The 162,938-nt window shown below is 73.5% G+C and carries 150 protein-coding genes, 1 other RNA gene and 3 pseudogenes (1 of these 154 cut by a window edge); 86 read left to right on the top strand and 68 right to left on the bottom strand.

Going from position 1 to position 162,938, the window contains the following annotated elements; all coding sequences use genetic code 11:
* Positions 1–244: 244 nt before the first annotated feature.
* On the top strand, positions 245–835 hold the full coding sequence (locus tag ACLQ2U_RS07125; RefSeq protein WP_425749728.1) for a DinB family protein: 591 nt from the start codon (positions 245–247) through the stop codon (positions 833–835).
* Positions 836–956: 121 nt separating this feature from the next.
* Here the strand turns inward: ACLQ2U_RS07125 and ACLQ2U_RS07120 are convergent, their stop codons facing one another.
* The 3 genes and pseudogenes from ACLQ2U_RS07120 to ACLQ2U_RS07110 all read right to left on the bottom strand — a co-directional run.
* Complete coding sequence (locus ACLQ2U_RS07120; protein WP_425749727.1) at positions 957–1,835, bottom strand: RNA polymerase sigma-70 factor; 879 nt, start codon at positions 1,833–1,835, stop codon at positions 957–959.
* Complete coding sequence (locus ACLQ2U_RS07115) at positions 1,832–2,422, bottom strand: carboxymuconolactone decarboxylase family protein (RefSeq protein WP_425749750.1); 591 nt, start codon at positions 2,420–2,422, stop codon at positions 1,832–1,834. The genes ACLQ2U_RS07120 and ACLQ2U_RS07115 overlap by 4 nt, the downstream gene beginning before the upstream one ends.
* Positions 2,423–2,482: 60 nt before the next feature.
* Positions 2,483–2,662 (bottom strand): annotated as a pseudogene (locus tag ACLQ2U_RS07110) (IS1380 family transposase); the annotation flags it as partial.
* Positions 2,663–2,806: 144 nt separating this feature from the next.
* Between ACLQ2U_RS07110 and ACLQ2U_RS07105 the strand changes: the two are divergent.
* The 4 genes and pseudogenes from ACLQ2U_RS07105 to ACLQ2U_RS07090 all read left to right on the top strand — a co-directional run.
* Entirely contained in the window at positions 2,807–3,595 is a 789-nt protein-coding gene (locus ACLQ2U_RS07105; RefSeq protein WP_425749726.1) for a DinB family protein, read from the top strand.
* 271 nt (positions 3,596–3,866) lie between these two features.
* The gene (locus ACLQ2U_RS07100; protein ID WP_425749725.1) at positions 3,867–4,844 is read left to right on the top strand and encodes a phosphotransferase family protein; all 978 of its coding nucleotides are present in this window, start codon (positions 3,867–3,869) and stop codon (positions 4,842–4,844) included.
* 231 nt (positions 4,845–5,075) lie between these two features.
* Entirely contained in the window at positions 5,076–5,735 is a 660-nt protein-coding gene (locus ACLQ2U_RS07095) for an HAD family hydrolase (protein WP_425749724.1), read from the top strand.
* A gap of 308 nt (positions 5,736–6,043) precedes the next feature.
* A pseudogene (locus ACLQ2U_RS07090) lies at positions 6,044–6,622 on the top strand (transposase); the annotation flags it as partial.
* A 168-nt stretch (positions 6,623–6,790) separates the two neighbouring features.
* Here ACLQ2U_RS07090 and ACLQ2U_RS07085 read toward each other — a convergent pair.
* Positions 6,791–7,672: pseudogene (locus tag ACLQ2U_RS07085) on the bottom strand (low temperature requirement protein A); the annotation flags it as partial.
* A gap of 933 nt (positions 7,673–8,605) precedes the next feature.
* Here ACLQ2U_RS07085 and ACLQ2U_RS07080 point away from each other — a divergent pair.
* The gene (locus ACLQ2U_RS07080; RefSeq protein WP_425749723.1) at positions 8,606–9,820 is read left to right on the top strand and encodes a low temperature requirement protein A; all 1,215 of its coding nucleotides are present in this window, start codon (positions 8,606–8,608) and stop codon (positions 9,818–9,820) included.
* 318 nt (positions 9,821–10,138) lie between these two features.
* Here the strand turns inward: ACLQ2U_RS07080 and ACLQ2U_RS07075 are convergent, their stop codons facing one another.
* Positions 10,139–10,648: a hypothetical protein gene (locus ACLQ2U_RS07075; RefSeq protein ID WP_425749722.1), complete on the bottom strand. Its 510-nt coding sequence runs from the start codon at positions 10,646–10,648 to the stop codon at positions 10,139–10,141.
* A 405-nt stretch (positions 10,649–11,053) separates the two neighbouring features.
* On the opposite strand from ACLQ2U_RS07075, the gene ACLQ2U_RS07070 reads away from it, so the two are divergent.
* Entirely contained in the window at positions 11,054–11,398 is a 345-nt protein-coding gene (locus ACLQ2U_RS07070; RefSeq protein WP_109801669.1) for a VOC family protein, read from the top strand.
* 204 nt (positions 11,399–11,602) lie between these two features.
* Here ACLQ2U_RS07070 and ACLQ2U_RS07065 read toward each other — a convergent pair whose 3' ends face one another.
* Complete coding sequence (locus tag ACLQ2U_RS07065; protein WP_425749721.1) at positions 11,603–13,576, bottom strand: potassium transporter Kup; 1,974 nt, start codon at positions 13,574–13,576, stop codon at positions 11,603–11,605.
* 522 nt (positions 13,577–14,098) lie between these two features.
* On the opposite strand from ACLQ2U_RS07065, the gene ACLQ2U_RS07060 reads away from it, so the two are divergent.
* The 3 genes from ACLQ2U_RS07060 to ACLQ2U_RS07050 all read left to right on the top strand — a co-directional run bounded on the left by ACLQ2U_RS07060 (position 14,099) and on the right by ACLQ2U_RS07050 (position 16,840).
* The gene (locus tag ACLQ2U_RS07060; protein WP_425749720.1) at positions 14,099–15,526 is read left to right on the top strand and encodes an ATP-binding cassette domain-containing protein; all 1,428 of its coding nucleotides are present in this window, start codon (positions 14,099–14,101) and stop codon (positions 15,524–15,526) included.
* Positions 15,527–15,736: 210 nt separating this feature from the next.
* Positions 15,737–15,925 carry a hypothetical protein gene (locus tag ACLQ2U_RS07055; protein WP_425749719.1) on the top strand — a complete coding sequence of 63 codons (189 nt, stop codon included), beginning with the start codon at positions 15,737–15,739 and terminating at the stop codon, positions 15,923–15,925.
* Between the two features lie 117 nt (positions 15,926–16,042).
* Positions 16,043–16,840, top strand: coding sequence for an alpha/beta fold hydrolase (locus ACLQ2U_RS07050; protein ID WP_425749718.1), 798 nt, complete (start codon positions 16,043–16,045; stop codon positions 16,838–16,840).
* Between the two features lie 392 nt (positions 16,841–17,232).
* Here the strand turns inward: ACLQ2U_RS07050 and ACLQ2U_RS07045 are convergent, their stop codons facing one another.
* Together ACLQ2U_RS07045 and ACLQ2U_RS07040 are read right to left on the bottom strand one after the other, a co-directional pair.
* A complete protein-coding gene (locus ACLQ2U_RS07045) occupies positions 17,233–18,168 on the bottom strand; it encodes a phosphotransferase family protein (protein ID WP_425749717.1) in 936 nt (311 codons plus the stop codon).
* A 40-nt stretch (positions 18,169–18,208) separates the two neighbouring features.
* A complete protein-coding gene (locus ACLQ2U_RS07040) occupies positions 18,209–18,790 on the bottom strand; it encodes a dihydrofolate reductase family protein (RefSeq protein WP_425749716.1) in 582 nt (193 codons plus the stop codon).
* A gap of 76 nt (positions 18,791–18,866) precedes the next feature.
* Between ACLQ2U_RS07040 and ACLQ2U_RS07035 the strand changes: the two genes are divergently transcribed.
* Both ACLQ2U_RS07035 and ACLQ2U_RS07030 read left to right on the top strand, forming a co-directional pair.
* Complete coding sequence (locus tag ACLQ2U_RS07035; protein ID WP_425749715.1) at positions 18,867–19,439, top strand: TetR/AcrR family transcriptional regulator; 573 nt, start codon at positions 18,867–18,869, stop codon at positions 19,437–19,439.
* Positions 19,440–19,499: 60 nt separating this feature from the next.
* On the top strand, positions 19,500–20,648 hold the full coding sequence (locus tag ACLQ2U_RS07030; protein ID WP_425749714.1) for a polysaccharide pyruvyl transferase family protein: 1,149 nt from the start codon (positions 19,500–19,502) through the stop codon (positions 20,646–20,648).
* A gap of 55 nt (positions 20,649–20,703) precedes the next feature.
* Here the strand turns inward: ACLQ2U_RS07030 and ACLQ2U_RS07025 are convergent, their stop codons facing one another.
* Positions 20,704–20,910, bottom strand: coding sequence for a hypothetical protein (locus tag ACLQ2U_RS07025; protein WP_425749713.1), 207 nt, complete (start codon positions 20,908–20,910; stop codon positions 20,704–20,706).
* Between the two features lie 110 nt (positions 20,911–21,020).
* Positions 21,021–21,893: a carbohydrate kinase family protein gene (locus ACLQ2U_RS07020; RefSeq protein WP_425749712.1), complete on the bottom strand. Its 873-nt coding sequence runs from the start codon at positions 21,891–21,893 to the stop codon at positions 21,021–21,023.
* Positions 21,894–21,956: 63 nt separating this feature from the next.
* On the opposite strand from ACLQ2U_RS07020, the gene ACLQ2U_RS07015 reads away from it, so the two are divergent.
* Together ACLQ2U_RS07015 and ACLQ2U_RS07010 are read left to right on the top strand one after the other, a co-directional pair.
* Positions 21,957–25,106, top strand: coding sequence for an SNF2-related protein (locus tag ACLQ2U_RS07015; RefSeq protein WP_425749711.1), 3,150 nt, complete (start codon positions 21,957–21,959; stop codon positions 25,104–25,106).
* On the top strand, positions 25,103–26,110 hold the full coding sequence (locus ACLQ2U_RS07010) for an SWIM zinc finger family protein (RefSeq protein ID WP_425749710.1): 1,008 nt from the start codon (positions 25,103–25,105) through the stop codon (positions 26,108–26,110). Before ACLQ2U_RS07015 ends, ACLQ2U_RS07010 begins: the two co-directional genes overlap by 4 nt.
* Before the next feature lie 60 nt (positions 26,111–26,170).
* Here the strand turns inward: ACLQ2U_RS07010 and ACLQ2U_RS07005 are convergent, their stop codons facing one another.
* Positions 26,171–26,428 (bottom strand): DUF3040 domain-containing protein, encoded by a 258-nt coding sequence (locus ACLQ2U_RS07005; RefSeq protein ID WP_425749709.1) that lies wholly within the window; start codon positions 26,426–26,428, stop codon positions 26,171–26,173.
* 455 nt (positions 26,429–26,883) lie between these two features.
* Here ACLQ2U_RS07005 and ACLQ2U_RS07000 point away from each other — a divergent pair, with 455 nt between their 5' ends.
* Together ACLQ2U_RS07000 and ACLQ2U_RS06995 are read left to right on the top strand one after the other, a co-directional pair.
* Positions 26,884–28,953 (top strand): DUF1800 domain-containing protein, encoded by a 2,070-nt coding sequence (locus tag ACLQ2U_RS07000; RefSeq protein ID WP_425749708.1) that lies wholly within the window; start codon positions 26,884–26,886, stop codon positions 28,951–28,953.
* A gap of 20 nt (positions 28,954–28,973) precedes the next feature.
* Positions 28,974–30,338, top strand: coding sequence for a DUF1501 domain-containing protein (locus ACLQ2U_RS06995; protein ID WP_425749707.1), 1,365 nt, complete (start codon positions 28,974–28,976; stop codon positions 30,336–30,338).
* A gap of 364 nt (positions 30,339–30,702) precedes the next feature.
* On the opposite strand, the gene ACLQ2U_RS06990 is transcribed toward ACLQ2U_RS06995, so the two are convergent.
* Positions 30,703–30,864 carry a hypothetical protein gene (locus ACLQ2U_RS06990; RefSeq protein ID WP_425749706.1) on the bottom strand — a complete coding sequence of 54 codons (162 nt, stop codon included), beginning with the start codon at positions 30,862–30,864 and terminating at the stop codon, positions 30,703–30,705.
* A gap of 92 nt (positions 30,865–30,956) precedes the next feature.
* On the bottom strand, positions 30,957–31,628 hold the full coding sequence (locus ACLQ2U_RS06985) for a bifunctional DNA primase/polymerase (RefSeq protein WP_425749705.1): 672 nt from the start codon (positions 31,626–31,628) through the stop codon (positions 30,957–30,959).
* Positions 31,629–31,877: 249 nt separating this feature from the next.
* Here ACLQ2U_RS06985 and ACLQ2U_RS06980 point away from each other — a divergent pair, with 249 nt between their 5' ends.
* From ACLQ2U_RS06980 to mctP, 7 genes are all read left to right on the top strand, one after another.
* A complete protein-coding gene (locus ACLQ2U_RS06980) occupies positions 31,878–33,104 on the top strand; it encodes a helix-turn-helix domain-containing protein (protein WP_425749704.1) in 1,227 nt (408 codons plus the stop codon).
* 16 nt (positions 33,105–33,120) lie between these two features.
* The gene (locus ACLQ2U_RS06975) at positions 33,121–33,699 is read left to right on the top strand and encodes a flavoprotein (RefSeq protein WP_425749703.1); all 579 of its coding nucleotides are present in this window, start codon (positions 33,121–33,123) and stop codon (positions 33,697–33,699) included.
* Positions 33,700–33,829: 130 nt separating this feature from the next.
* Entirely contained in the window at positions 33,830–34,702 is an 873-nt protein-coding gene (locus tag ACLQ2U_RS06970) for a Nif3-like dinuclear metal center hexameric protein (RefSeq protein WP_425749702.1), read from the top strand.
* Positions 34,692–35,429 carry a zinc ribbon domain-containing protein gene (locus tag ACLQ2U_RS06965; RefSeq protein WP_425749701.1) on the top strand — a complete coding sequence of 246 codons (738 nt, stop codon included), beginning with the start codon at positions 34,692–34,694 and terminating at the stop codon, positions 35,427–35,429. The genes ACLQ2U_RS06970 and ACLQ2U_RS06965 overlap by 11 nt, the downstream gene beginning before the upstream one ends.
* Positions 35,430–35,433: 4 nt before the next feature.
* Positions 35,434–36,594: a bifunctional RNase H/acid phosphatase gene (locus tag ACLQ2U_RS06960; RefSeq protein ID WP_425749700.1), complete on the top strand. Its 1,161-nt coding sequence runs from the start codon at positions 35,434–35,436 to the stop codon at positions 36,592–36,594.
* A 153-nt stretch (positions 36,595–36,747) separates the two neighbouring features.
* Positions 36,748–36,990, top strand: a complete 243-nt coding sequence (locus ACLQ2U_RS06955) for a DUF3311 domain-containing protein (protein ID WP_425749699.1) — start codon at positions 36,748–36,750, stop codon at positions 36,988–36,990.
* Positions 36,990–38,651, top strand: coding sequence for a monocarboxylate uptake permease MctP (mctP, locus tag ACLQ2U_RS06950; protein ID WP_425749698.1), 1,662 nt, complete (start codon positions 36,990–36,992; stop codon positions 38,649–38,651). Before ACLQ2U_RS06955 ends, mctP begins: the two co-directional genes overlap by 1 nt.
* 433 nt (positions 38,652–39,084) lie before the next feature.
* Here mctP and ACLQ2U_RS06945 read toward each other — a convergent pair whose 3' ends face one another.
* On the bottom strand, positions 39,085–39,564 hold the full coding sequence (locus ACLQ2U_RS06945; protein WP_425749697.1) for a MarR family winged helix-turn-helix transcriptional regulator: 480 nt from the start codon (positions 39,562–39,564) through the stop codon (positions 39,085–39,087).
* Positions 39,565–39,619: 55 nt separating this feature from the next.
* Between ACLQ2U_RS06945 and ACLQ2U_RS06940 the strand changes: the two genes are divergently transcribed.
* Entirely contained in the window at positions 39,620–39,898 is a 279-nt protein-coding gene (locus tag ACLQ2U_RS06940) for an MFS transporter (protein ID WP_425749696.1), read from the top strand.
* Positions 39,899–39,929: 31 nt separating this feature from the next.
* Here the strand turns inward: ACLQ2U_RS06940 and ACLQ2U_RS06935 are convergent, their stop codons facing one another.
* Positions 39,930–40,691, bottom strand: a complete 762-nt coding sequence (locus tag ACLQ2U_RS06935; protein WP_425749695.1) for a sulfite exporter TauE/SafE family protein — start codon at positions 40,689–40,691, stop codon at positions 39,930–39,932.
* A 238-nt stretch (positions 40,692–40,929) separates the two neighbouring features.
* On the opposite strand from ACLQ2U_RS06935, the gene rnpB reads away from it, so the two are divergent.
* An RNA gene (rnpB, locus tag ACLQ2U_RS06930) (RNase P RNA component class A) lies at positions 40,930–41,344 on the top strand.
* A gap of 73 nt (positions 41,345–41,417) precedes the next feature.
* Here the strand turns inward: rnpB and ACLQ2U_RS06925 are convergent.
* A complete protein-coding gene (locus ACLQ2U_RS06925) occupies positions 41,418–41,870 on the bottom strand; it encodes a YbhB/YbcL family Raf kinase inhibitor-like protein (RefSeq protein ID WP_425749694.1) in 453 nt (150 codons plus the stop codon).
* Positions 41,871–42,021: 151 nt separating this feature from the next.
* Between ACLQ2U_RS06925 and ACLQ2U_RS06920 the strand changes: the two genes are divergently transcribed.
* Positions 42,022–42,348 carry a PadR family transcriptional regulator gene (locus tag ACLQ2U_RS06920; protein ID WP_425749693.1) on the top strand — a complete coding sequence of 109 codons (327 nt, stop codon included), beginning with the start codon at positions 42,022–42,024 and terminating at the stop codon, positions 42,346–42,348.
* Entirely contained in the window at positions 42,342–43,310 is a 969-nt protein-coding gene (locus ACLQ2U_RS06915) for a hypothetical protein (RefSeq protein WP_425749692.1), read from the top strand. The genes ACLQ2U_RS06920 and ACLQ2U_RS06915 overlap by 7 nt, the downstream gene beginning before the upstream one ends.
* Before the next feature lie 35 nt (positions 43,311–43,345).
* On the opposite strand, the gene ACLQ2U_RS06910 is transcribed toward ACLQ2U_RS06915, so the two are convergent.
* The gene (locus ACLQ2U_RS06910) at positions 43,346–43,849 is read right to left on the bottom strand and encodes an NUDIX hydrolase (RefSeq protein ID WP_425749691.1); all 504 of its coding nucleotides are present in this window, start codon (positions 43,847–43,849) and stop codon (positions 43,346–43,348) included.
* A gap of 130 nt (positions 43,850–43,979) precedes the next feature.
* Positions 43,980–44,420, bottom strand: a complete 441-nt coding sequence (locus ACLQ2U_RS06905; RefSeq protein ID WP_425749690.1) for a hypothetical protein — start codon at positions 44,418–44,420, stop codon at positions 43,980–43,982.
* A 163-nt stretch (positions 44,421–44,583) separates the two neighbouring features.
* On the opposite strand from ACLQ2U_RS06905, the gene ACLQ2U_RS06900 reads away from it, so the two are divergent.
* From ACLQ2U_RS06900 to npdG, 4 genes are all read left to right on the top strand, one after another.
* A complete protein-coding gene (locus ACLQ2U_RS06900; protein WP_425749689.1) occupies positions 44,584–44,784 on the top strand; it encodes a hypothetical protein in 201 nt (66 codons plus the stop codon).
* A gap of 86 nt (positions 44,785–44,870) precedes the next feature.
* Positions 44,871–45,707, top strand: a complete 837-nt coding sequence (locus tag ACLQ2U_RS06895; protein ID WP_425749688.1) for a histone — start codon at positions 44,871–44,873, stop codon at positions 45,705–45,707.
* Between the two features lie 76 nt (positions 45,708–45,783).
* Positions 45,784–47,217 (top strand): RNB domain-containing ribonuclease, encoded by a 1,434-nt coding sequence (locus ACLQ2U_RS06890; RefSeq protein ID WP_425749687.1) that lies wholly within the window; start codon positions 45,784–45,786, stop codon positions 47,215–47,217.
* Between the two features lie 138 nt (positions 47,218–47,355).
* Positions 47,356–48,054: an NADPH-dependent F420 reductase gene (npdG, locus tag ACLQ2U_RS06885; protein WP_425749686.1), complete on the top strand. Its 699-nt coding sequence runs from the start codon at positions 47,356–47,358 to the stop codon at positions 48,052–48,054.
* A gap of 126 nt (positions 48,055–48,180) precedes the next feature.
* Here the strand turns inward: npdG and ACLQ2U_RS06880 are convergent, their stop codons facing one another.
* A complete protein-coding gene (locus ACLQ2U_RS06880) occupies positions 48,181–49,143 on the bottom strand; it encodes a DUF222 domain-containing protein (RefSeq protein ID WP_425749685.1) in 963 nt (320 codons plus the stop codon).
* 161 nt (positions 49,144–49,304) lie between these two features.
* On the opposite strand from ACLQ2U_RS06880, the gene ACLQ2U_RS06875 reads away from it, so the two are divergent.
* Positions 49,305–49,748, top strand: coding sequence for a VOC family protein (locus ACLQ2U_RS06875; protein WP_425749684.1), 444 nt, complete (start codon positions 49,305–49,307; stop codon positions 49,746–49,748).
* A 107-nt stretch (positions 49,749–49,855) separates the two neighbouring features.
* Here ACLQ2U_RS06875 and panB read toward each other — a convergent pair whose 3' ends face one another.
* Together panB and ACLQ2U_RS06865 are read right to left on the bottom strand one after the other, a co-directional pair.
* On the bottom strand, positions 49,856–50,701 hold the full coding sequence (gene panB / locus ACLQ2U_RS06870; RefSeq protein WP_425749683.1) for a 3-methyl-2-oxobutanoate hydroxymethyltransferase: 846 nt from the start codon (positions 50,699–50,701) through the stop codon (positions 49,856–49,858).
* A 135-nt stretch (positions 50,702–50,836) separates the two neighbouring features.
* Positions 50,837–52,597, bottom strand: coding sequence for an NAD+ synthase (locus tag ACLQ2U_RS06865; protein WP_425749682.1), 1,761 nt, complete (start codon positions 52,595–52,597; stop codon positions 50,837–50,839).
* Between the two features lie 251 nt (positions 52,598–52,848).
* On the opposite strand from ACLQ2U_RS06865, the gene glnA (ACLQ2U_RS06860) reads away from it, so the two are divergent.
* The 4 genes from glnA (ACLQ2U_RS06860) to ACLQ2U_RS06845 all read left to right on the top strand — a co-directional run bounded on the left by glnA (ACLQ2U_RS06860) (position 52,849) and on the right by ACLQ2U_RS06845 (position 56,558).
* The gene (gene glnA, locus ACLQ2U_RS06860; protein ID WP_425749681.1) at positions 52,849–54,198 is read left to right on the top strand and encodes a type I glutamate--ammonia ligase; all 1,350 of its coding nucleotides are present in this window, start codon (positions 52,849–52,851) and stop codon (positions 54,196–54,198) included.
* Positions 54,199–54,288: 90 nt separating this feature from the next.
* Complete coding sequence (locus ACLQ2U_RS06855) at positions 54,289–54,714, top strand: DUF350 domain-containing protein (protein WP_425749680.1); 426 nt, start codon at positions 54,289–54,291, stop codon at positions 54,712–54,714.
* Between the two features lie 212 nt (positions 54,715–54,926).
* Complete coding sequence (locus ACLQ2U_RS06850) at positions 54,927–55,919, top strand: DUF4304 domain-containing protein (RefSeq protein ID WP_425749679.1); 993 nt, start codon at positions 54,927–54,929, stop codon at positions 55,917–55,919.
* 6 nt (positions 55,920–55,925) lie between these two features.
* On the top strand, positions 55,926–56,558 hold the full coding sequence (locus ACLQ2U_RS06845) for a GrpB family protein (RefSeq protein WP_425749678.1): 633 nt from the start codon (positions 55,926–55,928) through the stop codon (positions 56,556–56,558).
* 165 nt (positions 56,559–56,723) lie between these two features.
* On the opposite strand, the gene ACLQ2U_RS06840 is transcribed toward ACLQ2U_RS06845, so the two are convergent.
* Both ACLQ2U_RS06840 and ACLQ2U_RS06835 read right to left on the bottom strand, forming a co-directional pair.
* Complete coding sequence (locus tag ACLQ2U_RS06840) at positions 56,724–57,185, bottom strand: hypothetical protein (protein ID WP_425749677.1); 462 nt, start codon at positions 57,183–57,185, stop codon at positions 56,724–56,726.
* Between the two features lie 162 nt (positions 57,186–57,347).
* Complete coding sequence (locus ACLQ2U_RS06835; RefSeq protein ID WP_425749749.1) at positions 57,348–58,223, bottom strand: S66 peptidase family protein; 876 nt, start codon at positions 58,221–58,223, stop codon at positions 57,348–57,350.
* Between the two features lie 136 nt (positions 58,224–58,359).
* On the opposite strand from ACLQ2U_RS06835, the gene ACLQ2U_RS06830 reads away from it, so the two are divergent.
* The gene (locus ACLQ2U_RS06830) at positions 58,360–59,127 is read left to right on the top strand and encodes a type 1 glutamine amidotransferase (RefSeq protein WP_425749676.1); all 768 of its coding nucleotides are present in this window, start codon (positions 58,360–58,362) and stop codon (positions 59,125–59,127) included.
* A gap of 1 nt (position 59,128) precedes the next feature.
* On the top strand, positions 59,129–62,140 hold the full coding sequence (locus ACLQ2U_RS06825) for a bifunctional [glutamine synthetase] adenylyltransferase/[glutamine synthetase]-adenylyl-L-tyrosine phosphorylase (protein WP_425749675.1): 3,012 nt from the start codon (positions 59,129–59,131) through the stop codon (positions 62,138–62,140).
* 10 nt (positions 62,141–62,150) lie between these two features.
* Here the strand turns inward: ACLQ2U_RS06825 and ACLQ2U_RS06820 are convergent, their stop codons facing one another.
* Positions 62,151–63,770 (bottom strand): FAD-dependent oxidoreductase, encoded by a 1,620-nt coding sequence (locus ACLQ2U_RS06820; protein ID WP_425749674.1) that lies wholly within the window; start codon positions 63,768–63,770, stop codon positions 62,151–62,153.
* 90 nt (positions 63,771–63,860) lie between these two features.
* On the opposite strand from ACLQ2U_RS06820, the gene ACLQ2U_RS06815 reads away from it, so the two are divergent.
* Positions 63,861–64,502, top strand: a complete 642-nt coding sequence (locus tag ACLQ2U_RS06815; protein ID WP_425749673.1) for a helix-turn-helix domain-containing protein — start codon at positions 63,861–63,863, stop codon at positions 64,500–64,502.
* Positions 64,503–64,809: 307 nt separating this feature from the next.
* Here ACLQ2U_RS06815 and ACLQ2U_RS06810 read toward each other — a convergent pair whose 3' ends face one another.
* Positions 64,810–66,438 carry a hypothetical protein gene (locus ACLQ2U_RS06810; protein ID WP_425749672.1) on the bottom strand — a complete coding sequence of 543 codons (1,629 nt, stop codon included), beginning with the start codon at positions 66,436–66,438 and terminating at the stop codon, positions 64,810–64,812.
* A 35-nt stretch (positions 66,439–66,473) separates the two neighbouring features.
* On the opposite strand from ACLQ2U_RS06810, the gene mptB (ACLQ2U_RS06805) reads away from it, so the two are divergent.
* The 4 genes from mptB (ACLQ2U_RS06805) (at position 66,474) to ACLQ2U_RS06790 (ending at position 70,262) form a co-directional block, all read left to right on the top strand.
* Positions 66,474–67,886 (top strand): polyprenol phosphomannose-dependent alpha 1,6 mannosyltransferase MptB, encoded by a 1,413-nt coding sequence (mptB, locus tag ACLQ2U_RS06805; protein WP_425749671.1) that lies wholly within the window; start codon positions 66,474–66,476, stop codon positions 67,884–67,886.
* Positions 67,887–67,899: 13 nt separating this feature from the next.
* Positions 67,900–69,360, top strand: a complete 1,461-nt coding sequence (mptB, locus tag ACLQ2U_RS06800; RefSeq protein ID WP_425749670.1) for a polyprenol phosphomannose-dependent alpha 1,6 mannosyltransferase MptB — start codon at positions 67,900–67,902, stop codon at positions 69,358–69,360.
* Between the two features lie 78 nt (positions 69,361–69,438).
* On the top strand, positions 69,439–69,792 hold the full coding sequence (locus ACLQ2U_RS06795; RefSeq protein WP_425749669.1) for an ArsR/SmtB family transcription factor: 354 nt from the start codon (positions 69,439–69,441) through the stop codon (positions 69,790–69,792).
* A 14-nt stretch (positions 69,793–69,806) separates the two neighbouring features.
* The gene (locus ACLQ2U_RS06790) at positions 69,807–70,262 is read left to right on the top strand and encodes an SRPBCC family protein (protein ID WP_425749668.1); all 456 of its coding nucleotides are present in this window, start codon (positions 69,807–69,809) and stop codon (positions 70,260–70,262) included.
* Between the two features lie 75 nt (positions 70,263–70,337).
* Here ACLQ2U_RS06790 and glnA (ACLQ2U_RS06785) read toward each other — a convergent pair whose 3' ends face one another.
* Positions 70,338–71,762, bottom strand: coding sequence for a type I glutamate--ammonia ligase (gene glnA / locus ACLQ2U_RS06785; protein WP_425749667.1), 1,425 nt, complete (start codon positions 71,760–71,762; stop codon positions 70,338–70,340).
* 244 nt (positions 71,763–72,006) lie between these two features.
* Between glnA (ACLQ2U_RS06785) and ACLQ2U_RS06780 the strand changes: the two genes are divergently transcribed.
* Positions 72,007–72,429, top strand: a complete 423-nt coding sequence (locus ACLQ2U_RS06780; RefSeq protein WP_425749666.1) for an RDD family protein — start codon at positions 72,007–72,009, stop codon at positions 72,427–72,429.
* Between the two features lie 55 nt (positions 72,430–72,484).
* Here the strand turns inward: ACLQ2U_RS06780 and ACLQ2U_RS06775 are convergent, their stop codons facing one another.
* Positions 72,485–73,171 (bottom strand): DUF4191 domain-containing protein, encoded by a 687-nt coding sequence (locus ACLQ2U_RS06775; protein WP_425749665.1) that lies wholly within the window; start codon positions 73,169–73,171, stop codon positions 72,485–72,487.
* Between the two features lie 196 nt (positions 73,172–73,367).
* On the opposite strand from ACLQ2U_RS06775, the gene ACLQ2U_RS06770 reads away from it, so the two are divergent.
* Both ACLQ2U_RS06770 and ACLQ2U_RS06765 read left to right on the top strand, forming a co-directional pair.
* Entirely contained in the window at positions 73,368–73,538 is a 171-nt protein-coding gene (locus ACLQ2U_RS06770; RefSeq protein WP_425749664.1) for a hypothetical protein, read from the top strand.
* Complete coding sequence (locus ACLQ2U_RS06765; protein WP_425749663.1) at positions 73,535–76,555, top strand: helix-turn-helix transcriptional regulator; 3,021 nt, start codon at positions 73,535–73,537, stop codon at positions 76,553–76,555. The genes ACLQ2U_RS06770 and ACLQ2U_RS06765 overlap by 4 nt, the downstream gene beginning before the upstream one ends.
* Before the next feature lie 110 nt (positions 76,556–76,665).
* Here the strand turns inward: ACLQ2U_RS06765 and ACLQ2U_RS06760 are convergent, their stop codons facing one another.
* Together ACLQ2U_RS06760 and lipA are read right to left on the bottom strand one after the other, a co-directional pair.
* Positions 76,666–78,333 (bottom strand): hypothetical protein, encoded by a 1,668-nt coding sequence (locus ACLQ2U_RS06760; protein ID WP_425749662.1) that lies wholly within the window; start codon positions 78,331–78,333, stop codon positions 76,666–76,668.
* Between the two features lie 59 nt (positions 78,334–78,392).
* Positions 78,393–79,439: a lipoyl synthase gene (gene lipA, locus ACLQ2U_RS06755; RefSeq protein ID WP_425749661.1), complete on the bottom strand. Its 1,047-nt coding sequence runs from the start codon at positions 79,437–79,439 to the stop codon at positions 78,393–78,395.
* Positions 79,440–79,792: 353 nt separating this feature from the next.
* Here lipA and aspS point away from each other — a divergent pair, with 353 nt between their 5' ends.
* Complete coding sequence (gene aspS, locus ACLQ2U_RS06750) at positions 79,793–81,079, top strand: aspartate--tRNA(Asn) ligase (protein ID WP_425749660.1); 1,287 nt, start codon at positions 79,793–79,795, stop codon at positions 81,077–81,079.
* 49 nt (positions 81,080–81,128) lie between these two features.
* Here the strand turns inward: aspS and nadE are convergent, their stop codons facing one another.
* The 4 genes from nadE to ACLQ2U_RS06730 all read right to left on the bottom strand — a co-directional run bounded on the left by nadE (position 81,129) and on the right by ACLQ2U_RS06730 (position 85,054).
* Positions 81,129–81,953, bottom strand: coding sequence for an ammonia-dependent NAD(+) synthetase (nadE, locus tag ACLQ2U_RS06745; protein ID WP_425749659.1), 825 nt, complete (start codon positions 81,951–81,953; stop codon positions 81,129–81,131).
* Between the two features lie 105 nt (positions 81,954–82,058).
* On the bottom strand, positions 82,059–82,451 hold the full coding sequence (locus ACLQ2U_RS06740; RefSeq protein ID WP_425749658.1) for a VOC family protein: 393 nt from the start codon (positions 82,449–82,451) through the stop codon (positions 82,059–82,061).
* Between the two features lie 82 nt (positions 82,452–82,533).
* Positions 82,534–83,175, bottom strand: coding sequence for a lipoyl(octanoyl) transferase LipB (gene lipB / locus ACLQ2U_RS06735; RefSeq protein WP_425749657.1), 642 nt, complete (start codon positions 83,173–83,175; stop codon positions 82,534–82,536).
* Positions 83,176–83,227: 52 nt separating this feature from the next.
* A complete protein-coding gene (locus tag ACLQ2U_RS06730; protein ID WP_425749656.1) occupies positions 83,228–85,054 on the bottom strand; it encodes a DUF2079 domain-containing protein in 1,827 nt (608 codons plus the stop codon).
* 206 nt (positions 85,055–85,260) lie between these two features.
* Between ACLQ2U_RS06730 and ACLQ2U_RS06725 the strand changes: the two genes are divergently transcribed.
* On the top strand, positions 85,261–86,472 hold the full coding sequence (locus tag ACLQ2U_RS06725; protein WP_425749655.1) for an extracellular catalytic domain type 1 short-chain-length polyhydroxyalkanoate depolymerase: 1,212 nt from the start codon (positions 85,261–85,263) through the stop codon (positions 86,470–86,472).
* 72 nt (positions 86,473–86,544) lie between these two features.
* Here the strand turns inward: ACLQ2U_RS06725 and ACLQ2U_RS06720 are convergent, their stop codons facing one another.
* From ACLQ2U_RS06720 to ACLQ2U_RS06710, 3 genes are all read right to left on the bottom strand, one after another.
* On the bottom strand, positions 86,545–87,444 hold the full coding sequence (locus tag ACLQ2U_RS06720) for a TIGR01777 family oxidoreductase (RefSeq protein ID WP_425749654.1): 900 nt from the start codon (positions 87,442–87,444) through the stop codon (positions 86,545–86,547).
* Positions 87,445–87,539: 95 nt separating this feature from the next.
* Entirely contained in the window at positions 87,540–87,809 is a 270-nt protein-coding gene (locus ACLQ2U_RS06715; RefSeq protein ID WP_425749653.1) for a hypothetical protein, read from the bottom strand.
* 264 nt (positions 87,810–88,073) lie between these two features.
* A complete protein-coding gene (locus tag ACLQ2U_RS06710) occupies positions 88,074–88,370 on the bottom strand; it encodes a hypothetical protein (protein ID WP_425749652.1) in 297 nt (98 codons plus the stop codon).
* Between the two features lie 319 nt (positions 88,371–88,689).
* Between ACLQ2U_RS06710 and ACLQ2U_RS06705 the strand changes: the two genes are divergently transcribed.
* Together ACLQ2U_RS06705 and ACLQ2U_RS06700 are read left to right on the top strand one after the other, a co-directional pair.
* Positions 88,690–88,917: a GntR family transcriptional regulator gene (locus ACLQ2U_RS06705; RefSeq protein ID WP_425749651.1), complete on the top strand. Its 228-nt coding sequence runs from the start codon at positions 88,690–88,692 to the stop codon at positions 88,915–88,917.
* Positions 88,918–88,924: 7 nt separating this feature from the next.
* A complete protein-coding gene (locus tag ACLQ2U_RS06700) occupies positions 88,925–89,107 on the top strand; it encodes a hypothetical protein (RefSeq protein WP_425749650.1) in 183 nt (60 codons plus the stop codon).
* Positions 89,108–89,222: 115 nt separating this feature from the next.
* Here ACLQ2U_RS06700 and ACLQ2U_RS06695 read toward each other — a convergent pair whose 3' ends face one another.
* The 3 genes from ACLQ2U_RS06695 to ACLQ2U_RS06685 all read right to left on the bottom strand — a co-directional run bounded on the left by ACLQ2U_RS06695 (position 89,223) and on the right by ACLQ2U_RS06685 (position 92,184).
* Positions 89,223–90,137: an LLM class flavin-dependent oxidoreductase gene (locus tag ACLQ2U_RS06695; RefSeq protein WP_425749649.1), complete on the bottom strand. Its 915-nt coding sequence runs from the start codon at positions 90,135–90,137 to the stop codon at positions 89,223–89,225.
* A gap of 86 nt (positions 90,138–90,223) precedes the next feature.
* Complete coding sequence (locus tag ACLQ2U_RS06690) at positions 90,224–91,561, bottom strand: low temperature requirement protein A (RefSeq protein ID WP_425749648.1); 1,338 nt, start codon at positions 91,559–91,561, stop codon at positions 90,224–90,226.
* Between the two features lie 44 nt (positions 91,562–91,605).
* A complete protein-coding gene (locus ACLQ2U_RS06685) occupies positions 91,606–92,184 on the bottom strand; it encodes a TetR/AcrR family transcriptional regulator (protein WP_425749647.1) in 579 nt (192 codons plus the stop codon).
* A gap of 138 nt (positions 92,185–92,322) precedes the next feature.
* Here ACLQ2U_RS06685 and ACLQ2U_RS06680 point away from each other — a divergent pair, with 138 nt between their 5' ends.
* A complete protein-coding gene (locus ACLQ2U_RS06680; RefSeq protein WP_425749646.1) occupies positions 92,323–93,270 on the top strand; it encodes an SDR family NAD(P)-dependent oxidoreductase in 948 nt (315 codons plus the stop codon).
* Between the two features lie 65 nt (positions 93,271–93,335).
* Here ACLQ2U_RS06680 and sucB read toward each other — a convergent pair whose 3' ends face one another.
* Together sucB and lpdA are read right to left on the bottom strand one after the other, a co-directional pair.
* A complete protein-coding gene (gene sucB / locus ACLQ2U_RS06675) occupies positions 93,336–95,204 on the bottom strand; it encodes a 2-oxoglutarate dehydrogenase, E2 component, dihydrolipoamide succinyltransferase (RefSeq protein WP_425749645.1) in 1,869 nt (622 codons plus the stop codon).
* A gap of 71 nt (positions 95,205–95,275) precedes the next feature.
* On the bottom strand, positions 95,276–96,703 hold the full coding sequence (gene lpdA, locus ACLQ2U_RS06670) for a dihydrolipoyl dehydrogenase (RefSeq protein WP_425749644.1): 1,428 nt from the start codon (positions 96,701–96,703) through the stop codon (positions 95,276–95,278).
* 140 nt (positions 96,704–96,843) lie between these two features.
* Between lpdA and ACLQ2U_RS06665 the strand changes: the two genes are divergently transcribed.
* Positions 96,844–97,173 carry a hypothetical protein gene (locus tag ACLQ2U_RS06665; RefSeq protein ID WP_425749643.1) on the top strand — a complete coding sequence of 110 codons (330 nt, stop codon included), beginning with the start codon at positions 96,844–96,846 and terminating at the stop codon, positions 97,171–97,173.
* Positions 97,174–97,258: 85 nt separating this feature from the next.
* Here the strand turns inward: ACLQ2U_RS06665 and ACLQ2U_RS06660 are convergent, their stop codons facing one another.
* Entirely contained in the window at positions 97,259–98,830 is a 1,572-nt protein-coding gene (locus ACLQ2U_RS06660; protein ID WP_425749642.1) for a leucyl aminopeptidase, read from the bottom strand.
* A 162-nt stretch (positions 98,831–98,992) separates the two neighbouring features.
* Here ACLQ2U_RS06660 and gcvT point away from each other — a divergent pair, with 162 nt between their 5' ends.
* The gene (gene gcvT / locus ACLQ2U_RS06655) at positions 98,993–100,123 is read left to right on the top strand and encodes a glycine cleavage system aminomethyltransferase GcvT (RefSeq protein WP_425749641.1); all 1,131 of its coding nucleotides are present in this window, start codon (positions 98,993–98,995) and stop codon (positions 100,121–100,123) included.
* A gap of 3 nt (positions 100,124–100,126) precedes the next feature.
* Here gcvT and ACLQ2U_RS06650 read toward each other — a convergent pair whose 3' ends face one another.
* The 3 genes from ACLQ2U_RS06650 to ACLQ2U_RS06640 form a co-directional block, all read right to left on the bottom strand.
* Positions 100,127–101,413, bottom strand: a complete 1,287-nt coding sequence (locus ACLQ2U_RS06650) for a DUF2314 domain-containing protein (protein ID WP_425749640.1) — start codon at positions 101,411–101,413, stop codon at positions 100,127–100,129.
* A 64-nt stretch (positions 101,414–101,477) separates the two neighbouring features.
* On the bottom strand, positions 101,478–102,251 hold the full coding sequence (cobS, locus tag ACLQ2U_RS06645; RefSeq protein ID WP_425749639.1) for an adenosylcobinamide-GDP ribazoletransferase: 774 nt from the start codon (positions 102,249–102,251) through the stop codon (positions 101,478–101,480).
* Complete coding sequence (locus ACLQ2U_RS06640) at positions 102,241–104,289, bottom strand: bifunctional adenosylcobinamide kinase/adenosylcobinamide-phosphate guanylyltransferase (RefSeq protein ID WP_425749638.1); 2,049 nt, start codon at positions 104,287–104,289, stop codon at positions 102,241–102,243. Before ACLQ2U_RS06640 ends, cobS begins: the two co-directional genes overlap by 11 nt.
* Before the next feature lie 311 nt (positions 104,290–104,600).
* Between ACLQ2U_RS06640 and ACLQ2U_RS06635 the strand changes: the two genes are divergently transcribed.
* Together ACLQ2U_RS06635 and ACLQ2U_RS06630 are read left to right on the top strand one after the other, a co-directional pair.
* Entirely contained in the window at positions 104,601–104,801 is a 201-nt protein-coding gene (locus ACLQ2U_RS06635; protein ID WP_425749637.1) for a hypothetical protein, read from the top strand.
* On the top strand, positions 104,801–105,598 hold the full coding sequence (locus tag ACLQ2U_RS06630; protein WP_425749636.1) for a site-2 protease family protein: 798 nt from the start codon (positions 104,801–104,803) through the stop codon (positions 105,596–105,598). The genes ACLQ2U_RS06635 and ACLQ2U_RS06630 overlap by 1 nt, the downstream gene beginning before the upstream one ends.
* A gap of 45 nt (positions 105,599–105,643) precedes the next feature.
* Here ACLQ2U_RS06630 and ACLQ2U_RS06625 read toward each other — a convergent pair whose 3' ends face one another.
* Positions 105,644–106,642 (bottom strand): aldo/keto reductase family protein, encoded by a 999-nt coding sequence (locus ACLQ2U_RS06625; protein WP_425749635.1) that lies wholly within the window; start codon positions 106,640–106,642, stop codon positions 105,644–105,646.
* Between the two features lie 133 nt (positions 106,643–106,775).
* On the bottom strand, positions 106,776–111,206 hold the full coding sequence (locus ACLQ2U_RS06620) for a WG repeat-containing protein (RefSeq protein ID WP_425749634.1): 4,431 nt from the start codon (positions 111,204–111,206) through the stop codon (positions 106,776–106,778).
* A gap of 161 nt (positions 111,207–111,367) precedes the next feature.
* Between ACLQ2U_RS06620 and ACLQ2U_RS06615 the strand changes: the two genes are divergently transcribed.
* The 3 genes from ACLQ2U_RS06615 to ACLQ2U_RS06605 are packed head-to-tail and all read left to right on the top strand — an operon-like array spanning position 111,368 to position 114,001.
* Complete coding sequence (locus ACLQ2U_RS06615) at positions 111,368–112,219, top strand: ABC transporter permease (RefSeq protein WP_425749633.1); 852 nt, start codon at positions 111,368–111,370, stop codon at positions 112,217–112,219.
* On the top strand, positions 112,212–113,024 hold the full coding sequence (locus ACLQ2U_RS06610; protein WP_425749632.1) for an ABC transporter permease: 813 nt from the start codon (positions 112,212–112,214) through the stop codon (positions 113,022–113,024). Before ACLQ2U_RS06615 ends, ACLQ2U_RS06610 begins: the two co-directional genes overlap by 8 nt.
* Positions 113,021–114,001 carry an ABC transporter ATP-binding protein gene (locus tag ACLQ2U_RS06605; protein WP_425749631.1) on the top strand — a complete coding sequence of 327 codons (981 nt, stop codon included), beginning with the start codon at positions 113,021–113,023 and terminating at the stop codon, positions 113,999–114,001. The genes ACLQ2U_RS06610 and ACLQ2U_RS06605 overlap by 4 nt, the downstream gene beginning before the upstream one ends.
* A gap of 30 nt (positions 114,002–114,031) precedes the next feature.
* Here the strand turns inward: ACLQ2U_RS06605 and ACLQ2U_RS06600 are convergent, their stop codons facing one another.
* On the bottom strand, positions 114,032–114,592 hold the full coding sequence (locus tag ACLQ2U_RS06600) for a helix-turn-helix domain-containing protein (protein WP_425749630.1): 561 nt from the start codon (positions 114,590–114,592) through the stop codon (positions 114,032–114,034).
* Positions 114,593–114,659: 67 nt separating this feature from the next.
* Between ACLQ2U_RS06600 and ACLQ2U_RS06595 the strand changes: the two genes are divergently transcribed.
* Both ACLQ2U_RS06595 and ACLQ2U_RS06590 read left to right on the top strand, forming a co-directional pair.
* Positions 114,660–115,436: an AzlC family ABC transporter permease gene (locus ACLQ2U_RS06595; protein WP_425749629.1), complete on the top strand. Its 777-nt coding sequence runs from the start codon at positions 114,660–114,662 to the stop codon at positions 115,434–115,436.
* The gene (locus tag ACLQ2U_RS06590; protein ID WP_425749628.1) at positions 115,430–115,738 is read left to right on the top strand and encodes an AzlD domain-containing protein; all 309 of its coding nucleotides are present in this window, start codon (positions 115,430–115,432) and stop codon (positions 115,736–115,738) included. The genes ACLQ2U_RS06595 and ACLQ2U_RS06590 overlap by 7 nt, the downstream gene beginning before the upstream one ends.
* A 52-nt stretch (positions 115,739–115,790) precedes the next feature.
* Here ACLQ2U_RS06590 and ACLQ2U_RS06585 read toward each other — a convergent pair whose 3' ends face one another.
* The 3 genes from ACLQ2U_RS06585 to nadA all read right to left on the bottom strand — a co-directional run bounded on the left by ACLQ2U_RS06585 (position 115,791) and on the right by nadA (position 119,245).
* Positions 115,791–116,435 carry a DUF3043 domain-containing protein gene (locus ACLQ2U_RS06585; protein ID WP_425749627.1) on the bottom strand — a complete coding sequence of 215 codons (645 nt, stop codon included), beginning with the start codon at positions 116,433–116,435 and terminating at the stop codon, positions 115,791–115,793.
* Positions 116,436–116,476: 41 nt separating this feature from the next.
* The gene (gene murA / locus ACLQ2U_RS06580; RefSeq protein WP_425749626.1) at positions 116,477–117,832 is read right to left on the bottom strand and encodes a UDP-N-acetylglucosamine 1-carboxyvinyltransferase; all 1,356 of its coding nucleotides are present in this window, start codon (positions 117,830–117,832) and stop codon (positions 116,477–116,479) included.
* 213 nt (positions 117,833–118,045) lie between these two features.
* A complete protein-coding gene (nadA, locus tag ACLQ2U_RS06575; protein ID WP_425749625.1) occupies positions 118,046–119,245 on the bottom strand; it encodes a quinolinate synthase NadA in 1,200 nt (399 codons plus the stop codon).
* Positions 119,246–119,317: 72 nt separating this feature from the next.
* Between nadA and ACLQ2U_RS06570 the strand changes: the two genes are divergently transcribed.
* From ACLQ2U_RS06570 to ACLQ2U_RS06555, 4 genes are all read left to right on the top strand, one after another.
* On the top strand, positions 119,318–120,478 hold the full coding sequence (locus tag ACLQ2U_RS06570) for a glycerate kinase (RefSeq protein ID WP_425749624.1): 1,161 nt from the start codon (positions 119,318–119,320) through the stop codon (positions 120,476–120,478).
* A 164-nt stretch (positions 120,479–120,642) separates the two neighbouring features.
* On the top strand, positions 120,643–121,011 hold the full coding sequence (gene erpA / locus ACLQ2U_RS06565; protein WP_425749623.1) for an iron-sulfur cluster insertion protein ErpA: 369 nt from the start codon (positions 120,643–120,645) through the stop codon (positions 121,009–121,011).
* A 199-nt stretch (positions 121,012–121,210) separates the two neighbouring features.
* On the top strand, positions 121,211–122,188 hold the full coding sequence (locus ACLQ2U_RS06560) for a carbohydrate kinase family protein (RefSeq protein WP_425749622.1): 978 nt from the start codon (positions 121,211–121,213) through the stop codon (positions 122,186–122,188).
* A 5-nt stretch (positions 122,189–122,193) separates the two neighbouring features.
* Positions 122,194–122,691, top strand: a complete 498-nt coding sequence (locus ACLQ2U_RS06555) for an AAA family ATPase (protein ID WP_425749621.1) — start codon at positions 122,194–122,196, stop codon at positions 122,689–122,691.
* An 11-nt stretch (positions 122,692–122,702) separates the two neighbouring features.
* Here ACLQ2U_RS06555 and ACLQ2U_RS06550 read toward each other — a convergent pair whose 3' ends face one another.
* Both ACLQ2U_RS06550 and ACLQ2U_RS06545 read right to left on the bottom strand, forming a co-directional pair.
* On the bottom strand, positions 122,703–122,918 hold the full coding sequence (locus tag ACLQ2U_RS06550; protein ID WP_425749748.1) for a sulfurtransferase TusA family protein: 216 nt from the start codon (positions 122,916–122,918) through the stop codon (positions 122,703–122,705).
* Positions 122,919–122,926: 8 nt separating this feature from the next.
* Positions 122,927–124,078: a cysteine desulfurase family protein gene (locus tag ACLQ2U_RS06545; RefSeq protein WP_425749620.1), complete on the bottom strand. Its 1,152-nt coding sequence runs from the start codon at positions 124,076–124,078 to the stop codon at positions 122,927–122,929.
* A gap of 161 nt (positions 124,079–124,239) precedes the next feature.
* Here ACLQ2U_RS06545 and coxB point away from each other — a divergent pair, with 161 nt between their 5' ends.
* Entirely contained in the window at positions 124,240–125,211 is a 972-nt protein-coding gene (coxB, locus tag ACLQ2U_RS06540) for a cytochrome c oxidase subunit II (protein WP_425749619.1), read from the top strand.
* A gap of 10 nt (positions 125,212–125,221) precedes the next feature.
* Positions 125,222–125,647, top strand: a complete 426-nt coding sequence (locus ACLQ2U_RS06535) for a cytochrome c oxidase subunit 4 (protein WP_425749618.1) — start codon at positions 125,222–125,224, stop codon at positions 125,645–125,647.
* A 319-nt stretch (positions 125,648–125,966) separates the two neighbouring features.
* On the opposite strand, the gene ACLQ2U_RS06530 is transcribed toward ACLQ2U_RS06535, so the two are convergent.
* The 4 genes from ACLQ2U_RS06530 to ACLQ2U_RS06515 all read right to left on the bottom strand — a co-directional run bounded on the left by ACLQ2U_RS06530 (position 125,967) and on the right by ACLQ2U_RS06515 (position 128,968).
* On the bottom strand, positions 125,967–126,173 hold the full coding sequence (locus ACLQ2U_RS06530; protein WP_425749617.1) for a hypothetical protein: 207 nt from the start codon (positions 126,171–126,173) through the stop codon (positions 125,967–125,969).
* 175 nt (positions 126,174–126,348) lie between these two features.
* A complete protein-coding gene (gene trpD / locus ACLQ2U_RS06525; protein WP_425749616.1) occupies positions 126,349–127,395 on the bottom strand; it encodes an anthranilate phosphoribosyltransferase in 1,047 nt (348 codons plus the stop codon).
* 87 nt (positions 127,396–127,482) lie between these two features.
* Positions 127,483–127,878, bottom strand: a complete 396-nt coding sequence (locus ACLQ2U_RS06520; RefSeq protein ID WP_425749615.1) for a hypothetical protein — start codon at positions 127,876–127,878, stop codon at positions 127,483–127,485.
* Between the two features lie 106 nt (positions 127,879–127,984).
* The gene (locus ACLQ2U_RS06515) at positions 127,985–128,968 is read right to left on the bottom strand and encodes a cytochrome c oxidase assembly protein (protein ID WP_425749614.1); all 984 of its coding nucleotides are present in this window, start codon (positions 128,966–128,968) and stop codon (positions 127,985–127,987) included.
* A 108-nt stretch (positions 128,969–129,076) separates the two neighbouring features.
* Here ACLQ2U_RS06515 and ACLQ2U_RS06510 point away from each other — a divergent pair, with 108 nt between their 5' ends.
* The 5 genes from ACLQ2U_RS06510 (at position 129,077) to ACLQ2U_RS06490 (ending at position 134,224) form a co-directional block, all read left to right on the top strand.
* Positions 129,077–129,676, top strand: a complete 600-nt coding sequence (locus tag ACLQ2U_RS06510) for a cytochrome c oxidase subunit 3 (RefSeq protein ID WP_425749613.1) — start codon at positions 129,077–129,079, stop codon at positions 129,674–129,676.
* 72 nt (positions 129,677–129,748) lie between these two features.
* A complete protein-coding gene (locus tag ACLQ2U_RS06505) occupies positions 129,749–130,582 on the top strand; it encodes a cytochrome c (protein WP_425749612.1) in 834 nt (277 codons plus the stop codon).
* Positions 130,583–130,649: 67 nt separating this feature from the next.
* Positions 130,650–131,735, top strand: a complete 1,086-nt coding sequence (locus ACLQ2U_RS06500) for a ubiquinol-cytochrome c reductase iron-sulfur subunit (protein ID WP_425749611.1) — start codon at positions 130,650–130,652, stop codon at positions 131,733–131,735.
* Entirely contained in the window at positions 131,732–133,363 is a 1,632-nt protein-coding gene (locus tag ACLQ2U_RS06495; RefSeq protein WP_425749610.1) for a cytochrome b N-terminal domain-containing protein, read from the top strand. Before ACLQ2U_RS06500 ends, ACLQ2U_RS06495 begins: the two co-directional genes overlap by 4 nt.
* Before the next feature lie 183 nt (positions 133,364–133,546).
* Positions 133,547–134,224 carry a DUF4142 domain-containing protein gene (locus ACLQ2U_RS06490; RefSeq protein WP_425749609.1) on the top strand — a complete coding sequence of 226 codons (678 nt, stop codon included), beginning with the start codon at positions 133,547–133,549 and terminating at the stop codon, positions 134,222–134,224.
* A gap of 69 nt (positions 134,225–134,293) precedes the next feature.
* Here ACLQ2U_RS06490 and ACLQ2U_RS06485 read toward each other — a convergent pair whose 3' ends face one another.
* The 5 genes from ACLQ2U_RS06485 to ACLQ2U_RS06465 all read right to left on the bottom strand — a co-directional run bounded on the left by ACLQ2U_RS06485 (position 134,294) and on the right by ACLQ2U_RS06465 (position 139,761).
* Positions 134,294–134,581, bottom strand: coding sequence for an Lrp/AsnC ligand binding domain-containing protein (locus ACLQ2U_RS06485; RefSeq protein ID WP_334490508.1), 288 nt, complete (start codon positions 134,579–134,581; stop codon positions 134,294–134,296).
* 71 nt (positions 134,582–134,652) lie between these two features.
* Positions 134,653–135,504, bottom strand: coding sequence for a sugar phosphate nucleotidyltransferase (locus tag ACLQ2U_RS06480; RefSeq protein ID WP_425749608.1), 852 nt, complete (start codon positions 135,502–135,504; stop codon positions 134,653–134,655).
* On the bottom strand, positions 135,501–136,022 hold the full coding sequence (locus ACLQ2U_RS06475; RefSeq protein ID WP_425749607.1) for an NUDIX hydrolase: 522 nt from the start codon (positions 136,020–136,022) through the stop codon (positions 135,501–135,503). The genes ACLQ2U_RS06480 and ACLQ2U_RS06475 overlap by 4 nt, the downstream gene beginning before the upstream one ends.
* Before the next feature lie 74 nt (positions 136,023–136,096).
* Entirely contained in the window at positions 136,097–137,875 is a 1,779-nt protein-coding gene (locus tag ACLQ2U_RS06470; RefSeq protein ID WP_425749747.1) for a RelA/SpoT family protein, read from the bottom strand.
* 128 nt (positions 137,876–138,003) lie between these two features.
* Positions 138,004–139,761: a DEDD exonuclease domain-containing protein gene (locus ACLQ2U_RS06465; protein WP_425749606.1), complete on the bottom strand. Its 1,758-nt coding sequence runs from the start codon at positions 139,759–139,761 to the stop codon at positions 138,004–138,006.
* Positions 139,762–139,887: 126 nt separating this feature from the next.
* Here ACLQ2U_RS06465 and ACLQ2U_RS06460 point away from each other — a divergent pair, with 126 nt between their 5' ends.
* The 8 genes from ACLQ2U_RS06460 to ACLQ2U_RS06425 all read left to right on the top strand — a co-directional run bounded on the left by ACLQ2U_RS06460 (position 139,888) and on the right by ACLQ2U_RS06425 (position 147,524).
* Positions 139,888–141,303, top strand: coding sequence for an NYN domain-containing protein (locus ACLQ2U_RS06460; RefSeq protein ID WP_425749605.1), 1,416 nt, complete (start codon positions 139,888–139,890; stop codon positions 141,301–141,303).
* A gap of 115 nt (positions 141,304–141,418) precedes the next feature.
* The gene (locus tag ACLQ2U_RS06455; protein WP_425749746.1) at positions 141,419–141,637 is read left to right on the top strand and encodes a hypothetical protein; all 219 of its coding nucleotides are present in this window, start codon (positions 141,419–141,421) and stop codon (positions 141,635–141,637) included.
* A gap of 85 nt (positions 141,638–141,722) precedes the next feature.
* Positions 141,723–142,241, top strand: a complete 519-nt coding sequence (locus tag ACLQ2U_RS06450) for a toxin-antitoxin system HicB family antitoxin (protein WP_425749604.1) — start codon at positions 141,723–141,725, stop codon at positions 142,239–142,241.
* A 66-nt stretch (positions 142,242–142,307) separates the two neighbouring features.
* Positions 142,308–143,156, top strand: a complete 849-nt coding sequence (locus ACLQ2U_RS06445) for a DUF4097 family beta strand repeat-containing protein (protein WP_425749603.1) — start codon at positions 142,308–142,310, stop codon at positions 143,154–143,156.
* A 23-nt stretch (positions 143,157–143,179) separates the two neighbouring features.
* Complete coding sequence (locus tag ACLQ2U_RS06440; protein ID WP_425749602.1) at positions 143,180–144,133, top strand: ATP-binding cassette domain-containing protein; 954 nt, start codon at positions 143,180–143,182, stop codon at positions 144,131–144,133.
* A complete protein-coding gene (locus ACLQ2U_RS06435) occupies positions 144,130–144,921 on the top strand; it encodes an ABC transporter permease (protein WP_425749601.1) in 792 nt (263 codons plus the stop codon). Before ACLQ2U_RS06440 ends, ACLQ2U_RS06435 begins: the two co-directional genes overlap by 4 nt.
* Positions 144,922–145,143: 222 nt before the next feature.
* Positions 145,144–146,403: a M48 family metallopeptidase gene (locus tag ACLQ2U_RS06430; protein ID WP_425749600.1), complete on the top strand. Its 1,260-nt coding sequence runs from the start codon at positions 145,144–145,146 to the stop codon at positions 146,401–146,403.
* Positions 146,400–147,524, top strand: coding sequence for a glycosyltransferase family 4 protein (locus tag ACLQ2U_RS06425; protein ID WP_425749599.1), 1,125 nt, complete (start codon positions 146,400–146,402; stop codon positions 147,522–147,524). Before ACLQ2U_RS06430 ends, ACLQ2U_RS06425 begins: the two co-directional genes overlap by 4 nt.
* 370 nt (positions 147,525–147,894) lie before the next feature.
* Here ACLQ2U_RS06425 and ACLQ2U_RS06420 read toward each other — a convergent pair whose 3' ends face one another.
* Positions 147,895–150,012, bottom strand: coding sequence for an MMPL family transporter (locus ACLQ2U_RS06420; protein WP_425749598.1), 2,118 nt, complete (start codon positions 150,010–150,012; stop codon positions 147,895–147,897).
* 180 nt (positions 150,013–150,192) lie between these two features.
* Here ACLQ2U_RS06420 and ACLQ2U_RS06415 point away from each other — a divergent pair, with 180 nt between their 5' ends.
* Both ACLQ2U_RS06415 and ACLQ2U_RS06410 read left to right on the top strand, forming a co-directional pair.
* A complete protein-coding gene (locus ACLQ2U_RS06415) occupies positions 150,193–151,506 on the top strand; it encodes a sensor histidine kinase (protein ID WP_425749597.1) in 1,314 nt (437 codons plus the stop codon).
* Positions 151,458–152,147 carry a response regulator gene (locus tag ACLQ2U_RS06410; protein WP_425749596.1) on the top strand — a complete coding sequence of 230 codons (690 nt, stop codon included), beginning with the start codon at positions 151,458–151,460 and terminating at the stop codon, positions 152,145–152,147. The genes ACLQ2U_RS06415 and ACLQ2U_RS06410 overlap by 49 nt, the downstream gene beginning before the upstream one ends.
* On the opposite strand, the gene ACLQ2U_RS06405 is transcribed toward ACLQ2U_RS06410, so the two are convergent.
* From ACLQ2U_RS06405 to ACLQ2U_RS06385, 5 genes are all read right to left on the bottom strand, one after another.
* Entirely contained in the window at positions 152,133–153,950 is a 1,818-nt protein-coding gene (locus tag ACLQ2U_RS06405) for a putative bifunctional diguanylate cyclase/phosphodiesterase (RefSeq protein ID WP_425749595.1), read from the bottom strand. The two genes, ACLQ2U_RS06410 and ACLQ2U_RS06405, sit on opposite strands and share 15 nt — an antisense overlap.
* A complete protein-coding gene (locus tag ACLQ2U_RS06400) occupies positions 153,925–154,737 on the bottom strand; it encodes an SAM-dependent methyltransferase (RefSeq protein ID WP_425749594.1) in 813 nt (270 codons plus the stop codon). The genes ACLQ2U_RS06405 and ACLQ2U_RS06400 overlap by 26 nt, the downstream gene beginning before the upstream one ends.
* 205 nt (positions 154,738–154,942) lie before the next feature.
* Complete coding sequence (locus ACLQ2U_RS06395; protein ID WP_088972416.1) at positions 154,943–155,611, bottom strand: response regulator transcription factor; 669 nt, start codon at positions 155,609–155,611, stop codon at positions 154,943–154,945.
* A 7-nt stretch (positions 155,612–155,618) separates the two neighbouring features.
* Positions 155,619–157,310 carry a GAF domain-containing sensor histidine kinase gene (locus tag ACLQ2U_RS06390; protein WP_425749593.1) on the bottom strand — a complete coding sequence of 564 codons (1,692 nt, stop codon included), beginning with the start codon at positions 157,308–157,310 and terminating at the stop codon, positions 155,619–155,621.
* Between the two features lie 14 nt (positions 157,311–157,324).
* Positions 157,325–159,133 (bottom strand): AMP-dependent synthetase/ligase, encoded by a 1,809-nt coding sequence (locus ACLQ2U_RS06385; RefSeq protein ID WP_425749592.1) that lies wholly within the window; start codon positions 159,131–159,133, stop codon positions 157,325–157,327.
* A gap of 197 nt (positions 159,134–159,330) precedes the next feature.
* Here ACLQ2U_RS06385 and ACLQ2U_RS06380 point away from each other — a divergent pair, with 197 nt between their 5' ends.
* From ACLQ2U_RS06380 to ACLQ2U_RS06360, 5 genes are all read left to right on the top strand, one after another.
* Complete coding sequence (locus ACLQ2U_RS06380; protein ID WP_425749591.1) at positions 159,331–159,786, top strand: SRPBCC family protein; 456 nt, start codon at positions 159,331–159,333, stop codon at positions 159,784–159,786.
* 34 nt (positions 159,787–159,820) lie between these two features.
* Positions 159,821–160,522, top strand: a complete 702-nt coding sequence (locus ACLQ2U_RS06375; RefSeq protein ID WP_425749590.1) for a hypothetical protein — start codon at positions 159,821–159,823, stop codon at positions 160,520–160,522.
* 72 nt (positions 160,523–160,594) lie between these two features.
* Complete coding sequence (locus ACLQ2U_RS06370; protein WP_425749589.1) at positions 160,595–161,542, top strand: ROK family glucokinase; 948 nt, start codon at positions 160,595–160,597, stop codon at positions 161,540–161,542.
* 74 nt (positions 161,543–161,616) lie between these two features.
* Complete coding sequence (locus ACLQ2U_RS06365; RefSeq protein ID WP_425749745.1) at positions 161,617–162,303, top strand: endonuclease/exonuclease/phosphatase family protein; 687 nt, start codon at positions 161,617–161,619, stop codon at positions 162,301–162,303.
* Positions 162,304–162,447: 144 nt separating this feature from the next.
* A protein-coding gene (locus ACLQ2U_RS06360; RefSeq protein WP_425749588.1) for a flavin-containing monooxygenase crosses the window boundary here: on the top strand, positions 162,448–162,938 show its start. Its footprint extends 919 nt past the window's final position; 491 of the gene's 1,410 nt are visible here — the first part of the coding sequence; it begins with the start codon at positions 162,448–162,450; its stop codon lies off the right edge, out of view.

The raw sequence follows: 162,938 nt of genomic DNA, 5'->3' as shown, positions 1-162,938 counted from the left end.
CGAAGGTCCGCCGGTTGCGCTCGAGAACTGACAACAGGGACTCGGCCTCGGTGGAAGCCGCCGACGGGGAAGGCTGTAGAGACGCTTCGCTCATGACCGGAGCATAGCCAGCCGCTCGTCTACCGCTCATCCGCAAAGTCGCGCGACCAGCGGCCAGATGAGGATGCCGACCGCTCCAGCCGGGCGCTGATCTTGCAGACGACACCCCGCACGATGGCTCGGCGCATAAGGAAGACTGGCGGGCATGGCTGACTTGGGCGATGCGAAGGCTGCGCTGCACCACTACCTCCAGGCGACTCGCGAAGACCTGATCTGGAAGCTCGACGGGCTGAGCGAACGCGAAGCCAGACTGCCCCGCACCGCGACCGGCAACAACCTGCTGGGAGTCCTCAAGCATTGCCTCAATGTCGAAGCCGGCTACTTCGGGCCCACATTCGGGCGCGAATTCCCGACGCCTGAGGAACTGGTCCCCATGCAGGCGTTCGAGGAGGACCCGCAGGCAGACTGGTACGCGCGCGAGGACGAGACGAAGGATGGGCTGATCGACCTGTATCGCCGTGTCGGGGTGTTCGCGGACCAGACGATCGAACAGCTACCGCTCGACGCGCCGGGGCAGGTGCCGTGGTGGCGGCCAGGTGGACAGGACGTGACGCTGCAAAGGATCATCGTCCACGTGACCTGCGACCTCGCCCGTCACGCCGGTCACGCCGACATCATGCGCGAGCAGCACGACACGGCGATCGGCCTGCGGCGGGAGAACACCAACATCCCCGACGACTATGACTGGCCGGCGTACGTCACCAAGCTGACGAAGCTGGCTGACCGCTTCGGATAGCCGCCCGGTCCCGTCGGCACAGTCGGTGAGTTCAGCATCCGCTCTTCGGCACGACAGCGCACTGCGCCGGGCGGGGCCAACGCGCGGACAGCGGCAGATGCGAGCATGCGTAAGCCTGGACTCACCGTCGAAGCTCGGCCACCTCGCCCAGCCGCTCGAGCTTGTGCGGGTTGCGGATCGCGTAGATTTGGGTGATCCGGCCGTCCTCGATGACGAACGACACGGCCGTGTCGTTCTCGCCGCCGGGGTCGATGCGCGCCGCGATGCCGCCGTTGAGGTCGACGATGAAAGCCCTGGCGCCGGGCGCGACCTCGGCGAAGCGGGCCATCACCGGGGCGAGCTTCGCGGCCCCGCGGACCGGCTTCGGGATTGTCGGGGCCAGGCCGCCGCCGTCGCCCACGACGAGCACGTCGGGAGCCAGCACCTCGAGCAGTCCGGGCACGTCGCCGGTGGTCAGCGCGGCGAGGAACCGCTCGACCACCTGCTCCTGCTCGGTGCGGCTCACCGACATCCGCGGCCGGCGCGCCGCCACGTGCTTGCGGGCCCGCGTCGCGATCTGGCGCACCGCCGCCGGCGACTTGTCCAGCGCCTCGGCGATCTCGTCGTACGGCACGTCGAAGACCTCGCGGAGCACGAAGACCGCGCGCTCCGTCGGTAGCAGCGTCTCGAGTACCGCCAGCATGGCGATCGACACGCTCTCCGCGAGCACGACGTCCTCGGCGACGTCCGGGCTGGTCAGCAGGGGCTCGGGCAGCCACTCGCCCACGTACTCCTCGCGCTGCCGCGCGAGCGTGCGCAGCCGGTTGAGGCAGAGCCGGGTCACGATCCGCACGAGGTACGCCCGGGGGTCCCGGACCTCGCAGCGCTCGGCGTCGACCAAGGCTGCCCACCGCAGCCAGGTCTCCTGCACCACGTCCTCGGCGTCGGCGACCGAGCCGAGCATCTCGTAGGCGACGGTGAACAGCAGGCTGCGGTGGGCGACGAAGGGGTCCTCGCTCATGACGCGGACGCTACTCCCGGTCGCTCGGCCAGCGGCTTTAAGCCGCACGCGGCGGCGAAGCCGTCGGACTCGATGCCGAGCGCCACGTTGCCACGCGTGCTCATGTTCGCGAATGCGATCACCGAGGTGAGCTCGACCACGGCGGGAGCTCCCAGCTCGGCGTGCAGCCGGTCCACCAGCTCGTCGGTCACGGTCGGCGGTGTCTGGCTCATCGCCTCGGCGTACTCCAGGACGTCCCGCTCCAGCGGAGTGAAGACGTCCGCCTCCCGCCACCGCGGGATCTCGCGCGCCTTCTCCACGTCGAGCCCCTTGTTGCGGGTCTCGAAGTAGTTGAAGTCCAGGCACCACGTGCAGCCGACTAGCGACGCGACCGCCATGTGGGCGAACGACTTCAGGCCCTCGTCGCAGGCGTCCCACTTCTGCAGCTTGCCGCCGAGGCCGAAGCTGGCGAACAGCACCTTGGGGTTGTGCCAGTAGACGCCCACCGCCGTCGGCACCTTGCCCAGTTTCTTCTCGATCATCCGCTTGATCAGCGCTCCCTTGACGCCGGTGATCTCGGCCGGGGGGATGCGGGTCGTGTGCTCCATGTCTCCTCCTGTGTCGGTGGCTGTGCCGACGGGTTGGTAGGTCGTCACGCCATGGAGACACCGGCCGGGCCGCGGATGTGACATCGAGCGGGAGAAACGACTGGTCTGTTCGTCGTAGACGGCGTCGGTGTACTCCATCGTGGTCCAGGCGTCCTCAGGGATCGAGGAGACCGCGGTCTTGACCTTGGCGTCCAAGCGCACGGTGACCGAGACGTCCGCGCCCGACTTGAGTGCCGCGGCCGGGGCGCAGCGGAATGACCTTCCGTACGGGCGAGCGGAACGCGGCATGTCCGGATGTCAACGGGACGGCGTAGAGAGTGGAACTCGTCTGGACCACGCTCGCGACGGCGGCGGCCTGTCGCCGGGTGCAGCTAGAGTCCGGCAATGGCTGACTTCACGGGGGACAACCTGAGCGGCTCGCGTTTCGAGCGTGTCGACCTGACCGATGCCGAGTTCCGTGCCGTCGACCTCTCCCGCGCCCGGTTCCGTGGCGTCGACTTGAGCGGGGTGGTGATGCGCGGCGTCGAGCTGGTCGACGTCCGGATCGACGGTGAGATCCAGAACCTTGTGGTCAACGGGGTCGACGTCGCGCCTCTCGTCAATGCGGAACTCGACCGGCGCGACCCCGTCCGAGCCAGGATGCGCCCCACCGACCCCGACGGCTTCCGGGAAGCGTGGGGCATCGTCGAGCGGCTCTGGGACGGCACCGTCGAGCGGGCTCGCGGCCTGGACCCTGGGCAGCTGCACGACTCGGTGGACGGCGAGTGGTCGTTCATCGAGACCCTGCGCCACCTGGTGTTCGCCACCGACGCGTGGGTGCGGCGGGCCATCCTCGGCGACCCCTCGCCGTGGGACACGCTCGACCTGCCGTGGGACGAGATGCCCGACACCCCGGGGATCCCGCGGGACCGCGAGGCCCATCCCTCGCTCGATGAGATCCTGGCGCTGCGCCGCGACCGGATGGCGACCGTGCGCACGGTGGTCGACGGCCTGACCGACGAGTCCCTGGCCAGGCGCACCGAGCCCGTCGAGGGGACCGGCTGGCCGCCGCCGGAAAGCTTCCCGGTACGCGAGTGCCTGCTGATCGTCCTGAACGAGGAGTGGCACCACCGGCAGTTCGCCGAACGGGACCTCGACGCCCTGCAGACAGGCGCGACACGGAAGGCGACCTGATCGACGTCGGATCGACTGCCCGGTCCTCGGCATGTTGGCCGCGCACCATCAGCGGCATAGAGGATGCCTAGCGGCCTTACGGCGCGGCTCCGCTCTGGCGCAGTGACGATCCGCCTCAGACGCCTGTGACCCAGCCGGCCGGGCATTGTCTCTTACGAGATCATCAGGCTGGCACGCGTGTCATGCAGGTCATGGCGGCCAGCGCGTTAACTCGATTGTGCGCCGCTGCTTGGCCTGGCAGCGTGACCGGTCGACCTGACGAGAGGCGACCATGACGCGGGTGTTCCTGCAGCCAGATGATCTGCACGACTTGGTGGCGGAGCAGTTCGGCTCCGACCGGCGGCTTGCTGGCCTGGACCGACTGACCGGCGGCAGCAAGAAGGGCGTCTACCGGCTTGGGCTGGACGACCAGACAACCGTGACGCTATACGTGTGGGCGGCGGGCGAGAACTACTGGCCACCGTCGCCCACTGTCCCGGACGACCCGTTCACCGACGCGTCGGGCGCGGACCTGTTCGCCGCTAACCACGCGGCGCTCACCGCAGCAGAAGTGCGTGTCCCGCATCTGATGATGCTCGACCGCGACGGCCGCTACCTCGACGCCGACATCGCGTTGGTCGAAGACGCCGGCGCGCTACGGCTGGAGGCGTTGATGGAACGCGATCCCGCCGCGGCCGCCACGCCGCTGTCCGCGCTCGGTGACGCCTTGCGCCGCATGCACACCACGCTCGGCCCGCACTATGGCAAGCTCGCGGCCATCGCCCTCGGCGAGGCGTCTCAGACTCGACGCACGGAGGACATCATCGTCGATCGCGCGCTCGGCCACCTTGACGCAGTAGCGGCCCGGGACGCCCGACTGGCCGATGCGCATCACCGGATCGCCGCCCACGTGCGCTACCTCCGGAGCGCGGTTACAGCACGCGGGGAATACGGGCTGGTACACGGTGAGCTCGGCCCTGATCACGTGCTCGTCACAACGGCCGGCGAAGCCGTCATGATCGACTTCGAGGGCCTGGCGTACTTCGACGTCGAATGGGACCACGCCTGGCTGCAGATGCGCTTCGGCGACACATACCCGGCGCTTCGTCCGGTCGAGCTCGATCCCCACCGGCTGGAGCTCTACCGATACGCGCAGACGCTGTCCCTGATCGAGGGGCCACTTCGCATCGCGGACACCGACTTCCCGGATCGGCAGTGGATGCTGGACTTGGCCGAGTGGAACATCATCAAGGCGCTCGCCGCAGCCTGACGCATCCTGCTCCCGCGACCTGCATGGCGTCTCTTCGGATGGAATGCCGCCTTCAATAAGCGGCGACTTACGCGGCGCTCGGCCGTCCCGCTTGAACGTCCGCTCATCGGCACGGCCGGAGGCTGAGCCTGCGCGTCTCCCGCTCACTGCTTGTGACGCGCGGTCCGCGGCATGAGCGCGCGTTGCTGCGCCCGAGTTCGCGCTGCCCCTGGCGGCCGGTAGCGTGCGACCGTGATCCGTGGAGCGGTGTTCTTTGATGTCGACGGGACGGTGGCACCGACCAGCAGCGGGCAGCACCTGGCGGAGTTCCTCGGCCATGCCAAGGTCATTCAAGAGGTGCAGGCCGGTTACGGCGCCGGCACCCTGAGCAGCCAGGAGGCTGCCGTCCTCGAAGCTCGTGGCTGGGCAACACGAACGCCCATGGAGGTGCGTGGGTTCCTGGAGTCGCTGCCGCTGGTAGACGGCATTGCCGAGACGGTTCTGTGGTGCCGCCGGCGCGGGCTGGCGCCCGTGCTGGCCACGCTGGCGTGGGACGTCGTGGGCGCCCATCTGTGCGACCGCTTCGGCTTCCATCGCGCTTGCGGACCGCGTCTGGAGCTGGTTGACGGCCGCTACAGCGGGGAGGTCGCCGAGCAGTTCGACGAGCTGAGCAAGCGCGACTTCGCGGTGAGCGTGGCCGCTGAGCTGGGCGTGGACCCGAAGCGTTGCGCGGCCGTCGGCGACGGTCGCTCGGACGTGCCGCTCTTCGCCGCGGTCGGGCTGGCCATCGCCTTCAATGCAACCCCGGCGGCTCGCGCAGCCGCCCACGTATCAGTCGACGGAACCGATCTGCGGGCCGTGCTGCCACTCCTCGGCGCATGGCTGAACGCCGCGCATACATCGTGGGAATGACGAGCGCGCCGAATTGCACCCGCAGACGGACGCCGGGCAGAGGCCACCGACCGTAGCTTCCCCATGTCGGGCCGCCGGGCTACCCATAGTGCCACTCCCGCTCGACGCACTGTTCTCGGCAGAAGCGGATAGGCCCGACCGCATCCGATCACCCCACGTTCACAGCGGGTAGCCAACGAGCCCAGGGGGTTGCGTCCCGCCGGGTGGTGTAGAAGCTGACCTGCTTCGGCGTGCCTCCGATATAGAGGTGGGTCATCGCGTGAGTCTCTGTGTGAACGACCAAGAACACGCAGAGGACGGAGTACGCGATGACCCTGGACCAGTCTGCCTTGTTGGAGGTGCTGGATGCACTCAAGGCAGCCGACGTGAACGACCGTGTCCGGCGGGCAGCCGAGACGATCTATCAGGCGTTGATCGAGGCGGAGTTGACCGCGGTGATCGGCGCCGCCCCGCATCAACGCGCCGAGGGTCGGGTGGCGCAGCGCAACGGCCACCGGCCGCGGACGTTGACGACGACGGCCGGGGATCTCGATTTGCGGATCCCGAAGCTGCGCACGGGTTCGTTCTTCCCGAGTCTGCTCGAGCGGCGCCGGCGGGTGGATCAGGCGTTGTTCGCGGTGGTGATGGAGGCCTACCTGCACGGCGTGTCCACGCGCAAGGTCGACGACCTGGTCAAAGCCCTCGGTGCGGACAGTGGGATCTCGAAGTCGGAGGTGTCGCGGATCTGCGCCGACCTCGACGAGGAAGTGGGGGCCTTCCGGGACCGGTCCCTGGCCACGGCGGCGTTCCCTTACGTGTTCCTCGACGCCACCTACTGCAAGGCGAGGGTCAACCGCAGGGTGGTGTCCCAGGCCATCGTGGTCGCCACCGGCGTGCGCTCCGACGGCTGCCCAGGTCCAGGAGCAGCGTCACCATGGTGTGCCGCAGGTCATGTAAGCGGATGCCGGGCAGCCCGGCCCGCTCCCGGAGGCCAGCGAAGTGCCGGTTTCCACATGATGCGCGACACTCCCGCCGATCGTGACGTTGACGGGGAGAGTGGCGCTCGGCGGTCCTGGTCACGTGTTGCTGGGGCGGTGGGGACCTGGTGGGGAGATCGGTGCGGGGTGCCGTCGTCCACGAATGTTGTCGGCGATGACGATGCCGGTGAGGACTGCGCCGGTAGCGAAGGCGTTGACGAGCGGTGGCAGGAGCAGCATCGGCGGCAGGAGGCAGGCGAGCGTGATCAGCCCGATGACGCGGCTTCTGGAGACGCGGCCGAACACCAGGTACTGCAGGAGGGTCCGACCGGTAAGGAACAGCGCGGTACCGCCGAGGATGGTGACGGTCGCGGTCGCGCGTGGATGGCCGAACGGGTCGTCGATGACCAGTTGGGCGCCGACCGAGGTGACGACGAGGCCGGCGATCATGACCAGGTGTGCGTAGGACACCAGGGTGCCGAGCCGGTCGGGGTTGGCTGAGGCCTTGATGGCCGGTCCGATGTCTTCTCCGGCACGGAAAATGTAGATCCGCCAGATCAATGCTGTGCCGGCGAATGTCACCACGAACGCCACGGTCTGGTCGGTGGAAAAGCCGCGACCGGTGAGGCTCGATCCGATGGCCAGAATGACTTCGCCGAGGGCGATGACGAACAGTGCTCGGTGGCGGTCGGCCATGTACTCGCCGCCGGGCGGCAAGTCCCCACCGGCCAGGCGTTTGAGTCCTGGCAGGGGGTAGCTGAACCACCGTGCGACGTAGATGAGGACAACCGCGAGCGTCCACAGCGCCGTACGTGTTGTGCTCGAGGCGACCGCCCCGATAAGCCAGGGCACTCCGGTGGCGGCATGCCAGATCGCCGCCCGTCCAGCAACATGTAGCAGCTCGTGGCCCCGCAACAGGACTACGAGGAACAGACTGCGGCCGATCTGGATGGCAAGGTAGGTGACCGCGAAGATCAGGCCGGTCTTGCCGAGAGTTGTTCAAAGTTTCTGTACGTCTTCAAGGCGGCCCTGAACGGGTCGCACGCGCCGCCGCCTGGGAGCGCGCTTCTGCCGCTGCCGCTGTCGCTCTGCGGCCGTCACGCCGGATGCCCGGCGGCTGGTGCGGAGAGCGGGAAGCCCCGAGGGCCACCGCAGAACGGCCGAATATCCTTTCCGAGGCGAGCCTTGCCGTTCACGTGAGTGAAGAGGAGATCTTTTGCGCCAGGCAGATCTGAAAGGTGCTCGTCCATTATGGCCTGGTAGAACCGGCAATCGCTATCCCCTTCACAAAGGATAACCCCGGCAGATCTGCCCAAGCCTGCGTCCCACGCCCAAAGGACGCCATTTAAAGACGAATGGTCAGCCAGGCAGCAAGAAGGCAGCGAGCGCGTCGACAGCCCCTGACGACCGGTGCCACTAGACCGTTAGCAACCTGCGCAACTCAGCAACAGATGACTAGGGACGATCTTCACCAGTAGCCCGCGACCGCGTTCGGGACGAAGAGGTGATGGGTCGTGATCGGGGCACCCTGCGACTTAAACAAGAGCTGAGGCGGGTAACCCGGTCTCCGCTTCCTCAGGCCGGACGCGCACCCACCCGAGACCGGCGTGGACGAGTGCTAGTGCTAGCCGCCGCACGAGGAGCAGCGCCTGCCGTCCGTCGGTGTCCACTTCTACATCCAGGTGCCAACGCCCGTCGCCCGTGCCGGCGCCCGTGACGCTGCCCTCGTCGCCGAGGGTTTGCTCAAGGAGGTCTTCGACGTCGTCTCGATCGACCGCGCCAGGAAGGGCTGATCTCCGATGCGGCATGACGGCGTCGGCGGCCCCTGAGAACTCCTGGAGGGGCTCGCAGTGGTGCGACGCGTGGTACGACTGATGGCACAGATAGCGCAAAGGCGACAGAACGGGCGCGCCGATGACCGCCGGCAACACGAGCGACCTGCTGCGTGATCAGGCCGAACCGCAGCGCGCGACATACGTCGAGCTCTTCTTCGACGTCATCTTCGTCTTCGCGCTGACCCGGCTGTCGCACACCCTGTTCAACGACCTCACCTGGTCGGGCGCCCTGCACACCGTGATCCTGTTGTCCGCGTTCTGGTGGGTCTGGGTCATGACCGCCTGGACCACGAACCGCCTAGACCCCGCCCAACCGGCGATCCAACTCGTGATCATCCCCATCATGCTCGGCACCCTGATCATGGCAGGCGCGATACCCGAGGCGTTCGGCGAAGACGGCATGATCTTCGCCGCCGCCTACGTCATCATCCAGGTCGGTCGGGCCTTCGTCGTCACGGTCGCGATGCGCGGCCGGGAGGTAGCGATCGGCTCGCTGCAGCAACTCATCTGGTCCGCCTTCTCGGGAGCGCTGTGGATCGCGGGCGCACTCACCGAGGGCAGCATCCGCGTGGTGGTGTGGATCCTCGCGGCGGGCCTCGGCTACACGATGACCCGGCTGGAGTTCCGGCTGCCCAAACTTGGACCGGCCCGGATCACCCTGCAGAGGGTCTCCGCAGCGCATCTCGCCGAGCGATACCAGCAAATCATGATCATTGCATTCGGCGAGACGATCCTGGCAGCAGGCGGAGAGTTCGCCGCGCTCGGTTTCGAGCGGGACCGGGTGATCGCGTTCGTGCTGGCGTTCGCGATTACCACGCTGCTGTGGCGGATTTACTTCTACCGGGCGGGGCTGCTACTCCCGACCGTGATCGCAACGAGCACCACGCCGGCGGTGTTCATTCAGTCCGCCTCGTACGCCCACCTGCTGATGGCCGGGGGCATCGTACTCAGCGCGGTCGGCGACGCGATCATCATCAACCACCCGTTCGCCGAGCCCAACCTGGTTTGGTCCGCCGTCATCCTCTGCGGGCCGGCGATCTACTTGGCCGGCCGGGCCCGGCTCGATTACCTGTCATTCAGCCGGGTCGCCCTGTCACGAGTGATCGGGCTGCCCCTGCTGGTCGTGCTAGCGCCCGTGGTCGCGTTCTTGCCACCGATCCTGATCGCGGTGGTGGCCATCGTCATCCTCACCGCGATCGCCGCGTCGGACGCTGTCTCCTGGCGATTCCGCCCCAGCAAGCCCACCCCGCCACCACCGTCCCGCAGGTGGCCTCTACGCGCAGAGGGTCCATAGCTGCGCGGTGCGCGTGGGCAAGTGCAGCCGGCGTAGGCGGCGAGCACAAGTCCCACGGCAGCTCCGGTCAGGTTGCGCCAGGCCACCCGGCCCCAGCCGGCAGCGCCTATCCGCGCGGCCAGCGCCACGAATCAGTAGAAAGTCAGCGAACGCCGTGAAACGTCACCGACGTCAATGGCCACAGCCGGCGAGACGCCGAGGGCAGGACCACAGGAAAGAGCACCCGCCGACACTGGCCGACGAAGCTGACCAGGCTCCCCCCGCTGGGGGTCGTCCCTTTGGCCGGGGACCTTTCCGCGGCAGGTCACGGCGGCTCCTTCACGTCGACCGGGCGCGAAAAAGCACCACCGCCGCAGCGAGGAGACAGCCCAGGTGACAGATCACCGTGGCAAGGAGGAACGGAAAGTACCACCACCCGTAGAGGTCATGGGTGTACTGCTGGTGCGCGAGATCGACCGGCGCGACGAGCGGCGTGCAGAGGACGATCACGACGATCAGCGCCGCGGCCGGGAGCGCCAGCCCGATGTGTTCGTCGTGGTAGGCCCACCCCCGAAGCAGATAACCCAGCGCTGCGGTGGTGAGGAAGAGGGCGGTTAGGGCGTAGCCGAGCAGGACCAGAGGCGCGGACTGTTCACCGGCCTCGCCGGTGAAGGGGAACGCGCGCTCCTGCGACACCGCTGAGGCCAGAATCTCGTCCATCCGGGCGACCAGCACCGCGGTCGCCACCACCGCCGTCCCGGCCAGGGCGGTCGCCAGCCAGACCAGCCCCAGGCCCACACCGCGAGCGCGACGGGTTGCCCGAGGGGACGCCGGGACGATGGCGGACACCCGTCGACGCTAACAGGGCCCCGCCTGCCCGGCTCGCAGCTGCGAGCGAACCATGCCCGGGCGGAGAGGCTTCCCGCAGGACGAGGAGGACAAGCAAGATCATCGGGCACACGCCGGGCACAACTGACGCCGACAAGGGCTGTCAACCGCTGTAAGCCAACGCAAAACTTCCCCAGGTCAGAACGCCGATCCGCCCGATATGAGATGATCCTCGCCCCGCCGAAGGGGTTCCGGGTTCGAGTCCCTGGCGGCCCACTCTTCACCGCCGCTGAGCTGCGACAACGCCGCGAAGAGATCATCGGGCACCTGGCCCCCGGGTACTGACAGTTGGGGCGGCGCGAGCGGCGGCGGTATTTCTGGCGAGATCGGCGTTGCCACGTCGGGCCTCAGCATTATGGTCGGTGAATGATCAATGGTGCTCATGTGATCATCTACAGCCGCGACCCAGAGGCGGACCGCGCCTTCTTCCGGGACACCCTCGGCTACCACCACGTCGACGCCGGCCATGGCTGGCTCATCTTCAAGCTCCCGCCGGCCGAGCTCGCCATGCACCCGACCGAGGGCGAGCCGGCCCACGAGCTCTTCCTCATGTGCGACGACGTCGCGGCGACCATGGCCGACCTGGCCGCGAAGGGCGTCGAGTTCACGATCCCGGTCACCGAGGAGCGGTGGGGGCTGCGCACCGCGCTGCGGCTGCCCGGTGGCGGCGAACTCGGTCTCTACGAACCGCGCCACCCGGTCGCAATCTGACGCGCCGGCTTGGCGGCTCGCCGAGGCCGACGGAAGGGCAACCCAGGCAGCAAGAAGGCAGCGAAACCCATAGCAACAACCGTGGCCAGGTATCACCAGATGGCCGCAACCCTGCGCGTGTCGACAGTCCCTGCCACCCAGCCGGAGCCGGCACTCGGTTCCTGTACGCGCGTCAGGCCGCTCGCCGCAGCTGTTCGGACGGGCTCAGACGGGGACTTCGGCGCTGAGGACGATGGTGCGCTCCTCAGGCAGGTGAAGGAACTCGGCATGGCTGGCGGCGTTGTGGGCGAGGGCGATGAACAGGCGTTTACGCCAGATGGCCATGCCGGGCTGGCGGGTGCACCGCAGAGTGATCCTCGAGACGAAGTAGGAGACCTGGTCGAGGTCGATCCCTTTGGCGAGGGGGTGGGTGGCGGCGCGGCGCAGGACCTCGGGGAAGTCGGTGGGGTCTTGAAAGCCGAAGACGGCGGTGATGTGGATGATGCCGTCATTCGGGTCGCCGAGATCGTCGATGCTCAGTCGCTGCTCCCATGGAATGTGCGGGACGTTGGCGGTGCGACCGGTAATGATCACGATTCTGTCGTGGCGAACGTGGTTGTGCGCGACGTTCGCGCGTAGTGCCAGGGGGGTTGTCTCCTTGTTCGGGTGGGGGAACACCGCGGTGCCCGGCACCCAGGGGATGTTCGTGGCGTGCAGGGTGTCGATGAAGGCGCGGAGCGGTCCTTCGCGTTCGGTCCGCCGGGCGGTGACCAGCTCGGCTCCGCGCCGCCACGTCAGCAAGACTGTGAACAGGATGATCGCGATGAGCAGCGTCAGCCAGCCGCCGTGGGTGACCTTGGCCAGGTTCGCGGTGAAGAAGGTCAGCTCGATGCTGCCAAAGACGAACCCGAACAGCGCCAGCTGCCAGGTGGTCCAGTGCCACCGCGCCCGCGCGACGACGAGGAACAGGGTCGTGGTGATCAGGAATGTGCCGGTGACTGCCACCCCGTAGGCGGCGGCAAGGTTCGTTGATGAGCCGAACGCGAACGTCACTAGCAAGACTGCCGCGAACAGGCTCCAATTCACTCCGGGCGCGTAGATCTGCCCGTACTCGCGGCGGGAAGTCTGTCGGATGCGCAGGTGCGGCAGGAAGCCCAGCCGCATGGCCTCCCGGGACACCGAGAACGCCCCGGAGATCACTGACTGGGATGCGATCACGGTGGCCACGGTGGCCAGGATGACCATCGGCAGCTGCGCCCAGTCTGGTAGCAGGAGGAAGAACGGATTTTCCCGGCTGTCCGGTGCCCGGAGGATCAACGCGCCTTGGCCGAGGTAGTTGAGTGTCAACGCGGGAAACACGATCGCGAACCAGGCCCGGCGGATCGGGGCGCGGCCGAAGTGGCCCATGTCGGCGTAGAGCGCTTCGGCGCCGGTGATGGCCAGCACCACGGCGCCCATCGCGATGAACGCGATGACCGGGTGGTCCACGACGAACAGGGCCGCGTACGTCGGTGACAGCCCGGCCAGAACGCTCGGGTGACGTATGACCTCGGCCGCGCCGGCGACGCCCAGACAGGCGAACCACAGCAGCATGATCGGCCCGAACACGGCCCCGACCCGTCCGGTGCCCCACCGCTGGATGGCGAACAGCAGGGTGAGGACCACCGCGGACACCGGCAGCACCACCACCGCCCACCGCGGCGATATGACCTCCAGCCCTTCCACCGCCGACAACACCGAGATCGCCGGGGTGATCACACTGTCGCCGTAAAACAGGGCAGCGCCCAGCGCCCCAAGCGCCAACACCGTAGCGGCGCGCCTTTCGCTGGCCTTGAGCAGCGCCCTTCGAGCGAGGGCCGCCAGGGCCATCACTCCGCCCTCGCCCTCGTTGTCGGCCCGCAGGATGAAGATGACGTACTTGACCGACACGATCAGGATGATCGACCAGAAGACCCATGAGATAACGCCGAACACGTCGGGAGCGTCCGGTGTCAGACTGCGGTCGAGGGTGAAGACGGTCTTCAGCGCGTACAGCGGGCTGGTGCCGATATCGCCGTACACGACACCCAACGCGCCCAGCAGCAACCCCAGCCCCGCCGTCGGGCGACCCGCCAGCGATGTCTGGGACGCGGTCCCACCATCCTCGGTTGGCCCCTCGCCGCCTACCGCAGACTGCTCGTCGTTCGCACGCTCCGCCACCCCACAGGCATACCAACGCCCAGCCGCTCCTGCCCCGGACTCCGAACTTTGGTCATGCCAGCTTTGAGGGGCAGAGCGCCGGAGGGGGCGGCCAACCGCGCCCGCGAGCTGGGTCAGGCCGTCGCCAGGCCGTCATGCGATGAACAGCGCTGCCTAAAGACGACCAGTGCAGACGGCCCCTGCCCAGGTTGCGGACGTGCGGCGGGGTTCCAAGGCTGAGTAGAAGCGTTAAGCAGGTGTGCCGGAGATCGTGAAGCCGGATCTCAGGGAGTCCTGCCCGGCCTCGGACGCTGTAGAAGTGCCGGGTCAGGTGTCAACGGCGGCTGAACTTGAACCCCCGGGCGGCGGGTGAAAATTGACCCCCTCGTCGTGTGGGTTGGTGGTTAGTCGTTGGTTGGTGCTGCGGGGACGCGGCCGAGGTCGCGGTCTTTGAGGCGGTAGCTGTCGCCGCTCGCCGGCGCGGACGAGCCGGACGCCGGCACCGTCGTCCGCCCACCGGACCTGGGGTTCCTGCATCAGGAGATGCCGTTCGACCCCGCCGCCACGATCGCCGACGTGCTGGACGACGCGCTGCGCGAGGCCCGCGAGTGCCTGGCCGCCCTGGACCGGCTCACCGGTGCGCTCGCCACCACCCCGGAGGACTCGCCGGCCCACGCTGGACTGCTCATCGAGTACGGCGAGCACCTGGACCGTGCCCAGGAGACCGACGCCTGGGACGCCGACCGGCGGGCCGGGCTGGTGGTGGCCGGGCTCGGCCTCGGCGAGATCCCGCACGACCGTACGCTCGCCTCGATCTCCGGCGGCCAGCGTGGCCGGCTCGGGCTGGCCGCGCTGCTGATCCGCCGTCCCTCGGCACTGCTGCTGGACGAGCCCACCAACCACCTGGACGACGCCGCGGCGGTCTTCCTCGAGGAGCAGCTGCGCGCGCTGCCCGGCGTCGTCGTCCTGGCCAGCCACGACCGGGCGTTCCTCGACGCGGTCTGCACGGACCTGATCGACCTCGACCCGGCGGTGGACGGCCCGACCCGCTACGGGGGCAACTACACCGACTACCAGGCGGAGAAGCGCGCGGAGCGGGACCGCTGGCAGCGGCGGTTCGCCGAGGAGCAGGAGGAGCTGCGCCGGTCGGTCGCGGTGACCGCGCACCAGGTCGCGCCGGGCCGCGCCCGACGGGACAGCGAGAAGATGGGGTACGGCCACACCACCGGCCGGGTGCAGAACCAGATCTCGCGACGGGTACGCAACGCCGGCCGCCGCCTCGACGAGCGGGAACGTGACCAGGTCCGCAAGCCGCCGGAGCCGCTGCGGTTCCGGGCCCCCGCGCTCGCCACCACGGTCGCCGACGGGCTGCTGGTGTCGTTGCGCGACGTCCGGGTGCCCAGCCGGCTCGCCCTCGACCGGCTGGACGTGTCGGCCACCGACCGGTTGCTGGTCACCGGGGCGAACGGGACAGGGAAGTCGACGCTCCTCGCGGTGCTGGCCGGGCGGCTGACGCCGGCCGGCGACCTGCACCGGCGGCGTGGGCTGCGGGTGGGCCTGCTGGCGCAGGACACCGTCTTCGACCGGTCGGACCGCACCGCACAGGAGACCTACGAACAGGCGCTCGGCGCCACGCGCGCCGAGTCCGTACCGCTGCGCTCCCTCGGCCTGATCGCCGCGCGCGACCTGGGCCGGCCGGTCGGCGAGCTGTCGGTCGGCCAGCGGCGCCGGCGTCGCCCTGGCGCTGCTGGTGGCCGACCCACCCGAGCTGCTGCTGCTGGACGAGCCCACCAACCACCTGTCGCCGCGGCTCTCCGACGAGCTGGAGGAGGCCCTGGGCACCGGCCCCGGCGCGGTGGTGGTGGCCAGTCACGACCGCTGGTTGCGGTCCCGCTGGGCGGGCCGGCAGGTCGGGCTGTGAACACCCGGCCCGGGAATAATGGGCGCTTCGCCGTCGGTGGATCCGGCTAGGCTGCCCGCCGCTGACGACGACACGCCGGGGGTCTGGATGTCCGACGGCCGGATGTCGACCAGTTCGACGAAGGCCACGCCGAGCCAGGCCACGGCTAGGCCGATCCAGCCGTACCGCCCGACCGGACGCTCGGCCCGGGCCGTGACCGTCTCCGCGTCCGACACCCTCGCCATCATGGCGGACGGCGGCGACCGCCTCGTGCTGCGGCCGTGGTCCACCGACGAGATCGCCGCCGCGTACGCGAGGTGGTCGCGGACGTCGACCCGACCAACCCGGCCTCGGTCCGGGTGCTCGATAAGGCCGGCCTGCACAGGTCCGGCACCGACGGGCACTCGGCGCGCGCGGACGGGCCGGTCGACCGGTACGCGATCACCGCCGCGGAGCTGTCCCGGCGGTGACCCCGGTGCCGGCTCGGCGGTCCGCCCGACGGGCCGGCACTTCCGACCCACCGGCGTGGCGCGGGCACCGGTGGCCCGGCTGCGCGAGGCTGTCGGGACGAACCGAAGGGGGCTGCCGTGAGCTACGCGGACGTCAACGGGCTGCGCCTCTGGTACGAGATCCACGGCGCCGGGCCGCCGCTGGTGCTGCTGCACGGCGGGTACGGCGCGGTGGAGATGTTCGCCCCGATCCTGCCGGCCCTCGCCGCGCGACGCCAGGTGATCGGCGTCGACCTGCAGGGGCACGGGCGCACCGCCGACGTCGACCGTCCGCTGCGGTACGAGTCGATGGCCGACGACGTCGTCGCGCTGATCCGCCATCTGGGCCTGCCGGCGGTGGACGTGCTGGGCTACTCGCTCGGCGGCGGCGTCGCCCTGCGTACCGCGATCCAGCATCCCGGGCTGGTCCGCCGGCTGGTGCTGGTCTCCACGCCGTGCCGGCGGCAGGGCTGGTACCCGGAGGTGCTCGCCGCCATGGCCACCCAGGACGAACAGGTCGGTGAGCAGATGCGCGGCACGCCCCCGCACCAGCTCTACGCGCGGCTGGCGCCGCGACCGGAGGACTGGCCGCGGCTCTGGGCCAAGGGCGGTGACCTGCTGCGCCGCGAGTACGACTGGTCGGCCGAGGTGGCCACCCTCGCCGTGCCCACCATGCTGGTCTATGCCGACGCCGACTCGATCCCGGTCACCCACATGGCGGAGTTCTTCGGGCTGCTCGGCGGCGGTCACCGGGACGCCGGCTGGGACGGCACCGACCGTCCGGCCGCCCGGCTGGCCGTGCTGCCCGGCCTGACCCACTACGACGTCGTCGCCGCACCGGCCGTGCCGGCAGCCGTCCTGCCGTTCCTCACCCACGAGGTCCGCCCGCCCGTCTGAGCCGTGCGGCATCAGGTGCCGCCCGCCGGCGTGTCGCGTGGGGCGACCGGGTGTCTGTCGTACGTGATGACTCACAGGGCTATTTGTGCCTCTGAGTCATCACGCTCGACCGGACGTTCCTTTCCGGCGGCGTCACTTTCCGTGCTCGACTGCCGGTCAGGCCCGTCCCGCCCCGCGGGTCGGTCGACCGGGCCGTCAGGAGCCGGTCGGTCCAGGCCGGTCCAGCCAGCCCCGGTCAGGGCCCGCCGGGCCGGCGCGCCGACCCCGGCGGGATGTCCATGGCTGCCACGGTCGTATCTCCTCCCGGACGGCTGGCTACCCGATGGTGTCACGGGCGAGCCGCGCCGGCCCGGCGTGGCACCGGTCCGGGCGGATGGCGGCTCCCGGCCCGGTCAGCGCAGCCGCTGCCGGATCCAGGGCAGCAGCGCGTCGGCCTGGGCCTGCTGGAATGCCCGGATGGTGGGGATGCTCCGCGGCGCCGGACGCCGGGCCATATCGGTGAAGAAGCCCGCCAACCCGGCGTAGACGCCGGTGAGGGCGTCCGGGTCCACGTCGGCGGTGAGCGGCAGCCGGCGCAGCAGGGCCTCGGTGTCGTGCCCGCCGTGCAGCCGGACGTTGACCAGCAGCAGGGCGGTGTCCAGCCAGGCCGGCCCGCGGCAGGCCCACGGCCAGTCGACCACGGCGACCCGGCCGGTCGCGTCGACGAGCAGGTTGTCGGCCCGGACGTCGACGTGGCAGAGGGTGTCCCCGGCCAACGCGGCGACGCCCCGGTCGGCGGCGTCGCGAAGTTCGTCCAGATGGGACCAGGCCCACGGGTCGAGATCGGCGGGCGGGTCGGCGGCGATCCGGCGCCAGCCGGTCAGGTCGTATGTCAACTGCTCGGTGGCGGTCGGTGCGTGCGGGACCGGGCTCGGCGTGAGCGCGCCGGCCATCGTCTCCAGCACGCGCAGCACCGCGGTCAACTCGCCGGTCCGCCACGGCGTCACCGGGTGCCGGCCGTCGACGTCGGTGAGGACCAACGCCACCCAGTCGCCGTCGTCGTGGCAGCCCAGCAGCCGGGGTGTCGGAGCGTACGCCGGTAGGGCGGCCGTGTTGCGCGCCTCCGTGCGGTGCATTCCGGGGCTGTCCTGGTTCTGGGCCGGGCTGACCGCCTTGACGAAGGCGCGCCGTCCGCTGGCGGTGCGGACCCGGTCGGCGGAGCCGGGGGACCAGCCACCCGGCTGCGACACCGCCTTGACCACCCGGTCGCCGAGGATCTCCTCCACGGCGGACCGGACGTGGTCGGGCAGGTCGGTCCAGCCGATCCGGGTCTTCACCAGCTCACGCATCCGTCCACGGTGGGCCGGTCCCGGGCGTCGGGCAAGCCGTTTACCCGGCGTCCGCCGCCCGGGCATAGTGCAGGACGACCACTCCGCTGTCGAAGGAGCGGGTCTCCACCAGCCGGAAGCGGTGCGGGTCGAACTCCCGGGCGGCGAGCGGGACGCCGCTGCCGACCACGAACGGGTTCAGCTTGAGGATCAGCTCGTCCACCTCGGGAAGGAGCTGACCGGCGAGCTGGCCGCCGCCGCAGAGCCAGATGTCGGCGCCCGGCTGCCGCTTGAGCTCCCGGACGAACTCGACCGGGTCGCCGTCCACGATCTTCACCTCCGGGTAGTCCCCCGGGGGCAGGGAGCGGGAGAAGACGTACTGCGTCAGGTGGGCGTACGGGCTCGTGATGCCGATCTTCAATGCCGGGTCGTAGGTGGCCCGGCCCATCACCAGCGCGTCGAAGCGGCCCTCCGGTCGGTCGATGCCGAACTGCCCGTGGGCGAAGGTCGGGAACGCCTGCGGCCAGTTCGCCACCAGGTGCTCCGTCACATCGGGATCGAGCGGGAAGAAGTCCGGCGACCCGTCGGGGGCGGCGATGAAGCCGTCGAGGGTGCTGGCGACGTAGTACACGAGCTTGCGCAAACGAACTCCTCAATCACTACTGCTGTCGTGGTTCGTAACCTACAACACCTGTCGTGGTTTCCGCTAGGGTGTCTCCGTGGCGAAGAACGTGGAGCGGCGGGCGGCGCTGGCCGACGCGGGGCTGCGGGTGCTGGCGGCGACCGGTGCCCGGGGCCTCACCCACCGGGCGGTCGACGCGGAGGCCGGGGTGCCCGTCGGCACCGCGTCCAACTACTTCCGCTCCCGGGACGCCATGCTGGGCGCGCTCGGCGAGCGGATCATCGAGCGGTTCGCCCCGGACGAGCGGAGACTCGCCGAGCTGGGCGCCCGGGAGCCGTCCCTGGAGCTGGTCACCGACTACCTGCGCTACATAGTCGAGCGGACCACCGCCCAGCCCGAGCTGACCCGCGCGCTGATCGAGCTGCGCCTGGAGGCGGTCCGCCAGCCCGAACTCGCCCGGATCCTCGGCGACACCCTGCGCCGCGGCTATCACGACGACGTCGCCTTCCACGTCGCCGCCGGCCTGCCCGGCGGCGCGTTCGAGGTGGCGCTGCTGCACTATGCGATGGACGGCCTGCTGCTCGACCTGCTCACCACCTCCATCGACGCCGGATTCGACCCGGACCAGGTGGTCTCCGCCTTCGTGTCCCGGCTGGTCGCCCGCGCCTGAGAGGTATGTCCCCGCGCGCAACGGGAAACCGCCCCGGGACGCACTCGGGAGGAGCGACGGATGAGGGATGCCACCGGACTGACCATCGGTGTGCTGGGTTCGTACGGTGGGCGGAACCTCGGCGACGAGGCGATCCTCAGCGGACTCCTGGCCGACCTGCGCGCGCAGGAGCCGACCGCCCGGATCATCGTCTTCTCCCGGAATCCGACACACACCGCGCTGGCCCACCCCGACGTGGAGGCGGTGCCCTGGGAGGGCGTCAGCCGCACCGACTCGGCCGAGGTGCTGGCCCAGCTCGACCTGCTGATCCTCGGCGGCGGCGGCATCCTCTACGACCGGGAGGCCCGCCGCTACCTGCGGGTGGTCCGGGTCGCCCAGGAGCGGGGCCTGCCCCTGCTCACGTACGCGGTGGGGGTCGGGCCGCTGTCGGACGGGGTGGACACCGGCATGGTCCGGGAGACCCTCTCCGGCGCCGTCGAGGTGACCGTCCGGGACCAGGAGTCCCGGATGGTGCTGGAGGAGTCCGGTCTGCTCAACCCGATCACCGTCACCGCCGACCCGGCGTTTTTGCTGGAACCGGAGGACTTCCCGGCCCGGCTGCTCCGCGAGGAGGGGGTGCCCGCCGGCAAGCGCCTGGTCGGGCTGAGCGTCCGCGAGCCCGGGCGGGCCGCCGAGCGGCTCGACGTCGACGGGTACCACCGGCTGCTCGCCCAGATCGGCGACTTCCTGGTGCACCGGATCGACGCCTACGTGCTCTTCGTGCCGATGGAACGCGACGACATCCGGCACTCGCACGGCGTGCTGTCGCACATGATCGCCGCGGAACGGGGGCGGATCCTGCACGGCACCTACTCACCCCGGCAGGTGCTCGGCCTGATGAAGCACTTCGACCTCGCGGTGGGCATGCGGCTGCACTTCCTGATCTTCGCCGCGATGGTGGGCACGCCGTTCCTGCCGCTGCCGTACGCCGGGAAGGTCTTCGACCTGGCCCAGCGGCTCGGGGTGCCGGCCCTGCGCGGCGTGGAGCGGGAGGTCGAGGGCCCGCTGCTGGCCGAGGTCGACCGGCTCTGGGACGAGCGTGAGTCCCGGGCCGAGGCCACCGCGCGGCTGGTCGCCGACGTGTGCGACCAGGCCCGGGGCACCTCCCACGTCACCCGGGCGGTGCTGGAGAGCATCCGCTCCCGCTCCCTGTCCCGGACGGCCGCCTGACGGTCCCCTTAGGCGTCGGCGCGCCGAGGTCACGGTCGTGCCGGGGCGGCTCGGCTCAGACGGCCGGGCCGCGCCAGGCGTAGTGCCACCGCAACCCCTCGGCGTCCTCGGACTCCAGCTCGTAGATCTGCGCCTCGGCCAACCCGTGCGGCCCCATGTGGTGGTGGGTCAGCGGCGGGCGGCCGTTGCTGTCCAGTTCGACCTCGACCGTCTCGCCGTCGGCCGTGCCGCCCGTCAGCGGGATCTTCACCGTGGATGCCATGCGCCCATCCTGCCCCGGCGACCGCCGGCCCGCAGGGATTGCGGGGCAGTGGAAGGGCTGGTGGCCGCCCGGTTCCCGCTGGACCGACGGCGACACCGGCGCGGTCTGACTCAGTCCCGCGGCAGCAGGCCGGGCGGGTACTCCATCCCGTCGTGAGTGCAGGCGGCGGCGGCCACCCGGGCGGCGTACCCGGCCGCCTCCGGCAGCGGCGCGCCCCGCAACCGGCCGGCGATCAGCCCGGCGGCGAAGGCGTCCCCGGCGCCGTTGGTGTCGACCACCGACGCGGGCGGCGCGGCGGCGGGCACCGCCAGCGGTCCGCCCGCACCCGGGTGCAGCTCGGCGCCCTCCGCGCCCCGGGTCACCACCACGGTGCGCGGCGCCAGGTCGGCGGCGACCTCCCCGCTCCGGTCACCCAGCCGTACGCCGCTGACGAAGACCAGGTCGGCGGCCTCCGCGAAGGGACGGTGGTAGGTGTTCCCGCCGTCCCAGTCGTGCAGGTCGGTGGAGAGTGACACGCCGTCGGGCAGCGCGGCACGCAGCACCGGCGTCAGCTCGCGGACCCAGTCCATGATCGACACGTGGACGTGCGCGGCGTCCCGGACCAGTTCCGCCAGGTCGCCCGGCGGGAACGGGCTCCCGCCCCGCCAGGGGCGCGGATCGTAGAGCGACATCCGCCGCCCGGCCGGGTCGACCAGGTTCACCGACCGGCGGGTGCCGTCCGGGTCGTCGGTCAGCACGGAACGCACGGTGCTGCGGCCCAGCGCCGCCCGGACCACGTCGCCGGCGGGGTCGGCGCCGAGCACGTCCACCACCGCCACCCGCAGTCCGAGCGCGGCCGCGGCCAGGGCCACCCCGGCGCCGGTGTTGCCGATCCGCAGGTCGATCGGGGGGACGGTGAGCGAGTCGGCGGCCAGCAGCGGGATCTCGGGCACCCGGACCCGGATGTCCACGCCCAGGCCGCCGATCACGAGGAGGTCGGACATGGCGCCGACGGTAACCGGTCGGCGCCGCCTATCCTGGGCCCGGGCGTCGACGAGGGGGAGCGTGTGCTGGTCATCCACGGGGTGTGGCTGGTCGGCGCCGGTCTCGCCGTCTGGGCGGAGGACAGCACCCGGCCGGCCCGCGCGCCGCGCCGGCCTGGTCGGGCCCCGCGCGAGCGCCCCCACCCGTTCGCCGCCGATCACGCCACCCTGGCCGCCGCGCTCGGCGACGTCCCGGCCGAGGCCGGCGCGCTGCCGCTCAGCCTGCCCACCCGGGCCGGCTCGCCGCTGGACTCGCCGGAGCTGGTCCGGACCGCCGTCGTGGAACCGGTCCGCGGTCCGGTCACCCTCGCGGGCTGGCGGGCCCCCGTCCTGGCGTACGCCCCGAACGACGCGTTCACCCTGCTGCGCGACCTGGACGGGGTGGCCGCCGTACCCGGGGCCACCCTGCGCCACCTCGCCGAGCTGGCCGGGTTCGCGGGTGACCTGGTCGCCCGGGGGCGGGTGCTGCCCGGCCTCGCCGAGCCGACCGGACAGCCGGGGGAGAAGGCGCCCGTGTCGGCTGCCGGCCCGCCGGCCTCCCCGACTGCCGGTGACGCGTGGCGACCGGTGGCCGTTGGCGGCGAGGCCGCGCGGGCGGTGTGGCGGCCGCTGCTCACCGGCACCGACGCCGGCTGGGCCCGCTCGCTCGCCCTGGCCCTGCCGCCGGCCGCCCGGGCCGCCGGCGCGGCTCCGGGTGCGGTGGTGGCCGACGCGCTGGACGCGCTGACCGACGCCGCCGCCCGGGTCGCGCTCGCCGACACCGACCTGGTCCGGGGCGGCCGCCGCGACGGGGTGGTCGCCGGCTGGCTGGCCGGGCTGACCGGCCCGGCGCGCGCCTTCACCGCCGACCCGGCCGCGCTGGCCACCCTCCGTACCGAGCTGGACGCCTGGCAGCGCGATGCCGCCGGCGGCGCGGTACGGGCCAGCTTCCGGCTGGTCGAGCCCGCCGAGGACGAGATCACCGACCCGCTCGTGGTGGTGCCCGCCGATCCGGCGACCGTGGTCCGGCGCAGCGGCCCCTGGCGGGTCGAGTTCGGCCTCCAGGCTGCCGACGAGCCCAGCCTGCACGTCGACGCCGGTCAGGTCTGGCGGGCGCCGGAGACCGTACCGGCGCTCGCCGGCCGGCTCGACAGCCCGCAGGAGACCCTGCTGGCCGAGCTGGGCCGGGCCGGCCGGCTCTGGCCGGAGCTGGACACCGCGCTGCGTACCCCCGCTCCGGAGCAGCTGGAACTGGACGCCGGGGGCGCCCACCGGTTCCTGCGCGACGGCGCGCCGGTGCTGCACGCCGCCGGGTTCGGGGTGCTGCTGCCGTCCTGGTGGCAGCGCCCGTCGGCCCGGCTCGGCGCCCGGTTGCAAGCCCGCAGCCGCACCGCGCCGGGCACCGTGGCCAGCACCTCAAGTGGGCTCGGCCTGGACGCGCTGGTCGACTACCGGTGGCAGGTGGCGCTCGGCGACGAGACGATCGGCGCCGACGAACTGGCCGCGCTGGCCGAGCTGAAGATCCCGCTGGTGCGGCTGCGCGGCCGGTGGGTGGAGCTGGACCCGAAGCGGCTCGCCGCCGGGCTGCGGCTGCTGCGCTCCTCCGGCGAGCTGACCGTCGCCGACCTGCTCCGGCTCGGGCTCGGTGAGGGCGACCGGCCGGACGCGCTGCCGGTGCTGGAGGTGACCGCCGACGGGCCGCTCGGCGACCTGCTCGCCGGGCAGGCGGAGCGGCGGCTCACCCCGCTGGACCCGCCGCCGGCCTTCAAGGGCACGCTGCGGCCGTACCAGCGGCGCGGGCTGGCCTGGCTGGCCTTCCTCCAGTCGCTCGGGCTCGGCGGGGTGCTCGCCGACGACATGGGGCTGGGCAAGACGGTGCAGATGCTCGCCCTGCTCGCCGGGGACCCGCCGGAGGCCGGGCCGACGCTGCTGGTCTGCCCGATGTCGCTGGTCGGCAACTGGCAGCGGGAGGCGGCGAAGTTCACCCCCGGGTTGCGCGTCCACGTGCACCACGGCGCGGACCGCGCGCGCGGCGCGGCGTTCGAGGAGGCGGTGCACGCCGCCGACCTGGTGCTGACCACCTACTCGGTGGCCGCCCGGGACGCCGTCGCGCTCGCCTCCGTCGGCTGGCACCGGGTGGTGGTGGACGAGGCCCAGGCGATCAAGAACGCCTCCACCCGGCAGGCCGAGGCGGTCCGGTCGCTGCCCGCGCGGCACCGGGTCGCGGTCACCGGTACGCCGGTGGAGAACCGGTTGGCCGACCTCTGGTCGATCATGCAGTTCGCCAACCCCGGGTTGCTCGGCCCGGCCGCCAGCTTCAAGCAGTCGTACGCGGTGCCGATCGAGCGGCACGGCGACGCCGAGACCGCCGCCCGGCTGCGCCGGATGACCGGCCCGTTCGTGCTGCGCCGGCTGAAGACCGACTCCTCGATCATCTCCGACCTGCCGGCGAAGCTGGAGATGGAGGTGCTCTGCAACCTCACCGCCGAGCAGGCCTCGCTCTACCGGGCGATCGTCGACGACATGCTGGCGAAGATCGAGTCCAGCGACGGGATGGAGCGGCGTGGCCTGGTGCTGGCCACCATGACCAGGCTCAAGCAGGTCTGCAACCATCCCGCGCAGCTGCTGCGCGACGGCTCCGCCCTGTCCGGCCGCTCCGGCAAGCTGGAACGGCTGGAGGAGATCGTCGACGAGGTCCTCGCGGCGGGGGAGAAGGCCCTGCTCTTCACCCAGTACGCCGAGTTCGGCGGCATGCTCCGCGGCCACCTGTCGGCCCGCTTCGGCCGGGAGGTGCTCTTCCTGCACGGCGGCGTCGGCAAGGCCGACCGGGACGCGATGGTCACCCGCTTCCAGTCCCCGGACGGCCCGGCGCTCTTCGTGCTGTCCCTCAAGGCCGGTGGCACCGGGCTCACCCTCACCGCCGCCAACCACGTCGTGCACGTGGACCGGTGGTGGAACCCGGCGGTCGAGGACCAGGCCACCGACCGGGCGTTCCGGATCGGCCAGCGCCGGCGGGTCCAGGTACGCAAGTTCGTCTGCGCCGGCACCGTCGAGGAGAAGGTGGCGGCGATGATCGCCGACAAGCGCAGCCTGGCCGCGTCGGTGGTGGGCAGCGGCGAGCAGTGGGTCACCGAACTCTCCACCGCCCAGCTGCGCGAACTCTTCGCGTTGGAGGTCGGGGCGGTGGTGGAGTGAGGAATCACGACGACGGGCCCGGGCCGGAGTCCGGCACCGGCCGGTTCGCGGACTTCGGCCGGCCGCGCCGGGTCGACGGCGGGCTGAAGGCGCGCAGCACGCGGGGCGCGATCGGGATCTCCTGGTGGTCGCGGCGGTTCCTGGAGGTGCTGGAGTCGTTCGCCCTCGGCACCCGGCTGACCCGGGGCCGGTCGTACGCGCGTGCCGGGCAGGTGATCCGGCTGGACGTCACGCCGGGTCGGGTCGAGGCCACCGTGCAGGGCTCCCGGCCGAAGCCGTACGAGGTTGGCATCGCGCTGGCGCCCTTCCCGCCGGCGCTCTGGGACCGGGTCGAACGGGACCTCGCCGCGCAGGCGCTCTTCAGCGCCCGGCTGCTCGCCGGGGACCTCCCGCCCGAACTGGAGGAGGTGTTCGCGGCGGCAGGCGCCCCGCTCTTCCCGAGCGGGGTGGGGGAGTTGACCCAGCGGTGCAGCTGCCCCGACTTCGCGGTGCCCTGCAAACATCTCGCGGCGACGTTCTACCTGCTCGCCGAGGCGTTCGACGCCGATCCGTTCCAGCTGCTGCACTGGCGCGGCCGCAGCCGCGCCGAGCTGCTCGACCGGCTCCGCGCGCTGCGCGCCGGCACGACGTCCCCCTCGGCGGTGACGGACGGCGGCGCGCCGACGCCGGTCGGTACGTCCACTGCGGACCCGGCCGGGGCGGAGCGGTCCGGCCACCGACCCACGTCCGGGCTCGGACCGTCGCCCGGCTCGGGCGACACTGCGCCGGAGCTGCCCGCCGCCGGGGCGGCGCGGGTGCTCGCCGGCCTGCCGGCGGCCCCGCTGGCCGAGGCGGTGGACCGGTTCTGGCTCCCGCCGGTGCCGTTGCCGGACCGGGCGCCCAGCCTGGCCACTGGCCCGGAGCTGCTGCTGCGGCAGCTCGGCGCACCTGCCCCGGCCATCGGCGGACCGGGCCTGCTGGAACGGCTGCGCCGGGCGTACCGGGAATTCGGCCGGTCGTCATAGCCGGCTGATCGGGCCGGCGGCTGGCCGGCGTCGCCCCGGACGGCCGCGACGGCCGTCGGCTCATAGCCAGCGGCGGCGGAAGCGCCACATCAGACCGGCGTTGGCCGCCAGCACCACGGCGCAGATCGCGCCGGCCAGCCGTCCGGCCAGCACGGTCATCGCCGGCAGCGACGCCCAGAGCACGATCGTCAGCAGCATCAGCCAGCGCCCGCGTCGGGTCCGGGCCCGATGGTCGAGTCTCGCGAAGAACTTCGGGTCGCTCTCCCGGAGCTGCCGGGTGATCTGTTCGAATCTGCGCTGATCCTCTTTGCTGAGCATGGCGGTGCCTTCCCCTCACGGCTTCAGCGGTCCGGCGGCTTACCCGCTGCGGCGGCGGCTCACGCACCCCTGGTGTTGCTACTTTTCCGCTCCGACCGCGGGCGCGCGGAAAACCCTGGGGAGGGACCTCAGCACAGGCTTATCCGGCCCTTAAGTTTCGCTGTGCGGGTGAACGGCGCGATAAGCGTCGCGTGCGCCGAAAACGTTACGTCCACATCGCTCGGGCCTATGTCGCCCCTGCTCCGGACGTCGGTACCCAGGCGGGCCGAAACCGACCAGCCCGGTGGGGTACTGAGCGGTGTCTTAAGTGCGGTCCGGGCCTGCTTCCGCGCGCCTTGAAGGCATCGGAGGCCTTGGCTACTTTCCCGTAGCAACTCCTCAGGCACCAGTCGCCGCACCCTCCGCCCCGCCCCGGTCGCAGCGTGTCGGCGCCTTGAAGAAAACGGGATTGGTACATGGCCGACCAGACTGTGCCACCACGTCGACCGCGGGACGACCGCGGCTGGGACGGGCGCCAGCACCCCACCTCGGACGGGTACCGCGACGCCCACGGCTTCACCCCGTACGAGCAGCAGCACGTGCACCCGTACGCCGCTCCGGCCGACCCGCACGCCGAGTACGCCCACGCCGGGTACCCCGCCCCGCCGGCGGCCCGCAGCCCGCAGTGGGTCGGCCCGCAGGGCCTGGGCCAGCAAGCGCCGTACCGGCCGGCCGGCGCCGGACTGCCCAACCTGGACGATGACGACGACCGGGTCGGCCGGCGGCGCGCCCTCGTCGCGCTCGGCGGCACCGCCGCCGTGGTCGCCGGCGGCGCCGCCCTCGCGATGAGCCCCCAGGTACGCGGGCTCTTCGGCGACGACGCCCCGGTGGCCGGGGACGCCACCGGCACCACCGTCACCGACGGCACCGCCGCCCGCCCCAGCGGCCAGCAGCCGAGCACGGTGCGCACCTACACCGAGCAGAACGAGAGCTACATGGGCTCCCGGGCCGGCGCGGCGCTGAAGAAGAACTCGCCCGGCGGTGGCCGGACCTTCTCCGGCCCGGCGGCGGCCGCCGCCGAGACAAGGGTGACGGTGAAGACCGTGCTGGCCAAGGACCCGATCCGGCATCTGGCCGGCCGGGCCACCTTCGGCGCCACGCCCAAGGTGATCGCCGACATCAAGCGGATGGGCATCGACGGCTGGATCCGCCGGCAGCTGGACCCGGAGAAGATCGCGCCGAGCCGGGCCGAGCTGAAGCTGGCCGAGCTGCCCAGCCTCAAGCTGGGCCCGCAGCAGCTGCGCGACCAGCGCGACCAGCTCAACGACCGGGGTGTGCAGCCGGAGAAGGAGATGGTGTACGCCACCCTCGCCCGGCAGATCTGGTCGGAGCGGCAGCTCTTCGAGGTGATGGTCGACTTCTGGAACGACTTCCTGCACGTCTCCGCCGACTTCGACGGCGGTGAGGTCTACCGGAACTCCTTCGACCGGGACGTCGTCCGCAAGCACGCCCTGGGCAGCTACCCGGACATGCTGGTCGCCGCGAACAAGCACCCGGCGCTGCTGCTCTACCTCAACCAGGTCGACTCCAGCGCGAAGGCGGTCAACGAGAACCTGGCCCGGGAGAACCTGGAGCTGTACTCGGTCGGCGTCGACGGCGGCTACACCGAGAAGGACGTCCGGCAGGCGGCCCTGCTCCAGACCGGCCGCAGCGTCAACGACGGGGAGTACGTCTTCCGCCCCGACCGGCACTACCTGGGCAAGGTGAGGGTCCTCGGGTTCAGCCACCCGAACAACTCGGCCGACCCGAAGACCGCCGACCAGGTCATCGACGCGTACATCACCTACATCGCGCTGCACCCGTCGACCGCGCAGTACGTGGCCCGCAGCCTCGCCACCCGGTTCGTCTCGGACACCCCGCCGAAGTCCCTGGTGGACCGGCTGGCGAAGGTCTACACCCTCAACAAGGGCATGGTGAAGCCCCTGGTGATGGCGCTCTTCAGCTCCTCCGAGTTCTGGGCCGCGGTGGGGCAGAAGGTGCGCCGCCCGATGGAGTATCTGGTCGCCACCTACCGGACCCTCGGCGTCTCGCCGGAGGCGTCGCCCGAGTTCACCCAGGGCGACAGCAAGCGCACCGCGTACGCCCAGGGGCTGCGGCAGATCCACGACAAGCTGCGCGAGCTGGGCCAGTATCCGATGGGCCAGCCCACCCCGGACGGTTACCCGGACGTCTACGTCGCCTGGACCTCCGCCGGCACCATGGTCAACGGCTGGAACGAGGCCGGCGAACTGCTCGCCGGCTACCGCAACCAGTTCACGTACACCAAGCCGGAGAAGCTGGTGGCGAGGCCGCCGGCGACCGCCGGGGCGTACGTGGACGCGCTCGCCCTGCGGCTGGTGCACCAGAAGCTGAGCGCCCGGGAGAAGGCGCTGATCCTCGCCGTGGCCGGCCTGCCGGCGACCGCCCGGGTCGACGCCACGTTCAACGGGGCCATCACCGCCGTCGCGCGGGCGATCCTCGCGTCCCCCCAGCACCACCTCCGGTGAGGCACCCGATGGAGAAGACTGTGCGCACGTTCCCCCTGCACCCCGAATGCCCCGACCTGCGGCGACTGGCCGACAACCCGGCCGAGGCGCTGCTGCGCGCCGAGGCGGAGGTCGTCGCCGCCGAGAACGCCGCCGAGCGGGACCGCTACCGCCGGCTGGAGGACCTGGAGGAGGCCCAGCAGGACGGCCGCGGCGTGACCCGGCGGACCTTCGTCGCCGGCGCCGCCACCGCCACCGCGCTGGCCACCGCCCAGTTCGTCACCACCTCGGCGTCGTTCGCCGCGACCAGGACCGGCACCCTGATCCACGTCTTCCTCTACGGCGGGCTGGACGGGCTCAGCCTGGTCGCCCCGGCCGACGACCCGGTGCTCGCCAAGGCCCGACCCGACCTGCTGCTCGGGGACGACTCGCTGGCGCTGGGCCGCGGCTTCAAGCTGACCAGCGCGTTCAAGCCGCTGGAGCAGTGGCTCAAGGCCGGCCAGCTCGGCTTCATCCCGGCGGTCTCCGACGAGCGGCTCTCCCGCAGCCACTTCCAGGCGGCGGACGCCTGCAACCTCGGCGGCCTGCCCAGCGAGACCGGCGGTCGGGGCTGGCTGGACGGCCTGGTCGACGCGCTCGGCAAGGGCACCGCGTTCCGCAGCGTCGGCATCGGCAGCACGCTGCCCCGGTCGCTGGTGGGCAACAACGGCGCGCTCTCCCTCAACAGCGTCGGCTCGCTGCGGCTCAACGGCGACGAGAAGTACCGCGAGGCCACCGAGAAGGCGATCCGGGGCCTGTTCACCGGGATCAACCACCCGGTCGAGGAGGCGGTGCTCGACGGCATGGGCGCGCTGGCCACCGCGCAGAGGCTCTCCGCCAAGCCGTACCAGCCGGCCGAGGGCGTCAGCTACGACGGCGTTGGGAAGGCGTTTCAGCAGCTCGCCCAGCTGATCAAGGGCGGGGCGAACGTCCGGGTCGCTACGGTCGGCATGGGCGGCTACGACACCCACGAGAACCAGGGCAGCCGGGACGGCGGCCGGTTGCACCGGCGGCTGAACGAGCTCGCCAGCGCGATGGCGGCGTTCTTCACCGACCTCGGCGACAAGGCCGCCAACGTGACGATCATGGTGTCCAGCGAGTTCGGTCGGCGGGTCGCCTCCAACGGCGGCGGCACCGACCACGGCCACGGTGGGGTGGTCACCATCCTGTCCGGCCGCCGGCTCGCCGGCTCGCTGCTCGGCACCTGGAACGGGCTGAACGATCTGGACTCGGGCGACGTACCCGAGTACAACAACATGTTCAACGTCTACGGAAGCGTGGCGCAGGGCCGGTTCGGCCTGACCAACGCGGAGGTGGACAAGATCTTCCCGAGGCAGAAATACACCCCCATGAAGCTGTACGCGTGACATACCAGGACACCTACGCCGCCGGCCGTCGTACCGGGAAGCGGTGGTTGCAGGCCGCCATCGACAAGGCGTTCTGACGCGATGGCGCCGCTGGTCCGTCCCGGCCTGCGCCGGGATGAGCAGATCATGGGTACGGCGATCAGCCTGGACCTGGCCGACGACCTGCCCGCCGCGACCCTGCACGAGCTCACCCGGCACCGACCTGGCGGTCGCCCCCTTCGGCGTCCACGAGCGGGGCCGCCACGTGCTCGACCCGCGGCGGGGTGAGCCGGCCCGCGGCCTACGCTCGGTCACCGTGGTCGGTGCCGACCTCGGCTTCGGCGCATGGGCGCCCAGACGGGCGGACCCGGTGCGGGCGCGCTCGTCAGCGGGCGGGGCGGCGGGTGCCGGCCGGGCGGGAGCCGGCGGGTCGGGCCCGCTCCGGGCGGGAGCCACCCGGCCGGTTCCCCGACCAGCGGCGCACCGGTGCGTGGTGCGGTGGTGGCTCGGCGCCCTCGGCGTGCTGTGCGGCGTCGTCCGTGGCCATCATGTACCCCCGTTTCCCGGCGTCAGCGCGCCGTCATCCGGTGCAACGAGGTCGCCACCGCCGGGGACGCTGCCGGCAACCCGACTGACGGCTCAGTGGCCCTGTCGGGGCAGCGGGAGCTGGCCGGGGAGCAGCTCGGGGGTGAGCGTGACGCCGGTGGCCCGCAGCGCGTCGATCAGGGTGTTCTGCACCAGGTAGGAGTCGGGCAGCTGCCAGCGTGCCTGCTCGGGGGCGACCGCCCAGCGCACCGCGCCCTCCGGCAACCGGGTCGGCGGGGCCGGGATCCACGAGCCGGGCCCGTGGCGCACCACGTGGAAGCAGTGCTCCAGTTCGGGCCGGAGCGGATCGCCGGGTCGGACCAGGAACATCCACCGTCCGGTCGGGGTCACCACCACCGGCCCCCGTATCCCGGCGCCGGCCGGGTGGCCCGGGATCGCGTCGAGCACGTACCGGCCGAGGTGCGCCGCCACCTCCAGCACGTCGAAGGCCCGGCCGGTGGGCAGCAGCACCCCGTGCGGACGGCTGCGCCACCAGGTCGCCACCCGGGCCGGGTCGGCGGTCGCCGCGCTCTCCCAGTCCTCCAGCGCCGGATGGCAGCCGACGGTCGGGCAGCCCGCGCGGCCGCAGACGAAGCGACTGCGGGCCAGGCAGGCGCCGGGGGTCACCTCCCAGCCGTGCATGGCGTACCGCACCGCGATCCGGCGCAGCCGGACCCGCTCGATCGGCGACAGCTGGGCGACCCGCGGTCCGACGTTTCCCCACATAACCCGTGATCTCCCCCCTCGCCGGAACGCACGCCGCCACGTCACACGTCGCGCACCGTGACTGCCGTAACCCGCGATCGTTGAGCGGACGAACGGCTCGTGCAACTTGCACGAAAACTACGAGGACTGGCTGTATGGCTGACGTACAACCTGTGCGACCAGCGAAAACCTGAGACGGACGGATCACCGCACCCGCGGGGGGTCGTCCGGAGCGGGGCCGGACGACGACACGAGGGGGAGGAGCAGGGGATGGACGAGCTGCCGATAGGGCGACGGGTGGCCTACTGGCGCGGGCGGCGCAAGATGTCGCAGCAGGTCTTCGCCGACCGCCTGGGCAAGTCCAAGAGCTGGGTCGACAAGGTCGAGCGCGGGGTGCGCCGGCTGGACAAGTTCTCCGTCCTCTACGAGATCGCCGACATCCTCCAGGTCGACGTCCAACTCCTGGTCGGCAAGGATCCGGAGCGGCGTACCGACGCGCTGAACTGCATCGACCAGATCGAGGTGCAGGAGATCCGGGCCGCCCTGGAGCGGTACGACTCGATGAGCGCGTACTTCGACGCCGCGCCGTACCCGCCGCCGCTGACCGACTTGCGCAAGGCCGTCAACCACGCCTGGCTCACCTACCAGTACGGCCGCTACGGGATGCTGACCCGGGCCCTGCCCAAGCTGCTGCGCGACGCCCAGGCGGCCGACGCCGGCTACGGCGGTGACCAGGCGAAGGAGGCGGCCCACCTGCTCGGGCAGGTCTACCAGATCGCCTCCTCGGTGCTGCGCAAGCTCGGCGAGTGCGACCTGGCCTGGCTCGCCGCCGACCGGTCGATGGCGGTCGCCCAGCGGGCCGACGACCAGTTGCTGGCCGGCATCGCCACCACCCGGGTCTGCAACGCCCTGGTCGCCATGGGCCGGGCCCGCCCCGCCCTGGAGCTGAACGTCACCATCGCCAACCGGCTCGCCCCCGGCGGCGGCAACGACGCCGACCCGGACCGGCTCTCCGTCTACGGGATGCTGCTGCTGCAGGGCGCGATGGCCGCCGCCCGGATCGGCGACTCCGCCACCGTGGACGACCTGCTCAACGGCGCCGACGAGGCGGCCACCCTGCTCGGCAGCGACCAGAACCGCTACTGGACCTCGTTCGGCCCGACCAACCTGGAGCTGCACCGCGCTGCCGCCGCGGTCGAGCTGGGCGACGGCGGGCGGGCGGTGGAGATCCACCAGCGGATCCCCGAGCCGGCGTTCAACGCGCTGCTGCCCGAGCGCCGCGCGCACCACCTGCTCGACATCGCGCGCGGGTTCGCCCAGATCGCCGACGTGGCCAACGCGGGCGAGATGCTGCTGCTGGGCGACCGGCTCGCGCCGTCGGAGATCCGCTGCCGGCCGATCGCCCACGAGGTGATGTCGGACGTGCTGCGTCGCACACGGGGTGCGCCGCCTCCGCCGATAGCGGAGTTGGCTGAGCACATGGGAGTCGGAGTATGACGACGGTGCCGGCCGGATGAACGGCCCGCACCCGAGCAGCGAGCGCCGCGGGGTGCTCTACGTCATCGCCTGTGGTTCGCCGCTGGCACGCCACATCGGTCGTCTCGTCGAGCTGGCCCAGCAGGACGGCTGGGAGGTGTGCGTGATCACCACGCCGGACGGGGCGAAGTTCGTCGACCGGGCCGCGCTGGCCCGGCAGACCGGTCACCCGGTACGCACCCACTACAAGAACCCGGGCGACCCGGACCTGCTGCCGCCCGCCGACGCGATGATCGTCTGCCCCGCCACGGTCAACACGGTCAACAAGTGGGCGGCCGGGATCACCGACACGCTGGCTCTGGGCCTGCTCGTCGAGGGGCAGGGTGGGGGACTGCCGGTGGTGGTGGTCCCCTTCACCAACACCGCCATGGCCCGGCACCCGGCCTTCCAGGCCGGGCTGGCCCGGCTCCGCGAGTGGGGGACCACGGTGCTCTTCGGCGACCACGTCTTCCCGCTGCACCCGCCGGGTTCCGGTGAGCGTCACCTGCACGCCTTCCCGTGGGAGGTCGCGGTGGCCGCCCTGCCCGACCGGTCCCGGGTCACCTCGGCCGCCTGACCCCGCCCTCGTCCCGCCCGGCCGGCCCCCCGAAACGGAGTGGATCAAGCCGGATCGCGCGGGGCGTGCCGGGGGACACTGCGGCGGGCGTGACCGTGCCGGACGGCCCGCGCCGGTAAGCTGACCCGTCGTGAGCACAACCGCGGCCCCGCCGACCGTCGCCGACGTGGTGGCCGAGCTGGAGCGGCGTTACCCCTCCGTGTGGGCCGAGGAGTGGGACCGGGTCGGCCTGGTGCTCGGCGAGCCCACCGACCCGGTACGCCGGGTCGCCTGCGTGGTCGACGTGGTGCCGGAGACGGTGGCCGAGGCGCTCGCCGCCGGCGCCGACATGATCGTCGCGCACCACCCGCTGCTGCTGCGTGGCGTCTCCTCGGTCGCCCCGACCACGTACAAGGGGCGGATCGTGCACGACCTGATCCGTGCCGGCGTGGCCCTGTACGTGGCGCACACCAATGCCGACGTCGCCGACCCGGGCGTCTCCGACGCGCTCGCCGCCCGGTTCGGGCTGACCGGGCTGCGCCCACTGCACCGCCCGGCGCCCGGCTCCCCGGCCGACGGCCCGGGTCGGGGCACCGGCCGGATCGGCGACCTGCCCGCCCCGATGACCCTGGCCGAGCTGACCCGGCACGCCGCCGCGGTCCTCCCCGTCACGGCGTGGGGCGTTCGCGCCGCGGGCGATCCCGGGCGTATCGTGCGTACCCTCGCGGTCAGCGGTGGCTCCGGCGACGCCTTCCTGAGCGAGGCGACCGCCGCCGGGGTGGACGCGTTCCTCACCGCCGACCTGCGGCACCACCCGGCGGGCGAGCACCTCGCCGCCGGGGGACCCGCCCTGCTGGACGCCGCCCACTGGGCGACTGAACGACCCTGGCTGGACGACCTGGCCGCCCACCTCCGGGCCGGCCTCGGCGTCGAGACCGTGGTGTCCGACCTGGACACCGATCCGTGGACCGTGCACGCCGCCGCGCCCGAACTGGACGACAAGGAGCCCGACCGTGAAGGCTGAACCCCAGGTCCAGCGCCGCCTGCTCGATCTGCAGGCCATCGACACCGCCCTCGCCCAGCTCGCCCACCGCCGCCGCGCGCTGCCCGAGCGGGCCGAGCTGGAGGGGCTGGCCCGCGAGCTCTCCGCGCTGGAGGACGAGCGGGTCCGCGCCCAGGTCGCCGTGGACGACCTGGACCGGGACATCGCCCGGCTGGAGAAGGACGTCGAGCAGGTCCGGGCCCGCAAGAGCAAGGACGAGGCCCGGCTCGCCGCGGGCAGTGGCCCGGCCCGCGAGCTGGAGGCGCTCCAGCACGAGCTGGCCTCGCTGAACCGTCGGCAGGGCGACCTGGAGGACGCCGAGCTGGAGCTGATGGAGCAGCGGGAGACGGCCCAGGGGGGGCTCGACGGGATTGAGGCGCGGTTGGCCGAGGCGCGTGACCGGCGCGCGGCCGCCGAGCAGCGCCGCGACGACAGCCTGGCCGCGATCGCCAAGGAGGAGGAGTTCAAGCGGGCCGCCCGCAAGCCCCTCGCCGGCGACCTCCCGACCGACCTGGTCGCCCTGTACGACAAGATCCGCGAGGACACCGGCCTGGGCGCCGCGCTGCTCACCGCCGGCCGGTGCGGCGGTTGCCGGCTGGACATCTCCGGCGCGGACCTGGCCCGGATCCGCAAGACGGCCCCGGACGAGGTGGTCCGCTGCGAGGAGTGCCGGCGGATCATGGTCCGCACCAACGAGTCGGGCCTGTAGCCCGGTGGCCGTGCGCGCGGTCGTCATCGAGGCCGACGGCGGGTCCCGGGGCAACCCGGGGCCCGCCGGCTATGGCGCGGTGGTCCGGGACCCGGCCTCCGGCGAGGTGCTGGTGGAGCGCTCCGAGGCGATCGGGACGGCCACCAACAACGTCGCCGAGTACCGAGGGCTGATCGCCGGGCTGGAGGCCGCGGCCGAGCTGGGCGCCGCCGAGGTCGAGGCGCGGATGGACTCCAAGCTGGTGGTCGAGCAGATGTGCGGCCGTTGGCAGATCAAGCACCCGGGGCTGCGTCCGCTCGCAGCCCGGGCCGCCGTGCTGGTGGACCGCTTCGACGCGGTCCGGTTCAGCTGGATCCCCCGGGAGCGCAACCGGCACGCCGACGCGCTCGCCAACGCGGCGATGGATGCCGCCGCCGGCAAGCCGGCGAAGCGGGCGGTGGAGGTCGAGCCGCCCCGCGAGGTGGCCGCCCGGGCCGCCACCCGCAACGCCGGCACCGACCCGGCCACCATCAAGCCCTCCTGGGAGCCGCGGCCGAGCTTCACCGCGACCCGGCTGATCCTGGTCCGGCACGGCGAGACGGAATGGACCGTCCAGCACCGCTACGCCGGCCGCGCCGACGTCCCCCTCTCCGACCAGGGCCGGGCCCAGGCCCGGGCCACGGCCGAGCGGGTGGCCGAGCTGGCCCCGTCCGTCGCGGCCGTGGTCAGTTCCCCGTTGTCCCGGTGTACGGCCACCGCCGAGGCGATCGCCGACGCGCTCGGCGGCCTGCCGGTGCGCCGGCAGGACGACTGGGTCGAGTGCGACTTCGGCGACTGGGACGGGAAGACCTTCGCCGAGGTACGCGAGGGGTGGCCGGGCGAGTTGGACGCCTGGCTCGCCTCGACCCGGATCGCGCCGCCCGGCGGGGAGTCGTTCGCCACCGTCGCCGAGCGGGTCGACCGGGCGGTCGCGGCGCTGCGCGAGGCGTACCCGGGGGAGACCGTGGTGGTGGTCTCGCACGTCTCGCCGATCAAGCTGGCACTGCGCGACGCCCTCGCGGCAGGCGACGCGTTCCTGCACCGGCTCTACCTCGACGCGGCCGGCATCTCGGTGCTGGACATGTGGCCCGACGGCGGGGTCGCGGTCCGCTCGGTCAACGACACCGCCCACCTCGCCGGCCGCTGATCCCGCCGGCCGCCGGCCGCCTGCCGACGCCGTTCGGCGCAGGCGGGCGGCCGTTCGGCGCAGCTCCGCCCCCCGGATGATCGTGACCGCGCTCACCGAGTCGTAGCCTCCGGCCGTCACATGGCGAGTTACGACTTCCCGGAGGTGTGTCACATGGCTGCACCGGAACCGGAGGCGCCGCAAACGGCGTCGTCCAGGGCGAAGGACCACAGTCCCTGGAACTGGTTGCTTTTTATCCCGATCGTGGTGCCGCTGATCCCGGCGTTCTTCAATGCGGACTCACCCCGGTTGTTCGGCTTCCCGCGCTTCTACTGGCTGCAACTGGCCTACATCCTGCTCGGCGTGGCCACCACCACGCTGGTCTACCAGATGACCAAGAAGCGGGGTGAGCGGTGATGTGGCGGGATCATCTCACCGAGATCATCGTCTTCTCGTTCCTCTTCCTGCTGGTCAGCGCGATGGGGTTCGTGGCCGCCCGGTGGCGCGCGCCGAAGGACATGGCCCACCTCGACGAGTGGGGGCTGGGCGGGCGAAACTTCGGCGGCTGGATCACCTGGTTCCTGGTCGGCGGTGACCTCTACACCGCGTACACCTTCGTCGCGGTGCCGGCGCTGGTGTTCGGCGCGGGCGCAATGGGCTTCTTCGCCGTGCCGTACACCATCGTCATCTACCCGCTGGTCTTCCTGGTGCTGGTCCGGCTCTGGTCGGTCTCGCACCGGCACGGCTTCGTCACCCCGGCCGACTTCGTCCGTAGCCGGTTCGACTCGCCGGTGCTGGCGCTGCTGGTCGCGATCACCGGCATCGTCGCCACCATGCCCTACATCGCGCTGCAACTGGTCGGCATCGAGGCGGTGCTGAAGACCATGGGGGTGACCGGCGACAACGCGGTGGCCCGGCACCTGCCGATCATCATCGCGTTCGCGATCCTGGCGGCCTACACCTACCAGTCGGGGCTGCGTGCGCCAGCGCTGATCGCGTTCGTCAAGGACACGCTGATCTACATCGTGATCCTGGTGGCGGTCATCTACCTGCCGTACAAGCTCGGCGGCTGGGGCGGCATCTTCGACGCCGCCGACGCGAAGTTCAAGGCGAGTCCGGCGCCGGGGGACGGCATCCTGCTCAACGCCAACAACCAGCTCCAGTACGTCACCCTGGCGTTCGGCTCGGCGTTGGCGCTCTTCCTCTACCCGCACAGCATCACCGGCGTGCTGGCTGGCCGGAACCGCGACGTGATCAAGCGAAACATGTCCGCGCTGCCGGCGTACAGCCTGCTGCTCGGGCTGATCGCGCTGCTCGGCTACATGGCGATCGCGGCCGGGGTGAAGCCACTGCCCGGGGCGACCCAGGGCACGGTGGACAGCAACACCGTGGTGCCGGTCCTGTTCGACCAGCAGTTCCCGGACTGGTTCGCCGGCGTCGCGTATGCGGCGATCGGGATCGGAGCGCTGGTGCCGGCGGCGATCATGTCGATCGCGGCGGCGAACCTGTTCACCCGCAACATCTACAAGGAGTACCTGAAGCGGGACGCCAGCCCGGCGCAGGAGGCGAACGTCTCGAAGATCACGTCGCTGGCGGTGAAGGTCGGGGCGGTCGCCTGCATCGTCTTCCTCGACCCGCAGTTCTCCATCGACCTACAGCTCATCGGCGGCGTGATCATTCTTCAGACGCTGCCGGCGGTGGCGCTCGGTATCTACACCCGCTGGTTCCACCGGAACGCCCTGATCGCCGGCTGGGCGGCCGGCATGGGGCTGGGTATGTGGATGCTCTACCAGATCCCGCATCCCAACGCCGCGCTCAACCGCAAGCACTTTGGCGGCTCCGGATTCCCGCTGGAGAAGTTCGGCCTCGACACCAAGATGACGATCTACGTCGGCATCGTTGCCGTGCTGGTGAACCTGCTGGTCGCGGCACTGGTGACGCTGGCGCTCCGGGCGGCGAAGGTCGCGGAGGGGGTCGACGGCACCACGCCGGACGACTACTTCGCCGACGAGGGCGACCCACGGGTCGCCCCCGGCCCCGACAGCGACGCCGACTCCGCCCGCGAGCCGGTCGCCTGAACCGGCGGTCCGCCCGGGCGCCCGCATCGACGGCGTCCGGGCGGCCGCTCCGGGGCGGCCGGCGGCTCCTCCAGGGGTCCGGGCGGTTACTCCGAGAGCGTCCGGTTCCTCCGAGGGCGTCCGGGCGGCTTTTCCGAGGGTCCCGGGCGGCTCGTCGGAGGATGCCCGGGCGGCCGGCGTGGGACGGTCCGGCCCACCCTGTTCGGACGCTGTAGAGCTGATGTCGTAAACGGATCAGGGCCGGACATCCGGCCCTGATTCGTTTGTGAGGTCAGCCCGGAGGGTCCGCAGCCCGGCCCCGGTCGGCTGATCCGTTCGTGACATCAGCTCCACAGCGTCCGCAGCCCCACCGCCCCGGACGGCCTCCTGGAGCGCACGACGGCCCAGGCCGGACCGCCCCGTAGAACCGGCGGGGAGAGCCGTGACCGTCCGCTCAGCGGCGGCGGCTGCGGGTTTCGAGGGCCTCGTTGAGCCGGCGCAGCATCGTTGCCAGGGTGTCCCGGTCGTCGCCGGTCCAGTCGGCGAGAAGGTCGCCGTAGAGCCGGGTGCGGGCCGCCTGGACGGCGGCCATCCGCTGCAGACCGGCGGCGGTGGGGGAGATGACCGTGCCGCGGCCATCCGCCGGATCGGGGGCGCGGGCGATCAGGCCGTCGCGCTGCATGGCGGAGACCTGCCGGGTCACCGTCGAGCCGTCCAGGTTGAGCCGGGCCGCGAGCGCCGAGACGTTCTGCGGGCCGGCGGCGCTCAGGTGCCGCAGGATCACGTACGCCGCCCGGTCCAGCACCCGGTGCTCCGCGGTGCCGGTGGCCCGGCGGGTCGCCTCGACCAGGCGCATCAGCAGGGCGACCTCGGTCTCGATCCGGCCGAGGGTGATCTCGTCCGGGTCCGTACCCGTCGCGTGGTCGTCGCTCATAACTGTATGATACAACAGAACTATCTGCACGATACAGCTAAATGGGAGGCGGTGGATGGTCGGCCTCCTCGAGACCGCGCTCGGTCTCGGCTTCGCCGTCGGCCCGCTGATCGGCGGCCTGCTCGGCGAGGTGAGCTGTCGGCTGCCGTTCTTCGCCTGCGGCGTCTTCATGGTGCTCGCCCTCGCGGTGTCCTCCCGCAAGCTGCGCGAGCCGGCCAATCGCCAGGCGCCCGTACGCGTGGGTCAGATTTTCGCCACCTACCGCAAGCCGGCGTTCATCACCCTCTGCGTGGTCACCGCTGGGGCCTCGGCCTGGTCGCCGGCATCCTGGTGATCGGCGGCCAACGCCAACCTCACCGACCCGGTCAGCCCAGCGCGCGCCAGAGCAGGTAGAGGCCGATCACCGTGCCGAAGGCGACGATCAGCGTCTTGAGCACCACCGGCGGCAGCCGCCGGACCAGCCTGGCCCCGACGTACCCGCCGACCAGGGTGGCCGGCGCCACCACCGAGACCGCCGCCCAGTTCACCGGGCCGAAGAGCGCGAAGATCGCCACCGTGGTCAGCCCGACCACCGCGGAGAGCAGGTTCTTGATCGCGGTCACCCGGGCCATCGTCGCGTCCAGCACCAGGGCCAGCCCGGCGACCAGCATCACCCCGAGCGCCGCGCCGAAGTAGCCGCCGTACACGGCGCCGAGGCCGACCATCGCCTGCACGGTGACCGTACGGCGGCGCGGCGACAGGTCGCGCGGATGCCCGACCAGCCGGCGCAGCGGATCCTGGAAGGCCAGCACCGCGGTCGCGCCGAGCACCAGGAACGGTACGACCAGCTCGAAGGCCCGGGCCGGGGTGGCCAGCAGCAGCAGGCAACCGAGCACGGTGCCGACGACCGTTGTGGGCACCAGCGCCGCCAGCCGGCGGGCCGGCGGCAGGTCCGCCCGGCTGCCCGCCACGCTGGCCAGGTAGCCGGGGCAGACCGAGACCGAGTTGCTGACGTTCGCCGGCACCGGCGGCAGGCCGACCGCGATCATGGCGGGGAAGGTGATGAGCGAACCGCCCCCGGCCACCGCGTTCATCGTTCCCGCGGCGAGACCGGCGGCGAGCAGGAGCGCGGCGTCCGAGAGATCCATGGGCCCCGAGGCTAGTACGCCCCGTTCCGCACCACGCGGCCGCACTTGCCCTGCGGCGGCTGCCGCAAGCACCGCCACCGCAGGAGCCCGCCCGTGGCGGCCCGGTTGATACCTCATGGGTCTCTTCGGACGATATAGCACCAATGACGCGGATGGTCCGAAGCGTGGCGGGCGGGGCGGGTCGCCCGGGGCGGAAATGAGATCCGCGGCCACGTCGTTAGGATGAAGGCGCGACGGACGAGTCGACCGGGCGGTCGCGTCGACGGGCTCCGGCCCGTCGCCGAGGAACGTCCGGACTCCACAGGGCAGGGTGGTTGCTAACGGCAACCCGGGGTGACCCGCGGGACAGTGCCACAGAAAACAGACCGCCGGCCCATCGGGTCGGTAAGGGTGAAACGGTGGGGTAAGAGCCCACCAGCACCCCGGGTGACCGGGGTGGCTCGGTAAACCCCACCCGGAGCAAGGCCAAGAAAGGGCCGTCACCGCAAGATGACGGCTCGGCGCAGACGCTCGAGGGCTGCCCGCCCGATGTCTGCGGGTAGGCCGCATGAGCCTGTCGGCGACGGCAGGCCGAGATGGATGGCCGCCGCCGGCGCGGATCCCGCGAGGGGTACGCGCTGGCACAGAATCCGGCGTACAGGTCGACTCGTCCGTCGCCCACCAGGTCGCAGCCTTGATCAAGGCTGCGACCTCGCTGTCTGCCGACTGTCGAGGCGGGCGGCCCGGTCAGCGGTAGAAGGTGCCGACCATGTTGCCGCTGGCGATCTCGTGGTCGACCAGCGCCTCGTGCACATCGGTCGCCTGCGGCGCGTCCGGCAGGTCGATCGGCTTCTCCAAGGCGTACAGCCGGAAGAAGTAACGGTGCGGATCCTCGTGCCGGGGCGGGTGTGGCCCGCCCCAACCTGTGCCGCCGAAGTCGTTGGGCCATTCGCGGCCGCCCGGCGGCGCCTCGCCCTCGCCGACGCCGCGGGACTGCGGATCGATCCCGGTCACCAGCCAGTGCAGGAACGGCGCCTTCCCGGCGTCCGGGTCCTCCACCAGCAGAACCAGCTCTGTGGTCGGCGCCGGGACGTCCGCCCATTCCAGCGGCGGTGACACGTTGCCGCCTTCGCGGGCGAAACGCGGGGGCAGCAGGTCATGGTCGTTGAACGCCGTACTGCGCAGCATGATCCCAGCCATCGGGTCATCGCCTCCTCTCCGTCCTGCGGCGCGTACCCCTCGGCATGGCGGCGAAACGGGGGCGGCGCCGGAGGCGTCAAACGCCGCCATCGCAGCCCTGTGGACCGAAGTGGACCCGCACCCTATGTAGAGTTGCGATATAGTCCCTGCCATGCGGATGACCATCCCGGTCGCCAAGGTGCTCTCGGCGCTGCTCGTCGAGCCCGACGCCGAGCGCTACGGCCTGGACCTGATGAAGCTGACCGGCCTGCCCAGCGGCACCCTCTACCCGGTGCTGCACCGGCTCCAGGACGCCGGCTGGCTTGCCGCCGACTGGGAGGCGGTCGATCCGGCCGCCGCCGGTCGGCCCGCCCGGCGCTACTACCGGCTCACCGCTGACGGGATGGTCGCCGCCCGGCAGGCGCTCGCCGAGCTGCGGGCGCTCACCCCCGAGGCCGGCCCGTCCTTCGGCGGCCCGGCAGGGGCCCCCGCATGGTGACCCGGCGCGTCGCCGAGGCCCTGCTCCGGGCGGCGGTCCGCCGCTGGCCCGCCGCGCTCCGCGACGAGCTGCACCGGGAGTGGGCGGCCGAGCTGCACGTGCTGGCGGAGCGCCGGCAACGGGCGCGGATGCTGCGCTTCGCGGCCAGCCTGGCGGCCAGCCGCCCGGCCACCCCGGTGGTGGACCGCGCGGTGTTCCACCGGCAGCTCCGGCGTACCGCTGCCGCGCTGCTGCTCGCCCCGGCCGCCTGCGTCGCGATCGTGGTCGCCGCGGCGGTGTTCGCGATGAACACGGTGTACCACGCACTGCTCCCGGTGGCCGGCTGGGCCGATGCGATGCAGCTGCCGCTCTGGTCCGCGCTGACCGCCGGGCTGGGCGTGCTGCTGGCCGTGCTCGTCGCCCGGGCGGCCCGGCACGGCGTACGGGTCGGTCCGCTGGCCACCGCGTTCGGCGTCGGGCTGCCCGTCGCGGCCGTCGTGCTGCTGGTGGAGTTCGGCGTCCTCGGCGCCGGCGAGAAGCTCGCCAACACCCTGCCGGGGGTGCTGTTCTGGTTGGTCGGGTTGACCCTGGCGATCTGGGCGGCGGCCGGGCTGGCCCGGCGGGGGCGGCTCCGCCTCGCCTGGACGGTCGGCGTGCTCGGGGCCTTCGTGGCGGCGGACGTCGCGGTGGTCCTCACCGTGGTCGCCAACATCCCCGCCGTCGACCCGCTGGCGTACGGCGGCGAATCGCCACCCGACGCCGTGGACCGGGTCTCCGCGCCGCTCTGGCTGCTCACCTGCTGGACGGACTCGTCCTTCGGGCTGCCCCGACCGACCAGCTGGGAACGGTTCCTCATCACCGACCTGGTGCTCACCGAGCCGAACTTCTACCTGGCCTGCACCCCGTACGCGTTGACCTGGGCGATCCGCACGGGGCGTGCCGAACCCGCCGGCGCGCCCGCGCCGGCCGCGGCGCCGGCCTGAGCCCGTCCGTGGAGGAGCCCGACGCCGGCCCGCGGTCAGCGCGCGGCGGCGAGGTCCTCCCAGGACATGCCGGCCGGCAGATACCAGGCGGTCGGGTCGTCGGCCAGCGCCCGGTCGATGACCAGCCGGGCGTGCGCGTCCAGCTCGGGCAACCGGTCCGCCGGGAACCACTCCACCGCGAGCGACTCGTCGTCGTTGACCCGGGCGGTACCGGAGACCAACCGGCAGCGGAAGCCGAGGTTGAGGTACTCGCACCGGTCGCCGTTGGGATAGGTGTGCGGGTGCGAGACGACGCTGCTCAGCCGTACCGGTTCGACCCGCAGGCCGGTCTCCTCCTCGACCTCGCGGACCACCGCGGTCGCCGGCTGCTCACCGGGCTCGACGAAGCCGCTGACCACCGACCAGCGGCCGTCGTCGGCGCGCTGGCCCAGCAGCAGCTCGCCGGCGGAGTTGCACACCACCGCGCTGACGCTCGGCAGCCACAGCAGGTCGTTGCCGACGTGCTTGCGCATCCGCAGGATGTAGTCCGGTACGCCCATCCGGCGACTCTAGCCGCTGGCGGCCGGCCGTCCCGTCCCGTCCGCGCCCGCCCGGCGGCCCGGGTGGTCGGCTGGACGGGCGACCATCCGGCTCACCCGGGTACGAGGGAACGTCCACCGCCGACCAGGCTCACGCCGGGCACTGCAGCCGCTCCAGTGCCGCCGGCCCGGACGTGCCACGCACCACCTGGGCGAAGCACCTCGTCACGGTGGCCCGCTGCCAACCGAAGACCGTCGAGGCGGTCTTCGCCACGCGTACCCGGAACACCAGCCGGACCCCGTCGCGGCCCGGCCCGGCACCCTCGAGGGTGAGCACCTCCACCCCGTCCACCGCCTCCGCGGTGCGGCGCAGCCGCTCCCGCGGGGCAGACGGATCGGCCAGCAGCTCGCCCCGCGCGCGCTGCGCAATCGCGGTCACCTCGCGGTCGGCCCGCCGTTCCAGCCGCTGCTGCGAGCGGTCGCGCAGCAACGGCACCGCCACCGTCAGCCCGACCACGGTGACGGTCACCGCCACCCCCGTGACGAGCAGTCCCCGCCGGGCCCGTGCTGATGTCCGTCCCCCGAAACGCATCGGTGAATTCTCCGCCACCGACCGTCCCGCCGGCTGCCCCGTCGGGCCGCCATGGATCCGCCGATCCGGCCCCCGGGCCCGGTACCACGTCTACTGTGGATGTCGTCGGCGACTTTTGGCGGTTCCGGTGGCGGCCGGGCTGCTTGCGGTGCACAGTGATCCCATGAACGACAGCGGAAGTGGTGGGCGCTACTACTGGTGCACACGACACCACCGGGTCGAGACCGATGCCGACGTGTGCCCTGCGAAGCACGTTCTCGGACCGTACGACTCGGCCGCCGACGCGGAGAACGCCCTGCAGAAGGTGCGGGAGCGCAACGAAGCGTGGGAGGCCGAGGACGCCCGTTGGGCCGGGGAGGGCTGAAAACGGCGCGGGACGGCCCGCGTCGAGGAACTCCGTGCCTCCGTGAGGAGGCACGCGGGAGCATGTCCCCCAAGGAGGGAACCGAGATGGCCGAAGCACGTAAGGCCACCACCCGCCCGGCCGCCAAAGGTACGACCGCGAAGAAGACCGCCGGGGCGAAACGGACCGTCGGCGCGACTACCGCCAGGACGGCGACGGTCACCAAGGCGTCCCCGAACGCCGCGGGCGCCGGAGCCGGCCGGGTCCCGGCGAAGAAGGCGGTCGCGAAGAAGGCCGCCGCCAAGAAGGTCGTGTCCGCGGCGAGGAAGGCGCCGGCCAGCAAGACCGCCGCGAAGAAGGCACCCGCCACCAAGGCCACCGCCAAGAAGGCACCCGCCAGGAAGACCACCGCGGTGGCGAAGAAGACTCCCGCGCGGAAGGCGGCGGCGAAGACCACGGCGGCGAAGAAGACCACGGCGGCGAAGAAGACCACGGCGGCGAAGAAGACCCCCGCGAAGACCACGGCCGCCACCCGGAAGGTCACCTCCACCGGGAAGAAGGCCACCGCGGCGGTGAAGAAGGCCGGCCCGGCGGCGAAGAAGACCGCCGCGAAGAAATCCACGACCGCGGCGAAGAAGGCCCCTGCGAAGAAAACCACCGCCACGAAGGCCGCCTCGACCCGCCCGACCGGGGGCGCCCGCAAGGCGGCGGCGAAGAAGGCTCCGGCGAAGAAGGCCACCGCCACCTCCTCGACCACCACGCGCAAGTCGGCGGCGAGGAAGGCGACCTCCGCGGCGTCGTCCGTAGGCCCCGTCGAGGCCAGGACGAGCACCTCGACGGGCACGCACAAGCGGCTCACCGCCGCCCGGAAGCCGGCCGGCACGAGGGTCGTCGCCGGACGCTCGACGGCGAAGCCGGCGAGCGGCCGGAAGGCGACCAGCTGACGTCGGGGCCTGCCCCTGACCGGAGGCACGCCGGGCCGGAGAGCGGATCGCCCGCCCCACTGCCAAGATTGACCCCGTGGTCATCCGACGCGTACTGGCGCCCCGCATCGACTTCGGCGCGCTGCGCCGCGAGCTGGGACTGCCCGAGAGCTTCCCGGCCGCGGCGCAGCGTGAGGCGGACGAGGCGGCCGCCGCGCCGCTGCCCGCCGGGGCCGACCGCACCGACGTCCCGTTCGTCACGGTAGACCCGGCGACCTCGCGCGACCTCGACCAGGCGATGCACCTCAGCCGCCGACCGGGCGGCGGCTACCGGGTGCGGTACGCGATCGCCGACGTCGCCGCGCACGTACGCCCGGGCGGCGCCCTGGAGGAGGAGACCTGGCGGCGCGGCCAGACCGTCTACCTGCCCGACGGCAACGTGCCGCTGCACCCGCACACCCTCAGCGAGGGCGCGGCCAGCCTGCTGCCGGACGCCGACCGGGCGGCCGTGGTCTGGACCATCGACCTCGACGGCGACGGCGCCACGGTCGCCGTCGCGCTGGAACGCGCCCGCGTCCGCAGCCGCGCCAAGCTGGACTACGTCGGCGTGCAGGCCGACGCCGACGCCGGGCGGCTGCCCGAGCCGATCGCGCTGCTGCCCGAGATCGGCGCCCTGCTCACCGCCCGCGGCCTGCGCCGCGGCGCGATCAACCTGCCGCTGCCGGAGCAGGACGTCGAACCGGACGGCGACGGCTGGCGGCTGGTGCTGCGCGGCCCCGTCCCGATGGAGGAACACAACGCACAGATCTCCCTGCTGACCGGGATGGCCGCCGCCGACATCATGCTGGCCGGGGGGGTCGGCCTGCTGCGCACCATGCCACCACCGAAGCCGGAGGCGGTGGCCCGGCTGCGCGCGGCGGCCGCCCCGCTGGGCGTGGACTGGCCGGACGGTGTGGGCGTGGGCGAGATCCTGGTCCGGCTGGACGCCTCCCAGCCGCGCGCCGCCGCCTTCATCGACCAGGCGGCCGAGCTGATGCGCGGGGCGGCGTACACCGCGTTCGACGGCGAACTGCCCGAGCAGCCGGAGCACGGCGGGGTCGCGGCCGCGTACGCCCACGTCACGGCCCCGCTGCGCCGGCTGGCCGACCGGTACGCGACGGAGGTCTGCCTCGCCCTGCACGAGGGCCGGCCGGTGCCCGACTGGGCGCGGGCGGCGCTGCCGAAGCTGCCCGAGGTGATGGCCACGACCGACCGGACCGCGGGCGCCGCCACCCGGGGCGCCATCGAGCTGGCCGAGGCGGTGCTGCTCGAACACCGGGTGGGGGAGACCTTCTCCGCCGCGGTGCTGGACACCGACGTCCCGGCCAACGGGCAGCAGAAGCCGGGCCGGCAGCCCGGCGGGACGGTGGCGCTGGACGACCCGCCGGTCCGTGCCCGCTGCACCGGCGAGCTGCCGCTCGGTGAGCGGGTCCGGGTACGCCTGGTGACCGCCGACCCGGAGCAGCGCAAGGTCCTCTTGAAGCTGGACTGAGCCGCGCCCGCGCCCGCCGCGGGCTCCGCGCTCGCGGCGGACGCTGCGCACACGCGTGGGTCGCGGTGCCGGGCGCAGCGGGGATTCTCACAGCGGCCGGCGCTGCTGCCGATCGCCGCGGTTTGCGAGGATGGCCGCATGGCTTACGACGCGACCACGCTGCCCGACGTGTCCGGGCTGACCATCGGCATCATCGGTGGCACCGGCGACCAGGGGCGGGGTCTCGCCTACCGGTTCGCCCGGGCCGGGCAGACCGTGCTGATCGGTTCCCGATTTGCCGAGCGGGCCGCGGAGGCCGCCGCCGAGATCGCGGCGCTGCCCGGGACGCCGGCCGGCGTGGACGTGACTGGCGCTGACAACGACGAGGTGGCCCGGCGCAGCGACGTGGTGGTCATCGCCGTGCCGTGGGACGGCCACGCCGTCACGGTCGCCGCTCTCGCCGAGCCGCTCGCCGGCAAGATCGTCGTCGACTGCGTCAACCCGCTCGGCTTCGACAAGCAGGGCCCGTACGCCCTGACCGTGCCCGAGGGCAGCGCCGTGCAGCAGGCCGCCGGGCTGCTCCCGGATTCCCGGGTGTGCGCGGCGTTCAACCACGTCAGCGCGCCGCTGCTGGCCGACCCGGAGATCGACCGGATCGAGCTCGACGTGCTCATCTGCACCGAGGACCGGGAACTCGTCGACATCGTCGGCGCGCTCGCCGCCCGGATCCCCGGCATGCGCGGCATCTACGCGGGCCGGCTGCGCAACGCCCACCAGATCGAGGCGTTCACCGCCAACCTGATCGCCATCAACAAGCGCTACAAGGCACACGCCGGCATCCGCGTCACCGACCTCTGAGCCGGGTCGGCCGAGCAGCGCAAGGCCGGCCGACCGTCCGTCGCGGGGCTCCACGCGTTCCCGGCCCACCGCGTCGCGCACTGTGGCCGGCCGAGCGCGTTCCGGGTGAGTCCGGATGCGAGGGACTCACGTCCGCCGGTGGTAGGGGTTGCGACGGGGCACGCCCTGCGGGTCCAACCAGGCGGGCGGCACGAACTCGGGCCGCCCGTCGGCGGCGATCCTGACGCGCCAGTCGCTGTGGTGCATCTGCCGGTGATGGTGGCGGCAGAGCAGGACGGAATTGCGCAGTGCGGTCTTCCCGCCGTCGGCCCAGTGCACCACGTGGTGGCCGTCGCACCAGCGGGGCGGGCGGTCGCAGCCGGGAAAGGCACAGCCGTTGTCGCGCAACACGAGGGCCCGTCGGAGCGGTCCGGTGATGAGGCGACGCTGCCGTCCAAGGTCGAGGATCTTACCGTTTCCGCCGAGGACCGCCGGCAGGACGGCCGCGTCGCAGGCCAGCCGGCGAACCGTGGCGGGGGTCAGGGCCGTGCCGGTGTCGAGGCTGCCGACACCGAGCTGCCGGCTCACCGCGTCGTAGCTGGTGGTGACCACGATCTGCGCCGCATCGCCGCCGTGCTCGGGCAGTTCCTCGGACCGCAGGGCGAGTCGGCAGAGGTCGCCGAGCGCGTCGTGGCGGCGCTGCCCGGGCGTACGGCTGTCATCCGACCCTGCCGGTGTTGTCAGCGGCGCGAGTGCGGAGGTGAGCGACGCGGCTGTCTCCGCGTCCAGGGTGCCCGCGAGCCGGAACCGCCCGTCGTGCAGGTCAGAAAGGGTGAGGTGGCGGTCGCGGGCAGCCCGCGCCTCCTCCGAATCGAGGGCGGCCCGGGCGACCGCGTCCGCGGTCGGCGCCGTCGCGCCGAGCGCTGCGGCGTCTGCCACCAGGCGGCGAGCCCGGCCAATGGGGAGCCGCCACCTCTCCCGGAGCCAGACGGCGGTGGAGGAGGCGCCGTGGGGTACGGCGACACCGCTGCCGTCGAACTCCCGGACCAGGGTCAGCTTGACCGTCGCCAGGCATTGCTCCAAGGCATGCACGGCATCGAGGGCCGCCACGAGCTCAGCGTCGGACAGAGACCAGGCAGGGGTGCCGGTAGCGGCCCGCACCGCCCAATCCGCCCGCCCCAGCTCATCGATCACGCCAACAGATTAGAACAGGTGTACGACGAAATCGGCCCCGCGGCGACGCTGTCGTACCGGCGGGGCATCATCGCGGGATGGAATGGCAACTGGTGATCGACTGTCGGGACCCGGCACGGCTCGTCGCGTTCTGGGCGGAGGCGCTGCGGTACCGGCCGCAGCCGCCGCCGGAAGGGCACCCGACCTGGCGGGACTGGTACCTGGCGGTCGGCGTTCCGGCCGACGAACTCGGCGAGGGCGACTCCCTGGACCGGTTGGAGGATCCGACCGGGGCGGGGCCACGGATCTGGTTCCAGCCGGTGCCGGAGCTGAAGTCGGTCAAGAACCGGCTGCACATCGACCTGAAGGTGGGTGGTGGCCGGGCGGTCCCCCTGGCAGAGCGGCGGACCAGGGTCGACGCCGAGGTGGACCGGCTGACGGCCCTCGGGGCTCGGGTGCTTGGAGCGATGGACGACCCGGAGAACGACTACTACTCGGTCCAGCTCGCCGACCCGGAGGGCAACGAGTTCTGCGTGGGCTGATGCGCCCGACCGGCCGGTCCGCCCGACGACGACAGCGCGGCGGGTCGGGTGCCGGAGGACGCGAGGGGAGCGGTGCGGGCCCGTGCCGCCCCGCTCCCCGTCGTACGTCAGAAGGTGTGCTCGGCGGCGGGGAACTGGCCGCCGCGGACCTCGTCGGCGAACCGGTGGGTGGCCTCGGTCAGCGCCCCGGCCAGGTCGGCGTAGCGCTTGACGAAGCGCGGCGCCTTGCCGGTGCGCAGGCCGGCCATGTCCTGCCAGACCAGCACCTGGGCGTCGGTGTCCGGGCCGGCGCCGATGCCCACCGTCGGGATCGTCAGCTCCGCGGTGATCCGCTTGGCCACCTCGCCCGGCACCATCTCCAGCACCACCGCGAAGGCGCCCGCCTCGGCCACCGCGCGGGCGTCGGCGAGCACCTCGTCGGCGGTGTCGCCCCGCCCCTGCACCCGGTAGCCGCCCAGGGTGTGCTCGCTCTGCGGGGTGAAGCCGATGTGCGCCATCACCGGGATGCCGGCGCCGACGATCGCCGCGATCTGCTCCGCGCAGCGCCGCCCGCCCTCCAGCTTGACGGCGTGGCAGCCGCCCTCCTTCATGAACCGCACCGCCGTGCGCAGTGCCTGCGCCGGGCCCTCCTCGTACGAGCCGAACGGCAGGTCGCCGACGATCAGCGAGTGCCGGGTCGCCCGGACCACGGCCCGGACCAGCGGCAGCAGCTCCTCGGCGGTCACCGGCAGGGTGGTCTCGTAGCCGAAGACGTTGTTCGCCGCCGAGTCGCCGACCAGCAGCACCGGGATGCCGGCCTGGTCGAAGATCGACGCGGTGTACTGGTCGTACGAGGTGAGCATCGACCAGCGGTCGCCACGCTCCTTGGCGGCGATCAGGTCGCGGGTGCGTACCCGCCGGGTGGCCGGGCCGCCGTAGAGGGCGGTCACCTCGGTCGGGGTGGACTCCACCATCACTGTCTCCTTTCCTCGAGGCCGCCTGCGCGGTCCCCGGGTTCCGCCGCGATCGTCCCACCGGCGCACCCGGTCACGGCAGGGCGGAGTGGAGGATTTCACTCCGCCCCGCCCCGCGACGCGACAGGAACGAGATCAGCCGTGCTCGCGCCAGCGGTTGGTGATCGGCAGCCGGCGGTCCCGGCCGAACGCCTTCATGGAGATCTTCGTGCCCGGGGCGGACTGCCGGCGCTTGTACTCGGCGGTGTCCACCAGTCGGAGCACCTTGTCGACCACGGCGGGGTCGTGGCCGGACCCCACCAGCCCGTCCCGGCCCAGGTCGCCGTCGACGTAGCCGATCAGGATCGGGTCGAGCACGTCGTAGTCCGGCAGGCTGTCGCTGTCCAGCTGGCCCGGGCTCAGCTCGGCCGACGGCGGCTTGCCGATCGAGCTCTCCGGGATCGGGGCGGTCTCGCCCCGGCGCTCGGCGTCGGCGTTGCGCCACTTCGCCAGCCGCCAGATCAGCGTCTTCCACACGTCCTTGACCGGGTTGAAGCCGCCGACCGAGTCGCCGTACAGGGTGGAGTAACCCACCGCCAGCTCGCTCTTGTTGCCGGTGGTGAGGACGAGGTGTCCCTCCTGGTTCGACAGCGCCATCAGGATGACGCCGCGGACCCGGGCCTGGAGGTTCTCCACCGTCACCCCGGAGAGCGACATGTTCGCCAGGAAGGTGTCCACCATCGGCTGGATCGGCTCGATCCGGTAGTCCAGCCCGGTCCGCTTGGCGAGGTCCTCGGCGTCGGCCCGGGAGTGCTCCGAGGAGTGCTGGCTGGGCAGCGACACCCCGACCACCCGCTGCGGCCCGAGCGCGTCGACGGCGAGCGCGGCCACCACCGCCGAGTCGATGCCGCCGGAGAGGCCGAGCACCACCGACGGGAACTTGTTCTTGTTGACGTAGTCGCGCAGGCCGAGCACCAGCGCCTGCCACACCTCGGCCTCGTCGGCGACCGGTTCCATCACGCCGCCGCCGGCCGCCGGGCCCGTCGGGGCCGGCGGGACGGACCCGACGGTACGGCGGACCAACCGCATGCCGTCGGCCAGCTCCTCGTCGTCCGCCCCGTGCGGACCCGCCTCGGGCAGCTCGACGTCGTGCACCAGCAGGTGCTCGACGAACTGCGGCGCCCGGGTGAGCAGGGTGCCGTCGGGCGTGACGATCATCGAGTCGCCCTCGAAGACCAGCTCGTCCTGGCCGCCGATCATGTTGACGTACGCGATCGGTGCGCCGGCCTCGGCGGCCCGGCGGCGGACCAGCGGCAGCCGGATGTCGTCCTTGTTCAGCTCGTACGGCGAGCCGTTGATGTTGACCACCAGGCCGACCCCGGCCTGCCGGGCCACCGCGAACGGCCCGCCGGCCTGCCAGAGGTCCTCGCAGATGGTCAGCGCGACGTCCACCCCGCCGACCCGCACCACGGTGAGGGTGTCGCCGGGCACGAAGTAGCGGTCCTCGTCGAAGACGCCGTAGTTGGGCAGGTGGTGCTTGAAGTAGGTGGCCACGATGCCGCCCTCGTGCAGCAGCGCGGCGGCGTTGCGGGCGCCCCGGCCCGGCTCGGCGTCCCCGCTGATCTGCGGCGGGCCGTCCGCGTCGAGGTAGCCGACCACCACCGGCAGGTCGCCGAGGCCGTCGGCGGCCAGGTCGGCGGCGAGCCGCTCCAGCGTCGTCTTGGACGCGGCGACGAAGGAGCGGCGGAAGACCAGGTCCTCGACCGGGTACCCGGTCAGCATCATCTCCGGGAAGGCGACGAGCTGGGCGCCGGCGTCGGCGGAGCGCCGGGTCCAGGCGCGGACCAGTTCGGCGTTGCCGGCGAGGTCGCCGACGGTCGGGTTGACCTGACAGAGAGCGAGACGCAGGGTGGGCATGCCCTCATCTTGCCCCAGTGCCCGGACGCCGATCCGGCACGCCGGAAGAGACGGCGGACACCCTGCGCCGGGCGGGGAGGCGGGGCCGGCGTCGCGGGCGGCCGGGGCGGTCCGTCCGGGGCGCTCGGGGGGGCGGGACGACCGGCGGCGGGGGGCGTAACGTCGGCGTAACGAGGCCCGGGGAGACTGGGCGGTCAGGTCGGGTAAAGCCCGGTCGAAGGCGGACAAGACTGTCGCGAGGGGTTGGGGAAGTGGACCGTCAGCAGGAGTTCGTCCTCCGCACGCTGGAAGAGCGGGACATCCGCTTCGTCCGGCTGTGGTTCACCGACGTGCTCGGCACGCTGAAGAGCGTGTCGGTCGCCCCGGCCGAGCTGGAGGCGGCCTTCGAGGAGGGCATCGGGTTCGACGGCTCGGCGATCGAGGGCTTCGCCCGGGTCTTCGAGTCCGACATGGTCGCCATGCCGGATCCGACCACCTTCCAGGTCTTCCCGTTCGAGGGCGGGGTCAGCGGCGAGAGCGCGAGGATGTTCTGCGACATCCTGCTCCCCGACGGCGGACCGTCCTGGGCCGATCCGCGGCACGTGCTGCGCCGGGCGCTGTCCAAGGCGGCCGAGAAGGGCTTCACCTTCTACACCCACCCGGAGATCGAGTTCTTCCTGCTGGAGAACGGTCCGATGGACGGCTCCGTGCCGGTCCCGGTGGACACCGGCGGCTACTTCGAGCACACCACCCACGCGGTGGCCCGGGACTTCCGACGGCAGGCGGTGCTGGCGTTGGAACGGATCGGCATCTCGGTGGAGTTCAGCCACCACGAGGTGGCGCCCGGCCAGCAGGAGATCGATCTGCGCTACGCCGACGCGCTCACCACCGCCGACAACATCATGACCTTCCGGCATGTGGTCAAGGAGGTGGCGCTCTCCACCGACGTGCAGGCCAGCTTCATGCCGAAGCCCTTCACGGACCAGCCGGGCAGCGGTATGCACACCCACCTGTCGCTGTTCGAGGGAGAGCGGAACGCGTTCCACGACGCGGGCGACCCGATGAAGCTCTCCAAGGTGGCGAAGTCCTTCATCGCCGGCCTGCTGATGCACGCGCGGGAGTACACCGCGGTCACCAACCAGTGGGTCAACTCGTACAAGCGGCTCTTCCCGCTGGCGCTGCCGGACCGGATCACCGAGAGCCCGGCGTACGTCTGCTGGGGTCACCTGAACCGCTCCGCGCTGGTCCGGGTGCCGGCGTACGGCAAGCCGAACTCGGCCCGGGTGGAGGTCCGCTCGCTGGACTCGGCGGCGAACCCGTACCTGGCCTTCGCGGTGATGCTCGGCGCCGGGCTCAAGGGCATCGAGGAGGGTTACGAGCTGCCGCCGGGCGCCGAGGACGACGTCTGGTCGCTGACCAGCGCCGAACGGCGGGCCATGGGGTACGAGGCCCTGCCGGAGAACCTGGCCGAGGCGATCGACGTGATGGCCGGTTCGGAGCTGGTCGCCGAGGTGCTCGGCGAGCACGTCTTCGACTTCTTCCTGCGCAACAAGCGGGCCGAGTGGGAGCAGTACCGCCGCGAGGTCACCCCGTACGAGCGGCAGCGGTACCTCTCGCTGTAGCGCGGGGCTGCCGACGCTGGCGCGGTGCCGCTATCGTCTCGATCACCGCGCTGGCACTCCCGCCGGGCGGAGAGGGTCGGGAGGCCGTCGGTGCTGGAGGATCTGCTCACCGGAGCATGGCAGAGCGTCGTGTTCGGGGTCGTCGGGGTGGCGCTGATGGCGGCCGGCTTCGTGTTGGTCGACCTGCTCACTCCCGGCAAGCTGCGGGAGCTGATCTGGGTGCACCGCAACGGCAACGCCGGGCTGCTGCTCGCCGCCAACCAGCTCGGCATCGCGGGGATCGTCTTCACCGCGATCCTGACCAGCTACAGCGACTTCGGCAAGGGGCTCGCCTCCACAGTGATCTTCGGGCTGATCGGCCTGCTGATCATGGCGCTCGCGTTCTTCGTGCTCGACCTGCTGACCCCGGGCAAGCTCGGCGAGATCATCTGCTCGGACCAGCCGCACCCGGCGGCCCGGGTCAGCGCCGCCGCCCACTTCGGCGCCGCGCTGATCGTCTGCGCCTGCATCGCCTGACCGTCGTACCTCCGTCGTAGGTTCCGGCGGTGAACCGGACGGACCGTCTCTACGCCCTGGTGGAGGATGGCGGTCGCGCTGCACCGGTTGGATGCCACCCCGTTCGCCGGGGCGGGCGCCACCGCGCAATCGACCGGCCTCGCCTTGAACTGCGACTCCGACACCACCAGGGGGCGCCATTGATAAAGCCACCAGACGAGACCAAACCACCCATGGACCGGTCGTCCAAGGCGGTGATCTCGCAGGTGCTCGCCGATAGCGTGACGCCGCTGCTCAAGCGGCACGGGTTCGACCGCCGGGGCCGCACGTACGACCGGGCCAGGGATGGGCGGCGAGAGCTGATCAATGTCCAGCCCAACAAGTGGAACAACCGGTACGGTGGGTCGTTCACGATCAACTTGGGAATCTTCATCCCCGAGGTGGACTCCATCGTCTCGCTGTATCCGCTGCAGGCGCCGCCGCAGGAACCCGAGTGCCATATCCGGTGCCGGATCGGCGATGTCGGGCCGGACGGGCGGATGCGCGACGACAAGGGCGCCGACGCGTGGCGGGGCTGGCGGGCGTTTGACGCGCAGACGGACCTGTCCGCGTTCGGTGCCGAAGTCCGCCAATGGGTTGAGCGCAACGCGCTCGGCTTCTTCGACAAGATGAGCACCGGGGCGGGCATGCTTGCGCGGCTGCGCCGATACCCGATGCCGGCCGACTGGGTGGGGCTGCGGGAGGTCGTCCTGGCCGCGTACGCGGGCGAGCCAACCCTGGCCCAGGAATGCCTCGACGTGGTCGTCGCCAAGGCTTCCCCTGGGCCGAACCGGATACTCCGCGAGGCCGCACGCGTCGCTGGCCGGCTTGGCCTCGCCTGCCCGGCACCAACCGACGAACCTGCCCTGACGGCTGTGTTCCGGGTGGCCGCAGACACGACGCCACAGGACCGCTACAGCGCGTTCTACCACCTGGAGAACAAGTTCAGCCAATACGTTGCGCTGTTGCGCACAGTGCTACCGGTCCAAGACGCAGCCCAGCTGTACCACACTGCGGAGTGCACAAGCCTTGCCTGCACCGTCACCTTCTACGGTGCTAATCCCGAGGACCTGCTCGACCGTCTTCGACGTGCCTTCGAGCGCCTGTCCGAACTGTTCGCCGAGATCACCTGGCAGGTCAATCCGGCCGCTCCACGGCGCGCAGCGATCTCCGATGTCGTACCCTGACCAACTTTGACTTTTTCGGAGGTTGAGTTGGCTGAGTATCCGCAGGAAGTCACGCAGCGCTTCCAAGGCACCCCCGAGCAGATGGCTGCCGCCTTGGTAGGCGAGCCCCCAATAAAGTGGCAGTCCATCGTCATCGAGGATCATGACCCGGCTTGGGTGGATCGATTCGCTGCTGCCAGCTCGTTGCTCAACGAGGTTCTGGGCGGCCTGATCATCATGGTTGAACACGTCGGGTCCACATCGGTGCCGGGTCTGGCGGCTAAGCCCATCATCGACATCGATCTCCTTATTGAGGACACGACGGACGAGTCCCGCTACATCCCCGCCCTTGAAAGGCTCGGGTACCGACTCGTTCTTCGAGAGCCGTGGTGGCACGGGCACCGGATGCTCGTGAGCCCTGCGGAGGACGTCAATCTGCACGTCTGGCCGCAGGTTGCGCCTGAACCCGTACGGCACAGGCTCTTCCGCGACTGGCTGCGCTCGCATCCAGAAGACCGGGAGCTTTACGCCACGACCAAGCGGCGCCTCGCGCGGGACACCGCGCATCAACCTAGCGACTACAGCCTGGCGAAGAACGACGTCATCGATGACATCTATGCGCGCATCTTCGCAGCAACCGGCGAGGAGGGTCGGGGCTGACCCCAAGCCGTGGCGACGCGGACGCACTCGGCCTGGGAGGCAGGCGTCCGCTCAGCCGATGCGGTATTTGGATCACCAAGCCGGCCGCGAGGTGGCCCCGCCGCGGAGGCGGTTCCGGCCGGGAGGAGAGGGACGGCCGGACGGGGGGACGGCGGGGCCACCGGGTCACCTGCCGGTCGTACCCTGCGGGCCGCCGTGGTGGCCGCGGCCGCCCGGGCCCGGGAATACGCCGGCCTCGACGGCCTTGGTGATCGCGTCGGCCTGCTCCTGGGTGAGCTTGCCGTCCTTGACGGCCTGGTCCAGCCGCTCCTTCAGCTGTGCCTGCCGGTCCTCGGTGGATGGGCGCTCCGGCCGGTCGGCCTTCTGCTGCTCGCGCACCTTCTCCAGGGCGGCGGTCACCTTGTCGGTGGAGACGCCCAGCTCCTTGGCGAGGGCTTCGGCGAACGCGGCCTGCCGGTCGGCCCGCTGCTGCTGCCGGTCGGTGCCCTGCTCGGTGCTGTTGCTGGCGCTGGGCGTCGGGGTGGCATCCTCGGCGAAGGCCACGGTGGGGGCGGCGATCCCCACGCCGAGCACTCCGGCGGCGGCCAGGCCGGCCAGCAGGTGCTTCTTCGACATCGTGCGGGACATCAGTCCTCCAGCTGTTCGGTGGTGGTGCGCTGACGTCACCGACCGTGACTGCCGAACCTGGGGGAATCCCGTCCCGACCCTGTCAGCGAGCTGGCAATCGTGCCCGCAATTCTGCCCAAACCACCCACACCGCGCCCTCCGGCCCCGGGAGCGGGGCCGGGGTCAGCGGACGGCGGGGGAGACGGTGAGCGTGCCGGCGTCGGTGTCGAGGACCGCGCGGGTGCCCACCGGGACGGTCAACTGACCGGCGCCGTGCCCGATGGGCAGGCCGCCGAGGACCGGGACGCCGAGGTCGCCGAGGCGTTCGGTCAGCACGTCGACGACGGTGGTGTCCCAACCGTCGGCGCACTCGGTGAACTGGCCCACCGCCACCCCGGCGATCCTGTCCAGCGCGCCGGCTCGGCGCAGGTGGGTGAGCATCCGGTCGACCTTGTACGGCGGCTCCTGCACCTCCTCGACCAGGAGTACCGCCCCGGTCAGGTCCGGCAGGTCCGGGGTGCCGATCGACGCGGTGATCAGGCAGAGGTTGCCGCCGAGCAGCGGCCCGGCCGCCCGCCCCGGCACCCGTACCCCGAAGGTCTCCTCCTCGGCCACCGCGGCGACGGTGACCGGCTCGGTGGTCATCAGCGCGGCGTGCAGCGACTCCGCCGAGCGCAGCGGGGTGCGCTCGTCCAGCCAGGCGGCCCCGGGCCCGTGCACGCTGGCCAGCCGGGCGCCGCGCCAGAGCGCGAACTGCAGCGCGGTGATGTCGGAGAAGCCGGCCACCACCTTCGGATTCCGGCGGACCGCGGCCATGTCGATCAGGTCGACCACCCGCTGCGCGCCGTAGCCGCCCCGGGTGCAGATCACCCCGCGCACCTCCGGATCGGCGAACGCGGTGTTCAGGTCGGCGGCGCGCAGCTCGTCCCCGCCGGCCAGGTAGCCCCGCTGGGCGTACGCGTTCGGCGCCAGCACCGGCCGCAGCCCCCAGCCGGTGAGCAGCTCGATGCCGCGCGCCACCCGCTCCGGCCGGGTCGGCCCGGACGGCGACACGAGCATCACGGTGTCGCCCTCGCGCAGCACGGGCGGAAGCAGGGCGGAAGCGTCGTCGATCACAGCGGCAGAGCCTAGCGGGCGTCGCCGCCTGGCCGAGCCGTTCCCGGCGGCCGGTGGCGCACCCGATAGCCTCGACACCGTGGCGACCGCGCTGGTGATCGAGAATGACCCGACCGACGACCTCCGCCGGCTGGGGGAGTGGCTGACCGAGGGGGGCTTGGAGCTGCACGTGCTCCGCCCGCACGCGGGCGAGGAGCTCCCCGCCGACCTGGCGGGGTACGCCGCGCTGGTGGTGCTCGGCGGCGAGCAGCAGGCGTACCCGCTGCCCGACGGCACTCCCGGCGCGCCCTGGTTCCCGGCGCTCGAGGGGCTGCTGCGCAAGGCGGTCCGGTACCGGGTCCCGACCCTCGGCGTCTGCCTCGGCGCCCAACTGTTGGCCACCGCGCACGCCGGCCTGGTGGAGCGCAGCCCGTCCGGCCCCGAGGTCGGCCCCGGGGTGGTCGGCAAGCGGGACGCCGCCGACGCCGACCCGCTCTTCCGGTACGTGCCGCTGATCCCGGACGTGCTCCAGTGGCACTCCGACGAGATCACCGAGCTGCCCCGGGGCGCCACCCTGCTGGCCGCCTCCACCCGCTACCCGCACCAGGCGTTCCGCCTCGGCGACCGGGCCTGGGGGTTGCAGTTCCACATCGAGTGCGACACCGCGATGATCGCCGACTGGGCCCGCGACTCCGACCTGCTGGCCGAGCTGGGGTACGACGAGGAGCTGGTGGTCGCGGCCTGCGACCGGGTGATGGCCGACGTCGAGGAGGTGTGGCAGCCGTTCGCCATCCGGTTCGCCGCTCTCGCCCTCGGCGAGCTGGACGACGACACCCCCCGCCGCAGTCTGCCGCTGCTCGGGCACTGAGATGACCAGACCGGCCAGGGGACTGCTCGCCCGGTACGGCTTCGGCACCGCCGAGGGGGACGGCGGCGCCCGTGCGGCCGACCTGCTCGGCCCGGAGGGGCTCGGGCTGTGGCGCACCGACGAGCAAGAACCCACCGACGAGGACGCCGCCGAGCTGCTGGCCGCGCTCTCCCGGGCCGCCGACCCGGACCTGGCCCTGCGCCAGCTGCACCGCCTCGTCGAGGCCGAACGCCGCGTCGCCGACAAGCCGGCGGTGCTCGACGCACTGCACGCCGACCCGGGGCTGCGCCGCCGGTTGGTCGCCGTGCTCGGCGCCTCCTCCGCGCTCGGCGACCACCTGGTGGCCAACCCGAGCCAGTGGTCGGTGCTGGCCACGGCCGCGGACGGGCTCGCCCCCGCCGCCGACGGCCGGCTCGACCTGGCCCTGGCCGGGCGGCTGACCGTCGCGACCCAGCCGGTGGCGGTGCTCCGCCAGGCGTACCGGTTGGCGCTGCTGCGGATCGCGGCGGCCGACCTGACCGGCGGGCGCGGCCTGGAGCAGACCATGGCGGCCCTCTCCGCACTGGCCGACGCGACCCTGTCCGCCGCGTACCGGATCGCCGTCGACGAGCTGCCCGAGGGTACGCGCCGGCCCCGGCTGGGCGTGGTGGCGATGGGCAAGTGCGGCGGCGACGAGCTGAACTACGTCTCCGACGTGGACGTGATCTTCGTAGCCGCCGACGACGAGGACCTGACCGCCGCCACCACGGTCGCCACCCGGCTGATCCACGTCTGCGGCCTGGTCGCCTGGCCGGTCGACGCGGCGCTGCGTCCGGAGGGCAACCGGGGGCCGCTGGTGCGAACCCTGGCCAGCCACCTCGCCTACTACCAGCGGTGGGCCCGGACCTGGGAGTTCCAGGCGCTGCTCAAGGCCCGGCCGGCCGCCGGCGACCTGGCGCTGGCCGGCGAGTGGATCGAGGCCCTCGCCCCGCTGGTCTGGCGCGCCGCCGAGCGGCCCGAGGCGGTCGAGGACGTCCGGGCCATGCGCCGGCGGATCATCGAGAACATCCCGCCGAAGCAGCTGGAACGCGAGATCAAGCGCGGCTCCGGCGGGCTGCGCGACATCGAGTTCGCGGTGCAGCTGCTGCAACTGGTGCACGGCCGCGGCGACGACTCGCTGCGGGCGCCCGGCACCATCCCGGCGCTGCGCGCGCTGGTCGCCGGCGGCTACGTCGGCCGGGCCGACGGCGAGGCGCTGCTGCGCGGCTACCGCTTCCTGCGCGGGGTCGAGCACCGGCTCCAGCTCCAGGGCCTGCGCCGTACCCACACCGTGCCGACCGAGCCGGCCGCGCTGCGCTGGCTCGCCGCCGCGCTCGGCTACACCGCCACGCAGGGCCGCAGCGCCGTCGAGATCTTCCGCGCCGACTGGGTCGCGCACGCCGCCGAGGTACGCCGGCTGCACGCCAAGCTGCTCTACCGGCCGCTGCTGGAGTCGGTGGCCCGGGTGCCCGCCGACGGGCTGCGGCTGACCCCGGAGGCGGCCCGGCACCGGCTGGAGATCCTCGGCTTCGCCGACCCGGCCGGGGCGCTGCGGCACCTCCAGGCGCTCACCGGCGGGGTGAGCCGGACCGCCGCGATCCAGCGCACCCTGCTGCCGGTGCTGCTCAGCGAGTTCGCCGACGCCCCCGAACCGGACCGGGGGCTGCTCAACTACCGGCAGGTCTCCGACAAGCTCGGCAGCACCCCCTGGTACCTGCGGCTGCTGCGGGACGAGGGGCCGGTGGCGCGCCGGCTGGCCCGGGTGCTCTCCTCCTCCCGGTACGCGGCCGACCTGCTCGCCCGGGAGCCGGAGGCGCTGCGGCTGCTGGCCGAGGAGAGCGAGCTGGTGCCACGTACCCGGGAGGTGCTCTGCGACGGCTTCGCCGCCGCGGCGGCCCGCTACCCGGACCCGGAGCAGGCCACCCGCGCGGTGCGCGCGCTGCGCCGGCGGGAGCTGGTCCGGATCGCCTGCGCCGACCTGCTCAGCCGGGCCGGCGGGCTGGCCCCGCGCCCCGAGCGCGGGTCCCGGTCGGCCGCCCTCGCCGAGGTGGCCGCGGTCGGGACGGCGCTGGCCTACGTCACCGACGCCACCCTGGCCGCCGCGCTGCGGACCGCCCGAGCCGCCCAGCCGGCACCGCCCGGGCTGCGCTTCGCGGTGATCGGCATGGGCCGGCTCGGCGGGTACGAGTCGAACTACCTCTCCGACGCCGACGTGCTCTTCGTCTACGACCCGCCGGCCGGGGTGACCGAGAGCGCGGCCAGCGCTGCCGCGCACGCCGTCGCCGAGGAGCTGCGCCGACTGCTCGGCATGCCCGCCCCCGACCCGCCGCTCGGCGTCGACGCCGACCTGCGACCGGAGGGCCGGCAGGGCCCGCTGGTGCGCAGCCTCGCCGCGTACGCGCAGTACTACGCCCGCTGGTCGAAGGTGTGGGAGGCGCAGGCGCTGCTGCGGTCCCGGTTCGTCTGCGGCGACGCCGACCTGGGCGCCGAGTTCGAGGCGATGGTCGACCCGGTCCGCTACCCGGCGGACGGGCTGACCCGGGAACAGGTGATCGAGATCCGCCGGATCAAGGCCCGGGTGGAGAACGAGCGGCTGCCCCGGGGCGCCGACCCGGCCACCCACACCAAGCTCGGGCGGGGTGGCCTGGCCGACGTCGAGTGGGCGGTGCAGCTGCTCCAGCTCCGGCACGCCGGTGAACAGCCGGCGCTGCGCGGCACGCGTACCCTCGACGCGCTCGCGGCCGCCCGGGACGCCGGCCTGGTCGACCCGGCGGACGCCGCCGAGATGGCCGCCGGCTGGACCCTCGCCGCCCAGGTCCGCAACGCGCTGATGCTGGTCCGCGGCCGGGCCGGCGACCAGCTGCCCCGGCACGGGGTGGAGCTGGCCGGGGTGGTCCGGCTGCTCGGCCGGGACGACCCGGGCGAGTTCCTCGACGAGTACCTGCGGACCGCCCGGCGTTCCCGTGCCGCGATGGAACGGGTGCTGGAGGCCTGAGCCCCCGCCGTTACCGCCGGCGCACCAGCACCAGGTGGTCGACCAGGGTGGCGGGCTCGCCGTCCGGGCCGGTGGCCGGCCGGCGCGGCGCGTCCAGCCGCTCGGTGTGCCAGCCGTCCGGGTCGAGGTCGAGCGCGGCGAGCGTCTCTTCCGGGGTGGGGAAGCGCACGTCGGGGTGGGCCAGGCGGCTCCACGGCGGGACCTCGCCGTGCTCGACGACGAGCAGCCGGCCGCCGGGCGCGACCGCCCGGGCCGCCGCCCGCAGCACCTCGGTCCGGGGGAAGTCCAGCGGCGACTGGAGGAACTGCGCGGAGACCAGGTCGAACACGCCGGCCGGGAAGGTCCGGGCGAGGTCGTGCCGCTGGAAGTCCACCAGGGACGACACCCCGGCCCGGGCCGCCTCGGCCGCGGCCCGGTCCAGCGCGGTGGTGGAGACGTCGACCGCGGTGACCCGCCAGCCCCGGCCGGCGAGCCAGATCGCGTCGCCGCCCTCGCCGCAGCCGAGGTCCAGCGCGGTGCCCGCCGGCAGCGACCCGGCGACGTCGACCAGGTGCGGGTTGGCCCGCCCGCTCCAGACCCGCTCCCGCCGTTGGTAGAGCTCGTCCCAGTGCCGCGCGGTCTCGGCGTCCACACCGGCCGCGTCCACGTTGGCCGCGAGGGCGCGCCGGGCGGCAACGGCCCGGTCGGTCTCCTCGGCGATCAGATCGGCGTTGAGCGCGGCGGCTGCCTTCAGGCCCGCCGCAGCGGCCGCGATCACCGTGGCCTGCGGGTCGGCCACGTTGCCGGCGACCCAGACGCCCGGCACCTCGGTCGCCCCGGTGGGGTCGGCGGTGACGTGGCTGCCGAGCACCTGCCCGGCGACGACGAAGTCGCTGGTCGGCAGCCCGAGATCGGCGAGCAGCCCGACCCGGGCGTGGAACCGGGGCGAGACCACCAGGGCCTGCCGGGCGAGCACCTCGCCGGAACGGAGCCGTACCCCGGTCAGCCGGTCGTCGGTCACCTCCAGCGCGGTCACCTCACCCGCGACCACGGTGACGCCCCGGGCGGCCAGCTGCTCGGCCTGGTCGTCCGGCAGCGGCGGCCCGGTGTGGGTGAACACCACCACGTCGTCGGTGAGCTGGCGGAACAGCAGCGCCAGGTGCGTCGCCGTCGGGCCGGTGGCGAGCACGCCCACGGCCTGGTCCCGTACCTCCCAGCCGTGGCAGTACGGGCAGTGCAGCACGTCCCGGCCCCACCGCTCGGCGAGGCCCGCGACCGCGGGCAGCTCGTCGGCGAGGCCGGTGGTGACCAGCAGCCGTCGGGCCCGCACCGCGCGGCCGTCGGCCAGCTCCACCGCGAACCGGGCGCCGTCGGGCTCGTCGTCGGGCAGCCGCCGGGCCGCGGTCACCCGGCCGTCGCGGACCGGTACGCCGTACCGGGCGATCTCGGCCCGGCCGGTCGCGTAGAGCTCGGCGGGGGGCAGGCCCTCGCTGGTCAGGTAGTTGTGCACGTGGCCGGCGGGGGCATTCCGCGGGGTGCCGTCGTCGACCACCAGCACCGACCGGCGGGACCGCCCCAGGGCGAGGGCGCCGCTGAGCCCCGCCGCGCCGCCGCCGACGACCACCACGTCCTGGATCGCTGCTTCCGTCATCGTCCGAGCCTCCTCCGGGCGGGCCGGTCCCGCCCCGACCTTCCGGATCGTCCGCGCTCCCAGGCGTCGGTGACAAGTATTGTTGCCGTTATGGCAAACGACGGAGGGCCGGCGGACATCGCGACGACCGCGGCGGCGCCGGACGAGGTGCTGGCGACGGTCGGCCCTCGGCTGCGCGCGCTGCGCCAGCAGCGCGGGGTGACGCTGGCCCAGCTCGCCGCGGCCACCGGGATCTCGGTCAGCACGCTGTCCCGGCTGGAGGCAGGCGGGCGCCGGCCGACCCTGGAGTTGCTGCTCGCCCTGGCCCGGTTCCACCGGGTGCCGTTGGACGACCTGGTCGGCGCGCCGGAGACCGGGGATCCCCGGGTGCATGCCCGGCCGGTGGTCCGCTTCGGGATCACCATCGTGCCGCTGACCCGCCGTCCCGGGGGTGTGCAGGCGTACAAGATGATCTATCCGGCGCGGATGCCGGCGGGGGAGCCGGCCCAGCAGGTCCACGAGGGGTACGAGTGGCTCTACGTGCTCTCCGGCCGCTGCCGGCTGCTGCTCGGCCCGCACGACCTGACCCTCGACGCGGGGGAGGTCGCCGAGTTCGACACCCGGACGCCGCACTGGTTCGGCAACCCGTTGGACACCCCGCTGGAGATCCTCAGCCTGTTCGGGCCGCAGGGGGAGCGGCTGCACGTCCGGGCCCGCCCCTCCCCGGTCCGCCGCGACCCCGACCCGGCCTGACCCGGAGAGCGCCGATCGGATCGCCCGGGGCGGCCTGACGGGCGATGCGCCGATGGGACGCCCGGGGCTGCCATCCACTGTCGCGGCCCTTTCGAGCTGATGGCGCGAACGAATCGCCGCTCCGTGGCACCGTCGCCGCCGTCCCTGGCGGGCCGGCCCGCTGCTGTCCTGGGCGTGCCGGGCTCGCCGCCGGCCAGGGGGTGCCTGGCCCGCCACCGGCGGGGTTGAGTCGTTGACGACATCAGCTCCACAGGACGCGCGGGAGGCGTCCGACACCCGGCGCGAGACTGGGCGGCCCGAGCGGCCGTCAGCCGCCCAGGGTGTACGTGCCGGCGCGCGGCACCGTCACCGTCGTCCAGTCGCCGTCGGCGCTGACCGTGGCGCCGCCGGAGGCGGTCAGCCAGCGGGTGTGCCGGACCCGGACCGGCACCGTCCCGGCGGCCGGCGTGCGGAAGGTCAGCGACGCCGCGTCCTGCCGGACCAGCTCGCCCGGCGCGCCGACGATCGGCGTCGGGTCGGCCACCGCCCAGAGCCGCCAGTGGGCGTCCGACCAGACCTCGGTCAGGTACGGCACCCCCGCCTCGACCAGCTCGGCCTCGGCCCGGCCCACCCAGGAGAGCGGGACGTCGGGGACGGCCACGTACTGCACGGCGTTCTCCGCGAGCCAGGCCCGGTAGCTCTCCGAGGTCAGCGGCACCCCGGTGCCGGTGGCCCCCGGTACGGTGCCGAAGAAGAGCGGATTGCGGGCGATGTCCGCCTGCCGCAGCCAGCCCCGGGCCAGCGGCACCTCGCCGAGCTGCGCCGCCTCCCAGTAGTTGCGGGTCGGCGGGACCTCCACCCGCCCGGTGAGCCCCCGCCGGGCCAGCTCGGCGCGGAGCGGTGCGAAGAACGACCGGCTGGCGGTCTGGTCGTCGACGCTGCGCAGGTCGGCGGCGACCACCGGCGGCTGCCACCAGCAGACCACCACCAGCAGCGCGGCCAGCGCCACGCCGCCGGCCGCCCGGCTCCGCAGCCGCTCGGCGAGCCGACCCGCGACCCCGGCGGGCGGGCGGGCGGCGGCGGCCAGCACCGGGAGCGCGAACATCGTCACCAGCCGGGTCGCGTTCAACCCGACCGGGGTGTGCACCAGCGCCGCCGCCAGCACCCCGGCCGCCGCCAGCAGCGCCCCCACCCGCACCGGCCGGTACGCCACCAGCGCGGCGACCAGCAGGCTGGTCAGCACCGCCCGCAGGGTGTCGGTGCGGCTGATGTTCATCCAGCCGCCCTCGCCGAAGAGCAGCCCGGTCATCCCGATCGGCACCGCCGCGGCGACGCCGAGCAGCAGGCCGTCGGCGTACCGGCGGGTGAGCAGCAGCGCCGCCCCGGCCAGCCCGACGAAGAGGCCGGCCACCGGGCTGGTCGCCGACGCCAGCAGCGCGCCAGCCACCACCAGGACCGGCCTCGTCCAGCGTCGGGACCCGGCACGACCGGCGCCGGACCCCGGGCCGGTCCCGCCCTCCGGCGAGGCGGGCGGGGGCAGGGTGAGGGCGAGCAGCGCGGCCAGGCCGAAGGCCACCCCGAGGGCGTACGTCACCCGGCCGGAGACCACGTTGCCGGCGATCGTGAGCACCCCGACCAGGCTGCCGAGCAGGGGCCGGGGCACGCCGGTGCGGACCAGCAGCGCGGCGAACGCGGTGGCGGCCGCGACCAGCGCCAGGACCCCGGTGAGCCGTACCCCGAGGGTGGCCATCAGCGGCGGGGAGACCAGGCTGTAGCCGAGCGGGTGGATCCCGCCGTACCAGCGCAGGTCGACCAGGGCGGGGCCGTGCGCGGCGAAGAAGTCGGCGCGGGCCACCTGGGCGGAGAGGTCGGAGCCCATCCTCGGCAGGGCCAGGTACACCCAGCCCAGCACGGCGGCGCAGACGGCGGAAAGCCCCACCACCCTGCTGCCCCGCATGCCCACCTCCGGTCCGCGACCACGGTACTGGCAGCATGTCCGACGTGCCTCACCACCTCTCGCGCTGGATCGGACTGGCCGGCTCGGTGCTGCTCGCCGTCGCCGCGTACCTCGGTGGCGCGCTGCCCGACGGGGAGCTGCGCCCCACCCCGGTCAGCATCTGGCAGGGCCCGCACGGGCCCTTGATCATCGGCCTCTGGCTGGTCGGCACCGCGCTGATGGCATGGGCCTGGTGGTCTGTGCGCGACCGGGTGCCGTCGGCCCGCTGGGCGCTGGTCACCGCCGGGCTCTGGCTGCTCCCGCTGCTGCTCGCGCCGCCGCTCGGCAGCCGGGACGCCTACGCGTACGCCTGCCAGGGCGCCAGCTACGCGGCCGGGATCAGCCCCTACGAGCAGGGCGTCTCCGCATTGCCCTGCCCCTGGCTGGACACCATCTCGTACATCTGGCGCGACACCCCCGCGCCGTACGGGCCGCTGTTCATCATGATCTCCGGCGCGATCGTCAAGGCCACCGGCTCGCTCACCGCCGCCGTCGCGCTGTTCCGGCTGCTGGCGGTGGCCGGGCTGGCATTGACCGCCTGGTGCCTGCCGGTGCTGGCCCGCCGATGCGGGGTCCCGGTGCCGCGGGCGCTCTGGCTGGCGCTGGCCTCCCCGCTGATCGGCGTGCACCTGATCTCCGGGGCGCACAACGACGCGCTGATGGTCGGCCTGCTGGTCGCCGGGCTGGCAGTGGTGGCGTCCCGGCCCGGTCGCCGCTGGCCGCTGCTGGCCGGGGGAGTGCTGCTCGGGCTCGCCGCCGCGGTCAAGGTGACCGCGCTGGTGGTGGTGCCGTTCGCGGCGCTGGCCGCGATGGCCGGGCCGTACCGGATCCGGACGCTGGTCCGCGACGGCGGCCCGGTGGTCGGCGGCGCGCTCGCCGCGGCGGTCGGTGTGACCTTCGCGGCGGGCCTGGGCTTCGGCTGGATCAGCGGGCTGGAACAGGGCAGCCTCGTGATCGCCTGGACCTCGCCGCCCACCGCGGTCGGGCAGACCGTGGGGTACGTGGCGGCGCTCTTCGGCGCCCACGTTGACGCGTTGCCGGTGACCCGGGCGATCGGCGTGCTGGTCCTCGCGGTGCTGCTGGTCTGGCTCTGGTGGCGGGCCCGCACCCGGGACCCGCTCTGGCACGCCGGCCTGGCGCTGGCCGCCACGGTGGCCCTGGCCCCGCTCTTCCACCCGTGGTACTGGACCTGGCCGCTGGTCGTGCTCGCCGCCACCGCCCGGCGGGACACCCGGTGGTTCGCGCTGGTCGCGCTGGTGTCGTCGTTCCTGGTGCTGGCCGACGGCACCGGGCTGGCCCGGTACACCAAGATGCCCGGCGCCCCGCTGATGACGCTGTTGGTGATCGTGGTGGCGGTCCGGTTGGTACGGTCGGCTCGGGCGGCCCGCCGGCCGGCCCCCATCGACTGAGGAGAGGTAGCCGGTGACCGAGCCCGGCGCGCCGAGCGACGGCCGGGCCCGCCTCGCGCGGTACGCCGGCCTGGTCGGCGCGGTGCTGCTGACCGTGGCCGGTTGGCTCGGCGGTGCGCTGCCGGACGTCCCGCCCACCGGCCCGTGGCTCGTCCGGCACGGGCCCTGGGCGCTGGGTGGCTGGCTGGTCGGCACCGCGCTGCTGGTCGGCGCGTGGTGGGCGCTGCGCCGGGGCGTCCCGTCGACCCGGTGGGCGTACCTCACCGCGGGGTTGTGGCTGCTGCCGCTGCTGGCCGCGCCCCCGCTGTCCAGCCGGGACGTCTACTCGTACGCCTGCCAGGGCTGGTCGTACGCGGCCGGACACGACCCGTACCAGGCGGGGGTGGCGGCGGCGGGGTGCCCGTGGCTGGACTCGGTGGCGCCGATGTGGCGGGACACCCCGGCCCCGTACGGCCCGTTCTTCGTGCTGCTCGCCGCGTTGGCCGCGATCCTCGGCGGCGGTCTGGTCGGCGCGCTGGTGCTGCTGCGGCTGTTCGCCCTGGCCGGGGTGCTGCTGGCCGGGCTCTGCCTGCCGGGGCTGGCCCGGGCCGCCGGGGTGCCCACCGGTCGGGCGGCCTGGCTGGCGTTGGCCTGTCCGCTGGTCGGGGTGCACCTGGTGGCCGGCGCGCACAACGACGCGGTGATGCTCGGGCTGCTCCTGCTCGGCCTGCTGGTGCTGGTCCGGATGCCCGGCAGGCCGGGGCCGCTGCTGGTGGCCGGCGCGCTGCTCGGGCTGGCGGTGGCGGTGAAGGCCACCGCGGTGGTGGTGCTGCCGTTCGCCGCCCTCGCGGCGGTGCTCGGCCGCTACACCTGGCGGGCGCTGGTGCGCGACGGCGGCTGGCTGGCCGGCGGGGTGCTGGCCACGCTGGCCGCCACCTCGGCGCTGTCCGGGCTGGGACTGGGCTGGATCGGTGGGCTGGCCCGCAGCGGCGACTCGCAGCAGTGGACCTCGCCGCCGACCGCGGTCGGCTTCGTCGTGGACTACCTCGGGGAGTTGACCGGGCGCCGGCCGGGCGCGGTGCCGGTCACCCGGGCGGTCGCGTTGGTGCTTTTGGCGGTGCTGCTGGTGGTGCTCTGGTGGCGGGCCTGGACGTCGCTGCGCCGACTCAACGACGTCCCGCAGCGGGTGCGCCGGCTGGCTGCGGCCCGGCCCCGGGTCGCCCTCTTCGGAGCCGGGGTGGCGCTGGCCGCCACGGTGGCCCTGGCCCCGGTCTTCCACCCCTGGTACGCGACCTGGCCGCTGGCCGTGCTGGCCGTCTCGGCGGTCCGGACCACCTGGTTCGTGCTGCCCAGCGCGGTGGCCGCCTTCCTGACCCTGCCGGACGGCACGACGGTGGCCCGGTACGGCAAGGCGCCCGGGGCGATCGCGATGACGGTGCTGGTGGTGGCGCTTGCCGGCTGGACGGTGCGGGCCCGCCGGACGCGTTCGAGCTGAATTCCCGGAGGTGCTTGACGGTGACCCCGTCGGAACCTATATTTAACGCATCCGTTAATTAACGAGGTGGTTAAGGAAATGGCGACCGATCGACTCAGCGTCATCTTCGCGGCGCTGGCGGACCCGACCCGCCGGGCGATCCTCGCCCGGTTGGCCGAGGGGGACGCCACCGTCACGGAGCTCGCCGAGCCGTTCGCGATCAGCCTCCCGGCCATCTCCCGGCACCTGAAGGTGCTCGAGCATGCCGGGCTGATCTCCCGGACCCGCGCCGCCCAGTGGCGCTCCAGCAGTCTCAACCCGGAGCCGTTGCGGGAGGCGACGGCCTGGATGGAGCGGTACCGGCAGTTCTGGGACACGAACTTCGACCGACTCGACGCGCACCTCAAGCGGATGCAGCAGGCACAGGCGACACCGACCGAGGATCCACAGTGAGAGAGGACAGCACCATGAGCGAGACCACGGCCACCAAGGAACTCGTCATCACCCGCATCTTCGACGCGCCCCGGGAGCTGGTCTACCGCGCCTTCACCGACCCCGACCAGCTTGCCGCGTGGTTCGGCCCGGTCGGTTGGTCGGTGCCCCGGGAGAGCGTCGACGTCGACGCCCGGGTCGGCGGCCACCAGCGGTTCACCATGGTCAACGACGACGACCCGAACATGACCTCCCCGGCCAACGGCACCTTCATCGAGGTGATCGAGAACGAGCTGCTCGTCGGCTACGAGGACGTGCAGGGCATGCCCGGCATGGGCCCCCGGCTCACCATGCGGCTGGAGTTCCACGACGAGGGCGGCAAGACCCGGCTGGTGCTGCGGCAGGGCCCGTTCAGCGAGGAGATGGAGGGCATGTCGCGGGAGGGCTGGAACAGCTCCTTCACCAAGCTGGACGCCCTGCTCGCCCGCTGAGCACCCGGCGACAGGAAACGGCCGGGCCGGCCCCGCGCGATCGCGGAGCCGGCCCGGCCGGTGGTTGAACGCTGCTCAGCAGTCGTAGTACATGGCGAACTCGTGCGGGGTCGGGCGCAGGCGCACCGGGTCGACCTCGTTGGCCCGCTTCCACTCCACCCAGGTGGAGATCAGGTCCGGCGTGAAGACGCCGCCGTCGAGCAGGTAGTCGTGGTCGGCCTCCAGCGCGTCGAGCACCTCGGGCAGCGAGCCCGGCACCTGCTCGACCGAGCCCCACTCCTCCGGCGGCAGGTCGTACAGGTCCTTGTCGATCGGCGTCGGCGGCTCGATCTTGCTCTTGATGCCGTCCAGGCCGGCCATCATCATCGCCGAGAAGGCCAGGTAGACGTTGGCCGACGGGTCCGGCACCCGGAACTCGACCCGCTTGGCCTTCGGGTTGCTGCCGGTGACCGGGATGCGGGTGCAGGCGGAGCGGTTGCGCTGCGAGTAGACCAGGTTGACCGGCGCCTCGAAGCCCGGCACCAGCCGGCGGTACGAGTTGACCGTCGGGTTGGTGAAGGCGAGCAGCGACGGGGCGTGGTGCAGCAGGCCGCCGATGTACCAGCGGGCGGTGTCCGACAGGCCGGCGTAGCCGGTCTCGTCGTAGAACAGCGGCTCGCCGTTCAGCCAGAGGCTCTGGTGGGTGTGCATGCCCGAGCCGTTGTCGCCGAAGAGCGGCTTCGGCATGAAGGTCGCGGTCTTGCCGTTGGCCCAGGTCTCGTTCTTCACGATGTACTTGAAGAGCTGGAGCTGGTCGGCGGCGTGCAGCAGCGTCGAGAACCGGTAGTTGATCTCGGACTGGCCGGCGGTGCCCACCTCGTGGTGCGAACGCTCCACGGTGAAGCCGGTGTCGACCAGCCGGCGCACGATGCTGTCGCGCAGGTCGGCGTAGTGGTCGACCGGCGGCACCGGGAAGTAGCCACCCTTGTACGCGGTCTTGTAGCCGCGGTTGCCGCCCTCTTCGACGCGGCCGGTGTTCCAGGCGCCCTCGATCGAGTCGATGTAGTAGAACGACTGGTGCGCCGAGGTCTCGTGGCGGATCGAGTCGAAGATGTAGAACTCCGCCTCGGCGCCGAAGTACGCGGTGTCGGCGATGCCGCTCGCGGCGAGGTACGCCTCGGCCTTCTTGGCCACGTTCCGCGGGTCGCGCGAGTAGGCCTCGCGGGTGAACGGGTCGTGGATGAAGAAGTTGAGCGCGAGGGTCTTCTGCGCGCGGAACGGATCGATGAAGGCGGTGGCGACGTCCGGGAGCAGGAGCATGTCCGACTCATGGATCGCCTGGAAGCCGCGGATCGACGAGCCGTCGAACGCGAGGCCGTCGGTGAAGAGCTCGTCGCTGACGGACTCGACCGGCAGGTTGAAGTGCTGCATCACGCCGGGCAGGTCACAGAAACGTACGTCGACGAACTTCACGTCCTCGTTCTTGAGGTATCGCAGGAGTTCCTCGGGATTGGCGAACACACGTCCTCCTGGCACGTCCACGGGGTGGCTGGGCTCTGGCGACGCTATGACCGCGGGGTTGCCCGGCCGTGTCTCCGATGTTTCTGCCGTGTTACGTCGCTCGCGGAGCGTCATCTGCGCCGCTCAGTCCCCTCCGGGTCTCCGTTCGGACGATACCGGCTGATGCGGAGTATTGCTAATTGATGCTTTTGGTCCGATTCCGCGATGCGTGCCGATCCGGGAACCACCGGGCGCCTCGCTACCCTTGACCGCTGTGACCAACCCCGCCGCCGCCGTACCGGTGCCGCCCGCCACGGACCCCGCCTTCACGCCCCCGAGCATCGGTCGTCGCTTCGGCGCCCTGGTGATCGACTGGGTGCTCTGCCTGCTGATCGCCCGGGGCTTCGCCGATCCGGTCCGTGACGGCTGGCCGCCCGTCCTCGTGCTGATCCTGGAGTACGGCTTCTTCCTCGGGCTGTTCGCGCAGACCCCGGGCATGTTCATCACGAGGATCCGCTGCGTGGGCTGGGCCGACGGCGGCCGGATCGGGCTGGTCCGGGCCCTGCTGCGCGGCCTCCTGCTCGCCCTGGTGGTGCCCGCACTGATCATGGATGAGCACCGGCGCGGCCTGCACGACCGCCTCACCGGCTCGGTCATCACCGACGCTCCCCGCCCCGCCCGCCCCTGACCGCCGGAGCCGGGTCCGCTGTGGCGGGCCCGGCTCCTCGCGTACGGCTGGGGGGTCAGCGGCCCCGCGGCTGGCGGAACGCGCCCGGCGGCCGCATGTTCTTCGGGATCGCGCCCTTGGGCATCTGCGGGCGGGAGGTGAGCGCCTTGAGCCGCTTGTCGAGCGAGTTGACGTCCTTGCCGTTGAGCGTGCGCGGCAGCCGCATCAGGGTCATCCGCAGCTTGCGGATCGGCAGCTCACCCTCGCCCTGACCGATCACGTAGTCGTGCAGCGGCGCGGAGCCGATCACCTTGGCCAGCCGGCGCTTCTCCTGGCCGAGCAGGCCGCGCACCCGCTGCGGATTTCCCTCGGCCAGCAGGATCACGCCGGGACGACCGATGACCAGGTGCACCATGTCCATCTGGGTGGTGGAGCTGACCGCCGGGGTGACCCGCCAGTCGCCGCGCATGCTCTCCATGATCTGCGCCGCCGCGCCGGGCTGCCCCTCGGCGGCGTTCATCATCGCCTTGTTGGACCGCAGGTTCAGCACGATCAGCACGGCGAGCAGGGCGAACAGGATGCCCAGCGGCAGCCAGAGCCAGCCCCAGAGGATCACCGCGACCACGGTGAGCGCGAGCGGGATCAGCACCGCCGCGGCGGCCAGCGGCGCGAACCACCTGTCCTGCTTGGCGGTGAACCGGAACACCATCCCGATCTGCTTCAGCCGCTGGCCGAACGAGACCTTCTCCTGGGGCTTTGCCATGTCGGAGAGTCTAGTGGTCCCGCGCGACGAGATGATCCGCGGCCGGCTGAGTACCTTACGAGCCCTCAGCGGTCGTTTCCGCGCCGGGTAAGGAGGGGGAGCGGCCGAAGATCAGGCGGCGCACCCATGCCCCCGGGCCACCTTCGCGCGGAGAGTCAACGTCAGAAGTCGACGACACGATCCGAAGGAGCCCGACATGTTCGGCAACGACGCAGAATTCCTCCTCAGCATCCACCGCTCGCACGCCGCCGAACTGCAGGCCGACGCCGAGGCGGACCGGCTCGCCCGGTCGCTGCCCCGCCGGCACGCACGGGGCTGGCTGGGCCGGCGGCGCCAGCCGGGCCGCTCCGACGCCGCCCGCCGGTGACCAGCACGACGGCCGCCGCCCCGGCGGCCACCCTCGACGGGCCCCCGCCGCCGGCCGGCACGGACCGGCCGGTCGGCGGGGACGGCGCCGGCGCCGCACATGGCATGCTCAGTGCCGTGACCGTACGCGCCGCCAGCACCGTCCTCGTCGGCCGCCAAGGCGAACTCGGGATGCTGCGCGCCGCGCTCGACCGGGCCCGCTCCGGCGAGCCCACCACCGTCCTGGTCGGCGGCGAGGCCGGGGTCGGCAAAACCCGCCTGCTGGAGGAGTTCGGCACGCTGGCCACCGCCGGCGGGGCCCGACTGCTGGTCGGCCAGTGCCTGGAACTGGGCGAGGCCGGCCTGCCCTTCGCGCCGTTCGCCGCCGCGCTGCGCGAGGTGCTGCGCCGCGACGGGGCGGGCGCCTTCGACGGGTACGAGTCGGAGTTCGCCCGCCTGCTGCCGGAGCTGGCCCGGGTGCCCGCCGCCGTCGCCGCGCCGGCCGGACCGGTGCCCTCCGACGCCCCCCGGGGCTACCTGTTCGACCTGGTCGGTGAGCTGTTCCACCGGCTCGCCACCGCCCAGCCGCTGGTGCTGCTGATCGAAGACCTGCACTGGGCCGACCGGTCCACCCGGGACCTGATCGGCTTCCTCGTCCGGGCCGCCCGCACCGCGCGGCTGCTGCTGGTCTGCACCTACCGCACCGACGAGCTGCACCGCGGCCACCCGTTGCGGCCCTTCCTCGCCGAGCTGGACCGGGCCCGGGGCGTGGAGCGGATCGAGCTGGGCCGGCTCGAGCGGGACGACACCGGCGTGGTCCTCGCCGACCTGCTCGGCGGTGAGCCCTCCGCCCGGGCCGTGGACGACATCCACGAACGCACCCAGGGCAACCCGTTCTTCATCGAGGAGCTGGCCGCCGCCAGTGGCCCGGTCGGCTGCGCCACCCTGTCGGACACCCTGCGGGACCTGCTGCTCGCCCGGGTCGATCGGCTCCCGGACGCCGCCCAGCGGGTGCTGCGCATCGCCGCCGCCGGCGGCACCCGCTTCGCCCACCAGCTCCTCGCCGAGGTCGCCGGCCTGCCCGAGCATGAGCTGGAGGACGCGCTGCGCGCCGCCGTCGCCGCCCAGCTGGTCGTCGCCGACCCCGACGGCGACTACGAGTTCCGGCACGCGCTGGTCCGCGAGGCCGTCCACGACGAGCTGCTCCCCGGCGAGCACGCCCGGCTGCACGCCCGGTACGCCGCCGCCATCGAGGCGCAGCCGCACCTGGTCGCCGCCGGCCGGGCCCCGGCCGAGATCGCCCACCACTGGCACGCCGCCCACGACCACCCCCGCGCCCTGGTCACCGCTCGCGCGGCGGCCGGCGCGGCCGCCGACCGGTATGCGTACGCGGAGCAGAGCCGGCTGCTGGAACGGGTCCTTGAACTGTGGGAGGTGGTGCCCGACGCCGCCGACCGGCTCGGCATGGACCACCTGGCCGTGCTGGAGGAGACGGTGGTGGCGGCCACCGTCGCCGGCGACTACGGTCGCGCGCTGACCCTCACCCGGGCGGCGCTGGACGAGATCGACGAGGCGGCGCAGCCGCTGCGGGCCGCCCGGCTGCTCTACCGCCGGGGACGGCTGCTGACCCTGCTGGGCAAGACCGACGGCACTCCGGAGCTGCGCGCCGCGTACCGGCTGGCGGCCGGGGTGTCGGACGGTCCGGAACGCCTCCGGCTGCTCGCCGACGTGGCGGCCTTCCTGGCCCGCATCGACCGCGACGAGGGCGCCCGGATCGCCGACGAGGTGCTTTCCGCGGCGGACTCCTCGGGCGCGGCCGGCCCGCTGCTGCCGCTGAAGCTGACCCTGGTACGCCGCCGCGACGGGCTGCCCGACCTGGGGCTGGCCGACCTGCGGCGGGCCGAGGAGTCCGCCCGGCACGCCGGCGAGGGGTGGGCCGTCGTCAGCGCCCTGGTGCACGTCTCCGACGTGCTGTTCGAGCTGGGTCGCTACGCGGAGTCCGCCGAGGCGGCGGCGACCGGGGCGGAGGAGGCGCGGCGGGTCGGGGTGAGTCGCTCCACCGGCGCGTACCTGCTGTCGAACCGGGCCGAGGCGCTGCTCGCGCTCGGCGAGTGGAACGCCGCCGAGGCGACCTGCGCGGAGGCGGCCCGGATCGACCCGCCCGGGGTCACCGGCCTGCACTGGCTCCAGCTGCGCGCCGGGCTGCGGCTGGCCCGGGCCCACCCGGGCACCGAGGAGGCCCTCGGGCGGGCGCTGGCCTTCCTCGCCAAGCCCTACCTGCATCCGCACCAGCGGCTGCCGCTGCGCGAGCTGGAGGTGGAGGCGGCGCTCGCCGCCGATGACCGGCCCGAGGCGCTGCGGGCGGCGGCCGCCGCCGTCATGGAGGGCCGCCTGGCCGACCACCCCCGGTACGCGTGGCCGCTGCTGGCCGCCGTTGCCCGGGTGCTCCGCGCCACCGGCGAGCAGGACCTGGCCGTCCGGCTCGCGGCGGCCGCGTCCGGGCTGCCGACGCGGTTCCCGGCCGAGCGGGCGTACGCCGCCGAGGTGGCGGCCACCCTGGCGGGGCGGGACGCGGAGCTGCCGGCCTGGCGTACGGCGGTGCAGGCGTGGCGGGTCGACGGGCAGCCGTACGCCCTCGGCCGGGCGCTGCTGGCGCTGGCCGAGACGGCCGCCGCGGCGGGGGAGCGGGACGAGGTGTCGGCGGCGGTGACCGAGGTCGCCGGCATCGCCGGGCGGCTGGGCGCGACCCCGCTGGCCGAGCGGGCCGCCACCCTGGCCCGGCGGGTCGGGCTGCGCGGGGCGACCCGGGGCCGGCCCGGCGCCGACCTGCTCACCTCCCGGGAGCAGGAGGTGCTGCGGCTGGTCGCCGAGGGGCACAGCAACAGCCGGATCGCCGAGCAGCTCTTCATCTCGCCGAAGACGGCGAGCGTGCACGTGTCCCGGATCATCGCCAAGCTGGACGTCACCAACCGGACCGAGGCGGCCGCCCTGGCCCACCGCCTCGGCCTCCTCCACCACCCCGACCCCACCCCCCGCTGACCCCCCCGCCCGCGCACTTTCACGGGAAGAGTGGTCATTCGCGCCCGCCAGGCCACTCTTTCCGTGAAAGTGCGCAGGCGTACGCCGTGCCCGAGGCCGGCCGGCGGGGGTCAGCGAGCCGGCAGCCAGATCCGCCAGCCGTCGACGGTCACCGCCGTCAGACCGGCCGGGGGCCGCTGGTCGAGCCGCGCGGCGAGCGGGGAGCCGAGCGGCGCGACGTACGCCGGGTCCGCCGCCCGTTCCACCGCCCGTCGGTAGGCCGGCACCCGGTCGAAGCCGGGGCGCAGCCGCTCGTCCAGCACCGCGCAGACGATCTCCTCCCGGGCGGCGAAGGTGAGCCGGTTGCAGGTCCAGTACTCGCCGTACACCTGCCGGACGCCCCGCTCGCGCAGCGCGTCGACCAGCGCGCGGTGCCGCTGCGCCTCGGCCCGGTTGGCCGGCACGGTGGTCAGCGTCCCGGCGGTGGCGACGGTGGCGGTGGCGACCAGGGCGACCAGCGCCCCGACCGCCGCGACCCGCACCGGTGCCGTCCGACCGGCCGCCGGACCGCCGGCCTGTTCGCGGCCGCCGCGCGGTTCGCGGTTGCCGGGCCGGCGGGCCGCCTGCCACAGCGGCCAGAGCAGGGGCGGGGTCGAGATCAGCAGGCAGGACAGGTAGCGGGAACTCTCCACCGGGGTCCGCCCGGCGGCGCTGCTGACCGTGTACGCGGCGAGCGTCCCCACCGCGCCGAGCACCAGCGCGAGCCGCACCGCCGCCCCGGACGGCCCCGTGGTGCGGCTCTGCCGTCCCTTGATCGACTCCGTTCGCGGGCCGCCGGCAAGGGGGCGCAGCGTGCGCCAGGCCGACAGCCCGGCGAGGACCAGCAGCACCGGCAGGGCGACCGCCCACCAGAGCTGCCAGGGCGCGCAGTGGCTCGGCGAGCAGAGACCCATCCCCAACGGGGGCCCGAGCACCAGGCCGCCGTGCAGCCGGTCGACCCAGCCCGCCGTCGCGTCCCCGCCGCCGGCGGCGAGCACCGCCGCCACCGGGTTGCGGCCGTGCGCGAGGCTGTGCCCGAGCAGCGGCGCGGCGCCGAGCAGCGCGGCCCCGACGAGCAGCAGGCCATGCCGACCGCGCAGCTCCCGCCGGGCCGCCCAGACCAGCACCGCGCCGAGCGCCAGCAGGTACGGCAGCAGCAGCGGGTCGACCCAGAGCACCAGCCCGGCGAGCAGCCCGAATCCGGCGAAGCGCCACGGTCGCCCGGTGGGTCGGCCGGCGGCCAGGTCCAGGGTGAGCAGCGCCAGCGCCACCCCGATCGGGTTCAGCTCCGGGTAGCCGCCGCCGGCGATCAGCTGGTTCTTCACGATCCGGTCCGAGCCCAGCGCCAGCACCCCGACCACGAGCAGCGCGAACCAGCGGTCCCCGCCGAGCCGGCGGGTAAGCCGCCAGCCGAGGAACAGGAAGAGCGCGTACGACGCGAGCAGGGGCAGCCGCAGCGCCAGCACCGAGGGCCCGGCCAGGGCGAACAGCGGCGCGGCCAGGTACGCCTCCAGCGCCCCCATGTACGCCTGGCCGTAGAAGAAGACCGGGAAGTCCTCGCCCCGGGCGATGTGCAGCGCGGCGAGCCCCATCGTCGCCTCGTCGCTGTTGGTGCGCGGGGTGTCGGCCAGCAGCAGGGCCAGCCGGTACCCGACCCCGGCCAGGCCGACGAGCAGGGCGAGCAGCACCGGCGGTGGGGGCCACCGGCGGGCGCACGGGCCCGACGCGTCGCGCGCCTGCTGGCGTACCCCGGCGGTCATGCCTGTGATCATGACATCCGGGCGGCGGCGGACGGCCGCCGACGCGGCGACCGGTGGCCTCAGCTGGCGGCGGTGACCTGCTCGCGGGCGTCGAGCGCCTGCTGGTAGAGCCGGCCGGCCCGGTACGACGAGCGCACCAGTGGCCCGCTCATCACGCCGGCGAAGCCGATCTCCTCGGCCTCCTCGCGCAGCTCGACGAACTCCTCCGGCTTGACCCAGCGGGTGACCGGGTGGTGCCGGGGCGAGGGGCGCAGGTACTGGGTGATGGTGATCAGCTCGCAGCCGGCGTCGTGCAGGTCGCGCAGCGCCTGGGAGACCTCGGCCCGCTCCTCGCCCATGCCCAGGATCAGGTTGCTCTTGGTGACCAGGCCGTCGGCGCGGGCCTGCCGGATGACGTCCAGCGAGCGCTCGTAGCGGAACGCCGGCCGGATCCGCTTGAAGATCCGCGGCACCGTCTCGACGTTGTGCGCGAGCACCTCCGGGCGGGAGCTGAAGACCTCGGCGAGCTGCTCGGGGACCGCGTTGAAGTCGGGGATCAGCAGCTCGACGCCGCAGCCGGACTGCAGGGCGTGGATCTGCCGGACCGTCTCGGCGTAGAGCCAGGCGCCACCGTCGGGCAGGTCGTCGCGGGCGACGCCGGTGATGGTGGCGTAGCGCAGCCCCATCGTGGCCACCGACTCGGCCACCCGACGCGGCTCGTCGGCGTCGAACTCGGCCGGCTTGCCGGTGTCGATCTGGCAGAAGTCGCAGCGCCGGGTGCACTGGTCACCGCCGATGAGGAAGGTGGCCTCGCGGTCCTCCCAGCATTCGTAGATGTTGGGGCAGCCGGCCTCCTGGCACACGGTGTGCAGCCCCTCGCGCGAGACCAGCCCGCGCAGCTGGGTGTACTCCGGCCCCATCTTGGCCTTGACCTTGATCCACGGCGGCTTTCGCTCGATCGGCGTCTCGGCGTTGCGGGCCTCGATCCTCAGCAGGCGGCGCCCTTCGGGGGCGGCCGTCGCGGTGCGGCTGGCCTGCTCGGTCGTCGGCGTGGAGTGCTCGATCGTCACGAAAACGAGCCTACGCCGGTCGGCCGCGGTCGATGAACGTCGGGCGACCGGCGTCACGCCGCAGATGTTGTGACACCGGACACCGTGGGGCGAAAATAGGTCGTCACATCGGCCCGGTCGGCGTGCTAGCGTCCCGGGCAGAGCTGTGACGGAGCCGAGTAGCGCCCCGATCCGCCAGTGCAGAGAGCCGCCGGTTGCTGGGAGGCGGTCTGGCGCCGGCGCGTGAAGACCCTCCCGAGCTGCGGGAAGAACGGCGTCCGCGCCCAGTAGAGCCCGCCCGGCTGGCCCCGGTGAAAAGGCGACGAACGAGGCTCCCGCTCCGGCGGGGGCGAAGGTGTGGTGGCACCGCGAGGACCCGCTCGCCCACACCTCCCGGGATCGCGTTGCGATCGATCGAGGAGGTAACCGCCGTGCAACGCATCCTTTCCACCCAGCTCCGTTCCCATGTCGGCGAGACCGTCCGGATCGCCGGCTGGGTGCACCGCCGCCGGCTGCTCAAGTCGGTGGCGTTCCTGATCGTCCGGGACGCCGCCGGCCTGGCCCAGGTCGTGGTCACCGACCCGACCGTCCGCGCCGAGCTGGAGAAACTCACCGAGGAGACGGTGGTCGAGGTGGTCGGCGCGGCCACCGCGAACGACACCGCGCCCGCCGGGGTCGAGCTGACCGACCCGACGGTACGACCGCTCGGCCCGCCCGCCGTGCCGCCGCCGTTCGACCTCTACCGGCCGGCGCTCACCGCGACCCTGCCCACCCAGCTCGACCACGCGCCCGTCGCGCTGCGGCACCCGTCGAGGTCGGCGGCGCTGCGCATCTCGGCGGCGGCCGTGGCCGGCTTCCGGGCCACCCTCGACGCCCGGGACTTCGTGGAGATCCACACCCCGAAGGTGGTCGCCTCGTCGACCGAGAGCGGGGCGAACGTCTTCGCGCTGGACTGGTTCGGCCGGCCCGCGTACCTGGCCCAGTCGCCGCAGTTCTACAAGCAGCTCATGGTGGGTGTCTTCGAGCGGGTCTACGAGGTCGGGCCGGTGTTCCGGGCCGAACCGCACGACACCGTGCGGCACCTGGCCCAGTACACCTCGCTCGACGTCGAGCTGGGCTTCGTCGCCGACCACCGGGACGTGATGGCCGTGCTGCGCGACACCCTCGCCGGGATGCTGGCCGGCGTCGCCGAGCGGGCCGGCGGCACGGTGGCGACGTTGGGCCTGGAGCTACCCGAGGTACCCGCCGAGATCCCGGCCGTGCACTTCACCGAGGCGCTGCGCATCGCCGGCGCGCCGGCCGACGAGCCGGACCTCGCCCCCGCCCACGAGCGGGCGCTGGGGGAGTGGGCCCGCGCCGAGCACGGCTCGGACTTCCTCTTCGTCACCGGGTACCCGATGGCCAAGCGGCCGTTCTACACCCACCCCGACCCGGCGCGGCCGGCGTACTCCAACGGCTTCGACCTGCTCTTCCGGGGGCTGGAGCTGGTCACCGGCGGGCAGCGGCTGCACCGGTACGACGACTACCTGGCGGCGCTGGCCGCCCGCGGCGAGCCGGTCGAGCCGGTCGCCGGCTACGTCGACGCGTTCCGGCACGGCATGCCGCCGCACGGCGGCTTCGCCATCGGCCTGGAACGGTTCGTCGCCCGGCTGACCGGCGCGGCCAACGTCCGCGAGGTCACCGCCTTCCCGCGCGACCTGCACCGCCTCACCCCGTAGCGGTACGCGTCGGCCCGGCGAGGCCGGGCCGACGCGGCCCACCGGTCTCCTACGGTGCGACCGGCAGGCGGCGCTTGTGGTCGGTCGCCCGGTAGCGGGCCACCAGCGCCTGCTCGACCTCCGGCGGGACCGGCCGGCCCTCCAGGTAGTCGTCGATGTGCTCGTAGGCCAGGCCGAGCGCGTCCTCGTCGAGCTTGCCCGGGTCGAGGCTCTCCAGGTCCGCGGTGGGCGCCTTGCCGACGAGTTCGGCGGGAGCCCCCAGCGCCTCGGCGATCGCGCGTACCCGCCGCTTGGTCAGCCCGGTCAGCGGTACGACGTCCGCCGCGCCGTCGCCGTGCTTGGTGAAGAACCCGGTGACCGCCTCGGCGGCGTGGTCGGTGCCCACGACCAGCCCGCCCATCGCGCCGGCGACGGCGTACTGCGCGATCATCCGCTGCCGGGCCTTGATGTTGCCGTGCACGAAGTCCCGCTGCCCGGCATCCCGGAAGGTCAGCCCACCGGCGACCAGCGCGTCCAGGGCGGCATCGCTGGCCGGCTTGACGTCGACGGTGAGCACCCGGTCGGCCTGGATGAACTTCAGTGCCGTCTGGGCGTCGTGCTCGTCGGCCTGCACCCCGTACGGCAGCCGCATCGCGACGAAGATCGCCGGGTGGCCGGCGGCGCGGGCCCGTTCGACCGCGAGCTGGCAGAGCCGACCGGCGGTGGTGGAGTCCACCCCGCCGCTGATGCCGAGGACCAGCGCCTTCAGCCCGGTGTCGACCAGACGGTCGGCGAGGAAGACGACCCGCCGTTCGATCTCCTCTGCGGCGTCGAAGGTCGCCGCCACCTGGAGTTCGTCGGCGATCTGCTGCTGCATCGACATCACGTCGGTCATCGGGGGTCCTTCCGTCGGCGGCCGGGGTCTCGACAGCAGCCAACCCTTCCCGAGGACCGGCGGTCAATCGGGTTGAGACGGAGACGACACCGGGGCGGCGCGGGTTCAGGCGGGGCCGAGCAGATCCCAGGGGTTGCCGGCGATGTCCCGGAAGACGGCGACCCGGCCGTACGGCTCGGTGCGCGGCGGCTTCACGAACTCGACGTTCGCGTCGCGCATCCGGCGGTAGGTGGCCTCGAAGTCGTCGACCTGGAGGAAGAAGCCGACCCGGCCGGCGACCTGGTCGCCGACCGCGGCCTCCTGCCGCTCGCCGTCCGCCCGGGCCAGCAGCAGGCCGGTTTGCGCGCCCGGCGGGCGGACCACCACCCAGCGCTTCGGACGACCGTCGTTGGTCAGCGACGGGGAGTCCTCGGCCAGCTCGAAGCCGAGCACCTCGGTGAAGAAGGCGATGGCGGGGTCGTAGTCGGCGACGACGAGGGTGACGAGATCGATCTGCACCCCGAGAGGGTATGGCCTCAGCGGGCAGCGCGGTGAGGCGCCGACGCCGCCACCGGAACGATCGGGTGGACGCCCGGCGGGATCAGACCTCGACGAGGGTGGCCAGGCGGCGCTCGACCACCGGGAGCACGTCGGCGACGGTGACCGGGCGGCCCAGCTCGGCGGTGAGTGAGGTGACCCCGGCATCCCGGATGCCGCAGGGCACGATCCGGTCGAAGTAGCCCAGGTCGCAGTCGCAGTTGATCGAGAAGCCGTGCAGGGTCACGCCGCGGGCCACCCGGATGCCGATGGCGGCCACCTTGCGGGCCGGCCCCCGGTCGTCCTCCGGCACCCAGACCCCGCTGCGCCCCTCGACCTGGCCGGCGGCCAGCCCGAACTCGGCGCAGACGTCGATCAGCAGCTGCTCGGTGCGGCGTACGTAGGCGACCACGTCCACCGGGTCGGGCAGCCGGAGGATCGGGTAGCCGACGAGTTGCCCGGGGCCGTGCCAGGTGATCTTGCCGCCCCGGTCGACGTCAACCACCGGGGTGCCGTCCATCGGCCGGTCCCACGGCTCGGTGCGCTTGCCCGCGGTGTAGACGCTCGGGTGCTCCAGCAGCAGCACGGTGTCGCCACGCTCGCCGGCCACCACCGACTCGTGCAGGCGCCGCTGCTCGTCCCAGGCGGCCTGGTAGTCGAGCACGCCGGCCCGAACGGCCGTCAGCCCAGAAGTAGTCGCAGTCACCCTCCCAGCCTAGACCCGCCACGGCCCGCCACCCGGCGTGAGCCTCGTCGCGTCAGGCGGCGGGGACGATCCAGAGCCAGACGTCGTCGACCCGGCGGGGCTCGCCGAGCAGGGCGGTGGCGGTGCGGCGCAGGGCGTCCTCGTCGATGTCGTACTTCGCGCCGTGCACCTGGTCGGGGAGCACGACCGCCCGCACGCCCCAGTAGCGCAGGTCGGCCCGGGAGAGTTCGATGCTGCCCTCGGTGACGATCGGGACGAGCCCGGTCCGGCCGGCCTGGTCCATCAGGGTGTCGAAGGTGCGCGGCGGCGGGCCGATCTGGCCCCGGCCGTCCGGGCCGCCGGGGCCGAGGAAGAAGCCGGACGGGATGCGGAACTCGCCCTGCCGGTGGGAGAGGGCGTACGCCTGCCAGCGCTGCCCGTCGGGGGTGACGTCCAGGGTCAGCGGCAGCGGGGTGAGCACCCCGTCGGGCGGGACGTACTGGCGCCAGGTGCCGGCGGCGATGAACTGCGGGACCGGCGGTCGCCCGCTGGTCAGCAGGGGGATGGGCAGCAGCGGCAGCAGCGCGGCGGCGAAGCCGAGGATCCAGGCCGCCGCCGCGCCCCGGCGTCGCGGCGGGTCCGCGCGCAGCTGGTCGATCGTGTACGCCAGCAGCAGGCCGATCACCGGGGCGACCACCAGCGCCAGCCGGGACGGCAGTGCGGCGTTGACCACCGGCAGGTTGTCCAGCACGCCGAACGGCAGCAGCTGGCCGGTGCGCCGCCCGGCCCAGGTGGCCAGCGGCCCCCAGGAGAGCACGGTGAACACGACGGCGGTGATGCCCAGCGCGGCGAGGGTCGCCCGGCGGCCCGGGGCGGCCCGCCGCCACAGCGCCACGAAACAGGCCACAGTGAGCAGCAGCAGCGGCACCCCGAAGAAGGAGTTCTCCTCGGTCGGGTTGGGCGCCAGCGAGGTGCCCAGCCCGGCCGCCCCGGCCAGCGACCGGCGCGGGTACGCCCCGAACGCCGCGATGTCCTCGGAGTGGATGAGCGGGTCGAAGCCGGTGCCGTGGAACCGCTGCGGGCCGGCGAAGTGCAGCCAGAGCGGGTACGCCAGCAGCACCCCGGCCACCAGCGCGGTCACCCCGAGCCCGCGCAGGAAGGTGGGCAGCGCTGCCCGCGCCTCCGCCCGGCGGGCCGGGTGCAGCGCCCAGGCGGCGAGGAAGACGGCGAGCGCCATCGCGGTGAAGAAGAGCCCCTCGGCGGCGATGGAGAAGGCGACCGCGACCAGCACGCCGAGCAGCACCCCGCCGCGCAGCCAGCGCCCCGGCCGGCGCAGCGCGAAGACGCCCTGGACGAGCAGCGGCACCAGCCAGCCGGCGGTCCAGTTCAGGTGGGCGTTGGCGTGCGCCACCATGCCGGGGGAGTATGCGATGAACAGCGCCCCGACCCCGGCGGCCAGCCGGCTGCGGACCAGGTGCCGGGAGAGCAGCCAGTACCAGGCCAGCGCGGTGGCGACCAGGTTGAGGGTGAGGATCACCAGGAAGGTCGCCGGCGCCCCGATCAGGTACGTCAGCGGCGCGAAGACCGCCGCGTACACGGTGATCGAGGTGTTGACCGCGAGGTTCACCCCGTGCGGGACGTTGATCAGGTGGGTGTAGAGCGGGTTCTCCCCGTGGGTGAGCGCGTGCCCGCCGAAGGCGAGCAGCCACTCGAAGAGCGCCTGGTCGCTGGAGTTGACGGCGATCGCCCGGTTGTTCGGGTCGCGCCACAGTCCGCTGGTCACCCAGACGGCCAGGGCGACCGCGAGGAGCGCCACGATCAGGTCGGTCCGGCGACCCCGGCCGGTGGCGGGCGCGGCGGCGGGTGGCTGGTCGGCGGCCCGGGTCGGCGAGGTCGGCACGGAGCGGACGTTACCAACCGGACCCGGCGGCACCGGTCAGACACGAAAGCCGGCCGGACGCGGAATCTTGATTAACGGCCGGCTCCCGACCACTACATCGGCGGCGGCGAATGTGTGAGCGCCGCCCATGTCGCTGGTCTGAAACACGGACGTAACGTCGCGGCAATTCGGGGGTGACCCAGCTCACATCGCAACAGGAGGTCGCCGTGCGCCGCTCCTCATCCATCCTCACCCGGCTGGCCGGGGCAGTCGCCGGGGCCGCGCTGGCCGCGGCGGCCCTGGTCGCCGTCGCCGCGCCCGCCCAGGCCGCCAGCCTGACCCAGGTCACCGGCTTCGGCTCGAACCCCGGCAACCTCGCCATGTACGCCTACCGCCCGGACGGCCTGCCGGCCAACGCGCCGGCCGTGGTCCTCCTGCACGGTTGCACCCAGAACGCCGCCGGCTATTTCGCCAACTCCGGCTGGCAGAAGTACGCCGACCTGTGGAAGTTCGCCCTGATCGTGCCCCAGCAGTCCAGCGCGAACCAGTCGCTGAGCTGCTTCAACTGGTACACGGAGGGGGACATCAATCGCGGTCAGGGCGAGGCGCTGTCGATCAAGCAGATGGTCGACTACGCGAAGACGAACTACGGCCTGGACGGCAACCGGGTCCACATCAGCGGGCTCTCGGCCGGCGGGGCGATGACCTCGGTCATGCTCGCCACCTACCCGGACGTCTTCGCCGCCGGCTCGGTGATCGCCGGGCTGCCGTACCGCTGCTCGCCGCCGGCGTCGACCAGCACCTGCCAGTACAGCGGGGTGGACAAGACCCCGCCGGCCTGGGGCGACCTGGTCCGCAACGCGTACTCCGGCTACACCGGCCGCCGGCCGCGGGTGTCCATCTGGCACGGCACCTCGGACACCACCGTGGTGCCGATGAACGCCACCGAGTCCCGTGACCAGTGGACCAACGTGCTCGGGGTCTCGCAGACCCCGACCAGCACCTCGTCGCTGCCTGCCGGCACCAGCCTGGAGGTGTACGGCAACGACGCGGTCCGGCTCTACCGGGTCTCCGGGATGGGGCACGGCACGCCCGTCGACCCCGGCTCGGCCACCGACCAGTGCGGCACGGCGACGTCGTACTTCCTGGACACCATCTGCTCGTCGTACCGGGACGCGCTCTTCTTCGGCCTGAGCGGCGGCGCCACGCCCAGCCCCACCCCGACCGCCACCGCCTCGCCCACCCCGACGCCGACCCCGACCGCCTCTCCGGTCTGCGTCACGGCCAGCAACTACGCCCACGTGACGGCCGGCCGCGCCTACCAGTCCGGCGGCTACGCCTACGCCCTGGGCAGCAACCAGCGCATGGGCCTCTACAACACCTTCTACACGACGACCCTCAAGCAGACGGCCCCCAACTACTGGGTCATCGGCTGCTGACCCGCCCCCCGATCATGAAGTTGTCGCCCGCCGCCTCGTCGCGTCGGGGCGACAACTTCATGATCGACGACCTCATTCGGTGAGGGCGGCGTGGAGGGCGCTGGGCAGGTCGAGGTGGGTGTAGGGGAAGTTCGCCTTGGTCAGGACGCCGGGGAGGACGCGGGCGCTGGTGAGGGCCTCCTGGGCGAAGCCACCCAAGGCGACCTTGAGGGCCAGCGCGGGGATCGGGATGATCGCGGGGCGGTGCAGCTGGCGGGCGAGTTCCTTGGTGAACTCCGCGTTGGTGACCGGAGCCGGGCCGACGACGTTGACCGGACCGCCGATGTCGTCCCGGTCCAGCAGGAACACCGCCGCGTCCAGCCAGTCCCGCATGGAGATCCAGGGCAGCCACTGCCGGCCGCTGCCCAGCCGCCCGGCGATGCCCAGCTTGAACGGGAGCAGCTGCGGCTTGAGCAGCCCGCCGTCGCGGTGCAGCGGCAGCCCGGTGCGCAGCCGGACCACCCGTACGCCGGCGTCCTCGGCCGGCCGGGTCGCGGCCTCCCAGACCCGGCAGACGTCGGCCAGGAATCCCTCGCCCGCCGGTGCGTCCTCCTCGACGACCCGGTCGCCGGTGTTGCCGTACCAGCCGGCGGCGGAGGAGTTGAGCAGCGCCATCGGCCGGTCCGCCGGCGGCAGGTTGGCGATGGTGATCGCCAGGGTGGTGGTGGTGTCCACCCGGCTGGACCGGATCAGCTGCCGGTAGGCGTCGTCCCAGCGCTTGTCGCCGACGCCGGCGCCAGCCAGGTTGACCACCCCTTCGGCCTCGGCCACCACGGCCGGGTCGAGCTGCCCGGCGGACGGGTCCCACTGCCGTTCGTCGGGGGTGCGCGGCGGCCGCCGGACCAGCCGGGTGACCTGGTGCCCGTCGGCGGTGAGGCGGTCGACCAGCCGGGTGCCGAGGAAGCCGGACGCGCCGGCGATGAGGATCCGCATACTCATATCTTCGGGTACGGGGCCGGCTTTGGATTCGGATGAAGAACATCGGAAGTCCAGGAGTCTCGGTGACGGCCTTGGTGCCGAGGGAGGCGTCACGAGTTGGCTCGCGATCGGCGGATGAGCGCCCAGCCCAGGAACCGGTCGAAGAGGTGGGCCGGCTCAGGCGCATCGTGCGGGTTGAGCGTGTGCAGTTGGCCGGCCGCGTCGTGAAGAAGTCCACCGAGGTAGACCAGCAGTGCCACCCGGTCGTGCGCGTACTCCCCGAGGAGGGTGAGTCGCGCGGTGGCGCACGGCCAGGGCGCGGCGCAGGCCCGGCAGAGCCAGAGCGGGCGGATCGGCAGGTGCGGGCGCGGCGGGCTCACCACCGGCCGCCGTTGGCTCGCCAGGTTTGCGCCGGGGTGAGCCGGCCAACCCGCCCGACCTGCGGGTTGGCTCGGGTTGCCTCGTCCCACCAACGGCTGTTCGGCAGAGGCGTCGGTGGCTCGGTCGGGACCGGCACGTACCGGTCCGGGCACGCGGTCCAGCGCAGGCCGCACGAGCACCAGCGCCGCCCACGTCGCCAGGTCCGCCGGTGCCGCGGTCCGAGCGGCACCGGGCCATCGTTGCGCCGCCGGCCTGGCCACACCTCAGCGCCGCCCATCGGGTACCCGGAGTTGCTGCTCGGCGCGGTCCACCAGCTCGTCGACCGCCCGCTCGGACAGCCCCCGCGAGTGCAGCACCCGCCGCCCCCAGCGGTGCAGGCGACACGGGTACGGGGTTCGGTCGCTGCGGCACATCGGGCCGGCGGGCCAGGACTCGGGGGAGTGCACCACCACCGCCCGGACGGCGAGCCGGACGTGTTCGCCCGTCACGTACCGGGGCATCGGCAGCTCACCGAGCACCTTCTCCACCGCGTCGACCGGCTCGTTGACCAGGGGCTGCACGCGTACCGCCTTCCTATCGCTGATCGGTGCGGCACCGAGGCGGGCGGGGACAGCCGTTGCGCGGCGGCCGGAGCCCGGCACCCACCCCGGGCCAGCTCGATGCGCCCGCTCATGGCGACGGGCGCGATCCGGCACCCGGCCGACCTCCGGGTGGTCGACCGGGTGCGTCTTTCAGGACGACCAGCTCGTGGTTTGCAGACCTGGGAGCCGGTCAGGGAGAGCTTTGCACGACAAGTTGTGCAAAGCAAGGCATGTCTACTCCTTACTTGTTGTGACTAGTGGTCCATGGTCGAATGGCGGTGCAGACCTGGGAGTGTGGATGCCCGCCAAGGCAAAATGGGCGCAGCTTGCTGACTACATCCGCGAGCGGATCGAGTCCGGTGAGCTCGCGCCGGGAGAGAAGCTGCCGTCGACCGCGCAGCTCAAAGAGGAACACGGCGTGTCGCAGACCGTCGTGCGACAGGCAATCCTCGTCCTTCAGATGCAGGGATGGGTCGAGGGCGTGCACGGTGTCGGCGTCTTCGTCGCTGAGCGGCCCACGGACTGACGGCACTGTGCGCGAACGGGTGACGGCGGAGCGGCTCGTCCTGCTCAACCAGGTCGAGTGGTTCCACCTCGACCGGCCGGTGCTGGTCTGGCCCGGCCAGACCTACTGGGTCGACTACGGCACCAAGGAGTTCTGCGTCGACCGTGGTGACGACCGGATCACCCGCGCCCCCGGCTGGGTCTGCCGCTGACGCCGGACGCGGCCGAGCGTGAATCGTTTACGTCATCAGCTCTGTAGCGTCTCGATTTGACGGTCGGCTCCCGACCGGGTCGGCTCGCCGCTGATACCCGGCCGACCCCGCCAGGTCAGGCCAGTCGGGCGAGCACCGGGGCGAGCGGTTCCAGCGCGTCCTTGCGTACCACGAACCGCGTGACGCCCCAGCGGCGCTCGTGCTCGGCGACCGCCGCGACGATCTCGTCCTCGGTGCCGATCAGCACGAACGGCGTGGCCAGCAGTTCGGCGACGCTCATGCCGTTGCCGCGCGCGTGCTCTGCCGCGGCAGCCTCGGCGTCGTCGGTGACCACCACCCGCTGCACCAGCGCCTCCAGCGCCGGCGGGTCGTCCCGACCCGCCGCGCCGGCGGCGACGCAGGCGAGCTGCGCCTCGATCTGGTCGGCCCGCCAGCGCGCCTCGTGGGTATGGCCGTCGGCGAGGGTACGACCGAAGCCGCTCAGCCCCACCACGTCGGCGTGCGCGCCGGCCCAGCGCAGCAGCGTCGAGTTGGCGGTGCCCATCGTCAGCGGGATCCGTCGCTGCACCGGCCGGGGCGCGGTCAGCCGGGCGGCGCGCACCGTCAGCTCGGGGGAGTCCACGGTGACCTCGTCGCCGTCGAGCAGGGCGCGGACCGCCTCGGCGACGGCCAGGCAGCGGCGGACCCGGCCGGCGACGTCGGGGCGTTCGCGGCCGACGGCGTGCCACTCGGCCGGGGTGTGGCCGGCGCCGACGCCGAGCCGGGCCCGTCCGGCGGAGACCACGTCGAGGGTGGCCACGTCGGTGGCGAGCAGCATCGGCTCGCGGACGCCGAGGTTGGACACGTACGACCCGAGCCCGATCGTCGAGGTGGCCGACGCGGCGGCGGCCAGCGCGACGAACGGGGAGGTGACGTCGCCGGGGTGGTCGGCGGCGAGCAGGGCGTCGAAGCCGGCGACCTCGGCCCGGCGGGCGAGATCGAGCCAGCTCGCCGCGTCGGTCGGGGTGGCCTGGAGGGAGAAGGTGGTCACCGGCCCAGCCTGCTCCGCGCGGGACCGCCCGGCCAGCCCGCGAACGCCGATTCTGCCGACCGGCGAATCCGCCCACCGCGAACCGTCTAGGTCGGCTCGCCCTCGGCGGGCGGCTCGCCCTCGTGCCAGCGGGCCCGCCACGCCGCCTCCTGCGCCTCGTGGTTGACCCGCTCGTCGTGCACCAACTTGCGTAGCGGGCGCCGGGAGTCCGCCAGCACCACCACCTCCACGGCCACCAGCCCGACGCAGATCGCGGTCAGCAGCCCGAGGGCGCCCAGCGCCGACAGGTGCTGCCCCAGCGGCATCCCGGCGGCCAGCGCCACCAGCACGCCGAGCCGGGTCCAGGTGAGGGTGCCGAGGGTGCGCAGCTGGAACAGCAGGTTGGTGGCCAGATAGCAGAACACCCCGCCGAAGAGCATCGGTACGGCCGGGCCGTGCGGCCGCGCGGTCGCCCCGTCGGCCGGGTCGGTGACGACCCGGACCAGCTCCTCGGTGCCGATCGCGAACAGGATGATGCCGGCGATCATCGGCAGGTACAGGTACGCGTAGGCGTCCCGGGCCATGGTCCTCCGCGCCCGGCCGGTCGCCGCGTGCAGCGCGATCCGGGCGGCCGGGCCGATGAGGTCGAAGTGGGCCCACCAGAGGGCGGCGGTGAACACGATGCCGAGCGTGGCGGCGGTGATCGCGGGCCAGGTGACGGGCTTGCCCAGCAGGTTGCCGCCGACGCCGGCCGAGATGATCGACTCGCCCAGGGCGATGATCAGGATGAGGTCGTACCGCTCGGTCCAGTGCTCCGCGGAGGTCACCCCCCAGCCCCAGGCGCCCGCGACCACGCCGGTGCCGTACTGGAGCAGCACCACCGTGATCCACAGCACGTCCCGCACCAGCGCGGCCCGGTCCGGGTCGGCGAGCTGCGGCGGGATCAGGGCGGCGGCCACCAGCAGCACCGTGCTGCCCGCCAGTTCCGGCATGAACCGGGTCAGGTGCCGGCGGTCGGTCGGGTCCTCCCGCACCGCCTTCCAGAACAGCACCAGGTGCACCGCCCGGATCGCCACGTAGCTGCCGGCCACCACCAACGGCCCGGCCGCCCCCTGCCGGGGATCGCCGAACGCCTGGGGCAGGGAGAGCGCGAAGGCGAACAGCGAGGCCATCGCCACGACCATCAGCACCGGGACGAAGCCCTCGCCGAGCCGGACCCGGGTGGCCACCATGCTGTGCACCACCCAGCACCACCAGAGCACCGCCAGCACCAGCATGGCGTGCAGCAGCGCCCGGCCGGTGATGTCGATGGCGGTGGCCCGGGTGATGATGAAGAACGAGACGACGAAGACCAGGTCGAAGAAGACCTCGAACTTGTCGACCCGAGCGCCGGGGGCGATGGCGACGGCGGGGCCGAGTGGTGTTTTCCGCCGCTCCCCGTCCATTGGTCCACTCTCGCAGCGTCCGACGCGGCCGGGGGCCATTCGCATCAGTCCGTCGGGCGGTACCGCAGGCCGTCCATCAGCAGGTCGAGCAGCCGGTCGGCGAGGTCGCGCCGGTCCGGCTCGCCGGCGGCGAGCGACACCCCGCTCAGCCCGGCCAGCACGTCGGCCGGGTCGACGTCGGCCCGGACCCTGCCCGCGGCGGCGCCCGCCGCCAGCAGCCGGGTGAGCGCGGCGACCAGCAGGTCGCGGCTCTGGGCGTACGGGTTGGCGCCGGAGGCGATCACCAGCCGGAGCGCGTCGGCCATCCCGCGCTTGGTGGCCAGGTAGTCGATGAAACGGTCCATCCAGGCACGGGTCGCCTCGTCCGGCGGCAGCCGGTCCAGCAGTTCGCCGGCCGCGTCGCAGAGCTTCGCCAGTTCGTTGCGGTAGGCCGCCTCGACCAGCGCCTCCCGGGTGGGGAAGTGGCGGTACAGCGTGCCGATGCCGACGCCCGCGTCCCGGGCGACGGCGTCCAGCGTTACCTCCGGGCCCTGGCGGGAAAACGCCCGCACCGCCGCGTCCAGCAGTCGCTCACGGTTGCGCGCCGCGTCGGCGCGCAACGGTCGGGGGCCGGGCTCCGGCACGTCTCCTCCTGGGCTCGAGGTGACCGGTTGGCAACCGGAGGATCCTCCGGTTAGTCTCGGTGACGTACCGGAGGGGCCTCCGCTTCTCATCGTAGCGGCCGGACCGCACGGTCCGCGTCGCGTCGGACAAGGAGGATCATGACCACGAGCACACCAGTCAGCACGCCCTTCGACGCCCGGTCCACCGCGCTGGAGGTGGTGCGGGACGTCGACCTCACCGGTCGGCGGGCGATCGTCACCGGCGGCGCCTCGGGCATCGGCGTGGAGACCGCCCGGGCGCTCGCCGCGGCCGGCGCCGATGTCACCCTCGCCGTCCGCAACCTCGACGCCGGTCAGCGGGCCGCCGAGGACATCACCGGTACGACCGGCAACGACCGCGTCCTGGTCGCCCCGCTCGACCTCGCCGACCAGGCGTCCGTCGCCGCGTTCGTGGGCACCTGGGACGGGCCGCTGCACATCCTGGTCAACAACGCCGGGATCATGGCCTCGCCCGAGATGCGCACCCCGCAGGGCTGGGAGATGCAGTTCGCCACCAACCACCTGGGGCACTTCGCGGTGGCCACCGGGCTGCACCGGGCGCTCGCCGCGGCCGGCGGCGCGCGGATCGTCTCGGTCAGCTCCTCGGCGCACCTGCGCTCGCCGGTCGTCTTCGAGGACATCCACTTCCGCGAGCGCCCCTACGAGCCATGGGCGGCGTACGGGCAGTCCAAGACCGCCAACGTGCTCTTCGCGGTGGAGGCGACGCGGCGCTGGGCGGACGACGGCATCCTCACCAACGCGCTGATGCCGGGCGCGATCCGGACCAACCTCCAGCGCTACGTCAGCGACGAGGACCTGGCCCGGCTGCGCGCCGAGAGCGGCGGTGGCGCGGCGCCGAACTGGAAGAACACCGAGCAGGGCGCGGCGACCTCGGTGCTGGTGGCCACCTCGCCGCTGCTGGACGGCGTCGGCGGGCGCTACTTCGAGGACTGCCAGCAGGCCGGGCTCAACCAGCCCGGCACCCGCACGGGCGTCGCCGCGTACGCCCTGGACCCGGAGGCCGCCGAGCGGCTCTGGCAGGTCTCGGAGGAGACCCTCCGGGCCTGACGGTCCCGCGGACGACGAAGGGCGCCCCGGCCGAGACGACCGGGGCGCCCTTCGTGCGCTGGTGACTACAGGCCCAGCTCGGCCTCGAAGTTGCCGGCCTCCAGCCGCTCCTTCACCGCGACCAGGAAGCGGGCGGCGTCGGCACCGTCGATCAGCCGGTGGTCGTACGACAGGGCCAGGTAGACCATCGAGCGGACCGCGACGACCTCGCCCAGTTCCGGGTCGTTGACCACGACCGGCCGCTTGACGACGGCACCGGTGCCGAGCATCGCCGACTGCGGCGACGGCACGATCGGGGTGTCGAAGAGCGCGCCCCGGCTGCCGGTGTTGGTCAGCGTGAAGGTCGCACCGGCGATCTCGTCCGGGCTGATCTTGTTGGTCCGGGTGCGCTCGGCCAGATCGGCGACCCGCTTGGCGATGCCGCCCAGGTTGAGGTCGCCGGCGTTGTGGATGACCGGCACCAAGAGCCCCCGCTCGGTGTCCACGGCGATGCCGAGGTGCTCCGAGTCCGGGTAGGTGATCGTCCCCGCCTCCAGGTCCATCCGGGCGTTGACGATCGGAATCGTCTGCAGCGCCTCGACGGCGGCGAGGGCGAAGAACGGCAGGAAGGACAGCTTGACCCCGTGCCGCTGCTGGAAGGTGTCCTTCGCCTGCGCCCGCAGCTTGGCGATCTTGGTGACGTCCACCTCGATCACCGTGGTGAGCTGCGCCATCTCGTGCAGCGACTGCTGCATCCGCTTGGCGATGGCCGCGCGGATCCGGGTCAGCTTCTCGGTGGTACCCCGCTTGCTGCTCGGCTGCGGCTTGGCGGCCGGCCTTGCCGGGGCCGCCGGGGCGGCGGCCGGCTGCGGTGCGGCGGCCGGGGCGGCCTTCGCCGCCTTGGCCTTCTCGGCCGCCTCCAGCACGTCCTGCTTGCGGATCCGGCCACCCACGCCGGTGCCGTTGACCGAGGAGAGGTCCACGCCGTGCTCGCTGGCGAGCTTGCGCACCAGCGGGGTCACGTAACCGGCGGCCTCCTCGCCGCCACCCGGTGCGGGGGCGGAGGGGCGCTGCGGGGTCGGCGTCGGGCCGGCCGGCTGGGCGGCCTGCTCGGCCTTCACCGGCTGCGCCGCGACCTCGGCCTCCGCGGTCGGCTGGCTGTACGACATGCCCGGGGTCGGCTCCTCGACCGTGGGCTCCGGCTGCGCCTCGGCCTTCGGCTCCGGCTGCGCCTCGGCCTTCGGCTCCGGCTTCGGCTCCGGCTTCGGCTCGGGCTTGGCCTCCGCCTTCGGCGCGGGCGTCGGCTCCGGCTTCGCCTCGGCCGGGGCGGCGCCGGCGGCACCGATGATCGCGAGGTCGGCGCCGACGGCGGCGGTCTCGTCCTCGGCGACCTTGATCTCCAGCAGGGTGCCGGCGACCGGCGACGGGATCTCGGTGTCGACCTTGTCGGTGGAGACCTCCACCAGCGGCTCGTCGACCTCGACGGTCTCGCCGACCTGCTTGAGCCAGCGGGTGACCGTACCCTCGGTGACGCTCTCGCCCAGGGCCGGCAACTTCACCGGGGTGCCCTGGCCCGACGGCGCCGGGGCGGCCTGGGCCTGCGGCTCCTCGACGGCCGGCTGCTCCGCCTCGGCCTGCGGCGCCGCGGCGGCCTCCTCAGCCTCTTCGGCCGGGGCCTCCTGCGGCTGTGCGGCCTCGCCGCCGCCGGCCTGCTCGCCCTCACCGGCGATGACGGCCAGCTCGCTGCCCACCTCGGCGGTTTCGTCCTCGCCCACCACGATCCGGCTCAGCACGCCCGCCGCGGGGGACGGGATCTCGGTGTCGACCTTGTCGGTCGAGACCTCGAGCAGCGGCTCGTCGACCTCGACGGTGTCGCCCTCCTGCTTGAGCCAGCGCGTGACGGTGCCCTCGGTGACGCTCTCGCCGAGCCGAGGCATGGTGACCGATACCGGCATCTTCCAAAACTCCTTCGTGGCCTGGTGCGATCCTCGCCCGCTTGCCGCCGGCGTCGCGGAATGACGGTGGGTCAGGCGTGCGCGTGCAGCGGCTTGCCGGCCAGGGCCAGGTGCGCCTCGCCGAGGGCCTCGTTCTGGGTCGGGTGGGCGTGCACGAGCTGCGCCACCTCGGCCGGGTACGCCTCCCAGTTGTAGATGAGCTGCGCCTCGCCGATCAGCTCACCGACCCGGGCGCCGACCATGTGCACGCCGACCACCGGGCCGTCCTCGACCCGCACCAGCTTCACGAAGCCGGCGGTCTTGAGGATCTGGCTCTTGCCGTTGCCACCCAGGTTGTAGTTGTAGGTCTTGACCTTGTCGCCGTACTGCTCCTTGGCCTTCGCCTCGGTCAGGCCGACCGACGCCAGCTCCGGGTCGGAGTAGGTGACCCGCGGGATGCCGGCCTCGTCGATCACGGCCGGGTTCTGGCCGGCGATCTCCTCAGCGACGAAGATGCCCTGCGCGAAGCCGCGGTGGGCGAGCTGGAGACCGGGCACGATGTCGCCGACCGCGTAGACGTTCGGCACGCTGGTGCACAGCCGCTCGTCGGTCAGCACGTAGCCGCGGTCCATCTTCACGCCCTGCTCCTCGTACCCGAGGTTGGCGGTGGTCGGGCCGCGGCCGACGGCGACCAGCAGCAGCTCGGCCTCGACGGTCTCGCCGCCGGCGATGGTGACCTTGACGCCGTTCTCGGTCTTCTCGACCTTCTCGAACGGCTTGCCGACCTTGAAGTTGATCTTCCGCTTGCGGAACGCCCGCTCCAGCGCCTTGGACGACTCCTCGTCCTCGGCGGCGACCAGCCGGGGCAGCGCCTCGATGATGGTGACGTCCACCCCGAAGGACTTCCACACGCTGGCGAACTCGACGCCGATCACGCCACCGCCGAGCACGATCGCCGAGGAGGGGACCCGGTCCAGGGTCAGCGCGTGGTCGCTGGTGATGATCCGCTCGCCATCGACCTCCAGGCCGGGCAGGCTCTTCGCGTACGAGCCGCTGGCCAGGATCACGTTGCGGCCGGTGTAGCGCTTGCCGTCGACCTCGACGACGTTCTTGCCGACCAGCTTGCCGGCGCCGGCCACGAAGGTGATGTTCTTGGCGCTGCCGACCAGGCCCTGCAGGCCCTTGTAGAGCCGGGAGACCACGCCGTCCTTGTACGAGTTGACCCCGGCCATGTCGATGCCGACCAGCTCGGCCTTGACACCGAACTGCTCCGACTCGCGGGTCTGGTCGGCGATCTCCGCCGCGTGCAGCAACGCCTTGGTCGGGATGCAGCCGTTGTGCAGGCAGGTGCCGCCGAGCTTGCCCTTCTCGATCAGCGCGACGGACAGGTCCAGCTGGGCGGCACGCAGCGCCGCCGCGTAGCCGCCGCTGCCACCTCCGAGAATGACGATGTCGAAGGTCGCTTCGTTCGGCTCGCTCACGTCCAACTCCCAGGTCGCGTCGCTGCATCGGGGGGTCACGGAGGGGTGACAGGACACACCCCACCTCGGTCATCTTGTCACTAGCCCACCCGGGCCGCGTAGTGAGGTGCCCAACGACACGTCGTCGGCACGTACGCTTGGCACCGTTGTCGATGACAAACGGGGGAGGGGACGGTCGGGTGGGGCTTTTCCGACGACGCAAGCGCGCCGGCACGGTCAGTCGGGACCGGGTGGCGGACCGTGCCGATCTGGAGCATCTCGAGAACTTCGTCCGGACCCGGCGCGGGGTCGAGGCGTACATCGAGCCGCGGACCACGGTCACCGAGACCACCGTCATGCTGATCGCCGACGACGGGGAGTGGACCCGCCGCCGCATCGACGGCCCCGAGGGCGCCCGCCGCTTCGCCCACCGGCTGGCGATCCCGATCTACGACGTCCGCCTGATGGGCTACCCCCAGCGCATGCGGGACTACAACGAACGTCGCAAGCGCCGCCCCGAACTCTTCTAACCCCCCACCCCCTCGGGGCGAGGGGGTGGGAACGGCGACGGGGCGCCTCCTGTGGGAGGCGCCCCGTCCACGTGCCAGGTGTCCGTCAGCCGTTGGTGGCGACGTCCTCGACCAGCTGGACCAGGGTGCGGACCGGGACGCCGGTGCCGCCCTTGGTCCAGTACCCGGTCGCCTCGCCCGAGTGGTAGCCCGGGCCGGCGATGTCGATGTGCGCCCAGGCCACGTCCTCGGTGACGAACTCGCGCAGGAACACCCCGCCCTGCAGCATGTGACCGGCCCGGTCCATGCCCGCGTTGACCTGCGAGATGTCCGCGACGTCGGAGTCCATGCCCTTGCGGACGTCGTCCGGCAGCGGCATCGGCCAGGCCGGCTCGCCGACCGACTCGCCGACCAGCTTGACCCGCTCGCACAGCTCCGGGGTGCCCATCACGCCGGCGATCCGCTTGCCCAGCGAGATCACCTGCCCGCCGGTGAGGGTGGAGGTCTCGAAGAGGTAGTCGGCGCCGTCCTCGCAGGCCCGCGCCATCGCGTCGGCGAGGATCATCCGGCCCTCGGCGTCGGTGTTGAGCACCTCCACCTTCTTGCCGTTGTACATGGTGATCACGTCGCCGGGCCGGTAGCTCGTGCCGGACGGCATGTTCTCCGCCATCGGCAGGTACCCGGTCACCGCGACGGACGGCTTGAGCGCGGCGACGGCCAGCATGGCGGCGCCGACCGCGGCCGCGCCGGCCATGTCGGACTTCATCTCCCACATGCCCTGGGCCGGCTTGATCGAGATGCCGCCGGTGTCGAAGGTGATGCCCTTGCCGACCAGCGCCACCCGCTTGCCGCTGCCGCCACCTGAAGGGGTGTAGGTGAGCTTGACCAGGCGCGGCGGAGCCTCCGAGCCCTGCCCGACGGCCACGATGCCGCCGTAACCGCCGGCGGTCAGCGCCGCCTCGTCCAGCACCTCGACGCCGAGCCCGGCCTCGCGGGCGGCGGTGGCGACGGCCTCGGCGAAGGCCGGCGGACGCAGCTCGTTCGGGGCGGTGTTCACCCAGTCCCGGCTGGTCCGGACCGCGGCTGCCACCGCGGTCGCCCGGTCGATCTCGCCCCGCGCGGTCGCGTCGGCGGCGTCCGGCACGGCGATCAGCACCTCGGCCACCGGCTCCCGGCGGGTCGGCTGCGGCCGGGTCTTGTAGCCGGCGAACCGGTAGCCGCCGAGCAGCGCGCCCTCGGCGACCGCGCGCAGCGCGGCCGGGGCGTCGGCGTCGTCGGGCAGCGGCATGGCCAGCGCCACCCGGGGCGCCCCGGCGAGGGCCCGGACGGCCGCGCCGGCGGCCCGGCGCAGCGTCTCCGGGGCGGGGGCGGCGCCGGTCGGCTCCGGGCCGAGGCCGACCGCGGCGACGATCGGGGCGGTGACGGTGCCCAGCGTGGCCAGCTTGATCACCTCACCGGGGCCGCCGGTCGCGCCGAGCAGCGCCAGCGTCTCGGTCAGCTTGCCGTCGAAGGCGGCCGCGATGCTCTCCGCTCCGCTGGCCAGCAACAGGGTGCCGGCGAAGCCGCTGGTGGCGTCCTGCTCTGCGGTCTGGCTGTGCACGCCGATCACGATCGCGTCGACGGCGAGCTCGGCGGGGTCGGTGTCGACCAGGCTCAGGGTGGTGCTGGGCGATGTCACTGAAGCTACTCCGGGCGGGCCGGGCCGGTCGCGTCGTCGCGTACCGGCGATGAAGGTCTCCGGCGGCAACCTACCCGCCAGAGCTCGGGTGCGTCCCGCCGATGTTCATGACGGGTCCCGCCGATGCTAACCAGCGGTGCGGTCCCCGGTAAGTTGGCACCCATGACGGACGTGACCCTCGACGCCGCCGCGACCCGGCTGCGCCGTTCCCCGCTGCACGAGCGGCACACCGCTCTCGGCGCCAAGTTCGCCCCCTTCGGGGGTTGGGAGATGCCGCTCGAGTACGCCGGCGGCGGCGTGCTCAAGGAGCACACCGCGGTGCGTACGGCCGTGGGCGTCTTCGACGTCTCGCACCTGGGCAAGGCGCGGGTGACCGGGCCCGGCGCGGCGGAGTTCGTCAACTCCTGCCTCAGCAACGACCTGGGCCGGATCGGCCCGGGCCGGGCGCAGTACACGCTCTGCTGCGACGACGCCACCGGCGGCGTGGTGGACGACATCATCGCCTACCTGCACGCCGACGACCACGTCTTCCTGATCCCGAACGCGGCGAACACCGCCGAGGTGGTCCGCCGGTTGCGTGCCGCCGCGCCGGCCGGGGTCACCGTCACCGACGAGCACGAGGGGTACGCGGTACTGGCCGTGCAGGGCCCCCGCTCGGCGGAGCTGCTCGGCGCGCTGGGCCTGCCGACCGGGCACGACTACATGAGCTTCTCGGGTGGGGCGGTGGCCGGCGCGGAGCTGACCGTGTGCCGGACCGGCTACACCGGCGAGCTGGGTTACGAGCTGGTGGTGCCGGCGAAGCACGCGGTGGCGGTCTGGGACGCGCTCTTCGCCGCCGGGGAGGGCTTCGACCTGCGGGCCTGCGGGCTGGGCGCCCGGGACACCCTGCGTACCGAGATGGGCTACCCGCTGCACGGGCAGGACCTGTCGCCGGAGATCACCCCGGTCCAGGCCCGGTCCGGCTGGGCGGTGGGCTGGGACAAGCCGGCCTTCTGGGGCCGCGACGTGCTGCTCGCCGAGAAGGCCGCCGGCCCGGCCCGTACGCTGCGCGGTCTGGAGGCCGTCGACCGGGCCATCCCGCGGGCCGGCATGGCGGTCCACGTCGGGGACGCGCGGGTCGGCACGATCACCAGCGGCACCTTCTCGCCGACGAGGAAGCAGGGCATTGCCCTGGCCCTGCTGGAGACCGACCCGAAGCTCGCCGACGGCGACCTGGTCGAGGTCGACATCCGCGGCCGCCGCGCCCAGATGCGCGTCACCCGCCCCCCGTTCGTCCAGCCCTCGGTGAGGTAAGGGTCAGGCGGGGGCTTCGCCGGCGTCCAGGACGGCCTGGGTCCAGCCGCCCTCGATGACGCCGGTGCCGTCCAGCAGGGCCCAGTCGACCACGTCGGCGGTCTCCACCACGATCGGGGAGCCGATCCGGACGGTGGGGTCACTGTTGGCGTCGCTGGCGCTGGCGCCGACGATCCGCTCCGCCGCCTCCCACGAGGTCACCCCCGCCCAGACGAACTCCGGGCCCTCGTCGCCGGGGAGGCCGTACTTGACCACCAGCTGCGACTCCCGCGGCAGCTGGCCGGCGAGGAACCGGGCCCGGATGTCGTCCAGCCCGGCCCGGGCGGTGGCGATCGCCTTGCTCATCGCGTCGCCGGGACGGGCGTAGCGGACGTCCGGCTGGATGCCGGAGAAGAGCGTCGCGCAGGCCGCGGCGTAGTACTTCCTGTCCGGTCCGGGGTAACCGGGCGGCGGGCGCAGGCTGAGGAACGAGTCGGCGTCCGGGTCGGTGGCCGGGTCCAGCTCCAGCCGGAGCAGCACCGGGGCGGTCGCGCCGTGCTGCTCCGGATTGCCGTACGCCACGGCGATGTCGTGCCCGGTCACCGTGGCCAGCACCGGCAGCTGCACGAACGCCGGCACCTCCTCGCCGGCCAGCCCGTCGGTCCAGTCCCGCAGCAGCCGCCGGGCCGCCCCGGTCATCACCGCGCCCCAGGCTCGGGTGAGGTGGTCCGGTACGCCCTGGGTCTGCAGCTCCAGCAGCCCGAAGCGGCGCAGTCCCTTGGTGGTGAACCAGAGCCCCTCCGCGTCGGAGGAGTACGGCACCAGCACCCAGTCGACCAGGCGTACCCGGCCCTGCTCGTCGGGGAGTGAGCGCAGCGCGGCCGCCGGGTCGAGGAACTGCAGCCCGAACACGTCCACCACGTCGCCGTCGACCGACTCGGCGATCGCCGCGGCCACCGCGCGGGCCGCCCACTCGTGCGCCGGCGGCCAGCCCGGCCGGTACTCGGCCTGCACCACCACCAGGTGGCTGGCCGCGGCCAGCCGGCCCAGCTGCGCCTCGGTGGCGCCGAACGCGGTCAGCAGGTCCGGCGGCAGCTCCGGGAACTCGTCGATCGACCGGGTGTCCACCGTCATCAGCGGGCTGTCCAGCATCTGCTTCGCCAGCCCGTACACCGGCCCGGCCAGCCGGCCCTCCAAGGCCTGCACCGCCGTCTTCGGGCTCACCCGGGGCAGTCCCGCCATCGGCACCAGGTAGGTCGCGCTCAGCGACTCCGGGACCGGTACGGGCAGGAAGTCGTCCGTGATGAGCAAGTCGTCCCCCGGAGGCCGTGCCGGTGCTGTCGGGGCAAACGCTACCCGCCGCCGCGCCGCGCGTTCAGCCGGACAGCACCAGTCCGAGGTAGACCAGCGTGGTCACCAGCTCCACGGTGGCGCCGAGCACGTCGCCGGTGATCCCGCCGAGGCGGCGTACCACGTGGCGGAGCAGCCCGACCGCGACGGCGAGCGCGGCCGCGACGGCGAGCGGCCCCTGCCACGGCCGGCCCGGCACGGCCGGCATCGCCGCCAGCGCGACGGCGGCCGTGCCGACGGTCAGCGCGACCGGCCCGACCGTGCCGGCGACCAGCGCGCCCAGCCCCTCCGGGCGGGCCGCCGGCACCCCACGCCGGCACGCGTAGCCCACCCCGAGGCGGCCCGCCGCGGTCGCCGCGACCACCGCCGCCGTCGCGGCCGGCCAGGACCGCCCGGCCAGCTCCGCGAGCGACGCCGTCTGGAGCAGGAGTACGACCACCAGCGCGACCACCCCGAACGGCCCGACGTCCGGCTTCTTCATGATCTCCAGCGCCGCCGCCCCACGCCGGTACGACCCCAGCGCGTCCACCGTGTCGGCCAGCCCGTCCAGGTGCAGCCCGCGGGTGGCCAGCGCGGCGCAGCCCACCGTCACCCCGGCGGCGACCAGCGGGGGAGCGAGCGCGGCGAGGAGCAGCAGCAGCCCGGCGAGCGCCGCGCCGAGCAGCGCGCCGACCAGCGGGGCGAGCGCCATCGCGGTGCCCGCCGCCGGACGGTCGATCCGCCCGGCGCGCACCGGCAGGGTGGTGAAGGTGGTGAGCGCCAGCCGCAGGCCGTCGAGGCGGCGCGGCTCAGCCGGCACGCCAGCCGGAGGGGTCCGCCGCCGCTTCGGTCGTGGTCGGCCCCGGACCGGCCGGTTCCGGCTCGGTGAAGTCGGGTCCCGTCGTGGTCGGCTCCGGGCGGGCCGGTTCCGGCTCGGTGAAGTCCGGTTCGGTGGTGGTCGGCCCCGGGCCGGCCGGTTCCGGCTCGGTGAAGTCCGGCTCGCTCGTGGTCGGCCCCGGGCCGGCCGGTTCCGGCTCGGTGAAGTCCGGCTCGCTCGTGGTCGGCCCCGGGCCCGCCGGTTCCGGCTCGGTGAAGTCCGGCTCGTCCTCGTCGCCGCCGCCCAGGCGGGGGTGGACCGGCAGCGCGGCGGCCAGCGCCAGCACCGAGCGCAGCAGCGGCAGCGCGGTCAGCGCGTTGGCCCCCTCGCCGAGGTCCAGCCGCAGGTCGAGCAGGGGGGTCAGGCCGAGCACGTCGGCGGCCAGCCGGACGGCCGGGTGGCCGCCGTGGTCGGCCAGCAGGCACCAGTGCCGGGCCTGCCCGGCCAGATCCCGGCTGATCATGCCGGCGGCCAGCCCGACCGGGCCGTCGAGCAGCACCGGCACCCGGCGGGCGGTCGCGCCGAGCAGCACCCCGGTGGCCACCGCGATGTCGCCGCCGCCCAGCTCGGCCAGGACGTCCTTGGCGTCCCGTGGCGAGCGCCGGGTGCGGTGCAGCGCGTCCCGGACCGCCGCGCAGCGGGTCATCCAGGCCGCGTCGTCGATCTCGCCGCTGGCGGTGACCACCCGGCCGAGCACCGCCGGCGGCTCCGCCCCGGCGGTCGCCGCGAGCACCGCGGCGGCGGCGGCCTCCGTGCCGGCGCCGCAGGCCCCGAGCACGAGCAGCTGTACGCCCGCGTCGGCGGCCTCCTCGGCGAGCCGCCAGCCGTAGCGCAGCGAGGACTCCACCGCGGCGTGGTGCAACGCCGGCTCGTGTTCCATCGGGGCGGAGGAGGGCGTGTCCACCACCTGGAGGCTGGCGCCGCTCTCCGCGGCCAGCCGGGCCAGCGCGCCCCGGCCGGCGCGGGCCTGCCGGGCCCGCCGGGCCGACTCGCCCGCGACCGTGCCGGCGGCGGCCCCGCCCTGGTGGTCGCCGTGGAGCAGCAGCACCCGCACGGTCGTCCACGGCGTGGGGGTCGGGGTGCCCTGGGTGGCGGCGGCGAAGCCGACCACCCGTTCCAGCACCCCGAGCCCGGCGCCCGGCACGTCCAGGGTGGCGAGCCGGTCGCCGGCCTGCGGCCCGGCGTACTCGTCGGGCATGGGCAGCTCCATGCCCGGCTGGATGACCAGGCCGGTGGCGACCATCGGCAGCGCCATGGTGGGCGCCGCCCAGGCGGTGCCGTTGGTGTCACCCGGGGTGGCCGGCAGGGTCGGGGTCAGCACGTCCGGCAGCGGCGCCTCCAGCTCGCTGGTCCGCGCCAGGGTGACCTGGTTGGTGGGCCGGGCGGCCGGCGCCGGGCCGGCCTGGGCGGGCACGCTCGCCGGGCGGGTCGCGGCGGCCGGCTTGAGCCAGGCCGGCTGGCCGGCGACCACCAGCACCACCGCGTCGCAGGCGTCGGCGACGGCCCGGTTCGCCGCGCCCAGCGCGTCGGTGAACGCCCGCCCCAGCGGGGTGGTCGGCACCAGCGAGAGCCCCACCTCGGGGCTGACCAGGACGATCCGGGCCTCGCTGTCGCGTACCGCGGCGGCCAGCTCGGCGATGGTGGCGACGTCGTCGGCGGGCTGGTGCGCCGGGTCGAGCAGCACGGTCACCCAGCCGCCCAGGTCGTCCACGAGCAGGGTCTCGTTCGGCCCGGCCGCGGCGATCACGTCGGCCAGCCGGCGCGGGTCGTCCGCGGTCTCGTCGGTGGTCCAGCTCCCCGGCCGGCGCTCCCGGTGCGCGGCCAGCCGGGCCGCCCACTCGGCGTCCTCCGGGTCGGCGTTTGCCGAGGTCGCCACGTAGCGCACGGTGGCGGCGTCGCCCACCAGGGACTCGGCGAACTCCGACTTGCCCGAGCGGGTACCGCCGAGCACCAGGACCGTGTTCCACCCGTCAACGGACATGCCCGTACCTTAAAGCCGCCCGGAGTGGCGCCGCCCGCCGGGCCGCGCTCAGCCGCAGTGCTCGAAACCGCTGCCGTAGCTCGCCCCGCCGGCCGACCCGCCCCACGTCACGCAGGTCCCGGCGCGCGCCGCCGAGTCGATCACCTGGTAGCCGCTGCCACAGACCTGCCCCGGGTGAACGGGTTCGGTTGACGGCCCGGCGGCCGGCCGCGACGCCGGCCGGGGCGAGCGTCAGCCGTTCCGGGACCGGCCGACTACGCTTGCGGGGGTTCCGTCCCCCGGGGACGGTGAGCGGCGAGGGGAGACGCGGCATGGCGTGGAGCTGGCGGTACGAGGGCACGGACGGCGCCTCGGTCGACGGACCGGCGGAGACGTTCGGCAGCCAGGCGGATGCCGAGTCCTGGATCGGCCAGACCTGGCGGGAGCTCGCGGCGTCCGGCGTCACCTCGGTCGCGCTCGTCGATGACGACCGGGTGGAGTACCGGATGAGCCTGCTGCCGACGGTGGAGTGATGGCCTACGATCGCGCGGGCGGCGAGCCGCTGGTCCTCGGCGTGCCCCGGGCGGCGTTCCGGCCCAGCCCGGTCTTCCTCGGCCTGGTCGCGCTCTTCGTGGCCAGCGGGGTGATGGCCTGGAACCGGTTCGGCAACGTCCGGTTCGACGTGTTCCTCTTCGTCGTCTCGGGCTGGCTGGTCTCGCTCTGCCTGCACGAGTACGCCCACGCGGTGGTCGCGTTCCGGGCCGGCGACCGGGACATCGCCCACCGGGGCTATCTGACGTTGAACCCGTTCAAGTACACCCACCCGCTGCTGTCGATCGTGCTGCCGGTGCTGGTGGTGCTGCTCGGCGGCATCGGCCTGCCGGGCGGGGCGGTCTGGGTGGACCGGCACGCCATCCCGGGCCGGCTGCGGCACACCCTGGTCAGCCTCGCCGGCCCGGCCACCAACGTGCTGTTCACCCTGGTGCTGGTGGCGGTGCTGCGGATCGGCACCGGGGCGGGCGGTCCGATCGAGTTCTGGGCGGGCCTGGCGCTGCTGGCGTTCCTCCAGCTCACCGCGAGCGTGCTCAACCTGCTCCCGGTGCCCGGGCTGGACGGCGGCAACATGATCCAGCCCTGGCTGAACCCGCAGTGGCGCCGGATGTACGACCTGTTCGCGCCGTACGGCTTCATTCTGCTCTTCGCGCTGCTGTGGAACCCGCGCATCGGCGGCTGGTTCTTCGGCGCGGTCTTCGCGGTCGGCGACCTGCTCGGCCTGCCGTCCTGGCTCTACGCCGCCGGCCTCGACCTGATCCGGTTCTGGCAGGGCTGACCCGGCCCGGCCGGCGCGACGACCGCGCCGGCCGGACCGGACCGCTCACGGCCGCTGGGCGGGGCTCTCGGTCTTCGCCGCGTCCCGCTCGGTGACCGGCTCGACGATCTCGTCGATCGCCTTGAGCAGGTCGGCGTCGAGCTTCACGCCGGCCGCCTTCACGTTGTCGTGCACCTGCTCCGGCCGGGACGCCCCGACGATCGCCGAGGAGACGTTCGGGTTCTGCAGCACCCAGGCGATGGCGAGCTGGGGCATGGTCAGCCCGGCCTGCTCGGCCAGCGGCCTGAGCTGCTGCACCCGGGTGAGCACCTCGTCGGTGAGCCACTGGGCGATGAACCCGGCGCCGGACTTCTCGTCGGTGGCCCGGGAGCCGGCCGGCGGCGGCTGACCCGGCTGGTACTTGCCGGAGAGCACGCCCTGCGCCATCGGCGACCAGACGATCTGGCCGACGCCCAGCTCCTCGCTGGTGGGGATCACCTCGGTCTCGATGACCCGCCAGAGCATCGAGTACTGCGGCTGGTTGGAGACCAGCGGGATGCGCAGCTCACGGGCCAGCTTGTGGGCCTCGCGCAGCTGCGACGCCTTCCACTCGGAGACGCCGATGTAGTGCGCCTTGCCGGAGTGCACGACGTCGGCGAAGGCCTCCATCGTCTCCTCCAGCGGGGTGCTGTAGTCGTACCGGTGGGCCTGGTAGAGGTCCACGTAGTCGGTGCGCAGCCGGCGCAGCGAGCCGTTGATCGACTCCATGATGTGCTTGCGGGACAGGCCACGGTCGTTGCGACCCGGGCCGGTGGGCCAGAAAACCTTGGTGAAGACCTCGACGCCCTCGCGGCGCTCGCCGGAGAGCGCCTTGCCGAGCACCTCCTCGGCGCGGGTGCCCGCGTACACGTCGGCGGTGTCGAAGGTGGTGATGCCGGTGTCCAGGGCGGCCCGGACGCAGGCCAGCGCCGCGTCCTCCTCCACCTGGGAACCGTGGGTGATCCAGTTGCCGTACGAGATCTCGCTGACCAGCAGGCCGGAGCGGCCTAGGTGTCGGAATTCCATACCCCGACCCTAGTCCGGCCTGCCTCCGTGCCGCCGGTGCGGCATCCGCGCGTGGTGCGGCATTCCGGCGTGGTGCGGCCGCCGGCGAGGACGCTCATCCCCGAGCCGTCGACGAGATCGCCACCCGCCCGGGTCAGAGGACCGGGTGGGCGTCGGTCAGCAGCCGGTCCAGTTCGGCGATCACCACCTCGTGCCCCGGGTGCACCGGGTCGATCAGCGGCTCGCCGCGCCGGTCCAGCGCGCCCCAGCGGCCGGCGCCGTCACCGACCAGGAACGCCACCGGGTGGATCACCAGCGCCGGGTGGACCGGCGGCACGATCACCTTGCCGGCGCGGTCCAGCACGCCGCGCAGCCCGCCCTGGTCCAGCACGGCCAGCCCCTCCTCGCTGAAGCCGTCGAGGCGGCGGCCGTCGGCCAGCGCGGTGGCGAAGCCGTGGTAGCGGGTCGGCACGACCAGTCGGCCGTTGCGGTCGACCGCACCCCAGCCGCCCCGGCGGACCGCGGCCACCCCGCCGGTGAACGGCCGGACGTCCTCGAAACCGCCCGGCACCACCACGGTGCCGTCCGGCTCGATCGCCGCCCAGTCCGGGCCGCCGCCCTGCGACACCCAGGCCAGCCCGTCGGAGAAGGGCCGCACCGCCGCGTACGCCGGACCGAGCAGGGTGGCGCCCCGCTCGTCGATCAGCTCCCAGCCCGTGCCCGGCCGGCGTACCCAGGCCAGTCCCTCCCGGAATGGCTGCGCCTCGGCGTAGTCGTAGCCGAGGACCAGCTCACCGTCGGCGTCCGCGTACCCCCAGCGGTCCAGGCCGCCGTCGAGCGTGGGCGCCGGGGGCCGCCGTCCGTGCCGCACCTCCTCCCGGCCGCGGGGGTACGGCCCGAAGCCGCCCCGCGCGGTCGCCCGGCCGTGCACGGCGTCCAGCGCGACCCGGATCCGGGTGGTCAGTTCCGGGTCGTCGGCGCGGCGCAGGTCCAGCGCCCGCTCGAAGTGCTCGCAGGCCTCCATCAGCCGGTCCTGGTCGTAGCAGGAGCGGCCGGCGTGCTCGTGCAGGGCGGCCCGCAGCCGGTCCGGCAGCTCGGTCGAGTTGGCCTCGGCGAAGAGCCGGTCCGCCTCGGCGAACTCGCCCTTCCAGCGCAGCACCTCGGCCAGCCGGGCCCGGGCAAGCGCGGTACGCCGCAACTCGCCGGTCGCGTCCGCGTAGGTGAGGGCGAGCCGGCCGTCGGCCAGCGCGTCGTCCAGGTCGCCCACCATCCGGGAGACCACCGCGCGCAGGCTGAGCAGCCGGGCGCGGGCGCGGTTGTCCAGGGACGCGCCGAGCTTCTCGGTCAGCCGCCGCCGGATCACCCGCAGCTCGTCCGGGTCGTCGATGACCTCGCGCAACGTTTCCCGGTCCAGCCGCCAGCGGTACCCGGCCAGGATCTGCTCCGGGTCGCCCTCCGGCACGGGGTTCGCGGCCCCGCTCGGGGCACCGGCCGACGGCTGGCCGGCGACCGCCCGCTCGGGGGCGGTGGGCCGGACCGGCGGTTCCGGAGAGCCGGCCTGGACCGGTGGCTCCGGCGCCCGGGACGCCGGGGGTGGCGCAACGGGCTGGCCGGGCCGTTCCGGGACGGGCGGCGCGGAGGCCGGCCGGGCGGATGCCGCCGGGCCGGAATCTGCTGCCGCCACCAGCGGGCCGGCCGTGGGCGACGCCGCACCGCCGGCGTCGGTCGGCGTGGTGCCGGCCGGGGCCGGTTGCTGCGGCCGCGCCGCCGGCGGGGATGCCGCAGCGGGGTGGTCGGTCGGTGCCGGGAAGGCCGGCCCGGCCGTTGCCGCGGGTTCGTCGGTGGCCGTCGGGGAAACCGGGCGGGCCGAGGTCGCCGGCTCATCGGTGGGCGCCGTCGGGTCCGGGACGGACGGAGCCGCACCCTGCGGAGGCGAGCTGGTGGTCCCGGTGGGTGGCGGGGAAACCGGCTCGGCGGACGGCACGACGACCGGCTCGGCCGGCGGGCCGGCGGCCGGGTGAGCGCCGACCACCGGGGCGGGTGATGTCGGGGCCGGCGACGCCGGTGCGGGCGGTGCGGCCGGGGGCGCGGAGACCGGTCGCCCCACCAGGGCGGACGGTGTCGCAATCGGCGGGGCCGGCGCCGCCGGCTCCAACTCGGCGCTGGCGGGTGGCGCCGACCGGGCCGGGTCGCCGGATGCCGGCGGCGCGGACACCGGGCGGGCCGCCGGGATGGCCGGGCCCGGGCCGGCGGTGGCCGGGGCCGGCATGTCCGGGCCGGAACCGACCCGGGCGGCGTCGTCGGTCTGCCGGGCAGCCTCCGACGTCGGGCGGGCATCCGGCGTACCGCCCGCCGGTGCGGCGGAGGGACGGTCGGGTGCGTCCGTTCCGGCCGCGACCGGCTCGGTCGGCGCTGCGGGCGATGGCGCGGACTGGGCGGGCCGGAACCAGGCTTCCGAGGTGTTCCGCTCGGCCGGCCGGCTGGTCGCGGGCTGGTCCACGGGGTCAGGCTCGGGCGCCGGCGGCACGTAGCGGCGCGGCCGGTCGGGCGTGATGGCGAGCGCGGGGGAACCGGACGGTCCGGCTGCCCCGGGCGCCGGACCCTCCGGCCCGGCCGGCCGCCCGGTGACCGGACCGGGCTGCGGTCGTTCGGTGACCGGACCGGGCTGCGGTCGTTGCGCGACCGGCGGGCCCGAGACCGTCCGGTGATCGGTCGGGGGCACGGAGGTCGGCCGCTGCGCCGGCGGCGCGGGGTCGACCGGCGGGGCCGGCCGCTCGACCGGCTCCGGCAACGGTACGAACTCCACCCGGAGTTGGGCGGCCGGCGGCCCGGAGACGGGGGCCGCCTCGTCGGGTCCGCGCCCGGTAGAGACGGACGCACCCGGGATCGGAGCGCCGGACACCGGGGCCGGGGAGACGGGGGCGCCGGAGACCGGGGCGCCGGACACCGGAGCCGGCGAAATCGGCGCGCCGGACACCGGACGGCCCGGCACGGGACCCCCCGAGGTCGGGGCGCCGGAGATCGGGGTGCCCGGTGGCACGGAGACCGGCCGGCCGGGAACCGCCGAGGTCCCCGCCGTGCGGGCCGCCGGTCGCTCGTCGTGCCAGGACGGACGGGGGTCCGGCCGGTGCGGGCGGACCGGCTCGGCCGGGCGCCGCTGCTCCGGGTGCCGGCCGTCGCGGCCGTCGCGGCCGTCCTCCGGGCCGGGCGCGGGCCAGCGGGACCCGTCCCGGTCCGCGCCGGGTCGGGCCCACGACTCGCGGTACGCCTCGGCGGGCGGGACCGCCTCCCGCGACCGTCGATCCGGGTACGCCTCCGCGCGGGCGGCCGCCTCGCGCGGCTCCTGCCGGCGCTCGTCGTGCCCGCGGCGCTCGTCATGACCTCGGCGCTCGTCGTAGCGGGGGCGCCCGTCGTGGTCCCGGCGCCCGTCGACACCGGGGCGTCCGTCCTGGTCCCGGCGCACGTCGGGGCCGGGGCGTCCGTCGTGACCCGGGCGCCCGTCGTTGCCGGGGCGCCCGTCAACGGCAGGGCGCCCGTCGGAACCAGGTCGCCCGTCGAGAGCAGGTCGCCCGTCGAGAGCAGGGCGTCCGTCGAAGCCGGGGCGTCCGTCGGGACCGGGTCTCCCGTCGGGACCGGGGTGTCCGTCGGGACCGGGGCGCTCGTCGTACCCGCGGTGCGGCGCGCGGCGCTCGTCGGGCGTCCGCGGGGTGGGCCCGTGGCCGTCGTCGTGGCCGTACGGCGTCGACCGCGCGTCGTCGTACCCGTGGGCGGCCGGGCGTTCGTCGTGCTCGCGGCGGGGCTGCCAGCGCTGCTCGTCCTCGCGGTAGCGGCCGGGGACGTCCCGCTCGGCGCGGTACCGGGCGGCCGGCTGCTGCTCGTACCCGTCGCCCCAGCCCCGGGCGCTGCGGCCGTCGCCGGCCGGCCGGCGGTCGTACCCGGGATCGGGCCGCTCGGGCGCGGCGGCCCGGCGGGGTGACAGCGCCTCGTCCGGCTCGGGCATCCAGCCCGGCTCGGCGGTGCGGCCGTGGTTGGCGCGGACCGGCTCGTGGCGGGGGCCGGGGGAGACCGGGGTGACGCCCGGTGCGCTCCGCTCGGGCCGGGACGGCCGGGCGTCGTAAGGGTCGGGGGCGCCGCGGTCGCGGTGCCACGCCGCCTCGCGGGACGGTTCGCCGGCCCCGGGGCGCGGCTCGGACCGGCCGGGCCGGTCGTCGTGGCGGTCCGGCTCGGGCCGGCGTCGCTCCCGCTGCCAGATCGGCCCGTCGGCCGGCCGGCGGTGCGGCTCGTCGGCGGACCGCGGCTCGTCGGCGGACCGCCGCTCGTCGGCCGGCTGCCCGCCCCAGCGCGGCTGCTCGTCCTCGTCGGACCAGGACCGCCCGAGGTACGTGCCATCGGGGCGGGTCGGGGCGAGCGGGGGGACCTCGGCGCGGCCGACCACGGCGGCGCGTCCGCGCGGGGGAGTGTGCCGGGCGCCGATGTCGCCGGGGTAGCGCTGGCCGGGGAACTGCGGGTGCCACTCGGTGGTCGGTTCGACCACCCAGGACGGTTCCGCCGGATCGCGCCAGCGGTCGCGGTAGCCGCCCGTCATCGGGGGACTCCGGCGCCGCACGTGCGGCGCGCCCCGATGGCCGGCTCGCGTCGCTCGCTCACGGCGGTGTCACCTCGTTGCCAATTGTCGTGCCGGGCGCCCCCCGGTACCGGTAGAGTCGCCGCTCCGGCACAGCGTGGCTGCGGAAGGAGGGTAGCGGCGTGGGCTCGGTCACCGCCACTGTGGCACCGCCCACGAACTCAAACGTTATCCGATGGTTCCGGACATTCGGGGCGATATCCGGTTCCGGCTTCCGACGATACGCCACCTATCGCCAGGCGGCCGTGGCCGGTGTCGTCACCAACTCCGTCTTCGGGTTCCTCCGCTGCTACGTCTTCCTGGCCGTGGCCGGTACGGCCGGCACCGCCGCCGGGTACGACCGGGCCCAGCTCGCCACCTTCGTCTGGGCCGGGCAGGGCCTGCTGGCGGTGGTCCTGCTCTGGGGCTGGACCGACCTGGCCGACCGGATCCGTACCGGCGAGATCGCCAGCGACCTGCTCCGGCCGGTGCACCCGGTGACCAGCTACCTCGCCACCGACCTGGGCCGCGCCGGGTACGCCCTGCCGACCCGGCTGCTGCCGCCGCTGCTGGTCGGGCCGCTCTTCTTCGACGTCTACCTGCCCGCCCGCGCGGCGACCGTCCCGCTCTTCCTGTTCTCCGCGGTCACCGCGGTGGTGCTCTGCTTCGGCTGCCGGTTCCTGGTCAACGCCAGCGCCTACTGGTTGCAGGACGTCCGCGGCCCGATGATCCTCTGGACGGTCGGCTCCGGGGTGCTGGCCGGGCTCTACTTCCCGCTGCGGTTCCTGCCCGAGGAACTCCAGTGGGCGCTCTGGGTCGGCACCCCGTTCCCGAGCCTGCTGCAGACCCCGCTCGACGTGCTGGTGGAGCGGGACCCGCCGGCCACCCAGCTGGGGCTGGTCGCCCTCCAGCTCGGCTGGGCGGTGCTGATCCTGGTCGCCTGCCGGCTGGTGCAGCGCCGTGCCGAGCGACGCCTGGTGGTGCAGGGTGGCTGAGGCCCGGGGCGCCTTCGCGGCGTACCGGGCCCTGCTGGGGGCGCAGGCCCGGTCGCAGGCGTCCTACCGGACGTCCTTCGTGGTCGACCTGCTGGGCAACGTCGGGTCGACGGTGTTCGACGTGGTCACCGTCCTGGTGCTCTACGGGGTGACCCGCGAACTGGGCGGCTTCAGGTTGCACGAGACGCTGGTCATGGTTGGCCTCTCCGCCGGCGCGTTCGCCGTGGCCGACCTGCTGGTCGGTAACATCGAGCGGCTGCCCCGCTACGTGCGCACCGGCCTGTTCGACGCGGTGCTGGTCCGGCCGCTCGGCGCGCTGCCGCAGCTGCTCCTGATGGACCTGCCGGTGCGCAAGGTCTCCCGGGCGGTGTTCGGCCTGGCGGTGCTGGTGGTGGCGCTGGCCACCGCCGGGATCGACTGGACGCCCGGCCGGGTGCTGCTCGCCGTCGTCGCCCCGCTGGCCGGGGTGGTCTTCTTCGGCTCGGTCTTCGTGGCCACCGCCACCGTGTCGTTCCACTGGGTCGAGTCGGGGGAGCTGGCCAACTCGGTCACCTACGGCGGGCGGGACTTCACGGCGTACCCGGTCACCGTCTTCGACGGCTGGTTCCGCGCGGCCTTCGCGTACGGCCTGGGGTTCGCCTTCGTCAGCTACCAGCCGGCGCTGGCGCTGCTCGGCCGGGCCGACCCGCTCGGCCTGCCGGCCTGGGCGGGGTGGGCCGCGCCGGGCGTCGCGCTGGTCGCCGCGGCCGGCGCGGCCGCCGCCTGGCGCACCGGCGTCCGCCACTACCGGAGTACGGGGTCGTGAGCGTCATCGAGCTGCGCGGGCTGCGCAAGGAGTTCACGGTACGGGTCAAGGCCGGCCGGCTGCGCCGGGAGAAGCGGACGGTCACCGCGGTCGACGGCATCGACCTGCGGGTGGAGCGGGGCGAGATGCTCGGCTACATCGGGCCCAACGGCGCGGGCAAGAGCACCACGCTGAAGATGCTCACCGGCGTGCTGACCCCCTCGGCGGGGCAGGCGCGGGTCTGCGGCCTGCGCCCGGTCCCGGAACGCACCCGGCTGGCGCTGCGGATCGGGGTGGTCTTCGGCCAGCGCTCCCAGCTCTGGTGGGACCTGCCGTTGCGCGACTCGTTCGACCTGCTCCGGCACGTCTACCGGGTGCCGGCCGGCGACCACGCGGCCCGGCTGCGCCGCTGCCGGGAGCTGCTCGACCTGGACGCGTTCCTGGACATCCCGGTCCGGCAGCTGTCGCTCGGGCAGCGGATGCGCGGCGAGCTGACCGCGGCCCTGCTGCACGGCCCGGAGGTGCTCTTCCTGGACGAGCCGACCATCGGGCTGGACGTGGTCAGCAAGCGGGCCGTCCGCGACTTCCTCGGCGAGCTGGGCCGGGCCGGTGACACCACGCTCGTGCTGACCACGCACGACCTGGCCGACATCGAGCGGCTCTGCCGCCGGCTGGTGGTGATCGACCACGGCCGGGTGGTGCACGACGGGTCGATCGCCGACCTGCACGCCCGGTACGGCTCCCGCCGGCTGGTCGTCGCCGAGCTGGACGCCGTGCTGGCCGAGCCGCCGGAGCTGGCCGGCGCGCCACTGCACCGGGTCGAGGGTGACGGCCGCCGGCTGGTGTACGCGCTGGAGTCGGCCGGGGTGGCGGAGGTGGTGTCCGGGCTGGCCGGGCTGGCGACGCTACGGGACATCTCGATCGTGGAACCGGACATCGAGGAGGTGGTGGCCCGGCTCTACCGGGCCCCGGCCCCCGGCCCCCGTCTCGCCGGCTGAGCCCCGGGCGCCGCCCGGGCGCACCGGTCGTCAGGGGTGTTCCATCACCAGGACCGCGAAGGTGCCGGCCGCCAGCGCCTCGTACCGGTGCGGTGCGTCGCCGGGGAAGGTGGCGTAGTCACCCGGGCCGAGGTCGACCAGGTCCGACTCGGGGCCCACCCTCATCCGACCGGCGGCGACCACGATGTGCTCGACGCTGCGCGCGGTGTGCGGCTCGGCGACGCGGACGGCGCCCGGCTCGAGCTCCATCACGTAGATGTCGCGCCGGCTGTGCGCCGAGCCGGCGGCGAGCAGGGTGGCGGTGAAGTCGGCGTGCTCCGAGCGGATCCGGGGGCCCTCGCCGGCCCGGATGACCCGGACGGCGGCCGAGGGCGGCTCGACCAGGCGGCTGAACGGTACGCCGAGTGCGACTCCCAGCGCCCATAGCGTCTCGACGCTCGGGTTGCCGACCCCGGATTCGAGTTGGGACAGGGTGGACTTGGCGATGCCGGCGCGGCGGGCCAGCTCGGTCAGCGAGATGCCGGCCCGCTCGCGCTCGCGGCGCAGGGCGGCGGCGATGGTGGCCAACGGCGGAGCGGGTTCCACGGCCATTTGTTCGCTCCAGAGGTCTGTTTGTTCGGTTTGACGAACACGAGGGCTGCGTTCATCATAATGGACCATGCGTACGATAAAACGAACACCCGACGGCGGAATGCTCCGCGATGTCGCCGCCATCGGCGCGGCGATGATCGCGGTCGGCGCCTCCTTCGGCGCGGTCGCGGTCGCCGCCGGTCTGCCCACCTGGGCGACCGTCGCCATGTCGGTGCTCGTCTACGCCGGTGGCGCCCAGTTCATGGCGGTGGGGCTGGTGGCCGCCGGCAGTCCCCTCGCGGCCGTCCTGGCCGGCCTGCTGCTCAACGCCCGGCACCTGCCGTTCGGCCTGACGCTCGGCGACAGTCTCGGCCACCGCCGCTGGCGGCGGCTGCTCGGCAGCCACCTGATGACCGACGAGGCGACCGCCTTCGCGCTGGCCCGACCGGCCGGCGGTGCGCGCCGGCGGGCCTTCTGGCTCGCCGGGACGCTGCTCTTTCTGGCGTGGAACGTCGGCACCCTGCTCGGCGTGCTCGCCGGTGGCGCGGTCGGTGACCCGACCGCCCTGGGGCTGGACGCCGCCTTTCCCGCCGGGCTGACCGCCCTGCTGCTGCCGACGCTGCGGGACCGGGAGACCCGTCGGGTAGCGCTGTCCGGCGCCGCGCTGGCGGTGCTCGCCACGCCGGTGCTGCCGGCCGGGCTGCCGGTGCTGCTCGCGCTCGGTGGCCTGGTCGTGCCGCTGGTACGCCGCCACCGGCAAGACCAGGCAGCCGTCGGTCCGGGCCCGGAGAACGGGACTGCCGATGGGCTCGCCCGGGACGTCGGGTCGGGACGGGCCGCCCGGGCGGGGGAGACGTCGTGCTGATCGCCGTGATCCTCGCCCTGGCCGCCGGCACGTACGGTTTCCGGGTTGCCGGGGTGCTGCTGCGGGACCGGCTGGACCTGCCCGAATGGTCCCAGCGGCTGCTGCCGGTCGGCGCCGCCGCCCTGCTGGCCGCGCTGGCCGCGACCGCGGCGCTGACCGAGGCCGGCGGCTTCGCCGGCTATGCCCGGCCGGTGGGCGTGCTGGTCGGGGTGCTGCTGGCCTGGCGTCGGGCCCCGTTCGTGCTGGTGGTGGTCGCGGCGGCCGGCACCACCGCGCTGCTGCGCCTGCTCGGGGTGCCATGACGAAGCCCCTCCCCGCGGCTGCAGGAAGGGGCCAGGTCGGGACCGGGTCGGCTCAGATCGGGTCGCCGATGTTGACCTGCGGCGCCGGCGCGCGCATCCGGCGGAAGGTGATCGACCGCATGATCGCGTAGAGGTAGAGCGAGCCCATCCGCTCGCCGGTACGCGGGAACCGTTCGCGGACCAGCTTCTTGATCTTGCGCGAGATGAAGATCGAGTCGATCACCACGCCGAGCGCGAGCGCGCCCCAGACCACGTTCGAGGCCAGCCGGATGGCCGGCGGCATCGCCGCGTTCGACCCGATCAGCACGATCAGCGCCCCGCCGAAGAACCAGGTGCCGACCGTACGCCGGGAGTCGACCACGTTGCGGGCCAGCAGCCGCTCCGGGCCGCGGTCGCGGGGGCCGCCCTCGCGGCGGAACTCCGCCGAGGCCTCGGCGCGGGCCTTGCGGCGCTGCTCCCGCGCCTCATCCTTGGTCAGCGGCTTGGTCGGACCGGCGGGGCGGCGACCGGCGACCGGGCGCTTGGGGGTCTCCCGGCCCAGTTCCTTCTTGCTCGGGGTGTAGCCCCGGGAACGCGAGGCGGGCGACTCCTCGGTCACCACCGGGGTGGTGGCGGAGGAGTCGGAGTCGGCGGGCTTGCGGCGAAAGAGCGACTGCACGAGGTGAAGAGTAGCCAAACGACGGCGCCCGGTGCACATCACGGTGCACCGGGCGCGCGGTCGGACGCGGGTGAGGTCGGTTACGGGCGCTCGACGTGCGCGCCGAGGCTGGCCAGCTTCGCCTCGAAGTCCTCGTAGCCACGGTTGATCAGGTCGACGCCGTACACCCGGGAGGTGCCCTCGGCGGCGAGCGCCGCGATCAGGTGGCTGAACCCGGCGCGCAGGTCCGGGATGACCAGGTCGGCCGCGTGCAGCTTGCTCGGGCCGGCGATCACCGCGGAGTGCTTGAAGTTGCGCCGGCCGAAGCGGCACGGGGTGCCGCCGAGGCAGTCCCGGTAGACCTGGATGTTGGCGCCCATCGCGTTCAGCGCCTCGGTGTAGCCCAGCCGCTGCTCGTAGACCGTCTCGTGGACGATCGACAGGCCCCGGGCCTGGGTCAGCGCCACCACCAGGGGCTGCTGCCAGTCGGTCATGAAGCCGGGGTGCACGTCGGTCTCCAGCGCGGTGGCGTTCAGCTCGCCGCCCGGGTGCCAGAACCGGATGCCGCCCTCCTGACCCGGGTCGCCCAACTTCGGCGGCCGGGCGTCGGTGACCTCGTACTCGCCGCCGACCGAGCGGAAGACGTTGAGGAAGGTCATCATGTCGGCCTGCTGCGCGCCGAGCACCTCGACGTGGCCGCGGGTGGCCAGCGCGGCCGCCGCCCAGCTCGCCGCCTCGATCCGGTCCGGGATCGGCCGGTGGGTGTAGCCGTGCAGCTTGGGCACGCCCTGGATCTCGATCACCCGGTCGGTGTGCACCTTGATGATCGCGCCCATCTTCTGCAGGATGCAGATCAGGTCGATGATCTCCGGCTCGACGGCGGCGTTGCGCAGCTCGGTGACGCCCTCGGCCATCACCGCGGTGAGCAGCACCTGCTCGGTTGCGCCCACGCTCGGGTACGGCAGGGCGAACTTGGTGCCGTGCAGCCCGTTCGGCGCCGACAGGTGCAGCCCCTCCGGGGTCTTGTCGACGGTCGCGCCGAACTCGCGCAGCGCCTGCAGGTGGAAGTCGATCGGGCGCGGCCCGATGTGGCAGCCGCCCAGGTCCGGGATGAACGCGTGGCCGAGCCGGTGCAGCAGCGGGCCGCAGAACAGGATCGGGATCCGGCTGGAGCCGGCGTGCACGTTGATCTGGTCGGTGCTGGCGCTCTCGACGTTGGCCGGGTCGAAGACGAGCTCGCCGTCCTCCTCGCCGTCGGTCACCTTCACCCCGTGCAGGCCGAGCAGCCCGCGGACCACCTCGACGTCACGGATCCGCGGCACGTCGAACAGCCGGCTGGGACTGTCGCCCAGCAGGGCGGCGACCATCGCCTTGGAGACCAGGTTCTTCGCGCCGCGCACGCGGATCCGCCCTTCCAGCGGAGTGCCTCCGTGTACGACCAGGACGTCGTCGGTCAATGCAACCTCCAGCGCGCGTCGGGTGGTGCCGTGAGTCGATGATGGGGCAGGTTGTCCAGCTACCCGCCGGGGGACCGGCTCAAAACGGTCCCGGTGTGTCGTCGCCCCGCAGCATAGCCCTCGGTGACGAAAAGGGAGTCGGTCACATCGCCAGCCAGGGTACGAACCGGCGCGTCCGGCGCGTAACCGTACCAGCGATGTCACCCTGAGTGATCAGGCCGCCGTGGGCGGTGGGGTGTCGGCGCCCGGTAGGGCGAGCATCTGATCCAGCGCCACCCGGGCGTGGTGCGCGGTGTCCGGGTCGACGGTGATCTGGTTGACCACCCGCCCGGCGACCAGCTCCTCCAACGCCCACACCAGGTGCGGCAGGTCGATCCGGTTCATCGTCGAGCAGTAGCAGACCGCCTTGTCCAGGAACATGATCTGCTTGTCCGGGTGGGCCAGCGCCAGCCGGCGGACCAGGTTCAGCTCGGTGCCGACCGCCCAGGCCGAGCCGGCCGGGGCCGCCTCGATGGTCTTGATGATGTATTCGGTCGAGCCCACGTGGTCGGCGGCGGTGACCACCTCGTGCCGGCACTCGGGGTGCACCAGCACGTTCACGCCCGGCACCCGCTCGCGGACGTCGTTGACGCTGTCCAGGGTGAACCGGCCGTGCACCGAGCAGTGCCCGCGCCACAGGATCATCTTCGCGTCCCGCAGCTGCTCCGGGGTGAGCCCGCCGTTCGGCTTGTGCGGGTCGTAGAGCACGCAGTCGTCCAGCGAGAAGCCCATCTCCAGCACCGCCGTGTTGCGGCCCAGGTGCTGGTCGGGAAGGAAGAGCACCTTCGAGCCCTGCTGGTACGCCCAGTCCAGCGCCCGCTTGGCGTTGGACGAGGTGCAGACCACGCCGCCGTTGCGGCCGACGAAGCCCTTGATGTCCGCCGAGGAGTTCATGTACGTCACCGGGACGGTGTCCTCGGCGATGCCCAGCTCGGTCAGCACGTCCCAGGTGGTCTCGACCTGCGAGAGCACCGCCATGTCGGCCATCGAGCAGCCGGCGGCCAGGTCGGGCAGGATCACCTTCTGCGCCTCCGAGGTGAGGATGTCGGCGCTCTCGGCCATGAAGTGCACGCCGCAGAAGACGATGTACTCCGCGTCCGGCCGGGCCGCCGCCTCCCGGGCCAGCTTGAACGAGTCGCCGGTCACGTCGGCGAACTGGATCACCTCGTCGCGCTGGTAGTGGTGGCCCAGCACGAACACCTTCGTGCCGAGCGCGGCCTTGGCCGCCGCGGCGCGGGCCACCAGATCCGGGTCGCTCGGCGCCGGCAGGTCACCCGGACACTCCACGCCACGCTCGGTGGCGGGGTCGCTGCCACGGCCGAGGAGCAGCAGCGCGGTCGCGGTGTTGGAGGGTTCCGCCCAGGTCGAAGTCACGCTCTCCATGGTCCCACAGCGCGCCCGTCGCACCGCCGTCGCCGATGTGTGCTGCCGCACTGCCCCGCGCCGATGTGGCCTGCCACACTGCTGGGCATGCGCGTGGTGCTCTGCCCGGACAAGTTCGCCGGCACCCTGGCTGCCCAGGAGGTGGCGGCCGCGGTCGCCGAGGGCTGGCGTGCGGTGGTCGCCTCGGACGACCTGCTCATCCGGCCCCTCGCCGACGGCGGCCCGGGCTTCGTCGCGGTGCTCGCCGACGCGCTCGGCGGCCGGCGGATCCCGGTGCCGACGGTCGACCCGCTCGGCCGCCCGGCCAGCGGTGAGATCCTGCTCACCGTCGACGGCACCGGCTACCTGGAGAGCGCCCAGGCGTGCGGGCTGCACCTGCTCTCCGCCGCCGAGCGGGACCCGAAGGCCACCACCTCGTACGGGCTGGGGGCGCTGGTCACCGCCGCGGTGGAGCACGGGGCCCGCACGGTGGTGGTCGGGCTGGGCGGCTCCGGCACCAACGACGGGGGCGCCGGCATGATCACCGCGCTCGGCGCCACCCCGCTCGACGACGCCGGCCTGGCCCTGCCGTACGGCGGGGCCGCGCTGGCCGCCGTGGCCACCCTCGACGGCGCGCCCCGGCTGCGCGGGGCCACCCTGGTCGCCGCCACCGACGTGGACAACCCGCTGCTCGGGCTGCACGGCGCCAGCAGCGTGTACGGCCCGCAGAAGGGCGCCAGCCGGGCCGACGTGCTGCTGCTCGACGCCGCGCTGGAGCGCTGGGCGGCGGTGCTGGAGCGCGAGCTGCCCGGCTGCCCGCCGGGGCTCGGCGCGCTGCCCGGCGGCGGGGCGGCCGGCGGCCTCGGCGCGGCGATCCTCGCCCTCGGCGGCCGCTGCGAGTCCGGCATCGACCTGGTCACCCGGGCGATCGGGCTGGACGCCGCGCTCGACGCCGCCGACCTGGTGATCACCGGCGAGGGGTCGTTCGACCACCAGTCGCTGCGCGGCAAGGTGGTCGCCGGGGTGGCCGGCGCCGCCCGGGACCGGGGGGTGCCCTGCGTGGTGCTGGCGGGACGGGTGAGCACCGGGCGACGGGAGGCCGCCTCCGCCGGGGTGACCGAGGCGTACAGCCTGGTGGAGCACTTCGGCGGCGAGGAGCGCGGCGGGATCGAGGCGGCGATGGGCCGCCCCGCCGAGGGGCTGCGCGCGCTCGGCGCCCGGCTGGCCCGGCAGTGGAGCCGGTGACCGGCACCGGTCCGCGGGGAGGGCCATGCGGCCCCTCCTCACGCCACCCAGGTGACCTCGACCGGGGCCGCGTACCATCGGATCTGGACCACACCGGGAATCACTGACCGACGGGCGACGTTGGCCAGTGCGTCCGGACCCATACCGCGCAGGGAGATTTCCACGTGACCACGCCAGCGCAGACCGAGTCGACCGAGGCCCAGGCCCCTACTTCCGTCGTCCTCACCGACGTCGCGGCGCAGAAGGTCAAGGCCCTGATCGAGCAGGAGGGCCGCGACGACCTGCGGCTCCGGGTCGCGGTGCAGCCCGGTGGCTGCTCCGGCCTGCGGTACCAGCTCTTCTTCGACGAGCGCTCGCTCGACGGTGACGTCGTCACCGACTTCGACGGTGTCGAGGTCGTCGTCGACCGGATGAGCGCTCCGTACCTCTCCGGGGCGACCATCGACTTCGCCGACCGGATCGACGCCCAGGGCTTCACCATCGACAACCCGAACGCGGGCAGCTCCTGCGCCTGCGGCGACTCCTTCAGCTGAGTCGACTGTTCTTCCCGTACGACGGGGCCGCCCCTGCTGGGGGGCGGCCCCGTCGTCGTCCGGCCTCCCGACGGGGCGGTGACCGCGGGTCGACGGTCGGGTGAGCGGAAGATGGCGGATCTTCGACCGACCGTCGACCGGCGGGCGACCCGGAACGGTAGGCTGACCGGCGCCCTGCTCCCGACCCCCGAGGGTTGACATGAAGATCGCCGTGACCGGCTCGATCGCGACCGACCACCTGATGAGCTTCCCCGGTCGCTTCGCCGACCAGCTCATCGCCGACCAGCTGGACAAGGTGTCGCTCTCCTTCCTGGTGGACGAGTTGGTCCTCCGTCGGGGCGGCACCGCCGCGAACATCGCCTTCGGCATGGCCCAGCTCGGGCTCAACCCGGTGCTGCTCGGCGCGGTCGGCGCGGACTTCGCCGACTACCGTTCCTGGCTGGAGCGGCACGGCGTGGACTGCGACTCGGTGCACGTCAGCGAGGTGGCGCACACCGCCCGCTTCGTCTGCACCACCGACACCGACATGTGCCAGATCGCCTCGTTCTACGCCGGCGCGATGAGCGAGGCCCGCAACATCGAGCTGGCCCCGGTGGCGCAGCGCCTCGGCGGCCTGGATCTCGTCCTGGTCAGCGCCAACGACCCGGCGGCGATGATCCGGCACTCCGCCGAGTGCCGGGAGCGCGGCTACGCCTTCGTCGCCGACCCGTCCCAGCAGCTCGCCCGGATGGGCGGCGCGGACGTGCTCGGCCTGATCGACGGCGCCGACTACCTGATGACCAACGAGTACGAGAAGTCGCTGCTGCAGAGCAAGGCCGGGCTCAGCGACGAGCAGCTGCTGGACCGGGTGAAGGTCCGGGTCACCACGCTGGGCAAGCAGGGTGTGGAGATCGTCGGCCGGGAGATCGGCACGATCCACGTGCCGGTCGCCCGGGAGATGCAGGCCGTCGACCCGACCGGTGTCGGCGACGGCTTCCGGGCCGGCTTCTTCGCCGCGCTCAACTGGGGCGTCGGCCTGGAGCGGGCCGCGCAGGTCGGCTGCCTGCTGGCCACCCTGGTGCTGGAGAACTTCGGCGGCCAGGAGTACGAGGTGCGCCGCGACCTGTTCGTCAAGCGGCTTGCGGAGTCGTACGGCGACGTCGCCGCCGAGGACGTCCGGCCGCACCTGCTGCCGTGAGGCCGATGCTGGTCGCCTTCGCCGGCCTGCCCGGAGTGGGCAAGAGCACGCTCGCCGGGCGGCTCGGCGCGGCGCTGGGTGCGCCGGTGCTGCCGGTGGACCCGGTCGAGCGGGCGATGGCCCGGTTCGGCCTGGTCGGCGACGTGCCGGGGATGGCCGCGTACGGCGCGGTGGCCGGCCTGGCCGAGGTGCAGTTGGGGCTCGGGCTGACCGTGGTGGTCGACGCGGTCAACCCGGTGGCCAGCGCCCGGGGGCTCTGGCACGACCTGGCCGAACGCACCGGGGTGCCGCTGCGAGTGATCGAGGTGCACTGCGGGGACGAGGCTGAGCACCGCCGCCGGGTCGAGGCGAGGCTGCCCGCCGAGCCGGACCCGCTGACGCCCACCTGGGAGCAGACCCTGGTCCGCCGCGCCGAGTACGAGCCGATCATCGGCCCCCGCCTGGTCGTCGACACCGCGGTCGACCTCGACCCACTGCCGGCCATCCTCAGCTACCTGGCCTGACCTCCCGGCGGTCAGTGGGTGCGGCGGACGTCGTAGCCCGGGCCCTCGGGGGTGGCGGCGACGAACTCCTGGGTGCGCATCCGGCACCAGGCGGGGATGTCCACCGCCGCGGCGGGGTCGTCGGCGAGCACCCGGAGCACCGCGCCGACCGGCAGCTCCGGCAGCCGGCGGGCCAGCGCGATCACCGGCAGCGGGCAGCGCTGCCCCCGGCAGTCCAGCACCTCCATGGGCTCGCTCACAGCCCGACCACCCCCGCCTCGGCCCGCAGCCCGGCGACGATCCCGGGCAGCTCGGCCAGGAACCGCTCGACGTCCGCCTCGGTCGTCTCCCGGTGCAGCGACACCCGGACGTTGCCGTGCGAGAGCACCCCCATCGCCTCCAGCACGTGCGACGGGCGCAGCGTGGAGGAGGTGCAGGAGGAGCCGGAGGAGACCGCGAAGCCCCGCCGGTCCAGCGCGTGCAGCAGCGCCTCGCCGTCGACGTACAGGCAGGAGAAGGTCACCAGGTGGGGGAGCCGGTCGACCGGGTCGCCCACCACCTCCACGTCCGGCACCTCCGCGGCCACCCGCGCCCGGATCCGGTCGACCAGCGGCGCCAGCCGGGCCGCCTCGGCTGCCGCGTCGGCCGCCGCCGCGCGCAGGCTCGCCGCCGCCGCCACCACCGCCGGCAGGTTCAACACCCCGGGGGTACGCCCCGACTCCCGCTCGTCGGCCGGCCAGGGCGACTCCCAGCGGGTGCCCTTGCGGACCACCAGCAGCCCCACCCCGGGCGGGCCGCCCCACTTGTGCGCGCTGGCGGTCAGCACCGACCAGCCCGCCGGCACCGGCGTACGGCCCACCACCTGGGCCGCGTCGACGTAAAGCGGCACCCCGGCGTCGGCGCAGGCCGCGGCGGCCCCGGCCACCGGCTGGACGGTGCCCACCTCGTGGCTCGCGGCGATCAGCGCGGCGAGCGCCACCCCGGGCGCCCGAACCGCGTCGGACCAGGCGGGCAGGTCCAGCCGGCCGAGCCGGTCGACCGGCACCGCGCCGGCCGTGCCGCCGGCGGCACCGTGCCGCTCGGCGGCGTGCAGCACCGCCGAGTGCTCGATCGCCGAGTGCACCAGGGCGGGTCCGACCCGCCGCCGCCCGGCCAGGCCGCCGAGCACGGCGGAGTGCGCGGCGGTCGTACCGCTGGGGGTGAAGGAGAGCTCGTCGGCGCGGACGCCGAGCGCCTGCGCGGTGGCCTCGCGGGCCGCGTCGAGGAGCTGGCGGGCCCGGCGGGCCTTGGTGTACAGCTTGCCGGGGTCGGCCCAGCCGTCGTCGAGGGCGGCCAGCAGCGCCTGCCGGGCGACCGGGTGCAGCGGGGCGGCGGTGGCCGTGTCCAGGTAGACCGGGGAAGGGCTCACGGATGCCCACGCTATCGCGTCGGTGATCCCCCCGATGGGGGCGGACAGTGACCCCAACACGGTCGAGCCCGTCATGGTCGAGTAATCTGCGACCGTCGGTGACGCCTTTGCCGTCGGTGGTGATGGAAACCCGCCGCGGCGCGCTAGGGAGGCAGGACCAGGTGGTCGCAAGGAGTTCGGAGGTACGGCCGTCGGCCGTACGGCACAGCGCTTCCCCAGGAGCCGGTGGACGCCGGCGGCGTGGCGCTGGTCGGCTCGCCGGGCTCGGTCTTGGCGGAGCCGCGCTGCTGGTTCTGCTCACCGGGTGTGACGTCGGCAGGTCGATGGGCGGTTTCGGCTGGCCGCAGGGCGGCATCACGCCGGAGTCCCACCGGATGTACGACCTGTGGATCGCGTCCTGCATCGCGGCCCTCGCGGTCGGCGTCTTCGTGTGGGGCCTGATCTTCTGGTGCGTCGTGCGCTACCGCAAGCGGGGCAACGACCTGCCGGTGCAGACCCGCTACAACATGCCGATGGAGTTCCTCTACACCATCGCGCCGATCCTGATCGTCGCCGTGCTCTTCTACTACACGGCGGTCGTCCAGACCGACGTGGTGCGCACGACGAAGAATCCCGACGTGACCGTCGAGGTCGTCGCCTTCAAGTGGAACTGGCAGTTCAACTACCGCGACGGCCAGGGCCGGGACGCCAACACCGTGGCGTCGGTGCTCGGTACCAGCGAGGTCATCCCGGTGCTGGTGCTGCCGACGGACCGCTCGATCCGGTTCGAGGAGACCAGCAAGGACGTCATCCACTCCTTCTGGGTGCCGGAGCTGTTGTTCAAGCGGGACGTCATGCCCGGCAATATCCGCAACGTGTTCGAGGTCTCCAAGCTGCAGACCGAGGGCGCCTACGTCGGCCGCTGCGCCGAGCTGTGCGGCAGCTACCACGCCTTCATGAACTTCGAGCTGCGCGTCGTCTCCCCGGAGAAGTACGACCAGTTCCTGGCGGCCAAGCGGGACGGCAAGTCGACGCAGGAGGCGCTCACCGCCATCGGCGAGGAGCCCTACGCGCAGACCACCCAGCCGTTCCAGACCCGGCGCACCGCCGACAACTTCAACCCCGACGACGCGTCGGCCGGCACGGGAAGCTGAGGGATCAGGCATGAAGACCGAGTGGCGTATCTTCCTGGTCATCGCCGGGTTCCTGTTCGGTGTGGCCGTCCTCTACGGCGCCTGGACGCACGGCGAGTCCGGTCAGGTCGAGTGGGTCGGCACGCTGGCCCTGCTGCTGTCGTTCCTGCTCTGCTCGATGTGCGGCGGCTTCTTCTGGTTCGTCTCCCGCCGCATCGACCTGCGCCCCGAGGACCGGGCGGACGGCGAGATCGCCGACGGCGCGGGCGAGATCGGCTTCTTCAGCCCGGGCAGCTACTGGCCGTTCGGCCTGGCGCTGGCCGCCGCAGTGGCCGGTCTGGGCCTGGTGTTCTGGCAGTTCTGGCTGCTGGGCCTCGGCCTGGTGACGGTCATCTTCGCCGCCTGCGGCCTGCTCTTCGAGTACTACACCGGCACCCGCCGCACGGCCGAGCACTGATCTGACGTTTCTCGTCGAGGCCCGCGTCCCGCATCGGGACGCGGGCCTCGACGCGTCCCGAGCTTCGTGATCGACTCCGTTTCGCCGATGGGAGTCCCGGCCGGGGCGACGGACCGACGGCGGGCCGCGGGCAACGCCGGGGGTCGACGGCCGCCACCGGGCCGGATGCCGGACGGGTCCCTCAGCGCCGCCGGCCCGTCAACCCACGGGTCCTGAGTTCGGGCCATGGGCACTCGGCGCGCCTGCCAACGCCACCCGGGGAGGCGCCGGGAAAGGTGGCGGCCGGTTGCGTGGGGCGGCCGGTCAGGCGGCGGGGTGGTCAGGCCGCGCGGCGGTGGGACGCCGGGCGGCGGCGCCGGTCGGCCAGCCGGGGGGCCCGGAAGGCGAAGGTGGCGATCAGCACGGCCGCGCCGCAGCCGGTGCAGATCAGCTCGGGGCAGTCGGCGCCGTGGCCGTCCGCGCAGGGCGGGGCCTCGAACGGCTGAAGGCCCTCGCAGGTGTCGCAGTAGAGCTCGCGGTCCGACACAGACGTCTCCTCTCGCTCCTGCGTCCGCCGACGGCCATCGCCACCATCGGCGGAAAACGGAAAATTACTCCCGTGTAGTTTCGCACGCCCCTCCGACACCTTCCGGCCCGCGCCACCCCGCGCCGCCGCGGCGGGCCGACCTCACCCGTGCGGACGACGGACCCGGTGGTGGACGTCAGAGCGCGCGTGCGGTCGCGATCCAGCGGTCCAGGGTGGCCGCTGCCGCGCCCGAGTCGATCGACTCGGCGGCCCGGTCCATCCCGGCCCGCAGCGCCTCGGTCAGGTCGCCGTCCAGCGGCCCCTGGGTGGCCAGCGCGGCGGCGGAGTTGACCAGGACGGCGTCCCGGACCGGACCGGCCTCGCCGGCCAGCAACCGGCGGGCCACGTCGGCGTTGTACGCCGCGTCGCCGCCCCGAAGATCGCCGAGGGTGGACCGGGGTACCCCGAGGCCGGTCGCGTCCAGCAGCGCCTCTCTCACGGCGCCCTGCTGGGCCACCCAGACCCGGGTGGGGGCGGCGGTGGTGAACTCGTCCAGCCCGTCCTCGCCCCGCATCACGATCACCGAGTCGCCGCGGGCGGCGAAGACGGCGGCCATCACCGGGGCCATCCGGAGGTCGAAGCAGCCCACCGCGCCGGCCCGGGGCCGGGCCGGGTTGGTCAGTGGACCGAGGAAGTTGAACGCGGTGGGCACGCCGATCTCGCGGCGGACCGGACCGGCGTGCCGCATCCCCGGGTGGAACCGGGCGGCGAAGCAGAACCCGATGCCCACCTCCTCGACGCACCGGGCGACCTGCTCGGGCGTCAGGTCCAGCGGGACGCCGAGGAACTCCAGCAGGTCCGCGGTGCCGCACAGGGAGGAGGCGGCCCGGTTGCCGTGCTTGACCACGGGTACGCCGGCGCCGGCCACCACCAGCGCGGTCATGGTGGAGATGTTCACCGTATGGGCGAGGTCACCGCCGGTGCCCACCACGTCCAGCGCGGTGCGGCGCAGCTCCGCGGGGAGTACCACCTCGACCGAGCGGCTCAGCATCGCCTCGACCAGGCCGGCCAGCTCGGCCGGAGTCTCGCCCTTGGCCCGCAGCGCCACGGCGAAGCCGGCGATCTGCGCCGGGCTGGCCGCACCCGTCATGATCTCGTCCATCGCCCAGGCGGTGTCGGCGGTGGAGAGCTCCTCGCCGCGCAGCAGCGCGTTGAGCAGAAGCGGCCAGGTCCGTTCGCCCATGGTGGGCCTCCCGAGCGGGCGTGGTGCGGGTGGGGCGGAAACTGGCGCCCGTCACCCGGGCGCCGGGGCGCCGCCGAGTGCGGTGACTCAGGCGGCGGCGTGCGTACGCAGCAGCTCGGCGACCGTGGTGCCGGTGGTCACCGGGTCGAGCGGGTGCACCAGCGTGGCGTCGACCTGCGCGTACGCGGCGAGCCATCGGTCGGCCGAGCGGGCGATCACCACGCAGGTCGGCGGGGCGTCGTCCCGGTCGTCCTTGATCTGCCGGGCGATGCCGATGCCGCCGCCCGGGCTGGCCTCACCGTCGAGCAGCATGAGGTCGATCTCGTAGTCGTCGACCAGCCGGATGCACTCGGCGTAGGTGGAGGCCTCGACGAACTCGATCTCCAGACCGGGCGCCGGGCGGGTGCCGACGGCCAGCCGCATCCGGTCGCGGACCTCCTGGTCGTCGCTGTAGAGCAGGACGGTGCAAAGACGATCGCTCATCGCTGGACTGGCTCCCACCTCGTAGCTGCCCGCTGATCGTACCGGTCGGTGTGGCGTACCTGACAGCCCGCCCGCCGCGGCCCGGCAGGCCGGGCGTCGGCGCAGCTCAGGCCGGGGCGCCGGGGGTCGGGGTGGCGGCACCGGCGGCCTCGGCGGCGCGCTCGCGGGCCTCCTGGCGGTCCAGCTCGCGGTCGAGCCGGCGGGCCTCCCGCTCGGACTGCTTGACCCACTGCACCACCAGCACCGCGATCATCGTCACGCTGACGAACTCGCCGCCGGCCCAGAGGATGCCGCCGGCGACCACCTGGTCGTCCCAGGGGTTCGACCAGCTCAGGCCGAGCGAGGGGTACCAGTCGCCGCCGAAGAGCGTGCTGCTCTGCATGATGGTGAGCCCGAGCACCGTGTGGAACGGCACGGAGAGCATCATGAGCAGGGCCCGGCCCGGGTACGGCCAGCGTCCCGGCAGCGGGTCGAGGCCGAGCAGCGGCCAGAAGAAGACGCAGCCGGTCATGATGAAGTGCGCGTGCACCAGCTCGTGCGCCCAGGCGTGCCCGAGGGTGTAGCGGTAGAGGTCGGTGAAGTAGAGCGCGAACGGGTTCACCACGAAGATGGTGAACGCCACCAGCGGGAAGCTGTAGATCCGGGCGATCCGGCTGTGCACGATTGCCACCAGCCGCTTGCGCGGGCGCACCGGCAGGGTGCGCAGGGCCAGGGTGACCGGCGCGCCGAGGGCCAGGAAGATCGGCGAGATCATCGACAGCACCATGTGCTGGACCATGTGCACCGAGAGCAGGGCCGTGTCGTACGCGTGCAGTCCGCTCACCGCGACGGCGGCGATGCCGCCGAGGCCGGGGCCGATGAAGCAGACCGTGCGGACCACCGGCCAGCGGTCCCCGCGCAGCCGGAGCCGGTGCACGCCGTAAAGGTAGAGTCCGGCGGCCAGCACCAGACCGAGGGCGAGCCAGCTGTCCAGCCGGGTCTCGGTGAAGACCCGGCCGATGGTGAACGGCGGCGGGACCTCGGCCCCGGCGGCCAGGACGGCGGACGGGACCGCCGAGGTGGCGGTGAAGATCGGATCGACGTGCAGCACGCTTTTCAGGGTAGGTCAGGCGAACCGGACCACCCCGATCGGGCCACGGATGGCGCTGGTTTGCCACCCCGCTGATCGCCGCCCCCGGTCAAGAGCAATAATGACCGCGTGACTGCGGCCCCAGCCATTGACAAGAGCCGGATCCACTCCCTGACCCGACCCAACATGGTCAGCGTCGGGACGATCGTGTGGCTCTCCAGCGAACTCATGTTCTTCGCGGCGCTGTTCGCGATGTACTTCTCCATCCGCGCCGCGGCGCCGGAGCAGTGGGAGAAGCACACCGAGATACTCAACATCCCCTATGCGACCACCTTCACGGTGATCCTGGTGCTGTCCTCGGTGACCTGCCAGCTCGGTGTCTTCGCGGCCGAGAAGGGTGACGTCCACGCCCTGCGGCGCTGGTTCACGATCACCTTCGTGATGGGCCTGATCTTCGTGCTCGGCCAGGCGAACGAGTACCGGACGCTGGTGCACGAGGGGGTGAAGATCAACGGAGACGGTTACGGGTCGATGTTCTACCTGACCACCGGCTTCCACGGTCTGCACGTGACCGGCGGCCTCATCGCCTTCGTCATCTTCATGATCCGCACCACCATGGGCCGGTTCACCCCGGCGCAGGCCACGTCGGCGATCGTCGTGTCGTACTACTGGCACTTCGTCGACGTCGTGTGGATCGCGCTCTACGCCATGATCTACTGGCTCCAGTGATCTTGGCGCGTCACGTACCGCGCCGCTGCTCCGTCCCCTGAGACAAGGTCCAACCGGTTAAGGACACAGGTCATGACTTCTGACAACGACCGCCGACGCGGTCTGCTCGCGCGGCTGCGCGGGCGGCCCGTAGCGCGCAGCAGGGGCCGCCGCCGGCTGGGCGCCGCGGTCCGGCTGATCGCCGCGCTGACGCTGGCCGGCGGCGCCTACACCGTCTTCGCCCCCGGCGTGCAGGCGCAGGAAAACCCGCCGCTGACCGGCGCCGCGGCCGAGGGCAAGGCGCTGTTCGACGTGAGCTGCGTGACCTGCCACGGTCGCAACGCGCAGGGCGTCGAGGGTCGTGGCCCGAGCCTGATCGGTGCCGGGGCCGCCTCGGTGGAGTTCCAGGTCGGCAGCGGCCGCATGCCGATGGCCCGCCAGGAGGCCCAGGCCCAGCGCAAGCCCCCGGTCTTCACCGACGAGCAGGTGCGCCAGCTCGGCCAGTACGTCCAGGAGCTCGGCGGCGGCCCGCAGGTCCCGCAGGGCAACCTCCGCGAGGGCGCCAACCTGGCGACCGGCGGTGAGCTGTTCCGGATCAACTGCTCGCAGTGCCACGCCTTCGGCGGTGGCGGCGGCGCCCTCTCCTCCGGCAAGTACGCCCCGAGCCTGCACCCGGCCACCGACCGGCAGATCTACGCCGCCATGCTGAGCGGCCCGCAGAACATGCCGGTGTTCGGCGACAACCAGATCACTCCGGAGCAGAAGGCGGACATCATCGCCTACATCCAGGAGAGCCTGAAGGCCGACCAGGACCAGGGCGGCTTCAACCTCGGCCGGTACGGCCCGTCCACCGAGGGGCTGGCGGCCTTCCTGGTCGGCATCGTCGCGCTCGTCTTCGCCAGCCTGTGGATTGCGGGCAAGTCGTGACCGAGCCGAACGTCAGTACCATTGCCATGGTGCCGTGCGCCGGCACCGCCCGTAGCGAGGTGACGGCATGACCACCCACACCGAGCGCCAGGCCCCGGAGGATCGGGAGCCGCTCGACGTCCTCGACCCCCGGCTGTCCCGGTTCGACATCGTCCAGGAGGGCGCGCGTCGGGACGACATCGAGATCGTCCACTACGAGCCGCAGGTGGTCCCGGGCAGCAAGGCCGAGCGCCGGCTGACCCGCACGGTCGCCTCGATGTTCCTGCTGACAGGCCTGGCCTCGACCGCCTTCCTGGTGATCTACATCTGGTGGCCGTGGAAGTACGAGGCCGGCCGGGGCGGCGACAAGTGGTACACCCCGCTGCTCGGCCTCACCCTGGGCGTCGCGCTGCTCGCCGTCGGCTTCGGCATCCTGACCTGGGGCAAGAAGCTGCTGCCCAAGGAGGTCTCGATCCAGGACCGGCACGACCAGCCGGGCACGCCGGAGGATCGCAAGATCACCGGTGAGACCATGCTCTACATGGCCGACGAGATGGGGGTGCGGCGCCGTCCGCTGCTCGGCGTCTCGCTGGTCGCCGGTCTGCTGCCGGTGGGCGCGGTCGTCGCGGCCCCGCTGGTCGGTGGCCTGATCTCCCAGCCGCACAAGAACAACCAGATGTTCACCACCGGGTTCACCCCGGCCGGCGGCCGCCGGATCCGACTGGTCCGGGAGGACGGGCGGCCGATCCGCCCGGCCGACATCAGCGTCGGCGGCCAGCTGACCGTCTTCCCCGGCATCGAGCACGGCGTGAGCAACAAGCACGCCGACTCGCCGACGCTGCTGATCCACCTGCGGGAGTCCGACGCGCAGGAGTCCCGCGAGGCCAACGCGCGCGTCGGCCACGGCGACTTCATGTGGGGCAACTACGCGGCGTTCTCCAAGATCTGCACGCACGCCGGCTGCCCGGCGAGCCTGTACGAGCAGCAGACCAACCGGCTGCTCTGCCCCTGCCACCAGTCCCAGTTCCTGATCACCGACAACGCCCGGCCCGTCTTCGGCCCGGCCAGCCGGCGGCTCCCGCAGCTGCCGATCGAGGTGGACGAAGAGGGCTTCTTCGTGGCGAAGTCCGACTACACCGAAACCGTCGGCCCCGACTTCTGGGAGCGGCCATGAAGCGCCGAAAGTTTGACGTAGCAGCGGTGCCGGCGAAGGCTGCCGGGGGAGTGGACGACCGCTTCCAGGTCGCCACGCCGCTGCGCAAGCTGCTCAACAAGGTTTTCCCGGACCACTGGTCCTTCCTGCTCGGCGAGATCGCGCTCTTCTCGTTCGTCGTGCTGCTGCTGACCGGTGTCTTCCTGACCTTCTTCTTCGAGCCGGCGATGACCGAGGTGGTCTACAACGGCAGCTACGCCCCGCTGCGGGGCACGCCGATGTCGGCCGCGTACGCCTCCAGCCTGGACCTGTCGTTCGACGTCCGGGGCGGCCTGATCATGCGGCAGATGCACCACTGGGCGGCGCTGCTGTTCATGGCCGCGATCGTGGTGCACATGCTGCGGGTCTTCTTCACCGGCGCGTTCCGCAAGCCGCGGGAGACGAACTGGATCATCGGCTCGCTGCTGTTCTGGGTCGGCTTCCTGGCCGGCTTCACCGGCTACTCGCTGCCGGACGACGGCCTCTCCGGCACCGGTCTGCGGATCGCCTCCGGCATCATCCTGTCGATCCCGGTGATCGGCTCCTGGGTCAGCTCGTCGATCTTCGGCGGCGAGTTCCCCGGCGAGATCATCATCAGCCGGTTCTTCATCGCCCACGTGCTGCTCATCCCGGCTTTGCTGGTTGCCCTGATCACCGCCCACCTGGGCCTGGTCTTCAAGCAGAAGCACACCCAGTGGCCCGGCCCCGGCCGGACCAACGAGAACGTCGTCGGCGAGCGGATGTTCCCGCGCTACGCGCTCAAGCAGGGCGGCTTCTTCATGGTCGTCTTCGGCGTGATCGCGCTGATGGGTGGCCTCTTCCAGATCAACCCGATCTGGTACTTCGGCCCGTACGAGGCGTGGGTGGTCTCGGCCGCCAGCCAGCCCGACTGGTACGTCATGTTCCTCGACGGCTCCACCCGGCTCATGCCGGCGTGGGAGATCAACATCCCGATCGGCGACGGGTACGTCATCCCGCCGCTGTTCTGGCCGACGGTCGTGCTGCCGGGCATCCTGGTCGGCCTCTCCACCATGTACCCGTTCGTGGAGGCCCGGCGGCTCAAGGACCACCGCAGCCACAACCTGCTCCAGCGTCCCCGGGACGTCCCGGCCCGTACCGCGGTGGGCGCGATGGCGGTCTCCTTCTACGTCGTGCTGACCCTCTCCGGCGCCAACGACGTGATCGCCGACAAGTTCCAGATCAGCCTCAACGCGATGACCTGGGCGGGCCGGATCGGCCTGCTGTTGGTCCCGCCGCTGGCGTACTACCTGACGTACCGGATCTGCCTCGGTCTCCAGCAGCACGACCGGGAGGTGCTGGCCCACGGCGTGGAGACCGGCATCATCCGGCGCCTGCCGGACGGCCGCTTCGTCGAGGTGCACCAGCCGCTCAGCGCGGCCGACGGGCACGCCGACGGGCACGGTGAGCTGGAGTACGTCGGCTGGGTGGTGCCGAAGAAGATGAACCGGCTCGGCGCCCTCGGCCCGGCCATCCGGGGCTTCTTCTACCCGATCGAGAAGCCGGCCGAGGCGCCGGTCTCGCCGGGGCACCCGCCGATCGAGCCCCGACCGGAGCGCGAGGAGATCGGCAGCGGCGAGAGCCGTCGCTGACCGCCCCGTAACACCTGACCGTGGCGCCCGCCGGATCTTCCGGCGGGCGCCACGTCCGTTTCCGGCCCCACCGTCCGCCCTGCCCGCCGATCCCACCGGACCGGCCCCCCAACGGGTGGAAACGCAGGAATAACCCTCGTCAGCCGGGTATCCGTGCGGTCCAACGGAAATGGGGAGGGAAACATGTTGGGTATCAAACGGCTCGGCCTGCTGGCCGCGCTGGTGGTGGTCGGCCTCGCGCCGGCCACGGCCGCTCAGGCCGCGGCACAGCCCTCGACGCAGGACACCCAGTACCTGCAGGCGCTGCACCAGGTGAACCTGTTCGAGATCACGGCGGGTGACCTGGCCCAGCAGAAGGGCCAGAACCAGGACGTCAAGCGGCTCGGCGAGATGTTCAAGACCGACCACACCCAGCTCGACCAGACGGTGAAGAACACCGCGCAGCAGTTGAACGTGACGCTGCCCGGTGAGCCGACCGCCGACCAGCAGAAGGTGCTCGACAGGCTCGGTAACGCCAGCGGCGGCGAGTTCGACCGGGCGTGGGTGACGTCCCAGCTGGCCGTTCACGTCCAGGCCATCCAGGCCACCCAGACCGAGATCTCGCAGGGCTCCGAGCAGTCCGTGGTCCAGCTGGCCCAGGACGCGCTGCCGGTCCTGCAGGCGCAAAACGACGAGCTGGTCGCCCTGGCCCAGCAGTTGGGCATCCCGGTACCGCAGGCCAGCCCGAGCGGCACCCCGAGCCCGGGTGGCACCGGTACGCCGGCCCCGGGTGGCACGACCGAGTCCCCGGCTCCGGGCGGCACGACCGAGTCGCCGGCCCCGGGTGGCACCACCGAGACGCCGGCTCCGGGTACCAGCTGACGTCGCCGCACCAACGACAGTGGCCGGTCCGCCCTCTCGGGCGGGCCGGCCACCCGCGTCTCGTGCGGATCAGTCGGCGCTGGCCAACCCGATCGCGAACGCCTCCTCCAGGTCGTGCTGGGAGTACGCGCGGAACGCGATGTGCGACTCGGTGTTGATCACCCCGGGGACCTTGGAGATGCTGCCGGCGATCACCTCGGCGATCTGCTCGAACTCCCGGACCCGGACGATGGCGATCAGGTCGACGTGCCCGGCCACCGAGTAGACCTCGCTGACGCCGGGCAGGTTGGCGAGGTTCTCCGCCACCTCGGGGATCGAGTCGGTGGCGCAGTCGATCAGGACGATCGCGGTGATCACTGGACGATTCTCCGTTCGTCGACGTCGTGGCCCATGCTAGGTCCTCGCCGGCCGGCCCGACGCGGACCGGCTCAACCCGCCGGCACGGTGAGGTCGGCTCCGGCCCGGACGGCGTCCCGCAGCCGCTCACCCGCGCCCACCGTCGCGCCCGGCCAGACCACCGCCCGCTCCACCTCCCCGTCGACCACCGCGCCGGCGCCGACCACCGCGTGGCGCACCCGGCCGGTCACCATGGCGGTCGGGTCGACCAGGCTGCCGTCGCCGGCGGCGTACAGGTTGGCCGCCAGGTAGTCGGCCGGCGTGCCGGTGTCGTAGAACGTCCCGGGGTAGGCCACCACCTCCAGCGCGCCGGCCGCCTCCGCGGGCCGCCACACGGCCCGGACCAGGTCGCCGAAGGTCGCCGGCAGATCCCGGACCAGCCGCCAGGGCAGCAGCGAGAACCCGGTGAAGCGGTGGCCGTCGAAGGTGCCGGGGGCCGCCGGGTCCGCGGCCGGCTGACCGAGCAGGCGTACGCTCCGCCCGTCCCAGCCGGCCAGCAGCGCGGCGACGTCGGGGCCCGGCGGGGCCTGCGGGTCGGCGAGGTACGCGTCCGCGTTGCCGACCAGCACCCCACGCCCGGCGATCCAGTCCCGCAGGTTGCCCACGCCCCCGGCGGTGCCGAGCGGGTCGCCCGGTTCGACCGAGAGGTGCGCCCGGTCGCCCACGTGCGCCACCACCTGGTCGGCCAGGTAGCAGGCGTTCACCGCGACCCGCCGGGGACCGGTGAGGCCGAGCCCGGCCAGCCGGCCCAGCGCCCGGTCCAGCAGCGGCACGTTGCCGACCGGGCAGAGCGCCTTCGGCACCCGTTCGGTGAGCGGCCGCAGCCGGGTGCCCTCGCCGGCGGCGAGCACCACCGCGCAGATGCCCTCCGGCGCGGCGGTCACGCCGGTGGCTGGCCGGCCTGCGGCCCGATGCCGTAGTGCCCGAGCAGGTTGGCGGTGGCCCGGCTCAGCCGGGGCAGCTCGTCCAGCGGGTACCAGGCCGCCTCGAAGACCTCCGCGCCGTCCACCTTCAGGGCGGTGCCGGAGGCCGGCACCTCCGTCTCGAAGACCATGTCCACCCAGCCCTTGGCGTGCACCAGGGCGTTCGGCACGGCGGGACGCAGCCGGTCGGGGGAGAGCCGGATGCCGGACTCCTCGTACAGCTCCCGGGCCGCGCCGACCACCGGGGTCTCGCCGCGCTCGAGCAGGCCGGCGGGGAGCGTCCAGCTGTAGCCCGGCGGCTGGCGCAGCAGCAGGATCCGGCCCGTCCCGGTGGCCTCGCTGTCCCGGACCAGGGTGACCGCGCCGACGATGTACTTCCGCACCGCGAGCCGGACCAGCCGGCGGCGCATCCCCGCCGGCAGCCGGTAGAAGACCTTGTAGGCGACGGCCCTACCGGTGGCGCGGGAGCGGAGGATCATGGGTCCAGGCTAGCCGTGCGGGGCCGGTCGTGGCGCGCGGGGCGACCGCGCCCGGGCAGCGCGCCAGGGCCCCCTCACTGCCGGTGGTCGACCAGGTCGATGAGCTGGCGTACAACGGTGTCCGGTTCGATCGCCCGGTCGAAGACCGCGACCAGCATGGTTTCCAGGTCGGGGTAGCCGAGCTCCTCCGACAGGCGCAGCAGCGGCAGGTCGCTGGCCAGCCCCCGGTCGTGCTTGCGCAGCGCCAGGCCGATGGTGGCCCGGCCGAGGCGCACCTTGTCGGTGATCGAGATGCCCGGCTCGGTGTGCTCGGCGAACCAGCGGCTGATCTGCATCTGCGCGTGCGGCGACTTGACGAAGCCGAGCCACTCCCGCCGGGGCCCGCGCGGGGCGACGTCCACCTCGAACCCGCTCTCCGCGTCGCTCTCGGTGAAGATCTCCACCACGTCCCCCTCGTCCAGTTCGGACGAGAGCGGGGCCAGCCGCCCGTTGATCCGCGCGGCCAGGCAGTGGTCGCCGCGCTCGGCGCCCAGCTCGTACGCCAGGTCGACCGGGGTGGCCCCGGCCGGGAGCACCACCTGCCGGCCGTCGGCGACCACCTGGATCTGCGCCTCGGCGAGGTCGCAGCGCAGCGACTGGAGGAACTGGGCCGGGTCGGGAGCCTCCTGCTCCCAGTCCAGCACCCGGCGCAGCCAGGCCAGCTGGTCCGTCCGGGAGGCGCCGCCGGAGGAGCGCGGGAAGCGGAACTCGGCGGTGATGCCGTACTCGGCGGAGCGGTGCATCTCCTTCGTCCGGATCAGCACCTCGACAGTGCGGTCCTGCGGGCCGCAGACGCTGGTGTGCAGCGACCGGTAGAGGTTGTTCTTCGGTGAGGCGATGAAGTCCTTGAACCGCCCGGGCACCGGTCGCCAGCGCCCGTGCACCGCGCCGAGCGCGGCGTAGCAGTCGGTGGTCGGGCCGTCCACCACGATCGCGATCCGGGGCAGGTCGTAGGGGGCGCTGTGCCCGCCGGCGGCGGTGTCCTTCCAGATCGAGTAGAGGTGCCGGGGACGGGGGCCGGCCTCGGCGTCCACCCGGCTGCGCCGCAGCGCCACCTTCGCCTGGGCGACCACGTCGTCGAGGTAGGCGTCCCAGCCGGGCCGGTCGTGCACGTGCCGGGCGATCCGGGCGTGCTCGTCGGGCTCCAGGTGCAGCAGCACCACGTCGTCCAGCTCCCGCTTGAGGGTCTGGATGCCGAGCCGGTCGCAGAGCGGGACCAGCACCTCCTGGGTGGCCCGGGCGATGCGCTGGCGGGAGGCGGCGGAGCGGACGCCCAGGGTGCGCATGTTGTGCAGTCGGTCGGCCAGCTTGATGATCAGCACCCGGACGTCCTTGCCCGCCGCGATGATCATCTTGCGGATCGTCTCCGCCTCGGCGGCCTTGCCGTAGAACGCCTTGTCGAACTTTGTCACCCCGTCGACCAGGTGGGCCACCTCGTGGCCGAAGTCCTCGCTGAGCGCCTGGAGCGTGTAGCGGGTGTCCTCCACCGTGTCGTGCAGCAGTGCCGCCACCAGGGTGGTGGTGTCCATGCCCAGGTCGGCGCAGATCTCGGCGACCGCGAGCGGGTGGGTGATGTACGGCTCGCCGCTCTTGCGGAACTGGCCGCGGTGCATGTTCTCCGCGATCGTGTACGCCCGGCGCAGCACCGACGTGTCCGCGCTGGAGTGGATGCCGCGGTGGCTGCGGACCAGCGGCACGACCGGGTCGGTGTCGGTGGTCGGCCAGGTGAGCAGCGACCGCAGCCGGCGGGCCAGCGGCAGCTCTCCGGGCTGGGCGCCCCCCAGGGCGGCGCCGTGTCCGGCGTCGACGTCCACGAGGGACACCTCCTCACCCCGGCTCCACGGTCGCCGTCACCGCCAACCGGAAGCAGGCCCACGAAACGGGCGGGACTGCACTCCCCTGACAGCCTAAGCGAGTCACCGTCGTCCGATCGGTCACATGCTCATGAGCGTTCGGTCGAGAGTTGGTGGGATCCGCCGTTCTCGGCCTTCGCCAGCAGGTCGCGGAAGCGGGCCGCCCCGGCCACCGGGGACGACCATTCGGAGGTCATCTCCACCAGCCGGGTCTCCGGACGTTCCAACCAGGACAGGATGCGCTCGGTCTCTTCGGCGGAGGCCCGGGGGACCGGTCCGTGGCCGGGCTCCACCGTCTCCGCGGTGGCCCGGATCGCGGTGATGGTCGGTCGCGGGTGGACGCCGGGCGGGGAGACCCCGGCCCCGGCCAGCCGGCCGTGCCGGACCAGCGCCAGCTCCCAGCCGCCGCCCGGCGCGCGCCGGGCGGCGGTCAGCTCGGCGATCCGGGTCAGCGCAGCCAGCCGCTGCATGCGCACGGCCGCCCGGAGCACCGCGGCCAGCCGGGAGCGCACCACGGCCGCCTCCTCGTAGCGCTGGCCGCCGGCGAGCGCCTCGATCCGGGCCAGCAGGGCGTCCACCACCACCTGCGGGTCGCTCGCCGTCGCAGTGCGGAACGGGGCGGCGGCGCGGTGGTCGTACTCCTCCGGGGTGATCCGGTGCTCGCAGGGCGCCGGGCAGCGACCCAGCTCGGCCAGCGCGCAGGCCGGCGTGACCGTGCGCAGCGAGAGCCGGTGGGTGCACTGGCGCAGTGGGACCGCGTCGTGGAAACCGGCGGCGGCCAGCTCGGCCGCCTGCTTCGAGCGGAACGGGCCGAGGTAGGCGGTGTCGCCAGGGGAGAGGTTGCGCACCACCGACAGCCGCGGGTAGGGACCGTCGGTCAGCTTGAGCCAGACCATCCGCTCGGGGAACTTGGAGCGCCGGTTGTACGGCGGCGCGTGCGCGGCGATCAGCCGCAGCTCGCGGACCTCGGCCTCCAGCGGGTGGGCGCACTCGACCGCCTCCACCCGCTCGGCGGCGGCCAGCATCTCGGACATCCGGGCCCGCTTCTCGGCGGCGGTGAAGTAGCTGCGCACCCGGGTGGCGATGTCGCCGGAGGTGCCGACGTAGAGCGGCCGGTCGTCGGCGGCCCGGAAGATGTAGACCCCGGGAACCTTGGGCAGCCCCTCGGCGAGGTGCCGCTTGCGCCGCTGGGTGGGGGTGACCGCGCGGGCGAACTCGATCGCGTCGCCGACCGTGTCGACCCGGTGGCCGCCGAGCCGGGCGATCAGCCCGTGCAGCACGTCGACGGTCGCCTTGGCGTCGTCCAGCGCCCGGTGGGTGGGCTGGGTGGCGGTGCGGAAGTAGGCGGCCAGGGTGCCGAGCTTGCGGTTGGGCACCTCGTCGCGGGTGAGCACCCGCCGGGCCAGCGCCGCGGTGTCCAGCACCCGGGGGTTGGGCCAGCGGTAGCCGTGCTTCGCGCAGGCCGCCTTGAGGAAGCCCACGTCGTAGGGGGCGTTGTGGGCCACCAGCACGGCGTCGGAGATGAACTCCAGGAAGCTCGGCAGCACCTGCTCGATCGGTGGCGCCGGCACCAGCATGGCCTGGGTGATGCCGGTCAGCACGGTGATGAACGGCGGGATCGGCACACCCGGGTTGACCAGGGTGGCCAGCACCCCCAGCTCCTCGCCGCCGCGCACCTTGACCGCGCCGATCTCGGTGATGCCGCCGCCGTCCGGCGCGCCGCCGGTGGTCTCCAGGTCGACCACCACGAACGTCGTCGCGTAGAGCGGCAGCGCAGGGTCGACCCGGCCCTCCACCGTCGGGTCCAGCCCGGCCAGCGCCCCCTGGACGTACTCCCCTCGCGTCACGGCGGCAGGCTAGCGGGCCGGTCCGACACTCCCGCCGCACCAGCCCCAGCCGTCACCACGGGTCTAGGATGAGAGATCGGCTCACTCGCCCGGCAGTGGGCCCGGTCGCGGTGGGAGACTTGCCACATGCCCCTCACCGAGCCGTACGACGACCACCTCCCGGAGGAGAGGTCGTCCGACGTCGCGCCCGAGGTCGGCGTGGACCCGGGTGCGGGGGCGCCCGAGCCGGAACCCACCCTGCCCGAGCCGGTCCGCCAGCGCATCGTCGCCCTCACCGCCGCGGTGCTGCCCGGGCTGCCCGCCGACGAGGTGCCGGTGCCGCTGCGCCGGGTGGCCAAGTTCGCCCCGAACCGCCGGGCCCGGCTCGGCGCCCCGGCGATCGCCGCGCAGCTCACCGCCGATCCGCTGTTCCGGCAGCGGGTCACCGCGCGGGTGCTGGCCGACTCCGGCGACCTGGGCGCGGCCGTGGTCGAGGGCACCGCTCCGGCCGCCGCCGACCCGGTCGAGGTGGCCGCCCTGGCCTACCTGGCCCGGCCCCGGGCCTGGCGGGAGCTGATCGAGGCCAGCGGCGCCGCGGTGCGTGCCGAGGCGGACAGCGCCGTCGTCGCGGAGCTGGTCCGGGAGGCCGAGCAGCGAGCCAGCCGCTCCGAGCACGACCGGGCGGTGGCCCGGGTCGAGGCGGAGAAGCTCCGCGACGAGCTGGCCCGGGTCCGCGAGGAGCTCGGGCAGCTGCGGGAGGAGAACCGTCAGCTCAACCGCACCCTGCGGGAGACCCAGGCCCGCGAGCGCAGGGCCACCGAGCTGCTGGCCACCGAGCGCGGCCGGGCCGCCCGGGCGGCCGCAGACACCGACGCCGAGCTGCGCCGGGCCCGGGCCCGGCTGGCCGAGGCGGAGGCGGCCGCGGGGGTGGCCCGGGCCAGCGCCAAGGATGCCCGTTCGGTCGACGACGCCCGGCTCTGGCTGCTGCTGGAGACCATCGGGCAGGCGGCCGTCGGGCTCCGCCGGGAGCTGGCCCTGGACCCGGTCGACAAGATGCCGGCCGACTTCATCGCGGAGGCCCTCACCGACTCCGCGGCCGCCGCGGCCGCTGCGGCCGCCGCCAGGCCCGGGGCCAGGGCCCGGGACACCGACGACCCGGCCCGGCTGGACCAGCTGCTGGCCCTGCCTCGGGCCCACCTGGTGGTGGACGGCTACAACGTCACCAAGCGCGGCTTCGGCGAGATGTCGCTGGAGCAGCAGCGCAAGCGCCTGATCACCGGCCTGGGCGGGATCGCCGCGCAGACCGGGGACGAGGTCACCGTGGTCTTCGACGGCGCCGAGCGGATGCACGGACTGCCGCCGACCCCGCGCGGCGTGCGGGTGCTCTTCTCCCGCAAGGGGGAGACCGCCGACGAGCTGATCCGCCGCCTGGTCCGGGCCGAGCCGGCCGGGCGCCCGGTGGTGGTGGTCTCCTCCGACCGGGAGGTCGCCGACGGGGTGCGCCGGCACGGGGCGTATCCCCTCGGGGCTGACTCCCTGCTGCGCCGTCTCGCCCGCTCCTGACCGCCCGTCCGGGTTCCTGTCGTACCCCGCTTCTAGCGTCGATGTCACCGACGGTGGTCGGGTGGCGACGACATCCGCGCCGCTCGTCCGCCGCCAGCGGATCAGGAGGCGAGAGATGCTCATCGACTGCGACGGGTGCGGGATCCGGGGCGACGGCTGCTCCGGCTGCCTGGTCACCGCCCTGTTCGACGAGGCGTCGCCCGCGGCCGGGCTGGGCGCCGCCGAGGCCGGGGCGATCGAGGTGTTCGCCCGGGCCGGATTCGAGGTGCTGGTGCTGTCCACGCCCGGGCGCCCCGCCGGTCGCTGCCGCGCCGGCCGCCGCCGGGTGGCGTGAGGCCACCCGGGGCGTGGCGCCCCGGTGATGCCAAGTAGAGCCAACCTGACTTGCGGTGGTGCCATCATGGTGCCATGATGGCACCATGAACCTCACGCCGTATGTCGACCTGCTCCGACGGGAACTCGCGGTCGCCGCCGCTGCCGGCGGCGACGAGGCGCGGGAGCTCGCCGAGCGCCTCACCGCGCCCCTTGAGTCGGCGATCCGGCTCACTCTGCTGGAGGCGCTGTCAGCAGCCACCACCGAGATCACCCGGGACCTCGCCCCCGGCTCGGTCCACCTGCGCCTCAACGGGCGGGACCCGGACTTCGTCGTGACGCCTGCGGCCCCCGAGCAGCCGGCGGCCACCGACCAGACGCCGACCGTCCCCGTGTCGCCGATCGACGAGACCGCGACGTCCGCCAGCGACAAGGGCGCCACAGCTCGCATCAATCTCCGCCTCCCCGACGACCTCAAAACCCGGGTCGAGGAAGCCGCCGCCCGCGAGCGGCTTTCGGTCAACTCCTGGCTCGTCCGGGCTGCCGCCACCGCGCTGGGCAGCGGCCCCAGCGCCAGCGGCCCCGCCGCCAGCTCCGGTCAGCGCTTCACCGGATGGGCGCGCTGACCCTGCCTGCGAAACCTCCACCAGCGGCCAGCCATCACATAGCCACTCACCCATTGGGGATCAGCAATGCCAACCTTTGACACTCCCACCCCGATTTCCGCCACCGTCAGCCTCAGCTTTGTCGTCGGCAACGTACGGATCATCGCCAGCGACCGCAGCGACACCATCGTCGACGTGCGACCCATCGACGGGTCCAGCAAGGCGGACCTGAAGGTCGCCGAACAGACCCGCGTCGAGTACGCCGACGGCACGCTGACGGTCAAAGCACCGAAGCAGCTGAGCGCCCTGTTCACCCGAACCGGAGGGGTCGACGTCACGATTGAGCTGCCGTCGGGCTCCCAATTGCAGGGCGAGACAGGGATGGGTGAGCTCCACTGCGAGGGCCGGCTCGGCGATTGCCGGCTCAAGACCGGCCACGGATCGATCCGACTCGACCAGGCCGGCACGGTGAACCTGAACAGTGGCTACGGGGACGTCATCGTGAATCACGTCGACGGCGGCGCCGAGGTCACCACCGGCAGCGGGGTCGTACGCGTCGGCCGGATCGACGGACCGGCGAGGGTGAAGAACTCCAACGGCGACAGCTGGATCGGGGAAGTCACCGGCGACCTGCGGGTCAACGCGGCGAACGGCAACATCACCGTCGACCGGGCACACGCCGACGTCACCGCGAAGACGGCCAGCGGCGGCGCACGGCTCGGTGAGGTCACCCGCGGCGCGGTGGCGGTCGAGTCCGCGGCCGGCTCCCTGGAGGTCGGCATCAGCGCGGGCACCGCCGCCTGGCTCGAACTCAAGACCTCCGCCGGACGCGTCCGGAACGAACTCGCCACCACCCCTGGACCAGACAGCACCGACCAGACCGTCGAAGTGCGGGCCCGCACCTATGCCGGCGACATCATCATCCGCCGCGCCTGACCTACATACCTGGAGGAGATTCCATGTCCACACCCCAAGCGGCGATCAGGGCCACCGGGCTACGCAAGGCGTACGGCGAGAAGCTCGTACTCGACGGCATCGACCTGACGGTTCCCGCCGGAACGATCTTCGCGCTGCTCGGCCCCAACGGCGCCGGCAAGACCACGACAGTCCAGATTCTCTCCACCCTGATCCGCGCGAACGCCGGCGACATCCGGATCGACGGGCGGCACCTGGCGCGCGACCCCGACGCCGTACGCGACGCGATCGGCGTCACCGGGCAGTTCTCCGCGGTCGACAACCTGCTGACCGGCGAGGAGAACCTGAAGCTGATGGCGGACCTGCGTCACCTGGACCGGGCCACCGGGCACCGGCGCATCGCCGAACTGCTCGACCAGTTCGACCTGGTCGAGGCCGCCCGCAAACCGGCGGTCACCTATTCCGGCGGCATGCGCCGCCGCCTCGACCTCGCCATGACCCTGGTCGGTAGCCCGCGCATCATCTTCCTCGACGAGCCGACCACCGGCCTCGACCCGCGCAGCCGCCGCACCATGTGGCAGATCATCCGTGACCTCGTCCGCGGTGGGGTGACCATCTTCCTCACCACGCAGCACCTGGAGGAGGCCGACCAGCTCGCCGACCGGATCGCGCTGCTCGACCACGGGCGACTGGTCGCCGAAGGCACCCCCGACGAGCTCAAGCGCCGCATCCCCGGTGGCCACGTCCAGCTGCGGTTCACCGACCCCGCCGACCTCGACCTGGCCGCCCGCACGTTCGCCGACGGGTCACGCGACGACGACGCGCTCACGCTGCGGATCCCGAACGACGGCAGTGTCCGGTCCCTGCGGGCCCTGCTCGGCCGGCTCGACGACACCGCGATCGAGGTCGACGAACTGTCGGTGCACACGCCGGACCTCGACGACGTCTTCCTCACCCTCACCGGGCAACCCCGCAAGGAAAGGGCAACTGTGCGATGAGCTCCGCCACCTACGCCGTACGCGACTCGGCCACCATGCTGCGGCGCAACCTGCGACGCATGCAGCGCTACCCGTCGATGACGCTGATGCTCATCGGCATACCGGTCATCTTCCTGCTGCTGTTCGTCTACGTCTTCGGCGGCACCATGGGCGCCGGGCTCGGCGGCGTCTCCGGCGGCCGAGCCGACTACGCCAACTACATCACGCCGGGCGTCCTTCTGATCACCGTCGCCGGCATCGCCCAGGGCACGGCGATCTCCGTCGCGATGGACATGACCGAAGGCATCATCGCCCGCTTCCGTACCATGGCGATCTTCCGGCCCTCCGTGCTGACCGGCCACGTCGTCGGCAGCATGATCCAGACCCTGCTCGCACTGCTGGTCGTCACCGGGGTGGCCCTGCTCGTGGGCTTCCGACCCACGGCCACCCCGATCGAATGGCTCGCCGCCATCGGCATCCTCGCCGCGATCACCTTCGCGCTCACGTGGCTGTCAGTCGCCCTCGGCCTGGTCAGCAAGAGCGTCGAGACGGCAAGCAACCTCCCCATGCCGCTGATCCTCCTGCCGTTCCTCGGCAGCGGGTTCGTCCCCACCGACTCCATGCCGGCCGCGGTGCGCTGGTTCGCCGAATACCAGCCCTTCACCCCGGTCATGGAAACGCTCCGCGGCCTGCTCCTGGGCACCGGCATCGGCAACAGCGCCTGGCTCGCCATCGCCTGGAGCGTCGTCACCACCGTCGCCTGCTACCTGTGGGCGAGGAAGTTGTACAACCGCGACCCCTCGCGCTGATCCAAACCGTTTGACGGGTGCCACGTGAGTCCACGTGGCACCCGTCGCGGTCTTTCCGCACCACGGGTCAGGTCGTGGACACGCCGCCGCGGCGGACGGCGAGGGCACTACGATGGGCGCTCACGACGGGAGGAGCGGCGGCATGACGCCAGTACGGCGCGGCGACGAGGGGTCCGTCGCGATGGCCGCCGGCCAACCCGGCGGCGCGCGGGAGGTGACGGCGTGAGCCCCCGCGGCTGGGCGGTGCTGACCCTCGCCGCCCTGGTCGTGGTGCTGGTGGTGGCGGGCGCCCTGCTGGTGCCGTGGAACCGTCCGCCGGCGCCCCGGGCCGACCAGGTCGCCGCGCTGCGCGATCTCCCCGTGGACCAGGTGGCCCGGGGCCGGGACTTCCGCGAGGCGCTGCGCCCCGGCGCCTACGGCGCCCTGGCGGCCGGTCTGCTGGTCGCGCTGCTGCTCGGGTTCACCCCGCTGGGCGCGCGCCTGGTCGAGCTGGCCGCCCGCCCCTTCGGTGACCACTGGATCGCCCGCGCGGTGCTCGGCGGGCTCGCCGTGGTCCTCGTCGCCGACCTGCTCACCCTGCCCTTCGCCGCCTGGCGCCAGTCGGTGCTCACCCGGTACGGGCTGAGCACCCACGGCTGGAGCGGCTGGGCGGTGGACCTGCTCAAGTCGTACGCGGTCAGCGCGGTGATCGGCGCGGTCGCGCTGCTCGGCTTCTACACCGTCACCCGGCTCGCCCCGCGCTGGTGGTGGGCGTTCGGCGCGGCCGGGGCGGCCGGTCTGGTGGTGCTGCTCTCCTTCGTCCTGCCGGTCGTGGTGGAACCGGTGTTCAACCGGTTCACCCCGATGGAGCAGGGCCCGCTGCGCACCGAGCTGATGAGCCTGGCCGCCCGCGACGGCGTGCCGGTGCGCGACGTGCTGGTCGCCGACGCCTCCCGGCGCACGAAGGCCGTCAACGCGTACGTCTCCGGGCTGGGCCCGACCCGCCGGGTGGTGGTCTACGACACCCTGCTGCGCGAGGCGACCCCGGCCGAGGTGACCAGCGTGGTCGCCCACGAGCTGGGGCACGCCAAGGACCGGGACGTCTGGACCGGCACGCTGACCGGGGCACTCGGTGCCGCCGCCGCGGTCGTCGCGCTCTACCTGCTCGGCTCCTGGGCGCCGCTGCTGCGGCTGGCCGGGGTCGACTCGATCGCCGAGCCGCGCGCGTTCCCGCTGCTGATCGCCCTGGTCACGGTGGCCGGACTGGTCTCCGCGCCGGTGCAGGCGCTGGTCTCCCGCCAGGTGGAGGCGCGCGCCGACGCGCACGCGTTGGCGCTGACCGGCGACCCGGTCACCTTCGAGGCCATGCAACGCCGGCTGGCCGGGGTCAACCTGGCCGACCCCGACCCGCCGCGCTGGGAGTACCTCTGGTCGGCGTCCCACCCGTCCACCGTGGAGCGGATGGCCGCCGCCCGCGCCTACGCCAGGGAGGCCGGCAGATGAGCCGGACGCTGCTGATCACGAACGACTTCCCGCCCCGCCCCGGTGGCATCCAGTCCTTCGTGCACAACCTGGCGGTGCACCAGCCCACCGGCTCGGTCGTGGTCTACGCCTCCAGCTGGCGGGGCGCCGCGAAGTTCGACGCCGACCAGCCCTTCGAGGTGGTCCGCGAGCGGACCCGGGTGCTGCTGCCCACCCCGCTGGTGGCCCGCCGGGCGGCCCGGCTGGCCCGCGAGCACGACTGCGACACCGTGTGGTTCGGCGCCGCCGCCCCGCTCGGCCTGCTCGCGGCCGGGCTGCGCCGCCGCGCCGGCGTCCGCCGGGTGGTCGCGCAGACCCACGGGCACGAGGTCGGCTGGGCCGCGCTGCCCGCCGCCCGGGCCGCGCTGCGCCGGATCGGCCGTGGCGCCGACGTGGTCACCTACCTCGGCGACTACACCCGGGTACGCCTCGACCGGGCGTTGCACGGGCTGACCGAGCTGCACCGGCTCGCCCCCGGCGTCGACGTGGACACCTACCACCCGTCCGTCGACGGCGAACCGGTCCGGGTCCGGCTCGGGCTGGCCGACCGACCGGTGGTGGTCTGCGTGTCCCGGCTGGTGCCGCGCAAGGGGCAGGACATGCTGATCCGGGCCATGCCGGAGATCCGTCGCCGGGTGCCCGACGCGGCGCTGCTGGTGGTGGGCGGCGGGCCGTACCGGGCGGCGCTGGAGAAGCTGGCCCGGCAGATCGGGGTGGAGCGGGACGTGGTCTTCACCGGCTCGGTGCCCTCGGCCGAGCTGCCCGCGCACTACGCCGCCGGTGACGTCTACGCGATGCCCTGCCGCACCCGCAACCGGGGCCTCGACGTGGAGGGCCTCGGCATCGTCTACCTGGAGGCCTCGGCGACCGGCCTGCCGGTGGTGGCCGGTGACTCCGGCGGCGCTCCCGACGCGGTCCGCGAGGGGGAGACCGGGTACGTGGTGGCCGGCCGGGACGTCGCCCGGCTCGCCGACCGGGTGGCCACCCTGCTCGCCGACCGGGACCTGGCCCGCCAGCTGGGCGCGGCCGGCCGGGCCTGGGTGGAGCGGGAGTGGCGCTGGGAGACCCAGGCGCAGCGGATGGCCGCCCTGCTCGCCGGCTGAGCACCCCTACGCGAACACGGCGGCGTGTTCGGCCGCCGGCCGCCGGCTGCCGGGGCCGCTACGGCGGGCTGGCCGGGGAAGGGCCCGCCCGGCTCACCGCAACCGCCGCCTGAGCCCCCGACGTCGCCACCGTCGCCACCGTCGACGCCGGCCTGGCTCCCCACGCCCAGCCCGTCGGGCCGTCGCCCGAGCCGGCACACTCCCCGATGAGCGATATGCCTGTAGGCACATTTGTGACTCACAGGGCATATCGCTCATCGGCATATCCAGCGGCACGGGCGTCACGCTCGGTGAAGGCGTGGGCCAGGAGAAGACGCTGCTGCTGACGGGGTGCCTGCTGGCGAACCGGCTGGGGCGGTTGTGCCCCCGGTCAGGAACCGGCCAGCACCTGCTCCGCCGGGGCCGCCGGGGTGCTCGGGGCGGCCCGCCGGGACAGCTTCCCCGGCCACCAGGTGCGGGCGCCCAGGTCCAGCGAGAGCGCCGGGATCAGCAGGCTGCGGACCAGCAGCGTGTCGAGCAGGATGCCGACGGCCACGATCACCCCCGTCTGCATCGACGGCACCAGCGGCAGCACGCCGAGCGCGCCGAACGTGGCCGCGAGCACCACTCCCGCGCTGGTGATGACGCCGCCGGTCACGGTCAGCGCGCGCAGGACGCCCGGCCGGTGCCCGAGCCGCGCCGTCTCCTCCCGGGCCCGCGTCATCAGGAAGATCGTGTAGTCCACGCCGAGGGCGACGAGGAACAGGAACGCCTGCAGCGGGATCCCCACGAACAGCTTGGTGTAGCCCAGCGCGTCCAGGACGAAGCCGGCGGCCCCCATCGCGGCGGCGTATGACAGGACCACGCTCGCCATCAGCAGCAGCGGCGCGACCAGCGCCCGCAGCAGCAGCACCAGGATGACGAAGACGACGGCGAGGACCAGCGGGATGACGACCCGGTTGTCCCGGCCGACCGTGCGCTCCTCGTCCACCAGGACCGCAGTCCTGCCACCGACCAGCGCTTCCGCGCCGGGCACCGCGTGCACCGCCGTGCGGAGCCGCTGCACGGTCTCCAGGGCGGCGTCGCTGTCCGGCGTGTCGGCCAGCACCGCCGGTACCCGGACCCAGGCCCCGTCCGGCGAGCGCTCCGGCTCGTCGACCCGGGCGACGCCCGGCACGGCGCGGGCGGCGGCGACAACCTGGTCGGTCGTTCCGGCGATGGCCAGGATCTCGGCCGGCGACGTGGCGCCGCTCGGGTAGTGCGCCGCGATCAGCCGCTGGCCGGTCACCGAGCCGACCTCCGAGGTGAAGGACTCCTCGTTGGGCAGGCCGATGCTGAGGTTGCCGATGCCGAAGGTCAGCGCGACGAGCGCCGCCGCGGTGCCGATCCAGACCGCGCGGGGCCGGCCACCGACCAGCGCCGCGATCCGGCGCCAGATCCCGTGGTCCGCGGTCACGTCGGCGGTGACGGCGGTGGGCGTGTAGCGCGGCACGAACGGCCAGAAGAGCCACCGCCCGAAGAGGACGAGCACGGCCGGCAGCAGGGTGGTCATGGCGAGCAGGGCGGCGCCGATGCCGACCGCGCCGACCGGGCCCAGGCCACGGGTGGACGGCAGTTCCGCGGCGAGCAGGCAGAGCAGTCCGATCGCGACGGTCGCGGCCGAGGCGCAGATCGCGCCGAACGACCGGCGCAGCGCCACCGTCATCGCCTCGTGCCGGTCGGCGTGCCGGCGCAGCTCCTCCCGGTACCGGGCGATGAGCAGCAGGGCGTAGTCCACGCCGACGCCGAAGACCAGCACGGTCAGGATGGTCTGGCTCTGGAAGTCCACGGCCAGCCCGCCGTGCGCCGCCATCAGGTAGACGATCCCGCCGGCGAACTGGTTGGCGATGCCGACCGTGATCAGCGGGACCAGCCAGAGCACCGGACTGCGGTAGGTGACCAGCAGCAGCAGCGCGACGGTCGCCGCGGTCGCCAGCAGCAGGGCGGTGTCCATCCCGCCGAACGCGTCGAAGACGTCGCTCTCCGCGGCCGCGCTCCCGGTGAGCGCGGTCCGCAGACCGGCCGGCGGGTCGACGGCGAGCCGGTCCTTGACCTCGGTCACCGCCGCGGAGCGCGCCGCGTCGTCGCCGGCGACCGGGAAGGAGAGCAGCAGCGCCCGGCCGTCCTCGCTCGGCACCGGCGGCGGCACCGCGCCGCCGTCGGCGTACCGGGCGAACGCGGCGCGGTCGCCGTCGACCTTCGCGCGGTCGGCGTCGGTGATGCCGCCCTCGCGGACGTACACGGCGATCGCCACGGGCTTCGCGGAGTCGGGGAAGGCGGTCCCGGCCCGGTCGAGGGCCCGGCTGCTCTCCACGCCGGCGGGCAGCGCACCGAGCGTGGCGTTGTCCTGCACCTCGCTCAGCTTGACGGCGAGCGGGCCGGCCACCGCGACGAGTACGAGCCAGAGGGCGAGGACGGCGTACTTGGTGCGGCGGCCGGAAGGCAGGGCGGCCAGTCGTTGCCGGGACATGTCGGGTTCCTCCGGTGGTCGAGGTCGGACTGAGCTGCGCGGACCGGGCGGATCGCGGCCGCGACCCGGTTCCCGTTCCCGCCCTCGATCCTTCGGCCCGGCCGGGCCGGGGGCAGGGGTGTCACGTCCCCGACCGGGGTGGTCCCAGCACCACCGGAGCGGCGCCGGTCGTGCCCGAGAATGGAGCGCGTGGACAGTCCAGTACGAGAGTTCGTCCGGCGGACGGTGCGGCCCAGCGCGACGGCCGCCGTCCAGGGCCTGGCGGTCGCCCTGCTCTCCCTGACCACCAACATCGCGCTCTTCGCGCTGTCGGTGCTGTCGTTGGTGCTCATCCCCGCCTTCGGCATCGGCTTCGCGCTGTTCCCGATGGTGACCGCCCTGGTGCGGCTCTCGACGGGGTGGCAGCGCCGGCTCGCCCGGCGGGGCCGCGTCCCCGTCGCGACGCCGTACCGGCCGCGCCCGGCAGGGGCGGACCTCGGCACCTGGCGGCGCTTCCGCTGGGTGGTGGGCGACCCGGCCACCTGGCGGGACTTCGCCTGGCTCCTGCCCGGCGCGGTCACCGGCGGCGCCTGTCTGATCGCCTTCGTCATGCCGCTGTACGGCCTGGAGGGCGTGCTCGGGGTGCCGGTGGTCCTCTACCTCACCGTGGACTGGTACGGCTACGGCGTCTTCTGGCCGATGGGCAACCTCGCCGAGGCGTTGTTCGCGCTGCCGCAGGGATGGCTGCTCCTGCTCGGCGGGTCGGCGGTCGCGCCCTGGCTGGTCGGGCTGCATCACCGCTTCGCGCGACTCTTCCTGGCTCCGACCGAGGCGGCGAGGCTGGCGCTGCGGGTGCACGAGCTCACCGTCACCCGGGCCGACACCGTCGACGCGCAGGCCGCCGAGCTGCGCCGCATCGAACGGGACCTGCACGACGGGGCGCAGGCCCGGATCGCCTCCGTGGGCATGGCCATCGGCCTGGCGGAACAGCTGCTGGAACGGGACCCGGCGGCGGCCCAGCGGCTGCTGGCCGAGGCGCGGGAGACCAGCGGGCAGGCCCTGGTCGAGCTGCGCGGCCTGGTCCGCGGCATCCATCCGCCGGTGCTCGCCGAGCGGGGCCTGGACGGCGCGGTCCGGGCGCTCGCGCTCGCCGTACCGGTGCCCGTCGAGGTCGACGTCGACCTGCCCGGTCGGCCGGTGGCGCCGGTGGAGTCCGCGGCGTACTTCGCGGTGGCCGAGGCGCTGGCCAACGTCGCCAAGCACAGTGGCGCGACGCGCGCCTGGGTCCACCTCGGGTACGACGGGACGCGGGTGACCGTCGTGGTCGGCGACGACGGCCGGGGTGGCGCCGACCCGGCGGCCGGCAGCGGGCTGGCCGGTGTCGCCCGCCGGCTGGCCGCCTTTGATGGGACGATGGTGGTGACCAGTCCGCCCGGCGGGCCGACCGTCCTGACCATGGAGCTGCCGTGCGAGTTGTCATCGCCGAGGACCTCGCCCTCCTCCGGGACGGGCTGACCCGGATTCTCGAGGCGTTCGGGTTCGAGGTGGTCGCGGCCGTCGACAACGGACCGTCCGTGCTGCCGGCGCTGGTCACCCACCGGCCCGACGTCGCGGTCCTCGACGTACGGCTGCCGCCGACCTTCACCGACGAGGGGCTGCAGGCGGCGATCCGCGCCCGGGCGGAGGTCCCCGGCCTGCCCATCCTCGTCCTCTCCCAGCACGTCGAGCAGTTGTACGCCCGGGAACTCCTCTCCGACCGCGCCGGCGGGGTCGGCTACCTGCTCAAGGACCGGGTGTCCCACGTGGAGCAGTTCGTCGACGCGGTGCGCCGGGTGGCCGGGGGTGGCACGGTGATGGACCCGGAGGTGATCGCCCAGCTACTGGCCAGCAGGGCCCGGACCGAGCCGCTGCGGGAACTGACCGCGCGGGAGCGGGAGGTGCTGGGGCTGATGGCCGAGGGCCGGTCCAACGCCGCGATCGCCGCCCGGCTCTTCGTCACCGAGAAGGCGGTGAGCAAGCACATCAACAACATCTTCAGCAAGCTGCGGATGCCGCCGTCCGACGACGACAACCGGCGGGTGCTCGCGGTGCTGGCCCACCTCGACGACGACAATCCGGCGCCGGGGCGGGCGCCGCGCATGTCACACCCGGCCTGAGCCGTCCGGGCCGACCGCGGCGGTGGAGAGCGCGGGGGCGCGGCCGGGCAGCCGGTCCGCCGGCCCCGGCCGCCCGAAGTACCAGCCCTGGCCGGCGTCGCAGCCGATCGCCCGCAGCCGGTCGGCCTGCCCGGCGGTCTCCACGCCCTCGGCGGTGACCGTCAGGTCCAGCGCGTGGGCCAGCGACACCAGCGAGGCGAGGATGCGCTCGTCGGTGCGGCTGGCCGGGTCGACCGCCGGGGCGCGCAGCCCGGCCACGAACTCCCCGGCCACCTTCAGCTCGGTCACCGGCAGGTCCCGCAGGTACGCCAGGTTGCAGTAGCCGGTGCCGAAGTCGTCGATGGCGATCCGCACGCCGAGGTCGGCGAGGACCCGCAGGGCCCGGACCGGCTCCTCCGCCGTGCTCATCATGGTGCTCTCGGTGATCTCCAGCTGGAGTCGTTCCGGCGGCAGGCCGGTGCGGCGCAGCAGCCCGCGTACCTCCTGCACCAGGCCGGGCCGGTGCACCTGTCGGACGGCGAGGTTCACGCTGACGAACGGCGCCGGCCCGCCCCCGGCGGACCAGCTCTCCGCCTCGCGGCACGCCTCGGCGAGCACCCAGCCGCCGAGCCGGACGATCAGGCCGGTCTCCTCGGCCAGCCCGATGAACGTGTCCGGACGCAGGATCCCCAGCTCGGGGTGGTGCCAGCGGACCAGCGCCTCCACGCCCACCAGCGACCCGTCCCGCAGCGAGGTCAGCGGCTGGTAGTCGAGGAAGAACTCGCCCCGGTCGATGGCGATGGGAATCGCGGCGGAGATGGCGTACCCGGCCAGCTCGGTACGGTGCCGGTCCGGGTCGAAGATGGACCAGCGCGCGCCCCCGGCCGCCTTGGCCCAGTGCAGGGTGCTGTCCGCCGCCCGCATCAGCTCGCCGGGCGTGGTGCCGGCCACCGCGCGCTCCACGATGCCGATGCTGGCGGTCACCGTCAGCTCGTGCCCGTCCACCAGGGCCGGTTCACCGACCGCCGCCAGCGCCGCCTCGGCGACCTCGACCACGTCGTCGACCCGGGCCGTGCGCTCGACCAGGATGACGAACTCGTCGCCGCCCAGGCGGGCCACCAGGTGCTCGCCGAGGGCCCGCCGCAGCCGCCGCGCCACCGAGACCAGCAGCGCGTCGCCGACCTGGTGCCCGAGCGAGTCGTTGACCACCTTGAACCGGTCGAGGTCGAGGAAGCAGACCCCGACCCGGTCCGCGCCCCGGCCCGGCTCGCCGATGGCCGCGGCGAGCCGCTCCGTGAAGAGCGTCCGGTTGGGCAGGTCGGTGAGCGGGTCGTGGGTGGCCTGGTGACGGAAGCGGGACTCGCTGTCCCGCAGCGCTCGCTCGGCCTGCGCCCGGGCCACCATCGCGGCCCGGCGGATCGACTCCTGCTCGTCGAGCGTCCGGTCGCGCAGCGCGTGGGCGTACCCGGTGGCGACGGTGGCCAGCAGCCGGGCCATCCGGTCCTCGACGTCGTCGGCGACCAGTCCGAGATCCCGGACCAGGCGGAGCTGGATCACCTCCACCGTGCGACCGAGCCCCTCGGCGGAGGCGATGTGCGCGGCGACCAGTTCCGCGCCGACCTGGTGACCGATCCGCGGGTCGAAGGGCTCCGCCCGCAGCGCCGCGGCCAGCCGCTCGGTGAGTCGCTGCAGCAGCGCCTCCAGCTGCGCCTGGGTCATCGGCAGGTAGCTGGTGCCGGAGACCGCCTTGGCCCAGGCCCGGGCGAAGATGCCGGGGCAGGACGACGCCGCCGCCGGCTCACCCACCGAGGCGTCCGACGCCACCCATGAAGACGGCCTGCTCGGCGTCCTCGGCGCTCTCCGGCGTCTCGGGGCGCCACTGCGGCACCCAGACCACGCCCGGGTCGACCAGCTCGAACCCGTCGAAGAACTCGGTCAGCTCGGCCCGGCTGCGGATCCACAGCGGATTGTCGGTGCGGCGGTAGACCCGCTCGGCCTCGGCCCGCTCGCCGGTTTCGCTGCGGCTCTCGTCGCTGGCCTGGGAGAGGACCAGGTAGCTCCCCGGCGCCAGCGCCTCCCGCAGGGTCCGCAGAATCTCCCGCGGCCGGTCGGAGTCCGGGATGAAGTGCAGCACCGCCACGATCATCACGGCGACCGGCCGGGAGAAGTCGAGCAGCTTCGTCACCTCGGGGTGGCCCAGGATCGCCTCCGGCCGACGCAGGTCCTCCTGGATCACGGTGGCGCCCGGGTTGTCGCCGAGGATCTCCCGGCTGTGTGCCACCGCGACCGGGTCGACGTCGACGTAGACCACCCGGGAGTCGGGGGCGACCCGCTGGGCGATCTCGTGCACGTTGCCGACGGTGGGGATGCCGGAGCCGATGTCGAGGAACTGGCGCACCCCGGCGTCGACCAGGTGCTGCACCACGCGGCGCATGAAGGCCCGGTTGGCCTGGGCCATCAGCGGGGCGGCCGGCACCGCGTCCATCATGGCCCGGGCCGCCGCCCGGTCGGCGGCGAAGTTGTGCGAGCCGCCGAGATAGTAGTCGTACATGCGGGCCACGCTGGGGCGCTCGATGTCGATGTCCTCGGGTGCCCAGTCCGGCCGCCGCATGCCCCATCCCTTTGTCGACAAACGCGAGAATCGTCGCCCGCGCGGGCCACCAGGACATTCTGCCCGCCCGCGGTCCCGGTGCAAAGACCGCCGTCGTTGCGCGACCGTCCCCTCACCCAGGGCGTCCGCCGCCGCCCCCGGACGGCCGCGAGGTCCGCGTCCGACGGGCGGACGCGGACCTCGCGACGACGGGGTCGGTGACCCTTCAGAACTTCGGCGCGTCCGGGGCCTCGAGCAGGCCGAGCCGCAGCGCGGTCATCAGCGCCTGAGCCCGGTTGGCCGCGCCCAGCTTCTCGTAGAGCTTCGAGATGTGGGTCTTGGCGGTGGACTCGCTGACGAAGAGCTGCTTGGCGATGCCGGCCACGCTCATGCCGTCGGCGAGCAGCCGCAGCACCTGCCCCTCGCGGGGGGAGAGCTGCGGGCCGGACGGTGCCAGCCGGCGCTTCATCGCCTCGGCCAGGTCGGCCGCGGTGAACGCGCTGGGGGAGGAGGCGGCGTGCCGGGCGGCAGCCACCACCTCGTCGGCCGGCGCGGTCTTCGGCACGAATGCGCTCGCCCCGGCCTCCAGGGCGCCGAAGAGCTGGTCGTCACCGGCGTACATGGTGAGCACGACGATGCCCATCGTGGCGCTGGACTTGCGCAGCGCCCGGGTGGCCTCCAGGCCGCTGCCGTCGGGGAGCCGCAGATCCATGATCACGACGTCCGGCTGCAGCGCGCCGGCCTGGCGTACGCCCTCCGCCGCGGTGGCGGCCTCGCCGACGACCTCGAACTGCCGGTCGCGCTCGAAGGCGTGCCGAAGGCCCTTGCGGATCAGATCGTGATCGTCGACAAGGAGGACCTTGGTACGAGTTGCCGGTGTCGGGCTTGTGGTCATCCTCGGGTTACTCCCCTTCTGCTGCTGCGCTGCCACGCACGTTATCGCGCCGGGGCGAGGACCCGACCACCACCGCCACAGTCGTGCCGCTGGGCTGTCGCGGCCTGATCTCCAACCGGCCCCGGATACGTTCCGCCCTCTCGGCCATGATCGCAAGACCGTAGTGCCCGTCAGCGTGCTGGTCACCGATGCCGTGACCGTCATCCGACACTTCGATCTGGGCGTACGGGGGGTCCACCTCACAGGTGACCCACAGATTCGACGCGCCGGCGTGCTTGCGGGCGTTGGTGACCGCCTCCTGCGCGATGCGCAGCAGTTCGGCCTCCGTGGCGGCGGGCAGCCGGGCGGTGGTCTCGTCCAGCGACAGGTGCACCCGCAGCCCGCCGGAGGCGCCGACGGTGCGGGCGTACTCGGCGATCGCGGCGGCCAGGCCGCCGTGCCGGTCCACCTCGCTGCGCAGCTCGAACAGGCTCAGCCGCAGCTCGGTGATCACCCGGGTCACCTCGCCGCGCAGCGTGCGCAGCGCCTCGGCGGTCTCGTCGGCGTCGTCGAAGACGGTGGCCAGCGCGTTGTCGATGCCGTAGCCGACCATGACCAGCTCCTGGGCGACCCCGTCGTGGATCTCCCGGGCCAGCCGCTGCCGCTCCTCGTTGGTGGCCAGCGAGCGCACGTCGTCGAAGAGCAGCGCCGCCTCCAGCCGCAGCGCGGCCGGGCCGGTCAGCGCGGTCACCCGGGCCACCACCGGCGCCGGGTACGCGTGCGCGGCGTCCGCCTCCAGCACCACCAGGCCGATCGTGCGGACGCCGGCGACCAGCGGCACGATCAGCGCCGACACGTCACCCCGGCGGGGCGAGCGGGCCTGGGAACGGGTCGCCGTCTGCGGCTGCTGGCTGGCCCAGGCGTCGGCGATCGCCGAGTCCGCGTCCAGCGTGGTCTCCCAGTCCACCCGGTCCACGCCGACCTGGGCGAGCACCACCAGCCGGCCGCCGCCGCTGGCGGAGAGCACGGCGGCGCGGGTGCTGGGGGCCGTGGTGCGCAGCTCCTCCAGCAGGTGCTCGGAGATGCCGCCCGGGTCGAGGGTGGCGCCGGGCAGCTGCCGGGCGACGGTACGCAGCTGGGTGAGCAGCCGGGTGGCCTCGGCGTACGGCTGGGGCTTGCCCTCGCCGCGGACCCGCATCACCTGGTGCAGGGTGCCGGCGGCGTAGAGGCCGAGCGCGGCCAGGATCAGCCACTGGGCGCAGACCGCCAGGTAGCCGGGCTGGCCGAGCTGCCGCCCGCCGTCGACCTCGGTGAACGCGCCGGCGACCAGCAGGGTGGCCGCGGTGACCCCGAGCAGCGCGGCGCCCTCCCGGAAACGCCGGCGCAGCGCGGTGACGGTCACCGGCACCGCGAGGTACGGCAGCACCGCGGACGCGCCGAGCCCGCCGACCGTCCCGCCGATGGTGGACTCCACGGCGACCTGGCTCGCGGCCAGCCCCAGCAACACCACCTCGGCGAACCGGCTGAGCGGGCCGAGCAGCCGGTGCTCGGGGGCGAGCACGGCGGGCAGGCCGGCCACCCCCAGCAGGGCGATCCACCAGAGTTGGGCCGGGTCGCGGGTGGCGATCAGGGTCAGCGCGGCGACCAGCGCGAGCATCACCACGCGCGCGGCGGCGGCGAGGGGGTGCGTCTGGGGCCGGTGGGGTGTGGAGGCGGGCACGTGACGGATCGTAGTCAGCTGCGGTAGATTTCGGCGATCTCCGCCGCGTACGTCTTGTGCACGACCTGACGCTTGACCTTGAGCGACGGGGTCAGCTCGCCGGTCGCCTCGGTGAAGTCCCGGGGCAGGATCCGGAAGACCTTGATCGCCTCGGCCTTGGAGACCGCCTGGTTGGCCAGGTCGACCGCGCCCTGGATCTCGGCCCGCAGCGTCTCGTCGTCGCGCAGCCGCTCGACCGGGGTGTCCTCGGGGTGGCCGTGCGCGGCCAGCCACTTGGGCAGGGCCTCCTCGTCGACGGTGACCAGGGCGGCGATGAACGGCTGTCGGTCGCCGACCACCACGCACTGGCTGATCAGCGGGTGGGCCCGGACCTGGTCCTCCAGCACGGCCGGGGCGACGTTCTTGCCGCCGGCCGTCACGATGATCTCCTTCTTCCGGCCGGTGATGCTCAGGAAGCCGTCGTTGTCGAGCTGGCCCAGGTCGCCGGTGCGGAGCCAGCCGTCGGTGGTGAGCGCCTCGGCGGTGGCGGCCTCGTTGTTCCAGTAGCCCTGGAAGATCAGGTCGCCGGCGATCAGGACCTCGCCGTCGTCGTCGATCCGGATGGTGACGCCGGGCAGCGGCCGGCCGACGGTGCCGACCTTCGTGCCGGTGGGCAGGTTCGCGGCGGCGGCGGGGGAGGTCTCGGTCAGGCCGTACCCCTCGCAGATGGCGACCCCGACGCCGCGGAAGAAGTGCCCGAGCCGGGCGCCGAGTGGTGCGCCGCCGGAGATCGCGTCGCGGCAGCGGCCGCCGAGGGCGGCGCGCAGCTTGCGGTAGACCAGCTTGTCGAAGAGCGCGTGCTGCGCCCGCAGCGCCAGGCCCGGCCCGTCCGGGGTCTCCAGCGCCTCGCTGTAGGCGATCGCCACCCGCTCGGCGCGGTCGAAGATCTTGCCCTTGCCGTCCGCCTCGGCCTTCTGCCGGGCGCCGTTGTAGACCTTCTCGAAGACCCGCGGTACGGAGAGCACGAAGGTCGGCTTGAACTCCTGGAGCTCGGCGACCAGGTTCTTGGTGTCGGTGCAGTGCGCCATGGTGGCCCGGGCCTGCACCACGCCGATCTGGATCAGCCGGGCGAAGGCGTGCGCCAGCGGGAGGAAGAGCAGGGTCGACGCGCCGGCCCGGAACAGGTTCGGCAGCACCGGCACGGCATTGGCGATGTCGGCGTACATGTTGCGGTGGGTCAGCACACAGCCCTTGGGGCGGCCGGTGGTGCCGCTGGTGTAGATGATCGTGGCGATGTCGCCGGCCCGGACCGCCTTGCGGCGCCGCTCGACCTCCGCCGGGTCGACGGAGTCGCCGGCCGCGACGATCTCGTCCACCCCGCCCAGCTCGATCTGCCATACCTGGCGCAGCTCGGGCAGCCGGTCGCGGACCCCGGCGACCAGGGTGGCGTGCGCGTTGGACTCGACCACCACCGCCACCGCGCCGGAGTCGGCGAGGATCCAGGCGGCCTGCTCGGCGCTGGAGGTCTCGTAGATCGGCACGGTGACCGCGCCGGCCGTCCAGATGGCGTAGTCGAGCAGGGTCCACTCGTACCGGGTGCGGCTCATCAGCCCGACCCGGTCGCCGGGGGCGATGCCGGCGGCGACCAGGCCCCGGGCGACCGCGACGACCTCGTCGCGGAACTGCCGGCAGGTCACGTCCGTCCAGGCGCGGCCCTCTGCGGCCGGGGCGGGCCGGACGAACTGCACCGCGTCCGGCGCGGCCTCGGCGTTGTCCCAGACCGGGTCGGTCAGGTTGGCCGCGTCGCCGACGGTGACGATCGGCGGAACGGAGAACTCGCGCACCTGCACTCCCTCGTGCTCGCACTGGCCGGGCCGGCCGCCACGGCGGGCCGGCTCTGTCGAAACCTACCCGCATACCCAGATGGGCGCGGTGGGGAGGTTGCCCGCCCGATGGGTGGGACGCCGCCCCCCGCCCGCTCGGGCGCGGCGCGGCGGGGTGGAGCGGCGCGCGCGGGGATGCCGCCGGGTAGCCTCCCCCCATGGCGGACACCTCCACCCAGTCGATCATCATCGGCGCGTCACCGGAGCGGGTGGCGGCGGTCATCTGCGACTTCCCGCGCTACCCCGAGTGGACCGACGCGGTGCAGCGGGCGGAGGTGGTCGAGGAGTACGAGGACGGCTACGCCAGCCAGGTCCGGTTCACCATCGACGCCGGCGTGATGGCCGACGAGTACGTGCTGGCGTACGAGTACGCCGAGGACCTGTCCCGGATCGAGTGGCACCTGGTGGCGCCGTCGAAGATGCAGAAGGCCCAGCGCGGCTCGTACGACATCGTCGGCAACCCGGACGGCGCCTCCACCGTGACCTACACCCTCGAGGTCGAGCTCTCCGTCGGCATGCTCGGGATGTTTCGCCGCAAGGCCGAGAAAATGATCATGGATGCCGCGTTGAAGCAGCTCAAGCGCCGGGTAGAAGCACCCGGTGCGGTGCAGTGACGCGACAGCCGGCGGCAGGGTAGAGGAGCCGACCATGGGGGGTACGCAACCGGGCCCGGCCCGGGACGAGGCCGAGCCGGGCTCCGCCCGGGAGGAGGCCGAACGGCTGGTCGCGACGCTGCTCGCGACGGCCCGGCTGGCCACGTCGGGCCCCGGGGCGGGTCCCTGGGGTCCGCTCGGTGGGATCCTGTCGGGTGTCCTCGGGCACAGTGCCGCCCCGTCCCGGCCCTCGGGAGCGGCAACCGCCGGCGGGGGATTCGCCACCGGAACGCCGGAGTGCTGCATCTGTCCGGTCTGCCGCGGTATCGCGGCGTTGCGCGACCCCAGTCCGGAATTCGCCGAGCGGCTCGCCACCGGCGCGGGGGATCTGGCCGCCGGGATCGCCAGCCTGATGCGGGCGTTCGCCTCCGCCGGGGCCGGGGAAGCCCCGTCCGGGGCATCCGGTGCCGCGGCCCCGACGACGGGCGGCGACCCCGCGGCGGACCCCGACGCCGACCACGTGTGGCGCGAGGCCACCCGTACCGGGCATGATTCTCCGTCGGCGCCGGAGCGGGACGTCTGGTCCGCCGCCACCCGGGCGGAGGACGCGGTCGTGCCGGCCGCCGCCCCGCCCGTCGACGACGCCGGGCCGGCCGCGCCGGCCCAGCAGGTCCGGCCGACAGCCGACCGTTCCGTGGTGCCCGCCTCGCGTGCGCCGGCCGACGCGGACGGGGACGCACCAGGCGACGGGGCCTGATCACCTGACATCCCGGCATCGCACGGCCGGTTCGGCCGGTGTCGGGCAGCACAGCAGAGGGGAGTGGCAGCGGTGACGCTGACCATCGGAGTCGACGTCGGTGGCACGAAGGTGGCCGGCGGTGTCGTGGACGGCACCGGCAGGGTTCTCGTGCAGGCCCGGCGGGACACCCCCGCGGAGGACGTCGGCAAGACCCGTGACGTGATCATCGAGCTGGTCACCGCGCTGTCCGCCGCGCACCCGGTCGAGGCGGTCGGCATCGGCGCGGCCGGCTGGATCGACGCGTCCCGCTCCACCGTCCTCTTCGCCCCCAACCTGGCCTGGCGCGACGAGCCGCTGCGCGAGTACGTCAGCACCGCGACCGGCTTGCCGGTGATCGTCGAGAACGACGCCAACGTGGCAGCCTGGGCCGAGTTCCGGCACGGCGCGGCCCGGGACGCCGACGACTCGATGGTCATGTTCACCATCGGCACCGGCGTCGGCGGCGGCATCGTGCTCGGTGGCGAGCTGCTCCGCGGCGCCAACGGCATCGCCGCCGAGCTGGGACACATGCTCACCGTGCCCGACGGCCACCTGTGCGGCTGCGGCCGGCTCGGCTGCATCGAGCAGTACGCCAGCGGCAGCGCCCTGGTCCGGTTCGCCCGCGCCGGCGCCCGGCAGGAGCCGCAGCGCGCCACCGCCCTGCTCGAACTCGCCGGTGGCGAGGCCGGGGCGATCACCGGCCCGATGGTCACCGCCGCCGCGCAGGGTGGCGATCCGATCTCCGCCGAGGCGTTCGCCCAGATCGGGCGCTGGCTGGGCACCAGCCTCGCCGACATGGCCCAGATCCTCGACCCGCAGGTGCTGGTGGTGGGTGGCGGCGTGGTCGAGGCCGGCGACCTGCTGCTCGGTCCGACCCGGCGCTCGTTCACCGAGGCGCTGGCCCAGCGCAGCCGGCTGCCGGTCGCCGAGATCCGCCCCGCCGAGCTGGGCAACACCGCCGGCGTCATCGGCGCCGCCGACCTCGCCCGCCGGCTGTGACCGCCCCCGGCTCCGGGGGCGCCGACGCGACGAGCGGCGCCCCGGTGCCCGGGGGTGCCGACGCGGCCGGCGGGGTGCCGCTGCGGGTGGTGTCGTACAACATCCACAGCCAGCGCGACGACACGGCGGCGCTGGCGGCGGTGGTCCGCGAGGCCGCCCCCGACGTGGTGATCGTGCAGGAGGCGCCGCGCCGGTTCCGCTGGCGGCAGAAGTCCGCGGCGCTGGCCGAGTCCTTCGGCCTGGTGGTGGCCGCCGGCGGCCTGCCCTCGCTGGGCAACCTGCTGCTGACCAGCCTGCGGGTGCGGGCACACGCCACCCGCTGCCAGCGCTTCCCGCTGACCCCCGGGCGGCACCTGCGTGGCGCGGCGTACGCGGAGTGCCTGGTCGGCGGCGCGCGCTTCCTGCTGGCCGGCTCGCACCTCTCCACCGACCCGGTGGAACGGCCCGGCCAGGCCGCCCTGGTGAAGCGGGAGCTGGCCGCCGCCACCCTGCCGGTGGTCTTCGGCGCGGACCTCAACGAGGGCCCGGACGGCCCGGCCTGGCAGACCCTCGCCGAGGGGATGACCGACGCGGCGGTGGCCGCCGACGCGGCCGACCGGCACACCTACCCGTGCGCGAACCCCCGGCGCCGGATCGACGCGCTCTTCGTCGACCCGCGGGTCCGGGTGGTCGGGTACGACGTGGTCGACACCCCGCTGACCCGCCGGGCCAGCGACCACTTCCCGGTCCTGGCCGATCTGCTCCTGCCGGTCACCGACTGAGCGACCGCGCGCCGACCAGGGCTTCGTCCGGGCGTCGGCCGCGCACCGTCCCGCGCCCGGGCAGCCCGGGCTGGACAACCGCCACCGGCGGCGGGGAGGATGCCCGTCGAACCGGCGTTCGTGCCGCACCTAAGGAGATTTCCGGTGTCCCCCTCCACCGAGCACGGCCGGCCCCATCCGGAGACCAGCACGCTCGCCCTGAGCCGGGACGGCCGGCCGGTCTCCGACCGGGGCGACACGGTCTGCGTGATCGGCGCCGGGGCCAGCGGCCTCACCGCCGTCAAGAACCTCGCCGAGCACGGCTTCGGCGTCGACTGCTACGAGCGGGAGACCGGCGTCGGCGGCGCGTGGAACTGGCGGCACGACCGCAGCCCGGTGTACGCCAGCACCCACCTGATCTCGTCCCGGCCGTTCACCCAGTTCCCCGACTTCCCGATGCCGGACTCCTGGCCGGACTACCCGCACCACAGCGAGCTGCTGTCCTACTTCGAGCGCTACGCCGACCACTTCGACCTGCGCCGGCACATCTGGTTCGGCACCGAGGTGGTGCGGGTCGAGCCGGCGGCCGGCGACCGGTGGGACGTCACCACCCGCAGCACCGGCGGGTACGGCCCGGAGCGCACCTCCCGCTACGC

The organism is Micromonospora sp. DT47 (assembly GCF_049844475.1).
Taxonomy (GTDB): Bacteria; Actinomycetota; Actinomycetes; order Mycobacteriales; family Micromonosporaceae; genus Micromonospora.
This window is presented reverse-complemented; position numbering and strand designations above follow the sequence as displayed.

Excerpts from the sequence above, each read along its gene's own strand:
- ACLQ2U_RS06810 (WP_425749672.1), bottom strand. The coding sequence starts at position 66,438 with ATGCGGGGCAGCAGGGTGGTGGGGCTTTCCGCCGTCTGCGCCGCCGTG.
- ACLQ2U_RS06980 (WP_425749704.1), top strand. The coding sequence starts at position 31,878 with ATGGACGAGCTGCCGATAGGGCGACGGGTGGCCTACTGGCGCGGGCGG.
- ACLQ2U_RS06865 (WP_425749682.1), bottom strand. The coding sequence starts at position 52,597 with ATGCCCACCCTGCGTCTCGCTCTCTGTCAGGTCAACCCGACCGTCGGC.
- ACLQ2U_RS06840 (WP_425749677.1), bottom strand. The coding sequence starts at position 57,185 with ATGTCCCGCACGATGTCGAAGAAGCACCTGCTGGCCGGCCTGGCCGCC.
- ACLQ2U_RS06940 (WP_425749696.1), top strand. The coding sequence starts at position 39,620 with ATGGTCGGCCTCCTCGAGACCGCGCTCGGTCTCGGCTTCGCCGTCGGC.
- ACLQ2U_RS06460 (WP_425749605.1), top strand. The coding sequence starts at position 139,888 with ATGCCCCTCACCGAGCCGTACGACGACCACCTCCCGGAGGAGAGGTCG.
- ACLQ2U_RS06690 (WP_425749648.1), bottom strand. The coding sequence starts at position 91,561 with ATGGACGGGGAGCGGCGGAAAACACCACTCGGCCCCGCCGTCGCCATC.
- ACLQ2U_RS06770 (WP_425749664.1), top strand. The coding sequence starts at position 73,368 with ATGTTCGGCAACGACGCAGAATTCCTCCTCAGCATCCACCGCTCGCAC.
- mctP (WP_425749698.1), top strand. The coding sequence starts at position 36,990 with ATGTGGCGGGATCATCTCACCGAGATCATCGTCTTCTCGTTCCTCTTC.
- ACLQ2U_RS06560 (WP_425749622.1), top strand. The coding sequence starts at position 121,211 with ATGAAGATCGCCGTGACCGGCTCGATCGCGACCGACCACCTGATGAGC.
- ACLQ2U_RS06975 (WP_425749703.1), top strand. The coding sequence starts at position 33,121 with ATGAACGGCCCGCACCCGAGCAGCGAGCGCCGCGGGGTGCTCTACGTC.
- ACLQ2U_RS06600 (WP_425749630.1), bottom strand. The coding sequence starts at position 114,592 with ATGGCCGTGGAACCCGCTCCGCCGTTGGCCACCATCGCCGCCGCCCTG.
- ACLQ2U_RS06835 (WP_425749749.1), bottom strand. The coding sequence starts at position 58,223 with ATGCTCGTGTCGCCGTCCGGGCCGACCCGGCCGGAGCGGGTGGCGCGC.
- ACLQ2U_RS06435 (WP_425749601.1), top strand. The coding sequence starts at position 144,130 with ATGAGCTCCGCCACCTACGCCGTACGCGACTCGGCCACCATGCTGCGG.
- gcvT (WP_425749641.1), top strand. The coding sequence starts at position 98,993 with ATGACGGACGTGACCCTCGACGCCGCCGCGACCCGGCTGCGCCGTTCC.
- ACLQ2U_RS06555 (WP_425749621.1), top strand. The coding sequence starts at position 122,194 with ATGCTGGTCGCCTTCGCCGGCCTGCCCGGAGTGGGCAAGAGCACGCTC.
- ACLQ2U_RS06400 (WP_425749594.1), bottom strand. The coding sequence starts at position 154,737 with ATGCGGCGGCCGGACTGGGCACCCGAGGACATCGACATCGAGCGCCCC.
- ACLQ2U_RS06915 (WP_425749692.1), top strand. The coding sequence starts at position 42,342 with ATGGTGACCCGGCGCGTCGCCGAGGCCCTGCTCCGGGCGGCGGTCCGC.
- ACLQ2U_RS06910 (WP_425749691.1), bottom strand. The coding sequence starts at position 43,849 with ATGGGCGTACCGGACTACATCCTGCGGATGCGCAAGCACGTCGGCAAC.
- ACLQ2U_RS06895 (WP_425749688.1), top strand. The coding sequence starts at position 44,871 with ATGGCCGAAGCACGTAAGGCCACCACCCGCCCGGCCGCCAAAGGTACG.
- ACLQ2U_RS07025 (WP_425749713.1), bottom strand. The coding sequence starts at position 20,910 with ATGGCATCCACGGTGAAGATCCCGCTGACGGGCGGCACGGCCGACGGC.
- mptB (WP_425749671.1), top strand. The coding sequence starts at position 66,474 with ATGTCCGACGTGCCTCACCACCTCTCGCGCTGGATCGGACTGGCCGGC.
- ACLQ2U_RS06990 (WP_425749706.1), bottom strand. The coding sequence starts at position 30,864 with ATGGCCACGGACGACGCCGCACAGCACGCCGAGGGCGCCGAGCCACCA.
- ACLQ2U_RS06375 (WP_425749590.1), top strand. The coding sequence starts at position 159,821 with ATGGGGGGTACGCAACCGGGCCCGGCCCGGGACGAGGCCGAGCCGGGC.
- ACLQ2U_RS06630 (WP_425749636.1), top strand. The coding sequence starts at position 104,801 with ATGGCCTACGATCGCGCGGGCGGCGAGCCGCTGGTCCTCGGCGTGCCC.
- ACLQ2U_RS06955 (WP_425749699.1), top strand. The coding sequence starts at position 36,748 with ATGGCTGCACCGGAACCGGAGGCGCCGCAAACGGCGTCGTCCAGGGCG.
- ACLQ2U_RS06925 (WP_425749694.1), bottom strand. The coding sequence starts at position 41,870 with ATGGCTGGGATCATGCTGCGCAGTACGGCGTTCAACGACCATGACCTG.
- npdG (WP_425749686.1), top strand. The coding sequence starts at position 47,356 with ATGGCTTACGACGCGACCACGCTGCCCGACGTGTCCGGGCTGACCATC.
- ACLQ2U_RS06760 (WP_425749662.1), bottom strand. The coding sequence starts at position 78,333 with ATGACCGCCGGGGTACGCCAGCAGGCGCGCGACGCGTCGGGCCCGTGC.
- ACLQ2U_RS06440 (WP_425749602.1), top strand. The coding sequence starts at position 143,180 with ATGTCCACACCCCAAGCGGCGATCAGGGCCACCGGGCTACGCAAGGCG.
- ACLQ2U_RS06945 (WP_425749697.1), bottom strand. The coding sequence starts at position 39,564 with ATGAGCGACGACCACGCGACGGGTACGGACCCGGACGAGATCACCCTC.
- ACLQ2U_RS06900 (WP_425749689.1), top strand. The coding sequence starts at position 44,584 with ATGAACGACAGCGGAAGTGGTGGGCGCTACTACTGGTGCACACGACAC.
- trpD (WP_425749616.1), bottom strand. The coding sequence starts at position 127,395 with ATGGGCGAACGGACCTGGCCGCTTCTGCTCAACGCGCTGCTGCGCGGC.
- ACLQ2U_RS07080 (WP_425749723.1), top strand. The coding sequence starts at position 8,606 with ATGACCGCCGGCAACACGAGCGACCTGCTGCGTGATCAGGCCGAACCG.
- ACLQ2U_RS06875 (WP_425749684.1), top strand. The coding sequence starts at position 49,305 with ATGGAATGGCAACTGGTGATCGACTGTCGGGACCCGGCACGGCTCGTC.
- ACLQ2U_RS06850 (WP_425749679.1), top strand. The coding sequence starts at position 54,927 with ATGGACCGGTCGTCCAAGGCGGTGATCTCGCAGGTGCTCGCCGATAGC.
- ACLQ2U_RS07105 (WP_425749726.1), top strand. The coding sequence starts at position 2,807 with ATGGCTGACTTCACGGGGGACAACCTGAGCGGCTCGCGTTTCGAGCGT.
- ACLQ2U_RS06500 (WP_425749611.1), top strand. The coding sequence starts at position 130,650 with ATGACCACCCACACCGAGCGCCAGGCCCCGGAGGATCGGGAGCCGCTC.
- ACLQ2U_RS06415 (WP_425749597.1), top strand. The coding sequence starts at position 150,193 with ATGGAGCGCGTGGACAGTCCAGTACGAGAGTTCGTCCGGCGGACGGTG.
- nadE (WP_425749659.1), bottom strand. The coding sequence starts at position 81,953 with ATGACCGACGTGATGTCGATGCAGCAGCAGATCGCCGACGAACTCCAG.
- ACLQ2U_RS06620 (WP_425749634.1), bottom strand. The coding sequence starts at position 111,206 with ATGACGGGCGGCTACCGCGACCGCTGGCGCGATCCGGCGGAACCGTCC.
- ACLQ2U_RS06815 (WP_425749673.1), top strand. The coding sequence starts at position 63,861 with ATGGCAAACGACGGAGGGCCGGCGGACATCGCGACGACCGCGGCGGCG.
- ACLQ2U_RS06625 (WP_425749635.1), bottom strand. The coding sequence starts at position 106,642 with ATGGAATTCCGACACCTAGGCCGCTCCGGCCTGCTGGTCAGCGAGATC.
- ACLQ2U_RS06985 (WP_425749705.1), bottom strand. The coding sequence starts at position 31,628 with ATGTGGGGAAACGTCGGACCGCGGGTCGCCCAGCTGTCGCCGATCGAG.
- sucB (WP_425749645.1), bottom strand. The coding sequence starts at position 95,204 with ATGCCGGTATCGGTCACCATGCCTCGGCTCGGCGAGAGCGTCACCGAG.
- ACLQ2U_RS06585 (WP_425749627.1), bottom strand. The coding sequence starts at position 116,435 with ATGTGCACCGGGCGCCGTCGTTTGGCTACTCTTCACCTCGTGCAGTCG.
- ACLQ2U_RS06680 (WP_425749646.1), top strand. The coding sequence starts at position 92,323 with ATGACCACGAGCACACCAGTCAGCACGCCCTTCGACGCCCGGTCCACC.
- ACLQ2U_RS06445 (WP_425749603.1), top strand. The coding sequence starts at position 142,308 with ATGCCAACCTTTGACACTCCCACCCCGATTTCCGCCACCGTCAGCCTC.
- ACLQ2U_RS07070 (WP_109801669.1), top strand. The coding sequence starts at position 11,054 with ATGATCAATGGTGCTCATGTGATCATCTACAGCCGCGACCCAGAGGCG.
- ACLQ2U_RS06640 (WP_425749638.1), bottom strand. The coding sequence starts at position 104,289 with ATGTCCGTTGACGGGTGGAACACGGTCCTGGTGCTCGGCGGTACCCGC.
- panB (WP_425749683.1), bottom strand. The coding sequence starts at position 50,701 with ATGGTGGAGTCCACCCCGACCGAGGTGACCGCCCTCTACGGCGGCCCG.
- ACLQ2U_RS06820 (WP_425749674.1), bottom strand. The coding sequence starts at position 63,770 with ATGACGGAAGCAGCGATCCAGGACGTGGTGGTCGTCGGCGGCGGCGCG.
- ACLQ2U_RS06520 (WP_425749615.1), bottom strand. The coding sequence starts at position 127,878 with ATGAGCGATCGTCTTTGCACCGTCCTGCTCTACAGCGACGACCAGGAG.
- ACLQ2U_RS07030 (WP_425749714.1), top strand. The coding sequence starts at position 19,500 with ATGAGGGATGCCACCGGACTGACCATCGGTGTGCTGGGTTCGTACGGT.
- ACLQ2U_RS06425 (WP_425749599.1), top strand. The coding sequence starts at position 146,400 with ATGAGCCGGACGCTGCTGATCACGAACGACTTCCCGCCCCGCCCCGGT.
- ACLQ2U_RS06450 (WP_425749604.1), top strand. The coding sequence starts at position 141,723 with ATGAACCTCACGCCGTATGTCGACCTGCTCCGACGGGAACTCGCGGTC.
- ACLQ2U_RS07045 (WP_425749717.1), bottom strand. The coding sequence starts at position 18,168 with ATGCGTGAGCTGGTGAAGACCCGGATCGGCTGGACCGACCTGCCCGAC.
- ACLQ2U_RS06420 (WP_425749598.1), bottom strand. The coding sequence starts at position 150,012 with ATGTCCCGGCAACGACTGGCCGCCCTGCCTTCCGGCCGCCGCACCAAG.
- ACLQ2U_RS06570 (WP_425749624.1), top strand. The coding sequence starts at position 119,318 with ATGTGGCCTGCCACACTGCTGGGCATGCGCGTGGTGCTCTGCCCGGAC.
- ACLQ2U_RS06535 (WP_425749618.1), top strand. The coding sequence starts at position 125,222 with ATGAAGACCGAGTGGCGTATCTTCCTGGTCATCGCCGGGTTCCTGTTC.
- ACLQ2U_RS06775 (WP_425749665.1), bottom strand. The coding sequence starts at position 73,171 with ATGGCAAAGCCCCAGGAGAAGGTCTCGTTCGGCCAGCGGCTGAAGCAG.
- ACLQ2U_RS07005 (WP_425749709.1), bottom strand. The coding sequence starts at position 26,428 with ATGCTCAGCAAAGAGGATCAGCGCAGATTCGAACAGATCACCCGGCAG.
- ACLQ2U_RS06380 (WP_425749591.1), top strand. The coding sequence starts at position 159,331 with ATGGCGGACACCTCCACCCAGTCGATCATCATCGGCGCGTCACCGGAG.
- ACLQ2U_RS06595 (WP_425749629.1), top strand. The coding sequence starts at position 114,660 with ATGCGTACGATAAAACGAACACCCGACGGCGGAATGCTCCGCGATGTC.
- ACLQ2U_RS06720 (WP_425749654.1), bottom strand. The coding sequence starts at position 87,444 with ATGCGGATCCTCATCGCCGGCGCGTCCGGCTTCCTCGGCACCCGGCTG.
- ACLQ2U_RS06475 (WP_425749607.1), bottom strand. The coding sequence starts at position 136,022 with ATGATCCTCCGCTCCCGCGCCACCGGTAGGGCCGTCGCCTACAAGGTC.
- ACLQ2U_RS07125 (WP_425749728.1), top strand. The coding sequence starts at position 245 with ATGGCTGACTTGGGCGATGCGAAGGCTGCGCTGCACCACTACCTCCAG.
- ACLQ2U_RS07060 (WP_425749720.1), top strand. The coding sequence starts at position 14,099 with ATGCCGTTCGACCCCGCCGCCACGATCGCCGACGTGCTGGACGACGCG.
- ACLQ2U_RS06490 (WP_425749609.1), top strand. The coding sequence starts at position 133,547 with ATGTTGGGTATCAAACGGCTCGGCCTGCTGGCCGCGCTGGTGGTGGTC.
- ACLQ2U_RS06935 (WP_425749695.1), bottom strand. The coding sequence starts at position 40,691 with ATGGATCTCTCGGACGCCGCGCTCCTGCTCGCCGCCGGTCTCGCCGCG.
- ACLQ2U_RS06790 (WP_425749668.1), top strand. The coding sequence starts at position 69,807 with ATGAGCGAGACCACGGCCACCAAGGAACTCGTCATCACCCGCATCTTC.
- ACLQ2U_RS06905 (WP_425749690.1), bottom strand. The coding sequence starts at position 44,420 with ATGCGTTTCGGGGGACGGACATCAGCACGGGCCCGGCGGGGACTGCTC.
- ACLQ2U_RS06795 (WP_425749669.1), top strand. The coding sequence starts at position 69,439 with ATGGCGACCGATCGACTCAGCGTCATCTTCGCGGCGCTGGCGGACCCG.
- ACLQ2U_RS06920 (WP_425749693.1), top strand. The coding sequence starts at position 42,022 with ATGCGGATGACCATCCCGGTCGCCAAGGTGCTCTCGGCGCTGCTCGTC.
- ACLQ2U_RS07120 (WP_425749727.1), bottom strand. The coding sequence starts at position 1,835 with ATGAGCGAGGACCCCTTCGTCGCCCACCGCAGCCTGCTGTTCACCGTC.
- ACLQ2U_RS06825 (WP_425749675.1), top strand. The coding sequence starts at position 59,129 with ATGACCAGACCGGCCAGGGGACTGCTCGCCCGGTACGGCTTCGGCACC.
- ACLQ2U_RS07000 (WP_425749708.1), top strand. The coding sequence starts at position 26,884 with ATGGCCGACCAGACTGTGCCACCACGTCGACCGCGGGACGACCGCGGC.
- ACLQ2U_RS06455 (WP_425749746.1), top strand. The coding sequence starts at position 141,419 with ATGCTCATCGACTGCGACGGGTGCGGGATCCGGGGCGACGGCTGCTCC.
- ACLQ2U_RS06635 (WP_425749637.1), top strand. The coding sequence starts at position 104,601 with ATGGCGTGGAGCTGGCGGTACGAGGGCACGGACGGCGCCTCGGTCGAC.
- ACLQ2U_RS06495 (WP_425749610.1), top strand. The coding sequence starts at position 131,732 with ATGAAGCGCCGAAAGTTTGACGTAGCAGCGGTGCCGGCGAAGGCTGCC.
- ACLQ2U_RS07115 (WP_425749750.1), bottom strand. The coding sequence starts at position 2,422 with ATGGAGCACACGACCCGCATCCCCCCGGCCGAGATCACCGGCGTCAAG.
- ACLQ2U_RS07020 (WP_425749712.1), bottom strand. The coding sequence starts at position 21,893 with ATGTCCGACCTCCTCGTGATCGGCGGCCTGGGCGTGGACATCCGGGTC.
- ACLQ2U_RS06505 (WP_425749612.1), top strand. The coding sequence starts at position 129,749 with ATGACTTCTGACAACGACCGCCGACGCGGTCTGCTCGCGCGGCTGCGC.
- ACLQ2U_RS06550 (WP_425749748.1), bottom strand. The coding sequence starts at position 122,918 with ATGGAGGTGCTGGACTGCCGGGGGCAGCGCTGCCCGCTGCCGGTGATC.
- ACLQ2U_RS06395 (WP_088972416.1), bottom strand. The coding sequence starts at position 155,611 with ATGACCACAAGCCCGACACCGGCAACTCGTACCAAGGTCCTCCTTGTC.
- ACLQ2U_RS07100 (WP_425749725.1), top strand. The coding sequence starts at position 3,867 with ATGACGCGGGTGTTCCTGCAGCCAGATGATCTGCACGACTTGGTGGCG.
- ACLQ2U_RS06705 (WP_425749651.1), top strand. The coding sequence starts at position 88,690 with ATGCCCGCCAAGGCAAAATGGGCGCAGCTTGCTGACTACATCCGCGAG.